This is a genomic window from Cupriavidus sp. 01L415 (assembly GCF_056400065.1).
Genome location: NZ_JBFTSP010000001.1, coordinates 902,423 through 1,129,232, shown reverse-complemented (window position 1 = coordinate 1,129,232; position 226,810 = coordinate 902,423). Strand labels below are relative to the sequence as shown.

The following is a 226,810-nucleotide window of genomic DNA, read 5'->3' as shown; positions in this document are numbered from 1 at the left end:
CTTCGCGCGCTTCGGCCACGCGCTGGGCTACGTGCCGGCGGTGACCGCGGTCTTCCTGTATTCGCTGCTGCCGATCATGCGCAACACCTACACGGCGCTGGCCAACGTCGATCCGGGCATCCAGGAGGCTGGGCGTGGCATCGGCATGACGACGTGGCAGCGCCTGCGCCTGGTGGACCTGCCGCTGGCGGTGCCGGTGATCCTAGGCGGCGTGCGCACGGCCGTGGTGATGAACATTGGTGTGGCCACCATTGCCGCCATCATCGGCGCCGGTGGCCTTGGGGTGCTGATCCTGCAGGCGATCAGCCAGAGCAACATGAGCAAGCTGGCCGTGGGCGCTGTCCTCGTCAGCCTGCTCGCCATCGTGGCGGACGCATGCCTGCAGGCCCTGCAGCGCGCGCTGACGCCGAAAGGAATCCGTCAACCATGATTGAACTCGACCAACTCACCAAGTCCTTCCATCAAAAGGACGGCACCGAAGTGCACGCCGTCGACGCCGTCTCCCTGACGGTCCCTCGTGGCGAGATCTGCGTCTTCCTGGGGCCGTCGGGCTGCGGCAAGACCACCACGCTCAAGATGATCAACCGGCTGATCGAGCCTACCTCCGGCACGGTGCGCATCGAGGGCGAGGACACGACCGGCATCGATGGCGTGACGTTGCGGCGCAAGATCGGCTACGTGATCCAGCAGATCGGCCTATTCCCGAACATGACGATCGAGGAAAACATCATGGTTGTGCCGCGGCTGCTGGGCTGGGACAAGCGCCGCTGCCGCGAGCGTGCGCGTGAACTGTTGGCGATGGTGCAGCTGGACCCCGGCAAGATGCTCGGGCGCTATCCGCGCGAGCTTTCCGGCGGGCAGCAGCAGCGGATCGGCGTGATCCGCGCGCTGGCGGCCGATGCTCCCGTGCTGCTGATGGACGAGCCATTCGGCGCCGTGGACCCGATCAACCGCGAGAGCATCCAGAACGAGTTCTTCCAGATGCAGCGCCAGCTTGGCAAGACCGTGATCATGGTGTCGCACGACATCGACGAAGCGATCAAGCTTGGTGACAAGGTGGCGGTGTTCCGTCGCGGCCAGCTGGTCCAGTTCGATCACCCGGACGCACTGCTGGCGCATCCCGCCGATGACTTCGTGCAGGCGTTCGTCGGTCACGACAACACGCTGAAGCGGCTGCTGCTGGTGCGCGCGGGCGATGCCGCCACGATGCCGCCGAGCTGCCGTCCGGAGATGCCGCTTGCGGGGGCCTTCGGCGTGATGGACGACGCCGACGTGCGTCATTTGCCCGTCATCGACAACGCGCAACGCGCGCTCGGCTATGTGACGCGCCGAGACGTCCGCAATGCGATGGCTGGCGGGGGCCAATGCGCGCAGGTGATGCGGCCGTTTGCCGCGACCGCGGCATTCGACGAACATCTGCGCATCGTGCTGTCGCGTATGTACCAGCACAACACGAGCTGGCTACCGGTGGTGGATGCCGATGGCGTGTATCTGGGCGAGGTGACGCAGGAGTCGATTGCGGACTATCTGAGCTCGGGCCGGTCGCGCGGCAATGCGCCGGTGATTCAGCCGCCGGTGCCGCTGAGCCCCGCGGTGGCTGCCACGGTTGGCACGACTGCGCCGGCATCGCTCAAGGCGGCCTGAACTGTCGCGATCTTGGCCATGACCGGGGAAAACAAAAACGGCCGCACGAAGCGGCCGTTTTTGCATGGCAATGACGTTCCGGGTCAGGCGTGGCCGAGTTCGCCATCCTTCAGGCGCCACAGTCCCAGCGGATTGCCGTCCTGCACCGCGGCCGGCAGCAGGTCGGCTGGCACGTTCTGGTAGCACACGGGGCGCAGGAAGCGATCCAGCGCGGTGGTGCCCACCGACGTGGTGCGCGTATCCGACGTGGCCGGGAACGGGCCGCCGTGGACCATCGCAAACGACACTTCCACGCCGGTCGGATAGCCGTTGAACAGCACACGGCCCACCTTGCGTTCCAGCAGCGGCAGCAGCCGGCCGGCCAGCRCATTGTCGCCCTTGTCGGCCTGAACCGTCGCCGTCAGCTGGCCCTCGAGGATACGCGTCACGGCGAGCAGGGCATCGGCGTCCTTGCAGGCCACCAGCACGGTGGACGGGCCGAAGACTTCCGCATGCATGCGATGGTCGGCGATAAAGCGGTCGGCCGAGGTTTCGAAGAACGCCGGGCGGGCCTGGTTGGGGCCGGTAGTGGCCAGCCCGCAGCCTGCGCGCGTCAGCCCTTCGACTTCCGAGAGTTGCGCCACGCCGCGTTCAAAGGCCTGGTGGATGCCCGGGGTCAGCATGGTGCCGGCCGGCTTGCCGGTCACCGCGGTCACGGCGGCGGCGCGGAAGGCGTCCAGCGCGGGGCCTTCGATGGCCAGCAGCAAACCGGGGTTGGTGCAGAACTGCCCCACGCCCATCACGAGCGAATCGACCAGGTCACGCGCGATGGCTTCGCCGCGCGCGGCCAGCGCCTCGGGCAGCAGGTAGACCGGGTTGATGCTGCTCATCTCCGCATACACGGGGATCGGCTGCGGACGGTTGTTGGCCACCTGCATCAGTGCCAGGCCGCCTACGCGCGATCCCGTGAAGCCCACGGCCTGAATGACCGGGTGCGCCACCAGCGCGGTGCCGATGGCGATGCCGGCGCCCATCAGCAGCGAGAACACGCCTTCCGGCAGACCATTGTCGGCCACGGCCTTCTGGATGACCCGGCCGACCAGTTCGGACGTGCCCGGATGTGCCGGGTGGGCCTTGGCCACCACGGGGCAGCCGGCAGCCAGTGCGGAGGCCGTATCGCCACCAGCCACGGAGAAGGCGAGGGGGAAGTTGCTGGCGCCGAACACGGCAACCGGGCCCACGGCAATGCGCTGCATGCGCAGGTCAGGGCGCGGCGGCGTGCGTTCGGGCAGGGCGCTGTCGAGCGTGGCGCCTTGCCAGCGGCCATCGCGCAGCACGCGGGCGAACAGGCGCAACTGGCCTGCCGTGCGGCCGCGCTCGCCTTGCAGGCGGGCGATCGGCAGGGCGGTTTCGGCGTGGGCGCGCTGGATCAGCTCGTCGCCGAGGGCTTCCAGGCCATCGGCGATCGACTCCAGGAAGCGGGCACGTTGCTCGGGGCTCGTGGCACGGTAGGTATCAAACGCAGCCTCGGCCAGCGCGCAGGCGCGATCCACGTCGGCGGCGTTGCCGCCATGGAATGTCGGGGCCAGCACTTCGCCCGTCGCCGGGTTGATGCCCTGGAAAGTGTCTTCAGTGCCGCGCACGGCGCTCGCGCCGATCAGCATCTCGCCGGTAAGAGTCATGATCTGTTTGTCCTGCGGGGGATGGGAGGAAGAAGAGGAAAGGGCCTGTGCCTACAGGATGACACGGGTAACGCAGCACAGGCTCTGGGAATCGTGCATGACAGCTTTGTCGTAAGACATCATATGACATAGAGCGCGAGGCTTCAACCGCGCCGCCCGTGAGGATATCTCCGGGCGGCGCACCGGCCTCAGGCCGGCGTTCCTGCCATCGCGGACGCCTTGCGCAGGCGCTCGCGGCTGTTGGTCAGGTGCATGCGCATGGCCGCCTTGGCAGCCTCTGGATCGCGGCGCTCGATCGCATCGTAGATGCTTTCGTGCTCGAAATTCACGCGTTCCAGATATTGCTCGCGTTCCGGCGTATTCACTTGCAGCCGGCTGCGCGGGATCACCATCGTGCCAAGGTGACCCATGATGTCGGTGAAATAGCGGTTGCCGGTCGCGCGGGCGATGGACAGGTGGAACTCGAAATCGGAGCCCACCGCGTCGTTGCCTTCCGCAGCGTTGCGCTTGAGCTCGTCCAGCGCGCGGCGCATGGCGCCGAGGTGGTCGTCGCTGCGGCGCGTGGCGGCCAGGCTGGCGGCCTCCGCCTCCAGGCTCACCCGGAATTCCAGCATCGCCAGCACGTCCATGGCCGTGACCATGGCGGAGGGATCGATGCGGAACGGCGAATGGGTGTCGAGGGGGCGATTCAGCACGAACGTGCCAATGCCATGGCGCGTTTCCACCAGGCCGCTGGCCTGCAGGCGCGACAGCGCCTCGCGCACGACCGTCCGGCTCACGCCCAGCGTGGCCATGATTTCGGATTCGGTGGGAAGTTTGTCGCCCGGCTTGAGCTGGCCCTGCTGAATGCTCTCGGTCAGATTGCCGACCACTTCTTCAGCAAGCGTGCGGCCGCGGCGGCGCAGGGGAGCGGGCGAAGTCATCGGAACGTTGGACATGGGGATGGGGGAAAACGATGGTCTTGACCGGGTCGAGATGCGCTCATTATACTGCGTCATAAGTCGTACGACGACAGATAACGCACAGGCGCTTGCCGACACAGCCACGTTGTGGCAGCGGAGCGTCAGGTGTCCGCCGTACTATCAGTCACAAAACGGGCTATAAGAACAACAGCGGGCGCATTTTCGCATGCGGAGAGCGCTATCCCGGCGACACTTTCACCAGGATTTCGGAGACGATCCACATGAATGCTACCCAGGCCAATTCTGCCGCGGGCATTGCCACGCCTGTTGTTACCGAGCTGACTGTCGTGCCCGTGGCGGGCCACGACAGCATGCTGATGAACCTGTCCGGTGCCCACGGCCCGTACTTCACCCGCAATATCGTCATTCTGCGCGACAGCGCCGGCAATACCGGCGTGGGAGAAGTGCCCGGTGGCGAAGGCATCCGCCAGACGCTGGACGACGCCCGCGCACTGGTGGTGGGTCAGCCCATCGGCCAGTACCAGGCCATCCTGAACAAGGTGCGTGCGACGTTCGCCAGCCGCGACGCCGGCGGCCGTGGCCTGCAGACCTTCGACCTGCGCATCACGATCCATGCCGTCACCGCGCTGGAGGCCGCGCTGCTCGACCTGCTCGGCAAGCACCTGCAGGTGCCCGTGGCCGCGCTGCTCGGCGAAGGCCAGCAACGCGATGCCGTGGAGATGCTGGGTTACCTGTTCTATATCGGCGACCGCCAGCGCACCACGCTGGACTATCGCACCGAACCCGGCGCGGACAACGAATGGTTTCGCCTGCGCAATGAAGTGGCGATGGACGCCAAAGGCGTGGTCCGCCTGGCCGAGGCCGCGTACGAACGCTATGGCTTCAACGACTTCAAGCTCAAGGGCGGCGTCCTGCGTGGCGACGAGGAAATGGAAGCGATCATCGCGCTGCACGAGCGCTTCCCGAAAGCGCGCGTGACCCTGGACCCGAACGGTGGCTGGCTGCTGGCCGACGCCATCCGCCTGTGCCGCGACAAGCACGGCATCCTCGCCTATGCGGAAGATCCGTGCGGCGCCGAAGACGGCTATTCGGGGCGCGAGATCATGGCCGAGTTCCGCACGGCCACCGGGCTGCCCACCGCCACCAACATGATCGCCACCGACTGGCGCCAGATGGGTCACGCGGTGCGCCTGCATTCGGTGGATATTCCGCTGGCGGATCCGCATTTCTGGACCATGCAGGGATCCGTGCGCGTAGCGCAGATGTGTGCCGAGTGGGGCCTGACGTGGGGCTCGCATTCGAACAACCACTTCGACATCTCGCTCGCGATGTTCACGCATGTGGCGGCTGCCGCGCCGGGGCGTGTCACCGCCATCGACACGCACTGGATCTGGCAGGACGGCGAACACCTGACGCGCGATCCGCTGAAGATCGAGGGCGGCCTGGTGCAGGTGCCAAAGGCCCCGGGGCTTGGCGTGGAGCTCGACATGGACGCACTGGCCCGCGCCAATGCGCTGTACCAGCAGAAGGGCCTCGGCGCGCGAGACGACGCCATCGCCATGCAGTTCCTGATTCCGAACTGGAAGTTCAACAACAAGGCGCCCTGCATGGTCAGGTAATGCCCCGGGTCGCCGGCAGGGCATCTGCGGCCCTGTCGGATGTGATTTCAAAAACAAGATTCACCAAGGCAGGAGACACGATGAACACCCAACCCACGCCGGCTTCGGCGCATGGGGTCGCGCCGCGCGCGTCCCGCATTTCCATCCTGCTGCGCCGCTGTGCCAGCGTGGCCATCGCCCTCGCGGCCGGCGCCGCAGTCAGCAGTGCCGCCATGGCGGCCAACGCGGCATGGCCGCAGAAGGCTGTTTCCGTCGTCGTGCCGTTCCCGGCGGGCGGCTCCACCGACACCATCGCGCGCATGCTGGCACCGCCCCTGAACGAGAAGCTGGGCCAGCCATTCGTCATCGACAACCGGCCGGGCGCCACGGGTGCGATCGGCGCCACCTACGTCAAGCGTGCGCCCGCCGATGGCTACACGATGATGGTGGCCTCGATCGGCGTCTACGCCGTCAATCCGTTCCTCCAGAAGAACCTGCCGTATGACCCGGCCAAGGACTTCGACCTGCTGACCGTGGCGGTTCGTGCGCCCAACGTGCTGGTGGCCAATCCGAACTTTCCGGCCAAGTCGCTACCCGAGCTCGTGGCTTACATGAAGAAGAATCCGGGCAAGGTCAGCTTTGCGACCTCGGGCGCCGGCTCATCGGACCATCTGACTGCCGCGCTGTACTGGCAGAAGAGCGCCACCGAAGGCTTGCACGTGCCCTACAAGGGCGGCGCGCCGGCGATCTCGGACCTGCTGGCAGGCCAGGTCGATGTCTCGTTCCAGAACGTGAATGCAGTGCTGCAGCACATCCGCACCGGCAAGCTCCGCGCGCTGGCGGTGACGTCCGACAAGCGCTCGGCCGTGTTGCCGGATGTGCCGACAATGGCCGAAGGCGGCGTGAAGGACGTGGAGGTGTACTCGTGGCAAGGCGTGGCCGCGCCCAAGGGGCTGCCGGCTGACGTGAAGGCGCGCCTGCATGGCGCACTGGTTGGCGCGCTCAAGGATCCGAAGATGCAACAGAAGCTGGCGGAGAGCGGCTTTGAAGTCGTGGCCAACACGCCGGAACAGTTTGTCCAGTTCGAGAACCAGGAGCTCAAGCGCTGGAAGACCGTGATCGAGCAGGGGAAGATCACCGCGGAATAACCGTCGGCCCAGATGGCCGGGACAGCGGCGCCTCAGAGCGCGCTGATCCGCGTGGGGTGCCCCTATGTGTTTCGTCAAGTACTAGGGGCCGGTTTTGGCTGATAGAAGGTGCCGTCGCGCAGCATGGCGAACAGCACATCACAGCGTCTTCTGGCAAGGGCGATGAGCGCCTGATTGTGGCGCTTTCCTTGCTGGACCTTGCGAGCGTAGTAGCCCCTCGAGACCGGATCTCGCAAGGCGGCAAAGGCTGAGAGGAACAGCGCTCTCTTGAGTACCTTGTTGCCCCGCCTGGACGGATGTTCGCCACGGATGGACGAGCCTGAGCGGCGGGTGACCGGCGCGAGACCTGCGTAGGCGGCAAGATGCGCGGCCGAAGCAAAGGCTTTGTGTGCCACCTCGGTAAGGAGTCTGGCGGCGGTCCTGACGCCGACTCCCGGCATGCTGGTCAGGACCGGCCAAAGAGGGTGCGCATGTACAAGGCGTTCGACTTCGCTGGCGACTTCGTCGCGCTGTTTGCGTAAGGCGGCGAGCTGCTGGGCCAGACGCGGCATGACGATGGTGGCTGCCTGCGTGCCGGGTACGACCACAGCCTGTTCACTGAGCGCCTGAACGATTTCGGCGGCTAGGCTTTTGCCCATCCGCGGGGCGAGCTTGGTCAGGCGGTTGGCGAGCGTCTTCTCGCTGGTCGCGGCTAGCTCAGAGGGCGACGGGTAGCGCTCGAGTAGATCGAGCACGGCCGGATGGTCCAGGCGAGGCCCCAGAACGCGTTCCAGTGCGGGATGGATCTGGGTGAGCAGGCCGCGAATGCGGTTACTGGTTTGGGTGATTTGAGCAGCCAGATCGTCGTCGAAGCCGCACACCATGGTGAGTTCGGCGAGTGGCTCGTCAGCGAGTCGAAGCGAGCGTAGCGTATGCGGCATCGATCGCGCAGCCTCGGCGATGATCGCGGCATCGCGGGCATCGGTCTTGGCCTCGCCCGCGTGCAGATCGGCGATGCGGCGCATGGCCAGGCCCGGCAGATAGGCAACCAGGACACCTTCGTCGCGGGCGACTGCGACCGGCAGCGCACCAATGGTGGCGGGTTGATCGACGACGAACAGCAGTTGGCCGTGTGACTTGAGCTCGGTGATGAGGGTGCGCAGTTTGGCCTCATCGTTGGGCAGCGCCTTGTTGTATAGGCGCTTCCCGGTCCGATCGAGTGCTACAGCGTGATGTTGGCCTTTGCCTACATCAACGCCGACGAAGACATCGACGGAGTCGTGTTGTTGGTTCTCTTGCATCGGAGTGTTTATGCAGATTGAGCTGGTTGGCCTGCATATCGGTGGCAAGTCTCGGCATCCACGTTACGGACGGCCTCAAGAACACCCTGGCCGAGCCCCTATTAGCGATCACCAGCCACCCACCAGGCCCGGTGACAACACCCCCCGGATCATGGACGACTGGGGGCAGGAATCATGCCGGGCCTGGCTGGCCAAAGCCCCAATTATCGGGGCATGAAGATAGTAACGGGGGCAAGATGCTCCACAGGAAGTAATTTGCCCCGCCGTGATGGCGGGGCTTTTTATTGCCGTCGCCCGGATGCGGAAGATCCAAAGCAAACGGCCCGTGCGAGCACATCGCACGGGCCGTTCTCATGTCTGGCGGAAGCGGTGAGATTCGAACTCACGGATGGGTCACCCCATCGGCAGTTTTCAAGACTGCTGCCTTAAACCACTCGGCCACGCTTCCAGGAACTTGCGGGCATTGTAGCGTGGAAGCCCACGCGCCCGGCCGCGCATTATACAAGCATGTGCGCCGCCGCAGTGTGATGCACGCGCCGAGTACAGCCGTTGCGCTGTCGGCGTTTGTCGGACACCGCGGAACCTATGGCCACAGCCAGCCTCATACTGGGGACGACGCGCGGCGCTGGCATGCCTCGCGTTCGCATTTCAAACAGGTGACAGAGGAGGATCTCCCATGCAGCATCAACGAAAATCATGGCTGGCGCTGGGTGCGATGGCAATCGTGGCAGGCCTTGCCGGTTGTGCGCAGCCAGGCTACAGCGGTTATGGCAACTACAACACCGCACCACCCCCGACCACCGGCTATCAGAATCCCAATACCTCGACCTATCAGGCGCCGACCGGTTCGGTATTCGTGGGCAGGGTGGAGTCGATCGAACCGGTCACGACGCAGCAGGGCAGCTCCGGCCTGCTTGGCACGGTGGTCGGTGGTGCGGCCGGCGGCTTGCTTGGCCACCAGATCGGCGGTGGCAGCGGTCAGACCGTGGCGACGATCGGTGGCGCGGTGGTGGGTGCCGTGGCAGGCAATCAGATCGAAAAGCGCGCGGGCTCCAGTTCGCAGACGGTGTATCGCGTGAACGTCCGGCTGGATGATGGCCGCGTGGCGACGGTGACCCAGAGCAATGTCGGTAACCTGCGTGTGGGCGACCGCGCACGCGTAGCCAATGACATGGCCACGCCGTACTGAGTGCTTGATTGAGTATTGAGTATTGCCTGGGGAGTCAGTGACCGGTCGTCGTCGACAGCAATGGAGAGAGAGCGACCGGGATCCACGGATGGCCATTGCAGCGCCCACTTCCCGTGCAGCAGCAAAAACGCCACGCGATCTGCGTGGCGTTTTCATTTGGGGAGGTGGCGAGCAGTCCTAATCCTTCAGGAACATCTCCTGCAGGTCGTTCAGGAAGCGTCGGCCCAGTTCGGTTGGACGGATCGTGGCGAGGTCGGCCTCGAGCAGCCCCTTTTTTTCCGCCGCCGCCAGTTGCTTGCTGATCGTATGCAAGGGCAGGCCGGTGTAGTCGTAGAAGCTTGACGCGGGCACGCCGTCGGTGAGTCGCAACGCATTGAGCATGAACTCGAACGGCAACTCGTCGGCGCTGACATCGCGCGCTTCCTGCACGGCGTTGCCCGCCATCGCGTGCTCCATGTATGTGGCCGGATGCTTGTGGCGCATCTGGCGCAGCACGCGATGCGGGAATGACAGCTTGCCGTGCGCACCGGCGCCAATACCGAGGTAGTCGCCAAATCGCCAGTAATTCAGGTTGTGGCGTGCCTCGCGATGAGGCTTGGCGTAGGCGGATGTTTCATAGTGCCGATAGCCTGCTTGTGCCGTGCGGGCCTCGACGGCATCCTGCATTTCGTAGGCGACGTCCTCGTCCGGCAGCGCGGGCGGGAACTTGGCGAACAGCGTGTTGGGCTCCAGTGTCAGGTGATAGAGCGACAGGTGCGTGGTGCCGTAGGACAGCGCGGCGTCCAGGTCGCGGACGCATTCGTCGACGGTCTGGCCCGGCAGCGCGTACATCAGGTCCAGGTTGACGTTGTCAAAGCTCGCCAGCGCGATGTCGATGGCCTTGCGTGCCTCGCGCTCGCCATGAATGCGGCCCAGTGCCTGCAGGTGCGTGTCGTTGAAGCTCTGGATACCGATCGACAGCCGGTTGATGCCGCTGGCACGATAGCTGGCAAAACGCTCCGCTTCGAACGTGCCCGGGTTCGCTTCCATGGTGATCTCGGCATCGGCATCGAGCGGCAGCAGCGCGCGGATGTCCGACAGCAGCCGGTCCATGCCGGCGGCGGACAGCAGGCTCGGCGTGCCACCGCCGATGAAGACGGTATGCACCGGGCGTCCCCAGGCCAGTGGCAGCGATTGCTCGAGGTCTGCCCGCAGTGCGTCGAGGTAGGCGTCCTCGGGGATGTCGTGGCTGTCGGTCTTGCCGGGCACCGCATGCGAGTTGAAATCGCAATACGGGCACTTGCGCACGCACCACGGAATATGAACGTAGAGCGACAGTGGCGGCGAGCCGGGCAGGGCAATCTTGCCGGGCTTGAGCCACAGCTGCTGGTTGTCCGCGGGGGAAACCTGTGGGGAGGCGGCCGGCTTGGATGGCGCGGAGCTGCCGGCGGGAACGATCGGGATCATGCGCCTGCCTTGAGGCTGGCGGCCTGCAGCCGCGCCACCAGTCCTTGCAATGCCAGCGCGCGATGGCTGACGGAATTTTTCTCTTCGGCGCTCAGCTCGGCGGCCGTCCTGCCAAGTTTGGGCAGCAGGAAGTGCGGGTCGTAGCCGAAACCACCGGCGCCGCGCGGGGCGTCGACGACCTCGCCCGCCCACGTGCCCTCGGCGATGATGGGGCGAGGATCCTCGGCATGGCGCACCAGCACCAGCACGCAGTAGTAGTGCGCATGCCGGTTCAGTTTGCCTGCCAGTTGCGAGATCAGATGCGCGTTGTTGGCGGCGTCGGACTTGGCCCTGCCCACGCGCTGTGCATAGCGGGCCGAGTGCACACCGGGCGCGCCGTCGAGCGCGTCGACGCAGATGCCAGAGTCGTCGGCAAGTGCCGGCATGCCGGCCAGCCGGCTCGCGTGGCGGGCCTTGGCAATGGCGTTCTCGACGAAGGTCGGAAACGGCTCCTCGGCCTCGGGAATGCCCAACTGGCTTTGCGGCACGACGTCGAAACCGAGCGGCGACAGCAGTGCGCCGAATTCGCGCAGCTTGCCGGGATTGTTGGAGGCCAGGACCAGGCGTTGCATCGTCTTCCCCTCGCGTCGGTTACAGCCCGAGCGCCTGCTTCTGATGGCGCACGAGCTCGTTGATGCCGGCTTCGGCCAGACGCGTCATGGCGTCCAGGTCGGAGCGGCTGAAGGGTGCGCCTTCCGCCGTGCCCTGGACTTCCACGAAGCCGCCGCTCCCGGTCATCACCACGTTCATGTCGGTGTCGCAACCGCTGTCCTCGGCATAGTCGAGGTCCAGCACGGCCACGCCGTCCACCATGCCAACAGACACGGCGGCGACGAAATCTCGGATCGGGCTGGCTGCGATCAGGCCGTCGCGCAGCATGGTGCTGACGGCATCGTGCGCGGCCACGAAGGCCCCGGTGATGGCGGCGGTGCGCGTGCCACCGTCGGCCTGCAGCACGTCGCAATCGAGATGGATCGTATATTCGCCCAGCGCGGCGAGGTCGAACACCGACCGCATGGCGCGGCCGATCAGGCGCTGGATTTCCTGCGTGCGGCCAGTCTGCTTGCCGCGTGCGGCCTCGCGGTCAGACCGCGTGTGCGTGGCGCGCGGCAGCATGCCGTATTCGGCCGTGACCCAGCCTTCACCGCTGCCTTTCTTGTGGGGCGGCACCTTGGCCAGCACGCTGGCGGTGCACAACACCTTGGTATCGCCAAAGGCACTCAGCACGGCACCTTCGGCGTGGCGGGTGTAGTGGCGGGTCAGGGTGATGGGTCGCAGTGCATCGGCTGCGCGTCCGCTAGGTCGCATGGGGATCTTTCGTTGGAATCGGGTGAGACCGCGATTCTAACGCCGGCGGGCCTTGCGTGCCCGCCGTGGCCCGGCACGCCTAGCGCATGAAGTTGCTGGTCTTGTCGATGGCCGCCCGGATTTCGGCGATCGAGCGCTCGATCTCTTCCTCGGACAGCAGGTCGCTTTCGTTGCCGGTGCGTTCCAGGATGGACGTCGTGAAGGCGTTCAGCGGCAGGGTGTCGGTCAGCACGGCCTCCTCGTTGGGCACGTTGGCGTCCGATTCCCACATCATGGCGATCGCGGTGGTGTTGTCGGCACCTTCGCCCGCATTCATGAGCGCCTGTTCGATCATGTCGGGAATGGCGTGCACAACCGACAGCTGCGTGACCTTGTCGACGATGACCTTCTCTTCCAGGCTGCCCCAGAGGCCGTCGGAGCACAGCATGGCCACGTCGCCCGGCTCCAGCCGCACCGGGCCGCCGATATCGATCAGCGGCAGGTTGGGCGAGCCCAGGCAGTTGTACAGCTTGTTGCGCTCGGGGTGATTGGCTACTTCGATCGCCGACACACGCTCCTGCTGGAGCAGGTTCTCGATCTTGGAGTGGTCGCGGGTACGGGTAAGCAGGGTGCCCTTGCGGATCAGGTACAGCCGGGAATCGCCCGCGTGGGCCCAGTGGATCTGGCCGTTCTGGATCAGGCAGCAGACCACGGTGGTGCGCGGGATATCGGCCAGGCGATTGGCCTCGGCGTAGCGATGGATCTCGCGATGGGCCAGCATGACCGTGTCCTGCAGGAAATCGGCCGGGTTGCGGATCGCCGGGCGGGCTTGGGACTGGAACTGGCGCGCCAGGGTCTGCAGGGCCTGTTGCGCCGCCACTTCGCCCAGGGCGTGTCCGCCAAGGCCATCGGCCAGCACCATCAACAGGGCGTCGCGCGTGAAGCAGTAGCCCATGCGGTCCTGGTTGATACGGCGGCCGCCCTTCCGGCTTTCCTGATAGACGGAGAATCGCATGTTGGCTTTACGGTAAGTCGTTTCCGGGACGCTTGCGGCCGGCAACGAGACTGGTGTTACGCATGTTGCGCATCAGTTCCGGGGCGGCGGGCATCGGGGCATCCATCTTGGTTTTGGGGTGGCGCCGGCCAGGTCGCTTTGGCGGGCCGGCGCATCGTGATTCAATCGCCGCTTGGGCCCGCCTCCGTGGCACGGATGGCGGCATCGTCGCGGCGGCGCAGCAAGGTCATGAAGCGGCTGGTGGCGTTCATACGCTCCGTCACCGGGCCGGCGGCCGCCGCGGCGGCGGCCGACTGCTCGCCCAGTGCATTGCTCTGATCGCGCAGTTCCTTCTGCAACCGGAACACGCTTTGCGGACGTTCGGAAGGCGTCAGCCGCAGGCACCATTCGACCAGATCGACCAGGCCGTTTGTGTACGTGGCGCGCAGGCGGGAGATGGACTCGCCCATGCGATCTTCCTTCTCGCGCTGGTTGGCCTCCTGCGGGGGCATGCCGGCCATGCAGGCGTAGAGCGTGGCGCCCAGGCTGTAGATGTCCGTCCACGGGCCCAGATCGGAGTGCTTGCCGTAGAGTTCGGGGGCTGCAAAGCCTGGCGTGTACATCGGCTGGAAGCGGGCGGCCTCCATCGTCAGGATCTGCCGCGCGGCACCGAAGTCCAGCAGGATCGGCGATTCGTCCTCGCGCAGGTAGATATTGCCGGGCTTGATGTCCAGGTGCAGCAGTTTGTGAATATGCACTTCGCGCAGGCCGCTCATCAGGTCGTGGAAGACCTTGCGGATAAAGCGTTCGCGCAATACCTTGGGCTTGCCCTGCTGCCGGGCCTGCAGAATATGCTCCTGCAACGTCTTGCCCAGCTCGTAGTTCATGACCATGTAGACCGTGGAATTCTCGCGGAAGAAATTCACCACGCGAACCACGCTCGGATGAGAAATACGCGCCAGCGAGCGGCCTTCCTCGAAGAAGTATTTGAGGCCCAGCCGGAACGACGCGGCATTTTCATCGGGGACGACCGGAATCAGCTCGCCGGGGTTGCGCCTGGCAAGCGACGACGGCAGGTATTCCTTGATGGCCACGGGGGCGCCGGTTTCATCGGTGGCGAGGTAAACGAAACTGAACCCCCCACTGGCCAACTTCTTTACAATACGGTAGTTGGCCAGCAGCGTGCCGATGGGCAGCGGCGCACTCTTGGTTTGGTTAGCGCCCTTGGACTCTGTCATAGGATTCGGGACCTCATTTGCTCCCGGATTCTCCCGGCTAATCGGTCACTTGTAAAGAAATCATTAGCGGGGACTGTTGCCAAATATCTGCGCTTTCCGACCGCTTATTTTCGATGATTTTTAAATAGCCGCCGGACGGTCGGCGGGCACGCCGGCCTGGCCCGTTTTCACCCCATTTTCAGACCTTTTCGCGAGAATACCGACAATGATCCACAGCATGACAGGCTATGGCCTGGCAACCCGCCAGGCGCCGCTGACCAACGCCCAGGGCGAGCCCAGCGGCCGCACCGCATCGGTTTCGGTGGAATTCCGGACTGTCAATTCGCGTTTTCTCGACCTGTTGTTCCGCGCCCCTGAGGAATGCCGCGCCTTTGAGCCGGCGCTGCGTGAAATGCTGATGGGGGAGTTGTCGCGAGGCAAGCTGGAATGCCGCATCAACTTGCAGCGTACGGACACTGGCGGCGCCACGCTGGCACTGAACCAGGGGCTGCTGGATCAGATCCGCGCGCTGGAATCGACCGTGGCCGCGACGTTCAGCGGCGCGGGGTCGCTGCGCATGGGCGAGATCCTGCGCTGGCCCGGCGTGCTGGTGGAACCTGAGTTGTCGCAGGAATCGCTGCGCGAGGCCGTGACCGGTGCGGCCCGCGAGGCGCTGACCCAACTGCTGGAAGCTCGCCGCCGCGAGGGCGAGGCGCTCAAGGCCACGCTGGTGGACCGCATCGAGGCCATGCTGGCGATCGTGGAGCGCCTGACGCCGACCATCCCGCAACTGATCGCCCATCATCAGGAAAAGCTGACCGAGCGTCTGCAGGAGGCGTTCAACCTGGCCGCGCCGACCGGCATGCCGTCGATGAGCCGCGACGAGATCGCCGAGCGCATCCGCCAGGAAGCCACGGTGTACGGCATCCGGATTGACATCGCCGAAGAGCTGTCGCGTCTGCAGGCCCACCTCAACGAAACGCGGCATATCCTGAAGAAGGGCGGCCAGGTCGGCAAGCGGCTGGACTTCATGATGCAGGAGCTCAATCGCGAGGCGAACACGCTGGGGTCCAAGGCTGCGGCCAAGGAACTGGCCGATGCGTCGATGGAGCTCAAGCTCCTGATCGAGCAGATGCGTGAACAGATTCAAAACCTCGAATAAGATCATGAGCGAAACGACACACACCGCCATCGATACCGCCTATCCCGGCAACCTGTTCATGGTGGTGGCACCGTCCGGGGCCGGCAAGTCCACGCTGGTGAACGCGCTGCTGGCGCAGGACCCGGCCATCCGCCTGTCGATCTCGCACACCACGCGCAAGCCGCGCCCGGGTGAGGAGAACGGCCGCGAGTACCATTTCACGTCGGTCGACGATTTCCGCACGGCGCGGGACCGCGGCGACTTCCTGGAATGGGCCGAGGTGCATGGCAACTACTACGCCACGTCGCGTGTCTGGATCGAGCAGCAGATGGCCCAGGGCAACGACGTGCTGCTGGAGATCGACTGGCAGGGCGCGCAGCAGGTGCACCAGCGCTTTTCCAATGCCGTGGAGATCTTCATCCTGCCGCCGTCGCTGACGGCGCTGGAAGAACGGCTGAAGAAACGTGGCCAGGACGAGCCGAACGTGATCGTGCGTCGCCTGCTGGCCGCGGGCAGCGAAATGTCGCATGCATCGGAGTCCGACTATGTGATCATCAACGAGGTGTTCGCGGACGCGCTGGAGCAATTGCAGAACGTCGTTCGTGCGACCCGTCTGCGCTTTTCGTCGCAGAAGGCCCGGCACACCGAGCTGTTTATCGAACTGGGAATTCACTGATCCCGGAGGGCGGCCGGAACGTTTCCGGCCGCGTGCTGTAAAATGACGGCCTGTCGAACAGGTTTCATCCCAAGGTGGATTTGATATGGCGCGTATTACCGTCGAAGATTGTCTGAAACACATCCCGAACCGCTTCGAGCTCGCGCTCGCGGCGACGTACCGCGCACGCCAGCTCGTGCAGGGCCATACGCCCAAGGTCGAAGCCAAGGACAAGCCCACCGTGGTGGCGCTGCGTGAAATCGCATCGGGCCAGGTTGGCATCGAGATGCTGAAGAAGGTACCGACCTGATTGCCAGGGCGGTCTGTGGTTCATCCTAGCTTCGCGTGCGCACGCATCCAGCCGGATTCCAGGGGCCGTCCCCATGTCTTCCTCGCCGCCCAATTCCGCGATCGTCCCGCCCGGTACCCCGGACGCACGGACGCAGCGCGGGCAGCCGGCGGCGAGCGAACAGCCGGTGCCAGTGCCGGGTACGCCTGGCGCAATCGCCACATCTGTGGCGCCTGGCGCACCGCTGCCCCTGTTGCCATCCGCAACCGCGGCCCTGCCGCCTGCGCCCTCCGGTTCACCCGGACGTCCGTCCGGACGTAAGCGCGGCACACCCGGCCAGCCCCCCATGACCGCCCGTACCGGCGCCCCCAATCTGCCCGATCCGCTCGGCGACAACGTCGTCGGAGAGCGCGCCGTCGTGCCGCCGATCCAGCAGGGCAAGGCACGCGCGGTCCTTGCCAATGAACTGGTGGCGGAACCCGTGGTGGGGACGGTGCCGGCGGCACCAGGCGGCGATCTGTTCATCGATGCCGTGCTGGCGCAGTCGTACCGGCACTTCTTTGGCCCGACGTCGCAGCCGGCCGTGCCGCCGCGACAGCAGGTCATCTCCATTTCGCGTCTGCTGGAGAAGCTGGCGTACCTGAAGCCTGCCGACCAGGCACTGGTACGCGAAGCCTTCCAGTTTTCCGACGAGGCCCACCTGGGCCAGTACCGCCAGAGCGGCGAGCCCTACATCACCCATCCGGTGGCAGTGGCGGAACTCTGCGCGGACTGGAAGCTGGACGTGCAATCCATCATGGCGGCGTTGCTGCACGACGTGATGGAAGACCAGGGCATCACCAAGAGCGAACTGGCCGAGAAGTTCGGTCCGAAGGTCGCCGAACTGGTGGATGGCCTGACAAAGCTGGACAAGCTCGAATTCCAGAGCCGCGAGCAGGCGCAGGCGGAGAGCTTCCGCAAGATGCTGCTGGCGATGGCGCGCGACGTGCGGGTGATCCTGGTCAAGCTGGCCGATCGCACGCACAACATGCGCACGCTCGATTTCGTGCCGCCCGAGAAGCGGCGCCGGATCGCGCTGGAAACCATGGAGATCTACGCGCCGATTGCGCATCGGCTGGGTCTCAACACGATTTATCGCGAGCTGCAGGAGCTGTCGTTCAAGGTCGGCTCGCCGTTCCGTTACGCCACGCTGGAAAAGGCCGTGAAGGCCGCGCGCGGCAACCGGCGCGAGGTGGTCAAGCGCATTCTGGAAGCTGCGCAGAAGGCATTGGCCGATGCCGGCATCGTGGCGGAACTGTCCGGCCGGGAGAAGACGCTGTACAGCATCTATCGAAAGATGCACGACAAACAGTTGTCGTTCTCGCAGGTGCTGGACGTCTACGGCTTCCGCGTGGTCGTGGAAACGCAGATGCACTGCTACATGGCGATGGGCGCGCTGCACGGCCTGTACAAGCCCATGCCGGGCAAGTTCAAGGACTACATCGCCATTCCGAAGATCAACGGCTACCAGTCGCTGCACACGACGCTGGTCGGGCCGTTCGGCACGCCGGTGGAGTTCCAGATCCGCACGCGCGGCATGCACCAGATCGCCGAAGCCGGCGTGGCGGCGCACTGGATGTACAAGCACCAGGCCGATCACGCCAACGATATCCAGCAGCAGGCGCACCAATGGCTGCAGTCCCTGCTCGATATCCAGAGCCAGACCGGTGATTCGCAGGAGTTCCTGGAGCACGTCAAGATCGACCTGTTCCCGGATGCGGTCTATGTGTTTACGCCAAAGGGCCACATTCGCGCGTTGCCACGTGGCGCCACGGCCCTGGACTTTGCCTACGCGGTGCACAGCGACCTGGGCAACCAGTGCGTGGCGGTCAAGATCAACAACGAACTCCTGCCGTTGCGCACGGAGCTCAAGAGCGGCGATATCGTCGAGGTCGTGACGGCGCCGTATTCCAAGCCGAACCCGGCGTGGCTGGCATTCGTGCGCACCGGCAAGGCGCGCGCGGCGATCCGCCACTACCTGAAGACGACCAAGCTCGACGAAGCGATCCAGCTCGGTGAGCGTCTGCTGGAACAGTCGGCCCGTCAGCTTGGCATCGAGCTCAAGGCAGTGCCGCAGGCGGTCTGGGATCGTATGATCCAGTGGACCGGCAACAAGCACAGGGAAGACATCTTCGCGGATCTGGCACTGGGTCGGCGCGTGCCCGCCGTAGTGGCGCGCCGTATGGAGATCCTGCTGCAGGAACTGTCCGGCGATGTCGACAGCGCTCTGCTGGCGGCGGTGCAGACGTTCGCGGGCGAGGAAGCCCCGGCGGTGGCGATCACCGGCGACGAAGGCATGTCGATGATCTTCTCGGCCTGCTGCAGGCCGATTCCCGGCGACTCGATCGTCGGCTACCTCGGCAAGGGCGAAGGGCTGCAGATCCACGTGCAGGACTGCAAGATTGCCAAGCGCCTCCACAGCAAGGATCCGGAGCACTGGATCGAGGTGATGTGGGCCAAGAAGACGGCGCACGCGTTCGATGTGTCGATCAAGGTGATGGTGCGCAATGTGAAGGGCATCGTGGCCCGCGTTGCGGCGGACCTTACCGCTGCCGATGCCAATGTGGCCCACGTGGCCATGGAGCAGCAGCAGGCTGGCCACCAGGAGGCCACCTACATGCAGTTCGTCATCCAGGTCCAGAGTCGCCTGCACCTGGCCAACGTGATGCGCGGACTGCGGCGCAACCCGGACGTGATCCGCATCTTCCGGGACCGCAACGACGGCTGAGCGCCGCCGGCCGCTTCAGTGCGTCGCCGCATCCTTTGGCGGATAGCGGACTTCCAGGATATCAATCTGTTCGACACCGGCTGGCGTGCGCAGCGCAACGGTGTCGCCCTCGCGCGCCTTGATCAGTGCCTTGGCGATCGGCGAGATCCAGCTGACGTGGTGATTGTCGAGGTCGACCTCATCCATGCCGACGATCGTGATCGTAGTCTCTTCACCGGCCTGGGTCGCATATGTGACGGTGGCGCCAAAGAAGATCTGATCGTTGTCGCCCTGCAAGGACGGATCGACGACTTCGGCTTTGTCGAGCCGGCGCGTGAGAAAACGGATGCGGCGATCAATTTCGCGCAGTCGCTTCTTGCCATAGAGGTAGTCGCCGTTCTCGGAGCGGTCGCCGTTGGATGCGGCCCAGGAGACGATCTGCACGACCTCGGGACGATCGACATCGATGAGGTGCATCAGTTCGTCGCGCAGCCGGTTGTAGCCGGTGGCGGTGATGTAGTTCTTCGTACCGGCCGGCAGCGGGGTGGCGCCATCGGGGAGATCGTCGTCGTCGTCGTTGGACGACTCTTTCACAAATGCCTTGTTCATGGTCCGGATCACTTCTTCGGGTTCTCATTATAGAAGTTGCGCCTGCCGGACGCGCCGCGCGAAAAAATGCGGCGTAGGGGGTTCACAAAACTGAAAACTTCTATATAATCTCATTTCTCGGTTGCGGCTGTAGCTCAGTTGGATAGAGTACTTGGCTACGAACCAAGGGGTCGTGGGTTCGAATCCTGCCAGCCGCGCCAACCTGTTTAGTAAGAAAGGGCTTCCGGAAACGGAAGCCCTTTTTTCATTCCCTTCATTCCCCCTCCGGTTTTTCAGTTCCCTTCGCTCCGGTGCTTCGCGCGCACCCGGAACGGTGCGGCGTTGTGCGGTTCAAACTATCATCGACCCATTTCCATCGTGGAGGTGCTCATGCATCAGGACGAGTGGCGGGTAGAAGGTTATCGCGGCATGGATGCATACGTGCTGGTGTCGTCGCATCGCGAATCCGTCGCCGGCAGTGTGCGTGACGAAGAGGTGTGGGGGTACGAAGTGCGCATTGCGCAGGAAGGTTCCGATACCGCGGACGCTGGCGAAACCGAAATCCTGTCGAGCGGCTCGCAAGTTTTCGCCACACGCCGTGCGGCGGAGGTGGCGGCGTTCAGTGCGGCGTATGCGGTGATCGACAAGTTGCTGGGGCCGGTAATCTGAGGCGTCGGCGCAGCTTTTTGCAGCCATTGCGATGCGCGCAATGGCCTATATCATGCCGTGATTTATCTCGATGATCGCCGATTGATGGAGATCATTTTTGTTTGGTGGGGCGACCTCTAGTCTGGTTGCGAAGCGCGCGGATTCTCGCGCGCCAGCAGCAGAGAAAGGAGTGCCGCCATGCCCGAGTACGAAGGATTCAAGATCGTCTATGAAGTCATTGCCTTGCCGAAAGGCAGGTGGGGCATCATGATCGAAATCGTCCGGCGGGAAAGCGGCGAGGTCTTGATCGCGCGGCATAATCCATTTCCGCAGCAGCCGTTCGATACCAAGCTGCAGGCACTGGATCAGGTGAATCGCTATATCGAAGAGACCCTCGAGGACCTGGATGGCCAGGTGAGGCTGCGTCGTATCGCATAGCGCCGACAAGGACGCGACTGACAGGTGCAATGTCGAGAAGCTACCAACAGCATTCAGCGACCTGCAGACATGCCTTGCCCCAAAAAGAAAACGCCCGCGAGGGCGTTTTCACTTTCCCGGTGCAAATAAAGGTTGCCTTATGGTGATGAATCCCCCATACTCCGTTTCCTTCAGACGCGGGGTGGAGCAGTTGGCAGCTCGTCGGGCTCATAACCCGAAGGTCGCAGGTTCAAGTCCTGCCCCCGCAACCAAACATCTTGTCCTGACCGTCCGGTCAAGGCGATTCCCAGTAGAACCAAAATTGCATCGCGTGGCGCTTCGCCCGCGATGTTTTTGCGTGCGCGACGTACGCACGATGATCTTGTCGTGCGGCCGCGCGCGCCTCGTCTTGAGTTGTTGCGTTACGCCTTCGCGAGCGATGCCGCCGCTGCCGCAAACGTATCGCGCACCTGGGGCTGACCTTCACGGTCAGCCGCTTCGGCGCGATCCTTGAGGCGTGTCGCCAGGACGGCGAGATTGCCACCGCCGCCACACTTCGTGGCCGCTTCGCGCATCAGTTGCGCAAGTTCCTGACTCACATCGGCGCCGTCGAACGCGCTGACCGACAAGGCCGAGATGCGTTCGAGGTAGTTGTTGATCAGCGCTTCATCATGTTGCGGTTCGGACATGGCAGCTCCTTGTCGAACGAGTGAGCGGACGATAGCGGCCGAATGGCAGGCGACAGCGGACCAATAGCGAACAAACGCGCGAACAAATGCGCTAACGCTTGAGGCCCGCGCCTTGCGCTAACGCCGCGGTGGCAGCGCGGGCGGCAGGGCGACGCGTCGTCGCGCGGGTTTGAGCACGCGGTTGGGCCACAGAACGTAATTCGTATGCGGGTCCATCGGCTTGCCGAAATAGGACACCCACACCTGTACACCTTGTTCGGTTTCGGACACGATCGCCGCCACGGCACGGGCAGCGACAGAAGGGGATTTGAGCAGGTCAGCCAGCGCTTCCACGCCCTGGACCACATGGTGCTTCACCCCTTTGAACCATACGTATTGACGCATGGCTGCAAGAAAACGCTTGGTCATGAACTCGACTCTTCCTGTTGGCGATGCGAAGTGAGACCACAGCTTACACGGATAGTTGTGACGCTTTTGTAGGGCAGCGTCTGATTTTCTCGCGCGGCTGCCGAGTCATGTGACGTATCCGCACATCACTCCGCTGCGGCCATGTGGTGCGCCAAATTGACAACCTGCAATCGTTGTCTTAGCGTGGTTGCAAATACTGCACAAATCAACATGTCCTTGGCCGATCGGCGTGGAGGCATCGTGGGAAACGTGGCAGAGCTGGAAACGCGTCGGGCGCGTGGCAAGGCATTGCGTCAGCAAGTGCCGCGTCGGGAACATGAGGCGATCGGAAAGATTCATCGCGACCCCATCAAGTTGCTGGAAGCCAACAGTCACGGCCGTGTCGGGCGGCTCATACCGCTGCGCTACGGGCGGATGATTGCCTCCCCGTTTGCGTTCTACCGTGGCAGCGCCATCATCCAGGCGCACGATCTGTCGGGCACGGTGAATTCCGGACTCACGATGCAGATCTGCGGCGACTGCCACCTCGCGAACTTCGGCGGCTTCGCCACGCCGGAACGCGCACTGCTATTCGACCTCAATGACTTCGACGAAACCAGCCCCGGCCCGTGGGAATGGGACCTGAAGCGGCTGGCGGCAAGCTTTGTCGTCGGGGCGCGCCACTTGCGCCATAGCGCGGCCACTGCCGACAATTTTGTGTACGAGCTGGTCAACAGCTACCGGGACCGCATGGCGGCTTATGCCGAGATGGGCATTCTGGAGACCTGGTACGACCGTATCACCTTTGACCGAATGCTGGCGGAGGCGACCAACCCTATCGCCCAGAAGCGCATCCGCCGCGCGATGGAGCAGGCCGCCACGCGTACCCATGAGTCCTTGTTGCCCAAGCTCACCGAACGCGAGGGCGACAAGTGGAGGATCCTCGATGCCCCGCCGTCTGTCTTCCATGTGCGCGGCAAGCAGACGCTGTTCGATGCCAGGGATGACTGGATGCGGACCAGCAAACCCGAAGAGATCGTCGCGAAATGCTTCAAGGAATACCTGTCGACACTCGCGCAGGATCGGCGTCTCCTCTTGTCTCACTTCAAGTCGCAGGACATCGCGTTCAAGGTGGTGGGTGTGGGCAGCGTCGGGACACGGTGTCTGATCCAGCTGCTGATCGACAGTCACGGCAAGCCGCTGTTCCTGCAAATCAAGGAGGCGACGAGGTCCGTCGTGGCACGATATTTCAAGACGCCGCCGGTGGCGCATGAAGGCCGTCGCGTGGTGGAAGGGCAGCGGCTGATGCAGGCGGCCAGTGACCTGTTCCTCGGCTGGACCAAGGGGCCGTTTGGCCGGCACTTCTACCTGCGGCAACTGCGGGACATGAAGTTTTCCGCCGACGTCGAACTGATGGACGCCGAGGTGCTGACGGGCTACGCCCGGCTGTGCGGACGCGTGCTGGCACGGGCCCATGCCAAGGGCAGTGGGCTGGCCGCCGAGGTCAGCGGCTACCTGGGGACCAGCGATCGCATGGCGGAGGCGCTGATTGCCTATTCCAATGCCTATGCCGACCAGGTGGAGCGCGACTATGAGATCTTCGTTGCCGCCTGCCGGTCGGGTCGGCTGGAGGCTCGCACCGATGCTGACCTGGCCGCCGATTTTCGCGTATAGCGTGCCTTGGCTGCATAGCGAGCGAGCTGCCGCGCGACCATCGCCAACCATCACGATTCGTATTTGACGGAACCACTACAGGAGCTTGCCGATGACCGAGGATATCCTGCTGCAACTGATGGTGGAGGTCGAGAAAGCCGACCCGATCGACTATGCCGATCTGCCGTTCGATGACGACGCGCTGCGGGCGCTGGCGTGCAAGCTGATTGCCGAACGCTCCACGGAACTGGAGAGCTCCGGCATGTCGCAGGATGCGCTGCTGGCCACGCTCTGGGCCTCCACGGCCAAGCTTGTGCTGGAGAACATCGTGCTCAATGCGCGCTTGCTGACCCTGCAAGGCCTGCCCGACGACGCCCGCGCACTGATCGACCGGATCGCGCGACAGTCACGCGGCGGTGCCTGAAACATCCCGGCGTACAAAAGCGCTTCACGCATCACACGGTGCGTGGACGTTCCTGTTTGGATAAAATACCGGCTTTCCGTCCTGGCTCGACCTGACGCCGCGTTAGCGCGAGCGCGGCGGCCGGCGGCGTCTGATTTGGAGGATTTCGGGTGATCAAGTGGATAATCGTCGCGGCCTATCTGGGTGCCATCCTGTATGTGCACTTCCGCGGCAAGGTACGTCTACCGTTCATGCGCCAGTTGCTGGATCACTCCGCGCTGGTCGCGCCGATCAACTGCTTCATGTACATGTTCTCGGGCGTGCCGCGCACCCCGTACATTCCGGTCGAGCGTTTTCCCGACCTCGAGAAGCTGCGTACCGCCTGGCCGCTGATCCGTGACGAAGGCATGGCCCTGATCGCGATGCGCAAGATCAAGGCCGCGGACAAGAACGACGACGCCGGCTTCAACTCCTTTTTCAAGTATGGCTGGAAGCGCTTCTACCTGAAGTGGTATGAAGCCCAGCATCCGTCGGCCGAAACGCTGTGCCCGAAGACCGTGGCGCTGCTGCGCGAGCTGCCGACGGTGAAGGCCGCGATGTTTGCCGAGCTGCCGCCGGGCGGCAAGCTGAATCCGCACCGTGATCCGTTTGCGGGTTCGCTGCGCTACCACCTGGGCCTGTCCACCCCGAACGACGACCGCTGCTTTATCGAGGTCGATGGCGAGCGCCATAGCTGGCGCGACGGGCAGGGTGTGGTGTTCGACGAGACCTATCTGCACTGGGCCGAGAACCGGAGCGAGTCGGATCGCCTGATCCTGTTCTGCGATATCGAGCGCCCGATGCGCTACCGCTGGGCTGCTGCGTTCAATCACTGGATGGGCCGCAAGGTGATGACGGCTGCTAGCTCGCCGAACGAGGAATCGGACCAGACCGGCGCGATCAACAAGCTGTTCCGCTTCGTGTGGCTGGGCGGCCAGTATCGTCGGCGTTTCAAGGCGTGGAACAAGAGCGTGTATTACGTGACCAAGTTTGGGCTGATCATCGGCGGCGTTGCGTTGATCGTGTTCCTCTGATCGACTCCTCACGACCCTGCGCGACCCTGCGCGGGTCCGCACAAAAAAAAATGCCGCCTCAATCACGAGGCGGCTTTTTCATTTGCGCCGCGCGATCGGCGCGGCACCCGGCACGACGCGACCGCGACCTAGCGCTCGAATCCCGCCTGCCGCCGCTCGTTGCCGATGGCTTCGTAGTGCGCGCGCTTGGCCTCGTACATGCGGCCGTCGGCAATCTTGACGGTGTCGGTCAGCCGATCGCCCTGCGTGCAGGTGGCGCTGCCGATCGAGAACGACAGCCGTGTGCCTGGATAGAACTGGTTGTTCAGCTCCACCACCTGCTCGATCTGCCCGACCACCGTGGCCGCCCCGCGTTCGTCGCTGCCCGGCAGCAGCACCATGAATTCGTCGCCGCCGATGCGGGCCACGCAGGCTTGCTCGCCCACGGCCTTTTTCAGGACCTCGCCCGTGCGGCGCAGCAGTGCGTCGCCATCGCCGTGACCGAACTGGTCGTTGACGATCTTCAGGCCGTTCAGGTCCACCGCGATCACGCTGACCGGCCACGGCCCCTTGCGGCCCAGGCGCGCGAGTTCGTCTTCGTAGTAGGCGCGGTTGTAGAGTTTGGTCAGCACGTCATGCTTGCCGAGGAACTCCACATACGCCTCGGCCTTCTTGCGCGCCGTGATGTCCGTCAGCGAAACCAGCACTTGGTCCCAGTCGGCCTCGCAGCCGGGAAAGACGGACCATTGCATGAACACGTCGACGGCCCGGCCATCCAGCGCGTAGTTGATGACCTCGCGTTGCTGCCAGAGCTTCTCGTGCCAGAGGTCGATCAGTTGCTCGGCAAAGTGGATGCGCATGTCGTCGCGGAACACGTCGCCCAGGCGTGACAGCAGGATCTCCTTGCTCGGCGCGCCGAACATGGACAGCGTCTGCTGATTGACGTCGAGCACACGGATCTCCTGCATGCAGCGCGAGACGAAATCCGGATGCACATTCAGGAATGTGCGGAAGTCGGTGATGCCGGCGGCGCGCACCTCGTCCAGCAGCATCTTGACCACGCTGAAATCCTCGACCCATAGCGACACCGGCGAATGCTCGAACAGCCCCTGGGCGTATTGCTGGCTGCGGCGCAGGTCGCGCTCGGTGCGCATGCGGGTGGTGATGTCCTCGATCGACAGCAGCACGCGCGACCAGTCGTCTTCATGGCCGGGCATCACGCTGGCTTCCAGGCGGATGTCGAGCCGTTCGCCGTCGAGCGTGTAGTTGACCGTCTGGCTGGAGAAATGCCTGCCGCCATCCCAGAGCTGGCCGAGCTCTTCCACGTGCTGATCGAACATGTCGTCGCGGAACACGGTGTCGAGGTTCGCCACCAGGTCAGCCAGGTCTGCGGCGCGGAACAGGTCCAGCGTGCGGCGGTTCACGTCGAGCACGCGGATCAGGGACGAGCAGCGCGCGACCTCGCCGGGGTTGTCGCGCAGGTAGCGGCGCAGGTCGGTGACACCGTCGGCGCGTAGTTGGTCGAAGGCTTGCCTGACCGCGCTGAAGTCCTCGAGCCAAAGCGACACGGGCGCGAGCTGAAACAGGGTCTGATAGTCGTCGTCAAGCCGCGACGCGGCGGGTGCACTGCCCAAGTCTGTTCTCCCTCTTGTTCTGTTGTTCCGTTGTGGCGTTCTGGCGGTCGGCGTCCGCGCATTAGGATAGGCGAGGCCGCCACAAATGGGGAGAAATCTTGGAGGAACGGTGCCGGGATTGGCGGGGGGTGTTGTCGTCGCTGACTTGTGGCGTCAGGCCATGGGACCAGGCCCGGCGGCAGAGTCAGGAGGCAGAGTCAGGAGGCAGAATCAGGGGGCAGAATCAGGGGGCAGAATCAGGGGGCCAGGCGCCCGATCACCGTGGCCAGTGTTTCGAGCGCCCGTTCGAGCGCTGGCGATCGCGGCGTTCCGCAATTGATGCGCAGGTAGTGGTCGAAGCGATTGGAGTTCGAGAACATCGCGCCCGGCATGACGCGGATGCCTTGCGTCAGCGCCTGTTCGAACACGATCTCCGACGAGATGCCTGCGGGCAGCTCCACCCACAGGTGCATCCCGCCGCGCGGCAGCGTCAGGCGCGTCCCGGTTGGAAACCGGCTCGCGACGACTTGCGCGACCCATTCGCGCTGCGCCCGTAGCTGGCCGCGCAGGCGCCGCAGGTGGCGTTCGAATGCGCCGGTCGCCATGAAATCGGCCACGGCGATCTGCGGCAGCATCTCGTTGGGGCGCGACAGGCCAAACTTGAGCATCTCCACACGGGCCTGCCACTTGCCGGCCGCGATCCAGCCAAGCCGCATGCCCGGTGCCAGTACCTTGTGAAGCGATGCGCAGTGAATCACGTTGCCTGTGGTGTCCCACGCCTTGGCAGCTGCCAGCGGCACGTCGTCATCGTGCGTCGCGGAAAAGCAATCGTCTTCGATGAGCGCGACGCGGCGGGCCTCGCACCAGGCCACCAGCCGTTGCTTGTGGGCATCCGGCATGACGCTGCCGAGCGGGTTCTGCAGGTTGGGCACCACCGCCACGGCCTTAATGTTGTCGTAGGTCCGGGCGGCCAGCTCCAGGGCTTCGAGCGAGATGCCGGTCTGCGGACTGCACGGGATCTCGAGCGCTCGCATGCCAAGGCTCTCCAGGATCTGCAGCAGCCCGTAGTAGGTAGGCGATTCCACTGCGATGACATCGCCGGGTCCGGCCACGGCGCGCAGGGCAAGGTTGAGCGCCTCCGTGCAACCGTGCGTGACCACGATCTCCTCCGGCGAGAGAGGAATGCGCGACCGCAGCGCGTGCCGGGCCAGCGCGGCGCGAAATCCGGGATCCCCGTCCGATTCCACGGCGCTGCCATAGAGATCCGGATGACGCCGCAGGGCGCGCGTCGCGGCGGTACGTAGTGCCGCGGTCGGGTAGAGCGAGGCTGCCGCGCAGGCGCCGCCGAGATTCACCTGCACGTCCTGATGCTGGCCGCGCGCCAGAATCGCCGAGATGCGCTGGTGGATGCCGACGTACTGGGCGGGATCCGGCAGGCCTGGCGCAGGCTCCTCGATCGGCGTGATCAACTGTCGTGACAGGCGTGATGGCGCGCGCACAAAATAACCGGAGCGAGGCCGCGCCTCGAGCACGCCGGCGGATTCCAGTTCGCGACACGCTTGCAGCGCCGTGGACAGGCTCACGCCGTGCAGCCCCATCAGCGCGCGCACCGACGGCATGCGGTCGCCGGGCGCGAGGGTCCCGGCCGCAATGGCTTGCCGGTAGTGGCCGGCGATTTGCTGGTAAAGCGGGGCGGAGGCGGTCATGACGGCATCATCGCGTACGCGCGGCGGACGCAACAGATACAGATAAGGGGTCCCTGTATCGTAACAGAGCAAATATTTCAGATCTGTTCTGGGGTCACCTGCCGGCCCTTGTGCCTACTGGGCTGGCGGGTCGGCCGATACGCTGAAGTCCTGATTTTGCGGACAACGGAGTACGACCATGACCCATCCTGAAGATGCGATTCCCGGCGCCATGCGGTTGGCGGCCGAGCAGTGCCTGAGCCTGCACTTGCGGGCCGGCGCCGTCATCCATGTGACCACCGGCAATGTGGAACTGGCCGGTGCGCCCGGCTGGCTGGCGGAACACGTCTACCGTCCCAATTGCCGACTGCGTGCCGGCGGCGTATTCGTCGCGGCCACGGATGGCTGGGTCACGCTGGCATCGGCGGGCACGTCCGCACTGCGCGTGACGCCGGCGGAGGCGCCCCCGGGCTGGTGGCGGCTGATAAAATCCCGCTTCGGCCGTTCTGGCCTCCTGCTGGGAAACGCCCGGCCACCAGACACCAAGGCCGCAGAAACACCAGTTCCCCATGCTACGTCTAAGTGAAGTCAAACTCCCGCTCGACCATGCCGAGAGCGACCTGGAGGCGGCCGTGCGCAGCCACCTCGCCCAGATTGGCGTCAAAGGCGACGGGCTTGTCGGTTTTACCGTCTTTCGCCGTGCCCATGACGCCCGCAAGCGCGACGATATCAAGCTGACCTACATCATCGATATCGACGTGAAAGACGAGGCCGCCGCGCTCAAGCGGATGGCCGGCAAGCCCCACTGGAGTGTGACGCCGGACATGGCGTATCGCTTCGTGGCGCAGGCGCCCGAGGGCGGCCCGAAGACGCGCCCGGTGGTGATCGGCCTGGGGCCCTGCGGCCTGCTGGCCGGGCTGCTGCTGGCGCAGATGGGCTTCCGGCCGATCATCCTGGAGCGCGGGAAGGAAGTCCGCGAACGCACCAAGGACACCTTCGGCCTGTGGCGCAAGAGCGTGCTGAATCCCGAATCGAACGTGCAGTTTGGCGAGGGCGGCGCCGGCACGTTCTCGGACGGCAAGCTCTACAGCCAGATCAAGGACCCGAAGCACTACGGCCGCAAGGTGCTGAACGAGTTCGTGCGCGCTGGCGCACCGGAGGACATCCTGTTCAAGGCGCGTCCCCATATCGGCACATTCCGTCTGGTCAGCATGGTGGAGAAAATGCGCGCTGAGATGCTGTCCCTGGGTGCCGAGATCCGCTTCGAAACGCGCGTCGACGATATCGACATCGACAACGGCCAGGTGCGCGGGCTGAAGCTGTCCACGGGGGACTACCTCCCGTGCGATCACGTCATTCTGGCCGTGGGCCACAGTGCGCGCGACACCTTCCACATGCTGCATGACCGCGGCGTGTTCATGGAGGCCAAGCCGTTCTCGCTGGGTTTCCGCATCGAGCATCCGCAGGGCCTGATCAACCGTAGCCGTTTTGGCAAGTTCGCCGGCAACAAGCTGCTGGGCGCGGCGGACTACAAGGTCGTGCATCACGCTAGCAATGGCCGTGCGGTCTACAGCTTCTGCATGTGCCCGGGTGGCACGGTGGTGGCCGCGGCGTCCGAGCCGGGCCGGCTGGTGACCAACGGCATGAGCCAGTACTACCGCGCCGAGCGCAACGCCAACGCGGGCATCGTGGTGGGTATCACGCCGGACGAAGATTTCCCGGGCGGTCCGCTGGCCGGCATCGCGTTCCAGCGCAAGTGGGAAGAGCGCGCATTCGAGCTGGGCGGCAGCGACTATCGCGCGCCGGGGCAACTAGTTGGCGATTTCATCGCGGGCCGGCCGTCCACGACGCTTGGTTCGGTGGAGCCGTCGTACAAGCCCGGCGTGACGCCGACCGACCTGAGCACGTCGTTGCCCGACTATGTGATTGCGGCAATTCGCGAGGCATTGCCGGAACTCGACAAGAAGATCGCCGGGTTTGCGATGCACGACGCGGTGCTGACCGGCGTGGAGACGCGTACGTCGTCCCCGCTGCGGATTCGCCGCAATAACGACGACTACCAGAGCATCAATGTGAAGGGCCTGTATCCGGCGGGCGAAGGTGCGGGCTATGCCGGCGGCATCTATTCGGCTGCGATCGACGGCATCGAAGTGGCCGAGGCTGTCGCACAGGACATCGCCAACGGCCAGTGACGCGGGCGGGCCTGCAGGCGGCTATGCCTTGCCGGCCCGCGCCCCGAGGTAATCCGCCGCCGCGATGCCTGCCGCACGTCCGCTGGCGAAACATGCCGTCAGCAGGTAGCCGCCGGTCGGCGCCTCCCAATCCAGCATTTCTCCCGCACAGAACACCCCCGGCAGCGCCGACAGCATCAGCCTGTCGTCCATCGCCTCGAAGGTCACGCCGCCGGCGGTGCTGATGACTTCGTCGATGGGCCGCGCGCGCACCAGGCGCAGCGGCAGCGACTTGATGCCGGCCGCCAGCGCCGCGTTGTCGTGCATCGCTTCCTTCGACAGCCCTTCACGCAGCAATCCTGCCTTGACGCCGGTGATGCCGAGCTTGCTCTGCAAGTGGCTCGATACCGAACGCGATCCGCGCGGCCGGCCAATCTCCTCGGCGACACGCGCGGCGGACAGCCCCGGTGCCAGGTCGAGCCGGATCTCCGCGACGCCATCGCGGTCGATCAGGTCGCGGATCGGTGCGGACAGCGCATAGACGAGACTCCCCTCGATTCCCGTCGCGCTGATCACGAACTCGCCTTGCCGATAGAGCGGCGTGCCGTCGGGCGCGGTCACGGCGATAGCCACCGACTTGACCGGATCGCCCGCATGGCGTGCGCCAAAGAGCGCGGACCAGTCCACGTCGAACCCGCAGTTGGTGGGTTTGAGCGGGGCGATGTCCACGCCGCGCGCAGCCAGCAGCGGTACCCATGCGGCATCCGAGCCGAGCCGGGCCCAGCTGCCGCCGCCGAGCGCGAGCACCACGGTGCGGGCCTCGACGCTTGCTTCGCCCTCTGGCGTGGAAAAATGCAGCGCGTGCGCACCGGATGCCGTTGCATCGCCCCAGCCAATCCAGCGATGCCGCGTGTGCACGCGCACGCCCGATTCGCGCAGGCGGTGGAGCCACGTGCGCAGCAGCGGCGCCGCTTTCATCTCCGTCGGGAACACGCGGCCCGAGCTGCCGACGAAGGTGTCGATGCCCAGCGCATGGACCCAGTTGCGCAGCGCCTGGGCATCGAATGCATCCAGCAGCGGCGCCACGCGGTCCGCGCGGCTACCGTAACGCGCGACAAACGCGGGGGAGGGTTCCGAGTGCGTGATGTTCATCCCGCCCTTGCCGGCCATCAGGAATTTGCGGCCGACGGACGGCATGGCATCGTAGACGTCCACCGGCACGCCACGGGCCGCAAGCATTTCGGCCGCCATCAGCCCGGCGGGGCCGCCGCCTACGACGACGGCGCCGATGGCAGGGTCCTGAGCGGGAGAGGGGGCGGGCGAAGCGGACATGGATGGCAGGTTGGGGCAGGTGGGTGGGGGGGGCGGCGCGTTCTCGCGCTCTCATCAGGCAGGCGGCGACAACGCGTGGCAATCCAGCCGCGAATTATAGGGGAGTGGCACGAGGCGGATCTGCCTCACGGGTGACGGAATCGCGCCCCTTGCGGGCAGTAGAATGATGCTTTGCCCGCCGTAGCCATCGCCATGCCCGCCTTTCCGACCACCGATCCCGTCGACCCAGTCGATCCAGTTGTCGACGCCGTCCGCCACTGGTTGTCGCGCGCCGTCATCGGCCTGAACCTGTGCCCGTTCGCCAAGAGCGTCTACGTGAAGGATCAGGTTCGATATGTGGTCAGCAAAGCCACCAGGGACGAGGACGTGCTCGATGATCTGGAGCACGAGTTGCGCCTGCTGGAGGAGGCCGATCCTGCCGTCATCGATACGACGTTGCTGATCGTGCCGCATGCGCTGCAGGATTTCATGGCTTACAACGACCTCCTGTATTTCGCGGATCGCCTGCTGCGCAGCCTGCGCCTGCAGGGAACGCTGCAGATCGCGAGCTTCCATCCGGACTACCAGTTCGAAGGCACCGGGCCGGACGACATCGAGAACTACACCAACCGCGCACCGTTTCCGATCCTGCACTTGCTGCGCGAAGACAGCATCGCGCGCGCTGCCGAGGCCTTTCCGGATGCAGCGGATATCTACGAGCGCAACCAGGCCAACATGCGGCGGCTGGGCCATGACGGCTGGCGCGAGTGGATGGCGGGGAAGTCGGACGACAAATCCTGAACGCCACCGGGGACGGCCGCGCCGGAAGGCGGAACATCCTTGCGGCGTGGTGTGATGGAGGGGGAGGTCGGGGCGCGGAAAGTCAGGGTGTCGTGAAGAATCGCTCCTGCATTTCTTCCAACCCCAGCGTTTCCAGTACGTTCTGCAGGCGCTCGGTGGGGCGGCGGCGCGGCAGGTCCTTGTACTGGGCGATGATCAGTTCGTTCTTCATCGAATGTTCCCAGCCCACCAGTTCGGTCACGCTGACCTGATAGCCGTGCGCCTCGAGTTGCAGGCAGCGCAGCACATTGGTCACCTGGCTGCCGAACTCGCGCGTGTGGAGCGGGTGGCGCCAGATCTCCGTCAGCGGGTTGCCCGCCAGCAGCTTGCCCTTGTTCCTGCGCAGCACGCTGGCCACCTCGGCCTGGCAGCACGGCACCAGCACGATGTGGCGCGCCTGCTTGGCCAGCGCAAAGCGGATGGCATCGTCGGTCGCCGTATTGCAGGCGTGCAGCGCAGTGACCACATCCACCGTTGCCGGCAGCGCCGCGGAGGTGATCGAGTCCGCCACGGACAGGTTCAGGAACGACATCCCTTCGAAACCCAGATGCTTCGCCAGCGTCGTCGAGCTGGTGACCAGTTCCTCGCGCGTCTCGATGCCGTAGATGTGCGAATCGTCCTTCAGGTCCTTGAAAAACAGGTCATAGAGGATAAAGCCCAGATATGACTTGCCCGCGCCATGATCCACCAGCGACAGGGTGCCCCGCGCATCTTTCACCTCGCGTAGCAGCGGCTCGATGAACTGGAACAGGTGGTAGACCTGCTTGAGCTTGCGGCGGCTGTCCTGGTTCATCTTGCCGTCGCGCGTCAGGATGTGGAGCGCCTTGAGCAGCTCGATGGACTGACCGGGACGGATTTCGTGCGTGTTGGACATGGGGGAGAAGCCTGCGGCGGGGAAAGCGAAGGCCGACAGTTTACCGAATTCCCGCGCGCCGTCCGTGCCGCGCTCGGTCAGTCAGAGTCGTCACATTTTCCGCAACCCTCCTTTTGTGGGCTCAAGTTCACCTCGTCCGCGCCGATGATGAAAGATCGAAGACAAGCAGAGTTGGCGGCAAAGTCGACGGGTTCTTGCGGAAGAGCCTCGGGCGCAGGCCCAGATCGACAGCCGGCACGTGCAGGAACAGAAGCGGGGACACATGACAGCCGACGCGGGATTACGCCTGGAGCTCAGCCAGCCGGGAGATCAGGTACGGGCGTGCTTTTCGCCGGAGACGGGGCGTCTGCCGCCGGACCGTGCCGCGCTTGAGGCGCGCCTGGAGGAGCACGGGTGGCGGGGGGCGCGGCTCGATCAGGCGGCCGTCATCGCCTTTCTCACCCAATGCCAGCTGACCGACCGGGATGTGGATGCCGTGATCGGCAGCATCCTGGACGGCGCTTTCGAGCTGGAAATCACCGCCGACAAGCTGTCGTTGCTGTTGACGCTGATGCCGCCGGAAGGCGGGCGGCCGATCGCGGTGGAAGATATCGCCGCCGCCGCCGCATCGATGAACGTCGTGGCGTTGCTCGACATGGCGGCCATCGGCGTGGCGCTGGAAGCGGGTAGCTGTGAAGGCCGCGAGATTGCGCGCGGCATGGCAGCCGTGCCGGGCGAAGCTGCGCGGTTCGACAGCCTGGTGCAGCCGCGCAAGCCCGTGCAGGTGGAGAACGAGGACGACCGCGTGGACCTGCGCGATCTCGGGAGCCTGCTGCTGGTCAATCCGGGTACTGCCCTCATGCGCCGCACGCCGGCAAAGCAGGGCAAGGACGGCATGGACGTGCTGGGCAAGGCGATTCCGGCGGAGGTGATGGTAGACACGCCGTATGCCGCCGACCTGACCGGGGTGGCCGTCGATCCCAACAACCCGAACCTGCTGCTGGCCGTGATCGCCGGATCGCCTCGCGTGATGCCCAATGGCGTGATCGTGAGCCCGGTGGTGGATGTGGAAGCCGTCGACCTCCATTCCGGCAACGTCAATTTCGACGGTTCGCTGCGGGTTTCCGGCGACATTCGCACCGGCATGACCGTGCGCGTGACCGGGGACGTGGTCGTCAGCGGCACCATCGAGGCGGCGCGCGTGGAAGCCGGTGGCGACGTCATCGTCAAGGGCGGCATCATCGGCAAGGCCGAGACCGCGCATGGTGGCGATCCCAATGACATCGCGAGCGTACGCACCAAGGGTGCCGTACACGCGCGCTACATCCAGAATGCCGTGGTGGAGGCGGCCACCGAGGTGATCGTCGAATCCGGCATCCGCCAGAGCGATGTCTCCGCCGGTGAGCGCGTGGTCGTCGGCACCCCCACGGGGCAGGGCAGCATCAGCGGGGGACGTACACGCGCGCTGCTGGCGGTCAATACGGCGATCCTGGGCGCGCCGGCCGGCAGTGCCACGACCGTGCAGGTCGGGCTGAATCCGTTTGCCGACGAGCAGAAGGCCGAGGTGGAGGGGCGTCGCCGCAAGGTGCTGGAGGAACAGGCCAAGCTGCAGCAGCTGGTGGCGTTCTTCGCCAAGAATCCCGAGCGTGCGGTGGGCGATATCCGCGAGAAGGCGCGCGCCACCATGTACAAGATCAACCGCGACCTGTTCGAGCTCGATGCCGAGATCGCCAGGCTGGCGGAGCAGATCAAGCCGTCCAACGAGGCCGTGATTGCCGTCAGCCGTCGCATCCACGGCGGCGTGACGCTTCAGGTGGGTCACAAGGTCCTGAAGGTCATGGAGGACAAGTCCGGCGGCCAGGTGCGCGTGGTGGAAGACCGGATCACGGTCACCTGAGTCCCGCTGAGTCCCGCATTTGGCGAGGCCATTGGGCGTGGCGGGGTGACACGAAATGTGACCCGCGCGATGGGCCGTGTGACACGTTACGTCATGCGTCGTGCCCCGGAACGAGTGATGGCTGGCGTCGCTCGCGTTTGAGAAGCGCCCGCCGACCACCCGCTTTTCCCGATGGCACAAGCCTCTGCTGGCGCCGACCTGGCGTTCGCCCCGTTTGAACGCGGTTGCAGGATTCGCCTGGCATGCAGTTTGCTGAATCCCCCGCCACAAACAACAAGAAAGGGGAGAAGACACCATGACTGCCATCGTGATTGAAGCCCAGCCGCTTGCCTGCCTCGGCATGCAGCGGATGCTGGCGCGCATGCCCGGCATCGGCGCCGTGCAGAGTATCGAGCCATCTGATATCCCGATGCTCGCCGCAACCCAGGACGACGTCCTGGTGGTCTTCGGGATGTCCGGGGACGCCGCCGACAACTGGTGCCTGCTGCGCCGCCTGCATCAGGCGCTCCCCAATGCGCGCATCCTGCTGCTGTCGGACGGCGTGTTGCCGCGTGTGCCGTCATCGCTCCAGCCATTCGGTGTGATGGAGCACCTGCCGAAGGCCGCGCCCATCGAAACCATGGAAGCTGTCATTTTCCACATGCTGGACGATGATCCTTCCGCCCATCTGGCGGTGTCTGGTTCGGATGTCAGGCAGCTCCCGCGTCACCAATAAGTGACTCCACTCAGGAGGCGAGCGCGCGGTGCGCGCAGGGGGGGGGCGTTTCAGCAAGACGAAGAAGGCAGGAAGGAGGAAGGCAGCCGCGGTTATCCCACTGTCACGGTTTTTTTGACCTAAGCTGGAACTGTGTCCTGGGGTGCCGCAGGATAGGCGAGGGAGCTAGTTCCGGGCAGCGAATGAAGACGCGGTCCAGCACACTGCGAAGGCGTTACGCGGAACCGGATCACGTGGCACTGGAATACTTGGGAGCCAACCTGTGAAAGCAGGTTGGCTTTTGTATTTCCGATGTGGCGCGGGCGAGATGCGAGTCGCCCAGGAAGGGGAAGTCACCGCAGGCGGAGCCCGGGTGACCGGGTGGCGATCGGCGATGTCAAAACGGAGCGCCAAAAGCGGCGCGCCAGAACGCTAAAACGCTAAAACCAAAACAAAAGGCCCAACTGGTTGGTTGGGCCTTTTGTCTGAAGCTTTGGTGCCGAAGAGAGGAATCGAACCCCCGACCTTCTCATTACGAATGAGCTGCTCTACCGACTGAGCTACTTCGGCATCACGGTTCGATCTGTGATTCTTGCGAATCAATCGAATCGGATAGAGCCCGCAATAATATCAGCGACTTTTCCTTTTGTGAAGTCCCTCGTGCAATTTTTCGTGGGAAAGTTGCTGAGGGAAGAGGGCGGAGAGGCGAATGGCGCTCTCCTGCATTCACGTCGATGGCGCGGCGTGTTGTCGCCTGGTTCACGCCTTCATGTGTGCCGTCGCCACGCCATCGCTTTCAGCATTCCTGGCGACGCATCAGAACTTGTGGCGCAGGCCCGCCATCACGCCCACGCGGCTGCCGTGACCGTAGAACGGCGTCTGGAACGTGGACTGCCCGCCCAGGGTGCGCCATGCGTCCGTCAGCGTCGTGTAGTCCGCTTCCAGATACACGTCCGTGCGCTTGCTGAACGCGTAGTCGAGCATCATCGAGCCAGTGAATCGGTTACCCGAATCATTGCCGTGCTTCAGGTGGTCGTAAGTGCCGAGCGCGATCAGCGACCAGGCACTGTTGAATGCGTACTTGCCACCCAGGTAGGCGGCCTGGTTCTTGTAGCCCGCGTTGTCGACGTTGCTGTTGGTGTAGCCCAGGTAGATGGTGGCGGGACCGGCGGTGTAGGTGCCGCCCAGGGTCCAGACCTTCTGATCGCTGACCGGTACGGTCACGCCGTAGTAGGTCGTCGTATCGCGAATGATCTGGTAGCCGCCAGCGACCATGAACGGGCCCGCCGCATAGGTCAGGCTGCCGCCGGTGGACGACGAATTCGAGAAGCTGCCCGCCACCTCGCCAAACGCATGCTGGGCTGCGATGGTCAGTCCGCCGAACCTGCCGGCGTACTTGATCATGTTGTCCTGGCGCACGCCGCCCGTGTAGTTGCCGCCCTGGAAGCCAACGATGGCCAGGTTGGCCAGCGCCATGGCGTCATAGCTGGCGATGACCTCGTGGATCACCGTGAACTGGCGACCGAGCGTGACGGTGCCGAATTCGCCCTGCAGGCCGACGTAGGCCTTGCGGCCAAACAGGCGGTTGCCTTGCAGGCTCTGGCCGGCGTCCGGCGAGAAGCCCGACTCGAGGACAAACAGTGCCTGGTACCCGCTCCCCAGGTCCTCCAGGCCGTACATGCCCCAGCGGCTACCCGTGAGCACGCCGTCGGTCATCTGCACCTTGCTGTTGCCGGCGGCGTTTTCGTTTGTGGTGTAGCGGATCGTGGTGTCGACAATGCCGTATAGCGTGACATTGGACTGGGCGTGCACCGGCGCGGAAGCGCAGATGGCGGCAAGGGATGCTGCGGTGACGAAGGGCGCTAGGGCTCGCTTCATGGTGAAAGTCTCCATCCTGGCTTGTTATGGCGTTGTTGTTGCGGAATGGCCGGTGCCTGCTTTCTTGTGGACTTCTGCGACGTCTTTGGCTCAGGTTGCTGCCTGCACCGGCGTGCGTGAAAGGCTCCAGGACTGGCAATCCCGGTGCCCGGGACATCGAATCACCGCGGTTGGGAAAGGCAACTTAAGTCATCTGATGTCTTATGACATCGTACCTTACAGAAAAATAACACCGCAAGACATAGGACGAGACATTGGCCGGCGCACAACAGTGCCCCATGGCATTTGCCGGCGGGGAATAACGGGATTTGCCGAGTCGCGTCGATGGGCGGCTATCGCCAGTGCGCGTTATCGAGGCCAGTGGTGATCGCCGTCACGGATGATGGAGATCTGCTCAATGTCCCATATTCCACGCGGATCTCCGGTTGACGGGGTGCATGTTGTGGCGTGCGGAGCCGGGCGCGAAGAATGGCGGAAATTGCCCGATTCGATGGATCCACCAAGACCGGTCTACATGTCTGCAACTTAAAACTTCTAGGGAATTCACTGAGGGGTGACTGCCTTGACCCACGATGGTCGCAGGATTAGATTCCAGTCACGTTGTATGACGACAGATCAATAACACCTTCCCAGTCATCCTGCGTGGCCCCAGTGGCTCACGCCCGCGCACCCGAAACTATGTCTCTCGCCTCCCAAGACCCGCTCGACGGCGTCACCACCCGTTGCCACCGCATCCTGATGACAGGCGCCGCGGGCAACCTGGGCAAAGTCCTGCGTGACCGCCTGAAGCGCTATGCCGATGTGGTGCGCGTCTCCGATATCGCCGACCTCGGCACGGCACGCGAGCAGGAAGAAGTGGTGGCTTGCGATCTGTCGGATCCCAGGGCCGTGCATGAACTGGTGTCCGGCGTGGACGCGATCGTCCACCTGGGCGGCGTGTCCGTGGAGCGGCCGTTCGAGGAAATCCTGCCGGCCAATATCCAGGGGACGTACAACCTTTATGAAGCGGCGCGCCGCCATGGCGTGCGCCGCATCGTGTTTGCCAGTTCCAACCACGTCATCGGCTACTACAAGCAAGGCGAGATGCTCGATGCCGATACGCCGCCGCGTCCCGACGGCTACTACGGGGTGAGCAAGGCCTTTGGCGAGCAGTTGGCCAGCTTCTACTTTGACCGCCATGGCATCGAAACCGTCGCGCTGCGCATCGGCTCGTCGTTCCCGGAGGCCAAGGATCGCCGCATGATGGTGACGTGGCTCGGCTATGACGATCTGGAGCAGCTGATCAAGCGTTCGATCTTCGTGCCCGACGTCGGCTTCACGATCGCCTACGGGGCATCGGCCAACCGCGACCGCTGGTGGGACAACAGCAAGGCCGCGCGCCTGGGCTTCCGGCCGGTGGAGTCCTCCGAGCAGTTCCGCGCCCGGGTGGAATCCGTGCCGCCGCTGCCGGCCGACGATCCGGCCGGCTGGTACCAGGGCGGGGCGTTCGTCAAGGCAGGCCCGTTCGGGGACTGAGCGCGATGGCCCAAGTCATCGAGCGGATCGGCGACATGCGCTGCGGCGTGGGCGAGAGCCCCGTCTGGCACGCCGCCGACGCCGCGCTCTACTGGACCGATATTCCCAACCGCACGCTGTGGCGCTTCGACCCGGCCACCGGGGCCACCGCCACATGGACGTTGTCCGAGATGGCGGGTTGCATCGCCATGACGGCCGATGGCGGCTGGCTGCTGGCCATGGAAACCGGCATCTTCCGGGCGGCGCGCCTGGTGCCGGGGCAGCCCGCGCCGGCGCTGGAGCGCGTGGCGACGGTTGCCCACGCACGCGCGGGCATGCGATTCAACGATGGCCGCTGCGATCGCCTGGGCCGCTTCTGGGCGGGCACGATGGTGATGGACATGTCGCTGGCCGCGACCGACGGCAAGCTGTATCGCTACGACGCCACGAGCGGCGCGCTCGATGTCATGTGCGAGACGCTGATCACTCCCAACGGGCTGGCCTTCAGCCCGGACGGCCGCACGATGTACCTGTCCGATTCGCACCCGACGCGGCAGGCGGTGTGGGCCTACGACTACGACACCGATAGCGGTACGCCGTCCAATGGTCGCCTGTTCATCGACATGACCGCGTATCCGGGCCGCCCGGACGGCGCCGCCGTGGATGCCGATGGCGGCTACTGGATCTGCGGCAACGACGCCGGCCAGGTGCATCGCTTCACGCCCGATGGCCGGCTGGACCGCAGCCTGTCCGTGCCGGCGGCCAAGCCCGCGATGTGTGCATTTGGCGGCAGCGGGCTCGACACGCTGTACGTGACCTCGATTCGCACCGATGACAGCGATTCGTTGTCCGGCGCGGTGTTTGCCTTGCAACCTGGTGTGCGCGGCCTGGCGGAGCCCGTGCTGCGCGGCTGATGTTTCCGGCGGACTCCCGAGCCAGGGGGTTCACCGTTTGTCTTTGATCGAAGAACTACAACTCACTGGAGGCAATTCATGGTTTCATCCCGCTTCTCGCGTGCCCGCCTGGGCACCCTCATGGCCGCACTTGCCACCGCCGTGGCGATGCCGGTCGGCGCGCACGCCGCGGAAATGCGTTCCGCCGATATTCACCCCGACGACTATCCGACCGTGCAGGCCGTGCGCCACATGGGCGAGCTGGTCAAGCAACGCTCCAACGGCCGCCTGTCGATCAAGGTGTTCGCGCAGGGCTCGCTGGGCAGCGAGAAGGATGCCATCGAGCAGACCAAGATCGGCGCGCTGTCGATGGTGCGCGTGAATTCCGCCGCCATGAACAACATCTGCGAGGCGACCATCGTCCCGACGATGCCGTTCCTGTTCCGCTCCACCGAACACATGCGCCACGTGCTCGATGGCCAGGTGGGCGAGGACATCCTGAAGTCGTGCGAGAAGAACGGCTTCATCGGCCTGGCCTGGTATGACAGCGGCTCGCGCTCGATGTACACCACCAAGCGCCCGATCCGCACGCTGGCCGATGCCAAGGGCATGAAGATTCGCGTGCAGCAGTCGGACCTCTGGGTGTCCCTGCTGGAAGCGATGCACGCCAATGCCACGCCGATGCCGTGGGGCGAGGTCTACACCGCGCTGAAAACCGGCCTGGTCGATGGCGCCGAGAACAACTGGCCCAGCTATGAAAGCTCGCGCCAGTTCGAGGTGGCCAAGTACTACTCCCTGACCGAGCATTCGATGGCGCCGGAAATGCTGCTGTTCTCCAAGGTCATGTGGGACCGCATGTCGAAGGAAGACCAGGCGCTGATCCGCCAGGCCGCCAAGGACTCCGTGCCGTACATGCGCACGCTGTGGGACGAGCGCGAGCAGAAGTCGCGCAAGATGGTGGAAGCCGCCGGCGTGCAGATCATCCAGGTCGACAAGTCGTCGTTCCAGACCGCGATGAAGCCCGTCTATGACCGCTTCATCACCAGCGCCCAGATGAAGGACCTGGTGCGTCGCACGCAAGAGACGAAGTAAGCGAAGCTGCGTCGCCAGGGCAGGGCGGCCACCGCGCCGTCCGCCCGCTTCGGTAGTTCGGCAATTCGGCAATTCGGCAATTCGCCTTGGGCCCGCCGGCCGCCAGGTCGCGCGCGGGCGGGCCAGACCCAGGACACGGAATCCCATCATGCTTTCGCCCTCTCCCACGCCGGCATCGCCCGCGGAAGGCACCCCTGGTGCCACCGCCGCCACCGGTCAGCCGGAGGCCCAGGCCCCCGGCATCCCCTCCGGCACCAGTCTCTACACCCGCTTCTGTGCCACGCTCGCCCGCATCTGCATGGGCCTCGGCGTCACCGGCCTCGTGCTGCTGGTCATTGCCGTGCTCACGCAGGTGTTTGGCCGCTACGTGCTGAACGACACGCCCACGTGGGCGGAAACCATCGCCATGCTGCTGGTGCTGTACGTGACGATGCTTGGCACCGCCGTGGGCGTGCGCGATGCCGGACACATCGGCCTGGAATCGCTGCTCGTGCTGCTGCCCGAGCGCATCCGCACGAAGATCGAACTGTTGATCCATGTGCTGGTCGGCACGTTCGGCGCGGTCATGGCCTACAACTGCGCGTTCCTGGCGATGTCCGTGGCGGACTACAAGCTGCCCACGCTCGGCATCTCCGAGGGCTGGCGCTACCTGCCGCCCGTCATCGCGGGCACGCTCATCGTGCTGTTTTCGATCGAACACATCATTGCAGTGCTGAAAGGCACGGAAGTGGAGCCGGCATGGCACTGATCATTCTTTCCATCAGCTTCTTCGGATTGCTGATTCTCGGCGTGCCGGTGGCGTTTTCCATCGGGCTGTCGGCGGTGGTCACGATCCTCTATGAAGGGTTGCCGCTGGCCGTGGTGTTCCAGCAGATGACGTCGGGCATGAACGCGTTTTCGTTCCTCGCCATTCCGTTCTTCATCTTCGCTGGCGAACTGATGCTCTATGGCGGCATCGCCGACCGCATCGTCAACTTCGCCAAGTCGATGGCCGGGCACGTGCGCGGTGGACTGGGTATGTCCAATGTGGTGGCTTGCACGCTGTTTGGCGGCGTGTCGGGGTCGCCGGTGGCGGACGTGTCGGCCATGGGCGCGGTGATGATCCCGATGATGAAGCGCGAGGGCTATCACGCCGACTACGCCGTCAACGTGACCACGCACGCGGCATTGGTGGGCGCGCTGATGCCGACCAGCCACAACATGATCATCTACACGCTGGCCGCCGGCGGCAAGGTCTCGATTGCCGCGCTGATCCTGGCCGGCGTGCTGCCCGCGCTGATCCTGACGATCTGCAACCTGGCCGCAGCCTACTTCGTGGCGCGCAGCCGCGGCTATCCTGCCGGCCAGTTTCCGGGCTGGGAGATCGTCGGCCATTCGCTGGCGGCGGCGCTGCCGGGCCTGTTCGTGGTGGTGCTGATTCTGGCGGGCATCCTGTCGGGGGTGTTCACGGCAACGGAATCGGCCGCGGTGGCGGTGCTCTACGCGCTGGCGCTGACGGTGCTCGTGTACCGGTCGCTGACGCGCGAACAGTTCGTCAAGGCCGCGGCCAAGGCGGTCAAGACGACCGGCGTGGTGCTGCTGCTGATCGGCATCTCGGGCACGTTCGGCTACCTGATCAGCCTGTACGGCGTGGCCGAGCTGACCGGACAGTTCCTCAGCTCGCTGTCGACCAGCCCGTGGATGATCTTCCTGATGGTGAACGTGATGCTGTTCGTCCTTGGCACCTTCCTGGACATGGCGGCCACGATCCTGATCTGCACGCCGATCTTCCTGCCGATCTGCCAGCACTACGGCATGGGGCCCGTGCAGTTCGGCATGCTGATGCTGATCAACTGCGCGTTGGGGCTGAACACGCCGCCGGTGGGCACCACACAGTTCGTGGGTTGCGCCATCGGCGGGGTGTCCGTCGGCCAGGTGATGAAGACGATCTGGCCGTTCTACGGCGCGCTGCTGGCGGCATTGCTGATGGTCACGTACGTGCCGGCGTTTTCGATGTGGTTGCCGGACCTGCTGCTCAAGTGAGGCAGACCACGGGCGGCGTGTGGCTGGAAGCGGGGCCGGTCCACACACTGCGCGCCGGGCCGCACACGCTTGCCGTCGCGCCCGCCGCTGGCGGGCGCATGGCGTCGCTGACCACATCGCGCGCGGACGGTGCCGTCATCGAATGGCTGGCGCCGATGCCCGCGCAAGCGCTGCGCGAGGGCTTCGATGCCCATGCATGGCCGAAGGCTGGCCTCTATCCGCTGCTGCCGTTCTCCAATCGCATCCGCAACGGCCGCTTCCGCTGGAACGGGCAGGACATCGTGCTGCCCGCGCATCCGGGGCAGGCGCATGCGATGCATGGGTTTGGCCACGTCAGGCCCTGGCAGGTCGTGCACGAAAACGTCGATGCCATCACGCTTGAACTGCGCCACGTGCCGGCGCCGGGCGACTGGCCCTGGCCAGTGTTTGCCCGGCAATCTATCGTGCTCTCCCCGGAAGGCCTCGTGGCGGAGCTTGTCGTGCGCAACGACGGCGACAGTGCGATGCCCGTTGGCGGCGGCTTCCATCCGTTCTTCGCGCGCGTGCCCGGCATGCGTGTCCAGTTCGATGCGGCGCACCTGTGGCCTGCGGACCATGGTGGCGTTGCCACCGGTCGCGCGGCCGTTGGCGACCGTGAACGCTTCCTGCGGGAGCGCAACTTGCCGGAAGCAGACTTCAGCATCTACTACAGCGGCTGGAAGCGGCAGGTCACGCTCAGGCGGCCCGATGGCGCCACGCTGCTGATGCGTGCGGGCGAAGGTTTGGACCACCTTGTCCTACATGCGCCGGCCGGTTGCGACTACGTCTGCCTGGAGCCCGTCTCGCACGTGGCGGATGCGGTCAACCTGGCCGCACGCGGCTGGGAAGGCGCGGGGCTGCGCGCGCTCGCAGCCGGGGAATCCGTGGTGTATCGCATGCTGTGGCGGATCGACCTGCCGGCCTGATGAAGGATCGACGTCGCAGAAACGGACGTCGGGCGATGCACGGCGCCCATGTGCATCACAAAAGAAAACAAGGCGCCGAGGCGCCCTGTCTTGCATGCACGATCCGCTCGCCGGCTTACGCCTTGGGCGCGGCTTCCTGGTGGTAGCGCGTCACGCGATCCACCTCGTTCTTCGACCCGAGGATCACCGACACACGCTGGTGCAGCTTGGTCGGTTGCACGTCCAGGATGCGCTCATGGCCGTTGGTGGCCGCGCCGCCTGCCTGTTCGATCAGGAATGCCATCGGGTTGGCTTCGTACATCAGGCGCAGCTTGCCCGGCTTTTCCGGCTCGCGCTTGTCCCACGGATACATGAAGACGCCGCCGCGCATGAGGATGCGATGCACGTCGGCAACCATCGACGCAATCCAGCGCATGTTGAAGTTCTTGCCGCGCGGGCCTTCCTCGCCGGCCAGGCATTCGTCGATGTACTGGCGCACGGGCGGGGCCCAGTGGCGCATGTTGGACATGTTGATCGCGAATTCCTTAGTGTCTTCCGGAATCTGTATGTCCGACTGCGTCAGCACGAAGCTGCCGGCCTCGCGGTCCAGCGTGAACATGTGCACGCCGTTGCCGACGGTCAGCACCAGCGTGGTCTGCGGGCCGTACACGGCATAGCCCGCCGCCACCTGATGCGTGCCCGGCTGCATGAAGTCATGCTCGGTCACGGTCTGGCCCGGCTTGGGCATGTGCAGCACCGAGAAGATCGTGCCGATCGACACGTTCACGTCGATGTTCGACGATCCGTCGAGCGGATCGAACAGCAGCAGGTATTCGCCCTTCGGGTAGCGGTTGGGAATCTCGTAGAACGAGTCCATTTCCTCCGAAGCCATGGCTGCCAGGTGGCCACCCCATTCGTTGGCGTCCAGCAGCACTTCATTGGCGATCACGTCCAGCTTCTGCTGGGTTTCGCCCTGGATGTTGCCGGTGCCGGCCGAGCCCAGCACGCCCGCGAGGGCGCCCTTGCTGACGGCGTTGGAAATGGCCTTGCAGGCGCGCGCAACCACCTCGATCAGCAGCCGGAGCTCTGGCTGGATCGTGTTGTGCTTGCGCTGCTCCTCGACCAGATAGCGAGTGAGGCTGATGCGTGTCATGGTGGGTTCTCCTTGGATGGCCGCAATTCTACATGTCCGCCGGGGCGGACATGGCACTTTCGCGGTCAGCCGGCCAGGGCCTTGCCGACGATTTCGCGCACGTCGCGCGACAGCGTGGACGCCGCCGCCACGCGCTCCAGCGCCGCACGCATACGGTCGCGCAGCGGCATCGCGTACTTCTGCCAGCGGTCCAGCACGCGCGCCAGGCGGGCCGCCACCTGCGGGTTGATCGCATCCAGCGCCAGCACCTGGTCCGCCCAGAATGCGTAGCCGGAGCCATCCTCGGCGTGGAACTGGGCCGGGTTGCCGGAGCAGAAGCTGAAGATCAGCGATCGCGCGCGGTTTGGATTGCGCAGGTTGAAGGCGGGATGCTCCATCAGCGCGCGCACGGTGTCGATGGTGCGCTTGCCGGCATGCGGGCCGACCTCGCCGCGCTGCATGCCTTGCAGCGAAAACCACTTGTCGATGACCAGCGCATCGCTTTCGAAGCGATGGTAGAAGTCCGCCAGCGCATGCTCGCGGCCCGGCGCGAAGCTGTTGACCAGCGCGGAGAGGGCGGCAAAGCGGTCGGTCATGTTGTCCGACTGCTGGTAGTGGCGGTCCGCCAGCGCCTGCATGTCGGCGTCGCCGCTGTCGGCCAGGTAGCCGAGCGCCAGGTTGCGCAAGGCGCGTCGTGCCATCGCATCGGCGTCGGGGCTGTAAGGGCCCGGCGTGGCGTTGGCCTCATAGGCGGCCAGCCATTCGCGCTTGAGCGCCCGGGCCAGGCCCTCGCGCATAAAGAGGCGGGCGCGGTGGATCGCGGCGGGGTCGGCCACGCCCATGCGCTCGGCCAGGTAGGCTTCCGCCGGCAACATCAGCGCCTGTTCGCGGAAGGCCGGACTCAGCGTGCCGTCGCCCAGCACCGTGCGGAACGCGGCCACCAGCCCCGCATCCAGCTTCAGTTCGCGGCCGGCCTGCACATCCGTTACCAGTTGCAGCAGGGCGCGCGTGGCCAGGCGCTGGCCGGCTTCCCAGCGGTTGAAAGCGTCGCTGTCGTGCGCCAGCAGGAAGGTCAACTGGGCGTCGGTGTAGTCGTAGTCGACGATCACCGGCGCGGAGAAGTCGCGCAGCAGCGAAGGCAGCGGCGACTCGGCGCCGCGGGGCAGGTTGACGAAACGGAAGGTCTGCTCGGCCTGCGTGAAGTCGAGCACGCGCGTCGTGGCGGTGCCGGCCGGTTCGCCGTCGATTTGCAACGGCAGGTCGTTGCCGTCCGCACCGATCAGGCCAACCGCGAACGGGATATGGAATGGCTGCTTTTCCGGCGCTCCGGCACGGGTTTCAATGCCGACCTTCGGGCAGCGCTGGGCGAGCGCCAGCGTGAGCGCGCCCGTGGCGCCATCCCATGCGGTCTTCACGGTCACCACGGGCGTGCCGGCCTGGCTGTACCAGAGGCCGAACTGCGCGAGGTCGCGGCCATTGGCGTCGGCCATCGCCGCCCGGAAGTCATCGCAGGTGACAGCGTGGCCATCGTGTCGCTGGAAGTACAGGTCCATGCCCTTGCGGAAGCCGTCGCGGCCCAGCAGGGTCTGGTACATGCGCACGACCTCGGCGCCTTTCTCGTACACGGTGACCGTGTAGAAGTTGTTGATTTCCTCATAGCTGTCAGGGCGCACCGGGTGGGCCATCGGGCCTGCGTCTTCCGGGAACTGCACCTGGCGCAGCACGCGCACGTCCTCGATGCGCTTGACGGCGCGGCCGGACTCAGAGCCCATCATGTCGGCCGAGAACTCCTGGTCGCGGAACACCGTCAGGCCTTCCTTGAGCGACAACTGGAACCAGTCGCGGCAGGTCACACGGTTGCCGGTCCAGTTGTGGAAATATTCGTGGCCCACCACGGACTCGATATTGGCGAAGTCCACGTCGGTCGCGGTCTGGGCGTTGGCCAGCACGTACTTCGTGTTGAAGATGTTCAGGCCCTTGTTCTCCATCGCGCCCATGTTGAAGTCGCTGACGGCGACGATCATGAAACGGTCCAGATCCAGCTCCAGGCCAAAGCGACGCTCATCCCAGCGGATGGAGTTGACCAGCGAGTCCATCGCGTGGCGGGTCTTCTCCAGGTCCTGCGGCTCCACCCAGACTTGCAGCAGCTTGTCCTTACCGGATGCCGACTGGATGCGTTCCTCGATACAGGCGAGCTTGCCGGCCACCAGCGCAAAGAGGTACGACGGCTTGCGGAACGGGTCCTCCCAGACGGCTTCGTGGCGGCCGTCCGGCAGTTCGCGCTCGGACAGCAGGTTGCCGTTGGAGAGCAGCACCGGGCTGGCCGCACGGTTGGCGCGCAGCGTGACGCGATAGGTCGCCATCACGTCGGGGCGATCCAGGAAGTACGTGATGCGGCGGAAGCCCTCGGCTTCGCATTGCGTGAAGAAGTTGCCATTGGAGACATAAAGCCCCGACAGCGTGGTGTTGGCGGCCGGGTTGCAGGCCGTGGCGATCTCGAGCGTGCCTTGGGCGGGCAGGCTCGGCAGTGTCAGGGTGCCGGCTTCCTGGCGGGCTTCCGCCAGCGGCTTGCCGTCCAGCTTCACGCCAACGAGTTCCAGCTCCTCGCCCGCCAGCACCAGCGGGGCATCGGCGGCGGCGTCTGGCGAGCGTCGGAATTGCAGCGTGCTGGTGACGACGGTGCGTTGCGGGTCCAGTTCAAGCACCAGGTCGACATGATCGATGGCGAACGCGGGCGGGGTATAGTCCTTGCGATAGACGGTAACGGGCGTATCGGTGCGCAGCATGGGGAATCCTGTCTTCGGAATGACCGGGGGCGAGGCGCCGCGCAATCACGGCGCCGAAGTCCTCATTGTAGCCAAGGGGGTTGTGGCTTGCGCCACGTCATTGGCGGCATGGGAATTTCGGGCGACCGTTCGTGTCTGAAGAAACGTCGTCCGAACGAACAATAAAGAGGTATCGCGATGTGGCAAGCCGTGTCAGCATGGGGTCGCAGGAGTGGACGCAGGGGGGAATTGTGGGTGCTGGTCGCGCTGGGGGCGCTATGGCTGTCCGGCTGCGCCAGCACGGTCACCACCGAGGTCACGGCGTTCCGGCAGGCCGGCTGGCAGAACGACGCACCACGCACGTACGCCTTCGAGCATACGCCGCAACAGGAGGCGCAGCTGGAGCGCCAGACCTACGAGCAATGGCTGGCGGATGCGATGGCCGGCGTGGGCTTCGAGCAGGCGCCGGCCCGGCAGGCGCGCTACCTGGTGTCGATGGAATACGATGCGGCGCCGGGCTTCGTCCGCGTGGCGGAGACCGTTTACCCCGATCCCTGGTATGGCCCGTGGGGTCCGTACTGGGGCCCGTATGGCGGCTACCGTCCCTATGGTCCGTGGGGCTGGGGCCCGGGCTACTGGCCACCGCAGACCGTGGTGCGCGACGTGCCGGTAACGTTCTCCAGCCTGCGTGTCTATTTCAAGGATGCGGCCAGCGGCAAGCGCGTCTACCAGCTGACCGCGCGTAACACCACCGAAGGCGGCAGCCTGCCATCCGTGATGCCGTACATGATCCGCAGTGCATTCACCGAATTTCCGACCGAAAGCGGACGGCCGCGCCGCGTGACGCTCGAGGTCGACAAGGACAAGACCAGGTAGCGCTGCCGTGCCGCGCGTTCACCTGTGAAACAGATCCACATTTCCTACCGCGCGGTAAAAGCAGTTTTGCCCCAAATACCGGGAAAATCATTAAAACAGGCGCTGCAAAGGACTGTCGCAAGGGGGCGGCTGGGCTAGAATGGCTGCTCGATTTTTCCGGCCCATGCCGCCGGAACCCGTCACGGTGCGCACGACGCGGACCGGGCGGACCCCGGCAGGGCCTCTTTCCGGACGATCAGCATGAGCAGCAAGACCGGCGGTGATGCACCGCAACATGTCCCCAACAGTCCCGAAGCGCAACTGCGTCTCGCTGCACTGGAATATCACCGCAGCCCGACCAAGGGCAAGATCCAGGTAACGGCCACCAAGGCGCTGTCCAACCAGCGCGACTTGTCGCTGGCCTATTCGCCGGGCGTGGCCTATGCCTGCGAGGAGATCGCGAAAGACCCCGCCATGGCCGCCGAGTACACCTCGCGCGCCAACCTCGTGGCCGTGGTCACCAACGGTACCGCGGTGCTGGGCCTGGGCGACATCGGCCCGCTGGCCGGCAAGCCGGTGATGGAAGGCAAGGGCTGCCTGTTCAAGAAGTTCGCCGGCATCGACGTGTTCGACATCGAACTCGATGCCCACGACCCGGACAAGATCGTGGAAATCGTCGCCGCGCTGGAACCCACGCTCGGCGGCGTGAACCTGGAAGACATCAAGGCGCCGGAATGCTTCTACATCGAGAAGAAGCTGCGCGAGCGCATGAACATCCCCGTCTTCCATGACGACCAGCACGGTACGGCCATCATCTCGGCCGCCGCATTGCTGAACGGCCTGAAGGTAGTGGGCAAGGAGATCGGCAAGGTCAAGCTGGCGGTTTCCGGCGCCGGCGCCGCGGCCATCGCCTGCCTGGACACCATGGTGAGCCTGGGCGTGAAGCGCGAGAACGTCTACGTGACCGACTCGAAGGGCGTGATCTACACCGGCCGCGATGCCAACATGGAGGCCAACAAGGCCCGCTACGCGCAGGACACCTCCGCACGCACGCTGGCCGACATCGTCAATGGTGCGGACGTCTTCCTGGGCTGCTCCACCGCGGGCGTGCTGACTGGCGACATGGTCAAGACGATGGCCGACAAGCCCATCATCCTGGCGCTGGCCAACCCGGAGCCGGAAATCCGTCCGGAAGTGGCCAAGGCCGCGCGCCCGGACTGCATCATCGCCACCGGCCGTTCGGATTACCCGAACCAGGTCAACAACGTGCTGTGCTTCCCGTACATCTTCCGCGGCGCGCTCGATTGCGGCGCGACCAAGATCACGGAAGAAATGAAGCTGGCATGCGTGAAGGCAATTGCAGAGCTGGCCGAGGCCGAACTCAATGACGCCGTGGCCGCCGCCTACGGTGGTCGCGAGCTGAAGTTCGGCCCGGACTACATCATCCCGACGCCGTTCGACCAGCGCCTGATCGAGAAGATCGCCCCGGCGGTAGCCAAGGCCGCGGAAGAGTCCGGCGTGGCAACGCGTCCGATCAAGGACCTGGAAGCCTATCGCCTGCAACTGACGCACTACGTGTATCACACCGGCCTAATCATGAAGCCGGTGTTCACCGCCGCCAAGGCCGCGCCGAAGCGCGTGGCCTACGCCGAGGGTGAGGAAGAGCGCGTGCTGCGCGCCGTGCAGGGCGTGGTGGATGAAGGCCTGGCCCGTCCGATCCTGATCGGCCGCCCGCACGTGATCCAGATGCGCATCGAGAAGGCTGGCCTGCGCCTGCGTCCTGGCGTGGACTTCGAGCTGATCAATCCGGAAGACGATCCGCGCTATCGCGCCTATCACGAGGAATACCACGCGCTGCGTGGCCGCGACGGCGTGACGCCGGACATGGCCAAGGTGGCCCTGCGCCGCTCGAACACGCTGATCGGCACGATGCTGATGCACATGGGCGATGCCGACGCGCTGCTGTGCGGCACCGTTGGCCGCTTCGAGGCCCACCTGGAGCACGTGCGCGACGTTATCGGCCTGGCGCCGGGCGCCAACGTGTTCGCGGCGATGAATGCGCTGATGCTCGAGAAGTACACGCTGTTCATCACCGACACCTTCGTGAACGATGACCCGACTGCCGAGGAACTGGCTGCGATCACGCAACTGGCTGCCGAGGAAATCGCGCGATTCGGCCTGCAGCCGTCCGTGGCGCTGATGTCGCACTCGATGTTCGGTTCATCGAACCGTCCCTCGGCGCGCAAGATGCGCGAGGCGGCCCAGATCCTGGCCAAGGTGGCGCCGCACCTGCAGGTGGAAGGCGAGATGCAAGGCGACGCCGCGCTGGTCGAGGACGTGCGCCGACACTTCCTGCCGGGCACCAAGCTGAATGGCAGCGCCAACCTGCTGGTGATGCCGACGCTGGACGCGGCCAATATCGCCTTCAACCTGCTCAAGATCACGGGCGGGCAAGGCGTGACCGTGGGCCCGATCCTGCTGGGCGCGGCCAAGCCGGTGCACATCCTGAACCCGCAGGCGACGACCCGCCGGATCGTCAACATGACGGCCGTTGCGGTGGCGGAGTGCGGCGCCATTCGCTGATCGGGCTGATCGTGCGATAGCGGCCAGTGCATACGGCGGCCGCCGTACAGCGCACGTGGTGCGCATGGCTGCGACGCAGCAAAAGCTGGTGAAGATGGAAAGCGCCCCGGAAGCTGGAAAGGCTTCCGGGGCGCTTTTTCTTTACTTCAGCCTGCGCGCAAAAACAAAAAGGGCCGAGGCCCGTACAGTACAAAACGGGTCTCAGCCCTCTACAGGCCAGCCGGCGAGCGGCGTGGTCTACCGGCTTTCAGGTCGGCTCATCGGAACCGGCCATGGCGTGTCGGTGCGCTGGCAGTGTCTGCCTGGATTGCCAGCGCGTCGGCGGGCACGTTGCCACTATTGCAGTACGTTGTACTGCTCCCGCATTACCACGATGATCGAACGTGCGGCGGCCATCTTATGCGTCAGGTCGTCGAAGGTATCCTGGCGAATGTCGACCTCAGCGCTCCAGTTGCAACCGGTGTGGTCCGGCCGATGCACGCGCATTGCATGCAACTCCACCTCGCCGCATTCCGGGTTGTTATCCAGGCACTGGCTCAGGATTGCCATCAATTCCGACCGGGTTTTCGCATAGCGCCGCATGAGTTACCTCGCTCGTTCCTGTCTCGTGATCCGGCACACAGTCCGGACAACCAATCTATGCAGCGAGCAGGGCGGTCGCCAATTGAATCCGCCTATGAAGCAGTGGTTTCCTATCTTGCCTCGAATGCGCCGAGTTGCGTTGCGGCGCAGCAAAAGCGCGCGCCCGCCGCGTCCGCGCGCATGAAAAAAGCCCGCCGGAGGCGGGCCTTGACTGAACAGACAGAAATCGCCAGATCAGAATTTGTGGCGGACACCCACGCCAAAGCTGTCGCCGTGCTCGATGCCGGTGATCTTGTCGTAGAAGTACGCCGCGTACAGGTCGGTGCGCTTGGACAGGTTGTAGTCGTAGGCCACCGCGAACGTATTGCGCTTGAAGCTCGCCACATCGTTCAGCGTCTTGTCATAGCTGTACGTGGCCAGCACGCTGCCCGCGCCTACCGGCACCGAAGCGCCGACCTGGCCGTTCATGTGCTTGATGTCGCCGTTGACGTTGGCGTTCACGTTGGTCTTGATGTACTGACCCTGCAGGAACACCTTGACGAGCTGGAAGTCGTACGACGCACCCGCCTGGACGGCGGTCTGCTTGTCGAAGCCGGTGATGAACGCGTTCGTCGAATTGGTCAGGTCGAACGGCGCGTTGTCGAACTTCACTTGCTGGAACGCCACGGTGGCCGCGAGGTTGCCAGCGAAGTAGGTCACGTTGCCGCCCCACTTGTTCTTGCTGTTGCTGCCAGCCTGTTCGCCGAAGCCGTAGATGAAGTTGGCGGTCAGGCCGCCGAACGTCGGCGTGGAGTACACCAGCGAGTTGTTCCAGCCGGAATCGCCGATGATGCCCGGGTCGTACACACGGCCGTTGCTGGCGGTGAAGTACGTGTGCCAGATCATCGGCGAGAACACGTACGAGTCGACCAGCGGGTTGAACAGGATCGTCGACACGAAGTACGGCGTGGTATTGCGGCCCAGCTTGATTGTGCCGGCGGTGTCGTTCTGCAGGCCGACGTACGCGTTACGGCTGAACATCGAGTCACCGTCGAAGCGGCCGCCGCGGCCCGTGTCGGTGCGGAAGAAGCCGTTGAGGTCGAAGATGGCCTTGGTGCCCGCGCCCAGGTCCTCGGTGCCCTTGATGCCCCAGTACGACGTCTGCATGCCGCCCGAGTTGGCCACCCAGGCACGATCATTCGAGCCGGGGTTCTTGATTCCACCGACGAACATATCGGCCTGGCCGTACAGCGTCACGCTGGACTGGGCCATTGCCGCGCCGGAAAAAAGGGTGGCCGCGATTGCCGCCAGCTTGAGCGCCGGCTTGTACTTGTGCTGCTGCTGCATGGTTTAGACCTCCGTGGTTGTAATGCTTGCTCAGAACGTTTCTTGTGTGCCGGAACCCTGATGGGCCTCTTCTCTGTCGTACCCTGGTACCGCTCGGAAGTCTGGCGGGGAGTGGGGACCGGCGATGCCGGGTACGTGATTGACAGCGTGTCGCACGCGTGGCGTCGTCGCTGAACGTTCCTGATTTCTCTCTCTTTTCTGGTGTGGCTTTTTTTCTCAGGCGGATACTAAGTCGTCCAGTCGGAACTGCGCAATGCGATGGATCTGATTGATGCAAGTTTGCAACTCGACCTCCGGGGCGTTATCGAGCCGCTTTGCAAAGGCGTCGATGATCCCGTGGCGGTCGTAGCCACGCACAGCCAGGATGAACGGGAAGCCAAACTTCTGGTTGTAGGCCGCGTTCAGGTCCTGCAGGCGTTTGAATTCCTCGGGCGTGCACTGGTCCAGGCCGGCCCCGGCCTGCTCTCGCGTGGACTCCGCGGTCAGCTCGCCGCGCACGGCGGCCTTGCCGGCCAGCTCCGGGTGGGCACGCACGAGCTTGAGCTGCGCGTCGCGCCCGGCGGTATCGACGGCGTCGCGCAGGGCCACCGCCAGCGCAGCGGCGTCGGCAAGCGGGCGCTGCTTCGCTGCTGCCTCGGCAAACCACGGGGAGTGTTCATAGATGCCACCGAGGATCTGGACAAATTCAGCCTCGGGCATCGCATTCAGTTGGGCGATGGTGTGGGTCTGGCTCATGCCTGGCTCCGGTAGGGGTGGGTATCGACCCAATGGCGCGCGATATCGACACGCCGGCAGATCCACACCTTGTCGTGGCCCTGCACATAGTCAAGGAAACGCTGCAGCGCACGGAAACGCCCGGGGCGGCCCAGCAGTCGGCAGTGCATGCCGATCGACAGCATCTTGGGACGATCGAGGCCTTGCGGGTCACCCTCTGCGTACAGCACGTCGAACGCGTCCTTCAGATACTGGAAGAACTGCTCGCCGGTGTTGAAACCTTGCGGCGTGGCAAAGCGCATGTCGTTGGAGTCCAGCGTGTACGGCACCACCAGGTGCGGCTTCTTTTCGCCACCGGTGACTTCCACCTCGGTCCAGAAGGGCAGGTCGTCGCCGTAGTAGTCGGCGTCATACAGCAGGCCGCCGTGTTCCACCACCAGGCGTCGCGTGTTGGGGCTGTCSCGGCCGGTGTACCAGCCGAGCGGCATCTCGCCGGTCAGGTCCTTGATGATCTGCATGCCGAGGCGCATGTGCTCGCGCTCGGTGGCTTCGTCCATGTCCTGGTAGTGGATCCAGCGGTAGCCGTGGCAGGCGATCTCGTGGCCGAGTTCGACGAAGGCGCGTGTCAGTTCGGGATGACGCTGCAGCGCCATCGACACGCCGAAGATCGTCAGCGGCAGCCCGCGTTGCTCGAACTCGCGCAGGATGCGCCAGACGCCTGCGCGCGACCCGTACTCGTAGATGCCCTCCATGCTCATGTGCCGCGCCGGGTAGGATGCGGCGCCGACGATCTCGGACAGGAATTGCTCGGAGCCGGCGTCGCCGTGCAGCACGTTGTTCTCGCCGCCCTCCTCGTAATTGAGCACGAACTGCAGCGCGATGCGCGCACCGCCCGGCCAGCGGGCGTGCGGCGGCTGCGCGCCGTAGCCGATGAGATCGCGTGGATAGTTATCGTGTTTCATTTCTTGATGTCTGCTTCAGGAGAAAACTTCTGCTCGCGTGAGCGGGGCGCTATTCACGTCTTTCATTGCCCCCGGCTGAAGCGCTTGTTGCTACGCAAAGCGCGTGCCAGAAGCTGCTCACGCGGGCCGGACGTCCGGTGGCGGTTGAGGCCAACTGTTGCCACCGAATTGTCGGTATCGATTGTCGAAATCAGATTGTCGGAATCACTCCGTGCCGTGGGAGTTGGCCGCGGCGTTGCGCATGGCTTCGTCGGCGGATTGCATGCCGTTGAAGAACAGGTTCAGCGCGACGGCGACGATGGTGCCCAGCACGATGCCGCTGTGCGTGAACGGGTCGGTCCACTTGGGCAGGTACTGGAACAGCGTGGGGGACAGCGTCGGGATCATGCCGAAGCCGATCGAGATCGCCACGATGAACAGGTTGTGCCGGTTGCGGTTGAAATCGCACGAGCCCAGGATGCGGATGCCGGTTGCCGCGACCATGCCGAACATCACGATGCCGGCGCCGCCGAGCACGAATTGCGGCACGGAGGCGACCACATGGGCCATCTTCGGGAACAGGCCGAACGCGATCAGGATCAGCCCGCCAGCTGCCGCCACATAGCGCGAGCGCACGCCCGTCACGGTGACGAGGCCCACGTTCTGCGAGAACGACGTGTACGGGAACGTGTTGAAGACGCCGCCAATCACGGTGCCGAGGCCGTCGGCGCGCAGGCCGGCGGTCAGGTCGCTGCGGCTCAGCTTGCGGCCGGTGATGTCGGACAGCGCCAGGAACATGCCGGTGGATTCCACCAGCGTGATCAGCATGACGATGCACATCGACAGGATGGCGGTGAGCTGGAACGTCGGCATGCCGAAGTGCAGCGGCGTGATGACAGCCACAAAGCTGGCTTCGTTCAGGCCCTCGAAAGAGACCTTGCCGAAGGCCATGGCGACGAAGGTGCCGATGACGATGCCGAGCAGCACGGCGCAGTTGGCCACCAGCCCGCGGCCGTACTTGCTCAGCAGCAGGATGACCAGCAGCACCAGGCCCGCGATGGCCAGGTTGCCGAGGTCGCCATAGGCGAGGTTGGGAACGTCCTTGACCACGCCGTCGATCACGGCGCGCGTGGTGGGCTGGCCACCGCCGGCCCAGTTGATGCCAACGCGCATCAGGGACACGCCGATCAGCGTGATCACGGTGCCGGTTACCACCGGCGGAAAGAGCCCGAGCATGCGCCCCATCATCGGCGCCACGACGATGCCGAATATCCCGGAGGCGATCACCGCGCCATAGATGCCCAGCAGGCCGACGTTGGGATCATTGCCGATGGCGATCATCGGTGCCACGGAGGCAAACGTGACGCCCATCATCACGGGCATGCGGATGCCGAACTTCCAGAAGCCGAACGCCTGGATCAGCGTGGCGAGGCCGGCGGCGAAGAGGTCGGCATTGATCAGGAACGCCAACTGGTCCTTGGGCAGCTTGAGCGCGCCGCCAACAATCAGCGGCACGGCAACGGTGCCTGCATACATCACCAGCACGTGCTGCAGGCCCAGCGCCAGCAATCGCCCGGAAGGCAGCCGCTCGTTGGTGAGGTCCGTGGGGACCGTGGTGCTTGCGGAATTCATGGGTTTGTCTCCTCTCCTTGGGTTTTGGATGGGAACGCTCGCCGGGAGTGACCGTGGCCTCTTGTCGGGGTCTCGCGCCGCGCCTCTTCAGGGCGTTGTCATTGGCGGGACGGGTGGGCCTGGCATCGGCAACAGGGGATGCTGTTGCCCGGCGGCGGGAACATCGTGCTAGGTGGAGCGACCCAGCACGCTGCGAAGATCGAAGTTGCCGGGCTCGTCCGGCTGCACGCGGTCCGCGCAGGCGCCAAGGTGGTGCGCCATGCGCGACTGGGCCAGGGCGGCATCGCCCTGTTCCAGGGCGTCGAGGATGTCGTCGTGTTCGTCGAACGAGCACGCGTTGTGGCCCGGGGCTTCCACGCTGGCAATCATCAGCGTGGTGCGCGAGACCAGCCGGCGCATCATCGTGACCAGCAGTCCGTTGCCCGAGAGCTCGGCCAGCGCGGTGTGGAATTCGGCCGACAGGCGGATCCAGCGGGGGCGCTCGTGTGTCAGGAAGGCCTGGCGCTCGGCATCCACCATCTTGCGCAGCGGGGCGATCACGGTGCGCACGTTGGGCAGGGACGCCAGTTTTTCCAGCACGGCACGCTCGAGCATCTGGCGCAACTCGAACATGTCATGGGCTTCGTCCGTGGACGGGCTGGCGATGAATGCGCCGCGGTTGGGCTCCAGGTCCACCAGCCCGTCCGCGGCCAGCCGGGACAGCACCTTGCGCACGGTATGGCGCGCGGTGGCATAGATCTCGCACAGCGAATGCTCGGTCAGCTTGGTGCGCGGCGGCAGCCGGTGCTCCATGATCGCGTCGTAGATCTCGTGGTACATGCGCTCCTCCACGGATCCCTTGCGGACCGGTTTGTTGTCGGAGGGGGTGAGTTGCGCTTCGGCCACGGCGGCAATGAGCTTGAGATTCTTGGACATCCTGGGCACTCGCAAAAGGAGTTGAGGCGATGGTCAGCGATCCTATCGAGTGGTCACTGGCCGAACATCACGGGTCTTGATACCGGTCATATGGCCTCGTGGATCTAAAAATTGTTGACAATTATTTGGATATGCAAGCACTATTGTCAACAAAACCGACTGCGGTTTTCGACAACTACGGGTAATCACCGAGTTGTCAACGGGATAGGGCAGGCGCATTGTCGCCACGCACCAATCCAGCGCCGGGATGCGTTAAAACACGTACCGAGCGGGCACCATTCCCACAAATGGTGCTAGTGAAGGCAGCGGCGCCCCTCACAACCCACACTCCAAAGGAAGAACAGGATGGGACGCTTGACCACTCACGTTCTCGACACGGCAACCGGCAAGCCCGGGCAAGCCATGTCGGTCATTCTCCATAAAATTGTCGACAATCGTCGCGAGACGCTGAAGCGGGTCGTGACCAACCACGATGGCCGTTGCGACCAGCCGCTGCTGGAAGGCGCGGACCTCGTGGCGGGCGTGTACGAACTCGAATTCGGAGCCGGCGACTATTTCCGTGCCCAGGGCGTCAAGTTGCCCGAACCGGCATTCCTCGACGTGGTGACGCTGCGCTTCGGCATTGCCGACACGGCCGCGCACTACCACGTGCCGCTGCTGGTGTCGCCGTGGTCGTACTCGACCTACCGCGGCAGCTGAAGACAGGCGGACGGGAATAGAGGAGACAAGTCATGGAAGGCTACATTCTCGACTGGGCCAATCTGCTGCTGCGCTGGGTGCACGTCATCACGGCCATCGCGTGGATCGGTTCCTCGTTCTATTTTGTCTGGCTGGATAACAGCCTGACGCGCCCGCAAGCGCCCGACCTGCAGGAAAAGGGTGTCGACGGCGAACTCTGGGCCGTGCACGGCGGCGGTTTCTACAACCCGCAGAAGTACCTGACCGCGCCCAAATCCCTGCCGGAGAATCTGCACTGGTTCTACTGGGAGTCATATTCCACGTGGATGACGGGCTTTGGCCTGCTGGTGGTGCTGTACCTGTTCAATGCCAGCACCTACCTGATCGACAAGAGCGTGTTCGACATGTCGCCTGGCGCGGCGGTCGGCTTTGCGATCTCGTACCTGATCATCGGCTGGGTGGTGTATGACGCGATCTGCCGCGTCTTCGGCAAGAGTGACCGCACGGTGGGGATCATGGTGGCGATCTACGTGGCGGTGGCTGCGTATCTGGCCTGCCATATCTTCTCGGGTCGCGCGGCGTTCCTGCTGACTGGCGCGATGATCGCGACGATCATGAGCGGCAACGTGCTGGTGTGGATCATCCCGGGCCAGCGCAAGGTGGTGGCGGCGCTGAAGGCTGGCCAGCCGGTGGACCCGATCCACGGCAAGCGCGGCAAGCAGCGCAGTGTGCACAACACGTATTTCACGCTGCCGGTGCTGTTCGCGATGCTGTCCAACCACTACAGCATGACGTACGCGCACAAGTACAACTGGGCGGTGCTGATCCTGATCATGCTGGCCGGCGTGCTGATTCGCCAGTTCTTCATCCTGAAGCACAAGGGCAAGATCAACGTCGCATGGCCGGCTGCCGGTGTCGCCCTGCTGGGTGTGGTGGCCGTGATGATCGCGCCGCAACCGCGTCAGCAGGTGGCCAGCAACAATGGCGGTGCCGACGCCGCCAATGCGGTGAGTTTCGTGAAGGTGCAGGAAATCATCAATACGCGTTGCGTGCAGTGTCACGCCGAGGCGCCGAAGATGATGCCAACCGCCGCCAAGGGCATCAAGCTGGACACGGTGGACGAAATCAAGGCGCATGCACAGCTGATCTACCAGCAGGCCGTGCAGCAGAAGGCGATGCCGCTGGGCAACGTCACGCAGATCACGGACGATGAGCGCGCGCTGCTGGGCCAGTGGTTCGAGGGCGGTGCCAAGACCGCTAACTGATTTGACCGGGCATCGGTGATCGACGGTCCGGCGGCTGTGCAGTCGGCAGTCAGCAGTACCGGACCGGCGAGGGTTTGAACGGGGCGAAAGCCCCGTTTTTTTATGGGCGCGTGGCGGCCGTATTCAGCCGCCGATATTGAAGAGCGCCAGCAGCCCCAGCACCAGGAAAATCGCCGCGGCAATCTTGTGCACGAGAGCGATCGGCATCTTGTTGGCAAAGCGATCGCCCAGCAACACGGCGGGCGCGTTGGCCAGCATCATGCCGAAGGTAGTGCCGGCTACCACGGCGATGACTTCGCCATGAAAGCGCGCGGCCAGTGCCACGGTGGCGATCTGCGTCTTGTCGCCCATTTCCGCGAAGAAGAAGGCCACGATCGTCGTGCCGAGGATGCCGATGGCGCCCTTGACCGGCTTGGCCTGCTCGGCTTCATCGAGCTTGTCGGGAATCAGCATCCAGCCGGCCATGGCGATAAAGCCCAGGCCAAGAATCCAGCGCAGCAGGTTGGCACCGAGCACTTGTGTGATCCAGCCGCCCAGGGCGCCGGCAAAGCCGTGATTAACCAGCGTGGCGATCAGGATGCCAAGGATGATGGGGATGGGTTTCCGATAGCGTGCGGCCAGGACGAGGGACAGCAATTGCGTCTTGTCGCCCATTTCGGCGAGCGCGACGATACCTGTGGAGACGAGGAAGGATTCCATTCTTATGGGATGTGAAACCGGGCCGCAATGCATCGCGAGATGCCAATGACGCACACCTTTCCCGGCCCGGCCAGAAAGGTGAGGTCATCGGTCTCGCCAGGCACTGGACACATGACAGGCCTTGCAGGCCGCCAGGGTCCGGAGCTACGTACGCCATAACCGTATCCGGTCAAGTCTGTTGACGTACGCCCCTGTCTCCCGGGTGCCGCATTGCGCGGCGCGGTGAGATCAGGGCGGCTACTCCCCAATGGAAGCTGCAATTGTAGCGATGGCGGTGGGCAAAGTCCACCGCCACGTGGCGCGCAAGGGAGGGCGGCTGTGTGACGTGTCAGGCCGGTACGGGAGAATTCTCGCTGGTCTGGCGACCGCGGAAATCGGTCCAGCACAGGGCCTTGAAGTCATAGAGCTTGCACCGGCGTGCGGTGTGGAAATACCAGCGCCACGAGAAGTTCTCGATGATGATGCGGCCGGGCAGCGCGTGTTCCAGCATCGCCTGGGCGCGCTTGAGACGGTAGAGCGGCACGCTCATGTCCACGTGATGCGCGGTGTGTTCCATGATGTGATGGAGCGCGGCGCCGATGCCGTAGCGGAAGCGCAGGTGAACCGTGGTGGACACGAACGGCTGTGCCTTGGCCCACATGGCCTTGGTGTCGTACCAGGCCACGCTGGTATGCGTGTGGTGGACGTACAGCACAAAGCCGACCGTCAGGTTCCAGATCAGGAACGGCAGCACGAAGCCGGTGCCGACCAGCAGCAGGACCGATTGCCCCGTCGCCACGGCAAGCCAGGCCAGCGCGCCGATCCACAGTACGCCGAAGGCCGCCACGAGCGTGCAGTCCCACAGAAAGATGGCGCGGCGAGTGGCCATCTGGCGCTTGCTCGGGAAGAACAGCTTGCACCACCAGATCTCGATCAGGTAGTAGAGACCCGCGCCCAATCCGTTGCGGTAGACGCGTTCCATCACACGACGCCAGCGCGGCAGCGCGCGGAATTCCTCCAGGGAGTAGGGCGCCCAGACGAAGTCGAAACCCTTGAGGTTGGTGTAGCCGTGGTGCACCACGTTGTGGCCGACTTCCCACAGGCTGTAAGGCGTCAGCGACGGCAGGAACGTCAGCCGTCCGAGCCACTTGTTCAGGCCGCGGCGGTCCGTCAGGCTCTGGTGACAGGCGTCGTGGCCGATGATGAACAGCCGTGCGATGACCAGCCCGGCCAGCACGCCAAGGCCAGTCTTGGCCCACCACTGCGGCACCAGCGCCACGCCTGCCAGGACGGCGGCGAAGAACGCGTAGTCGAGCGCGAACAGGAACAGCGCGCGCGGCGTGCTGCGCTGGCCGAGCGGAATCAGCCAGCTGCGGATGGTCTTGCGATTGGGAAAGGGTGCTTCGAACGCGATCGGTTCGGGCAGGGGGATGTCGGTGTCGCGATGCGGGGGCGTCGAGGTCCGGAGGTCCGGCGGCGTGGAAACCGCTTCGCCGGGCATGGCCGGTGAAAAATGGCTGGGTCGGGCAGTCATGAAAGCCTTCAGTGGTCTGTCGGCACGCGCCGGTATGGACGGGCGCGCGGGGCGAATGCGACAGACTAGAAGGGTTTGATGACGATTGTGTTGATTCGGGTCAAGGCGCGTTTTGAACGCTCCATATTATGGCGCGTAGCGCGCACTGACCGTCGCATGGGGCGCCCGCCCCCGCACACGATCAGACCGCCAGTTCCCGGGTGGCCTCGCCCATGATGTAGACGTTGTCGACCACGCGGTCATCGCCCAGCATCGCGAACGCGAACAACTGCTCCTCCAGCGTTTCCGAGCGGCTGCTGCGCCGCGCGATCAGTGGCGTGGCTTCCGGGTCCAGCACCACGAAATCCGCCTCGCAGCCCACGCTGAAGCTGCCGATGCGGTCCTGCCATCCCAGTGCCTCCGCGGCGGCGCGCGTGGCCAGGTAGAACATGCGCAGCGCGGTCAGGTGATAGCCGCCCATGCGCGCCACCTTGTGGGCCGCGTTCATCGTACGGAACATCGAAAACGACGTGCCGCCGCCGACGTCCGTCGCCAGCGTCACATTCAGGCGGTGCGCGTCCGACTGGTGGAAGTCATAGAAGCCGCTGCCCAGGAACAGGTTGGACGTGGGGCAGTGCGCCACGGCGGCGCCGCTATCCGACAGGCGGCGGCGGTCCTCCGGGTCCAGGTAGATTGCGTGGCCGTAGAAGGCACCTGGGCGCAGCAGGCTGTAGTGGTCGTAGACGTCCAGGTAGCTGCGCGCATCGGGGAACAGCTCGGCCACCCATTTCACTTCGTCGCGGTTTTCCGCCACGTGGGTCTGGATGAAGGCGTCCGGATGGGCCCTGGCCAATTCGCCGCAGGCGGCAAGCTGCGCTTCGGTCGACGTCGGCGCAAAGCGCGGCGTGATGGCATAGGCCAGCCGGTCCTTGTTGTGCCATCGGGAAATCAGGTCGGCGGAATCGCGCGCGCCGCTCTCGGCCGTGTCGCGCAGGAATTCCGGGCAGTTGCGGTCCATCATCACCTTGCCGGTAATCATGCGCAGGTTGCGCTCCTGGCTGGCGGCAAACAGCGCGTCGGCGGACGTGGCGTGCACCGTGCTCCAGACCATCGCCGTCGTGGTGCCGTTGCGTAGCAATTCGTCCGTGAAGAAGTCGGCCACGGCGCGCGCGTAGGCCGGCTCGCTGAAGCGGCGTTCCTCGGGGAAGGTGTAGGTGTCCAGCCAGTGCAGCAGGCCCGGCGACGGCGACGCGATGATATCCGTCTGCGGATAGTGGATGTGGGTGTCGATGAACCCCGGCACGACCAGCTTGCCGCGGTGGTCGACGACCTCCGCGCCGGCCGGGACGTCGCGGGCCAGGTCTTCATACAGGCCGACGGCGGCAATGCGACCGGCCGTCACGATCATCAGGCCGTCTTCCCAATACTCATAGGCATCCTCATGGAACTGCGGGTCACGCAGAAAGTGGAGGATGCGGCCGCGGATCGCGCGGGTGACGGCACCGTTGGTGCCTGGGGCAGGGGAAGTCGTCGTCATGGTCTTGTCTCGGGGCGGCCGGACCCCCCGCCCGGGGGCGGACGCAGGCGTCCGGCGTTCTTGGTATGCGCCCGGTCAGGTCGTGGGAGTCACGGGGGCCGTCGCGGGCGGGGACGTGGGCGTGGCCGACCAGAAGTGATCGACCTCCGCCAGGAACTCGGCCTTCTGCACGGGGGGCAGGAAGGCCGCTTCAAAACTGTTGCGCGCGAGCTTGTGGGCATCGGCCGCGTCCAGCGGCAGGGCGTCGAACGACGCCTCCCAGTTCGCGTTCATGTAGCCGCCGAAGTAGGCCGGATCGTCCGAATGCAGCGTGACGGCGACGCCGGCATCGAGCAGCCGCTTCATCGGGTGATCGCGCAGGTCGGGATGGACCATCAGCTTCTGGTTCGACAGCGGGCACACGGTCAGCGCGATCCGCTCGCGCGCCAGGCGCTGCACGAGTGCCTCGTCCTCGATGGCGCGCACGCCGTGGTCGATGCGTTCGACATGCAGGATGTCCAGTGCATCGGTCACGTATTGCGGCGGGCCTTCCTCGCCGGCATGGGCGACCAGGTGCAGGCCAAGTGCCTTCGCCTTCGCAAACACCCGGGCGAACTTCTCGGGCGGATGGCCGCGTTCGGACGAATCCAGGCCCACGCCGACGAAGCGGTCGCGATACGGCAGCGCGGCCTCCAGCGTGGCGAATGCGTCCTCTTCGGACAGGTGGCGCAGGAAGCAGAGGATGAGGCTGCTGGAAAAATCGTATTCCGTGCGCGCCTGCGCCAGGGCATCGGCAATGCCGTCGATCACGACGCCCATCGGCACGCCGCGCGCGGTATGGGTCTGCGGGTCGAAAAAGATCTCGGCATGGCGGACGTTGTCGTCGGCGGCGCGCTTGACGTAGTCCATCGTCATGTCGAAGAAATCTTCCTCGGTGAGCAGCACGCTGGCGCCCGCGTAGTAGATGTCCAGGAACGACTGCAGGTCGGTGAAGGCATAGGCGGCGCGCAGCGCCTCCACGCTCGGGTACGGCAGTTGGACGTTGTTGCGCTGAGCCAGCCTGAAGATGCGCTCGGGTTCGAGCGTGCCTTCGATATGCACGTGCAGTTCGGCCTTTGGGGTACGGCGGATCATGTCCGCGAGCGCGGCATCGATGGTCATGGGGCCTCTTGTGGTCTTGACGGCGGCCGAGTTGCGGTCACACCGGGTTACGGATGCATCGCCGTCGCCTGGCTCGCGGTCAGCGCGGCAAGGCGCTGGTCGCGGACCTGGAGCAGCTGGGCGACGATGGCTACCGCAATCATAGCCGGTGCCTTGTCCGTAATGCCGGAGACTCCCATGGGACATGTCATTTCCGGGAACCGCGCCGGGTCGATCCCGTGCTCGGCCATCCGGTGCTCGAACTTCGCGCGCTTGGTCTTGGATCCGATCAGCCCGAAGTAGGCGTAGTCCGTGCGGCGGAAGATCCGCTCGCACAGCGCCTGGTCCAGCGCATGGCTGTGCGTCATGACGATGAAGTACGCGCCGGCCGGGGCCTGGTCGACCACGGCTTCGGCGGTATCGGTCGCTTCGGCCTCCACGTTGTCGGGCAGGCCGGCCGGGAACAGCGTGTCCCGTTCGTCGACCCAGTGCACCCGGCAGGGCAGCGTGGCCAGCACCTTGACCAGCGCATGGCCGACGTGGCCCGCGCCGAACAACACCACGTGCATCTCGTCCGGCACGAGCGTATCGGTCCACGACCCATCGGCTTCGAGATCCACCGCAGGCAGCAGCGCGCGGCTCGGCGTCACCGTGATGGCGCCCGTGGTCCGCACGGTGCGTTCCAGCGACTTGCCGGCCGCGAAGGCCGCTTCCACCGCATCGAGCCACGCCAAGTCGTCCCGCCCAAGCACTTCGAACGCCAGCTGCACCACGCCGCCGCAGCACTGCCCCAGCGCGGGTCCGAGCGGAATCCGCTCGATGCGGCGCTGCGGGCGCGCTTCAGACAACATCGCGCGGGCGATATCCATGCCGCGCCATTCCAGATGGCCGCCGCCGATCGTGCCGACCAGATCGTCGGCCGTCACCAGCATGCGGATGCCGGCCTCGCGCGGGGCGGAGCCCTTGACGTCGACGATGGTGACCATCGCCACCGGCACGCCGGCGCGCACCAGGCGGGCGGCGTCGGCGAAATGGAATGGCTTGAGCGGAGCGTCCTGCATGATCGATACCTCAGACGGCAACTGCCGTCTCCTGCCTTGTTGCGATGCCGGCTTGCACGGCTTCCACGGCGTCCAGAATCGCCTCGCTGGTCGCCGGGGCGCGCAGCGGCGGGTTGATCCGATAGTCGCCCACGGCCGCGATGGCGTCGCGGATCGCGAAGAACACCGAGAACGGCAGCAGCAGGGGCGGCTCGCCCACGGCCTTGGAGCGATGGATGCTGTCCTCGACGTTGCGGTTCTGGAACAGCCGCACGTTGAACGCTTCCGGGCAGTCGTTGATCGTCGGAATCTTGTAGGTGGACGGCGCGTGCGTCATCAGCTTGCCGTTCTGGTTCCACCACAGTTCCTCGGTCGTCAGCCAGCCCATGCCCTGGATGAACGCGCCTTCCACCTGGCCGATGTCGATGGCGGGGTTCAGCGACTTGCCGGCGTCGTGCAAGGCATCGGCGCGCAGCAGCTTCCATTCGCCGGTCAGCGTGTCGACCAGTACCTCGGAGCACGCGGCGCCGTAGGCGAAGTAGTAGAACGGACGGCCATGCAGCTTGCTCTGGTCCCAGTGCAGCTTGGGCGTGGTGTAGAAGCCGTCGGACCAGAGCTGCACGCGGGCCACGTAGGCCTCGCGGGCCAGGTCGCCGAAGGACAGGCGGAGTTCGCCGGCCACGACGAGGTCGTCGCCAAAGCGCACGGTATCGGCATCGACGCCGGCCTTGCGCGCGGCGAAGGCAGCCAGGCGCTCGCGGATCTGGCGTGCGGCGTCCTGCGCGGCCTTGCCGTTCAGGTCCGCACCGGTCGAGGCGGCCGTGGCCGAGGTATTGGCCACCTTGCTCGTGTCCGTGGCCGTCACGCGCACCCGCTCCATGCGGATGCCAAGCTCGTGTGCCACGACCATCGCCACCTTGGTGTTCAGGCCCTGGCCCATTTCCGTGCCGCCGTGGTTCACCAGCACCGAACCGTCGTTGTAGACGTGAACCAGCGCGCCGGCCTGGTTGAAGTGGGCGACGTTGAACGAGATGCCGAACTTCACCGGGGTGATGGCGATGCCCTTCTTGAGCACCGGGCTGGTCGCGTTGAACGCGCGCGTGGCGGCGCGGCGGGCCTGGTATTCGCTGGAAGCCACGAGTTCGTCCATCAGCTCGTGGATGACGTTGTCTTCCACGGTCTGGCCGTACGGCGTGACGTTGCGCTCGCCCTTGCCATAGAAGTTGGCGCGGCGCACTTCGAGCGAGTCCTTGCCGACGTTGCGCGCGATGTTGTCGAGGATGTACTCGATCGCGAACGCGCCCTGCGGGCCGCCGAAGCCGCGGAAGGCGGTATTGCTCTGCGTGTTGGTCTTGCCGCAGTAGCCATCGATCTGCACGTTCGGCAGCCAGTAGGCGTTGTCGAAGTGGCAGATGGCACGGGTCATCACCGGGCCCGAGAGATCGGCCGAAAAGCCCGCGCGCGACACCATTTCCACCTGCACACCCTCGATGCGCCCGGCGTCGTCGTGACCGACTTCGAAGTCGAAAACGAAGTCGTGGCGCTTGCCGGTGATCATCATGTCGTCGTCGCGGTCCGGACGCATCTTGACCGGGCACAGCAGCTTCCATGCGGCCAGCGCGGCGCAGCAGGCAAACATTGCCGACTGCGATTCCTTGCCGCCGAAGCCGCCACCCATGCGACGGCATTCCACCAGCACCTGGTGCGCGTGCCAGCCCAGCATGTGGGCTACGGCGTGCTGCATTTCGGTCGGGTGCTGGGTGGAGCACCACACATGCATGCCGTCGTTTTCGCGCGGCGCGGCGTAGGCGATCTGGCCTTCGAGGTAGAACTGTTCCTGGCCGCCGAGGCGGATCTCGCCACCATCGCGGTGCACTGCGGCGTCGATGTGGCGGCGTGGCTCGCCGCGCTTCAGGTGCATCGGCGGCAGCACGTAGCTGCCCGCGGCATGCGCGGCCTCCGGCGACAGCACGGGCGGCAGGTCTTCATAGTCGATCTCGGCCAGACGGGCGGCGCGGCGCGCGGCATCGTGCGACGTCGCCACCACCACGAAGATCGGCTGGCCGATGAACTGGACCACATCCCTGGCGAGGATCGGGTCGTCGTGGATGATCGGGCCGCAATCGTTGACGCCCGGGATGTCGTCCACGGTCAGCACAGCCACCACGCCGGGCGCCGCGCGCACCTTGTCTAGCGACATCGACTTCAGGCGCGCATGAGCGCGGGCGCTCATGCCCAGCGCGGCGTGCAGCGTGCCGGCCAGTTCCGGGATGTCGTCGGTATAGGTGGCCGTGCCGGCCACGTGCAGGTGCGCCGACTCGTGCGGGCGGGAGATGCCGACTTGCGGCGACGATTCGGCCGCCACGCTGGCGTCGAGCAGGAAGGGTTCGGTTTGCTTGTTCATGCTGGCTCTCCTCAGGCGCTCACGGGTTCGCCGGCGCCGATGGCGCGGACGTTGACCTCGGCGGCGGACAGCGCGCCTTTGCGCGTTTCCAGCCAGAAGCGATAGAGCAGGTTGGCGGCCCCGCGCGCACGGTACGACGCGGTGGCGCGCATGTCGGACAGCGGGGTGTAGTCCTGGCCCAACACGGCCATGCCGGCACGGGCGGTGGCCTCGTTCCATGGCTGGCCGGTCAGCGCGGCTTCGGTCAGCGCGGCCCGCTTGGGGGTGGCCGCCATGCCACCGAAGGCGATGCGGGCGGACGTGACGAAACCGTTCTCGACCGTGATGCCAAACGCGGCGCACACGGCGGAGATGTCCTCGTCAAAACGCTTGGATAGCTTGTAGGTGCGGAAATGCTGCGGACCCTTGACCGGCACGCGCAGGCCGGCGACGAACTCGCCTTCGGTCATGGCCGTCTTCTGGTAGGCCAGGTACAGGTCTTCCAGCGGCATCGTGCGACGCACGTCGCCACGCTGCAGCACGACTTCGGTCCCCAGTGCGATGAGCGCGGGCATCGAGTCGCCGATCGGCGAGCCGTTGGCGATGTTGCCGCCCAGCGTGCCGGCATTGCGGATGGGCAGCGAAGCAAAGCGCTTCCACATTTCCTCCAGCTCGGGGTGCGCGACATTCAGGGCGGCGTAAGCGCGCTCCAGCGTCACGGCTGCGCCGATCTCGATGAAGCCGTCGCGCTCCGCGATGGTGTTCAGGTCTTCCACCTGGCCCACGTAGAGCAGGTTGCCCAGCTCGCGGAATTGCTTGGTGACCCACAGGCCCACGTCGGTGCTGCCGGCCAGGATGCGGATGTTCGGCTCGGCGGCCTTGATCGCGCCAAACTCGGCCGCGGTGCGCGGCGCGTAGAAGTGCTGGCCGCGCGCGTTGTAGTGGAAGGTCTCGCCGCGCTTCAGATTGCGCAGGGTGTCGGCGATCTGCTTCGGGTTCAGGCGGTCGGCCTGCGGCGCGGGCAGGGCCATCATGCGCTGGCCGGCGTCGACGATCGGACGGTAGCCGGTGCAGCGGCACAGGTTGCCGGTCAGCGCATCGCAGATTTCCTGCCGCGCGGGGGCCTCGCCACCAGGCGTGTGCTGCTGGTACAGCGCCCACAGCGACATCACGAAGCCGGGCGTGCAGAAGCCGCATTGGGAGCCGTGGCACTCGACCATCGCTTCCTGCACGGGATGCAGCGCGCCGTCTGCCTGGCGCAGGTCTTCTACCGTGACGAGGGCCTTGCCGTCGAGCGTGGGGAGGAACTGGATGCAGGCGTTGACGGCCTTGAATTCGACATCGCCGCTGTCCTGTAACTCGCCGATGACGACGGTGCAGGCGCCGCAGTCGCCTTCGGCGCAGCCTTCCTTGGTGCCGGTGCAGCGGACGTCCTCACGCAGGTACTGCAGCACGGTGCGGGTAACGGGGGCGTCGGATATTTCCTGGACCTGGCCGCGGTGGAAAAAGCGGATGGTTTGCGTCTCCATGGTCTTCTCTCTTTCGGGGATGGCGGAAACATAGCATCGGCCCGATTCATGCAATATTCGGCCCATGTGATATGCCCCATCAAGGCGCGCGCCTGTGACTGCCACCCCGCCGGGACGCCAGGCGGGGCGCGGTTTCCCGAGTTTGTCCGGGTCTTCCCGTACAGCGCCGGATTTGACCGCCCGAGGGATCCCTGACATACACTATGCGCCGTTCCCTTCCCCCACGCCAGCCACACCCGCCCTTGCGGCGGGACGGGCCCCTGCCATGCACGGACGCGACCATCTCGATACTTATTTGCTGCGGGTGCTCCACACCCTGCTCACCGAGCAGAGCGTGACCCGCACGGCTGTCCGGCTCGGCCAGTCGCAACCGGCCATCAGCAATACGCTGAAGCGGCTGCGCGACATCACCGGGGACGCCATTCTGGTGCGCGGCAAGAGCGGCATGGTGCCGACCGAACGCGGGCGCGAACTGCTGGCGCTGGCCGAACAGAGCCTGGCGGCGATGGACCGCATTGCCCGTCCGCCGCAGCAGTTCGATCCGGCCACCACCACGCGGACCTTCCACCTGGGCGCGCCGGATTACCTGGATGCGTTCTTCCTGCCGAATATCGTCGAGCGCGTGCGCCGGCTGGCGCCGGGCGCCAAGCTGTTTGTGCACCCGATGACGCAGGCCAGCGATTTCCTGGAAGCGCTGGAGCAGGGGCATCTCGATATCGTGGTGGGCAACTGGCTGTCGCCGCCGGAACACCTGCATATCTCGCCGCTGTTCGACGACGAAGTGGTCTGCATGCTCGGCGCGCAGCATCCGCTGGCGCGCCATGGGCTGACGCTGCGCCACTACCTGGAAATGCCACACCTGGCGCCCGCGCCGTATGCGTCGATGCAGCGCAGCATGATCGACCAGGCGCTGGCGGAGCAGGGCTACAAGCGCAACATCCAGGTCACGTTGCCATACTTCGGCCTGGTGCCGTACGTGCTGATGAAGACCGACATGGTATTTACGACGGGTCGCCAGTTTGCCGCGCACTATGCGCAGTACTTGCCGATCCGGATGGTGGCGTCGCCGGTGTCGTTCCCGCGCATGCGGTTCTACCAGCTGTGGCACGAACGCTGCCATGCAGCACCGGACGTGATGTGGATGCGGCGGATGATCGCCGAGGTGGCGGCCGATCTGCCGCAGCTGCCGCGGCTGGAAGCCGCGGCGGGGTAGGTTGGCTGCCGCTTACCTGGCGGCCTTGTAGTCGGGGAAGAACAGCTGTTCGCCATCGACCTTGTAGCTGGCGATGGCGTCCTGGCCTTCCTTCGAGGTCATCCATTCGACGAACTTCCTCGCATCCGCGTAGTTGGCGCCGGGGTGCTTCGCCGGATTGACGGCGATCACGCCATACGGATTGAACATCTGCGGATCGCCTTGCAGCAGGATCGCCAGGCCCGTCTTGGCGCGATACGCGCCATAGGTGGCCCGGTCCGACAGCGTGTAGCCGGGCATCTGCGCGGCCATCGTCAGGACCTCGCCCATTCCCAGCCCGGCGTTCACGTACCACGGCTGCCCCTTCGGCTCGATGCCGGCCTTCTTCCAGTAATCCTTCTCCATCACGTCCGTGCCGGAGTTGTCGCCGCGCGAGATGAACTTGCTGCCGCTGCCGGCCACCTTCCTGAAGCCGGCGATGACGTCCTTGCCGCCCTGGATGCCAGCCGGGTCGCTGGCAGGGCCTACCACGATGAAGTCGTTGTACATGACGTCGCGGCGGTTCACGCCGTAGCCGGCGGCGACGAACTCGTCTTCCATCTTGCGGGCATGCACCAGCAGCACGTCCACGTCGCCCATCTCGCCCATTTTCATGGCCTTGCCGGAGCCGACGGCGATCACCTTCACGTTGATGCCGGTTTTTTTCTCGAATCTGGGCAGCAGGTATTTCAGGAGCCCGGAATTCTCGGTGCTCGTGGTGGTGGCCATCTTGAGTTCGCCGGCGTATGCCGCTGGCAGCACAAGCAGCGCCATGGCGCTGGCGGCGCCGACCAGCGCACGAACCAGCCTGGAGGGTTGCGTAAGACGGACGTCTTGGCGGATGTCGGACATTGTTGTTCCTCTATTATGTTTTCGGAAACACAATTGCCACATCGACGATGCATCGTGGAGAATAGCTGCAGCGTCGTGGAAACCGGGGCATATGATTGTCATCGAGCCACAATCCTTCTGTAAATATGCAAGGCAATTCATATGACTTTTCGCTTTGACCTGTTCCCGGTCATTGCCGCCGATGACAATCCGCGCGCCAACGGCAAGGTGTTCCAGCTCCTGAAGGCGGTGCGCGAAACCGGGTCGCTGCATCGGGCGGCCCAGGAGATCGGGCTTTCGTATCGCCATGCATGGGGCGTGATGCGCACCTGGGAAGATATGCTCGGCCGCAGCATGCTCGACATGGAGCGCGGACGCGGTGCATCCCTGACGCGGTTTGGCGAACGGCTGCTGCGTGCCGAACTGCGCCTGCGCGAGACCATCGATCCCGCCGTGCAAAAAGCGATGGCGGATTTCCTGGTCGAACTCGACGACGCTGCCCAGCCGCAGACCGTCGTGCACTTTTCCGGCAGCCACGATCCGGCCGTCGAAACGCTGACCGCCGCCTTGAAAGGGGCGCCAACGCCGCTGCAGCTGGACGCGGTGTTCTGTGGCAGCGTGGAAGGCCTGATCTGCCTGCAGGAGCGTCAATCGGAGCTGGCGGGCTTCTATGTATCGCCGATCCAGGTGGCGGGGTCGGTGGCGCACGTGACCCTGCGCAAATGGCTGCGTCCGGCCACGGTGCGGCTGGTGCGGCTGGCGTGGCGGGAGCAGGGCCTGATCGTGGCGCCGGACATGGCGCGCGAGATCCACGACCTGCGGGACCTGGCCCGCACTGGCGCACGCTTCGTCAACCGCCAGCGCAGTTCCGGCACACGCATGCTGTTCGACCAGCTGCTGGCCACGCACGGCCTGTATCCGGACCAGATCACCGGCTACGAAGATCCTGAATTCAGCAACGAGAAAGTGGCGCAGGCCGTGCGTAGCGGGCGGGCGCAGGTTGGCTTCGGCCTGCGCATGAACGCCGAGGCGAACGGCCTGGCGTTCGTGCCGCTGACGCGCGAGGCGTACTACCTGGCGGTGCGCAAGAACGACCAGACCGCGCCGTGGATGTTGTTGCTGCTCGCGTTGCTGGCGGACCCCGCATTTGCGCAGCGCATCGAAGCGCTGCCTGGCTACACGGCCGCCGAACCGGCGGGCATCCTCACGCCGCAGCAGGCGTTGCCCTGGTTCGGCGCGGACGGCAAGGAAGGGGCCTGACGCGGGTCGGGGTTTGCTCGCAGGGTCGGCCCGCGAGGTTGGTCGACGGGGTTGGCCGGCGAGGTCAGCCTGCGAGGTCAGGCCGTATTACACTCCTCGACAAGCGGCGCCGCCGGTGCTGCCGGATGTCATCGCGAGGAGGCTCATGCTGGAAACCGCCGCGCTGGCCGCGGGCATGTCCTGGGCCAGCGGATTGCGTCTCTACCTGGCCGTGCTGGCCGCCGGGCTGCTGGCCCGCGTGGGCTGGCTCGCGTTGCCCCCCGGGCTCCAGGTGCTGGAGTCCTGGTGGGTCATCGGCGTGGCCGGGGTGCTGGCCGTTGCCGAATTCGTCGCCGACAAGGTGCCGGGCTTCGATACCGTTTGGGACGGCATCCAGACCTTCATCCGCATTCCTGCCGGCGCAATCCTGGCCGCCGCCGCATTCGGCCAGCTCGATCCGCAATGGATGGTGGCTGCCGGATTGATTGGCGGTACCCTGGCCGGCGCCGCGCACGCCACCAAGGCTGGCACGCGCGCGCTGATCAATGTCTCGCCGGAACCATTTTCGAACTGGGTGGCGTCGTTTACCGAGGATGTCACGGCCACCGGCGGATTGCTGCTGGCTTTCTTCCTGCCGGTTGTCTTCCTGATCCTGCTGGCCCTGTTCCTGATTGTGGCGGTGTGGCTGATTCCCAAGCTCTGGCGCGGTGTGCGGCGGCTCCACGCCAGCCTGCGCAGCGGCGCCGGCAGCCCGCCGCGCAGGCCATGAAATTTCCGCTATCCCCATACCGTCCACGCTGAACCGCCTACCCGAAGATCGCCTGATGCCGACTGAGTCCGCCGCCGCACCCATCGCCCCCGAGACCCGTTTTCCCGCCTGGCACCAGGCATTGCGCATGGCCCGGCGCGACTGGCTGGCCGGCGAGTTGACGTTGCTGCTGTTCGCGCTGGTGCTGGCCGTGGCGGCGCTGACGAGTGTGGGGTTTCTGGCCGATCGCATGCGGCTGGGGCTGGAGCGCGATGCGCGCCAGATGATCGCCGCCGACGTGCTGCTGATTTCCGACCAGCCGTTCGATGCTGCTTTCTCGGACCGCGCGAAGCAGGATGGCTTGCAGGTGGCGCAGACCGTCACGTTCCCGAGCATGGCGACGGCGCGCGTTGGCGGCAACGGCAACGGGCCGGCCGCGGGTGGGGCTACTGGCGGGGCCACAGGCGGAGGCGGCGAGGCGACAAGCCAGCTCGCTGCGCTCAAGGCGGTGACCGATGGCTACCCGCTGCGCGGCCGTCTCAAGGTGGCCACGGAGCCGGGCGGGGCCGAGCAATCCGCCGAGGAGATTCCCGCATCCGGCACGGTCTGGGTCGACGAGGCGTTGCTCGGCGCGCTGGGCGTTCGTGTGGGCGACGGCCTCCAGCTTGGCAGCAAGACCTTTCGTATCGACCGGATCATCACGCAGGAACTGGACCGTGGCGCGGGCTTCATGAACTTCGCACCGCGCGTGCTGCTGCCGCTGTCCGATCTGGAGGCCACCAAGCTGATCGGTTGGGGCAGCCGCGTGACCTACCGCCTGCTGGTGGCCGGGCCCGATGCGGCCGGCGATGCGTATCGCCAGTGGGCCACCGCGGAGATCGAGCGGCGCCACCTGCGCAACACGCGCGTGGAGTCGCTGGAATCGGGGCAGCCGCAAATGCGCGCCACGCTCGATCGCGCCGAACGCTTTCTGTCGCTGGTGGCGGTGCTGTCGTCGATGATCGCCGCCGTGGCCATCGCCATGTCCGCGCGGCGCTACATGCAGCGCCACACCGACGCGTGCGCGGTCTACAAGTGCCTGGGGCTGTCGCGCCAGCAAATTCTGGCGGCATTCGGCCTCGAATTCCTGCTGCTCGGCACCTGCGGGGCGATCGTCGGCGTGGCGCTGGGCTATCTGGCCCACTACGGTTTGCTGATGTCGCTTGGCGGCCTGCTGCGGGTCTCGTTGCCCCATCCTTCGGTGGTGCCGGCCCTGGTCGGCGTTGCGGCGGGGCTGGTGCTGCTGGTGGGTTTTGCATTGCCGCCGCTGCTGGCGCTGACGCGCGTGGCGCCGCTACGTGTGCTGCGGCGCGATATCGGCCTGCCTCCCGTTTCGGCTTGGGTGGCGTATGCGTTGGGGCTGGGCGCCTTTGTCGGCTTGCTGCTGGTGGCCGCGCGCGACCTGAAGCTCGGACTGACCACTGCCGGTGGGTTTGTCGGCGCGGGCATCGTCTTCGCGCTGCTGGCACTGGGCCTGTTGCTCGCGCTGTCACGCGGCATGCGTGGCCGGGCCCGCGGCAGCGTAGGCTGGCGCTTTGCGCTGGCCGTGCTGGAGCGCCGGCGCGGCGTGACGGTGTTGCAGACCGTGGCGCTGGCCGTGGGGCTGATGGCGCTGTTGCTGCTTGGCATGACGCGGAACGACCTGATCGATTCCTGGCGCAACGCCACCCCGGCCGACGCCCCCAATCGCTTCATCATCAACATCCAGCCTGACCAGCGAGACCCGCTGCGCGCGATGCTGGCGAAGAACGGCGTCAGAGACCTGCTATACCCGATGGTGCGCGGCCGTCTGACTCATATCGACGACCGGCCGATCCAGGCGAACACGTACCCAGACGGACGTGCGCGCAACCTGGTGGAGCGCGAGTTCAACCTGTCCTATACGGACACGCTGCCCGAGGGCAATCAGGTGATCGCCGGCCGCTGGTCGAGTGGATCAGGCGGCGCGTCGGTGGAGGAGGGTATCGCCAAGACGCTCCACATCAAGCTGGGCGATACGCTGCGTTTCGATGTCGCCGGCCAGACCGTGGAGGCGCCGGTGACGTCGCTGCGCAAGCTCGACTGGGGCTCAATGCGCGTCAACTTCTTCGTGATCCTGCCCACGGACAAGATGCAGGGGCTGCCCGAGACCTACATCACCGCGTTCCACTTGCCGCCGGCCAAGGCATCGCTGGGCAACCGGCTGACTGCCGCGTTCCCGAACATCACCGTCGTCAATACCGACCTGATCCTGCGACAGATCCAGGACATCCTCGACCAGGTGATCGCCGCGGTGGAGTTTCTGTTCGTCTTCACGCTGCTGGCCGGCGTGACGGTGCTGTATGCGGCACTGTCCGGTGCGCGCGACGAGCGCAAGCGCGACGCCGGGCTGCTCAAGGCGCTTGGGGCGTCCGCGGCGCTGGTGCGGCAGACACAGTACGCGGAATTTCTCGTGGTGGGCGGGCTGGCGGGGCTGCTGGCCAGCCTTGGCGCCATCGCGGTAGGGTGGGGGCTGTCGCAGTTCGTGTTCGATTTCCCGTATCGCTTCAACGGATGGATCGTACCGATCGGCGTGGTTTCTGGCATGCTGTGCGCTTTTGCCGGCGGCTGGCTGGGATTGCGCGAGGTGTTGCGCCAGCCGGCGCTGGCGACGCTGCGTGATGTCTGATCACCGCGCAGCCTGTTCGCATTCCTATTGCCAATGAGTACCGATTCCAACGACAAGCCCGACGCCCAGAGCGAGGGCAAGGAAGTGACTGCCTACGAACTGGTGGGCGGTGAAGCGCGTGTGCGCGAACTGGTCGACCGGTTTTATGACCTGATGGACCTGGAGACGCAGTTCGCGGGTCTGCGCGCGTTGCATCCGCCGTCGCTCGACGGGTCGCGCGACAAGCTGTTCTGGTTCCTGTGCGGCTGGCTGGGCGGCCCCAACCACTTTATCGACCGATTCGGCCACCCGCGCCTGCGCGCGCGCCATATGCCCTTCGAGATCGGCACCAGCGAGCGCGACCAGTGGATGCGCTGCATGGCGCTGGCGATGCAGGACGTCAATCTGCCGGAAGACCTGCAGTTGCGCCTGATGCAGGCGTTCTTCCAGACCGCGGACTGGATGCGCAATGTCCAGCGATAGCGCGGCGCCGGCGCCGGCCCAGGCCGCGCAGCTGCTGGACTTCTGGTTCGGCACGCCGGGCTCGGCGATCTGGAATGTGTCGCGACGCGAGTGGTTTGCCAAGGACGACGCCTTCGATGCGGCGATCTGCGACAAGTTCTTGCCACTGTGGCAGGCAGCCGATGACGGCGCCGCCGACGGCTGGTCGGCGACGCCCGAGGGCGCCTGCGCGCGCATCGTGCTGCTGGATCAGTTTCCGCGCAACATGTTCCGCGGCGATCCGCGCAGCTTCGCCACGGATGGCCGCGCGCTGGAACTGGCCCGTCGCGTGTTGCAGCTTGGGTGGGATCGGCAATTGCCCACGCCCTGGCATCGCATGTTCTGCTACCTGCCGTTCGAGCACGCGGAATCCATGGGCGCCCAGGATATTTCGGTACGCGAGTCGATCGCGCTGCGTGAAGACAGCGGAGGCACCGTGGATGCCGTGGAGTGGGCGGTGAAGCATCGCGAGATCATTGCCCGGTTCGGACGGTTCCCGCACCGCAACGCGGTGCTGGGCAGGACGAGTACCGCCGAGGAGCTGGCGTTCCTGAAGAAGCCGGGGTCATCGTTCTGAGCCGGCCGCCCCGGTCGCCCCCTGGCGTTGCCGCCGGTTTCATCTTCGAGCGCCCCTGCGGATGTCGCGGTGGCGCTCTCGTCGCATCGGCCGGGTCTTGCCGGGCCGATTGCTTATAATCCCAATCCTGCCGATTCAAAGTCTGTCCTGAGCCCATGGAAGCCAAACCGCAAGCTGCTCCGCGTCGAACCCGAGACCGCATCCTCGACGTCTCGCTGCGCCTGTTCAACGAGCTCGGCGAGCCCAACGTCACCACTACGACGATCGCGGAGGCCATGGAGATCAGCCCTGGCAATCTCTACTATCACTTCCGCAACAAGGACGACATCATCAACTCCATCTTCGTGCGCTTCGAGCAGGAGATGGAGCGCCGCCTGAAGATGCCGGAGGATCACAAGGCGACGCTGGGCGAAAGCTGGGGCTACCTGCAGTACATGTCCGAGTTCTTGTGGAACTACCGATTCCTGTACCGCGATATCAACGATCTGTTGGCCCGCAACCGCATGCTGGAGACCAACTTCAAGCGGATCGTGGAACAGAAGAAGCGGTTTGCGCTGGAAATCTGCCGCCAGTTCCAGGAGGACGGTGACATGGAGGCGACGCCCGAGCAGGTGGACGCCATCTGCACCAACATCGTGGTGATCGCCACCTACTGGCTGTCTTTCCAGTTCGTGCAGCACCCGCGCCAGTACAACGATCCCGAGCAGATTCGTGGCTATCTCCACGGGTCGAGTTATCACATCTTTTCGATCCTGGCGCCGTACCTGCGCGGCAAGGCGCGCGAGGCGTTTGACCAACTCGCGCGCGAGTACGCCGCCGCCAAGGCAGAGACGGACGCTGCAAAAGCCGAGAAGGACAAGAAGTGAAATCCGTTTGCGTGTATTGCGGGTCCAGCCCCGGTCATCGTCCCGAGTATGCGGACGCCGCCCGCGCGCTGGGCAAGGCCATGGCCGAGCAGGGCCTAGCGCTCGTCTATGGCGGCGGCAAGGTCGGCCTGATGGGCATCGTCGCGGATAGCGTGATGGCGCACGGTGGCGCGGCCATCGGCGTGATTCCCGATGCGCTGATGCAGAAGGAAGTGGGGCACCGCGGCCTGACCGAGCTGCATGTCGTGCGCAACATGCACGAGCGCAAGCAGATGATGGCCGATCGCGCAGATGCCTTTATCGCGATGCCGGGTGGCGTGGGCACGTTCGAGGAGTTGTTCGAAACCTTTACGTGGCTGCAGCTGGGCTACCACGACAAGCCTGTCGGCCTGCTCAACGTGGCAGGCTTCTACGACGGCATGCTCGGATTCCTGAACCATGCGGTGGGTGAAGGCTTCCTGAAGCAGGTGCATGCGGAGATGCTGCATGTCGCCGAGACACCGGCCGACCTGCTGGCCAGGCTTGCCGCCGCGCCGCGCGTTCACGTGGACAAGTGGCAGCAGGGGCGGAAGCAAACCTAGCGTCGTTCGTCAGCCCACCCAGGCCTCCACCCACCTCACCACATGCGGCCCGCCGATCGCGATCCACGTGCCCGCGCACAGGATCAGGGCCAGCATGACCGCCGCGCTGCCGAAGTCCTTCGCCCGCTTGGACAGGCTGTGACGTTCCAGCGATATGCGGTCAACCGCGGCTTCGACGCTCGAATTCAATAGCTCGACAATCAGCACCAGCAGCAACGTGCTGAGCAGCAGAATCCGTTCCACGACGCTCACTGGCAGGATGAACGCGCATGGCGTCAGGATGACCACCAGCGTCAGCTCCTGACGGAACGCACTCTCTTCCAGCACAGCGAACCGCAGGCCCGACAACGAGTTGATCGCTGCATGCCAGGCGCGTGTCAGGCCGCGGTTGCCTTTGTGGGGATTCTTTTCGACCGTGTATTCAATCTCCGGCTCGGCTGCCGCCCGCGTGGAGATCGGGTTGGACAGGTGCGGGTCGGACGGTAGCGTGGGGTGCGGTTTGGACATGATCGTGCGCGGCGGAGGACGCCGAATTGTCATGGGTGGTCGCCGATACCGGCAGCGGCCGCAGGTGTGCCAGGAACTGCTCGGATGCCGCGCGCCACGAAAATTTTTCGGCATGCGCGCGCGCGGTGGCGCGGTCGATGCGCAGCGCCTCCAGGCAGGCTTCCCGCAAGTCCTCGTGCATCACGCCGGCCGGGCTGTCACCCAATACGTCGATCGGGCCCGTCACGGGATAGGCCGCCACGGGCAGGCCGCTTGCCAGCGCTTCCAGCAATACCAGTCCGAAGGTATCGGTACGGCTAGGGAAGACGAAAACGTCAGCGGAAGCATACACCCTGGCGAGCTCGGGCTGCTTCAGGACACCCAGGTAGTTCGCCGATGGATAACGCGCCTTGAGGCTGGCCAGCGCGGGGCCGTCGCCGACCACCCACTTCGAGCCGGGCAGGTCCAGTTGCAGGAAGGCCTCGACATTCTTTTCAACGGCCACGCGGCCGACGTAGAGGAAGATCGGATGCGCGGTGTTCAGGACGTTCGCGCGCTGGGCGGTAAAGACGTCCAGATCCACCCCGCGCGTCCACAGCACGCCATGCGTGATGCCGTAGCGATGCAGATCGTCCAGCACCACCGGCGTGGGCGCCATGACGGCGCGCGCCGGGCCGTGGAACCAGCGCAGGAAACGATAGGTCCATGCCAGCGGAATGCCGAAGCGTGCCTGCACGTACTCCGGAAAGCGCGTGTGGTAAGCCGTGGTGAACGGCAGCGCATGACGTATTGCGTAGCGCCGCGCGGCGAGGCCGAGCGGGCCCTCGGTGGCGATGTGCAGCGCATCGGGGCGGAAGTCATCGATGCGACGGCGGACCTTGGCCGAAGGCAACAGCGACAGACGGATTTCGGGGTAGGTCGGGCACGGAATCGTGCTGAATTCCAGCGGTGTCAGCAGGTCGACCGTATGGCCCATGGCCTCCAGTTCGCGGCGGGTGGACTTGAGCGTGCGAACCACGCCATTGACTTGCGGTTCCCAGGCATCCGTGACAATCAGGACTCTCATCGAAACTCCTTGCGGCAGAGGCGCCGTGGCGGCTGCGCGGTGGCGAAATGGTGGCGGTGTTGGTGGTGATGGCGCATGCCGCCGGTGTCGGGCGGATGGCCGTGGCGAGTCATGCTGTTGTGCCGTGTCAGACGGCGAGCTCGGCGGTGCGGCGGCGACGCCGGCTGGTGGTGGCCGGTGGGTCGAGAAGTGTGGTCCAGTAGACGATCTTCAGCTCGCCTTCCATGGTTTCGACGAGCGCCGAAAGGCTTTCCACCCAGTCGCCGTCGTTGCAGTAGAGCTGGCCGTCGACCTCGCGGATTTCGGCCTTGTGGATATGACCGCAGACCACGCCGTCGCAGCCCCGGCGGCGCGCTTCTTCCACCATGGCGTGCTCGAAGGAATTGATGTAGCTCACCGCGTTCTTGACCTGATGCTTCAGGTATTGCGAGATCGACCAGTACTCGAAGCCGAGCTTCGTCCGGACGCGATTGAAGTGGCGGTTGATCGCCAGGATCATCGTGTAGAGCGAATCGCCCAGGTAGGCCAGCCATTTGGCGTGTTGCACGACGCCGTCGAACAGGTCACCGTGAACGACCCAGAGGCGCCGGCCGGTAGCGGTGACGTGGATGGCGTCCTCGCGCACGGTGATATCGCCGAATGCCATGCCGTCGAACTGGCGCGCCACTTCGTCGTGGTTGCCCGGCACGTAGATGACATCGGTGCCCTTGCGTGCCTTGCGCAGCAGCTTCTGCACCACGTCGTTGTGGCTCTGCGGCCAGTACCAGCCGCGGCGCAGCTGCCAGCCATCGATGATGTCGCCCACCAGGTAGAGGACGTCCGATTCGTTGTGCTTCAGGAAGTCCAGCAGGTAGGTGGCCTGGCAGCCCGGCGTGCCCAGGTGGATATCGGACAGCCAGATGGCGCGGTAGCGATGCGTGGGGGGCTCTGCGGAGGTGGCGGGACGGTTGCCGGATTCGGCATGGGCGCGGACGGGCGGGGCGGCGGGCGGTGACAGATCGGACGGCGGCGGCATGTACGCCGCGAGCACGGCGGACAGGGAGAGCGTCGTGTCAGGCTTGCCGCGCATTCGCTGCGCGACCCTCGACAGACGTCCGCGGGCAAATCGGATTGCTTGAACCATGGCGGCCCCGGTATCGGCGATGGCTGCATTGGGCCAGCGCGGCATGACGATACCGTGACGGAAACATGAATGTCATATGAAGCCCGCGCAATGTGGCGGGCACGTGCGGCGGGTGTCGGGGCGGTCAGTGCGTGGCGGTTGCGCGTGGGGGCGCCGTCGCATCGGCACTGAGCATGGCCAGCGCGTCGAGCGTCGCCGCTATCGCGCGCGGGTGCCGCAGCAATGAAACGTGGCCGATCCCGTCCAGCGCGAGGTGGCGCGCGCCGTCGAGCCACGACGTGCCAGGCGGGCCGGCAATCGAATCGTGCCAGCTGAAGATGGATACGATGCGTGCTCGCATGGCAGGCGATTCCGCCGCGGCAAGGGTGGCAAGCCACGGACTCGCCCAACGCATTTGCCGCGCATTGCGGCCGCTGCCGAAGCGCGCCAGTGCGCAGCCATGGTGCGGACTACCAAGCGTTACGATGCCGACGCACGGCAGTGCAGAGCGGGTGTCGGCGAGAGCGAGCACTTGCGCCGCGCGCGCGGCTAGTCCGCCCATGCTGTGGCAGAGCAGCAGCGGGGCGCGTCCGGTGCGCGATCGGATGTCGCGCATGTGCGCCAGCAGCGTGGGCGCATAGTCGTCGATATCGCCGAGCACGGGCTCCAGGTCGATCCCTTCGCAGCGATAGCCCGCCGCGGCGAGTGAGGGCGCCATATCGAGCCAGATCGCTTGGTTACAGCCGTAGCCGTGGACGAGCAGCACGGTTGGCGCATCACGCCCGGGGCCGCTGGCAGCGGGCGCCGCGAAGCGCAGCTGCGAGCGAAATGGCTGCAGCCAGTTGAACATGCGGAAGACGGATTGGCATTCCCCCAGGTAGCAGACCAGCGCGCTGGCCATGCCAAGCCGCTGGCGCCGGGGGGCGTCGGCCGGGAGAGGGGGAAGTTCGGCAGGCGCGATGCCCAGGCCACCCAGTGTGGCGCCAAAGGCGATGGCAACGCCGGCACCGAAGCCGATCAGTACCGCTAGCCCGCTGATGCCGACCGCCAATGGCCACGGCCAGCCGGCCCAGACAGCCAGCCCCGCCGCCAGCCCGCTGGCCGCCGTTGCCTGGATGGCTACGGCGGCGCGGCGCAGGGCGGCGGCCGTGAGGCTCATGACTTGGCGGGGCGCAGGTCGGTCAGACGGGTGCCGGCCAGGCGGTCATGCAGGAATTGCCGGCGCGGATCCAGCCACGCCAGCGAGATCCAGATCAGCAGGCCGGCAGCCAGTGCGCCGACGAACGGGCCCCGGGTCAGCCCCAACGCGTGGCCGACCACTGCCGCCGGCGGCAGCCACAGCCACGCCAGCACGAAACGCAGCGCGGCCCGCGGCCAGCGCGGGGGCGCGCCAGCGGCGGTCTCCAGCCGGATCCGCCAGGTCTGCATCGCCAGCGTCTGGCCGTTGCGTTGCCAGAACCACGTGAAATAGAAACCGAGCACGACGAACATCCACGCCTGGTCGACGTAGGGGCGATCAAGCCCATGCTGTTGCAGCAGCGGCCGGACGAGCACATAGACCGCGCTGGCGGCCATCAGCACGCCAAACAGCAGCACACCCTCGTACAGCATGCACGTCAGCCGGCGGCGCAGCGTGGGCGTGCGGATGGCGCGATCGGGCGAAGCGGGGGGAGAAGCGGCAGACGTGGCAGCAGGCATGGCGCGAGGCGATCGGTTCGTGGCAGGTGGCGGATGCGGAGTCAGGCGGCAGGGCGGCATGCTGACCCGAGGGTCAGCATGGCCCGGTGGCCGGTGCGTCGATCAGTGCAAGTCCAGGAAGCGGCAATTATGCCAAAACCTCCCTCGCTGGCCGCTTGGGGCCGACCCGGGCCGGCGGCGTGCCAATTTCGGGTGGGTTACCGGCTGACGACGCGACGGGCGAACTGGGGATGGCCTGGAGACGGCTCAGGGCCGTCCGCGCTTATTGGCGCGGCGCGTCCTGGGTGGTGATGTCCGTGGCGGCCTCCCCGGTGACCGGCGGCGCGAGCGTCGGTGCCGGCGCGGCCGATGTCGGCGCGGCCGATGTCGGCGCGCTCACGGCCGGGGCGGGTGCCGGGGCAGTGGGCGCGGACGCCGCAACGGCGGGTGTGCTGGCGACAGCCTGGGCCGGCGTGGCGGCCGGCATCGCATCCGGTGCGCTGGCGGGCTTCTTCTCGGGGCGGATCTGATGGCTGGTGTCGGCTGGCAGCCGCTTGCCGGACGGCAGCGCGCTGACGGCGCCCGGGCGGCGCGGCACCTTTTCTGCGGCAGCGAGCTTCTTCTTTTGCTCTTCCGGCAGTTGCTGGTAGCGATCCCATGCTTCCGCCTTCTTTTCCGCCGGCAGCGTGCGGGTGATCTGGTAGTTCTCGCGCGCCAGGCGTCGTTCCTGCGGGGTCATGCTGACCCACTCGGCCATGCGGGTTTGCAGGCGCGCCTGTTCCTCGGGCTTGAGTGTCGGGTAGCGGTCGGCGATGCGCTGCCACTTGCGCCGGTTCAGTTCGGGAATGGTGTCCCAGAGCGGCTGCAATGGCGCCAGCACACTCTGGTGCGCGGGCGACAGTTCGGTCCAGGTGGGATGGGCGTTGATGATGTGCGGTGCCGGCGCGGTCGCGCCCGGCCCCTGCGCCTGTGCGGCGGTGACGGCCACGCCAGCCATGGCGGCGGCCAGTAGCCCGGCCGCACATACGCCGGCTAGCCGGCGACGGAAGGCGTCGGAGCGGGAAGTAGCGCGAGCCATCCTATTGCCCGCGCTTCAGAAACACGTGGAAGCCCTGGTCGGCGTAGGCCGTAGGCGGCAGGTCGTCAAGCAGCATGGCGGCATCCACATCCGCCAGCTCCTCCACGCGCTTCTGCTGTTGCCAGTGATAGATGCCGATGAGGCCGACAACGAGCACCACCAGCGTCCAGACAAGCGCAAGCCGGCGCAGCCATGCCCCGGCTCGGTGCATGGGCGTGTCCTCGTCTTCCTCGAACACGGGACCATGCGCGCCGGGCAGTGCCAGTTGCGGCACGCGTACCGGAGCCTCGGCCTTTTTGGCGGCGAGCGCCATTCGCCGCGCGGCTGCCAGCCGTTCGGAAATGTCCGCCGGCAGGGCGTCCGCGGAGGCATCGAGTGCCGAGCGGATCTCGCAGGCGAAGCGGCGTTCCTGGATATCTCGTTCGTTTCTGCTCATAGTCGGACCCCCCGTGCGCGCAATGCTTGTGCCAGCGTATGCGTTGCACGGGAACAGTGCGTCTTGACGCTGCCTTCGGAGCAGCCCATGACAGCTGCGGTCTCGGCCACGTCCATATCCTCCCAGTAACGCATCAGAAAAGCTTCGCGTTGACGCGTGGGCAGACGCTGGATTTCCTGCTCGATAATCTGCATGACCTGTGCCCGTTCCACCTTGTCGGCACTGCTTTCCGCCGATTCCGTGCCGGCCTGGGCCTCCAGCGTGTCGAGCAGGTCATTATCGTCACCTTCGCGGTCGTCGCGGAGGTTGGAGAACAGTGTGACCCAGGTGTTCCGCACCTTCTGGCGCCGGAACCAGTCGTGGATGGTGTTCTGCAGGATGCGCTGGAACAGCGGCGGGAGTTCGGCGGCACTCTTGTCGCCGTATTTCTCCGCCAGCTTGATCATGGCGTCCTGCACGATGTCCAGCGCGGCTTCGTCGTCTCGCACGGCGAATACGGCCTGCTTGAAGGCTCGTCGCTCCACGCTGGCGAGAAAGTCGGAGAGTTCCTTGTCGGAGGCCATTCAGGCAAATACGGCGGGTGGGCGCGGAAACGGAGTGAAATGTGCCGCGTAAGACCTGCGGCAGTGGGGAAATGTCTGCGATGCTAGCAAAAAACCGCCGATTTGGGTCAATCCTGTATTGAAGTGCAGACATGAATTCGACTGCGGCGTGCGTCCGCGTCGGGGGTTCCGGTGCCGGATGCGCCGGGTCGGTGCGCGCCTCGCAAAAAGCGCGGAGGGACCGTAGACCGCGCTGGTGCATTGCAGTATCATCGACGGTTCACACGACATCAGTGGTTGTCTCATCAGACCGCTTATGAGGCGGTCTCCTCATGCAGACGCGCACCGCTTGAACCCGAGCCACAAGCCCGGCAGAGAGCATCCAAACAATTTTTTGCCGAAAATTGCAAAGGACTGAAATGAACATGCCCAGCGCGGAATTCTCCCACGCAGACAGCAATTCATCTGCCGCACCCGAAATGATCGGCGCGGAAATTCTCGTTCACGCACTCGCCGAAGAAGGCGTCGAATTCGTCTGGGGCTACCCCGGCGGCGCGGTGCTGTATATCTATGACGAGCTCCACAAGCAAAAGAAGTTCGAGCACATCCTGGTGCGCCACGAGCAGGCCGCGGTCCATGCCGCAGACGGCTATGCACGTGCGACCGGCAAGGTGGGCGTCGCCCTGGTGACTTCGGGTCCTGGCGTGACCAATGCCGTGACCGGTATCGCCACGGCCTACCTGGACTCGATCCCGATGGTGGTGATCACCGGCAACGTGCCGACCCACGCCATTGGCCAGGACGCCTTCCAGGAGTGCGATACGGTGGGTATCACCCGTCCGATCGTCAAGCACAACTTCCTCGTGAAGGACGTGCGCGACCTGGCGGCGACCATCAAAAAGGCCTTCTTCATTGCTGCCACCGGCCGTCCGGGCCCCGTGGTCGTGGACATTCCGAAGGACGTTTCCCGCAATTCCTGCAAGTACGAGTATCCGAAGTCGATCGACATGCGCTCGTACAACCCGGTGAACAAGGGACACTCGGGCCAGATCCGCAAGGCCGTGGCCCTGCTGCAGGGCGCGGAACGGCCATTCATCTACTCCGGCGGCGGCGTGGTGCTGGCCAATGCCAGCGACGAACTGCGTCAGCTGGCTGCGATCACGGGCCACCCGGTGACCAACACGCTGATGGGCCTGGGCGCGTTCCCGGGTACCAGCAAGCAGTTCGTCGGCATGCTCGGCATGCACGGCACGTATGAGGCCAACATGGCCATGCAGAACTGCGACGTGCTGATCGCCATCGGTGCGCGGTTTGACGACCGCGTCATCGGCAATCCGGCGCACTTCACTGCCCAGGCGCGCAAGATCATCCATATCGATATTGACCCGTCGTCGATCTCGAAGCGTGTAAAGGTGGACATTCCGATCGTCGGCAACGTCAAGGACGTGCTGCAGGAGCTGATCGCCCAGCTTCAGGCCAGCGACGTCAAGCCGAAGCGCGAGGCGCTGGCCAAGTGGTGGGACCAGATCGAGCAATGGCGTTCGGTGGATTGCCTGAAGTACGACCGCAGCTCCGAGATCATCAAACCGCAATACGTGGTGGAAAAGATCTGGGAACTGACCAAGGGCGACGCCTATATTTGCTCCGACGTCGGTCAGCACCAGATGTGGGCCGCGCAGTTCTACAAGTTCGACGAGCCGCGCCGCTGGATCAACTCCGGCGGCCTGGGCACGATGGGCGTGGGCCTGCCGTACGCAATGGGCATCAAGAAGGCATTCCCGGACAAGGAAGTCGTCACCATCACGGGTGAGGGCTCGATCCAGATGTGCATCCAGGAACTGTCGACCTGCCTGCAGTACGACACTCCGATCAAGATCTGCTCGCTGAACAACGGCTACCTGGGCATGGTGCGCCAGTGGCAGGAAATCGAGTACGACAACCGCTACTCGCATTCCTACATGACCGCGCTGCCTGACTTCGTCAAACTTGCCGAGGCCTTCGGGCACGTGGGCATGCGCGTGGAGAAGACCTCCGACGTGGAACCTGCGTTGCGTGAGGCTTTCCGACTCAAGGATCGTACTGTGTTCCTGGACTTCCAGACCGACCCCACCGAGAACGTGTGGCCGATGGTCCAGGCCGGCAAGGGGATCTCCGAAATGCTGCTCGGCGCGGAGGACCTGTAAATGCGACACATCATTTCGGTCCTGCTGGAAAACGAACCGGGCGCGCTGTCGCGCGTGGTGGGCCTTTTCTCGGCACGCGGATACAACATCGAGACGCTCACGGTGGCTCCCACCGAAGACGCGTCGCTGTCGCGGATGACCATCGTTACCACCGGTTCGGACGACGTGATCGAGCAGATCACCAAGCACCTGAACCGCCTGGTGGAGGTGGTCAAGGTGGTCGACCTGACCGAAGGTGCGCACATCGAGCGTGAGCTGATGCTCGTGAAGGTGCGCGCGGTTGGCAAGGAGCGCGAGGAAATGAAGCGCACCGCCGACATCTTCCGTGGCCGCATCATCGATGTGACCGAGAAGACGTACACCATCGAGCTGACCGGCAACGGTGGCAAGCTGGATGCGTTCCTTGATGCCATCGACCGCACCGCGATCCTGGAAACCGTCCGTACGGGCGGCTCCGGTATCGGCCGCGGCGAACGCATCCTGAAGGTCTGACCGGCGCCCCCGGCAGCACGGCCAAAAGCCGACCGCAGTATCCCCGGCGGCGCGACGCGAGAATCCGATACAACGCACCGCGCCACGCTGCCACCCCTTATACGCAGATTTAAGAAATTGAAGGAAATATCATGAAAGTGTTTTACGACAAGGACGCCGACCTCTCCCTCATCAAAGGCAAGAACGTCACCATCATCGGCTACGGCTCGCAAGGCCACGCTCACGCGCTGAACCTGAAGGATTCGGGTGTGAACGTGACGGTCGGTCTGCGTAAGAGCGGCGCGTCGTGGAACAAGGCCGTCAACGCCGGCCTGCAGGTGAAGGAAGTGGCCGAGGCCGTCAAGAACGCCGACGTGGTCATGATCCTGCTGCCGGACGAGCAGATCGCCGACGTGTACAAGAATGAAGTGCACGACAACATCAAGGAAGGCGCTGCCCTGGCCTTCGCCCACGGCTTCAACGTGCACTACGGCGCCGTGATTCCGCGCGCTGACCTGGACGTGATCATGATCGCCCCGAAGGCCCCGGGCCACACGGTGCGTTCGACGTACTCGCAAGGCGGCGGCGTGCCCCACCTGATCGCCGTGCACCAGAACAAGTCCGGCGCCGCCCGTGACATCGCCCTGTCGTACGCCACCGCCAACGGCGGCGGCCGCGCCGGCATCATCGAGACCAACTTCCGCGAAGAAACCGAAACCGACCTGTTCGGTGAACAGGCCGTGCTGTGCGGCGGCACCGTGGAACTGATCAAGGCTGGCTTCGAAACGCTGGTGGAAGCCGGCTACGCGCCGGAAATGGCGTACTTCGAGTGCCTGCACGAGCTGAAGCTGATCGTGGACCTGATCTACGAAGGCGGCATCGCCAACATGAACTACTCGATCTCGAACAACGCCGAATATGGCGAATACGTCACCGGCCCGCGCGTCGTGACCGAAGAGACCAAGAAGGCGATGAAGCAGTGCCTGACGGACATCCAGACCGGCGAGTACGCCAAGAGCTTCCTGCTGGAAAACAAGGCCGGCGCTCCGACCCTGATCTCGCGCCGTCGCCTGACCGCCGAGCACCAGATCGAAGAAGTGGGTACCAAGCTGCGCGCGATGATGCCGTGGATTGCGAAGAACAAGCTGGTCGACCAGTCGAAGAACTAAGCTGATTGCCAGCGGGCAGGGCGCCCGGCCTTTCGGGGCCGGATGCCTGCAGCCGTCCAGCATTTCGCCGGTCTCCTGTGTTGCAGGGGGCATTTTGGCGAAGGCTGGACGGCTTTTTGTTATCCTTGTCGGGCTTTTTCGGGCGCAGGCCCGAATCCTTCTTATTTCGCGGCGATACGATGAGAGCTGAGGGCGACGCGGCCACCCGCGGCGTCGGCTCGTCATGGCGTATTGTTATTACCTGAACCACATTCCAAGTCTTGCATGAACTATCCTCATCCGCTGATCGCCCGTGAAGGCTGGCCGTTCCTGGTCGGCGCATTTGTAATCTCGCTGCTGGTGCATGTCAGCGCGGGCTTCTGGTGGGCGCTGCCGCTGTGGATCATCACGATCTTCGTGCTCCAGTTCTTCCGTGACCCGCCCCGGCCGATTCCGTCCGCGCCCAACGCCGTGCTGGCGCCCGCCGACGGCCGGATCGTTGTGGTCGAGAAGACGCAGGACCCGCACGCCGGGCGCGAGGCGCTGAAGATCAGCGTGTTCATGAACGTGTTCAACGTGCATTCGAACCGCGCTTCGGTAGACGGCAAGGTGGAGAAGCTTGAATACTTCCCGGGCAAGTTCGTCAACGCCGACCTGGACAAGGCATCGCTCGAAAACGAACGCAATGCGGTGGTGATCCGCCGCGCCCAGGACGGACAGCTGGTGACGCTGGTGCAGGTGGCCGGTTTGGTGGCTCGCCGCATCCTGTGCTACACCAAGGTGGGTGACACGCTGTCGCGCGGCCAGCGCTACGGCTTCATCCGCTTCGGCTCGCGTGTGGACGTGTACCTGCCTGTGGACGCCCGCCCGCGCGTGACGATCGGCGAGAAGGTGTCGGCATCGTCGACCGTGCTCGCCGAACTTGACGTTCAATCGTAAGTCACCTGCGACAGGAGACTCTGGCATGGGTGCCTTCAATCGACGCAACAAGCGTGTCAGCAACGGCAACGTGACGCATCTGCGTCCGTTCCGCCACAACCAGTTGCGCAACGAGTCTGGCTTCGACGAAGCGGACGAGCACGACATCGAGTACGTGCGTCCGCGCCGGCGCGGGATCTACCTGCTGCCCAACGCGTTCACTACGGCAGCGCTCTTCGCCGGTTTCTTCGCGATCGTCCAGGCGATGAACATGCGCTTCGATGCCGCCGCCATCGCCATCTTCGCAGCGATGGTGCTCGACGGCATGGACGGTCGCGTGGCACGCATCACCAATACGCAAAGCGCATTTGGCGAACAATATGATTCGCTCTCGGACATGACCTCGTTCGGCGTGGCGCCCGCGCTGGTGATGTACGAATGGATCCTGCACGACCTGGGCAAGTGGGGCTGGATCGCCGCCTTTGTCTACTGCACCTGCGCCGCGCTGCGACTGGCGCGCTTCAACGCGAACATCGGCGTGGTGGACAAGCGCTTCTTCCAGGGGCTGCCGAGCCCGGCCGCGGCCGCGCTGGTGGCGGGTTTCGTCTGGCTGGCCATTGACAACAAGCTGCCGGTCAAGGAGTTGTGGATGCCGTGGGCCGCGTTTGCGATCACCTTGTATGCGGGGTTGTCGATGGTGTCCAATGCGCCGTTCTACAGCGGCAAGGCACTGGACGTCCGGTACCGCGTGCCGTTCGGCATGATGGTGCTGGTGCTGGTGCTGTTCGTGGTGGTTTCCACTGATCCGCCGGTTGCACTGTTTGGCCTGTTCGTCGCGTATGCCATCTCGGGCTACCTGCTGTGGGCCTGGCGTGCGCTGCACGGCGAGCCGGGCGGGGTGCGCAAGGCTCGCGCGAACGGGTCGGGCGCCGGCGGCAACGGCAACTGATCTTGCATGGCAGAAGGGCGCTCCGTGGCGCCCTTTGTTTTTTCTAGCAGTACGTTCCACTTACCGTCAGGAGGATGTCATGGGCATGTTCGACTTCATCAAGGAAGCGGGGGAAAAACTGTTCGGCAAGGGCGAGGCCAAGGCCGCGCAGGAGGCCGCTGCCGCCGACGCATCGGCCGAGAAGGTGGATGCCGCCAATCGCGCCGCGGGCGATGCGATCGAGGCCTACGTGAAGCAGATGGGTCTGGATGCCACTGGACTGATGGTTCAGGTGGATGGATCGCAAGGCAAGGTCACGGTCTTCGGCGTGGCACCGGACCAGGCGACGAAAGAAAAGATCATCCTCTGCTGTGGCAATGTCGAGGGCGTGGAAGCGGTCGAGGACAAGATGTCCGTCAACGTGGAATCGATCGAATCGCAATGGCACACCGTGGTGAAGGGCGACACACTTTGGGCGATTTCTCAGGCCGCCTATGGCAACGGCGCCGAGTACAACAAGATCTTCGAGGCGAACAAGCCGATGCTGACGCACCCGGACAAGATCTATCCGGGGCAGAAGCTGCGGATTCCGCCGAAGTAAGGTCGAGGCGAGGCATATAAGGCAACACAGGGGCTGGCAGCGCCGACGCGTGACTTGCCTGCGCCTGTGTTGCACGCACGCGCCAAACCGGATATAGTCGCCAACATGATTTCGCGCCAGTCCCTAATCGCCCGCACCACCCTAGGTGGCCTACTAGGCCATCAGGTCGGGACGCGCGTGCGCTGAGGACGATATCGCCTTAGCGCGGAATCAAGAGGAATTTTCCAACGCCCCGGCCTGCATCCATGCACGCCGGGGCGTTTTGCATTCGCCTCGCCGGAAGGTCCCCAGGATCAAACGGCAAGCCCCGGCGGCAGGACGGACGGGACAGCACTGCACATTACAAGGCACAGCCAGGAGCTCCACAAATGTCTGACAAACTCATCATTTTCGACACCACCTTGCGTGACGGCGAACAATCGCCCGGCGCGTCCATGACCCGCGAGGAAAAGATCCGCATCGCGCGCCAGCTGGAACGCCTGAAGGTCGATGTGATCGAGGCCGGCTTTGCCGCCAGCTCCAATGGCGATTTCGAGGCCATCCGCTCGATCGCCCAGGTGGTGAAGGACTCGACCATCTGCTCGCTCGCCCGCGCCAACGACAAGGACATCGCACGTGCCGCCGAGGCGCTCAAGCCGGCCAACTCGTTCCGTATCCACACGTTCATCGCCACATCGGCGCTGCACATGGAAAAGAAGCTGCGCATGACGCCGGACCAGGTGTACGAACAGGCCCGCCTGGCCGTGCGCTTTGCCCGCCAGTTCACGGATGACATCGAGTTCTCGCCGGAAGACGGCAGCCGCTCCGACATGGATTTCCTGTGCCGTGTGCTGGAAGGCGTGATCGCCGAGGGCGCCACCACGATCAACTTGCCGGATACGGTCGGCTATGCCGTGCCGGAAGGCTATGCCGATCTGATCCGCACGGTGCGCGAGCGCATTCCCAACTCGGACAAGGCCATCTGGTCCGTCCACTGCCATAACGATCTGGGCATGGCCGTGGCCAATTCGCTGGCCGCCGTGAAGCTGGGCGGCGCACGCCAGATCGAATGCACGATCAACGGTCTGGGTGAGCGCGCGGGCAACACCAGCCTGGAAGAAGTTGTGATGGCCGTGAAGACGCGCCGTGACTACTTCGACATGGATGTGGGCATCGACACGACACAGATCGTGCCGGCGTCGAAGCTGGTTTCGCAGATCACCGGTTTCGTTGTGCAGCCGAACAAGGCCGTGGTCGGCGCCAATGCGTTTGCCCATGCGTCCGGCATTCACCAGGATGGCGTGCTCAAGGCCCGCGATACCTACGAGATCATGCGCGCGGAGGACGTGGGCTGGTCGGCCAACAAGATCGTGCTGGGCAAGCTCTCGGGCCGCAACGCCTTCAAGCAGCGCCTGCAGGAGCTGGGGATCGAACTGGAGAGCGAGAGCGAAGTCAACGCCGCGTTCGGCCGCTTCAAGGAGCTGGCTGACCAGAAGGCCGAGATCTTCGATGAAGACATCATGGCCATCGTCTCCGATGAGGCACACGACGCCGCAAACGAGCACTACCGGTTCATCTCTTTGTCGCAGCACTCGGAAACCGGCGAGCGTCCGCATGCTCGCGTGGTGTTCAATGTCGATGGCCAGGAACTGACCGGCGAAGGCGAGGGCAATGGCCCGGTGGATGCCACGCTGCATGCCATCGAAGGCAAGGTCAGCAGCGGCGCCGAACTGGTGCTGTACTCGGTCAATGCGATCACCGCCGGTACGCAGGCGCAGGGCGAGGTGACGGTGCGTTTGTCGAAGGCAGGACGCATCGTGAACGGTGTGGGTACCGATCCGGATATCGTGGCCGCTTCGGCCAAGGCTTATCTAGCCGCACTGAACAAGCTGCACGACAAGGCCGTGCAAAAGATCAATCCGCAGATCTGATCCCTGATTTGCGCGATGCCGGCGGCGGGCTCACAAGGCCCGGCCGCCAGAAACCGCCCGCCAGCCGCGTATCCCGTGGCGGCGGGCGGAATGCATTTGAGGCGTGCCGTTAGCGCGGATCGGGGCGGTCGCGCAGTGGGTCGGGGGTGATCTGCGTCTGGCGCAACACGCCACCGTCGTCAAAGTAGAAGTTGAACATCGAGTACCACTGGTCCTCATGCAGGAAGCGGTAGGTCCAGACCTCGCGCCTCATCAACGGGTAGTACTGGTTAGGTTCGCGCGGCGCGCCAAAATGTTCGAGGACGTCCTTCTTCGTCCAGACGTTGACCTTGGCCTTGTAGAGCTCAAGCGTGGTCAACATCTGGCGGAAATTTGTCAGGTTGCCATTCCGGTCAAAGTCGGCCGCATAGGATTGCTCGCCCATCGGTTGCTTGGAGTAGAACCAGCGCGTGGTGCCGTCGTCGAGCCGGTAGGCATCGGTTGGCCTGCCGAATGTAGCTTCCACGGCGCTTTGCGGCTGGCCGACGAGCTTTAGGCCGGTATTGACCGGCGCCAGCGCGGTACATGCGGCGAGGGTAGCGATGGCCAGGCTGGCAGCCAGCCAGCGGCCGGCACGTGGCAGTAGGGATGTCATGACGATGTCTGATGGAGCGGTTTGGGTAGGAATAGCCGAAGTGTAGCGGCCAGCGCAGCGGGGTGTGAGTTGTGCGCAGCTTTCCGGGATTTCTTCCGATATCACCGCGCTAGCTGCGTTGATCTGCGGCTAACGGTGACAGCGTCGCATCGATTGCCGGCGCCAGTCCATCTGCCTTACCATCCACCCCTTCGCCGCAGGCAGTGGAATGGGAGGGATCGATGTCTGGATTTGGAAGGCGCGTGTTGCGCGCCGGGCTGACGGCATGGCTGGCTGCGGGCATGCTCGGCATGGCCGCCGTCGCCCAGGCACAGGGCCCTGCCGGTGCGCCGATCCGCCTGGGCATGATCGAGGGTCTGTCTGGCCCCTTTGCCAATGCGGGTGAGGCAGTGGTGCGCAACCTGCGCATCGCGATTGATCGCGTCAATGCGCGCGGCGGCGTGAAGACCGTCGATGGCCAGCGTCCGCTGGAACTGGTGACTTTCGACAGCAAGGGCAACGTCGACGAAAGTCTGATCCAGTTCCGCAGCCTGATCGACAAGCGTATTCCGTTTGTGCTGCAGGGCAACAGCTCCGCGGTGGCCGGTGCACTTGTGGCGGCCATCAACCGTAACAATGTGCGCCAGCCCGATGCGCGCGTACTGTTCCTGAATTACTCGGCCGTTGATCCGGCGCTGACCAACGAGAACTGCAGCTTCTGGCATTTCCGCTTCGATGCCAGCTCGGACATGCGCATGCAGGCCCTGACAGAGGCCATCCGAGCCGAGCATGGCGTGCGCAAGATCTACCTGATCGCCCAGGATTACAGCTTTGGCCATCAGGTATCGAAAACCGCGCGTGAAATGCTGGCTGCCAAGCGGCCGGATATCCAGATCGTGGGCGACGAGTTTCATCCAGTCGGCAAGATCAAGGATTTCGCGCCGTACATTGCCAAGATCAAGGCAAGCGGTGCCGATGCGGTAGTTACCGGCAACTGGGGCAATGACCTGACGCTGATGGTCAAGGCCGCGCGCGAAGGCGGGCTCAATGCGCGCTTCTATACGTTCTATGGCAATGGCCTGGGCGCGCCGGCAGCCATGGGCGATGCCGGCGTGGGCCGTGTGCTGGCCGTGGCCGAATGGCATCCGAATGTGGGAGGCGCTGCCTCGGATGCGTTCTACCAGTCGTTCCGTGCCCGGTACCCCGAGCCGCGGGATGACTACGTCCACCTGCGCATGCAGATGATGGTGGAGATGCTGGTGCGTGCGATCGAGCAGACCGGATCCACCGACGCCGTCAAGGTGGCGCAGGCGCTGGAGAACATGCGTTACACCAATGCCTTCCACGAGGCCACCGTGCGCGCGGAGGACCATCAGGTCCTGCAGCCGCTCTATGTGTCGGTGATGGCGAAGCAGGGCGGGGACGTCCGTTTCGACAACGAAGGCTCCGGCTACGGCTTCCGCACGGTCAGGAAACTCAAGGCCGCGCAGACCACGCTGCCCACTACGTGCCGGATGGAGCGCCCGCAGAGCTGATCCGGCGGAATTCCGTCCGCCGCGGCCGGGCAGGGTTCGCCGCGGGGGCGATTTCGGCTATAATGCGCGGCTGTCGTCCATGGACCACTCGGGCCAGGGCGGCGGATGCCTTATCCATACAGGCACGACGCAGGTGGCGCATCCCGTGCTGCAGCGTTCGCAAGTGAAAGGAAATCATCATGGCAGTTGCCGATATCAACAAGTCGGAAGTTATCAAGCAGTTCGCCCGCGGCACCAATGACACGGGTAGCCCCGAAGTCCAGGTCGCCCTGCTGACCACCCGCATCAACGAACTGACCCCGCACTTCAAGGCCAACATGAAGGATCACCACAGCCGCCGCGGTCTGCTGCGCATGGTGAGCCGTCGTCGTCGCCTGCTGGACTACCTCAAGGCCAGCGACGCTGACCGTTACCGCGCCCTGATCGAAAAGCTGGGCCTGCGCAAGTAAGGTCTGCGGATGGCAGCACGAATCCTGCACAAGCTGTTTCTGCGCGATTTCCCGTGAGGCCACGATGCCTGCGTCAGCATTGCTGAGGCAGGCATTTTGCTTTTCTGATCCGATGTTTCCCGCGCCGGATCATTGTTGATTGTGATGTTTGCTTCACTATGCTGTCCGGGCGACTCCGCCCTGACGCCCGTTGCGCCACGACGTGTAACGGAGTAATTTACCTCGCTCTTTATCGCTCTGTGACACCGGAGCCGGCCAAGGAACCGGGGTTTTGTGTCATTCCATCGCGTGCTGCATCGTTACTCTGACGGTGGCGCGATGGAATGGCATAGCACTTCCCTGAGACTGCGGACCGGGACAAATCCGGCAGTTCGCCTGCCGCTGCGAGCGCAGGCGTGGCAAGGCCGCATGTGTATGCGGCCTGCATGCATGAATCAAGGAACGCTCATGACCATGTTCAACAAGATCGTCAAGGAATTCCAATGGGGCCAGCACACGGTCCGCATGGAAACCGGCGAAGTCGCCCGCCAGGCGGGTGGTGCCGTGATCGTCGACGTGGAAGACACCGTGGTGCTGGCCACCGTGGTGGCCGCCAAGAACCCGAAGCCGGGCCAGGATTTCTTCCCGCTGACCGTCGACTACATCGAAAAAACCTACGCCGCCGGCAAGATCCCCGGTGGCTTCTTCAAGCGTGAAGGCCGTCCGTCGGAAAACGAGACGCTGACCTCGCGCCTGATCGACCGTCCGCTGCGTCCGCTCTTCCCGGAAGGCTTCTACAACGAAGTCCAGGTGGTGGTGCACGTGCTGTCGATCAATCCGGAAGTGCCGGCCGACATTCCCGCGCTGATCGGCGCGTCCGCCGCGCTGGCCGTGTCGGGTATCCCGTTCAGCGGCCCGGTGGGCGCTGCGCGAGTTGGCTACAAGGATGGTCAGTACCTGCTGAACCCGACCCGCTCGCAGATCGCCACCTCGGACCTGGACCTCGTGGTCGCCGGCACCGAGCGTGCCGTGCTGATGGTGGAATCGGAAGCCAACCAGCTGTCGGAAGACGTGATGCTGGGTGCTGTCGTCTACGGCCATGAGCAGATGCAGATCGCCATCAACGCGATCCACGACCTGGTGCGCGACGGCGGCAAGCCGGAGTGGGACTGGGCTCCGGCCGCCAAGAACGAATCGCTGATCGCCAAGGTCACCGAAGTTGCGCTGCCCCTGCTGCAGGAAGCCTATCAGCTGCGCCAGAAGTCGGCTCGCAGCCAGAAGTTGAAGGACGTGTCCGCCAACGTGATGGCTGCTTTGGCAGCGGCTGGTGTCGAAGCCGACAAGGTGGAAGTCGGCAACATCATGTTCGACCTGGAAGCGAAGATCGTGCGTGGCCAGGTCCTGGCCGGCGAGCCGCGTATCGACGGCCGCGACACGCGCACGGTGCGCCCGATCGAGATCCGTTCGTCGGTGCTGCCGCGCGCCCACGGCTCCGCGCTGTTCACGCGTGGTGAGACCCAGGCGCTGGTGGTGGCCACGCTCGGCACCAAGAGCGACGAGCAGATCATCGACGCACTGGCCGGCGAATACCGCGACCGCTTCATGCTTCACTACAACATGCCCCCGTTCGCGACCGGCGAAACGGGCCGCGTGGGCAGCCCGAAGCGTCGYGARATCGGYCACGGCCGTCTGGCCAAGCGCGCGCTGATCCCGGTGCTGCCGAAGGATGACGAGTTTGCGTACACGATCCGCCTGGTGTCGGAAATCACCGAATCGAACGGCTCGTCGTCGATGGCTTCCGTCTGCGGCGGCTGCCTGGCGCTGATGGACGCCGGCGTTCCGGTGAAGGCGCACGTGGCCGGCGTGGCCATGGGCCTGATCCTGGAAGGCAACAAGTTTGCCGTGCTGACCGACATCCTGGGTGACGAAGATCACCTGGGCGACATGGACTTCAAGGTGGCGGGTACCGACTCCGGTATCACCGCGCTGCAAATGGACATCAAGGTCCAGGGCATCACCAAGGAAATCATGCAGGTTGCGCTGGCGCAAGCCCGCGAAGGCCGTATCCACATCCTGGGCAAGATGCAGGAAGCGATGGGCCACGCGCGTACCGAACTGTCGGCACACGCACCGCGCATGATCACGATGAAGATTCATCCGGACAAGATTCGCGAAGTCATCGGCAAGGGCGGTTCGACCATCCAGGCGCTGACCAAGGAAACCGGCACGACCATCGACATCCAGGAAGACGGCACGATCACGATCGCGTCGACCTCCACGGATGGCATGGCCGAAGCCAAGCGCCGCATCGAGGGCATCACCGCGGAAGCCGAAGTGGGCAAGATCTACAACGGTACCGTGCTGAAGCTGCTGGACTTCGGCGCCATCGTGAACATCCTGCCGGGCAAGGATGGCCTGCTGCATATTTCCGAGATCGTCAATGAACGCGTCAAGGACATCAAGGACTGGCTGAAGGAAGGCCAGCACGTGCGCGTGAAGCTGATCCAGGCCGATGAGAAGGGTCGTCTGCGTCTGTCGCTGAAGGCAGCGTTGGCCGAAGAGGGTGGCAGCATCAGCCCGATCGTCCACGCCGACGCCCCGGCAGCCCCGGCGGCACCGACCTCGACGGATCAGCAATAAGCTGAACGTTGCACGCCGCGAGGCGTGCATCTGGTAGTACCGCAGTACGAAAAGCGGCTGGCGATGTCCAGCCGCTTTTTTGTTTACACTGCCGGACATTCCATCGCGTGCGGCGCGTGTCGCGCGCCGGGCAATGCACGACATTAATGAGGAGTCATCATGAAAGCCATCGAGATCCGCGAATACGGCGCGCCGGAAGTCCTGCAGGAAACGCAGCGCCCGGACCCCGAGGCGAAGGCGGGAGAGATCCTGATTCGCGTGGCGGCTGCCGGCGTGAATCGTCCTGATGTGTTCCAGCGCACCGGCAACTATCCCGTACCGCCGGGCGCGTCCGATCTGCCGGGTCTGGAAGTGGCTGGCGTGGTGGTCGGCGGTGACTTGTCGCATGCGGACAACCGTTTTGGCCTCAAGGTGGGCGACCGTGTCTGTGCGCTCGTGCAGGGCGGCGGCTACGCGGAACTGTGCACCGCGCCTGTGGCGCAGTGCCTGCCAGTGCCGGCCGGACTGACCGATATCGAGGCTGCGGCATTGCCTGAAACCTTCTTTACGGTGTGGAGCAATGTGTTCGACCGCGGCCAGCTCGGCAAGGGCCCTCGCGGCGCCGATGAGACGCTTCTGATCCAGGGTGGCTCGAGCGGCATCGGTACGACCGCGATCCAGATCGCCAAGGCGATGGGCTTCAAGGTCTTTGTGACCGCGGGCAGCGATGAAAAATGCAAGGCCTGCGAATCGCTCGGCGCCGATCGCGCCATCAACTACAAGACCCAGGAATTCGCGGCCGAGGTCAAGGCGCTGACCGAAGGGCGTGGCGTGGACGTGATCCTCGACATGGTGGCGGGTTCCTATTTGGCGCGTGAGCTGTCGTGCATTGCCGATGACGGCCGCATCGTCATCATCGCGTTGCTGGGTGGTGCCAAGGCGGAGATCCCGCTCGGTGACGTCCTGCGCCGTCGCATCACGATCACTGGCTCCACGCTGCGTCCCCGTCCGGCATCGTTCAAGGGTGCCATTGCGCAGGCGCTGTACCAGAACGTCTGGCCGCTGCTGGCCGCCGGCAAGATCAAGCCTGTGATTCATCAGGTGTTTCCGGCCGCTCAGGCTGCGGACGCTCATCGCCTGATGGAGTCGAGCGAGCATATCGGCAAGATCGTATTGACCTGGTAACCCGCAACAGGCGTGGCTGCGATCGCCGGCGGTTGCCGGTGGTTGCTGGCGGTCGTCGGGTGTGGGTGGTGGGCCACTGGCTGTATGCAAATGTCCGCCCGTTGTGGCGGACCCCCGGACCCCGCGCTACAATAGCGGGTTTGATCGAAAGGGGGCCCTTGTGAGACAAAAGCTGGTCATCGGCAACTGGAAGATGCACGGCAGCCTGGTCGCCAACGCGGCACTGCTGGAGGGTATCAAGGCGGTGCCGTCCCGCGCGAAGCTGGCGGTTTGTGTCCCATTCCCCTATCTTGCCCAGTGCCAGACGCTGTTGTCCGGTGCGCAAGTGGCCTGGGGTGCCCAGGATGTTTCGGCCGAGGCCCGTGGTGCCTTTACCGGCGAGGTGGCAGCATCGATGCTCGGCGAGTTCGGCTGCGCGTATGCGCTGGTCGGTCACTCGGAGCGCCGCACCTATCATGGCGAGTCGGATGCGACGGTTGCCGCCAAGGCGCTGCGCGCGCTCGAATTCGGTATTGTTCCGGTGGTCTGCGTCGGCGAGACGCTGGCCGAGCGCGAGGCGGGGCAGACCGAAGCGGTTGTGGGTCGTCAGTTGCAGGCTGTTCTGGACGCGTTGTCTATCGAACAGCTTGGTCAGATTGTTCTGGCCTATGAGCCTGTCTGGGCCATCGGTACCGGCAAGACCGCTACCAGTGCGCAGGCGCAAGCGGTGCACGCATTCCTGCGCGGTCAGGTGGCGGCAAAGGATGCCGGCGTGGCGCAGCGCATGGCCATCTTGTACGGTGGCAGCGTCAAGCCCGACAACGCCACGGAACTGTTTTCCATGTCCGATATCGACGGGGGCCTGATTGGAGGCGCTTCGTTGAAGGCGGATGATTTCCTCGCGATCGGCAACGCCTGAATGCCGGTTCCGATCGTCTGATCAGGCAAGTTCGAAACGAATTTAACCAAATGGCAATCTTCAAGACTTTGTTGGTAATCGTGCAGGTTCTGTCCGCACTCGGCGTGATCGGCCTTGTCCTGCTGCAGCATGGCAAGGGCGCCGATGTAGGCGCCGCGTTTGGCTCGGGCGCTTCCGGCAGCCTGTTCGGCGCATCCGGTTCGGCCAACTTTCTGTCGCGTACCACGGCTGTGCTGGCGTCGTTGTTCTTTGTCTGCACGCTCGGTCTGACGCTGCTGGGCAACTACAAGCCGAGCGCATCGCTGGGCGTGATGGGCGCCGCGCAACAGTCGGCTCCGGCACCGGCTCCGGCTGGTGCTTCCGCGCCTGCCGCGGCGGCCGCAGCTTCGGCTCCCGCTGCCCCTGCCGTTCCGAAATAATCCGCCTGCGATACCGCTGATTCCTGAGTTTATTTGCAGTTGTGCATTGAACAAATCCGGGATCATGGGTTAGAATGCAAGGCTTGAAACGATTCCCCAGCGACGGGGCCTGAACGAAGGACAGACTCCTTTGAGCAGGTCGCGGAAGGTGTAAAAACCTGGCGCAAGGCAATATTGTTTCTCCCCCAGCCGACGTGGTGAAATTGGTAGACACGCTATCTTGAGGGGGTAGTGGCGAAAGCTGTGCGAGTTCGAGTCTCGCCGTCGGCACCAAACAACTTGATCGGAGTCCGTTGTGGCACATGCCCCTGGCCAATGTTCCCGAACGCGACTCCGGCAGTCCGCAAGGCGGCGCCGTAGCTTCGACGGAATGGCGCTTGGGGTGGGCAACAGGACGCCGCTTCAGCTGGTGCTGTTGACAACATTCCAGATAAGGCTGGCCGTACCTTGACACTCGAAGCCTACTTCCCCGTCCTCATCTTTATCCTCTTTGGCATCGTGCTCGGTGTAGCGCTGATGTCCATTGGTCGGATACTCGGTCCCAACAATCCTGATACTGCGAAGCTGTCGCCCTACGAGTGCGGCTTCGAAGCGTTCGAGGACGCGCGCATGAAGTTCGACGTGCGCTATTACCTCATCGCCATCCTCTTTATCCTGTTCGATCTCGAAACTGCTTTCCTGTTTCCCTGGGGCGTTGCCCTCAAGGACATGGGATGGCCGGGATTCATCGCCATGGGCGTGTTTCTGCTGGAATTCATCGTGGGCTTCGTCTACATCTGGAAAAAGGGCGCGCTCGATTGGGAGTGATGTGAAATGGCAATCGAAGGCGTTCTCAACGAAGGCTTTGTCACGACTACCGCTGACAAGCTGATCAACTGGACCCGCACGGGCTCGCTCTGGCCAATGACGTTTGGCCTGGCCTGCTGTGCCGTGGAAATGATGCATGCTGGCGCCGCGCGCTACGACATGGACCGCTTCGGCGTGATTTTCCGCCCGTCGCCGCGTCAGTCGGACGTGATGATCGTGGCCGGCACGCTGTGCAACAAGATGGCGCCCGCGCTGCGCAAGGTCTACGACCAGATGGCCGAGCCGCGCTGGGTGATCTCGATGGGCTCGTGCGCCAATGGCGGCGGCTACTATCACTACTCGTACTCGGTGGTGCGCGGTTGCGACCGTATTGTGCCGGTCGACATCTATGTTCCGGGCTGCCCGCCGACGGCGGAAGCGCTGATCTACGGCGTGATCCAGCTCCAGAACAAGATCAAGCGTACCAACACCATCGCGCGCAAGGGCTGACATGGCGACCCTCGACACCCTCAAGGCCGCGCTCGAGAAGGTTCTCGGCAAGCGCGTGCAGAACCTGATCGAGGCCACCGGCGAACTGACATTGATCGTCAAGGCCGATGACTATCTCGAAACCGCCCGCCTGCTGCGCGACGATCCGTCGCTGCATTTCGAACAGCTGATCGACCTCTGCGGCGTGGACTATTCCGATTATGCGGAAGGTAGCTGGGACGGCCTGCGCTTCGCAGCGGTGTCGCACCTGCTGTCGCTGAAGCATAACTGGCGCCTGCGCGTACGTGTGTTCGCGCCGGATGACGATTTTCCGGTGCTGCCGTCCGTGATCGACGTCTGGAACGCGGTCAACTGGTTCGAGCGTGAAGCTTTCGATTTCTACGGCATCGTGTTCGAAGGGCACCCCGATCTTCGCCGCCTCCTGACCGACTACGGTTTCGTCGGCCATCCGTTCCGCAAGGACTTCCCGGTTTCCGGTTTCGTCGAGATGCGCTATGACCCGGAACAGAAGCGGGTCATCTACCAGCCGGTGACGATCGAGCCGCGCGAGATTACGCCCCGCGTAATTCGCGAGGATAACTACGGCGGCACGCAGCACTGAGATCGCGTCATGGCAGATATCAAGAACTACACCCTCAACTTCGGTCCCCAACACCCGGCAGCACACGGTGTGCTGCGCTTGGTGCTTGAGCTGGACGGCGAAGTCATTCAGCGCGCCGACCCGCATATCGGCCTGCTGCACCGCGCCACGGAAAAGCTGGCCGAGCAGAAGACCTGGATCCAGAACGTCCCCTACATGGACCGTCTCGACTATGTGTCGATGATGGTGAACGAGCACGCTTACGTGATGGCGATCGAGCGCCTGCTGGGCCTCGAGGTGCCGGTCCGCGCGCAGTACATCCGCGTGATGTTCGACGAAATCACCCGCCTGCTGAACCACCTGATGTGGATCGGCTCGCACGCGCTGGACGTGGGCGCGATGGCGGTGTTCCTCTATGCGTTCCGTGAACGCGAGGACATGTTCGACATGTACGAGGCGGTGTCCGGTGCGCGCATGCACGCGGCTTACTATCGTCCGGGCGGCGTGTACCGCGACCTGCCGGACACAATGCCGCAATACCGTGCGTCCAAGATCCACAACGAGCGTGCCATCAAGGTCATGAACGAAGCGCGTTCGGGCTCGCTGCTGGACTTCATCGAGGACTTCACGAACCGGTTCCCGACGTATGTCGATGAATATGAGACGCTGCTGACCGATAACCGTATCTGGAAGCAACGTCTGGTCGATATCGGCGTGGTCAGCCCGGAACGTGCGCTGCAGATGGGCTTTACCGGCCCAATGCTGCGCGGCTCGGGCATCGAATGGGATCTGCGCAAGAAGCAGCCGTACGAGGTCTACGACAAGCTCGACTTCGACATCCCCGTCGGTACGGCGGGCGACTGCTACTCGCGTTACCTGGTGCGCGTGGAAGAAATGCGCCAGTCGAACCGCATCATCAAGCAGTGCGTGGACTGGCTGCGTCGCAACCCGGGCCCCGTGATCACCGATAACCACAAGGTGGCGCCGCCGTCGCGGGTGGACATGAAGTCCAACATGGAAGAACTGATCCACCACTTCAAGCTGTTCACCGAAGGCATCCACGTGCCGGCCGGTGAGGCTTACGCGGCGGTGGAACACCCGAAGGGCGAGTTCGGCATCTATGCGATCTCCGATGGCGCGAACAAGCCGTACCGCCTGAAGATCCGTGCTCCGGGCTTCGTCCACCTGGCTGCGCTCGACGAAATGGCCAAGGGTCACATGATTGCGGACGCGGTCACGATCATTGGTACGCAGGACATCGTTTTCGGCGAGATCGACCGTTAAACCAGAGAGAGACACCAGGCCGTTGGATGGTGTCTCCTGATGGCCGTCGCCCGGACGACGATCCGGGCCTGTTCGGCCGGCCCCGCTGGTGACGGGGGCGGCAGGCGATGCCTGCGACGAACCGGCAAGGGTTGCTGTGCAACTTGCCGGCGGAACAAGGCAGCGACGGCTGCAAAACCAGCGGAGGTGCGCGCAAGGCGCGCGGCGTCCGCCGTATTACTGCAATGACCATGCTATCAGCAGAAGCTCTCAAGGAAATCGATCGCGCGATCGCGAAGTATCCGACCGACCAGAAACAGTCGGCCGTGATGGCGGCACTCGCCGTGGCACAGGGCGAGGTGGGTTGGGTTTCCCCCGAAGTCATGCAGTTCGTCGCCAGCTACCTGGAAATGCCGCCCGTGTGGGTGGAAGAGGTGGCCACGTTCTACAACATGTATGACACCAAGCCGGTGGGCAAGTACAAGCTCACCGTCTGTACCAACCTGCCGTGCGCGCTGTCCGGCGGCGAGCGGGCTGGCGAATACCTGAAACGCAAGCTCGGTATCGACTACAACGAAACCACCGCGGACGGTTGTTTCACCCTGAAAGAGGGCGAGTGCATGGGCGCATGCGGCGACGCACCGGTGATGATCGTCAACAACACCCGCATGTGCAGCTTCATGAGCGACGCCAAACTCGACGCCCTGGTCGACGAGCTCAAGGCCGAAGCCGCCGCCAAGGGGGACAAGTAACATGACCTCTCTGCACGACCGTCACATCAAGCCGCTGATCCTGGCTGGCCTGGACGGCAAGAACTGGCACCTGGAAGACTACGTCAAGCGCGGCGGCTACAAGCAGCTGCGCCGCATCCTGGCGGAGAAGATTCCGCCCGAGCAGGTGATCGCGGACGTCAAGGCGTCCGGTCTGCGCGGCCGCGGCGGCGCGGGTTTCCCGACCGGCCTGAAGTGGAGCTTCATGCCGCGTACGTTCCCGGGCCAGAAATACCTGGTCTGCAACACGGACGAAGGCGAGCCCGGCACATTCAAGGATCGCGACATCATCCGCTACAACCCGCATTCGCTGATCGAAGGCATGGCCATCGGTGCGTATGCGATGGGTATCACCGTGGGCTACAACTACATCCACGGCGAAATCTGGAACGAATACAAGATCTTCGAGGAAGCCCTCGAAGAAGCGCGCGCGGCCGGCTTCCTGGGTGACAACATCCTCGGTTCGGGCTTCAACTTCCAGCTGCACGCGCATCACGGCTACGGCGCCTATATTTGCGGCGAGGAAACCGCGCTGCTGGAATCGCTGGAAGGCAAGAAAGGCCAGCCGCGCTTCAAGCCGCCGTTCCCGGCCAGCTTCGGCCTGTACGGCAAGCCGACCACGATCAACAACACCGAGACGTTTGCCGCGGTGCCCTTCCTGCTGGAAGTGGGCCCGGACAACTATCTCAAGATGGGCAAGCCGAACAACGGTGGCACCAAGATCTTCTCGATCTCGGGCGACATCGAGCGTCCGGGCAATTACGAGATTCCGCTGGGCACGCCGTTCTCGACGCTGCTGGAACTGGCTGGCGGCATGCGCGGCGGCAAGCGTATCAAGGCCGTGATCCCGGGCGGTTCGTCCGCGCCGGTGGTGCCGGGCGACATGATGATGGCGTCCGACATGGACTACGACTCGATCGCCAAGGCCGGCTCGATGCTGGGCTCGGGTGCCGTGATCGTCATGGACGAGACGCGTTGCATGGTCCGCTCGCTGCTGCGCCTGTCGTATTTCTACTTTGAAGAATCGTGCGGCCAGTGCACGCCGTGCCGGGAAGGTACCGGCTGGCTCTATCGCATGGTCAATCGCATTGAACACGGAGAAGGCCGCCAGGAAGACCTGGACCTGCTCAATAACGTCGCGGAAAACATCATGGGTCGCACGATTTGCGCGCTCGGCGATGCCGCGGCGATGCCGGTACGCGGCATGCTCAAGCACTACTGGAAAGAGTTCGAGTATCACGTCGAACACAAGCAGTGCATGGTCCCGGCCCATTCCTGAAGCGTGGCAGAACATGGTTGAACTCGAGATCGACGGCAAGAAGGTAGAGGTTGCGGAAGGCAGCCTCGTGATGGAAGCCGCCCACAAGCTGGGCACCTACATCCCCCATTTCTGCTACCACCGCAAACTGTCCATCGCGGCGAACTGCCGCATGTGCCTGGTTGAAGTGGAAAAGGCGCCCAAGGCGCTCCCCGCCTGCGCCACCCCGGTGACGCCCGGCATGAAGGTCTTCACGAACTCCGAAAAAGCCGTCAAGGCCCAGAAGTCCGTGATGGAATTCCTGCTGATCAACCACCCGCTCGACTGCCCGATCTGCGATCAGGGCGGCGAATGCCAGTTGCAGGATCTGGCTGTGGGCTACGGTGCGTCGGAATCGCGCTACAAGGAAGAGAAGCGTGTGGTGTTCCACAAGAACGTGGGCCCGCTGATCTCCATGGAGGAGATGACCCGCTGCATCCACTGCACCCGCTGCGTACGTTTTGGCCAGGAAGTGGCCGGCGTGATGGAGCTGGGCATGCTGAACCGCGGCGAGCACTCGGAAATCACAACGTTCGTCGGCCAGACCGTGGATTCGGAACTGTCCGGCAACATGATCGACCTGTGCCCGGTCGGTGCGCTGACCAGCAAGCCGTTCCGCTACTCGGCCCGTACGTGGGAGCTGGCCCGCCGCAAGTCGGTGTCGCCGCACGATGGCCTTGGCGCAAACCTGGTGGTCCAGACCAAGAACCAGCGCGTGATGCGCGTGGTGCCGCTGGAAAACGAGGACGTCAACGAGTGCTGGCTGTCGGACAAGGACCGCTTCGCCTATGAAGGCCTGAACAGCCCGGACCGCCTGACGCGTCCGCTGCTGAAGCAGGGTGGCGAATGGATGGAATCTGACTGGCAGACCGCGCTGGAATATGTGGCCAACGGCTTGGCCAGCATCAAGCGTGATCATGGCGCCGACCAGATCGCCGCGCTGGCCAGCCCGCACAGCACGCTGGAAGAGCTGTATCTGCTGGGCAAGCTGGTGCGTGGCATCGGCAGCGACAATATCGACTTCCGCCTGCGCCAGACCGATTTCTCGGCAGCCCTGAAGGGCGCGCCGTGGCTGGGCATGCCGGTGGCTGATGTCACCACGCTGCAACGCGTGCTGGTGATCGGCTCCTCGCTGCGCAAGGATCATCCGCTGCTGGCCTCGCGTCTGCGCCAGGCTGGCAAGAAGGGCGCCCGTGTGGCCGTCCTGGGCACAGGTGGTGAAGATCTGCTGATGCCGCTGGCCGCACGCATCGACGTGGCCCCGTCCGGCTGGACTGCCGCGCTGGCCGGTGTGGCCCGCGCCGTGGCCACCGCCAAGGGCGTGGCCGCTCCTGCCGGTACCGATGGCGTCGACGGTGGCAACGCCGCGAAGGTAGTTGCCGATGCGCTGCTGTCGGGCGAGCGCCGCGCGGTGTTCCTCGGCAACGAGGCTGTGCGTCACCCGCAGTTCTCCGCGCTGCATGCGCTGGCTCAGTGGATCGCCACGGAAACGGGTGCCACGCTGGGCTTCCTGACCGAAGCGGCCAATACCGTGGGCGGCTACATCGCCGGTGCGCTGCCGCAGAATGGCGGCGCCAATGCGCAAGCCATGCTGGATGCGCCGCGTCGCGCCTACATCGTGCTGAATGCCGAGCCCGAGTTCGACACCGCCGACGCCCGCAAGGCGCTGGCCGCGCTGAACCAGGCAGGTACCGTGGTCGTGCTGTCGCCGTTCCGCTCGGAAGCGGCCATGCAGTACGCCGACGTGATCCTGCCGGTGACGCCATTCACGGAAACCGCCGGCACCTTCGTCAACGCCGAAGGCAAGCCGCAAAGCTTCAACGGCGTGGTCCGTGCGCTGGGCGAATCGCGTCCGGCCTGGAAGGTGCTGCGCGTGCTGGGCAACCTGCTGGACGTGCCGGGCTTCGACTTCGACACGGCCGAAGCCGTTCGCGACGAGGTACTGGCCAAGCCGCTGGCCGCGCAACTGAACAACGCCACCGATGCCCCGATCCGCGTGACGGCTGCCGTCGCCAACGGTATCGAACGCATCGCCGACGTGCCGATCTACCATGCCGACCCGATCGTACGCCGCGCAGATTCGCTGCAGTTGACCGCCGCCGCGCGCCGCGCGCTGCAAGTCTCGCTGTCTTCGGACCTGTTCGGCAAGCTGGGCGTGCAAGCGGGCGACCCGGTGCGCGTGACGCAAGGCGAGGGTAGCGTAGTGCTGCCGGCTGCCCTGGAGGCGACGCTGCCGGCCAACACCGTGCGCGTGCCGGCCGCGACCGTCGCGGCCGCCAGCCTGGGCGCGCTGTTCGGCAACGTTACCGTTGAGAAAGCCATCGAACTGCCGGGTGGCAATACCGCTGCGGCAACGTCGGCGGCCACCGCATAAGAAGAGCGAGAAAGCAACATGATCGACTGGATTACCTCGCAAGGACAGGCCATCTTCGGCGGCGTATGGACGCCGCTGTGGATTCTCATCCGCGCCGTGGTCATTGTGGTGCCGCTGCTGCTGTGCGTGGCCTACCTGATTCTGTGGGAGCGCAAGCTGATTGGCTGGATGCACGTCCGTATCGGCCCGAATCGCGTCGGCCCGCTGGGGCTGCTGCAGCCGATTGCCGACGTGCTGAAGCTGCTGCTCAAGGAAGTCATGATGCCGACGCAGGTCAGCCGGGGCATGTACCTGGTGGCCCCGCTGATGGTGCTGATGCCCGCCGTGGCGATCTGGGCGGTGATTCCGTTCCAGGCCGAAGTGGTGATGGCCGACGTGAACGCCGGTCTGCTGTATGTGATGGCGATCAGCTCCGTGGGCGTCTACGGCGTGATCCTGGCCGGCTGGGCCTCGAACTCCAAGTACGCTTTCATCGGCGCCATGCGCGCTGCGGCACAGATGGTGTCGTATGAAATCGCCATGGGCTTCGCGCTGGTGACCGTGCTGATGGTGGCGGGCAGTCTGAACCTGTCGGCGATCGTGAACGGCCAGAACACTGGCTACTTCGCCAACATGGGCATCAACTTCCTGTCGTGGAACTGGCTGCCGCTGCTGCCGATGTTCGGCGTGTACTTCATCTCCGGCGTGGCCGAAACCAACCGTCACCCGTTTGACGTGGTGGAAGGCGAATCGGAAATCGTGGCCGGTCACATGATCGAGTACTCGGGCATGGGCTTCGCGCTGTTCTTCCTGGCCGAATACATCAACATGATCGTCATCTCCACGATGACCGCGCTGATGTTCCTGGGTGGATGGGCGCCGCCGTTCTCGAGCGCGCTGACCAACGCGATTCCGGGCTTCTTCTGGTTGCTGATCAAGGTTTTCCTGCTGTTGTCGGTATTCATCTGGATCCGCGCATCGTTCCCGCGCTATCGCTATGACCAGATCATGCGTCTGGGCTGGAAGATTTTCATTCCGCTGACCGTGGGCTGGCTGATCATTGTGGCGATCTGGATCAAGTCGCCGTGGAACATCTGGCACTGAAAGGCCAGGCGACGGTGCGCCACTGCAGTGGCAGGGCGCACCGCGCGGAAATATTTAGGAAGCAATCGTCATGCTGACCGCCATCAAGGACTTCTTCAACAGCCTGCTCCTGAAGGAACTCTTCAAGGGCATGGCGCTGACCGGCCGCTATCTCTTCGCGCGCAAGATCACCGTCCAGTTCCCGGAAGAGAAGACGCCGATGTCACCGCGTTTCCGCGGCCTGCACGCACTGCGTCGCTACCCAAATGGGGAAGAGCGTTGCATCGCATGCAAGCTGTGTGAAGCGGTGTGCCCGGCGCTGGCCATCACGATCGAATCGGACGCGCGCAATGACGGCACCCGCCGCACCACGCGCTACGACATCGACCTGACCAAGTGCATTTTCTGCGGCTTCTGCGAAGAGGCTTGCCCGGTCGACGCCATCGTCGAGACGCACATTCTCGAGTACCACGGCGAGAAGCGCGGCGACCTGTACTTCACCAAGGACATGCTGCTGGCCGTAGGCGACCGCTATGAGCCGCAGATCGCCGCGGCCAAGGCTGCGGACGCCAAGTACCGCTAAGCAGGGCGGGTGTCGGGCCAGATGCCCGTCGCCCAAGTGAATTTGAATCGGCCCCGAACAAGGGCCAACAGAAGGATGCCGCAGCAGAAGCGGGCCACCCAGGCGGGTGACCCGTGGCGCGCGGCACCAAAGAGGATCCGATAGGGACCATGGAACTCACGACCGCCATCTTCTATGCCTTTGCGTTGGTGCTGGTGCTCTCCGCACTGAAAGTCATCACGGCAAAGAACCCGGTGCATTCCGCACTGTTCCTCGTCCTGGCGTTCTTCACCGCCGCGGCCATCTGGATGATCCTGAAGGCGGAGTTCCTCGCCATCCTGCTCGTGCTGGTCTACGTCGGCGCCGTGATGGTGCTGTTCCTGTTCGTGGTGATGATGATCGATATCGACATCGAGCACCTGCGACGCGACTTCTGGACCTACGTGCCGCTGGCCTCGGTGGTCGGCGCGCTGATCATCGCGGAAATGGCGATCGTGCTGGTGCGCAATTTCATCGGCACCACGGCAGCCGCGCTGCCCGCCGGCGCACAGGACCCGAACTATTCGAACACCGGTGCGCTAGGCAAGGTGATCTATTCGGACTACATCTACGCGTTCGAAGTGGCCGGCATCATCCTGCTGGTGGCGATCATCGCCGCCGTGGCACTGACCCTGCGCCGCCGCAAGGATGTCAAGGCACAGGACGTGTCGCGCCAGCTCCGCACCCGCCGCGATGATCGCGTGCGTATCGTGAGCATGCCGGCCGAAGGCCGGGCAGAAGCGGATGCCACGGCAGCCGCCAATAAGATCTAAGCCCGGAGAATAACGCTGTGCTCTCTCTCGCCCACTTCCTCGTGCTCGGTGCGATCCTGTTCGCGATCAGCATCGTCGGCATTTTCCTGAACCGCAAGAACGTGATCGTGCTGCTGATGGCGCTCGAACTGATGCTGCTTGCGGTGAATATCAACTTCGTGGCCTTCTCGCACTACATGGGCGATCTGGCCGGACAGGTTTTCGTTTTCTTCATCCTCACGGTGGCCGCCGCCGAATCGGCAATCGGTCTGGCAATCCTGGTCGTGCTGTTCCGTAACCTGGACACGATCAATGTGGACGACATGGATACCCTCAAGGGCTGATCCATGACCGACTACGCAAAGACCCAAGACCGTACCCCGATCGCACACCAATAAGCGTCCTATGGCAACCACGCTCAACCCCAACCTGCTGCTGGCGATTTCGCTGGCGCCGCTCGCCGGCGCCGCGATAGCCGGTCTGTTCGGTACCAAGTTCTTCGGCTCGTTTTCCTCGGAGTCGCGCGGCGGCCGGATCGTGGCCCACTCGGCGACGATCCTTGGTGTCGCCATCTCCTTCGTGTTGTCGCTGCTGGTGCTGCGCGACGTGATGGATGGCGCCAGCTACAACGGCACCGTCTATGAATGGATGGCGATCGGCAGCCTGAAGATGGAAGTCGGCTTCCTGGTCGATTCCCTCACCGCGATGATGATGGTGGTCGTGACCTTCGTCTCGCTGATGGTGCACATCTACACCGTCGGCTACATGCAAGGTGATCACGGCTACAACCGTTTCTTCGCCTACATCTCGCTTTTCACCTTCTCGATGCTGATGCTGGTGATGAGCAACAACTTCCTGCAGCTGTTCTTCGGCTGGGAAGCGGTGGGCCTGGTGTCGTACCTGCTGATCGGCTTCTGGTACACCCGCCCGACGGCGATCTTCGCCAACCTGAAGGCATTCCTGGTCAACCGCGTGGGTGACTTCGGCTTCATCCTCGGTATCGGCCTGCTGCTGGCCTACAGCGGCAGCATGAACTACACGGACGTGTTTGCCGCCCGCGAGAACCTGGCGACGGTCGTGTTCCCGGGCACGGACTGGATGATGCTGACGGTCGCGTGCATCTGCCTGTTCATCGGCGCGATGGGCAAGTCGGCGCAATTCCCGCTGCACGTGTGGCTGCCTGACTCGATGGAAGGCCCGACCCCGATTTCCGCGCTGATCCACGCGGCCACGATGGTGACCGCCGGCATCTTCATGGTGGCACGCATGTCGCCGCTGTTCGAACTGTCGGATACCGCGCTGTCCTTTGTGCTGGTGATCGGTGCCATCACGGCCCTGTTCATGGGCTTCCTGGGCATCATCCAGAACGATATCAAGCGCGTGGTGGCGTACTCGACGCTGTCGCAGCTGGGCTACATGACGGTGGCACTGGGCGCGTCGGCCTACTCGGTGGCCGTGTTCCACCTGATGACGCACGCGTTCTTCAAGGCGCTGCTGTTCCTCGGCGCCGGCTCGGTGATCATTGGCATGCACCACGATCAGGATATCCGCAACATGGGTGGCCTGCGCAAGTACATGCCGATCACCTGGATCACGTCGCTGGTTGGCTCGCTGGCCCTGATCGGCACGCCGTTCTTCGCGGGTTTCTACTCCAAGGACTCGATCATCGAGGCCGTGGCCGAATCCCACATCGCCGGTTCGGGCTTCGCCTACTTCGCGGTGCTGGCCGGTGTGTTCGTGACCGCGTTCTACTCGTTCCGCATGTACTTCCTGGTGTTCCATGGTGAAGAGCGCTTCGGCAAGCCGCACCTTCACCACGATCACCACGAGGAAGAAGAGGAATCGCACGGTGACGACCATCACCACGGCCTGGCCCCGGGCGAAAAGCCGCATGAGTCGCCTTGGGTGGTGACCCTGCCGCTGGTGCTGCTGGCCATCCCGTCGGTGATCATCGGCGCCATCACCATCGAGCCGATGCTGTTCGGCGACTTCTTCAAGCATGGCGTGGCGTTCAAGGACGTGATCTTCGTTGGCGAAAACCACCACGCGATGGAAGAGCTGAAGGAAGCCTTCCACGGCTGGGTGCCGATGGCGCTCCACTCGCTGACGACCCCCGTGTTGTGGCTGGCCATCGCCGGCGTGGTGCTGTCCTGGTTCTTCTACATGAAGCGCCCGGATATCCCCGAAGCCATCAAGCAACGTTTCTCGGGCCTGTACAAGCTGCTGGACAACAAGTACTACATGGACGCCATCAACCAGGTCGTATTCGCCCGCGGTGCGCGTCTGCTGGGTACCGGCCTGTGGAAGGGCGGCGACCAGGGCCTGATCGACGGCGTGTTCGTCAACGGTTCGGCCCGTGTGGTGGCATCGTTTGCCGCCGCCAGCCGCTACCTGCAGTCTGGCTATATCTACCATTACGCTTTCGCGATGATTATCGGCATGCTGGTGCTCCTGACGCTGACGGTCACTGGCGTGATAGGCACCAAGTGATAGGCACCAAGTAAGGAAAACATAGAAATGGTTCTGTCTTTCGCAATCTGGCTGCCAATCGCCTTCGGTCTGCTGATCCTCGCGTCCGGATCGGACCGTAGCAAGAGCTACGTCCGCTGGATGGCGCTGTTCGGCGCGCTGGCCAGCTTCATCGTCACGCTGCCGCTGGTCGTCCACTTCGACACGGCCACCGCGGCCATGCAGTTCGTCGAGCAATTCGACTGGATCGAGCGCTTCAAGATTCAGTACCACCTGGGTGTCGACGGCATCTCGATGTGGTTCGTGGTGCTGACCGCGTTCATCAACGTGATCGTCGTCATCTCTGCCTGGGAAGTGATCACCGATCGCGTGGCCGAATACATGGCCTCGTTCATGATGCTGTCCGGCCTGATGATCGGCGTGTTCTGCGCGCTGGACGGCCTGCTGTTCTATGTGTTCTTCGAGGCCACGCTGATCCCGATGTACATCATCATCGGTGTCTGGGGCGGTCCGAACCGCGTGTACGCGGCGTTCAAGTTCTTCCTCTACACGCTGCTGGGCTCGCTGCTGACCCTGGTCGCGCTGCTGTATCTGTACAGCAAGACCGGCACGTTTGAAATTCTCGGCTGGCACCAGGCCAAGCTGTCGATGCAAGAGCAGGTCGCGCTGTTCGTGGCGTTCTTTATGGCGTTCGCGGTGAAGGTGCCGATGTGGCCGGTGCATACCTGGCTGCCGGACGCCCACGTGGAAGCGCCGACCGGCGGTTCCGTGGTACTGGCGGCGATTATGCTGAAGTTGGGTGCCTACGGGTTCCTGCGGTTCTCGCTGCCGATCGCGCCGGACGCCAGCCACACGCTGGCCCCGTTCATCATCACGATCTCGCTGATCGCCGTGATTTACATCGGCCTCGTGGCGCTGGTCCAGGCTGACATGAAGAAGCTGGTGGCGTATTCGTCGATCGCCCACATGGGTTTCGTGACGCTGGGCTTCTTCATCTTCAACGACATCGGCGTGGAAGGCGGCATCATCCAGATGATCTCGCACGGTTTCGTGTCGGGCGCCATGTTCTTGTGCATCGGCGTGCTGTATGACCGCGTGCACTCGCGCCAGATCGCCGATTACGGCGGTGTGGTGAACACGATGCCGAAGTTCGCGGCGCTGTCGGTATTCTTCGCGATGGCCAACTGCGGCCTGCCGGCCACCTCGGGCTTCGTGGGCGAGTTCATGGTCATCCTGGGCGCCGTGAAGTACAACTTCTGGATCGGCCTGCTGGCCGCCACGGCCCTGATCTTCGGCGCGGCGTACTCGCTGTGGATGGTCAAGCGCGTGATCTTCGGCGATGTCGTGCACCAGCACGTGCGCGAACTGCTGGACCTGAACAAGCGCGAGTTCTTCATGCTGGGTCTGCTGGCCATCATGACGCTTTACATGGGCCTGTACCCGAAGCCCTTTACCGACGTGATGCACGCATCGGTGGTGAACCTGCTGTCCCACGTGGCACAGTCCAAGCTGTAACCGGGGGAGAGAAATCAACATGCAACCGTCAACTAGCCTGGCCCCCGTGGCGCCAATCATTTTCCTGGCGATCGCCATTGCGGCGATCAACTGGATCGACCTTGCCCGCGGCAAGAGCCGCCAGAGCCTGGCGTATCCGCTGTCGCTGCTGACCACCCTGATCCTGACCGTGTGGTTTGGCATGAACGCCGCCAGCGGCGAGACGCACTACGCGTTCGCCAACCTGGTGGTGATCGATCCGATGGCCAACGTGCTGTCCGCGTTCTGCGCCGCCGGCATGTTCCTGACGCTGATCTATACGCGCAGCTACCTGGCCGAGCGCGACATGTTCGCCGGCGAGTTCTACATGCTCGCGCTGTTCACGCTGGGCGGCCAGGTCGTGATGATCACCGGCAACAACTTCCTGACCCTGTACCTCGGCCTGGAACTGTTGTCGCTGTCGTCGTACGCACTGGTGGCCTTGCGCCGCGAATCGCGCGTGACGTCGGAATCGGCCATGAAGTACTTCGTGCTGGGTGCGCTGGCGTCGGGCTTCCTGCTCTACGGCGTGTCGATGATGTACGGCGCCACCGGTTCGCTGAACCTGGGCGAGGTGTTCCGCGTGGTCGAGTCCGGCCGTGTCAACACCACGATGCTGGCATTCGGTGTGGTCTTCATCGTTGCCGGCCTGTCCTTCAAGATCGGTGCCGCGCCGTTCCACATGTGGATCCCGGACATCTACCAGGGTTCGCCGACCGCCGTGACGCTGCTGATTGCCGGTGGCCCGAAGGTCGCTGCGTTTGCGATGATCGTGCGCGTGCTGGTGGAAGGCCTGCTGCCGCTGGCCAGTGACTGGCAGATGATGCTGGTGGTGTTGTCGGTGGCTTCGCTGGTGATCGGTAACCTGACCGCCATCGCGCAGACCAACCTGAAGCGGATGCTGGCGTACTCGACCATCTCGCACATGGGCTTCATCCTGCTGGGCATGCTGTCCGGCGTGGTGGCCAACAAGGCTGATGGCGCGGCCGATGCGTACAGTGCGTCGATGTTCTATTCGGTGACGTACCTGCTGACCACGCTCGGCACCTTCGGCCTGATCCTGATCCGCACCCGCAAGGGCTTCGAAGCCGAAACGCTGGACGATCTGAAGGGCATGTCGCGCCGTCATCCGTGGTTTGCGCTGCTGATGCTGGTGATGATGTTCTCGATGGCCGGCATTCCGCCGACCGTGGGCTTCTACGCCAAGCTGGCCGTGCTGGAGGCGGTGGTGAAGACCGGCATGAGCTGGCTGGCCATCGTGGCGGTGATGTTCTCGCTGATCGGCGCGTTCTACTACCTGCGCGTCGTCAAGCTGATGTACTTTGACGCACCGGTTGGCGAAGAGCCGCTGGAAGCGTCGACGGGCCTACGCTCGGTGTTGAGCCTGAACGGCCTGGCCGTCATCCTGCTGGGTATCTTCCCGGCTGCGCTGATGAACCTGTGCTACCAGGCGATCCGCGCGACGCTGGCATCCTGATCGCACAAGGCAAGCAATCATGAGTTCCTCGGCGGGCGGCTGGTTTGTCATCTTTCTGGCACTGGTTTGTGCCAACCTGCCGTTCGTCAACCAGCGCCTGTTTGCGGCGGTGGGCCTCAAGTGGGCTCGCAAGCCGCTCTGGCTGCGCGTGGTGGAACTGATCGTGTGGTACGTGGTGGCCGGCCTTGCCGGCTTCGCGGTGGAGGCCAGCCTCGGCAACAGCTTCCCGCAAGGCTGGCAGTTCTACGCCATCACGGCCTGCATGATGCTGGTGTTCGCCTTCCCCGGCTTCACCTGGCAATACCTGGTCAAACACCGCACGGCCTGACGGCTAGCCTGCGCCCGGGCCCGTGCAATACCCCCGGAGCGTTCATGACGGACAAGACCCACGCCGCGTCGGCCACCCAACCGGCCGCATCCGGATCGGATGATCACCTCAGGGAGACCTGCGTGGCGTCCGCCACCATCCACCGCGGCAAATTCCTCACCCTGAAGCAAGACATCGTGCGCCTGCCGGATGGCAAGCAGACCAGCCGCGAGTACGTGCTGCATCCGGGCGCGGTCATGATGATCCCGCTGTTCGACGATGGCACGGTGTTGATGGAGCGCCAGTTCCGTTATCCGGTGGGCGAGGTCATGCTTGAATTTCCGGCCGGCAAGCTGGATCCGGAAGAGGGCGCCCAGCGCTGCGGCGAGCGCGAACTACTCGAGGAAACCGGATACACCGCCCGCCGCTGGGACTACCTGGCACGGATTCACCCAGTCATTTCCTATTCCACCGAATTTATCGACCTGTTCCTGGCGCGTGACCTGACGGCCGGCGAGTCGAAGCTCGATGACGGCGAGTTTCTGGAGACGTTCATTGCCCCGGTGGGGCAGGTGATCGACTGGGTGCGCCAGGGCCGGATCAGCGACGTCAAGACGATCATCGGCGCGTTCTGGCTGGAGAAGGTGGTGTCGGGCGCCTGGCAACCAGGCGAGCTGGCCGAGCCGCCGTTCCCGGTCAGCCGGAACGGCGGCTGACTTTCTGCTTTGCTGCTAAGCTTGCGACGGCCATCCGCCACGGGGTTTTCCCTCGATTTGCGACGGGTGGCGGGGTGGCGCCGCAGGATTGTGTTTTGAACGCATCCTGCGGGGCGGAACGGTCACAGAAATAAATTAGCACGACCGTTCACAAAATTTCGATTCACGGCTAATATTGCCCGACGGGCTGGAAAGATCATGAAGGTGCTCGACCTGCGCTGTGCGCAAGACCATCGTTTCGAGGGCTGGTTTGCCTCGGAGGAAGATGCGCAGTCGCAGATGTCGCGCAACCTTGTCCAATGCCCGGTCTGTGGCGACCATGACGTCAGCCGCCTGCCCAGCGCGCCGCGCCTGAACCTGTCAGGCGCCAGCGCAAAGCCGGCGCCAACGCAAGCCGCGCAAGCCATGCAGGGCAACGCCGAGGTGCAGCAAGCCATGCAGGCGCTGCAGGCGCGCTACCTGAAGGCTGTCAGGCAGGTCATGGCGCAGACCGAGGACGTGGGCGACCGCTTTGCCGAGGAGGCGCGGCGCATTCACTACGAAGAGGCTCCGGAACGCGGCATCCGCGGTTCGGCCTCGGCGGAGGACGTGCAGGCGCTGGCCGAGGAGGGCATCGAGACCTTTCCGCTCATCGTGCCGGACGCACTGAAGCAGACGGCCCACTGAACAAGCATCCTGTGCCCGGGTTTTCCTTGCGCAGCGATGCGCAGGAAAAACAACTCGCCGGTCCTCGCGCCGGCACCACTGGAGACGGGCATGGATCTCAACTATTCGGCGTCCGACAACGCCTTCCGACAGGAAGTGCGTAGCTGGCTGGAAGCCAACCTGCCGGCGGCAATCCGCGAAAAGGTACTCAACCACCGCCGCCCCAACCGCGATGACCTCGTGACCTGGCACAAGCTCCTGGCCGGCAAGGGCTGGTCGGCTCCGCACTGGCCGGTCGAGTTCGGCGGCACGGGCTGGAACGCCACGCAACGCCATATCTGGGACGAGGAAAATGCCCGCGTCGGCGCGCCCGGCGTGCTGCCGTTCGGCGTGGCAATGGTGGCGCCGGTGATCATGAAGTACGGCAACGCCGAGCAGAAGTCCTACTACCTGCCGCGTATCCTCGATTGCACCGACTGGTGGTGCCAGGGCTATTCCGAGCCGGGCTCCGGCTCCGACCTGGCCTCGCTGAAGACGCGCGCCGAGCTGACCTCGGACGGCAAGCACTACATCGTCAATGGCCAGAAGACCTGGACCACGCTCGGCCAGCACGCAGACATGATCTTCTGCCTGGTCCGCACCGATCCGGAAGCCAAGAAGCAGGAAGGCATCTCGTTCCTGCTGATCGACATGAAGACGCCGGGCATCACCGTGCGTCCGATCATCATGCTCGACGAAGAACACGAAGTGAACGAGGTCTTCTTCGACAACGTGAAGGTGCCGGTGGAAAACCGCGTCGGCGAGGAGAACCGCGGCTGGACGTACGCCAAGTACCTGCTGGGCCATGAGCGTACCGGCATCGCCCGCGTGGGCAATTCCAAGCGCGAACTGGGCTTCCTGAAGCGCGTGGCGCGCCAGCAGGAGAAGAACGGCAAGCCGCTGCTGGAAGATCCGGTGTTCGGCGCCAAGGTGGCCGCGCTCGAAATCGAGTTGATGGCGTTGGAGCTTACCGTGCTGCGCGTGGTGTCGAGCGAAGCCGCCGGCAAGGGCCCCGGCCCCGAGGCATCGATGCTCAAGATCAAGGGCACCGAGATCCAGCAGATGCTGACCGAACTGATGGTGGAGGCCGTGGGCCCGTACGCGCAGCCGTTCGATCCGGCCTACCTCGAGTGCGAACACGAGCACGCCGTGACCGGCTTCGACGCCGCCGCACCGCTGGCCGCGTACTACTTCAACTATCGCAAGACCTCCATCTACGGCGGGTCCAACGAAATTCAGAAGAACATCATCAGCCAGATGATTCTGGGGCTGTGAGGAGACACGCAACATGAACTTCAATCTCAGCGACGAACAGAAGCAACTGGCCGACGCCGTCCGCCGCTTCATCGACAAGAGCTACGACTTCGAGTCCCGCAAGAAGAACGTCAAGGCCGAAGGCGGCTACGGCGCCGCCGCGTGGGGGGCACTGGTCGAACTCGGCCTGACCGCGCTGCCGGTCCCGGAAGCGCAGGGCGGTTTCTCGGGCACGGCCATCGACATGATGGTGGTGCAGCAGGAACTGGGCCGCGGCCTGGTCGTGGAGCCGTACTTCGCTACCGTCGTGGCCGCGCACGCGCTGAAGCTGGTCGGTGGCCAGGACGCGTTGCTGGAGCAGGTAGCCGGCGGTGAAGTGAAGCTGGCCACGGCGTTCAACGAGCCGCAGGCACGCTATGAACTGAACAACGTGCGCGTGACCGCCAAGGGTGGCAAGCTCAATGGCCGCAAGGTCGTCGTCATCCACGGCGCGCAGGCCGACAAGCTCGTCGTGTCGGCGCGCACCAGCGGCGCCGAATCCGACAAGAATGGCATCTCGCTGTACCTGGTCGATACCAAGGGTGCCGGCGTGACGGTGAAGGACTACCGCACGATCGACAACCTGCGCGCCGCGGACGTGTCCTTCCAGGATGCGCCGGCCACGCTGCTCGGCATGGAAGGCAAGGGTTGGGACGTGCTGGAAGCCACGGCTGACTACGCCGCGGTACTGCTGTGCGCGGAAGCCGTTGGCGTGATCGACACGCTGAACGCCGCCACGCTGGAGTATGCGAAGACCCGCCAGCAGTTCGGCGTGCCCATCGCGCGCTTCCAGGCGTTGCAGCACCGCATGGTGGAGATGTTTATCCACGCCGAGCAGTCGCGCTCGATCACGCTGCTGGCCGCCGCCAAGTTCGAGGAATCGACCCCGGAGGAGCGCCGCCGCTACGTGTCCGCCGCCAAGGCGCGCGTGGGCCAGGCGGCCCGCGCGGTGGGCCAGGAAGCGGTGCAGATCCACGGCGGCATGGGCGTGACCGACGAACTGCCGGCCGCGCATATGTTCAAGCGGCTCACGCTGATCAACACGACGTTTGGCGACGTGGACCACCATCTGGGCCGTTTCGCCAGCCAGCCGGGCTTCCAGGAAGCCGCCTGAGCGATATGCAGGACTGAAACCGCGCCGTCATTCGAGGCGCGGTTTTTTGTTTTTTGGGCCACGGACATTCACGGAGCGATCATGTCCAAAATGTATTTCGAGGATTACGTCGTCGGCGGCGAGCATCCGCTCGGCAGCTATAACGTCACCGAGGAAGAAATCGTCAGCTTCGCAAGCCAGTACGACCCCCAGCCGTTCCACATCGACAAGGAAGCGGCCAGCAAGAGCATCTATGGCGGGCTGATCTCCAGCGGCTGGATGACTTGCGCCATCATGATGAAGCTGCTGGTGAAGTCGATGGGCGACCGGTCGAGCAGCATGGGATCGCCGGGCGTGGACGAGATCCGCTGGATCAAGCCGGTCTATGCCGGCGACACGCTGACCGCGGTGCTGAAGATCCTGGAGACGCGTCCGTCGACCTCCAAGCCGGATCGCGGCGTGGTGATGACGCAATGGCAGGCCACCAACCAGCGCGGCGAACTGGTCTGCACGGTCAAGGGCATGGGCATGTACGCCCGCCGTCCCGCCTGAGCGTCGCCGCCTGAGCCTTGCGGCGGGTGATTGGCGGCAATTCCCTGCGGCAGTTCTTTTGCGACAATCCTTTGCAGCCATCGGACATCCAACCAGAAAAACGAGGAGACAACATGCGCACCATCGCATCGCTGGAAGAGCTGGAAAGCCTCCAGGGACAGGAAGTGGCAGTCAGCGACTGGGTCGAGATCACGCAGCAGCAGGTCAACCTGTTTGCCGAGGCCACCGGCGACCACCAGTGGATCCATGTGGACGTGGAGCGCGCCAGGCGGGAGTCGCCGTTCGGCGCCCCGGTGGCACACGGTTTCCTGACGCTGTCGCTGCTGCCGCAGTTCATGCAGAACGCCATTCATATGGAAGGCGTGAAGATGGGTGTCAACTACGGCCTGAACCGCGTCCGCTTCACCTCGCCGGTGCCGGTGGGCAGCCGCCTGCGTGCCCGCGTCAAGCTGCTCAAGGTCGAGCGGCTGGAGCCGCTGCCGAATGCGCCGACGCTGGTCGGTGCGCAGTCGACCTGGGAAGTCACGGTCGAGCGAGAGGGCAGTGACCGGCCGGTCTGCGTGGCGGAATCGATCAGCCGACGCTACTCCTGATCGCCTGCGCGATCGGAAAAATCCAAGGGCCGCGAGAACGCGGCCCTTATATTTTGTCCACTCATTTCGATAGAAGGCGGTCTCATCACGACGTGACTGTTTCCTGCGTGCGACACTCAGTTACATTGTCCGGTTTTCAGAACAGTGTTTCCGTTGTGTCTGGGTTTACCCCTAATGTTGCGTTGCGGTACAGTCGCGCCCACGATGTTTGAAGTCATGCGATATCTGCTCAAAGACCGTTTTCGCTGCGCTGGCGAGAGGGTTGGAACAGGTGGATATGGCAAGGGCATCGTGACACAACGCTTTCCCGGTGGCTGCTCCGAACCGGGATCGTTCGCAGTTCAGGCAGTCGGTTACCTCAGCGCACGCACCGCCCCCTACGGCGCCCGCGCACGCAGTCGTCAGTTGCTGTCCAGCCGCGTTCATGGCGTTGCCCGGCCGCATGGTCCGCAGGCGCTTGCATCGCCCCTCCGCAACGCCAGCTTTGGACACGTCCTCCGGTTTTTCCCAGCCCAGCCAGCCTATTGCCTTGTGCAGCAGGCGGTGAAGCCGCGCCTGTGTTCCGGGTGCGGCCCAACCAGACCGTCGTGACATGAAAAAACCCATAATGCCGCGCTGGACGCGGTTCCTGCCTTGCCTTGGCTTGCTGTTGCTGGCCGGCTGTAACCTGACCGTGATGGACCCGAAGGGTCAGATCGGCGTCGACATCAAGGGCATCATTCTGATTGCCACCTGGTTGATGCTGCTGGTCGTCGTCCCCGTGATCGTCCTGACGCTGGTGTTTGCGTGGAAGTATCGCGCCAGCAATACATCCGCCGCCTACGACCCGGACTGGTCGCACTCCACCAAGRTSGAAGTCGTGGTCTGGATGATCCCCTGCCTGATCATCATTGCACTGGGCATCATCACCTGGAAGTCCTCGCACGACCTGGACCCCTACAAGCCGCTGGAATCCAACGTCAAGCCGATCACCGTGGAAGCGGTGGCGATGAACTGGAAATGGCTGTTCATCTATCCGGAACTGAAGATCGCGACGGTCAACCAGCTCGCGCTGCCGGTGAACACGCCGGTGAACTTCAAGATCACCTCGGATTCGATCATGAATTCGTTCTTCATCCCGCAACTGGGCAGCCAGGTTTACGCCATGGCCGGGATGGAGACCAAGCTGCACCTCATCGCCAACGAAGCCGGCACGTATGACGGCATGTCCGCCAACTACAGTGGCGGCGGCTTCTCGGGCATGAAGTTCAAGGCGATGGCCATGTCGAACTTCGATTTCGACGCCTGGGTTGCCAAGGTGCGCGCCTCCGAACGCCAGCTCGCTGCCGCGGACTACAAGGTCCTGGCCAAGCCGAGCGAAGCGGAGCCGGTGACCTTCTTCGGCAAGGTCGAAGACGGCCTGTACACCGGCATCCTGCATCAGTACATGGGCCACGACGGCCGTGCACTCGCCCGCGAAGGTTTTGATGGCGGCCCGATCTGCACGTCGCGTAACACGCTCGGCGACGAGCGTGTCTCCATGGCCACGCCGGCCAAGCCGGCGCTGGGCGCGCAATCCTAGGAGCAATGATGTTTGGCAAATTGAGTTTGTCGGCGATTCCGTTTCATGAGCCGATCATCATGATCACACTGAGCTGCGTGGCCCTTGGCGGGCTGGCGCTGTTCGCTGCGATCACGTATTTCAAGAAGTGGAACTACCTGTGGAGCGAGTGGATTACGTCCGTCGACCACAAGAAGATCGGCGTGATGTATTCGCTGGTCGCCCTGATCATGCTGCTGCGCGGCTTTGCCGACGCCATCATGATGCGCACGCAGCTGGCTGTGGCCACCAATGGCAGCACCGGCTTCCTGCCGCCCGAGCACTATGACCAGGTGTTCACGGCCCACGGCGTGATCATGATCTTCTTCGTGGCCATGCCGCTGATGACGGGCCTGATGAACCTCGTGGTGCCGCTGCAGATCGGCGCGCGCGACGTGGCCTTCCCGTTCCTGAACACGCTGAGCTTCTGGCTGTTCGTGGCTGGCGCCCTGCTGGTCAACGTCTCGCTCGGCGTCGGCGAATTCGCCCGCACCGGCTGGCTGGCCTACCCGCCGCTGTCCGGCCTGGACTTCAGCCCGGGCGTAGGGGTGGACTACTACCTCTGGTCCTTGCAGATTTCAGGGTTGGGCACGCTGCTGACCGGCGTGAACTTCCTGGTGACCATCCTGCGTATGCGCGCCCCGGGCATGACCCTGATGCGCATGCCGGTGTTCACCTGGACCGTGCTGTGCACCAACGTGCTGATCGTGGCCGCCTTCCCGGTGCTGACCGTGTCGCTGGCGCTGCTGGGCCTGGACCGCTACCTCGACATGCACTTCTTCACGAACGATGGCGGCGGTAACGCCATGATGTACGTGAACCTGATCTGGATCTGGGGCCACCCCGAGGTGTACATCCTGATCCTGCCGGCGTTCGGTATCTTCTCGGAGATCATCGCCACGTTCTCGGGCAAGAAGCTGTTCGGCTACAAGTCGATGGTGTACGCGACCTCCGCCATCATGGTGCTGTCGTTCCTCGTGTGGCTGCACCACTTCTTCACGATGGGCTCCGGCGCCAACGTGAACGCGTTCTTCGGCATCACGACCATGATCATCTCCATCCCGACCGGGGTGAAGATCTTCAACTGGCTGTTCACCATGTACCGCGGCCGCGTGCAATTCACGTCGCCGGTGCTGTGGACGCTGGGCTTCATGATCACCTTCGTGATCGGCGGCATGACCGGCGTGCTGATGGCCGTGCCGGCTGCCGACTTCGTGCTGCACAACAGCCTGTTCCTGATCGCCCACTTCCACAACGTGATCATCGGTGGCGTGCTGTTCGGCTACCTGGCTGGCGTGACCTACTGGTGGCCAAAGGCGTTTGGCTTCAAGCTGGACGAGCGTCTGGGCAAGTGCGCCTTCTGGTGCTGGCTGGTTGGTTTCTACTTCGCGTTCATGCCGCTGTACGTGCTGGGCCTGATGGGCATGACCCGTCGCCTGAACCACACGGACAACCCGGCCTGGACCCCGTTCCTGCACCTCGCCGTGGTCGGTGTCGTGTTCATCGCCATGGGCATCGTGTTCCAGGTGCTGCAGATCGTCGTGTCGATCCGCAACCGCGAGAAGCTGGCCGACGTGACCGGCGACCCGTGGGGTGGCCGCACGCTGGAATGGGCCACGTCTTCGCCGCCCGCGTTCTACAACTTCGCGCACACCCCGGTGGTGCGTGACCTGGACGCGTTTGCCGACATGAAGGCCCGTGGCGAGAAGGTCCGCACGGATGGCTTCGAGCAGATCCACATGCCGAAGAACACCGCAGCCGGCTTCTACATTGGCGCCTTCAGCCTGGTGCTCGGCTTTGCCCTGGTCTGGCACATCTGGTGGCTTGCCGCCGTGGGCCTGGTTGGCATGGTGGTGTCGTTCATCTTCCGCGCCAACGACGACCATATCGACTACTACGTGCCGGCCGCCCAGGTCGAGCAGATCGAAACGCGCCAACTGCAGCGCATTGCTTCGCAGGCCTGATGACCATGTCGACTGAAGTCCTTGATCGTTTTGGGGCGCAAGCCCCCGCGCACGCGCACTCGCATGACGAGGCGCACGACCACGCGCATCACGACACCAGCGAGAACACCATTTTTGGTTTCTGGCTGTACCTGATGAGCGACTGCATCTTGTTCGCGTGCCTGTTCGCCGCCTACGCCGTCCTGCGCGGCGAAGTGGCGGGCGGCCCGTCGGGCAAGGAGCTGTTCGAGCTCAACTACGTGCTGGTCGAGACGTTCATCCTGCTGTTCTCGTCCATCACGTACGGTTTCGCGATGATCTCGCTGCAGAACCGGCAGAAGGGTCGCGTGCTGTTCTGGCTCGCCGTGACGTTCCTGCTGGGCGCCGCGTTCATGGGGATGGAACTGAACGAGTTCGCCCACCTGATCCACGAAGGCGCCGGCCCGAGCCGCAGCGCGTTCCTGTCGTCGTTCTTCACGCTGGTGGGCACTCACGGCCTGCACGTGGCGAGCGGCATGGTGTGGATGCTGGTCCTGATGTGGCAGCTGAACAAGAAGGGCATGACCCCGGTCATGGTCAAGCGCCTGAACTGCCTCAGCCTGTTCTGGCACTTCCTGGACGTGGTCTGGATCGGCGTGTTCACTGTGGTCTACCTGATGGGGGCAATGTAAATGGCACAGCAACACGCAACGGCCGCTCACGGCGAGTCGCACGGCCACAGCAGCGTCAAGTCCTATGTGATCGGCTTCATCCTGGCCGTGATCCTGACCGTGATCCCGTTCAAGATCGTGATGGACGGCACCATGGACCGCGGCACGATGCTCTGGATCATCCTCGGCATGGCCGTGGTGCAGATCGTCGTGCATCTGAAGTACTTCCTGCATATGGATGGATCGAAGGGGCAGCGCTCGAACGTCATGGCGTTCCTGTTCACCCTGCTGATCCTGTTCATCGTGCTGGCCGGTTCGCTCTGGATCATGCACAACATGAACGCCAACATGATGCCGGTGATGACGAAGTAAGCGTCTCCTGACATCGGAAGAACGGGACCCTCGGGTCCCGTTTTTTATTGCCCGCGGTGCGTGATGCACTGCGGCGCGGCACCGGGCGCCGGCCTGGCGCCCTCCGGACGGCCGTCCCGGCGCGCCGCCTCCGCCGGCCTGCACTCATTTGCGCCGATGCACGATGCCGGTGCGTGGCCGCCCGGCAAGTGCCGGCACCACCATGGTGCGCGCGCGTCCCTCCCATTCCCGTTTGTCACTTGCCAGCCGCCCTGCGCCTTGCGCGCGAGTGCCGGCAGCCAATGCATGCCCATGGCACGCTAGTTGCAGAAGCATCACCCGGGGTGCGTAGTCCCTAATCACACACGACAAACTGGGAGCTGCAATGAAACGACGTGACATGCTGAAGCTGTCGGCGGTAGCCGCCGCGGCGATGATCGGTACCAGCCCGCTGGCGATGGCGCAGTCCAAGGAACCGATCAAGATCGGCATCCTGCATTCGCTGTCCGGCACGATGGCCATCTCTGAGACCTCGCTCAAGGACGTGGCGCTGATGACGATCGACGAAATCAACAAGAGCGGTGGCGTCCTGGGCCGCAAGCTCGTGCCCGTCGTCGTGGACCCCGCTTCCAACTGGCCGCTGTTCGCCGAGAAGGCCCGCCAGCTGGTCACGCAGGACAAGGTGGCCGTCACGTTCGGTTGCTGGACGTCCGTGTCGCGCAAGTCGGTGCTGCCGGTCTACGAGGAACTGAACTCGCTGCTGTTCTACCCGGTGCAGTATGAAGGCGAGGAAATGTCCAAGAACGTCTTCTACACCGGTGCGGCGCCGAACCAGCAGGCCATCCCGGCCGTGGAATACCTGATGAGCAAGGAAGGCGGCGGCGCCAAGCGCTTCTACCTCCTGGGCACGGACTACGTCTATCCGCGTACCACCAACAAGATCCTGCGCGCGTTCCTGAAGAGCAAGGGCGTGGCCGACAAGGACATCGAAGAGGTCTACACCCCGTTTGGCCACAGCGACTACCAGACCATCGTCGCGAACATCAAGAAGTTCTCGCAGGGTGGCAAGACGGCCGTGATCTCGACGATCAACGGCGACTCCAACGTGCCGTTCTACAAGGAACTGGGCAACGCCGGCCTGAAGGCCAAGGACGTGCCGGTGGTGGCGTTCTCCGTGGGTGAGGAAGAACTGCGCGGCATCGACACCAAGCCGCTGGTGGGCCACCTGGCCGCCTGGAACTACTTCATGTCGGTGAAGAGCCCGGAAAACGACGCGTTCAAGAAGCAATGGGCGGCATGGGTCAAGGCCAACAACCTGCCCGGCGGCGACAAGCGCGTGACCAACGATCCGATGGAAGCCACCTACGTCGGCATCCACATGTGGGCGCAAGCCGTGAAGAAGGCCGGCACGACGGATACCGACAAGGTTCGCGCCGCGATGTACGGCCAGACCTTCAAGTCGCCGGACGGCTTCACCCTGACGATGGGCGAGAACCATCACCTCTACAAGCCGGTGATGATCGGCGAAGTGAAGGCTGACGGCCAGTTCTCGGTGGTGTGGAAGACGCCGAAGCCCGTGCGTGCCCAGCCGTGGAGCCCGTTCATCGCGGGCAACGAGGGCAAGCCTGACAAGGTGATGTAAGACGGCGCGCCCACTGGGCGCCGGGGGCTGGCAAAGCCGGCCCTTGCTTCATTCACCGGCCTCTCTCCCGCGTGCGGGGGAGGGGCGCGGACGATCGGCAGCCAACTTGCCGAAGCCAACAAGACGCGACCCATCGCGCCATCGACTCCTGCCAGCCCTATGTACCGATCCTTACCCTTGTCCGCCGTGCCATGGCTGCGTGTCATGCTGGCCGCATTGCTGCTGGCCGCCGCGCCGCTGTGGGCCGCCACGTCGCTCACGCAGGCCGATCTCAAGCCATTGGCGGAAGACGATTTCGACGCCAAGACCGCCGCGCTGACCGCGCTCACCCAGGCGCCCGCCGAGCAATCCGGCCCGATCCTGAAGGCGCTGCAGGACGACGCGCTGCAATACGCGCCGTCCGTGGGCATGGTGCGCCAGGAAGGCGACAAGACCGTCGACGCGATCACTGGCAAGCCCGTGACCGTCAAGGCGGACGAGCTCGAGCCGCTGACCCTGAACAACAGCCTGCGGGCCATCGTCGACAGCGCCGCGAGCAGCCTGCAGCTGCAATCGCCGGACATCGCCGTGCGTACCCAGGCCATCGGCACGCTGTTCGAGCAACCCGAAAATGCCTCGCGCGATGCCGTGGAAGCCGCGCGCAAGGCGGAGGCCGACGCCGGCCTGCGCGCGCGGCTCGACGTGATCTGGGCCAACACTGTGCTGGCGCAGGGCACCGAGGCCACGCACGACGCGCGGCTCGAAGCCATCCACATCCTCGGCCACGACAGCAATCCGCAGAGCCGCCAGAAGCTGATGCCGCTGCTGGAGCGCGATGAAGCGGGCAAGTTCCGGGAGTCCGATGCCGACGTCCGCGCCGCCGCACAGCAAGCCATTGACGCGATGCGGGGCGACCAGCGCCGCGCCGAGCTGCTGGGCAACCTGTTCGCCGGGCTGAGCCTGGGCAGCGTGCTGCTGCTGGCCGCACTGGGTCTGGCCATCACCTATGGCCTGATCGGCGTCATCAACATGGCGCACGGCGAATTCCTGATGATCGGCGCCTATGCCACGTATGTGGTGCAGACGCTGTTCCGCGCCTACGCGCCCAACGCATTCGACTGGTACCTGCTGGCCGCGCTGCCGGCCTCGTTCCTGGCGGCCGGTATCGTCGGCTTCGCGCTGGAACGCATCGTCCTGCGGCACCTGTATGGGCGTCCGCTGGAAACGCTGCTGGCGACATTCGGTATCAGCCTGCTGCTGATGCAGGCGGTGCGCACGATCTTCGGCGCGCAGAATGTCGAAGTGGCCAATCCGGCGTGGATGAGCGGCGGCGTGGCGGCGATGGCCGGGCTGGTGATCCCGTACAACCGCATTGTCATCATCCTGTTCGCGCTGGCCGTGGTGGCCGTGGCGTGGGCCGTGCTCAACCGCACGCGCCTGGGCCTGTTCGTGCGCGCCACCACGCAGAACCGCACCATGGCGGCCTGCGTGGGCGTGCGCACGTGGAAGGTGGACAGCTACGCCTTCGCGTTCGGCGCGGGCATTGCGGGGCTGGGCGGCTGCGCACTGTCGCAGATCGGCAATGTGGGCCCGGACCTCGGCCAGGCGTACATCATCGACTCGTTCATGGTGGTGGTGCTGGGCGGCGTGGGCCAGCTGGCGGGCACCATCGTCGGCGCGTTCGGCCTCGGCATCATCAACAAGTTCATCGAGCCGTTCTACGGCGCGGTGCTCGCCAAAATCTTTGTGCTGGTGCTGATCGTGCTCTTCATCCAGAAGCGCCCGCAGGGACTTTTCGCGCTCAAAGGGCGCAGCGCGGAGGCATGAGATGAGCAGTTTTCAATCGAAATCGGCCAAGGGTGCGCCGTTCAGGCTGTCGGTGCCGGAGCGGCAGCCGCTGTTCTCGCGCCGCACATGGCTGGCGCTGGTGGTGCTGACGGTGGTCATCGCCATCGGCGTGCCGGTCTGCGCGCTGTGGATTCCCGAAGGCCATCCGCTGCATTTGTCGGCGTACGTGCTGACGCTGGTCGGCAAGATCATGTGCTTTGCGCTGGCGGCCATCGCGCTGGACCTGGTCTGGGGCTATTGCGGCATCCTGAGCCTCGGTCACGGCCTGTTCTTCGCGCTGGGCGGCTATGCGATGGGCATGTACCTGATGCGGTCGATCGGCCGCGAGGGCGTGTACAAGAGCGATCTGCCCGACTTCATGGTGTTCCTCGACTGGAAGGAATTGCCGTGGTTCTGGCACGGCACCGAGCACTTGCCGTACGCGATGTTGCTGATCGTGCTGGTGCCGGGCGTGCTGGCGTGGCTGTTCGGTTTCTTTGCGTTTCGCTCGCGCATCAAGGGCGTGTACCTGTCGATCATCACGCAGGCCATGACCTACGCGGCGATGCTGCTGTTCTTCCGCAATGAAACGGGCTTCGGCGGCAACAATGGCTTCACGGACTTCAAGCGCATCGCCGGCTTTGCGATTGCCGCGCCGCAGACGCGCGCGGCGCTGTTCGTGCTGACGTTCATCGCGCTGCTGGCCGGCTTCATTGCCTGCCGGTATATCGTCACGTCCAAGCTCGGCCGCGTGGTGACCGCCGTGCGCGACGCGGAGATGCGCGTGATGTTCTCCGGATACAACCCGCTTGGCTACAAGCTGTTCGTGTGGACGTTCTCGGCTGTGCTGTGCGGCATTGCCGGCGCGCTCTATGTGCCGCAGGTCGGCATCATCAACCCGGGCGAGATGTCGCCGGCCAACTCGATCGAAATGGCGGTGTGGGTGGCCGTGGGTGGCCGCGGCACGCTGATCGGACCGATCGTCGGGGCTTTCCTGGTCAACGGCGCCAAGACGATGTTCACCGCGTACTTTGCGGAATACTGGCTGTTCCTGCTGGGCGCGATGTTCGTGCTGGTGACGCTGTACCTGCCCGATGGCGTGGTGGGCCTGTGGCGCCGCCTGCGCGGCAACCGCACGGCGGCAGAGAAGATCCAGGCGGCCTCGGCCGAGCCAGTGGCGCCGCCCGCCGTGGCGCCGCATCAAGGGAGCGAAGCATGAACGCCGCACTGGGTGCACAACAGGCCGAAAGCGGCAATGCCACGGGCCTGGGCCGATTCGTCGAGCCCGGCGTGATCGACGTCTCGCACGGGCCGATCCTCTACCTGGAAGACCTGACCGTGCAGTTCGACGGCTTTCGCGCGCTGAACAAGCTGACACTGTCGATCGATCATGGCGAGTTGCGCTGCGTGATCGGTCCCAACGGTGCCGGCAAGACCACGATGATGGACGTCATCACGGGCAAGACCGGGCCGCGCAATGCCAACGTCAGCGGGCGCGTGTTCCTGGGACAGACCATCGACCTGATGCGCATGACGGAACCCCGTATCGCGCAGACCGGCATCGGCCGCAAGTTCCAGAAGCCCACTGTCTTTGAACAACATGCGGTCTGGGAAAACCTGGAACTGGCGATGAAGACCGACAAGCGCTGGTGGTCGTCGCTACGTGCGCGGCTGACGGGCGAGGGCCATCGCCGCATCGAGGAAACGCTGGCGCTGACGGGGCTCGAGGACGAGGCCTATCGCCCGGCGGGGCTGTTGTCGCACGGCCAGAAGCAACGACTCGAGATCGGCATGCTGCTGATGCAGCAGCCGCAGCTGTTGCTGCTGGATGAGCCGGTGGCGGGGATGACCGACGAAGAGACAATGCAGCTGGCCGGCCTGCTGAACAGCCTGCGCGGCAGTTGCTCGATGATGGTGGTGGAGCACGACATGGAATTCGTCGCGGCCCTGGCTGGCGATGCAGGCAAGGTGACGGTGCTGGCCGAAGGCAGCCTGCTGGCCGAGGGCACGCTCGACGCCGTCAAGCGCGATGAGCGCGTGATCGAATCCTATCTGGGAAGATAACGATGCTGCAGGTCAAAGCACTGAACCAGTTCTACGGCGGCAGCCACATCCTGCGCGACGTCTCCTTCGAGGTGCCGCACGGCAAGCTGACCACGCTGCTGGGGCGCAATGGCGTGGGCAAGAGCACGTTGCTCAAATGCCTGATGGGCGTGGTGCCCACGCGTAGCGGCAGCGTCAGCTGGGACGGCCGCGCGCTGGAGAAGAAGGCGCCCTACGAGCGCGTATCGGCGGGCCTCGCCTACGTGCCGCAGGGGCGCGAGATCTTCCCGCGCCTGACCGTCGAGGAGAACCTGCTGATTGGCGCCGCCAGCCGCGCGCGGCCCAACGGCGTGCCGGACCGGATCTACCAGCTGTTTCCCGTATTGCGCACGATGCGCCAGCGCCGTGGCGGCGATTTGTCGGGTGGCCAGCAGCAACAGTTGGCCATCGGCCGCGCGCTGATGAGCGAGCCACAACTGCTGATCCTGGACGAGCCGACGGAAGGCATCCAGCCGTCGATCATCCAGGACATCGGCCGCGCGCTGCGCCTGCTGGTCGACGAATTCGGCATGACGGTGCTGCTGGTGGAGCAGTACTACGAATTCGCGCGACATCTGGCCGATCACTACGTCGTCATGAGCCGTGGCGAGGTGGTGGCCCGGGGCGAGGGCGCGAGCATGGAGCAGGACGGCGTGCGGGACCTGATCGCGGTCTGACGGCGCCTTGCGCCCGCCAAATCACCTTTCGGTGCCGGCGGCCGCGCGCTATGATGGCTGCATCGATTGCCGACATCGGGCGTGCCGCGGCGCGCCCGCTCTTACCGGCATTTGCCCGCTTTTGCCCCACTCGCCCCCGCGGCCTGCCACCACCCATGCGTCATCCGGATTTCCCATCATCGCTCGCCATGCCCGCCGCATGGCACGCCAGTCTGCGCCTGCGCTTTGCCGCGCGTGCCGGGCGCACCGCCATGGTGGAGCGCCGGCATCAGGGCCCGCTGCTGGTGCAGAAGCCGCTGTACCCGGAAGGCGATATCTGCCACGTCGTGGTGCTGCATCCACCTGCCGGCGTGGCGGGCGGGGACGTGCTCGATATCGACATCGCGGTGGCATCGGGCGCGCATGCGGTACTGGCCACGCCGGGGGCCACCAAGTGGTACAAGTCGCTGGGCCGCGAAGCCGCGCAGCATGTGCGGATCGATGTGGCCGAGGGCGCGAAGCTGGACTGGCTGCCGCAGGAAAACATTGTGTTCGACGATGCACGCGCGCGTATCACCACGGATGTGGCGGTGGCGCCGGGTGGCAGTGCGATTGGCTGGGATGCCGTCGTGCTGGGCCGGCAGGCATCGGGCGAGCGATGGGCCAGCGGCGCGCTGCAGCTCGATACGCGCATCGCCGATGGGGATCGCGCATTGTGGATCGAGCAATCGCATCTCGATGCCGCCTCGCCGCTGCGTACCGCGGTGTCCGGCATGGACGGGCTGCATATCCTCGGCACGCTCTGGGCCGTGGGGCAGGGCGCCACGCCGGCGCTGGCCGAATCGCTCGCCGAACGCCTGCCCTACGCAGCCGACCTGCGCGCCGGCGTGACCTGTCTGGCTGCGCGTGGCACTTCGCATGGTCAACCGCCGGGCCAGTCGATGCTGCTGCTGCGCGTGCTGGGCCGCCAGATGGAAGCGGTGCGGCAAGTGATGGTCGATAGCTGGACCGCCCTGCGCGAGCCAATCCACGGCGTGCCGGCGCGGCCGCTGCGACTGTGGTCGACCTGACAACGATACGAAAGACAACAAGGAAGCCAACGATGGAACTGACGCCGCGCGAGAAAGACAAGCTGCTGATCTTCACCGCCGCACTACTGGCCGAACGCCGCCGCGCGCGCGGGCTCAAGCTCAACTATCCGGAAGCCGTCGCGCTGATAACCGCCGCCATCATGGAAGGCGCGCGCGATGGCCGCACCGTGGCCGAACTGATGCACGAGGGCACCACGGTGCTGACGCGCGAGGACGTCATGGAGGGCGTGGCCGAGCTGATCCCCGAGATCCAGGTGGAAGCCACCTTCCCGGACGGCACCAAGCTCGTCACCGTCCATCATCCGATCGTCTGATATCTCAACCGCCAACAACACAAAGAGGGCCCCAATGTCCCGAGCCAACCGAGCCAACCGAGCCAACCGAGCCAACCGAGCCAGCCGCTTCCTCCGATCCTGCCGCGCGCGCCTGGCCGCGGGCGCCGCCCTGTCGCTGGCCGCCGCTTCGGCCTTTGCTCACCCCGGTCACGATGCCGCGACCGTCGGTGCCAGCCTGTGGGCCGGCCTGCTGCATCCGTTCACCGGCACCGACCACCTGCTGGCGATGGCTGCGGTGGGCGTGTGGAGCGCGATGGCCACGTCGTCGCGCGATACGTTCGGGCACGGAGCGCCGTCGAAGGCCGATCTGCTGCGCCTGCCGCTGGCCTTCGTGGCGATGATGCTCGTTGGTGCCGCGCTCGGCCTTGCCGGGGTCGCGCTGCCGGCCGTGGAGCCGATGATCGCCGTGTCGCTGCTGGTGATCGGCCTGCTGGTGGCGGCCCGTGCGCGCCTGTCGGCCGTGGCCGGCATGGCCATCGTCGGCGGCTTTGCGCTGTTCCACGGCTATGCGCACGGCGCCGAGTTGCCGGCAACGGCTGCCGCCATGCCGGCGGTGCTGGCCTATGTGGGCGGATTTGCCGTGGCGACGATGACGCTGCATGGGCTGGGCATCGGCGCGGGCATGTTCCTGCGTCGCCATGCCGGTTGGGTGGCCCGCGTGGCCGGAGCGGGCGTGGCGCTGTATGGCGCGGGCCTGATGGTCGCCTGATCGCAAGGAGGATGGTGATGATTCCCGGTGAACTGATGCCGCTGGACGGCGAAATCGAACTGAACGCGGGCCGTCCCACGGTCAGCGTGACGGTGGCCAACACGGGCGACCGTCCGGTGCAGGTGGGTTCGCATTTCCACTTCTACGAGACCAACGCGGCGCTCGACTTCGATCGTGAGGCGGCGCGCGGCTTCCGGCTCGACATCGCCGCCGGCACCGCCGTGCGATTCGAGCCAGGCCAGTCGCGCACGGTGCAACTGGTGGCGCTGGATGGCGACCGCATCGTCTACGGCTTCAACGGCAAGATCATGGGAGCGCTGTGATGAGCGTGAAAATCTCCAGGCAGGCCTATGCCGAGATGTTCGGCCCGACCACGGGCGACCGCGTGCGGCTGGCCGACACGGGCCTCGTGATCGAAGTCGAGCGGGACTTCACGATCTATGGCGAGGAGGTCAAGTTCGGCGGCGGCAAGGTGATCCGCGACGGCATGGGCCAGAGCCAGCGCATGGCGAAGGACTGCGTCGACACGGTCATCACCAACGCGCTGATCGTCGACCACTGGGGCATCGTCAAGGCCGACATCGGGCTCAAGGCGGGGCGCATCGCGTCGATCGGCAAGGCCGGCAATCCGGACATCCAGCCTGGCGTGACGATCGTCGTGGGGCCGGGCACCGAGGTGATCGCCGGCGAAGGCATGATCGTCACGGCGGGCGGCATCGACAGCCACATCCACTTCATCTGCCCGCAGCAGATCGAAGAGGCGCTGATGAGCGGCGTGACCACGATGATCGGCGGCGGCACGGGCCCGGCCACCGGCACCTTCGCCACGACCGTGACGCCGGGGCCGTGGTACATGGAGCGCATGCTGCAGGCGGCCGACGCCTATCCGATGAATATCGGCTTCCTAGGCAAGGGCAACGCCAGCCAGGCCGGCCCGCTGACGGAGCAGGTGGAGGCCGGTGCGATCGGGCTGAAGCTGCACGAGGACTGGGGCACGACGCCGCAGGCCATCGATACCTGCCTCTCCGTGGCCGATGCCACCGATACGCAGGTGGCGATCCACACCGACACACTCAACGAGGGCGGCTTCGTCGAAGCGACGATTGCCGCGTTCAAGGGCCGCACGATCCATACCTATCACACGGAAGGGGCGGGCGGCGGCCACGCGCCGGACATCATCAAGGTTTGCGGCGAGGCCAACGTGCTGCCATCGTCGACCAATCCCACACGCCCGTACACGGTGAACACGCTGGACGAGCACCTGGACATGCTGATGGTCTGCCATCACCTTGACCCGGCGATCGCGGAAGACATCGCGTTTGCGGAATCGCGCATTCGTCGCGAGACCATCGCCGCCGAGGACATCCTGCATGACCTAGGCGCGTTCTCGATGATCTCGAGCGATTCGCAGGCCATGGGCCGCGTGGGCGAGGTCATCATCCGCACGTGGCAGACGGCGCATAAGATGGCGGCGCAACGCGGCAAGCTGCCCGGCGATCCGCACGATGCGCGCGGCGGGCACGACAACTTCCGCGTGAAGCGCTATATCGCCAAGTACACGATCAATCCGGCGCTGACGCATGGCATCGCGCACGAGGTGGGATCGATCGAAGTGGGCAAGTGGGCGGACCTGGTGCTGTGGAAGCCGGCCTTCTTCGGCGTGAAGCCCAGCCTGATCCTGAAGGGGGGCATGATCGCGGCGGCGGCAATGGGTGATCCGAACGCATCGATCCCGACACCGCAACCGGTGCACTATCGCCCGATGTTCGCGTCGGCCGGCGGCGCGCTGCCGCGGTCGTCGCTGACGTTTGTCTCGCAGGCAGCACTGGCGGCGGGCGTGGGCGACCGGTATGGGCTGGCCAAGACGCTCTCGGCGGTGCGCGGCACGCGGACCGTCAGCAAGCGGGACATGGTGCACAATGACTGGCAACCGCACGTCACGGTGGATCCGGAGACCTACCAGGTGGTGGCCGACGGCCAGCTGCTGATGTGCGAACCGGCCACCGTGCTGCCGATGGCGCAGCGTTACTTCCTGTTCTGACCCGTGATCAAGATCGACAAACACCTCCCCGCGCCGCACGGCATTGCACCGGTCCTGGTGCGCCGCGCGCCCAAGCTCGTCCTGCCATTTGGCGACCGCAGCAAGAGCCGCCTGCGTGCGGTACTGGACAACGGCACCGAGGCGGCGCTGTTCCTGCCGCGCGGCACCGTGCTGCGCGGCGGCGATCTGCTGGTGGCGGAAGACGGCACCTTCGTCGAGGTCCAGGCGGCCGCGGAATCGGTGTTGCAGGTGACGGCGACGGATGGACTGGCGCTGATGCGCGCCGCCTATCATCTGGGCAATCGGCATACCCCCGTGGAAGTGGGGCGCGACTACCTGCGGCTGGAGTACGACGCGGTGCTGGCGGACATGCTGGCCCGGCTGGGCGTGAATGCCGAGCGCGCCGAGCTGCCCTTCGAGCCGGAGGCGGGGGCCTATGGTGGCGGTCACAAGCATGGCCACGATGCGACGTTCGCCGAGGACTACGCGGCCGCGCAGGCGGTGTTTCACGAACATCACGGCGACTCGCATGCGCACGCGCACGGGCATTCCCATACGCACGGCCACTCGCATTCCCATGCTCACGGTCATGACCACGATCACGAGCATGACCATGGCCACGATCACGTGCATGACGAGCACTGTGGTCACAAGCACTGATGGCGTGATCGCATGACCGGGTTGCCCCAACTCATCTCGCTGCTGCACCTTGCCTCGCCGGCATTGCCGATTGGCGGGTTCAGCTATTCGCAGGGGCTGGAAGCGGCAATCGACTGCGGGCTGGTCAGCGATGCCACCAGCGCCGAGCGCTGGATCCGCGATAACCTGATCCACGTGCAGTCCCAATGCGAAGCGCCGGTCTGGCTGCTGCTCCATCGCGCGTGGAAATCGAACGACCTGACGAGCGTGGGCCAATGGAATGACTGGTTCCACGCCACGCGCGAGACGGCCGAGATGCGGCTGGAGACCGAGCAGATGGGCTGGTCGCTCGCAAAGCTGGTGGGCCAGATGGCGTGGGGCGATGACGCGCAACGCGCCGCGCTGGCGAGCTTGTCGCCTGTCTGCCTGCCGACGGCGTTTGCCGCCGCGTGCGTCGCGCTGGACATCGACGCGCGCGACGGCCTGGCGGCCTATGCCTTCAACTGGGCGGAGAACCAGGTCGCGGCGGCCATCAAGGCCGTGCCGCTCGGCCAGGTGGCCGGCCAGCATATCCTGCGCGGGCTGCATCGGGCCGTGCTCGATGCCGTCGACGAAGCCGCGCGCCGCGCCGACGCGCAGCCGCCGCAGATTTCCACGTTTTCCCCGATGCTGGGGCTGCTGTCCGCGCGGCACGAGACGCAGTACTCCAGGCTGTTCCGATCCTGAATCCGAATCCGATCATGACCCAGGCCCGTACCAAGAAGAATCCTCCGCTGCGCGTTGGCGTGGGTGGCCCCGTAGGCTCCGGCAAGACCACGCTGCTGGAGATGCTGTGCAAGGCGATGCGCGACCGCTATGACCTCGTCGCCATCACCAACGACATCTACACCAAGGAAGACCAGCGGCTGCTGACGATCTCGGGCGCGCTGCCCGCGGAGCGCATCATGGGCGTGGAAACCGGCGGCTGCCCGCACACGGCGATCCGCGAGGATGCATCGATCAACCTCGAAGCCGTGGATCGCATGCTGGCGAAGTTTCCGGATGCCGACGTGGTGTTCATCGAGTCGGGCGGCGACAATCTCGCCGCCACGTTCAGCCCGGAATTGTCCGACCTGACCATCTACGTGATCGATGTCGCGGGCGGGGAGAAGATTCCGCGCAAGGGCGGCCCGGGCATCACCAAGTCCGACCTGCTGGTCATCAACAAGACGGACTTGGCGCCTTACGTGGGCGCATCGCTGGAAATCATGGAGAGCGACGCCCGCAAGATGCGTGGCGAGCGGCCGTTCGTGATGGGTAGCGTGAAATCGGGGCAGGGCCTGGAACAGGTGATCGCCTTCATCGAGCGCCAGGGGATGCTCAACGTCTGAGCCGGATTGAGTTGTCTGAGTCGGTCCGGGTTGCTCTGGCCGATCGGCTTTGGCGGATATTTGGCGGATCGGCTGACGCTTCAGGCGAGTCAGAAGCATCCGTACGCGAAAAAAGACGACACGCAAAAGACAAAGGCGCCGCAAGGGCGCCTCAAACAAAAAACCCGCGGGATCAACGCGGGTTTTTCTTTGCCAGTGCGCGGGCGACGCCCGCCACCACATCCTGTTCGAAATCGCTCAGCTCCGCCATGTAGCGCATGGTTGCCTGCACGGCGGGCGATGATTCGGAATGAAACGGCGAACGCGGCGCCTCGACGGTCGTGGCGGATTCGTGCTGCGAGAAGTTCAGCATCTCCGGCGGAGCAACGCCGAGCGTGTCAGCGAGCGTACAAATGTTATAAAGCGCAACATTTCGCGTGCCGCGTTCGATGCCGCTGAGGTACGATCTCGCCAGACCGCTTTCCAGCGACAGCGCTTCCTGCGACCAGCCGCGCTGCTTGCGCAACCAGGTCAGATGTCGCCCGAACAGCTTGAGTGGGTCGCCTGTCATATGCTGCTGAGTGGATTTTAAGTCGCTCGAGCCTAAGGGTTTGACCTGAGCGTCACGACAACTTATAGTTCGTCGTTCTATCGGTGCCAGATCCACATCTTAAGGGATGCACCCGCGCAAGGGTGCGGCACGATGGCATGTACCGGGCGGCGAATAGCCGTACCGAAACGGGGCTAGCGCGCAATACGTGGTCGGGCGGAAAACCGCACCGGGCCGCCAATGCGCATTCCGGGACCATTCGCGTCCCCTGCTCTGTTTTGGGGGAATGCCATGCAGATTTTCTCGTTTTCCGATGCCCAGATGCGCGGTGCAATGCCGCCACACCCGTCCACACCGGACCTGCGCGTCGGCTTCCAGCTTTGTGTCATTCCGGCAACGGCCGGCCTGGGTCATACCTGCGACTACGTTTTCCTGCGCGCCGGCGACATGCAGCCGACGTTCGTTACCGGCCGCCCGGAATGGTGGGCCTGCCTGCGCGGCGGCGTGCGCATCCTGGCGGGCGACCGCGAACTGGCGCTACTCGGCGGCGGCGATGTTCACACCCCGGCGCCGGCGCATCCTGTCGAGATGCAGGCGGTGCTGGACAGCGTCCTGGTGCGCGCCGTGCCCCGGCCCGACGGGGCGGCCGGCGTGGTCGACTTTGTCGAGATCGCGCCGGGCGAGCCGGACTGGGCGCAGCAACTGCAGGCGCGCGGGCTGATGTGGGCGGTCTGCCATCGTGGCGCGCTGTGCCTGCAGTCGCGCCCATCACGCCAGAGCGCCGAAGTTCATACCGCTTACCTGCAACCCGGTACGGCCTTCGCACCGGACTCCCACGACGACTTTTGCATCGATGCCCTGATGCCCGGCGCGGGACTGCCCTGCTGCACGCGCATGGCCGTGGCGCAAGCGGAAACGCCGACACGGTTTTATGTGCCTGGCGGCGAGCCGCCGATGGCGCTGGTATCCGATGCGTCCGTCGCGGCCATCGCGTCCGTCGTCGGCGCCGATGTCAGCGCGCCCCTGATGCTGACGGAAGCCGCAGCCTGAGCCGTGCATGGCGTGGCGCACTGAATCGCGCACTGCGCCACGCACCGGCTCGCGCCCGGCGCCAGTTCAGCGGCGCTGGTACTGCGTGGCGCCGAACAGGATCTCGCGTTCCTTGTCGGACTGCAGCGGCTTGCGTTCCTTGGCCAGTACTTCGACGCCCCGCTTTACCGCGGGGCGCTCGGCGATTTCGTTGAACCAGCGCTTGAGGTGCGGGTAGTCGTCCAGTTCCACGCCCTGGTTCTGCCAGCTGCGCAGCCACGGGAACGTGGCGATATCGGCCACGCTGTAGCTGTCACCCGCCAGCCATGCATGCTTCGACAACTGCTTGTCGATCACGCCGTACAGGCGCTTCGCCTCGTTGGTGTAGCGGTTGACGGCGTACTCGATCTTTTCCGGCGCGTAGATGCGGAAGTGGTGGGCCTGACCGAGCATCGGGCCCACGCCGCCCATCTGGAACATCAGCCATTGCAGGGCATCGTACTTGCCGCGCACATCGTCGGGCAGGAACTTGCCGGTCTTGCCGGCCAGGTACAGCAGGATCGCGCCGGATTCGAACAGCGAGATCGGCTGGCCGTCCGGGCCGTCGCTGTCGACGATCGCCGGAATCTTGTTGTTGGGGCTGATCTTGAGGAAGTCCTCGCCGAACTGGTCGCCGGCGCCGATGTTGATCGGATGGACCTTGTACTCGAGGCCGCACTCCTCGAGCATGATGTGAACCTTGTGGCCGTTGGGGGTGGCCCAGGTATAGACGTCGATCATGAGAGAGCGCTCTCCTGGCTGCAATCAAACGGTGGAATAAGTGACATCGTGGCCGTGGCGATATATCGATGCATCGGAAGACGATGCGCGACACGGCGGACCGAGCGATTAGAGCACAGAAGAAAGAAGCCTGCAGAAGCGAAGAACGCGCAGGCTGGCTGCGCGTTCCTTGCTTGTTTCCCCGTCGTTTTTTCCGTCGTTTCCCTTGTTGGCAGCAGGGATAAAAGCCCCTGTCGCCGGGCGGGTCAGATGGGGTCAGACCCAGGTGGCGGGCCCGGTAGTCAGGCCCACATTCGAACGGGATCGGACGGGCTGACCAAGACCATTACGAGCCGCGCGTCACCGGCATTTCGATGCTTTCCGGGTTCAGGCTCATGTGCTTGGCCAGTTCCAGCTTGGCGACGGCATTGCGGTGCACCTCGTCCGGACCATCGGCCAGGCGCAGCGTACGCTGGTGCGCCCACCAGTTGGCCAGCGGGAAGTCGCCGGAAACGCCAGCGGCGCCGTGTACCTGGATGGCCCAGTCGATCACGCGCAGCGCCACATTCGGTGCCACCACCTTGATCATCGCGATCTCGGCCTTGGCCACCTTGTTGCCCACGGTATCCATCATGTAGGCCGCCTTCAGCGTCAGCAGGCGGGCCATCTCGATATCGCAACGGGCTTCCGCGATGCGTTCCTGCGTCACACCCTGGCGGGCGATCTGCTTGCCGAACGCCACACGTTCCAGGCTGCGCTTGCACATCAGTTCCAGCGCCCGCTCGGCCACGCCGATGCTGCGCATGCAGTGGTGGATGCGGCCCGGCCCCAGGCGGCCTTGCGCGATCTCGAAGCCGCGGCCTTCGCCCAGCAGCAGGTTGCTGGCCGGTACGCGCACGTTCTTGAGTTCGATTTCCATGTGGCCGTGCGGCGCATCGTCGTAGCCGAACACGGGCAGGAAGCGCTTGATGGTGATGCCCGGCGTGTCGGCCGGCACCACGATCATCGATTGCTGTTCATGGCGGCCCGCGTCCGGATTGGTCTTGCCCATCACGATGTAGACCTTGCAGCGCGGATCGCCCGCGCCCGACGACCACCACTTGGTGCCGTTGATCACGTAATGATCGCCATCGCGCTCGATGCGGCAGCGGATGTTGGTGGCGTCCGACGAGGCCACGTCCGGCTCGGTCATCAGGAAGGCGGAGCGGATCTCGCCGCGCAGCAGCGGCTCCAGCCATTGGTCCTTCAGTGCCTCGGACGCATAGCGCTCCAGCGTTTCCATGTTGCCGGTATCCGGCGCGGCGCAGTTGAATACTTCGGCCGACCAGGGCACCCGGCCCATGATCTCGCACATCGGCGCGTACTCGAGGTTCGACAAGCCTTCGGGGGCACGCTTCGAACGCGGCAGGAACAGGTTCCACAGGCCGGCTTCGCGCGCCAGCGGCTTCAGTTCCTCGATGACCTTGGTCGGGATCCACGGGTTGCCAGCCTCGCGATTGGCCTGGATTTCCGCGTAGAAGCGCTTCTCGTTCGGATAGATGTGCTGGTCGAAGAACGCCAGCAGCCTGGCCTGCATTTCCTTGACCTTGGGCGTGTATTCGAAGTGCATGGAGTCTCCTCGGTTCCCTCTTGGGTGACGCCGGCATCGCGTGGATCCGGCGGAAAAGGCGGGGCACGGTGTGCCGACTGGTGGCTACTCTAGCGGAAGCCAGGTAATAAGAAAAATGAATTTTCTGGATTTGCCAGTATCAATGTCCTGCATTCCGTGCCAGAATGCCCGGCATGCAGCTATCCCGGATCGACCTCAACCTCTTCGTGGTGTTTGACGCCATCTACAGCGAGGGCAGCATCACCGCCGCGGCACGTCAGCTCAACCTGACGCAGCCCGCCGTCAGCCATGCGCTCGGACGGTTGCGCACGCTGTTCGACGATCCGCTGTTCGAACGGCGCGGCCAGGGCATGGCGCCCACGCCGCTGGCTCGATCGCTGGCGAGCGAGGTTCGCGGCGCGCTGCAATCGTTCGCGCGCACGCTGCAGGATACGCCGCACTTCGACCCCACCGCCACCACGCGACGTTTCACCATCGGCATGCGCGATGCGCTCGAATCCACGCTGCTGCCGCCGCTGATGGCGCGTGTGACGGCCATGGCGCCGCATGTGGAAATCGCCGCGATCCGCTTTGACCGGCGGGAGATGGAGTCGGAGTTGCTGGCCGGCACGCTCGATGCCGCCATCGACATCCTGCTGCCGGTTTCTCCGGCCATCCACCATGCAGCGTTCATGTCCGACCCGATGGTGGTGCTGGCGCGGCGCGATCATCCGCTCGTCAAGAAGGAACTCACGCTCGAACGCTACCTGGCGGCCGAGCACCTGCATGTGTCCTCGCGCCGCCGCGGGGCGGGGCTGGAGGACCAGGCGCTGCATCGCATGGGTCTGACGCGCCGCGTGCGGCTGCGCTGCCAGCACTACGCCGCGGCCTGTCGCGTGGTGAGCTGCACGGACCTGCTGGCCACGCTGCCGCTACGCTACGCGCGCATCGCCAACGAGCCCTACGCCAATCGCCTGCTGTCGTTGCCATTCAAGGTGCCGTCGCTGGAGCTGCACCTGTATTGGCACGCGGGCGGCGAGAACGATGGCGCCAACCGCTGGCTGCGCGAGCAGCTGATGGCCGTGATGACGTCCCTCGGCAACGGCATGACGGATGTGACGGCGGACACGGCCTGACGCCGTTTGCCGGCGGCCCGTGCAGCGCGCGCGGGTCACACGTAAGCCATTGTTAGCGGGCTGGACGATGGGTGGCGGGCTCCCTAACATCGTCCCGTTCCATCTGCTCCCGACGCTTCACACAAACGCGCAGCAGCGCGTGCGTCGCCCCTGGCCAATGCGCCGGTGGGGTCTACGGGTGCATCCCCTCCATCCACGACAACAGAGCCGCATTCCGATGCCAGGGAAATACTCGCGTACTGACGCCCCGATCTCCACGATCCCCACGAATTCCACGATTTCAGCTTCGAAGAGCACGAGCGACCTGTTCCGGCCGATCGCACTGGCCGCGATGACCTGCACCGCGCTGGCGCTGGCCGCCTGTGGTGGCGGTGGCGATTCTGGCGGCGGTGCATCCACCGCCGCCAGTGCATCGGCGCAGGCCGCGAGCCCCACGAGCCCCAGCAGCTCGGCCACCGCACCGATCCCCGCCGGTGCCGAGCGCGCCTGCTACACCGTGTCCGGCAGTGCGCCGGCACCGGTCACGGGCGCCGTCAGCCTGCTGCCCGCGCGTGCCGCGGGCGTCACCGGCTATCGCGTGCTGGACGACGCGCGCAGCGCCGGCCTCTGCTACGCCAACTTCCGCCGTGAGCAGGTGGGCCTGCCGCCGCTGACCGCGCGCGATGCGCTCGGCACGGTTGCGCAGAGCCACACCGCCTATATGTTGGCCAACCAGTTGCTGACGCACGATGAGCAATCGGGCAAGCCTGGCTACACGGGCGCTACGCCCAATGACCGCATCCAGGCCGCGTATCCGACCAATGCCACGGCCGAGGTCGTCGCGGGTGCCAACAAGTGGACCACGGTCGCGGGCGCCAATCTGTCGATGTCGCCGAAGGATGCGCTGGTGGTGGATCTCGTGAATGCGCCGTTCCACCGTGCCGCGCTGCTGGGCAGCTACGGCTCGGCGGGCAGCGGGTTTGCCGAGAGCGTGGGCCCGGGCAGCAGCGGCGGCACCACGGCCAGCTACTACCAGACCATCGATCTCGCGGACGCCAGCAAGGGCGGAGCAGACAACCAGATGGTGGCGTACCCGTACAGCGGCCAGCCGGACGTACCGACGAGCTGGGTCAACAACGAAAGCCCGAATCCGGCACCGGCCTATGCCGGCAAGACGATGGGCTACCCGGTGACCGTGCAGGCCATCAACACGTCGCTGGCCTTCAATGCGGACACGTTCACGATTACCGATGCGCAAGGCAACAACATCGCCTGCGAGAAGGTGGATGCGCGTACGTCGGGCATGTCCAGCGCCGCACGCGGCCTGGCGATCTGCACGCCGACGGCGCCGCTGGCCAGCAAGATGCGCTACAGCGTGACCGTGAGCGGCACGCTGAACGGTCAAGGCGTGAACCTGAACTGGTCGTTCACCACGTTGTAAAGGCCCTCGGCGCTGCAATCGCGCTATCGCTTCAATCGCTTCAATTGCTGCAACGCTGCAGCAGACCACGACAAACGGCGCGCCTGGACGCGCCGTTTGTCATTCTTCCCGCTCGATCCGCAATTGCCCCCGCGCCAGCGCGCTGTCGCGCTGCACGGTGTAGGGCGCCGCCGGCCGCGACTCGGCGGGCATGGCCGCCCACAGGCGCGCCACCCAATCCCGTACCGCGTCGTTTTCCGGCTCGGCGCTCCAGATGCGCAGCGTCTTGCCCGGCCGCCATTGCACCGCCACGGCAGCCGGATCTTCCTCGATCGACACCGTCGATGCCGCCTGCTTCGGACGTGCAGCGCCCTGCAATGTGCTGCGCGACACGGCCTCCGCACCGCCTGCCGTGGCGTCGGCCTGCGCGTGCATCGAGGCCTTCGGTGCGGGCGCCACTGCTGGCGCAGGAATTCCTGAATACGCTGGTGCTGGTGCTGGTGCTGGTGCTGGTGCTGGTGCTGGTGCTGGTGCTGGTGCGGCGAATGCCACCGGTGGCGGGGCGGGGCGGGCCGCTTGTTCCACCAGCATCGCAGGGGTGGATTCGCGCGGCGGAGCGAGGTCGGCGGCTGGTGCCGATTCCAATGTCCGCGCACGCGCATCGGGCGTGGCGTCCTTGCGCGCGAGCGGTGCGGGCGAGGCGGGCCGTCGCGCCGCTTCGCGCGAAGGAGCCAGTGCCCCGTCCGGCTGCGCGTCGGGTGTCGCCGATTGCGGTGCGGGTGCGCGTGCGGCGGTGACGGCGATGCCGGCCTGATCGGGCGAGGGTGTCGGGGATGGCGGGGAAGCCGTGGAAGTCGCGGAAGTCGGGGAAGTCGGGGAAGCCCCGGAAGCCCCGGGAGCTGGGACCGCCGTGAAGGAAGGTGTGGCGGATGGCACAGGGGGCGTCGCGGACGATGCCGCAGGAGAGGGGGCGGCGGGAACAGGTGCCTCAGAGAGTGCCACCGTTGACGATAACGACGCCGTCGTCGGCGTCCCGTCATTCAACTGCATCAACACGATCTGTGTCGCCAGTCCGGCTACGGCCAATGCGCTGCCCGCGACAGCAAACGCTTGCCACCACCGTCCGGCGTTGGTGGCTCGATGTGTCGATGCCCGGGTTTCCCTGGTCGCCCTGGCTGCGTTGCCAGTCGATGCCTGCGCCGTGGCGGCCTCTGATTGCAACCATGCCTGCGTGGCCTCGTTCACCGGTGCGCCCAGCACCTCAGCCACGGTCATCCCCTGGTTGACCTGATCGAGTACTGTATCGCGTCGCGTGGCTTGTGCCGCCTGAAGTCGCGCGGCCTCTTGCAGCACGCTGGCGGCAAGCGTCGGCGAGGGCGTGAAGGTTATCGTCGACAGGTCCGAGGCATCGGCAGGTTGTGTCGATGGCGCCTGCTCGGCCTCTGCCGCCATGCGCGCCTGGACCGCACGCGCCGCGGTGGCGACGGCCACGGCGAGCGTCCCGGGCGCTTCGAATGGCGGCACGTCGCGTAGCAGCGCGGACAACCTGTCCTCGCCCGCGATAAAGCGGTCCGACGCATTGTGCATATCGGACGTCGTCATAGCCGCGACTCCTGCGCCGGTCCGCCCCTGACGCTGGTCCCGTCAGCCAGCTCGCTACGTAATCGCGCAAACGCATACCGCAGGCGGCTCTTCACGGTCTCGAATTTCTCGCCGAGCATCTGGCCGATGTCTTCCACGCTCATCTCGCTGAAGAAGCGCAGCACCACCACCTCGCGTTGCGCCACGGGCAAGCGCAGCAGCGCCTGGCGGACACTCGCCATGTGCTCCCGCAACTGCGCCTCGGCCTCCGGGGTCAGGTCATCGGCGGGGATGGCCAACTCGCTGTCCTCCAGCGATTCCTGCAGGCGCGCATGCGCGCCGCGTACCAGGTCGAGCCACGCATTGCGCGCAATCTGGAACAGGAAGGTGCGGAATGTCGCGCTGGGCGTGTAGTCGCCGCAGCGCGTCATCAGCTGGATCCAGGTCTTCTGGGCGATATCCTCCGCCTCGGCGGCATCGCCACGACACAGCCACGCGATGTAGTTGTAGAGCCCGGCATTGTGGCGGCGGAACAGTTCGGCGATGGGCGCCTCGATAATCCCGCGCGCGACCAGCAGCATCAGATCGGCGTCGGGCATCGCCGTCATGTCGGGGGCGGGGCGGGAGGCGAGGGGAGTAGGGTGCGCCATGCGGACGAGTATAGAGCGATCGCGTCAGCGTGCGGCGCGCGGCGGCGCTTCTTTGCTGCCGGTGGCGCCAGTGGTGGCCGCCGAGGTGGACAGCGACTGCGCCAGCGCCACGAGCTTGAGGAATTCGCCGCGATAGCCGAAGCGGTCTGCGCCGCGTGCCGCCTGCGCCAGCGTGTGCACATCGTCGTAACGCCACTGGCCGGTGAACTTGCCACCACGCAGCACCTGGCCGAAGCCGCTCACGGCGGCCGCGAAGCGGAAATCCGCATCGCCCTGCGCCAGTGGACGGATGGCCTGCGCGTTGACGACGACGTCCATCAACTGGCTTGCGCTGGCCGTCGGCTGCTTGTAGCGCAGCTTGATGTGGGCGAGTTCACCGGCCCGGTCCTGCGCAGCTTTCGCCGAAGCGGCCGGCTGGTATCGCAGATCGTCGATCAGGCCCGGCCGATTCGTCAGCGTCAGCTCATACAGCGCAGTCACCGTATGCCCCGCGCCGATGTCGCCCGCATCGACCTTGTCATTGTTGAAATCCTCGCGCGCCAGCAGGCGGTTCTCATAGCCGATCAGCCGGTACTCGCGCACCGTGGCGGGGTTGAATTCCACCTGGATCTTCACGTCGCGCGCAATGGTCGCGAGCGCGGCGCTCATCTCGCTGACCAGCACCTTGTTGCCTTCCATCAGGTTATCGATGTACGAATAAGCGCCATCGCCGGCGTCGGCCAGTTGTTCCATCAGCTGGTCGTTGTAGTTGCCGGTGCCAAAGCCCAGTGTGGACAGCGACACGCCCGACTTGCGCTTTTCCTCGACCAGGCTCTTGAGCTGGCGAAAGTCGGTGATGCCCACGTTGAAATCGCCGTCCGTGGCCAGCAGCACCCGGTTGATGCCGCCGGGGATATAGCTCTGCTGCGCGGCCTGATAGGCCAGCGCGATGCCGCTGGCGCCTGCGGTGCTGCCACCGGCCATCAACTGGTCGATCGCCGCGGAAATCGCAGTTTTCTCGCTGCCCGGCGTGGGCGGCAGCGCCACACGCGTGGTGCCCGCGTAGGTCACCAGCGTGATGCGGTCCTGCGGGCGCAGTGCGCCGACCAGCAGCTTGAGCGACGACTTCAGCAGCGGCAGCTTGTCCGGCGAATGCATCGATCCCGAGACGTCCACGAGGAACACCAGGTTGGCTCGCGGCAGGCTGGCGCGCGCCACGTCCTCACCCTTGATGCCGATGCGCAGCAGCACGTTGTCCGGCTGCCACGGTGCCGGCGCCAGCGCGGCGTGGACGGCGAACGGACGCCCGTCGGTGGGCGGCGCGTAGTCGTAGGGGAAGTAGTTGACCAATTCCTCCACGCGTACGGCGTCGGCCGGGGGCAGGCGGCCGGCGTTGAGCATGCGGCGGACGTTGCTGTAGCTGCCGGTATCCACGTCGATGCTGAACGTGGAGACCGGCGCCTGTGCCACCTGTCGCACGCCGTTTCCTCGATGGCGCCGTAGCGTTCGCGATCCTGCAGGGCCGGGGCGGGCAGATAGGACGGTGCCGGCATGACCCGCATGGCGGATGGCGCCATGGCGCGAGAATCGGCCATCGGCGCCCGGGCGGGCTCGCGGGTACGCGTCGCGGCGTCCTTCCGTGCCTGGGCCGCCAGTGGACCCGAAGGCGGTGCTCCGGGGGAGGTCTGGCCGGAGGCATCCGCCGGCGGATGCAGCATATATGGTGGCGTGGGCCTGGGCACCGGCAGCAGCGGCGCGCTGCCCGGCGTGTTGTTGGGCCTGATGTCGGGCCTGGTGTTGGGCCCGGTGTCCGTCGCGCTGTCCGGCCTTTGGTCTGGCGGGGTGGCTGGCGGGGTGACTGGCACACCGCCGCCGCATGCGGCCAGGGTGAGTGCAATCGTGGCGGCGAGCGCCGGCAAGGCGAACTTCGGATGCATTGTTTTTTCTCCTCGATGGCAGCGCTGCGACTGTCCCGCAGGTGGGTCAGGAGATAAAACGAGGCACGATCCGCAGAGGGGTTAAAGACGGGTAGATATTTTTGTGTGGTGCCGCGTATGTGCCGTTTTCACAATGTTCGTGGTCCCGTGGGAATCGATCGCCGCTACAATCGCCCGAAGCTTTCCCCCCAGGAGAAATGGCATGGCTGACGCAGTGGCAGTGACCCAGGCAGGAACCCCCCCCAATCCGCTCCTCGATTCGTTACACGATCCACGCGGGAATCCCCTCCGGACGGCAACGTCGACGCTGCTATGGCGAGGCACTCTGGCGGTCGCCCTGGCCGCGCTGCTGGCGGCCTGTGGCACCACCGACAAGGGTGCGGGCGCGCCGGCTGCTGCTGCCCCCGCTGCCGCTCCTGCGGCGCTGCCTGCCGCGCCGGAGGTTTCCTCGGGCTATCGCCCGGGCATGACCACCACGTTCGCGCAGAAGCACATGGCCGCGGCGGCGAATCCGCTGGCCACGGAGGCCGGGCGCGAGATCCTGCGCGCGGGCGGTTCGGCCATCGATGCCGCCGTGGCCATGCAGGCCGTGCTGACGCTCGTGGAGCCCCAGGCCACGGGCATTGGCGGCGGCGCGTTCATCATGTACTGGGACGGCAAGCGCGTGCAGGCCTTTGATGGCCGCGAAACGGCACCCGCCGGCGCCACCGAGAACCTGTTCATGCGTCCCGACGGCAAGCCGATGGAGTTTTCCGAGGGCCAGATTGGTGGCCGCTCGGTGGGCGTGCCTGGTGTGCTGCGCGCGCTGGAGATGGCACACCGCCAGCACGGCCGCCTGCCCTGGGCGCGGCTGTTCCAGCGAGCCATCACGCTGGCCGAGAACGGCTTCCCGATGTCCCAGCGGCTCTACACGCAGGTGGCGGCCGACAAGTTCATGGGTGGGTCGCCGGAAATGTCCGCCTACTTCCTGGATGCGGAGGGCAAGGCCAAGCCGGTCGGCACGATGATCAAGAACCCGCAGCTTGCGCAAACGCTGCGCGACATCGCGAAGCAGGGCCCAAATGCGTTGTATAGCGGCCCGATCGCCCGGGAAATCGTGGCCAAGGTGAACAGTCATCCCAATCCGGGCAGTCTTTCCACGGCGGACCTGACCGGTTACAAGGCCAGGGAGCGTGTGCCGGTCTGCACGGACTACAAGAGTTGGAAGGTGTGCGGCATGCCGCCGCCGTCCTCGGGCGGCATCGCCATCGCCCAGATACTGGGCGCGCTGGAAGCGCTGGAGAAGCGTGATCCGCGTTACGCGCTGGCCAGCCTGAAGCCGCGCGCCGTGAACACGCCGGCCGGCATGGAGGCCGACCCGCTTGCGGTGCATGCTATCGCCGAGGCGGACCGCCTGGCGTATGCGGACCGGGGCCTGTATGTGGCCGATCCGGATTTCGTGCCCGTGGACGTTGCCGCGATGGTCAACCGCGACTACCTGACGGAGCGCGCCGGCCTGATCGGCGACAAGAGCATGGGCAAGGCGCAGCCGGGCACGCCGCCGGGCATGAAGGTGGCGTTTGCGCCGGACCGCTCGCCGCCGCGTATTTCCACGTCGCAGATCGTCGCGGTGGACGATCGCGGCGGGGCGCTGTCGATGACGACGACGATCGAGTCGTATTTCGGCTCGCACATCATGGTCCGGGGCTTCATGCTCAATAACGAGCTCACCGATTTCTCGTTCACCCCGTCCGAGAACGGCAAGCCGGTGGCCAACCGTGTGCAGGCCGGCAAGCGGCCGCGTTCGACGATGGCGCCGACGCTGGTGTTCGACCGCCAGAGCGGCAAGCTGGTGGCGGCGCTGGGATCGCCGGGCGGCTCGCAGATCATCGAGTATGTGTCCAAGACACTCGTGGGCTTGCTGGACTGGGACATGGACGTGCAGCAAGCCGTGGGCATGGCCAACTTTGGCAGCCGCAATGGTCCGACGGAGCTGGAGAAGGGGCTCGTGACGCCGCAACTGGCGGAAGCGCTGCGTCAGCGTGGCCATCAGGTTGCCGAGATCGAAATGACCAGCGGCACGCAGGCCATCATGCGCAAGACGGGACCTAGCGGGCGTCCTGTCTGGGCTGGCGGTGCCGATCCGCGTCGCGAAGGCGTGGCGCTGGGCGAGTAAGCGCACGGCAAGGCGAAGCTTCAAAAGGCAAAAAAACGGGCGCGAATTTCGCGCCCGTTTCAGTACTGCCTGTTGTTGTCGGCCTGGAGCCGCCAACAACGTCCCTGTGGCCTGCTCTTTGAAACGTTCTCTTATGCGTCCAGCTTGACCCCGGACGTTTTCACTACCTGGGCCCAGCGCTTTTCTTCGGTGCTGAACCACTTGTTGGTTTCGGATGGCGACATCGTCACCACCTCGGCGCCCTGGCCGGCGAGTTGCGCGCGGATCTCGGGCGTGCGGATGATGCGCACCAGTTCGGCGTTGATGCGCTGGACCAGCGCGTCGGGCATGCCCGAGGGGGCCATCACGCCTTGCCACGTGCCCGATTCGAAATTCGGCACGCCGCTTTCGGCGATGGTCGGCGTCTGGCTGACCAGCGCCATGCGCGAGCGCTTGGACACGGCCAGCAGCTTGAGCTTGCCCGACTGCACTTGCGGCAGGGTGGCGAGCATGCCGTTCATCAACACTTGCGCGGTGCCGCCGACGGTATCGGCAATCGCCTGCGCGCCGCCCTTGTAGGGCACGTATTGCCAAGCCGCCTGGGTGGCCTGCTGCACTGCCACGCCGGCCAGATGCGGTGCGCTGCCGATGGCCGTCACGGCAAAGTTCAGCGTCTGCTTGTGCGACAACGCGACCAGTTCCTTGAGGTTGTTGGCCGGCACCGAGGGATGCACGACCAGCAGGTGCGGCGAGTAAGCCAGCATCGCCACACCCTTGAGATCCTTGTCCGGGCTGAACGTCAGTTTGGTGTAGACCGAAGGGCTGATGGCCAGCGCGCCCACATCGCAAAGCAGCAGCGTGTGGTTGTCGACGCCGGCCTGCGCCACCATGGCCGCGCCGATATTGCCATTGGCGCCCGGACGGTTATCTACCACGATGGACTGGCCCAGCGCCTCGCCGAGCGGCTTGCTGATCAGGCGGGCGATGATGTCCGAGGAGCCGCCGGCAGGGTAGGGCACCACCAGGCGGATCGGGCGGGTCGGCCATTTCTCGTTGGCCCAGGCCGAAGTCGGCGCGAGGATGCCAGAGGTGCCGAGGGTGCCCAGGGCGGCGAGGCCCGATGCCTGGCCGAGGAATTGGCGGCGTGTGGTCATGCTGTGTCTCCAGTAATGCTTATCATCAGTCGTCGTACAACGTGGCGTGAGTGTAGTACCGTTTTGGCCTGCGGTCCATCGGGTATATACGGAGAAACTACGGAGAAACGGCGCGGAAATGTCGAGACAAAGCCACCGTCCGGCCAACGGATTGGTACGCACAAATCGTCTCGGTTGTCTGATGACATGGGGCAAACGCCACATGAAAACGCCGCCCGGCCGGAGAAGGCGGGGCGGCGTGGGTGGGGCAACCGGGTTGGACGACCCGGGGCGACCCGGCGATCAAGGTGACAGGGGGCGACGCGCCCCGGGCTGTGGAACCGCCGTGGCCTCAGGCGCCCGACTTCTGTGCGTAGGTCCAACCCATCTCGGCCATCGGACGGGCGCGCTTGCCGGCATCCAGTGCCTGCGCCGATGATGCGGTGCCATCGACAACCCGCTTCATGATGCCCTGCAGGATGCCGGCAATGCGGAACATGCTGAAGGCCAGGTAGAAGTTCCAGTCGCCCGTGATCGGGCGGCCCGTGCGCTGCTCGTACATGCGGCGGTAGGCGGCCTCGTCGGGAATGCCCAGCGCCTTGTGGTCCAGTCCGGCGATGCCGCGGAACTGGCCCGGCTGGATATGCCAGCTCATGCAGTGATAGCCGAAATCCGCCATCGGATGGCCCAGCGTGGACAGTTCCCAGTCCAGCACGGCCAGAACCCTGGGTTCCGTGGGGTGGAACATCAGATTATCGAGCCGGTAGTCGCCGTGGACGATGCAGGTGCGCTCCTCGGACTCCTGCGGAATATGCTCGGGCAGCCAGGCCATCAGCTGGTCCATCGCGGGGATCGATTCGGTTTCGGACAGCTTGTATTGCTTGCTCCAGCGCTCGATCTGGCGCTGGAAGTAGTTGCCGGGCTTGCCATAGTCGGCCAGCCCGATGGCCTTGTAGTCGACGCTGTGCAGCGCGGCGATGACGCGGTTCATCTCGTCATAGATCGCACTGCGCTCGCTCGGAGTCATGTCCGGCAGCGACTGGTCCCACAGGACGCGGCCGCTGACGAACTCCATGATGTAGAAGGCGCGGCCGATCACCGATTCGTCCTCGCACAGCGCATACATCCGTGCCACGGGCACATCGGTATTGGCCAGGGCGGCCATCACGCGGTACTCGCGCTCGATGGCATGCGCGGACGGCAGCAACTTCGCCTTCGGCCCCGGCTTGGCGCGCATCACGTAGGTCTGGCCCGTCGTGATCAGCTTGAACGTGGGGTTGGACTGGCCGCCCTTGAACTGTTCGATGGTCAGCGGGCCGGCAAAGCCCTTCACGTGCTGGCGCATCCAGGCCTCCAGCGCGCCCAGGTCGAAGCGCTGCTGGTCGGCCACGGGGCGGGTGCCTTCAAAGTGCGAAACGTTGGTGCTCATGCTGTCTCCGAATGTCTATCCGATTTATCTTTTTATGAGGGGCGGCGGGGGCCGTTCAGCGATACCTTCAGCGATAGTTCGGCTTGCGCTTCTCCAGGAACGCGCCGATGCCTTCGCCGGCGTCCTTGTGGTGCAGCGCGGACACAAAGCTGTCGCGTTCGGCGGCCAGGTGCCCGGTCAGCGTGGCGCTGCCCGCATGGTTGATCAGCGCCTTGATGCCGCGGAGCGCATTGGGCGATTCCCTGGAGAGGTTCTCGGCAATGCGCAGCGCTTCGGTCAGCGCCTGGCCCGGCGGCACCACGCGGTTGACGATGCCGAAATGCGCGAGCCGCGCCGGGTCCACCGGCTTGCCTTCCATCATCATCTCGCTGGCCAACTGACGCGGCAGCATGCGCGCCAGCTCATAGGAGCCGCCACCGTCAGGCGTCAGGCCCACCTTGACGTAGGCCATGACGAACTTCGCATCGCTGGCCGCGACCACGAAGTCGCACGCCAGCACCAGCGAAAAGCCGGCGCCCGCGGCGGGCCCTTCCACGGCGGCGATGATCGGCTTGGGAAACGCGTGCAGCGTCTCGATCCATTGATTGAGCGTTTCGATGCTTTCCGCCTGCACCGAAGGCGGCTGCGAGCGATTGCCGAGCAGCCGGTTGAGGTTGCCGCCGGCACAGAACACGCCATCGGCGCCGGTCAGCACCACCGCGCGGATCGCGTCGTCGCGCGCGGCAACTTCCAAGGCCTCCTGCGATGCGGCATAGATGTCCGGATGCAGCGCGTTGCGCGCCTCGGGGTTGGAGATGGTCAGGACGAGCGTCGCGTCGACGCGTTCGGAAAGCAACTGGGCAGTCATGGCAGCCTCTTGATGTGCGGCGGGGCGAGATGAAGGCGCCCCGTGTCTCATTGGGGTGCAAAAAAAGGCGCCCCGTGTCTCTTCGGGGCGCCCGCATTCAGGCTTCTTCGGTCAGCAGCGACAGCCCCAGGCTGGCACGGCGCCACAGCCACGGGCTCGGGCGGTAGCGCATGTCGCCGGTCAGGCGGTCGAGGTTGGTCAGCACTTGGAGAATCAAATCCGGGCCGATCGCATCGCCCAGCGCCAGCGGGCCCTTGGGATAGCCCAGGCCCAGGTTCACGGCGAGGTCGATGTCGGTCGGCGTGGCAATGCGTTGCTGGGCGATATCGCTGGCGATGTTGACGATGCAGCAGACGATGCGCTGCGCGACAAAGCCGGCGGAATCGCGAATCACGGTCACGGGCACGCCATCGCTGGCGAACAGGCCGTGTGCGGCATCGCGCGTGGCGGCGCTGGTGGCCGGCGTGGTCATCAGCGTGCGGCGCTTGGTGGCTTCAAACGGCAGCAGCGTGTCGATGGCGATCACGCGGCGCGCGTCGAGGCCTTCCTGCAACGCGGTCGTGGTGGCATCGAGTCCCAGCGGGGTGACCACGATCAGCGCCTCGGTTGACGGCGCGTTGCCGGCCTCGGGCGTGATGCCCAGCGCGGTCAACAGCTTCACGGTCATCGCATGGCCGCGTTCATTGGCGCGGCTCACCCAGACGCTGGCCGGGCGCGCATCGGGCACCGGCTTGGCCGCCGGCACCTGCTTCTGGCCGTCCGGGTAGGCATAGAAGCCCGCACCGGTCTTGCGGCCGAGCAGCCCGCCGACGTAGCGCGTGGCGGTGATCGGCGACGGGCGGTAGCGCGCTTCCTGGTAGAACTGGTTGTAGATCGATTCCATCACCGGGTGCGACACGTCCAGCCCGGTCAGGTCCATCAGCTCGAACGGCCCCATGCGGAAGCCGGCCTGCTCGCGCATGATGTTGTCGATATCGACGAATTCGGCCACGCCTTCCTGCGCAATCTTCAGGCCTTCGATATTCATGCCGCGGCCGGCATGGTTGACGATGAAGCCCGGCATGTCCTTGCAGCGCACCGGCGTGTGGCCCATGCGGCGCGAGAGCTCCACCAGCGCGTCGCCCACGGCCGGATCGCCGGACAGGCCGTCGATCACTTCCACGACCTTCATCAGCGGCACCGGGTTGAAGAAGTGATAGCCGACCACGCGGCCGGGCTTCTTCGCGCCGACGGCAATGGCCGTGATTGACAGTGACGAGGTGTTCGACGCGATGATCGCGTCTTCACGCAGGATGGCTTCCAGTTTGGCGACGAGGTCGCGCTTGACCTCGAGCTTTTCCACGATGGCTTCCAGCACCATGTCGCAGCCGGCCAGGTCTTCCAGCGCGTTGCTCGGCTTGACGCGGGCCAGTGCGGCTTCGCTGTCGGCGGCGCTGATCTTGCCCTTGTCGGCCAGCTTCGCAAAGGTATCCTGCAGATACTGGCGGGCGGCAGCGACGGCCTGGGGATTGGTGTCGAACAGGTTGACGGTCAGGCCGGCCTGTGCGGCGATTTGGGCGATGCCGCGGCCCATGGCGCCCGTGCCGACGATGCCGAGCGTGTGGATAGTGGAATTGCTCATCGTTCGTCCAAAAGAGTTGTGGTTAAATTAGCACGATCGTACGTTTATTGCACCCTCCGCGACAGACTCCGCGCGCACGCTGCGTGCGCTGATCGGCCAGGGGAGGCGTGGCGGGGCGCCCCCAAGTCCACACCGGACGATCCATTTCAATAACGGAGAGAGACGACATGCTGAAGCTATGCGGTTTTGCCGCCAGCAACTACTACAACAAGGTCAAGCTGGCGCTGCTGGAAAAGAACCTGCCATTCGAGGAAGTGCTGGCCTGGATCGGCGAGACGGACCTGGAGGCGTCGCCGCTTGGCAAGGTGCCCTACATCATCACCGATTCCGGCCCCCTGTGCGAATCGGAGACCATCGCGGAATACATCGAGGCCACCTACATTCAGGCGCCGCTGCTGCCCAAGGATCCCCTCCAGGCCGGCAAGGTGCGCGAACTCGTCACGTTCATGGAGCTTTACCTGGAACTGACCGCACGCGAGTTGTACCCGGAAGCGTTCTTTGGCGGCACCGTCAGCGACAAGGTCAAGGAGCGCCAGCGTCGCCTGCTGGACAAGTACATTCCGGCCTTTGCGAAGCTGGCGAAGTTCTCGCCCTACGTGGCCGGCGACACCTTCACGCTGGCCGACTGCGCGGCGATCTGCCACCTGCCGCTGATCTCGTCGTGCACGAAGATCATCTACGGCGAGGACCTGCTGGCCCACCTGCCGGTGAAGGCCTACCTCAAGGCCATGTCGGAGCGCCCCACCGTGCAGAAGATCAATGCCGACCGGAAGGCCAGCACCGAGCTGATGCTGAGCCGAAGCCGCTGAGCCGGGATCGCCTGGCCGAAGCCACCGCGCACCAACGTGGTTATGCCATAGGAAAAAGCCCCGTAGGGTTGTGCCTGCGGGGCTTTTTCTATCGGGTGGAATTGGACGAATCGGACGCCCTGGCAGATGGTCGGCCCGCCTGCTGGCCGGTTCGCCAGATGCGCGGGCGGAAAGGCGGGCCTTCGGGTTGCCGCCTCCCGGCCAGCCGTTACAGCTTTGCCAGGCGCTCCAGCGCCAGCGCGAGCGTTTCTTCCTTCTTGGCGAAGCAGAAGCGCACGACGCCTGATTCGCGCGGCTGCGAGTAGAACGCCGAGACGGGGATCGCCGCCACGCCAATCTCGCGCGTGAGCCACATCGAGAAGTCCGCCTCGCTCATATCGGAAATGCCCGAGTAGTCGACGCACTGGAAGTACGTGCCGTCCGATGGCAACAGCTTGAAGCGCGTGGAAGCCAGTCCGGCGCGGAAGAAGTCCCGCTTGGCCTGGTAGAACGCCGCCAGGTCCAGGTAAGGCGCGGGGTCGGCCATATAGTCGGCGAGGCCGTACTGCACCGGGGTGTTCACCGTGAACACGTTGAACTGGTGCACCTTGCGGAATTCGTTCGACAGCGCGGCCGGCGCTGCCACGTAGCCCACTTTCCAGCCGGTCACGTGGTAGGTCTTGCCGACGCTCGACACCACGAAGCTGCGGCGCGCCAGTTCCGGATGGCGCGAGACCGAGGCATGCGGCTGGCCGTCATAGACCATGTGCTCGTAGACCTCGTCGGACAGCAGCAGGATGTCCGTGCCAGCCAGCAGGTCGGCCAGCTGGTCCATATCCTCCGCGCGCCAGATCGTGCCGGTGGGGTTGTGGGGGGTGTTGATGAGGATCATCCGCGTACGCGGCGTGATCGCGGCGGCCAGCTTGTCGAACGGGATGCGGAACAGCGGCGCTTCCAGCGTCACCGGCACCGCCTTGCCGCCAGCCAGCTCGATCGAGGGCAGGTAGCTGTCGTAGCAGGGTTCCAGCACGATGACCTCGTCGCCCGGATGCACGGTGGCCAGGATCGATGTCAGGATGCCCTGCGTGGCGCCCGCGGTGACCGTGATCTCGGTGTTCCAGTCATACGTGTGGCCGTACAGCGTGGCGATCTTGCCGGCGATGGCCTGGCGCAGCTTCGGCACGCCGGCCATCGGCGGATACTGGTTGTGGCCGGCGCGCATGGCATCCGTCACGGCATCGACGATGCGGGCGTCGCAGTCGAAATCCGGGAAGCCCTGGCCCAGGTTGACGGCGTTCTTTTCGGCGGCCAGCGCCGACATCACGGTGAAGATCGTGGTGCCGACCTGCGGCAGGCGCGACAGCGGCGGGGTCAGCGGGGCGAGCGAGGATTCTGCGGACATGGCGATACGGGATAGGGACAAGGGCAGGCGGGGCACGGCGGCCGTCGGCAATTGGCGACGACGGCGGCCGTGCGACATTCTAGCGGGGATCGGCCCCGGTGGCCGGTGGCGCACCCAGCGCGGCCAGCCAGGCGCCGAAGGCCCGCGGCGGCAGGATCTCCACGCCACTCATGCGGCGCAGGCGGCTCCTGAGCTTGAGCACCGCCTTGTCCTTGGACACCAGCAGGGCCGCGCGGGAGAAATGGGCGAGTTCGATGAACTTCTGGTCGTCCGTGTCGCGGCACTTCGGCAAGCGCACGGCATCCGCGTCGGCCTGCTGCGGGGCGGCCTCCAGCGTGGTGAAGCCGTCGACTTCCGCCAGCGCGGCGCCGATATCGACGTCAAAGCGGGCAAACTGCGGGTACGCCAGCACGCGGCGCAATTCCTCGCGGCAGTCGGCGCGGATCACCGGGGCAATGGCGCCGGTGGCCAGCGCGGTCCGGATCGRCTCCACGTGCGGATCCCGGAACACCAGCAGGTCGACCCAGATATTGGAATCGAGGACGACGCGGGGCGCGGGCGCCGGAGCGCGGGAAGTGGCGGGCAGGGCGCCGGCGGTGGGGTGGTTGGGCATTCGCTACAATCGGGTCTTTGTTTCTGCCCCCGATTTTGCCATGCTCCTTGTTCTGTCTCCCGCCAAGTCCCTGGACTACGAGACACCGCCGCGCATCAAGACCCATACGATGCCGCGTTTCATCGACCGCTCCACGACGCTGATCGAGCGCCTGCGCCGCCTGGCGCCGCAGGACGTGGGCGCCCTGATGGATATCTCCGACAAGCTGGCCGTGCTCAACGTGACCCGTTATGCGGAGTGGTCGCCCGAGTTCACGGCGCAGAACAGCAAGCAGGCCGTGCTCGCGTTCAACGGCGACGTCTATGACGGACTGGACGCGAAGTCGCTGTCCACCGACGACCTCGCCTTTGCCCAGAAGCACATCCGCATCCTGTCCGGCCTGTATGGCGTACTGCGGCCGATGGACTGGATGCAGCCGTATCGCCTGGAAATGGGCACGCGGCTGGATACCGCCGCCGGCCGTGACCTGTATGCGTTCTGGGGCGATGACGTCACGCAGCTCATCAACCATGACATGGCGGACCTCAAGCACGAGGGGGCGCCCACGCTGGTGAACCTGGCGTCCGAGGAATACTTCAAGGTGGTGCGGCCCAAGGTGCTGAACGCGCGCGTGATCACGCCCGTGTTCGAGGACTGGAAGGGCGGGCGCTACAAGATCATTTCGTTCCATGCCAAGCGGGCACGCGGCACGATGGCGCGCTATGCCGTGACCCATCGCGTGACCGAGGCCAGCGGACTCAAGCGCTTTGCCGAAGACGGCTACGCGTTCGACAAGGCGGCGTCGGACGACACCCGCTGGGTATTCCGTCGGCGCCTGGAAGACTGAGCCACCGAGACAAGAACCGAGACATTTCCCATGACCTCAGCCCTGCATATTTCCACGCTGTTCGATTCGGGCGCGATCGAAGTCGAATCGCTCGATCGCGCCGACGATATCCGTCTGCGCATCCGGGCCGATTCTCACGCCGACTTCCGCCAATGGTTTCACTTCCGCCTGCAGGGCGCGGCGGGGCAGGCATGCCGGCTGCAATTCCTGAACGCCGGTGAGTGCACGTACCCGGACGGCTGGCGTGACTATCGTGCGGTGGTGTCGTACGACCGCGCCCACTGGTTCCGAGTGCCGACGCGCTTTGACGGCGCGACGATGACCGTCGAATTCACGCCCGAGCACGACAGCGTGTGGCTGGCCTACTTCGAACCGTATCCGGACGAGCGTCATCTGTCGCTGCTGGCGACGTGCCAGCGGTCGCCGCTGGCGAAGCTGTCGCACCTTGGCAGCACCGTCGATGGCCGCGACCTGACGTGTGTGACACTCGGCCAGCCGGGGCCGGGCAAGAAGACCATCTGGATGATTGCGCGCCAGCACCCTGGCGAAAGCATGGCCGAATGGTTCTGCGAAGGCGTGCTGCAGCGCCTGACCGGCACCGGCATGTGGGCGGGCGACGCGGTCGCGCGCAAGCTGCTGGATCGCGCGGTGTTCCATATCGTGCCAAACATGAACCCGGACGGCAGCGCGCGCGGCAACCTGCGCACGAATGCGGCGGGCGCCAACCTGAACCGCGAATGGATGCAGCCAAGCCTGGAGACGAGCCCCGAGGTCTGGCATGTGCGCCGCGCGATCGAGGCCACCGGTGTGGATCTGTTCTTCGATATCCACGGCGACGAAGGGCTGCCCTACAACTTCGTGGCTGGCAGCGAGATGCTGCCCGGCTTCACCGAGGTGCAGCGCGCGCAGCAATCACGCTTCATCGATGCCTTCAAGCGTGCCACGCCGGATTTCCAGGATGTGCACGGCTACGCAGCCAGCAAGTACAACGCCGACGCGCTCAAGCTGGCCTCGAAGTACATCGGCCATACCTTTGGCTGCCTGGCGCTGACGCTGGAGATGCCGTTCAAGGACAACGCCGACCTGCCAGATCCGGCGGTTGGCTGGAACGGTGCCAGAAGCGCGTTGCTGGGCACGGCGATGCTGCAGGCGGTGCTGGAGTATCTGGGCTGACCGCCTGCCTGCGGTTTTGGTATCGATGACTGGCGGCAGTGGTTTGCCGCCGGGTCTTCTTATTGCTTCTTCTTCGATTTGGATGAGGAGGACGAGGAAGAGGACGTGCTCTTCGCGGACGACGTCGATTTGGACGACGTTGACTTGGCGCTGCTCTTGCCCTTGCTCTTTCCCTTGCCCTTGGCGCTGCTGCTGTGCGAGGGCGTCGGCGTGGCCACGGCTGGCGCGGCGGCGGCTTCGCTGATCGTGTCGCCGTTGCTGTCGAGCAGTTCGTACGCGAGCATCATGCTGTCGTCATAGCCGCAACGGACCTTGACCGGTTGCCACTGGGCTTCGCCACGGCGCTTGTGGGCCGTCGCCGAGAACGTGACGACCGACGTGACCGGCACCGCCTGCTTGCCGGCCGAGAAGCGGCCATTCCACGGTTCGACGGTGGCCTGCTCGCTGGAGAGCGCGCCGGTGGGGATCTTCAGGGCGTCATACGATGCCGAGCGCGGCACCACCCAGCTGGCATGCGCGGCGCAGTCCGCCACGTTCGACGATGCATTCTCCGACTTCATCAATTGCTCGCGCATCTGAGTGCGATACTCCGCCAGGCTCACGCGACCCTTGTCGGGCAGGGTGACCGTCTTGGTGGGCGCTGTGCTGGAAACGATGGGTGCTGGTTTGGCGCCCGGCCCGGAGGCCTGGCCGGCGCGTCCATTGGACGGCGTGGCGCTGGCGGCAGCGGTGCCGCCAGTCGTGGTGGCGGCGGCCTCATCGGTCGGCGCGGTGGCGCAACCGGCGAGGGCGATCGCGCCTGCCACTGCAGCAGTCAGCATCCGCAGCTGGCTGCCAAACAGTTCGGAAATTCGTCGGATCACGGGATCGTCTTTGCTTGTTGAAGCAAGGAGGGTTGGCGAAGGATTGCCATGATAGAGGAAAGCCCCCGGAGCAAGTTCCTAAATGTTGTTACCCTTCGTTCTAATTGCTTACAACCGACGCGATCGTGCCGCGTTCTCACGCGCTCCAATATCAGAAAAGCCGGCGGCCGCGCAACTGCGGCGAACCCCGAGCCAATGATGGCGATGAATGGCGATGGCACTGTGGCCATGCCTCGCGGTCATTCAGGGAGATCACGCACGGAAAGTGTCCCCCGGCACGGTGGACGTCCGGGGCAGGGCGCCATTGCGGCGCCCGTCTTGCATCGGCTTATGCCGTGCGCGTGAAGCGCAGCAGCTCGTCCATCAGCGCGTTGAGGTCGCGCTTGAGCTTGTCGAATCCGGCGCTGTGGGTCAGGCCCACTTCGTCCATATACAGCTTGCGGTTGACTTCGAGTTGCAGACTGTGACGGTTGGCCTGCGGCTGGCCCACCACGCGCACGATCTCCACGCCCTTGTACGGGTGGTTGCGCCAGACGTCGTAGCCCATCTCCTTCAGCACGCCTTCCACGCGGTCCGTGAACCGGGTGTCGCAGGTGCTGCCGTCGCGGTCACCCACGACGAAGTCCGGATGCTGCAGGCCGGGATGCTCGGTGGCGTACTGCGCCGCCTGGCTCGGCATCGAGTGGCAGTTGATGTGCCACACCTTGCCGTGCCGCGCGATGGCCTGGTCCGCCAGCCGTTGCAACTGGGCGTAGTAGGGCACGTAGTAGCGGTCGATGCGGGCCTGCAGTTCGGCCACGGCGAGCTTGCGGTCGTAGATGGGCTCGCCGGTATCCAGCACGCGCCAGACCAGCCCCTTGCCGAGCCGCGTCTTCGAGGTTTCCTGTTTGGCGCCGGGCCACGGCGCGTCCAGCAGAACCTCGTCGATTTCTTCCAGGCCGCGGTTGGCATCCAGGTAGCTGCGCGGAAAACCGGCGCACAGCAGGGGGATGCCGCGCGAGGGCGCGTCAGCGTACAACTCGTCGACGAAAGTGTCTTCCGCCTGGCGCAGCAGCGGCAGGGGCAGGTTGCCGGCGAAGCGGAAGTCCGCCGGATACGTGGTGCAGCTATGGGGGGAATCGAGAAAGAGCGGGCCGCTCTCGCCTTCCGGCATGTGCAGGAAGTACGGGCTTTCCGCGGTCTTTCGGTCTGCTTCGGTCATGCTCTGTTGCCGGTTGTTAATCCAGGGAGATCTTGGCGGCCGCGGCCACGCGCTTGTTCTTGGCCACTTCGCTGCTGATCTGCTGGGCAAAGTGGGCCGGCGTGTCGCCCACCGGGGTGGCGCCGAGCTTTTCCAGCTTGGCCTTGACTTCGGGCAGGGCCAGCACCTTGATGGCGGCCGCGTTCAGCCTGGCCTGGATGTCGGCGGGCAGCTTGGCCGGGCCGATCAGGCCAAACCAGGCGGCGTCGTTGACCTCGGGCAGGCCCAGTTCGGCAAACGTCGGCACGTTCGGCAGGGCCGCGACGCGCTTGGGCGATGCCACGGCCAGTGCGCGCAGCTTGCCGCCATCGATGAACGGCAGCGACGAGGGCAGGTTGTCGAACAGCACCTGCACCTGGCCGGCCAGCGCATCGTTCAGCGCCGGGCCCACGCCCTTGTACGGCACGTGCAGCAGTTCGGTGTGGCTGCTCATCTTGAACAGCTCGCCCATCATGTGGGACACGCTGCCATTGCCGGCCGAGCCGTAGGCCAGCTTGTTCGGCTCCGACTTGGCCAGCGCGATGAACGACTTCATGTCGGTGGCCTTCACGCCCGGGTGGATGCTCATCACGTTGGGCACCGAGGCCAGGTTCGTGATCGTCGTGAAATCCTTGGTCGCGTCGTATTGCAGGCGCGGATACACGGCCGGGTTGATGCCGTGCGTGGAAGCGGTGGCGATGCCCAGCGTGTAGCCGTCCGGCGCGGCCTTGGCCAGGAAGCCGGTGCCGATGCTGCCGCCGGCGCCGCCGCGGTTATCCACCACCACGGCCTGGCCCAGTTGCTGGCCGAGCTTGTCGGCGACGATGCGCGCCACGATGTCGGTCGTGCCGCCGGCCGGGAACGGCACGACGAGCGTGATCGGCTTGGTCGGGTAGGTGCCCTGGGCAAAGGCGGGCAGGGTCAGGCCGGTGGCCACGATCGCGGTGGCGGCAGCAAGAACGTGAAGCAGGGGACGGCGTTGCATCGGGGGGAGTTCCGGTAGGAGATAAGGGGACGATTCGGAATAAAGCGGTTTTTCCGATTCTGCGCGCCCGTGCAAGATGCTTGCAAACGAAATAAAATCCCTAGGTCATTCCAATTGGTATTGAAGTGCGAGGTGAATCATGCGGCGCTTATGTCCGTCGATGACGGAACTGCAGGCATTCGAGGCTGCTGCGCGGCACAACAGCTTTACGGTGGCCGCGCGGGAACTCCATGTGACGCAGGGAGCGGTCAGCAAGCAGGTGCGTAGCCTGGAGGCATTCCTGGGGGTGGAGTTGTTCGAGCGGGTTCGCCAGCGGCTGATGCTGACCGACGCGGGCGAGCGCTACCTGGAGCGTATTCGGCCGAGCCTGAACGAGATCGAGGCCGCCAGCGTGGAACTGATCGCCCGGCAGGGGCGCGGCGGCATCCTCCATATCGCGAGCATGCCGACGCTGGGCGCCAAATGGCTGATTCCGCGGCTGCCACAGTTCTTCGCGAAACATCCGGAGGTCACGCTGGAATTCGTGCCGCACGCACAAGGCTACGATTTTTCCCAGCCCGATCTCGACGCGGCGATCCGCTTCGGCGACGGGGTCTGGCCGGGCAGCCTGGCCGACTACATGACCGGCCGCGAGGTCCTGCCGGTCTGCCGGCCGGGCCTGCTGGCCCATGAGCCCGACGGCGTGGCCAGGTCCCCGGCGGCCTTGTTGCGCTATCCATTGCTCCACCACACCACGGTGCCGGAAGCGTGGCCGGACTGGTTGTCCGAGCTGGGCGTCTCCACGCGCAAGACATGGAGCGGCGCGCGCTTCGACCAGTTCTCATTGCTGACGCAGGCGGCGGTCTCCGGGCTGGGCATCGCGCTGATCCCGCGTTGCCTGATCGAGGAAGAACTCGCCACCGGCGCGCTGGTGGTGGCACATCCGGCGCGGGTGCTGGCCCGCAAGGGTTACTACCTGTGCTATCCGGAGCAGAAGGCCCACCTGCCGGCGTTGCAGACTTTCCGGGAATGGGTGATGGCGGGCGTGGACGTCGTGGTGTGAGACGGCAACCAGCCGCTGGCAGGGTAGCGGGGCTCCATGGCTCCCTCCGGGCTTCCTGGCCTGTGGAGCAAGAAAAGTTCGTCGCCGATCCGCAGAAGAACCGGGGCCGCCCGTCGACCCCGACTCGGTCATCCGCACACTATCCGTGACCTATCGATGAATCAGTCGGTGCGGATTCAAGTGTCTATAGTTAGCTTGAAGCGTTGCTGCCGCGTTGCGGAGCGGGTGCGCCCGTCCGTAACGCCGGCTGTGTTTCGCGCCTGCCTGCAGGTGTTCTGGGCGCGCAGACCATCCATTCGGGACATCGCATCGAATTGCTGCGTTGCATCCTGAATTCCGCGATCGAGGCTGATCGAGATTGATTTCTTGGGCCGACGACGCAGGCCGAAGACGCTCCACGCTTAGTAGACGCTAGCCACCTTGGAGGCTCGTGTGATCCCTCGTCCATTCGAATATCACGCTCCGCGCACCCTGTCGGAGGCCATCGCGCTGCTCAACGCGCACGGCGATACCGCCAAGCTGCTCGCCGGCGGCCACAGCCTGCTACCGATGATGAAGCTGCGCTTTGCCGAGCCCGGCCATCTGATCGACCTCGGCAAGCTCCCGGACCTGCAGGGCATCCGCGAAGTCGGCAACGAAATCGGCATCGGTGCGATGACGACCGAGAACGCGCTGATCTGGTCTGAATTGCTGCAGTCGCGCTGCCCGTTGATCGTTGAAGGCGCTCGCCAGATTTCCGATCCGCAGGTGCGCTATCGCGGCACGCTGGGCGGCGACATCGCGCATGGCGATCCGGGCAACGATCACCCCGCGTTGATGATCGCCCTGGATGCGTCCTTCGTGCTGCTGAGCGAGCAGGGCGAGCGCGTGGTGCCGGCCGACGGCTTCTTCCTGGGCACCTACATGACGCAGCTCGAACCGGGCGAGATCCTGACCGAGATTCGCATTCCGATGCCGCCGTCCGGCACCGGCTATTGCTACGCGAAACTGAAGCGCAAGACCGGTGACTTCGCGACGGCTGCGGCGGCGGTGACGCTGCGCAGAGCGGGCGATACCGTCGACGACGTCCGCATTGCGCTGACGAACGTGGCGCCGACCGCCATCCGCGCCACCGACGCCGAACAGGCGCTTCGCGGCAAGCCCTTCGACGAGTCGGTCGTCGCCGAGGCGGCGCGTCTTGCGATGGCCGTGTGCGATCCGGTCGAGGATCTGCGCGGCGATGTCGAGTACAGGACGGCGATGGCGGGCGAAATGGTGCGGCGGGCGCTGACCGTTGCGTATTCGCGGGCAACCGCCTGAAAGCGGAATCCGGGAGAACGAGGCATGAGCCAGAAAATCATGGTGTCGTTCAAGCTGAACGGCAAGGAAACGGATGTGGTGGTCGAATCGCGCGAACTGCTGATTCATACGCTGCGCGAGAAATGCCTGCACACCGGGCCGCATATCGGCTGCGAGACCTCGCATTGCGGCGCGTGCACGGTCGACTTCGACGGCATGTCGGTGAAGTCCTGCACGATGCTCACGGTCCAGGCCGAAGGCGCGGAGGTGCTCACCGTCGAGGGCCTCGCGGGCCTTGGTGGAGGCGGCGATCTGCACGCGCTGCAGGAGGCCTTCATGCAGGAGCACGGTCTGCAGTGCGGCTTCTGCACGCCCGGCATGCTGATGCGTGCCTATCGCCTGCTGCAGGAAAATCCCGACCCGAGTGAAGAGGAGATCCGCTACTGGATGGCGGGCAACCTGTGCCGCTGCACGGGATATCAGAACATCGTGAAGGCGGTGCAGTACGCGGCGCGCAAGCTGCGTGGCGAAGCCGTTGAAACCTCGCATCCGCTGATGGCGGATACGCACTGACGCGGGGAGAACCGTCATGGAAAAGGATGACGCCAGCCTCGATCGCCTCGCCGCGCTGGAAGGCATGGGTTGCGCACGCAAGCGCCGCGAGGATCCGCGTTTTATCCAGGGAAAAGGCACCTATATCGACGACATCAAGATGCCGGGCATGCTGTTCGGCGTGATGGTGCGCAGCCCGTACGCGCATGCGCGCGTGAAGGCAATCGATAAGTCCCGCGCGCTGGCGCACCCGGGCGTGCACGCGGTGCTGACGGCAGACGATCTCAAGCCGCTCAAGCTGCACTGGATGCCGACGCTCGCTGGCGACGTGCAGGCCGTGCTGGCCGATGAAAAGGTCTGCTTCCAGAATCAGGAGGTCGCGTTCGTGGTGGCCGACGACCGCTACGTGGCCGCGGATGCCGCGGAACTCGTGGAAGTCGAGTATGAGGAATTGCCGGTGGTGGTCGACGCGCTTGCGGCACTGGCGCCCGACGCTCCCGTGATCCGCGAGGACATTCGCGACAAGCAGACGGGCGCGCATGGTGCGCGCCATCACCCGAACCACATCTTTACGTGGAACGTGGGCGACAAGGACAAGACCGATCGCGTGTTCGATAGCGCGGACGTCACCGTGGCGCAGCACATGTGGTATCCGCGTGTGCATCCGTGCCCGCTGGAAACGTGCGGCTGCGTGGCGTCGTTCGACAAGGTGCGCGGCGATCTGACGGTCTACCTCACGTCCCAGGCGCCGCATGTCGTGCGGACGGTCGTCGGCCTGCTGTCGGCGATCCCCGAATCGAAAATCCGCGTGGTGTCTCCCGACATTGGCGGTGGCTTCGGCAACAAGGTTGGCGTCTATCCGGGCTACGTGACGGCGATCGTCGCGTCGATCGTGCTGGGGCGGCCCGTCAAGTGGATCGAGTCGCGCACGGAAAACCTGAGCAGCACGGCGTTCGCTCGCGACTATCACATGACGGGTGAACTGGCGGCGGACCGCGACGGCCGCATCAAGGCGCTGCGCGTCCACGTCACGGCGGATCACGGCGCGTTCGATGCGTGCGCCGACCCGACCAAATGGCCTGCCGGCATGTTCCACGTCTGCACGGGCTCGTATGCGATACCGAACGCGTTCGTATCGGTCGACGGCGTCTACACGAACAAGTTTCCCGGCGGCGTCGCCTACCGTTGTTCGTTCAGGGTGACGGAGGCGGTCTACCTGATCGAGCGGATGGTCGACGTGCTGGCGCAGAAGCTTGGCATCGACAAGGCGGAAATCCGTCTGCGTAATTTCATCCGGAAGGAGCAGTTTCCCTATTCGACGCCGCTCGGGCTCGAATACGATTCGGGCGACTACGAGCCGGCGCTCAGGAAAGTCCTCGCTGCGGTCGACTATCCCGCGCTGCGCGCCGAACAGGCCAGGCGTCGCGCCGATCCGGACGCCGAGTGGCTGATGGGCGTCGGGGTGGTGAACTTCACCGAGGTCGTCGGCGCGGGGCCTTCGAAGGCGTGCGACATCCTCGGCGTCGGCATGTTCGATTCGTGTGAAATACGCGTGCATCCGGACGGCTCGGCCATCGCGCGCATGGGCACGAAGTCACAGGGTCAGGCGCACGAGACCACGTATGCGCAGATCATCGCCTCCGAAGCGGGCATTCCGGCGTCGGTGATTACGGTCGAGGAAGGCGATACGTCCACGGCGCCATACGGACTGGGCACCTATGGCTCGCGGTCCACGCCGGTGGCGGGCGCCGCGATTGCCCGCGCATCGCGCAAGATCCGCGAGAAGGCCCGGCAGATCGCCGCGCATCTGCTGGAAGCGAGCCCGAACGATGTCGAGTTCGATCTCGACCGGTTCGTGCTCAAGGGCTCGCCCGAGCAGTTCAAGACGGTCAAGGAGGTGGCCTGGGCTGCGTACAACAACGTCCCGGAAGGCATGGAGATGGGGCTGGAAGCCGTCGACTACTACGATCCGCCCAATTTCACGTTCCCATTCGGCGCCTACGTTTGCGTGCTCGACGTGAACCGCTACACCGGCGAGACGCAGGTGCGCCGCTTCTACGCGCTGGACGACTGCGGTACGCGGATCAATCCGATGATCATCGAAGGCCAGATTCACGGCGGCCTGACGGAAGGATTCGCGGTCGCGATGGGGCAGCAGATGCCCTATGACGAAGCCGGGAATCTGCTGGGTGCCACGCTGCTCGACTATTTCCTGCCGACCGCGGTCGAAACGCCGCACTGGGAGACCGATTTCACCGTGACACCGTCGCCGCATCACCCGATCGGCGCAAAGGGCGTGGCCGAATCGCCGCACGTCGGATCGATTCCGTGCTTCACCGCCGCGATGGTGGATGCGTTTGCCCATCTGGGCGTCACTCACATGGATATGCCGCACAGCGCGTATCGCGTGTGGCAGCAATGCCGCGCGCTTGGGCTGGCGCGGCAGTAACGGCGGCGCGCGTCGAACGGCGCAAGCGCGCGCCGGGAAGGCTGCGAACGCAGGGGTGGTTCGATGCGAATCGTGCTCGAGAAGGTATTTCCGGTGCCGGCGACGGCGGATCAGGCGTGGCAGCTGATGCAGGACATCGAGGCCGTGGCGGGCTGCATGCCGGGCGCGAAGATCGTCGAACGCGTCGACGACCGGCATTACAAGGGGACGATCACGGTGCGGCTCGGCCCGGCCACGATGTCGTTCAAGGGCGATATCGAGGTGCTGGATCTCGACAGCGCGGCGCGAAGCCTGCATCTGAGCGGCAAGGGCGCCGACACGACGGGCACCTCGGCGGCGTCGATGGATCTGGTCGCCTCCGTGCGGCCGGCTGGCGACGCGTGCGAGCTGACCGGCCGCAGCGAAGTGACGATGAGCGGCAAGGCGGCCGCGCTGGGCGGGCGCCTGATGGGACCGGTGACGGACCAGATGCTGAAGCAGTTCGTCGCCAATTACACGGCACGTCTGCAGAGCGAGCCCGTGCCGCAGACAGCGGAGCCAGCCGTCGATGCAACAGGGCCGGCTTCTGTCGAGCCGCCGGCGGAGGCGCCCCGTCCCGAGCTGGACGGCCTGGCGTTGGCGTGGGCCGTGCTGCGTGACTGGCTGCGCGGGCTCTTTTCCCGCAAGGCGACCTGAGAGGGCGCAGCCATGGCAACCGACCGCATGCACGAGGTCGTCAGCCTCCAGGCGCAGTTGGCGCGCCACGGCTTTATCGCCGAGCGCAGCTTCGCTGCCACGTTGCTGCTGACGATGGAAATGCGCAGGCCGCTGTTGCTCGAAGGCGAGGCTGGCGTCGGCAAGACCGAGGTCGCCAAGGCGCTGGCGAGGCTGCTGGATACGCGGCTGATCCGGCTGCAATGCTACGAAGGCCTCGACGCGCACGCGGCGCTCTACGACTGGAATTACCAGCACCAGCTGCTCGCGATCAAGTTGCTGGAGAACGATGAGCGTTCGGTTACCGACAAGGAGCAGGACATCTTCTCCGAGCGCTATCTGCTCAAGCGGCCGCTGCTCGAAGCGATCACGACGACGCCGGCGCCCGTTCTCCTGATCGACGAAATTGACCGGACCGACGAAGCGTTCGAGGCGTACCTGCTGGAACTGTTGTCCGATTTCCAGATGTCGATTCCGGAGCTGGGCGTGATCCGGGCGACCGAGCGGCCCTTCGTGATCCTGACGTCGAATGGCACGCGCGAGATCTCCGACGCGCTGCGCCGCCGATGCCTGTATCAGTACGTCGACTACCCGGGTTTCGAGAAGGAGCTGTTGATCGTGCGCGCGCAGGTGCCCGCGGTGCCGGAAAAGTTGGCGCGGCAGATCGTCGAGTTCGTCCAGTCGGTCAGGCAGATGGATTTGCAGAAGAAGCCCGGGCTTGCCGAAGCCCTCGACTGGGTGGCCGCGTTGCTGCGCCTGGGCGTGACCGCGATCGACGAGGGTGCCGTCGAGCAGATCATGGATTCGCTCGCCGCCCTTGTGAAGACGCGCGAGGACCAGGCCGGGCTGACGCGCCCGGTCGTCGAAAAACTGGTGGCCGCATGTTGACCGGAATCGATTGCGCCGGGCGTCGGGCGCCGCCGTCGAGCCTCGAAGAGGCGCTGGTCGCCCGCTATGCCGGGTTTGCGGGATGGCTGCGCGCGAACGATTTTCGCGTGACGAGCAGCGATGTGGCGGCCTCGCTGGAGGTCGCGCAGCGGGTGGGGCAACTGGACCGGCAGCTGTTGCGCTGGAGCCTGCGCGCGGTGTTGTGTTCGCGCGCGGAAGAGTGGCGGCGCTTCGACGACCTGTTCGACGCCTGGTTTCTGGCGCCGAATCGCCGCAAGCTGGTTGAGGTGCGTGCCGGCGGCGCGGGCCGCATCGAACGCGATCGTGCCGCCGGCCAGCGTGACGCCAGCGCCGGCACGCCGCTCGCACTAGCCGGGCGCGAGGTCGATCCTGCCGGCACCCATGGCGCTGCGGCCGAGCAGGGCGCCTCCCTTGAGGCATCGCTGGAGCACGCGGATTTCCGGCATCTGAACCAGCCCGACGAACTGTTTGCGATCGACACCGCGATCCGCCGCTTCGCGCAGCGCCTGCGCGGTATCCAGGTGCGCCGCGAGCGGCGCGCGAGCACCGGGTGTGTGATCGACATGGCATCGACGATCCGCCACAGCGTCTCGCGCGGCGGCTTGCCGCTCGACCTTCTGTGGCGACGCAAGCGCCGGCTGCGTCCGCGCATCGTCCTGCTGCTGGACGTCAGTCGCTCGATGAGCCTCTACAGCTTCTTCTATTTGCGGCTGGCGCGTGTGTTGAGCAGCCGGGTGTCTGACGTGCACGCGTTCATCTTCCATACGCACCTCGTGGGTGTCGGGCAGGCATTGCGCGACCCGGACCCGTGGCGCTCGCAGGAGCGGTTGCAATTGCTGTCGGCGGGCTGGGCGGGCGGCACACGCATCGGCGACAGTCTCGGCGAATTCAACCAGCGTCACGCGGCGAAGCTGCTGCACGCGCGCACGGCAGTCATCGTCGTCAGCGACGGCTACGACGCGGGTGAACCCGAGTGCTTGCAACAGGCGCTTGCGGCGATCCGGCGCCGCTGCCGATGTCTGGTCTGGCTCAACCCGCTGGCAAGCCGTGCTGGTTTCACGCCGTCGAGCATCGGCATGCAGGCGGCGATGCCGTATGTCGATCTGCTGGCGGGGGCGCGCGATCTGGCGAGCCTCGAGCGGATCTTTCCCCAAGTGTTGTCCGTCCTGCAATGAACACCGATAGCCCCGATTCCCTTCTGCAACGCGAGCAACGGCTGATCGAACAGGCGCAGCCGTTCGCCGTGGTCACCGTGATTCGCGCGGCGCCGCCCACGTCCGCCTGGGTCGGCGCGCAGGCGCTAGTCGAGCCCGACGGGACGCTGCACGGCTGGATTGGCGGCGGTTGCTCGCGCGCCATCGTCATCGAGGCTGCGCTGCAGGCGATCCGCTCCGGGCAGCCCAAGCGCGTGCGTATCAGCAATGAGCCCGTGGCGCCGGATGCGGATGTCGAAGCCCACACGATGCCGTGTGCAAGCAATGGGGCGCTGGAGCTCTTCATTCAGCCGTCGCTGCCCGCGCCCGTGGTGCTGGTGCTGGGCGCGACGCCCACTGCGCTCGAAGCCTGCGTGCTGGCGAAGTGGGTGGGATTCCGCGTGTGCGCCGCTGCTGGCGCGACCGCGCCGTTTGCTTCGCTCGGGCTGCAGCGGGTGATTCAGGGCTTCGACGTCGATGCGTTCAACCTCGCTGGTCCGCAACTGATTCTCGTAGTGACCCAGGGCGAGAGCGACGAAGAAGCGCTGGAAGCCGCATTGCGCAGCGAGGCTGCGGCCGTATTGCTGGTCGCGAGCGAGCGCAAGGCGGACAGATTGCGCGATGCGATGCGTTTGCGCGGCATTGCAGCGCAGCGGCTCGCGGCGCTGCACGCGCCCGCCGGCCCACCAATCCACGCGCACAAGCCGCAGGAGATTGCGCTGGGTGCGGTGGCGGGGCTGGTTGCATTGCGCCACGAACTGGAGCAGTCGGTGGCCGATGCCGGCGTGCCGCCTCTCGCCGGCAGCGAGGCCGTGCCGGCGTTGGCGCCCTGCGAATCGATGGCATCGGTCGAAGCGCCGGGCGCCCGCTATGTGAATCCGGTGTGCGGCATGGCGATCGACATCGCCGCGGCGAAGCACGTGCTCAACTATGGCGGACAGCGCTTCTATTTCTGCTGTGACAGCTGCAAGATCGAGTTCGAGCGCGATCCGGGCAAATACCTGGCGATCGCACAGGGAGCGACGCACGGGGAGAAGACGTAAATGCATGACACTGGGAATGCGCTTGGGCCTCGTCCGAGTCTGACATTCTCGGCGGTGGTGCTGGCCGCTGGTCTTTCATCGCGGATGCAGGGCCAGCACAAGCTGCTGCTGCCGATCGACGGGCAGCCGGCGGTCAGGCGTACTGTCAGTGCCATCGTGCAGGCGGAGCCGGAGGAGATCGTGGTGGTGACCGGCTACAGGGGGCGCGCCGTCATGGAGGCTCTCGACGGCTTGCCGGTCACGTTCCGGAGCAATCCGCGCCATGAGGAAGGGCAGGCGACGTCGGTGGCAGCCGGGGTGGCTGCGTTACGCGCGCCGTGCAGTGTGGTGATGGTGTGTCTCGCGGACCAGGTGTTGCTCGATGCGGCGGACTACCGCGAACTGGTCGCCGCTTTCGCCGCGATGCCGTACGGCTCGATCCTGGTGCCGGTATTCGACGGGCAGCGCGGCAATCCGGTGGTTTTCCGTGCGAGCCATGCGCCGGAGGTCATCGGCGGCCGCGTGAACCCGGGCTGCCGCAAGCTGATCGCCGAGCATCCCGAAGACGTGTTTGTTCACCAGGCCGCGCACGATCGCTTTACGATCGATATGGATACGCCCGAGGATTACGCGCGCATTCTCGCCCGGCTGGGCGCAGCCCCGGTCTCCGGGCGCGTCTTACTTTGACAGGACCTTCATCGCCTGTTCCAGGCCCGCGAGGGTAACCGGGTACATCCGGTTCTTCATGATCTGGTTGATCACCGTGATCGACTGCCGGTACTGCCACAGGCCTTCCGGCTCCGGGTTGAGCCAGACGAAGCGCGGGAACTGCTCGATCATGCGGTTCAGCCAGACCGCGCCGGCTTCCGGGTTGTTGTATTCGACCGATCCGCCCGGCTGCAGGATTTCATACGGGCTCATCGTCGCGTCGCCGACGAAGATCACCTTGTAGTCCGGCGTGTACTTGTGCATCAGGTCCCACGTGGCGATCTTCTCCGCGTGGCGGCGGCGGTTGTTCTTCCACACGTAGTCGTACAGGCAGTTGTGGAAGTAGTAGTACTCGAGGTGCTTGAACTCGGTCTTGGTGGCGGAGAACAGCTCCTCCACACGCTTGATGTGGTCGTCCATCGATCCGCCCACATCCATCAGCATCAGCACCTTGACCTTGTTGTGCCGCTCCGGTCGCAGCTTGATGTCGAGCATGCCCGCGTTGGCCGCGGTGGAATGGATCGTATCGTCCAGGTCCAGTTCGGTGTCCGCGCCTTCACGCGCGAAGCGGCGCAGCCGGCGCAGCGCCACCTTGATGTTGCGCGTGCCCAGTTCGACCTGGTCGTCGTAGTCCTTGTAGGCGCGGGCCTCCCACACCTTGATGGCGGTGCGGTTGCCCTTGGAGGGGCCGCCGATGCGGATGCCCTCGGGGTTGTAGCCACCGTGGCCAAACGGCGACGTGCCGCCCGTGCCGATCCACTTGTTGCCGCCCTCGTGCTTTTCTTTCTGCTCTTCCAGCAATTGCTTCAGGCGCTCCATGAGCTTGTCCAGCCCGCCCATGGCCTCGATCTTGGCTTTTTCCTCGGCGGACAGCTCGCGCTCCAGCGTCTTTTGCAGCCATTCCAGCGGGATGTCGCTCTTCCAGTCGATCAGGCTTTCCACGCCCTTGAAGTAGGCGGCGAAGGTCTGGTCGAACTTGTCGAAGTGCTTCTCGTCCTTGACGAGCGTCATGCGTGACAAGTAGTAGAACTCGTCGATGGATGGCCTGATGACCTGTGCGCGCAGCGCTTCCAGCATCGTCAGGTATTCCTTGACGGAGACGGGCAGCTTGGCGTGGCGCAGCGAGAAGAAGAAATCGATCAGCATGGGAGGTCCCCTCGGAATCGTTGGGGCAGGATCAGCGCGGACGATCGAGCTGGAATTGCAGATGCGCGCGCACGGTCGGCCATTCGCTGGCGATGATGGAAAACACCACCGTGTCGCGGAACGACCCGTCCGGCATGCGCTGATGGTTGCGCAGCACGCCATCCTGCTTGGCGCCCAGGCGCGCAATGGCCGCGCGGCTCTGGTGGTTCATCCAGTGCGTGCGGAATTCCACGGCGATGCAGTCGAGCGTCTCGAACGCGTGGCGCAGCAGCATCAGCTTGCATTCGGTGTTGAGCCCCGAGCGCTGCACGCTGCGTGCGTACCACGTCGAGCCGATTTCCACGCGGCGATTGGCGCCGTCGATGTTCATGTACGTGGTCATGCCGGCCAGCCGGCCGTCGGCGTCACGCACGGCGAAGGGCTGCATCGAGTCCTTTGCCTGCAGGTCAAGGCGACGCGCGATCTCGGCTTCCATGCGGTCGGGCGACGGCACGCTGGTGTACCAGAGCGTGTGGAGGTCGCCGTCGGCGGCGGCGTCGCGCAGACCGGCGGCATGATCGTGCGACAGCGGCTCCAGTGTGGCGAAGCGGCCGGCGAGCGTGACGGGCTTGACGAAGTTGGGCATGGCGTGGCGCGTACGGACGGCGTGTGGCTCAGCGGTTGGCGCGGTTCATGAACACCAGGCGCTCGAACAGGTGCACGTCCTGCTCGTTCTTCAGCAGCGCGCCGTGCAGCGGCGGAATGGCGGCCTTGCGGTCCGGGCTGCGCAGTGTTTCCGCGGGAATGTCCTCGGCCATCAGCAGCTTGAGCCAGTCGATCAGCTCCGACGTGCTCGGCTTCTTCTTCAGGCCCGGCAGGTTGCGCATCTCATAGAACGCGTCCAGCGCGGCGGCGACGAGTTCGCGCTTGATGCCGGGATAGTGGACGTCGACGATCTGCTGCATGGTGTCGGCGTCGGGGAACTTGATGTAGTGAAAGAAGCAGCGGCGCAAGAAGGCATCCGGCAGTTCCTTCTCGTTGTTCGACGTGATGATCACCAGCGGACGGTGCTTCGCCTTGATCAGTTCGCGCGTCTCGTAGACGTAGAACTCCATCCGGTCCAGTTCGCGCAGCAGGTCGTTCGGGAATTCGATGTCGGCCTTGTCGATCTCGTCGATCAGCAGTACCACGGGCTCGTCAGCCTCGAAAGCCTGCCAGAGCACGCCCTTGACGATGTAGTTGCGAATGTCGTGGACCTTGTCGTCGCCGAGCTGGGAGTCGCGCAGGCGCGACACCGCGTCGTATTCGTACAGGCCCTGCTGGGCCTTGGTGGTCGACTTGATGTGCCATTGCAACAACGGCATGCCCAGCGCGGCGGCCACTTCCTCGGCCAGCATGGTCTTGCCGGTGCCGGGTTCGCCCTTGATCAGCAGCGGGCGCTGCAGCGTGCGGGCGGCATTGACGGCCAGCTTGAGATCGTCGGTGGCAACATACTGGGCGCTGCCCTCGAATTTGGCCTGCTGGGACGGATTGGCGTTGGCGGTGGTGGACATGAGGCAACCTGAGATGGCGATGTCGGCCGGCCTGCGGCCGCGCGGCCGGACTGGCTGGAGACGTGGCCGAATACCGGATCGGATACCGGATCGAAAAGGGGTCGGAAACGGGGTCGGAATGGGCCAGTATAAGAGGACTTTGCGGTTCGCGTTCACCCGGGGACACCCGGGGGCCGCTGTCTGGACTGCCGCGTGCCGGCTGCGGTACAATGCGCCGGTTTGACGCGCCCCCCAAGTCAAGTTCCCCACATGCCCGGCCGTCCGCCAGTTGTCATGGCAGATCCACCCGGGAGGCGGCGATCGCGCGAGATGGTTGCAGAATGGTGTTTGAGCACCCGCGGCACATCAATGACGCCCGGTTGCGCCTTGTCTGACCGGCTTCGCCTCGGCAGATTCCCGGCGAAGCCCGGGACCCGCCGCGGCGTCCGCGATTTCAGTTCAATCCCCGTTCCCAAGACCGTCTCCGGCCAACAGGGCAGGTCACGCACGGTTTAACACTTCCCAATCAGCTACGACAATGAAAAAGCTCCTCACGATGGTGGTGTTGGGCGCGGCCGCAACGGCAGCGCAGGCCCAGGACGCAAAGGGCAACGTGGATACCGCCAGGGACAAGGTTGCAATGTGCATCGGCTGCCACGGCATTCCCGGCTACCGTGCATCATTCCCGGAGACATACGAAGTTCCCATGCTCGGCGGCCAGAGCGCCAAGTACATCGAAAACGCGCTCAAGGGCTATCAGAAGGGCGATCGCAAGCATCCGACGATGCGCGGGATCGCCGCCAGCCTGTCCGACAAGGACATCGCCGACGTGGCTGCGTACTACTCGCAGCAGAAGCCCGACTCCAAGAACAATTCGCTGAAGTAAGAGACGCAGACCATGAAGACGCTGAAGACGCTTTCGTTCGCGGTGGGTGCACTCGTACTGGGTGCCGCCGCCATGCCCGCCTCGGCCGCGGATATCGCCGCCGGCAAGGCGCTGGTGGAAAAGGGTGCCTGCGTGGCATGCCACGGCGCGGGCCTGAACGCCCCGATCACGCCAGACTATCCCAAGCTGGCTGGCCAGCATGCCGACTATCTCTACCATGCGCTGGTGTCGTACCAGGTCAGCGGCAATCCGCTGGTGGGGCGCACCAATGCGATCATGGCCGGCCAGGTGAACAGCAACCCGGCCGTGACCGACAAGAACGGCAAGCCGCGCCCGTTCACTCGCAAGGAACTCCAGGACATCGCCGCCTACATCGAGTCCCTGCCGGGTGATCTGGTACTGAAGAAGTAAGCCCCTGGCAAGACCCCGGCAAGCCGCGCCCGCCGGGTCTGCAAGGCAAAAAAGCCGCTCCTCACGGGAGCGGCTTTTTTTGTGCCCTGGCGCGGCGGCCGGCTCAGTTGCCGCTGCCCGAGACCAGGCGGCGCTGTTTGACGGCGTTGGCCAGCGTCTCCAGCACGGTGATCGAATCATCCCAGCCGATGCAGGCATCGGTCACGGACTGGCCGTAGGTCAGGTTCTCGACCGGTGTGCCTTGCACGTGGTCCTGGCGGCCGCCCACCAGGTGCGATTCCACCATCACGCCAACGATGCGCTGGTCGCCGCCGGCGATCTGCGTGCCGATGTCCGCGCAAACCGGGATCTGGTTCTCATGCTTCTTGCTGCTGTTGGCATGCGAGGCATCGATCATCAGGCGCGCGGCGAGGCCGGCCTTGGAGATCGCGTCGCAGGCTTCCTGCACGCTCGCGGCGTCGTAGTTCGGCGCCTTGCCGCCGCGCAGGATGATGTGGCAGTCCTCGTTGCCGGAGGTCGACACGATGGCCGAGTGGCCGCCCTTGGTCACCGACAGGAAATGGTGCGGCTGCGACGCGGCCTTGATGGCGTCCACGGCGATCTTGACGTTGCCGTCGGTGCCATTCTTGAAGCCGACCGGGCAGGACAGTCCCGAGGCCAGCTCGCGGTGCACCTGCGACTCCGTGGTACGTGCCCCGATGGCGCCCCAGCTGACGAGGTCGGCAATATATTGCGGGCTGATCATGTCGAGGTATTCGGTGCCGGTCGGCACGCCCATCTCGCTGATATTCAGCAGCAGCTCGCGCGCAGTGCGCAGGCCATCGTTGATCTTGAAGCTGCCGTCCATGTGGGGATCGTTGATCAGCCCCTTCCAGCCAACGGTGGTGCGGGGCTTCTCGAAATAGACCCGCATCACGACTTCCAGCTCGCCGGCGAAGCGGTCGCGCTGGACCTTGAGCAGCTTGGCGTATTCCAGCGCCGCGCGGGTGTCGTGGATCGAACAGGGTCCGATGATGACGATCAGGCGGTCATCCATGCCATGCAGGATGCGGTGCATGGCCTGGCGGGCGCCGTAGATCACATCGGACGCGGCCTCCGAGCAGGCGAACTCGCGGATCAGGTGCGCCGGCGGCAGCAGTTCCTTGAGTTCGCGAATACGCAGGTCGTCGGTGTTCTTCAGCATGATGGCTCCGGGTCTTGTGAGGTCGTTGATCTGGTTGAGTGTTGCGACGCGGCCGAGGCGGAATGAAAAAAAAGCCGCCAGGTTCGCTGGCGGCTTTTTTTGAATTTCGGGCTGCTTACAGCTGTCCCTCTCCATCCGCCAGCGGTGTGAGATCGCTAAAAAAGTAAAAATAAAACTTGGCGGTCATGGCGGTAATCGAGTCGGCTGGTTCAGCTTTCGGGGTCAGCTTGTGTCGGATTTTCGGCAATGCGTTGAATTTATGCTGCGGCGCGCGATGAAAACGCATTTTATTGCGTCAGGCATTTTATTGCGCCGACGTAGCCGAAACCACGGGGTGCAATCGCCGCATGCACGACAACGAAGCATCTTTATATCGCTTTTCAAGATCCGTGGCAAGCGGCAAGCGCAACAGATTTAGTTAATCGCCGTGCGTGGACGCCACCTATATTGGATTTGCAGGGCGACCCGGCGGGCTAAGCCGGGCGTCGTGGCCAGTGTTGCGGTGGGGAGCGATCATGCCAGTCGATGAAGCCAAGCTGAATGCGTTCATGGAGAAGTTCGTCCATGACATTGGCGCCGTGATGCACGCGGCGACCGTGGTGCTGGGCGACGAACTTGGCCTCTACAAGGCGCTGGCGGAAAAGCCGATGACGGCGCAGATGCTGGCCGAGAAGACCCGCACCGATCCGCGCTACCTGCGCGAATGGCTGTCGGCCCAGGCCGCCAGCGGCTATGTGGAGTACGACCCGGCGGACGACAAGTTCTCGCTCTCCGAGGAACAGGCCTTTGCGCTGGCGCAGGAGGGGAGCCCGGCATTCATCCCGGGGGCGTTCCAGATCGCGGTGGCGCAGTTCCGCGCGATTCCCAAGGTGACCGATATCTTCCGCAACGGCCGCGGGCTGGCATGGCACGAGCATGATCCCTCGCTGTTCCACGGCACCGAGCGGTTCTTCCGGCCCGGCTACGCGGCCCACCTGGTCAACGACTGGATTCCCGCGCTGGATGGCATGGAGGCCCGACTGAAGGCCGGTGCCACCGTGGCCGACGTGGGATGCGGGCACGGCGCGTCCACCATCATCATGGCGCAGGCGTATCCGGCGTCGGTATTCCAGGGTTTCGACTATCACGAGCCCTCGATCCGCTATGCGCGGGAGGCGGCGCGACGGGCGGGAGTGGGTGGCCGTGTGAGCTTCGAGGTGGCGTCGGCCAAGGATTTTCCGGGGCACGACTACGACCTCGTGGCCGTGTTCGATTGCCTGCATGACATGGGCGACCCCGTGGGCGCGGCGCGGCATGTTCGCGAGTCCGTGAAGCCCGACGGATGCTGGATGATCGTGGAGCCGTTTGCGAACGACCGGCTGCAGGACAACCTCAATCCTGTGGGACGCGTGTTCTATTCGGCCTCGACGTTTATCTGCACGCCCGGATCAAGGTCGCAGGATGGCGCGATGTGCCTGGGCGCGCAGGCCGGCGAAGCGCGCATGCGAGGCGTGACGGAGCAGGGCGGATTCACCCGCTTCCGCCGGGCGGCGCAGACGCCGTTCAACCTCGTCTACGAGGTGCGCCCGTAGCGGGTGCGGCAACCGCGAAGCCGGAGAAACGTGGAAACAGAGAAACAGAGAAGCACCGCGAGCCCCGATCGAACATAAAAAAACACCCCAAAAGTTGGTGTCCAACTTCTTGGGGTCAGTTCACGGTGGCGGCGTTTTCGCGCCGAGGTTCGCTCGGCGCTCTGGCGGCTCAGCCAGTTCAGGCGGTGCCGCCCACGGTCATGTTCTCGATCCGCAGGGTCGGCTGGCCCACGCCCACCGGCACGCTCTGGCCTTCCTTGCCGCAGACGCCCACGCCGGAATCCAGGCGCATGTCGTTGCCGATCATCGTCACGTCCTTCAGCGATTCCGGGCCGTTGCCGACCAGCGTCGCGCCCTTGACCGGGTACGTGATCTTGCCGTCTTCGATCATGTAGGCCTCACTGGCCGAAAACACGAACTTGCCGTTGGTGATATCGACCTGGCCGCCGCCGAAGTTCACGGCGTACAGGCCCCGTTTTACGCTGGAGATGATTTCCCCGGGGTCGCGGTCGCCATTGAGCATGTAGGTATTGGTCATGCGCGGCATCGGCAGCGCGGCGTAGCTTTCGCGGCGCGCATTGCCGGTCACGGGCATCTTCATCAGGCGAGCATTGAGCGTGTCCTGGATGTAGCCGCGCAGGATGCCATCCTCGATCAGCGTCGTGCACTGCGTCGGATTGCCTTCGTCGTCGAGGTTCAGCGACCCGCGGCGATTGGCCAGCGTGCCGTCGTCGACCACGGTCACGCCCTTGGCGGCCACGCGTTCGCCCATGCGGCCCGCAAATGCCGACGATCCCTTGCGATTGAAGTCGCCTTCCAGGCCATGGCCGACCGCCTCGTGCAGCAGCACGCCGGGCCAGCCCGGGCCGAGCACCACGGTCATCGCGCCAGCCGGGGCAGGGCGGGCTTCCAGGTTGACCAGCGCCGACGACACGGCCTCGTCCACATACTTGCGCAGCAGGTCGTCGGTGAAGTAGCCATAGGCGTAGCGGCCGCCGCCGCCCGAGGAACCGATCTCGCGCCGGCCGTTCTGCTCGGCGATGACCGTGACGGACACACGTACCAGCGGGCGCACGTCGGCGGCGATCACGCCGTCGCTGCGCGCCACCAGCACCACGTCGTATTCACCGGCCAGGCCGGCCATCACCTGCACCACGCGCGGGTCCTTGGCGCGGGCCATTTTCTCGATGCGCTCCAGCAGCGCCACCTTCTCCGTCGCGCCCATCGAATCGAGCGGGTCGTTGGGCGTGTACAGGTTGCGGCCCGTCTGCGACGACAACGCGCTGGCCACCTTGATGCGGCCGTTGCCGCTCTTGCCGATCGTGCGCGTGGCCGCGGCTGCCTGGGAAAGCGCCGGCAGGCTGATGTCGTCCGAATAGGCAAAGGCCGTCTTGTCGCCGGACACGGCGCGGACACCCACGCCCTGGTCGATGCTGAAGCTGCCCGACTTGACGATGCCTTCCTCCAGGCTCCACGCCTCGTTACGCGTGTACTGGAAATACAGATCGGCGTAGTCGACCTTGTGCGTGAAGATATCGGCCAGCACGCGCTGGAGCTTGGCCTCGTCTAGGCCGTACGGCGCCAGCAGCAGTTGCTGCGCGGTGGCCAGGTTGCGGATTCCGAGATCGCCGGCGTTCATGGTTGTCCTTTTCTAGTTGCTTCTGAACTTCTGATAATCCTACAGCACGCGATGGCGCAATGCCGGCAGGTTCTGGCGGACTTCCGCCAGTCGTGCCGGATCGATGACACCGGCGACGACACCTTCGCCTTCCGGCAGCACACCCAGCACTTCGCCCCACGGATCGACCAGCATCGAGTGGCCCCAGGTGCGGCGGCCGTTTTCGTGCTTTCCACCCTGTGCGGCGGCCAGCACATAGCACTGGTTCTCGATCGCGCGGGCGCGCAGCAGGATTTCCCAGTGCGCGTGCCCCGTGGTGTAGGTGAAGGCGGCGGGCATCAGAATCAAGCTGGCGCCGTCGCCGGCACCCAGCCCGCGATACAGCTCGGGAAAGCGCAGGTCGTAGCAGACCGACATCGCCACGCGGCCGCACGGCGCGTCAAAGGCCACCGGCTGCGTGCCGGCGAGGATCGTGCGGGATTCGTCGTAGCTTTCGGTGCCCTTGGTAAAGCCGAACAGGTGGATCTTGTCGTAGCGGGCCACACGTTCGCCGCGCGGATCGAAGGCGAGCGATGTGTTGTAGACGCGCCCGTCGTCCTCGCACCACATCGGCAGCGTGCCGCCGATCAGCCAGATGCGGTGGCGACGCGCGGCATCGGCCAGGAAGCGTTGCACCGGGCCATCGCCGTCGCGTTCGCGAATCGCCACCTTGTCGGTCTCGTGGCGACCCATCATGCCGAAGTACTCGGGCAGCAACACCAGCTCCGCGCCATCCCGCGCGGCCTCGGCGATGAGGGCGTCGGCACGCGCCAGGTTGGCATCGAGCGATGTGCCCGTCACGGTCTGGACGGCGGCGACGCGGAATGGGGCAAGTGCGGGTGTCGGAGCGGGTGTCGTCATCGGGGGCTTCCTTGCTTCCTACTCATCGGGGCGCCCGGGGCATCACCGGGGATACATGCCCGAACGGTCCTGGATCGGCGGCTGTCGGGGCTTATTCTCCTCCACTTTGGTGATCTTGGGATCGGCCCACGACCCCGTCACGAAGTAGTGCTGCGTGAACACCTTGGAGAATTCGTCCGCAAACAGCAGTTGCGCGGCCAGCGTGCCGATGCCCAGCACCGGATTGATGAACGCGGCCGCGACGGAAGTGGTGGTGGCGTTGATGCGGGGGACCACGGAAACCTCGAGGTCCTGCGTTTCGCGCAACAGGTTGGCCGAACCCGTCATCGTGGCCACCATCTGGTTGCTCTTGAGCCGCAACTCCTCGATCTTGCCCACGCCGTTTTCGATCGTGCCGCTGCCGGTGAGGTCGTCGAAGACCGTGCCGCGTCCGGCCAGGCTGCGGAAGTCCAGCGTGGCAAAGCGCAACAGGCTCTGCAGGCTCAGCACGCCCAGCAGCCGCGCGGCGCCCGGGTCCACGTTCAGGATCTGGCCGTTCTCGAGCTTCAGCGACAGGCGGCCCGACAGGGTGGGGTAGTCGATCGACAGCGGCGACCCGCGCCAGGCCACGCGGCCTTCCAGCGATCCCTTGCCGTCGCGCAGCGTGTGCGGCAGGCCCATGCGTTCCAGCACGTCGCCCGCGTCACGAATATCGAGCTTGAAATTGAGCAGCGTACGGCGGCCGGCCGTCGGGGATGCATTGCCGTCCGTCGCCGCCGCCTCGCGCAGCCGGCGCGGCAGGCGCCAGCTGCCATTGCCGGTCAGCGTGGCGCCCGGTTGTTCGATCGTCAGGTTGTCCAGCGTCCACACCGGCTGATTGTCGATGTGGCTGGTATGCGCCTTGACCTCGAGCTTGCCAAAGTCGTGGCCGCGCAGCACGAACTTGTCGACGACCAGGTCCAGGGCGGGCAACTCCTCGATGCCGCGCGTCATCGCGTCCGAGTCGTGCTTGTTGTCGCCGCTGTCCGTGGTCTCCGGGATATCCAGGCGCGACAGGCGCACCGCGAGCGATCCGGACGGCGTGCTGGCGTCGCGACGCCATTGGGCCGTGCCGGCGACCTGGCGCGATGTCATCTGCAGGTTCCAGCCCGCGCTTTCCCGGCTGGCATCCAGCGAGACATCGTTCAGGTTGCGGCCGAACGCGTCGAGCGTGTTGGCGCGCACCGTCACGCGTTCCGGCAGGAACGGCGAGGACCGGTTCACGCCGCCGGGGTTGTCGCGGCCCGGTCCGGCGGGCGCGTCAGTCGCGTCGATCGCGTCGAACACATTGCGCCACGCATCCACGTCCAGACGATCCGCGGTCAGCGCGGCGACGACCCCGCTCGACGGCTGAGGCGCGGGCTGCGCCAGGCCAATCCCGCCGGAGACGACATCGATGGCATCGCCTGTGCGGCGCAGCAGGTAGCGTGCATTGAGCGCGTTGCCCAGATGCACCGTCATCTCATCCGCGCCCGCGCGCCCCGGCACGGCCGACGGATGCAGGTCGAAGCGCAACGCCATGTCCTGGCCGGCGGTCTTGGCCAGCGGCGCCGGCAGGCTCAGGGCCATGCCGTTGAGATCGGAGGCCACCTGGACTTGCAGTTGCTTCTCGCGGATGCCGACGACGACGTTGTAGCGCGTGGCGCCTTCCATACGGGGGCCAAGCCCGGCCATGGGCGACCCGGCCAGCGCCTCGCGCAAGCCCGCGGCGGTGGCCGATCCGCCCACTGTCACACGCGTCGTGCCGTCTGGCTGCGTGCCGCCGGCGATCTGCGCATCGCCGCCCAGCAAGCGGCCGTGTACGTTGTCGAGGCGGAAGCCGTGCTCGTCGAAAGCCACCACGCCGCTGGCGCCGAACAGCGTGGGCAGTTGCGGGAACAGCGTCACGTCATTGCCGGGGAAGCGGAACTGGCCATCCACCTTGGTGCCGGCCGCGTGGCTGAGCGGCAGGTCCAGCTTGAGCTTCAGGTCGCCGTTGCCCGGTGCGCGGGCGTTCTCGGTCACGTTGCCGCTCCAGCCCTTGACCGGACTGTTGGCGATGAAGCGCAGGAAGCTCTGCACCGGGCCATTGGCGGTGCCGTCGATCAGCAGGTGGCCGTGGTCGCTCAGGTCGGCGATGCGGCCGCTGACGTCCTGCAGCGTGACGCCGTGGATGCCCCGCACGCTGGCACGCCTGGCCAGGAAGGACATGCCGCCGCGCTCGAACAGCAACTGGCCGGTGATGTCGGTGAAGTCGGGCCACGCGGTGTCGCCGTTCCCATTTCCGTTGCCATTGCCGTTGCCGCCGCGGCTGTTCGGGCCCGCTTCCTGGGGCGCGACCTGGAAGGCGACATTCTGGACCGGCACCTCCACGCGGAAATCGCCGGCCTTCTCAAATGGAGCGTGGAACGGAAAGTGTTCGAGGTCGCCCTTGAGCAGGAACTTGACGTCGGTGGCTTCGCCGCTGACCAGCGCGCCGCCCAGGTAATGGCGCGTGCTGGGCAGCGTCAGGGGCAGATAGCGAGGCACGCGGTTGGCCTGCGCGCGAGACAGTTCGCCCGACAGGTCGGCAATGCCGCCGTGGCCGTCGCCACCCGCGCGCCAGTTGCCGCGCACCGTGCCGGCGGTGTCGGCATTGGCAAAGCGCACGCCCTCGGTGCGGACTACGAGCTTGCTGTCCTCATGCGCCCAGCGCACTTCGCCGCGCAATTCGTCAAACGGGATACGCGGTTCCTCGAACACGCCCGGGAAAATCAGCGCCGCGCCGGCGCTGTCCACGCGCACCGTGCCTTGCCGGTCGTCGAAATTGAAAGTCCCGGAGAGGCGCGCAAAGCCCGGCGTGCCGGTACGCGGGTGACCATCCGGGCTCACCGCCGGGTCTGCCGGCTGGCCGTTGACGGAGACACTGCGCAGCGTGCCCTGGGCCGAGTAGTGTGGCGTGCCGGGGCCGCGCGTGAGCAGGCCGGCGCGGTCGCGCGACCATGTCACGTCGAGGTTGTCGATGTGGCCGGCCGGCTGGAGCGCGCGCAACTGGCGCAGCACGGCCATGTCCAGTGGCATCGACGCCGCCAGCGCCCGCACGGTATTGAGGTCGAAGGTGGGCGCCCGCAGCGCGAACTTCCGCAACACGCCCTGGTTGTCGCGCGTCCAGTCGAGGGTGACCTTGCGCATGCCCTCGCGCCACGACGAATCGGTGGTCGACGGCGGGCCCGTGACGGGCTCGGCCTGCCAGAGCAGCGTATCGATCGTCAGCTGGTTGTTGCCGGCGCGATCCGCCTTGTGCAGCAGGAACGCCTGCGCGTTGGCCAGCTTGAGCGGCTCCGGCGCGTCGGCCAGCTGCAGGTCCACGCCCGTGGCGCGCAGTCGCATCTGGCTGCGTACCACGTTGCCGCCGCGGAAGTCGATAGAGCCGTCCGTGCTGAAGGTGCCGCTGGCCACGTTCTCGAAGATGGCCAGGTAGCGCTGGACCACCGGCAGCTGGACCTGGCCAAGATTCCAGCTGGCCTGGCCGGTCCAGTGCCGCCAGTTGCCGGCGGCGTGCAGGTAGTCGTGCCGGAGGCTCGACTGGAAGACCAGCGGCTGCGGCGCCAGGGACGCGCTGCGGGCTTCCAGCCGCACCGTATGCTGGGATCCGTAGCGCTCCGTGGTGAAGTGGATGTCCGCCACGTCGAGTTGCGGCAGGCGGGCGCGCTCATCCAGCCAGCGCAGGTTGCCGCTGACCAGGTCGATGCGGCCCTGGGCCAGCATCCAGTCCAGGAAGGGGTCGTTATCCGTGGCGGACGCGCGTGCGTTCACCGGCACGCCAGCCACCAGCAGCCGGCCCTCCGGCGTGCGGCGGATCAGCACGTCGGTGCGCGCGGCCGTCAGGCTGGCGAACTGCAGCGTCAGCGCCGGCACGGACTGCCAGGACAGCGTGCCGTCCAGCGTGCCGGCCGACAGCAGCACGCGGTGCTGCGCGTCGACGGCGCGCACGTCGCGGGCGCGGAACGCGGGATGCCAGCCTTCCCAATATGTATCGAGCTGGCCGATGGTCAGTTGTGCCGAAAGCGCCGCCGAGCCCTGTTTCTCCAGCCATTGCCGCGCGGTATGCGCCTGCGGCCACAGCACGAAGCGGATCAGCAGCACCGCAATGACGGCCAGCGCCGCCAGCGCGATCGCCAGGCGCGCCAGAGTGCGTGCGAGCCGGGGCCAGACCGGATGGCCGGCCACGGCACGCAGGGCCCGCCAGCCGCCCGCCGCGAATCCACGCGCGAACGCCGCCGCACGCCGGCCAAAACGGGGGCGTGCGGGGACTGAAGTCTGGGGAGTGGTGGTGACCGCGACGGGACCCTCGCCGCCCGCGTGCGGGGACGCGGAACCATCGGCGGGGGCGGTTGGGCGGCTGGACATGCGCAGATTATCCGACAATACTAGCCGCTCTCCAAAGTGGTGCGCACACGCCTCTCCGCGGTGTCTCCACGGCGCCTGCCCGCATTGCTAAAGTAACTGGAATGACTGTCCCTGATCCGACGAGTTCCGCCCCGGGCAACGCCCCGGCGCATTCCCAACCGGTCCTCCGTCTGGATGGCGCGGGCACCACACCGGACCATTCGCCGCCGGGCGCCGCCAGCCCGATCGGCAACATGGCCGAAGGGGCCTTTGCGACGATGACGGCGCAAGGACTGGCCCCCGCCGATTGCGAGGGCCACGTATTGTACTCGGCGGCGTACTCCCATTACGCACGACGTACGCTGGCCGCGCGTGCGGAGCTGGCGGGGGTGGTGGCGCAGGCCGCCGCCGCGCCGCTTACGCGCGCCTGGATGGAGGCGCGGCTGCGTGCGCTTCATGTGCCTTCGTCCGACGCGGAGTCCGCCGTGGCCCAGGCGCTGCGGCGGCTGCGGGCCGAGGTGATGTGCGTGGTGATCGAGCGCGACCTGCGCGGCCTGGCCCCGCTGGCCGAGATCACCGGCGCCATGACCGACCTGGCCGAGCTGGCCATCCAGTACGGCCTGCGCACGCTGGGCGACGACCTAGCCACGACCTATGGACGGCCCACGGGCGACCAGAGCGGCGAGGTGCAGGAGCTCGTGGTGGTCGGCATGGGCAAGCTCGGCGGACGCGAGCTCAATGTCTCGTCGGATATCGACCTGATTTTCCTGTACGACGAGGATGGCGAGACCCAGGGCGGGTCGCGCAGCCTGTCCAATCACGAATACTTCATCCGACTCGGCCGTCGGCTGATCACGCTGCTGTCCGAGGTGACCGCCGACGGCTACGTCTTCCGCGTGGACATGCGCCTGCGGCCCAATGGCGATGCCGGCCCGCTGGTCTGCAGCTTCGGCATGCTCGAGGAATACCTGGTCGTGCAGGGGCGCGAGTGGGAACGCTACGCGTGGATCAAGGGCCGCGTGGTCTCGGCGCAGGACACGCCGCATGCCGCGCGCACGGTCGGCCTGCTGTCGCGCCTGACCATGCCGTTCGTGTTCCGCCGCTACCTGGACTACGGCGTGATCGCCGCCATCCGCTCGCTGCATGCGCAAATCCGCGCGGAGGCCGCCAAACGCAGCGGCGGACTGGCCGGCCATGGCGTCAACCAGCGCTCGTTCAACATCAAGCTCGGCCGTGGCGGCATCCGCGAGATCGAGTTCATGGCGCAGGTGTTCCAGCTCATTCGCGGCGGCCAGGACGCGGCGTTGCGCGTGCGGCCCACGCTGGAAGTGCTTGCTGTGGCCGTCGAGCACAACCTACTGCCGGCGGGGCAGGCCGAGCAACTGGCTGATGCCTATCGTTTCCTGCGCCAGCTGGAGCATCGGCTGCAATATCGCGACGATGCCCAGACGCATCACCTGCCGACCTCGGACGACGAACGGCTGGCCGTCGCGCAGATGATGGGCTGCGCGGACTGGCCCGCGCTGGTCGCGCAAATGAGCGCGTTGATGGACCCTGTGGCCCAGCAGTTCGAGGCGACGTTTTCCGATCCCTTCGCCGATCCCGATGTACCCCAGTGCGAAGCCCTGTGGCCGGCGCTCGTGCGCGAGGAGCAGGACGCCCGCGCCACGCAGGACGGGCCGGACGAAACCGACCCCGAGTCCTCGCCGTGCCAGCGGCTGCAGGCGGTGGGGTTTGGCGACTGCACCGGGCTCTATGACCGGCTCCGCGCCATCGCGACTTCGGTGCGCTATCGCGCGTTGTCCGAGACCAGCCGCTCGCGCTTCGACCAGCTGGTCAACCGCGCGCTGGACCTGGCGTCCAAACAGGACGATGCGGACAGCACTATCGCGCGCTTCTTGGATTTTCTCGATGCCATCAGCCGGCGCGCTTCGTATCTGTCGCTGCTGTCCGAATACCCGCAGGCGATGGACCGCGTGGCGCAGACGCTGCACGCCTCGCGCTGGGCGGCCGCCTACCTGACGCGCCACCCGCAGCTGCTGGACGAACTGCTCGACAGCGACGCCCTGGCGGGGGCGCCCGACTGGCCGGCGTTCCGTGCGCGGCTGGCGGAGCGGCTGCAGGCGTCGGACGGACAGGTCGAGACACAGATGGACATCCTGCGCCGCGAGCACCATGCCGAAACCTTCCGCGTGCTGCTGCAGGACCTGCAAGGGCTGCTGACGGTGGAGCAGGTGGCGGACCGGCTGTCCGACCTTGCCGACGCCATGCTGGAAGTCACGCTGCAGGCGGTATGGCGGCAGCTGGCCACGCGCCACACCGAGACGCCGCGCTTCGCGATCATTGCCTACGGCCGGCTGGGCGGCAAGGAGCTGGGCTACGCGTCGGACCTCGACATCATCTTCCTGTACGACGACGACCATGAGCGCGCGCCAGACGTCTACGCCGCGTACGCGCGGCGCCTGATCACCTGGCTCACGAGCCATACGGCTGCCGGCACGCTGTTCGACGTCGACATGCGCCTGCGGCCCAACGGCGCGGCGGGGCTCCTCGTGACCAGCTTCGACGCGTTCCGCCGCTATCAGCTGCGCGAGGGCGACAACACCGCGTGGGTATGGGAACACCAGGCGCTCACGCGCGCGCGCTTCTGTGCTGGCGACCGCGAGATCGGCGCAAGCTTCGAGGCGCTGCGTGAAGAGATCCTGCGCCAACCGCGCGATGCGGCCGCGCTGCGCGACGAGATCGTGCAGATGCGCGGCAAGGTGGCCGAGGGACATCCCAACCCTACGGACCTCTTCGACCTCAAGCACGATCGTGGCGGCATGGTCGACATCGAGTTCACGATGCAGTACCTCGTGCTGCTGCATAGCGGCGCGCATCCGTCGCTGACGCGTAACGCGGGCAATATTGCGTTGCTGCGGATGGCCGGCGACTTGGGGCTGATCGACGCGGGGCTGGCGGTGGCGGTCGGCGATGCGTACCGCCTGTTCCGCGCGCTCCAGCACAAGCTGCGTCTGGACGGGCAGGCCCATGCGCGCGTGGCGCCGGCCACCGTCGCCGCGCAGACGGCGCAGGTGCTGACGCTCTGGCGCGCGGTGTTCGGTGAAGCCTGAGGGGCCGGAGCCGGTCGCCAGCATGGCCGCGATCGCCCTGATCACCGGTCCCGGCTGGCCGGCCATGCTCGCGACCGTGGCTGGCGTGGCCATCGTCGCGGCCTTGTTCACATTCGTGCCGTGGCTGCATGCGCACGGCCTCTATCTGCGTGAGGCGGTCTATGTGGATCACCAGTGGTGGCGCGTCGTCACGGCGATGTGGGTCCACCTCGACTGGCGCCACTGGCTGGCCGACGTCGCCGCTGCCGCGGGGCTCCTGCTGCTGGCGGGCCGCGCCACGCGCGTGCGCGAAATGCTGGCCGTGCTGCTGGTCAGCGGGCTCGCCGTGCAGATAGCGCTGCTGCGCATTCCATCGATCGGCTGGTACGGCGGGCTGTCCGGCGCGCTGCACGGGCTGGCGCTGTGGGCGGGGCTGCGGCTGCTGCAGGCGCCGGGATGGTCGCGCGGGATCGGCGTGGTGATGTGTCTCGTCGTGCTGGGGAAAATCTGGATCGAGCAGTCGTGGCTGGCGGCGGTGGTCTTCGATCCGTCGTGGGGCTTTGGCGTGGTCCGCGCCGCGCACGCCGCCGGCGCGGTCGCCGGGCTGGCGTGCTGGGTCTTGCAGGAGTGGTGGGGGACGCGGCGTGGCGCCGCGTCGGACCAGGACGGTGTCTAGCGACTGATGCGCCGGCGGGTGGCAAAGCCCGCGATGCCAATCCACAGCAGCAGGGCGCCGCTCCACAGCGTGAAGGCGCCTCCACCGCCGCCTCCACCTCCGGTATCGGCCGGCGGCTGCGTGGTTGCCGCCGGGTTGGCCGCCGCGGTCAGCGCACCGTCTGCATCCAGCAGTCCCGCTCCGCATTTGCCGGCATTGGCACTGGCCGTGCAAAAGGTCCCGGCCGGATGGGGGCGCGCCGAATTCTTCAGGCCGGTCATGACCTGCGCAGGCGTCAGCGACGCGTTCACCGCAAACATCATCGCCACCACGCCGGACACCATCGGCGCCGCAAAGCTCGTGCCTTGCGAGAACGTGATCGTAAAGCCGTTGGCGGTTGTCTGGCCGCTGTCCGACAGCGTGCGGATAAAGGACTGGCCACCTGGGGTCGTGCAGGTAGCGACGCCGTTGATGATGGCGACCCTCGAATTGCCGCAGCCGCCCCCCGGCGCGCTGATCGTGACCTGGGATCCAATATTGGCGAAGCTGGCGTTCTCGCCATCGTTGGCGTGTGCGGTGACGGCAATGACGCCGCTGCAATCCGCCGGCGCGGCTACCGGACCGGCGTTATTGCCCGTGGCGGCCACCACCACGACGCCGACCGCGGCCAGGTCGTTGACCACCTGCTGCTCAATGCTCGAGCACGTGCCGCCGCCCAGGCTGATGTTGACCACGCGCGCCGGAGTGGGGTTGGCGGGCACGCCCGGCACCGCCAGTCCGCCGGCCCAGCGCATGCCGTCGACCGTATCGGACAGCAGCGCGCCGCAACGGCCGGATACGCGCACGGGCTGGATGCGCGCGCTCCAGTCCACGCCGGCGATGCCGGTGGCGTTGTTGGTGGTCGCGCCCAGCACGCTGGCCACGCGCGTACCGTGCCATGTGCTGTTGGCTGCGCCGCTGCCATCGGGGCAGGTCGATCCGGCCGCCACGAAGTCGCCCGGATCGATGGGATCGCCATCGCGGCCGTCGCCGTCGTTGGAGACGCTGGTGGTATTGATGAAGTCGTAGCCCGGTACCAGTCGGGCCACCAGGTCGGGGTGGGGCAGGTAGCCCGTATCCACGACGGCGATGACCACCCCGCTGCTGCCATGCGAGCGATCCCAGGCACGCGGCAGGTTGGCGCCGCCCACCACCTGCGAGGGCGGCCCCATATAGGTCTGGTTGGCGGCGAATTCCGGATCGTTCGGGATGGTGTCATGCAGGCGCAGCCAGCGGTCCGGCACGGCATCGGCGATGCGCGGGTCCTGGCGCAGGCGCGCGGCCACCGCTTCCGGGTTGTCGCCCCTGGTATCCGTCACGCTCATCAGCTGCAGGGTGGCGGCCATCGGACGCCTGACGCTCAGCGCCAGTCCAGTGTTGGCCTGCACGTTGCGCATGCGGGTGTTGTCGACGGTCTGGCTGCCGTCGCGCCAGCGGACGATGTAGTTGCCCGTGTAGACCGGCGCGTTGCGCGCGGTGGTGTCGGCATGGGCGGGGAGCGGTGCGGCAAGCCCCGTGGCCAGGGCAAGCCACGCGGCCGGCACGGCGTGGGACGCACGGAGAAGGGCTTTCAGTGCTGCATGCGGCATCGAGACCTCCTTTGGGGAGCGGATTGTGCGGATGCGACCTGCCACCGAGGGCTCACGTGCAGCGATCCGACATCGCCAGGCGGGCCCTTCTCGTTCTACATGCTCGCCGGTCCCTGCCTGCGTCCCGACGCGCGACCGGCGGCGCGCGTGAGACGTGTTCCTGCGATCAGCTTTGCGGCATGTCCCGGCTGGGCGGCATGCCGTGATGCGGCTTCAGGGTCCGGTCCGGCGTGGCGGACTCCACGCGCGGTGCGGCGCGCAGCGTCTCCACGGCCTGGTTCAGCGTGACGTCCGCCGATGCGGTAATCGCGGTGACCAGCCAGACGCCGCCGGACATCGGCCGCTTGACCACGTAGCGCACCGGACCCTCGATGCCGGCCAGCAGCTTGCCGGCGTCTTCCGACACGTTGACGTCCGGCGGCGTGAACTTGACCAGGATGTCGCCGATGGCGCGGTCATTGGTGATGCTGCCGCGCGGCGGTGCGAACGACTTGGATTCCGAGGCGCAGCCGGATATGGCAGTCAGCGCGGTAAGCGCCAGCGCGATGGCGAGCGCGGTGCGCGGGCCGCGCGGGGCGCGGCGGTGGGACGACGGCAGCTGGCCAGTGGTCATGGGTGTGAAGCTCCTGAATTCTATGCGTTCTGTGCGAGGAGGCGGGCGGCGTGCCGCGTCAGCTCGCGGCGCGGCGCGGACGGCGGTTGCCGCCTTCGCGGGCGCTGTTGGCCGCGGCGGCGCGGGCACCCTGCGCCAGCATCTCTTCGGCGTGTTGCATGGTTGTGGCGGTCACCGTGGCGCCACCGAGCATGCGCGCGGTTTCCGTGACGCGGCCCTCGGCATCGAGTGCACGGATGCGCGAGCGCGTGACCGGGCCCTTGCCGTGGGCCGAGCCCTTGGTCGCGTCCACGGTCTCCTTGCTGACCAGCAGGTGGCTGCCGGCCTGGGCGGCCACCTGCGGCAGATGCGTGACGCAGAGAACCTGGCGTGCGCGGCCCAGTTCCTGCAGGCGCCGGCCGACGACTTCGGCCACCGCGCCGCCAATGCCGGTATCGACCTCGTCGAAGATCAGCGTGGGCGTGGGCGCGGCTTCACTGGTGATCACGGAGATGGCCAGGCTGATCCGTGCCAGTTCGCCACCGGATGCCACCTTGGCCAGCGGGCGCGGGCTGACGCCGGCGTGACCGGCCACGAGGAATTCCACCTGCTCCAGGCCGTGGCTCTGGCCATCCTCCAGCGCGTTGAGCGCGACGGCGAACAGGCCGCCTGCCATCGACAGGCCCTGCATCGCTTCGGTGACGGCGGCCGACAATGCCTCGGCGGCGGCCTTGCGCGCGCCGGACAAATGCTTGGCCAGGGTCAGGTACGCGGCGCGGGCGGCGGCTTCGCGCGCCAGCACCTTGTTGATGTCCTGCGCGGCCTGCAGGTCGTCCAACTGCTGGCGGCGCGCCAGCAGTTCGTCGGGCAACTGCTCGGGCGGCAGGCGAAATTTGCGCGCGGCGGTGTGCAGCGCCTGCATGCGGGCTTCCACCGTCTGCAACCGTTCGGGGTCGAGCTCCAGACGGTCGACGTAACGGTTCAGCGAATGCGCGGCTTCTTCCGCCTGGACCAGCGCTGGTTCCAGCGCGGCCAGCACGTCGCGCAGGGCGGGGTCCACGTCGGCCAGCGACTGCAGTCGGTGCACCACGCCATTGAGCACGGAGATCACGGCACCGTCGGCTTCGGACAGCGCGTCGAGCGCCGCGCGGCTGCCATCGATCAGGCCTGCCGCATGCGACAGGCGGTTGTATTCGGACTGAGTCTCTTCCCACTCGCCCGGTTGCGGCGCCAGCTTGTCGAGTTCGCCGACCTGCCATTCCAGGCGCTCGCGTTCCAGTTGCATTTCCCGCGACTGGTGTTCGACGGCCTCGCGCTGGCGCACGCAGGCACGCCAAGCACGCCAGGCCTCGGCCACGGCGTCGGCCTGCTCGGTCAGGCCCGCGTGGGCATCCAGCAGATGGCGCTGGGCATCGGGGCGCAGCAGCAGCTGGTGGGCGTGCTGACCGTGGATGTCGACCAGCTGGTCGCCGACTTCGCGCAGTTGCGCCAGGGTGGCCGCGGCGCCGTTGATGAAGGCCTTGCTGCGGCCGCTGGCATCCACGGTCCGGCGCAGCAGCACGGTACCGTCGTCCCCCGCGAGTTCGCGTTCGGCCAGCCAGTCATCGAGCGCCGCGTGCGTGGAGAACGTGGCGCCGATGCTCGCGCGCGACGCGCCCTCGCGGACCACGCCCGCATCGGCACGCTCGCCCAGCACCAGCGCCAGCGCATCGATCAGGATGGACTTGCCGGCGCCGGTTTCGCCGGTGAAGACGGTAAAGCCGGAGGAGAAGTCAAGGTCGAGCGTGTCGACAATGACGAAATCGCGGATGGACAGGCTGCGCAGCATCGTGGGCGATAGGAGGGCGGGGGCGGCTCAGAGCCGGTTGTCTTCGGTGGGATACTCGTGCCAGTGCAGCTTCTTGCGCAGTGTGGCGTAGTAGTTGTAGCCCACGGGATGCAGCAGGTTGACGGTCTTGTCGGAACGGCGCACGACAATGCGGTCGCCCGGCAGCAGCGACGTCAGGGATTGCATGTCGAAGTTGACGCTTGCGTCGCGGGCGGTGGCCACCTGGATCGTGACCTCGGCATCGAGCGGCAGCACGATCGGCCGGTTGGACAGCGCGTGCGCGGCGATCGGCACCAGCACCAGGCCGGAGAGCGTGGGATGCAGGATCGGGCCGCCCGCGGCCAGCGCATAGGCGGTGGAGCCGGTGGGCGTGGACACGATCAGGCCGTCCGAACGCTGGTTGTACATGAAAAAGCCGTCCACGGAGACGGCCAGTTCGACCATGCCGGAGATACCCGAGCGATTGACCACCACATCGTTGAGGGCCAGCGCGGAGAAGATCACGCCATCGTCGCGTATCACGCGCGATTCCAGCAGCGTGCGGGTCTCGGCCTCATAGCGGCCGGCCAGCATCTCGGGCAGGGCAGTGGCCACGTCCTCCAGCGGGATGTCGGTCATGAAGCCCAGTCGGCCATGGTTGACACCGATCAGCGGCACGTCATGCCCGGCCAGCTGACGGGCGAGCCCGAGCAGCGTGCCGTCGCCGCCGAGCACCACGGCCACGTCGGCCTCGCGCCCGATTTCCTCGGCAGTCAGCACGGGGTAGCCGGTCAGGCCCGTGGCCATCGCGGTTTCGCGCTCGAACACCACATCCTGGCCGTTGCGGGAAATGCAGGCCGCCAGTTTCTCGAGAGGACCCTCGATGCCGGCGGTCGAATACCTGCCCACCAGGGCAACGGTCTTGAACGGGGCGCGCGGGGCGCCGGTCTTTGGGGGGGCAGACATGCCGGGATTAGACCATACCGGTGTGACCGTTGTCAGTAGCCGGCCCGCCGCGGCTGCAAAGGTGTTCACGAGCGAGCATGTCATGCCGCCCGAACCGGGTAAACTTGATTAAAATCGGGACATCATGGACGAACGTTCGAAAACGCTTCTCAAGACCCTGATCGAGCGATACATCGCCGAAGGCCAGCCCGTGGGCTCGCGGACCCTTTCCAAGTATTCGGGTCTGGATCTCTCGCCGGCGACCATCCGCAATGTGATGTCCGACCTCGAGGAAATGGGTTTCATCGCCAGCCCGCATACGTCGGCCGGACGCATCCCCACGCCGCGCGGCTACCGTCTGTTCGTGGATACGATGCTGACGGCGCAACCGCTGGAGCGCGCGCCCGAGCTGGCGGCCGAGCTGGCCGAACTGACGGGCCAGATCCAGGGTCAGCTGGGCGGGCAGCAGCTCGGCCACCAGCGGATGATCACCGCCGCCGCCCATACGCTGTCCCACCTGTCGCACTTTGCCGGCGTGGTGATGACTCCGCGACGCACGCAGTCGTTCCGGCAGGTGGAATTCATGCGGCTGTCGGACAGGCGCATCCTGCTGATTATCGTCAGCCCGGAAGGCGATGTGCAGAACCGCATCATCCAGACCGAATTGCCCTACACGCCGGCCCAGCTGATTGAGGCCGCCAATTTCTTCAATTCCCACTACGCCGGCATGAGTTTCGATGCCGTGCGCTCCCACCTGCGGGTGGAACTGCAAGACCTGCGGCGCGACATGTCGACGCTGATGCAGGCGGCAGTGGATGCGGGCAGCAGCGCCATGGCCGAGGAAGAGGACCAGGTGTTCATCTCCGGCGAGCGCAAGCTGCTGGAAGTGGAGGACCTGTCGTCGAGCATGGACAAGCTGCGCCGGCTCTTCGATGTCTTCGAGCACAAGACCAATCTGTTGCAGTTGCTGGATGTGTCCAGCCACGCGCAAGGGGTGCAGATCTTCATCGGCGGGGAAAGCCAGCTCGTGCCGCTGGAAGACATGGCTGTCATCACAGCGCCGTATGGCGTGGATGGCCAGATCGTCGGCACGCTTGGCGTGATCGGCCCGACCCGCATGGCGTACGAGCGCGTCATCCCTATCGTCGACATCACGGCGCGACTGCTGTCCAGCGCGCTCAGCCAGAACTAGTGGCGCGCGGCGCGTGTCTCCTGTTCATCCCCGATGCGTGATGCATGGCGGGGTCGACCTTGCTTCCCCGAAGCGCTCCCGGCAGTCTCAACGGAAAACCCATGACGTTTTCGCCTGAACCGGCCTACCAGCACGGCCAGCCGCCGCGCACCGCGATCCTGCTGATCAATCTGGGCACGCCTGACGCCCCCACGCCCAAGGCGGTGGGGCGCTATCTGAAAGCCTTCCTGTCCGACCCCCGTGTGGTGGAGATTCCGCGCCTGCTCTGGCTGCCGATCCTGCACGGACTGATCCTGCCATTCCGGTCGCGCGCGTCGGCATTGAAATACGAGTCGATCTGGTTACGCGAGGCACACATGACGGGCTCGCCCCTGCTGGTTTATACGGAGCGCCAGGCCCATGCGCTCCAGCAACTGATGCATCAGCTGGGGCACGATGTGACGGTGGCCTGCGCCATGCGCTATGGCAATCCGTCGATTGCGTCGGTCATGGAGGCGCTGCGTCGCCAGGGCACCGAGCAGATCCTGCTGTTGCCGCTGTATCCGCAGTTTTCCGGCACCACTACGGCCACGGCCTTCGACGAGGTTTTTCGCGTGCTGGCCGAATGGCGCAACCAGCCGGAAATGCGGCTGATTAAGCATTTTCATGACCATCCGGCCTACATCGGCGCGCTCCACCAGCAGGTGGGGGCATACTGGGCCCAGCACGGGATGCCCGATTTCGCCAGGGGCGACAAACTGATCCTGTCTTTCCACGGCCTGCCGCGCCGCCTGCTGGATCTGGGCGATCCCTACCATTGCGAGTGCCTGAAAACCGGGCGGTTGCTGGGCGATGCGCTGGGACTGCAGCCGGGGCAATATCAGGTGACCTTTCAGTCGCGTTTCGGCAAGGCCGAATGGCTCCAGCCCTACACCGCGCCTACGCTGGTGGAGCTCGGCAAAGTCGGCACCCAGCGCGTGGACGTGTTCTGCCCGGGCTTCCCGGCGGACTGCATCGAAACGCTCGAAGAGATCGCCATGGAAGGTCAGTCGGAATTCCGGGTGGCTGGCGGCAAGGATTTCCATTTCATTCCTTGCCTGAATGATTCCGAGGTCTGGATCGCGGGGTTGGCGCAGATGGCGCTGCAGCATTTGCAAGGCTGGTCGCTCGGCGCGCCACATCCGCACGAGCTGGAGGCGCGGCGCACGCGGGCACAGACCCGAGGGGCGGCGGCTTGAAAGCCGGGTAGCACCGGGATGAAAACCGGATCGAGGACCGGGTTGAGGACAAGATGATGCAAGTGGATTTCGAACCCGACGCGCGGCTGCGTATCGACAAGTGGCTGTGGTGCGCGCGGTTTTTCAAGACACGATCGCTGGCGGCAGAGGCGGTGGAGCGCGGCCGGGTCGAGGTGAACGGCCAGCCCTGCAAGAATTCACGTGAGGTCAAGCCGGGCGATACGGTCGTGCTGGAGGCGCACCAGCAACGCTGGGAGGTGGTGGTCAAGGGCATCAGCGCGTCGCGCGGGTCGGCGCCCATCGCCCAGACGCTCTATGCCGAAACCGAAGAGAGCCAGGCGCGGCGAAGCACGGACGCCGAGCGGCGTCGCTACCAGACCGAGCCGACGGCGCAGTTGCAAGGCCGGCCAACCAAGCGCGACCGGCGCAGGATCGACGGTTTCAGGAGCTGAGCGGGGGGGGGCGATGACGGAATTGCGGAGAAAAACAGGACTCGCCGGGGCGGGGGCGCCTCGGCGGGGCGGGATCAGAGGACGTGATGATTCAGAGCGGAATCAGCGAACGTAATGGACGAGGTAGTGCTTGAATACGGCCTTGCCGCTGCCATACTCGGTTTCGCGCGGGGTGAACGCGCCGGACAGGCAGATGAATACCGTCATCACCGATAGCGCGGCGACCAGGCAGAGCGTCACGACAGGAAGCTTGTGCATGGCGAACCTTCCAAAAGATGCACCAAATTGATCCACCTTTGTGCTCCCGTTATTTTTGACATTTTTCTCTCATGAATCTTAGTGTTTGCGTTGCAGCAAAGCAATCACCACTCGATTTCATCAATCGAGGCTTTGTAACGGCGTATTTCGGCGTCTCTGAACCTTCACACTTGAAAAACGGGTAGCCGACACCAAGTCCGGCTAGACTTGCCGGTTTGGCATCCGAGCCACCCGACGGCCTGCGTCAGACGGGCCGAGTTTTAGTATTTGATACGGATTGATACGGATCGACATGGAAGAACAGAATCAGACGCCATCCTCCAACGCGCCGCAGGCGGCCGACGACGTGACCCGCGCCCAGGTGCAGGGTGTGGAAGCTGCCAGCGGGGACGATGTGGCCCGCCTGACGCAGCAGGTGGCAGACCTGGAAGCCAAGGCCAAGGAGCATTACGAATTGTTCCTGCGCGCCACGGCAGAGGGCGAGAACATCCGCCGCCGTTCGGCGGAAGAGGTGTCCAAGGCCCACAAGTTCGCGATCGAGAACTTTGCCGACAACCTGGTGCCGGTGATGGACAGCCTGCAGGCTGCGCTGGCCGACAACACCGGGGACCTCGTCAAGTTGCGCGAAGGTGTGGAGCTGACCGCCCGCCAGCTGGCTGCTGCCTTCGAGCGCGGCAAGATCGTCGAAGTGAACCCGGTGGGCGAGAAATTTGACCCGCACCGCCATCAGGCAATCTCGATGGTGCCGTCGGAGCAGGAACCCAACACGGTGGTCAATGTGCTGCAACGCGGCTACATGATCGCGGATCGCGTGCTGCGGCCGGCACTGGTGACGGTCTCGGCGCCGCGCTGAGATCCCGCCGGGCCCCGGTGCCCGACAAGCGGCCATGCCAGACGCCCGGTGCTTCCCTCGCACCGGGCGTTTTTGTTTGTTTCTGGAGCAATTTGCCATGTCCGACGACAACCATGCCGAGCGATCTGACGGCCATGCGGCGGCCCCTCACCTCGACCACCGGGCATTCGACGCCTTCGACATGACGGAGGTCGATGGCGGAACCATCGACGCCGCCATCGCCACAGCCGGTGACGATCTGGTCTGTGTGTTTTTCTGGGGCGTGGACTGCTTCAATTGTGAGATGGCCAAGAAGGCGATGCTCGCCAATCCGGAGCCGATCCGCGCGCTGAACCTGCGGTGGTTGCACGCCAATGTCTACGCGCATCCCGAACTGGGTCGTCGTTTCGGCCTCCACGGGATTCCCGTATTCATGTTCTTCCACCGGGGCAAGAAGCTGGGCCGTGCCACSGGCTGGCACGGCCACGGCCAGTTTGCCGCGGCGGTAGGCAATGCGCGGCTCAAGGCGGGTGGCAAGCCGCTCGCCGGCTAGGGCTCGACGACCGGTCGGTCCGATCGTTGATATGACGCGTTGATGGCGACGCGTTGACGACGAGGCCCGCGCCTGACGCGGGCGTCGCAGCATGGCCTCAGCGCGACAGCGCGTAGCCAAGCCGGAACTGCCATGGCGTCTTCTGGTTGTAGTCGAGCAGGCTCTCGCCATACCCATAGAAATAGCCGGCCATCAGGTAGCCCGCCGTGCCCGGCAGCAATCGCGCGAGCGGGTAGGTTACCTGGGCGTCGATGCTGCCGTAGCCCTTGCGGGTCCCCTTGCGCAGCGTGGCGGAGAACTCCCACGAATCCGGCCGGCCATAGGCCAGGTTCAGGTCCATGTAGCCGCGATAGTGGGGGATGTCCTCGTTATCGTCCTTGCCCACATAGGCGTAGAGCTTGGGCGCGACGCGCCAGTGCCAGTCGGTCTGGTCGCCAAAGTACATCGTGGGCTTGATGAACAGCGTGTTGATGCTGCGTGACTCGGCACCGTCGCGGCCGTTCGATTCGTGCTCGAAGCCGGTGGCCAGCGACAGCCGGCTGATCACGCTGTTTTTCACGCCCGTGTCGGACAGGTAGTAATAGAGGCTGGGCCGGTAGTTGGTGTCGCGGAAGGGCCGCGATTCGTCGTGCAGGTCCCACAGCGAGAACTGTGTGTAGGCGAAGTAGAGGTTGTCGAGCAGGCTTTTCGACGACGGATTCTCGCCTTCGAAGATCCGGTATTTGAAGCTGATCTGGAACTTGGCGTTGGCGCCATCGTGCGCGCCGAACATGATGTACATCGGCTCGTTGAACGACAGGCGCTGGGCGTCCCGGAGATCCGCTGGCGCGGGGCCGGTGGTGGGGCCGTTGGCTGCGGAGACGACTGGCGTTATGGGCACCGGCGTGCCGGCCTCCGAGGTCGGCGTGCCCTGGGCCGTGGCCGTGTCTGTCTGTTCGATGGTTGCCGGCGCCCTTGCTGTAGCCACACCCGTAGCCGGTGCCTCGGTTTTCGGCGTCGGGGTACGGTTCAGGGTGACGAGCACCGGCGCGGCATCGATTCCGGCGACGTCGAGCCGCACCTGGCCGCGCATGTCCGCTGGCCATTCGGCGGTGTAGGCAATGGTGCGATTTTCGCCCTGGCGCAGCTTTAGGATGGCCGGCCCGCCGCCTTCTCGCTTCATCGTGATGCGTACCGGCGCGCCGAGGTCGGCCGAGGCGGTGACCTGCAGCGTATCCGGCACCGCATAGCGGCGTGTGTCGCGGTCGGCACTGACCAGCAATGTTAGCGTGAGCGGCCGGGTGCCGTCGATGACGCGGGGTGGTTGCAGGAGGGAGACCGCGGCGTGTGCCGGGATCGGGCAAATCAGTGCAAGCAGGAGGGTAGCCGCGCTGCCGAAGCGGGCGCGGCGTGGCACGGAGCTGGACATGGGCATTGCACGCCACGCCGGCTCGAATGCCGGTGACGGGAGCGTGACAAAGTTCGGGATGTCCGGAAGCCTATCACGTGGCCTCAACGCGGCTTGTGACGAAATGTTCTCTGCGCCAGCCCCGCGCACCGGATCACGTGTACGGCAGGATCAGCGGGCGGCGCGGCGCTGGATGCTATCGACGTAGGCCTGACCGTCGGGCGGCATGCCGGTGCGTTGTGCGTTCCACAGCATTTCGCCCAGGCATTCCATGATCTGGTGCTGGGCTTCGTGCGGGGAGTCGAGCCGACGCGACAGCGCCTCGTAGGCCGTGCGAATGCCCGGTGGCTGGTCGATCGATACCTGTTCGGAGATCGACAAATGCATCGCCAGGTGCAGGAACGGATTGGTCTGGCCGCCTTCGGGGGTGTAGTCGCGGGTGAGCGCAGCGTCGGTATCGGTCAGCAGGGACTGGTACTCGGGATGCTGGTCGATCCAGTCGACGGCGATGACTTCTAGCGGGGTCAGGATGCTGCCCGCGACGCGCTTCTGCCAGGCTTCGCAGAAGAATCGGCGGACTTCTTCTCGTGAGGGATTAAACATGATGGCCGATATTGTAGACGAGGCCCTGCATGGCTGCCGGCCGCTGCCCGCGCACCATTAGAATGCAGGGTTCGCCTATATCCCAACCATTCATGTCTGCTACCGCCTCCGGTACCCTTGGCCACGCTCGCGGCACGCTTGCCGGTGTGCTGCTGATCGCGGCCTCCGCCAGCGCCTTTGGGGCCATGGCCATCTTCGCGCGCTATGCCTTTGCCTCCGGTGCCGACGTCTACGGCCTGCTGGCCGTGCGCTTCACGCTGGCCGCCGTCGCCATGGCGGTGGTCATGCGCGCGCGGGGCATCCGACTGCCACATTGGCGGCGCGTGCTGGCGCTGGCGGCGATGGGCGGCATCGGCTATGTCAGCCAGTCTTACTGCTTTTTCACCGCGCTGAACTATGCCCAGGCCAGCCTGGTGGCGTTGCTGCTGTATCTGTATCCGCTGTTCGTGACGATCCTGGCGGCGGTCTTTCTTAAGGAGAGGCTGACGACGCCAGCCGTGATCGCCCTGGTGTTGTGCTCGGTCGGGGCGGGGCTGACCGTCGGCGGCGGACAAGGCAGTCCGCTGGGCATCGCGCTCGGTGTGGCTGCGGCGGTGATCTACTCGATCTATATCGTGGTGGGTGCGCGCGTGACGGCCGGGGTCAATGCGATCGCCACCACCACGGTCATCTGCACCGCGGCGGCGCTGGTCTACCTCACACTCGGCATCTTGCGGTCGGCGGCCGGCACCCCGCCGCAGTTTCCGTCCGATGCGGGTGGCTGGCTGGCGATGCTGGCCATCGCGCTGCTTTCCACGGTGTTGGCGATCCTGACGTTCTTTGCCGGACTGCAGCGGCTGGGGGCTGCCAAGGCGTCAATGCTGTCGACGCTGGAGCCCGTGGTCACCGTGGTGCTCGCGGCCGTGTTGCTTGGCGAGCACATCAGCGCTGCGCAGGCGGTCGGCGGCGGCCTCATTCTTGCCGGTGTGCTCTGGCTGACACGGCGCGCCAGCGGCACGCCGCCGGCCGCCGCATCGGGCAAACAGCAGGCAGGCTAGAAGTCGTTCAAATCCATAGGAGGCTGGCGAAGGAGGCCGACGAACGGAATTGAACAATTCCGTCAAACGGGCTGTTCGGCCGTTCGCGCATGCTTCGGTACAATCGCGCTTTCTTTCATCCTAAAACCCCGGAAAGCGCGCAATGAAATCCGTCGATCAGGCAGTCCTTGCACAATTGTTCACCGAAGCCCGCACCCACAACGTGTGGCAAGACAAGCACGTGGACGACGCGCTGTTGCAGCAGATCTATGCCGCGATGAAGTTCGGCCCGACCGCGGCCAACAGCTCGCCGGCCCGTATCGTGTTCGTGAAGTCGGCGGCCGAAAAGGCACGCCTGGTGGATTGCGTGGCTCCCGGCAACGTGGACAAGGCTCGCTCGGCACCCGTGACCGCGATCATCGCCTTCGACAACAATTTCCACGACCAGCTGCCGAAGCTGTTCCCGCACGCCGACGCCCGTTCGTGGTACGCCGGCAACGACCAGAAGATAGCTCGCGATGCGCTGGTGAACAGCTCGCTGCAAGGCGGCTACTTCATCCTGGCCGCACGCGCGCTGGGTCTGGACTGCGGTCCGATGGGTGGCTTTGATGCCGCCAAGGTCAACGCCGCGTTCTTCCCGGACGGCAAGTGGTCGGTCAACTTCCTGGTGAACCTTGGTTATGGCGTGGCCGAGCAACTGCACCCGCGCAACCCGCGCCTGTCGTTCGACGAAGCCTGCCGCATCGTCTGAGTCGATAGCCGGTTGTAATCGTTGGCTGCAGTACCCAGCTTTAATACCCGGCTGAAATAGCCGGAAGGCGCTGTCAGGCGGCGACCCATGCGGGTCGCCGCTTTTGCTTTGTACGGGTGCTTTGTGCGGCTGCCTGCTACTTCGGCGCCGGTGTTTTTTCCTTGAACTCGCAGAGCGGTTCGATGGCGCAGTGCCAGCATTCGGGCTTGCGCGCCTTGCACACATAGCGGCCGTGCAGGATCAGCCAGTGGTGCGCGTCGTGCAGGAACTCCTTCGGCACCACTTTCAGCAGCTTCTGTTCGACGATGTCGACATTCTTGCCCGGGGCGATCCCGGTGCGGTTGGATACGCGGAAGATATGGGTGTCGACGGCAATCGTCGGCTGGCCGAACGCCGTGTTCAGCACCACATTGGCGGTCTTTCGCCCGACACCCGGCAGGGCTTCCAGCGCTTCCCGATCGGCAGGAACCTTGCCGCCATGCCGCTCGACCAGGATCCGGCAGGTCTCGATGACATGCTTCGCCTTGGTCTTGTACAGGCCGATGGTCTTGATGTAGTCGATCAGCCCGGCTTCGCCGAGCGCCAGCATCTGCTGAGGAGAATGCGCGACGGGAAAGAGCCGTCGCGTGGCTTTGTTGACGCCGACGTCCGTGGCCTGCGCGGACAGCAGCACCGCGATCAGCAGCTCGAATGGCGAGCTGTATTCCAGTTCCGTGGTCGGGGCCGGGTTGACCTCACGCAGGGTCTCGAAAATCGCGCGGCACTTGGCGGTATTCATGAGTGCGAGTTGTTCTTGTCGCTGCCGTTGTTGTTGTCGCCGGTGCTACTGCCCCCAGCGTTGGAGTCGGGCGCCGGCGTGAGGCCGGCCCTGGCGCGGCGCGCTTCGGCGGCATCGATCTGCGCCTGCACGGCTGGCGACACGTTTTCCGTGTTGCGCGGTGTCGCGGCGGCCTGTTTCTGGCGCGCACGTTCGATGGCAGCCTGGATGATGGCCTTCTTGCGTGCCTGGGCGGCTTGCTCGGCATCTGTCACCACGGACTCGGCCTGCAGCGCTTCCAGCTTGGCGGCGGCCTTGGCGGCCAGGCGTGCTTCGTTTTCCTCGCGCTCGCGGACCAGTCGCGCACGGCGTGCCATGTAGCGGTCGTGCGCGGCATCGGCCTGCGCCTGCGACCACGCGGCCCAGCCGGTCATTTCGCCCGTGACGGGAATCATGGCGATGCAGTCCACGGGGCAAGGTGCCACGCAAAGGTCGCAGCCGGTGCACCAGTCCGGCAGCACCGTGTGCATTTGCTTGGGCGCCCCGACGATGGCATCGACGGGGCAGGCCTGGATGCAGAGTGTGCAGCCGATACACAGCGATTCGTCGATGCGGGCCACCGCGCGCGGTTGTTCCACGCCACGGTCGGGGTCCAGCGGCAGCGGATCGGCGGCCAGTATGGCGGACAGCCGGACGATGCCCTCGGCCCCGCCGGGCGGGCAGCGATTGCTTGCAGCCTCGCCGCGCGCCATGGCTTCGGCATACGGGCGGCAGCCATCGAACCCGCATTTGGTGCATTGGGTTTGCGGCAACAGGGCTTCAAGGCGGTCCGCCAGTGTGGCGGCTGAGGGGGTGATGGTCACGACAGCGAAGGACAAATCCGGGGGCGGCTGGAATCTCGACCGTCTCTGGCGGACGGTGCGGCAAGGATTATCCCCGATTTCAAGAAAGGGCAGAAACGGCGATCATGCGCGCGTCGCCCGAGTGGGCGACAAGCCAATGCCTTGTGCCATAATCCGCGCAATCGACAGACCGGGACTTCATGTCAAACGAGCCAAGAACCAAGCGGGATCCCGAAGGCACGCGCCGGCGTATCCTTGCCGCCGCCACCGAAGAATTTGCCAAGGGCGGACTGGCCGGCGCGCGCGTCGACCAGATCGCTCGCCGGGCCGAGACCAACGAGCGCATGCTGTATTACTACTACGGCAGCAAGGAAGGCCTCTTCCTGGCCGTGCTGGAGAAGCAGTACGCCGAGTTTCGCATGGACGAAGAGCGGCTCCATATCACCGATGAAGACCCGGTTGCGGCAGTGCGCACGCTGGCCCGCTTTGTCTGGGACTGGTACTACCAGCATCCCGAGTTCATCCGGCTGGTCAACAGCGAGAACCTGCACGAGGCGCGGCACCTGAAGAAGTCCGCGCAACTGCATCAACTGATCAACCCCGTGGTCAATGTGCTGGCGGACATCATCCGTCGCGGCCAGCAGCAGGGCGTGTTCCGCGATAACGTGGACGTGCCGCAGTTCTACCTGACCATCTCGGCGCTGGGCTACTACGTACTGTCCAATCGCTACACGATCAGCGCCGTGATCGGGCGCGACGTGGCGTCCGAAGACGAGCACGCGCGCTTTGCGGAGCTGCACACGGATATGCTGTTGTCCTACCTCGCGAAGCGCTGATTCCGCTTCACACGGTCTGGAAACAAGAACGCCCGCGAGGTTATCACGGGCGTTCTTGTTTTTACTTTTAGCCGGTGCGGCGGGCGCCGTGTGCCGGTTAGCGGTACTTGCGGATGAAGTCGCGTAGCTCCGGGTAGATATTCTCCCGCCAGCGGCGGCCCGAGAAGATCCCGTAGTGGCCGCACTTTGGCGCGGTCACGTGCTGCTTGTGGGCCTTGGGAATGCCGGAGCAGAGTTCGTGTGCGGCGGCGGTCTGGCCCGCACCTGAAATATCATCGAGCTCGCCCTCGACCGTCATCAGCGCGGTGCCCTTGATGTCCTGCGGACGCACCGGCGCACCATCGATTTCCCACGTGCCATTGGCCAGGCGGAATTCCTGGAAGACCTCGCGGATCGTGTCGAGGTAATACTCGGCGGCCATGTCCAGCACCGCGTTGTACTCGTCGTAGAAGCGCACGTGCGCCTCGGCATCGTCCGCATCGCCTTCGATCAGGTTCAGGTAGTAGTCGTAGTGCGACGACAGGTGGCGGTCCGGGTTCATCGCCACGAAGCCCGCGTGCTGGAGGAAACCCGGGTACACGCGACGACCGTGGCCGGGATAGTTCGCCGGCACCGTGTAGATGACGTTGTTCTCGAACCACTCGTAGGATTTGTTCGTCGCCAGGGAGTTGACGGCGGTCGGGCTCTTGCGAGCGTCGATCGGGCCGCCCATCATCGTCATGGTGCGCGGCGTCTTCTCACCGGCCGAGGCCATCAGCGAGATCGCGGCCAGCACCGGCACGGTCGGCTGGCACACCGAAACCACATGCAGGTTTTCCGCGCCGATATGGCGGATGAATTCCTGGATGTAATAGATGTAGTCGGACAAACGGAACGCGCCGGCGTCGGCGGGGACCATGCGGGCGTCGACCCAGTCCGTTACATAGACCTTGTGGTCCTGAAGCAGGGTGCGCACGGTGTCGCGCAGCAGCGTGGCGTGGTGGCCGGACAACGGCGCGCAGACCAGCACGACGGGCTCGTCCTTGAGCAGCTTGATCGTTTCCGGATCGTCCGCGTAGCGCTTGAAGCGCACCAGCTTGCAGAACGGCTTTTCGAAAACGGTTTGCTCGACGATCGGGATGTCCCGGCCGTTGGAGCGCACGGATTTGATATCGAAGGCCGGTTTTTCGTATTCCTTGCCAAGCCGGTAGAGCAGTTCGTAGCCGGCGGCCAGTCTTGGCGCGCCAGGTACAAGCGACAGGGGGCTGAGGGGGTTGGTAAATGTCTTGGCGGTCGCCTGAGCCCACGCGGTCAGCGGGTTCAGCATCGAGCGCTGGAATTCATGCAGTTGGTAAAGCATGCCGGTTACCTGTCTTGCCTTTCTTGTTGGGCGATGTTCTCGCCGCAACAATTATGCCCGCAATCGAACGATCGTGCTTTGCAGCATACGCGTCCACGTTACCCCCGTAAGCCAGAAGGACAATAGGACAATGGCCTGAATTCAGAGTGACAACGCACTAAAGAAATGAAAAAGGCGACCGGAGTGGCCTCTCGGTCGCCTGGCGCGGCAGTTTATGTTGCTTTTTGGTGCAGCCGCCGCTCAGGGAGGCCGCATCGGATTGCCTTAGTAGACAGCAGCGATCGCGTTGACGACGGCGTCGATGTTGCGGCTGTTCAACGCTGCCACGCAGATGCGTCCCGTGCCCACGGCGTAGATGCCGTGTTCGTTGCGCAGGCGATCAACCTGAGCCGACGACAGGCCCGAGTACGAGAACATGCCGCGCTGGGCCTTCACGAACGAGAAGTCGCCCGGCACGCCCTTGGCGGCCAGCTTGTCCACCAGCGCGTTGCGCATGAGCTTGATGCGGTCGCGCATCTCGCCCAGTTCCTGCTCCCACATGGCGCGCAGTTCAGGGCTGTTCAGCACCGTGGCGACCACCGTGCCGCCGTGCGTCGGCGGGTTGGAGTAGTTGGTGCGGATCACGCGCTTGATCTGCGACATCACGCGCTGGGCTTCGTCCTTGCTGGTCGTCACGATCGACAGGGCGCCCACGCGCTCGCCGTACAGCGAGAAGCTCTTCGAGAACGAGCTCGACACGAAGAAGGGCAGGCCGGAATCGGCGAAAAGGCGCACGGCGGCGCCGTCCGGGTCGATGCCGTCGGCAAAGCCCTGGTAGGCCATATCCAGGAACGGGATCAGGTTGCGTTCCTTCACCAGTTCGACCACTTGTTTCCACTGGGCGTCGGACAGGTCCACGCCGGTGGGGTTGTGGCAGCAGGCGTGCAGCACAACAATCGTGTTGGCCGGGTAGGACTTCAGCGATTCCACCATGCCGGCGAAGTTCAGGCCGTGGCTGGGGGCATCGTAGTAGGCGTAGTTCACCACCGGGAAGCCGGCGGATTCGAACAGCGCGCGGTGGTTTTCCCAGCTCGGGTCGCTGATGGCGACCTTGGAGTCCGGGTACAGGCGCTTCAGGAAGTCGGCGCCGATCTTCAGCGCGCCGGTGCCGCCGAGTGCCTGGGCGGTCACAACGCGGCCTTCGGAGATCAGGGCCGATTCCTTGCCGAACAGCAGGGTCTGCACGGCCTGGTCGTAGGCGGCGATCCCTTCGATAGGCAGGTAGCCGCGCGGGGTGGCGGTGGTCAGGCGGGCTTTTTCAGCTTCCTGCACGGCGCGCAGCAGGGGAATTTTCCCTTCGTCGGTGAAGTACACGCCAACGCCCAGGTTCACTTTAGTGGCGCGGGTATCGGCATTGAACGCTTCATTCAGGCCCAGGATCGGGTCGCGCGGGGCCATCTCGACGGCAGAAAACAAACTCATTTGGGATCTCGTGGTCAGCTGTGTAACAAAACGGAGGGCGTAGAATGCTTCGGACTGCGCTGTGGCTGCGACGGAACACTTCGACGGGCTCCTGACACCCCTGACAAAAACTCTACTGACAGAACCTGACAGCAGCTTCAGGCACACTGGGCTTGAACCGATCCGCGCAACCCCAAGATTCTAGCGTAATCCGCCAGTTTTCCTCAGGTTTTTCCCTACGTTTATGACGAATCTCGCCGAAGTCGCCCCGCCCCTGGACGAAGACAAATTCGTCAGTTTTCCGGGGTCGCCGTTCCAGCTCTACCAGCCGTACCCGCCCGCCGGCGACCAGCCCCAGGCGATCCGCCAGCTGGTGGAGGGCGTGGAGGACGGCCTGTCGTTCCAGACGCTGCTGGGCGTGACCGGATCGGGCAAGACCTTCACGATGGCCAACGTGATCGCCCGGATGGGGCGTCCGGCCATCGTGTTCGCGCCAAACAAGACGCTGGCGGCGCAGCTGTATTCGGAATTCCGCGAATTCTTTCCGCGTAACGCGGTGGAGTACTTCGTCAGCTACTACGACTACTACCAGCCTGAGGCCTACGTCCCGCAGCGCGACCTGTTCATCGAAAAGGACTCGTCGATCAACGAGCATATCGAGCAGATGCGGCTGTCGGCCACCAAGAGCCTGCTGGAGCGACGCGACACGATTATCGTGGCGACGGTGTCCGCGATCTACGGTATCGGCAACCCGAGCGAATACCATCAGATGATTCTGACGCTGCGCACGGGCGACAAGATCAGCCAGCGCGACGTCATTGCGCGCCTGATTGCGATGCAGTACACGCGCAACGAGACAGACTTCCAGCGCGGGACATTCCGTGTACGCGGCGATACGCTCGACATCTTCCCCGCCGAGCATGCCGAGATGGCGGTGCGCGTGGAGCTGTTCGATGACGAAGTGGATTCGCTGCAGTTCTTCGATCCGCTGACGGGCCGCGTGCGGCAAAAGATCCCGCGTTTCACGGTCTATCCGTCGAGCCACTACGTCACGCCGCGTGAGACCGTGTTACGGGCCATCGAGACCATCAAGGTCGAACTGCGTGAGCGGCTGGACTTCTTCTACAAGGAAAACCGGCTGGTGGAGGCGCAGCGGCTGGAGCAGCGCTCGCGCTTCGACCTGGAAATGCTCGCCGAGCTGGGATTCTGCAAGGGCATCGAGAATTATTCGCGGCACCTGTCCGGCGCGCAGCCGGGGGAGCCGCCGCCGACGCTGGTCGACTACCTGCCGCCGGATGCCTTGATGTTCCTGGACGAATCCCATGTGCTGATCGGCCAGCTCAACGGCATGTACAACGGTGACCGCGCGCGCAAGACCACGCTGGTGGAGTATGGATTCCGCCTGCCGTCCGCACTGGACAACCGGCCGCTGAAGTTCGACGAGTTCGAGCGCAAGATGCGCCAGGTGATGTTCGTATCCGCCACGCCGGCGCAGTTCGAGCAGGCACACGCGGGGCAGGTGGTGGAGCAGGTGGTGCGGCCGACCGGGCTGGTCGATCCCGTGATCCACGTGCGGCCGGCAACGACGCAGGTCGATGACCTGTTATCGGAGATTCATGTACGCGTGACGGCGAACGAGCGCGTACTGGTGACCACGCTGACCAAGCGCATGGCCGAGCAACTGACTGAGTTTCTGTCCGAGAACGGCGTCAAGGTTCGCTACCTGCACTCCGACATCGACACCGTGGAGCGCGTGGAGATCATCCGAGACCTGCGCCTGGGCACCTTCGACGTGCTGGTGGGCATCAACCTGCTGCGCGAGGGCCTGGATATTCCGGAGGTGTCGCTGGTCGCGATTCTCGATGCGGACAAGGAAGGCTTCCTGCGCGCCGAGCGTTCGCTGATCCAGACCATTGGCCGCGCGGCCCGCAATGTCAATGGCACCGCCATCCTCTATGGGGACCGGATAACGGATTCGATGAAGAAGGCCATTGACGAGACCGAGCGCCGGCGCGTCAAGCAGGTGGCGTTTAACGAGGCCAACGGGATCACCCCGCGTGGTGTCGTCAAGCGGATCAAGGACATCATCGATGGCGTCTACGACCCGAACGAAGTTAAGGCCGAGTTGACCGCCGCCGCCGAGCGTGCGAAGTACGAGGATATGAGCGAAAAGCAGGTCGCCAAGGAAATCAAGCGACTGGAAAAGCAGATGCTGGACCACGCCCGGAACCTCGAGTTCGAGAAGGCCGCGCAGGTTCGCGACCAGTTGGCCAAGCTGCGCGCGCAAGTCTTCGGGGCTGCTGCGGACGGCGATCACCTGTTGCCGCCGTCGAACTGAAGCGCAGCGCGCGCCACGGCGTGCCCGCGATAGTCCTATAGTGTAGGGCGGAGATGCCGGTTCACGAACGAGGAGCGCGCCATGGTGACACAGTTCGAATATGGTGGTTATGCGGTGGTGGCTCGCGCGATTCCACATGCCGGCGGCGGGTTTGCCGGTGTCGTGACGATTGCCGATGCGTTCGGAGAGCCAGGCGGACCCACATTTGAAACGGAGACTGGCGCGGCACCTACCCCAGAGGCGGCACTCGCCCTGGCGGAAGCCGCAGCCATGCGGAGCATCGATGCCGGTGAGGTGAACTGATCCCGGGCCAAGGGACGGAACAAGGCGCCGCCGGCATGACAGGAGATAGTCATGGCCTATAGCAGTGAGTGGAAGAAGAGGGTTTTCGAAACGCACGAGGTCCAGGTGCTGGTGAAACCCCGGTCGCCCATCGAATGGGAGTACACGGTGCGTGTGTGCCGGCCTGGCACGAATATCCGCGCATACGGGACGCTGGTCGAAACATCCCCGCCCACCGATCACTTCAAGACGCCGGAAGATGCCGAAGCGGCGGGATTTGCCCGAGGCAAGGTGCTGGCCGCGCAGTTGCTATAGCCGGCGGCGGGCGGAAGCCTTCCGCGCGGGGTCGCTGGGCGAGACCGGCGACAGCAGGCGGATATCGGCAACGGTAGAATCCTGCCGATGAAGAAATTTGCCATCCTGATGTGCTGCATGGGCAATATCTGCCGTTCCCCGACGGCGGAGGGCGTGCTGCGCGCCAAACTTTCTGCCGCGGGCCTGTCCGATCGAGTCGAGCTCGATTCGGCCGGCACCCATGACTATCATCTGGGCCGCGCGCCCGATGCCCGCACGCAGCGCCATGCGCTGCGTCGGGGCTATGACCTGTCGGCGCTGCGCGCGCGTCTGGTTGACCGGGCGGATTTCGATCGCTTCGATCTCGTCCTGGCAATGGATCATGCCAATCTCGCGTCGCTGCGGTCGCTCCGCCCTGAGATCGGCGACGATAAATTGCGGCTGCTGATGAGCTTTGCGACGCAGCATGGGGCGGAGGAAGTCCCGGATCCCTACTACGGGGAGGGCGATGGCTTCGAGCGTGTGCTGGACTATGTCGAAGACGCCTGTGACGGCGTCATCGCCATGCTGAGCCAGCGGCTCCGCTGATGCGTGCCAGCATGACGCTCACGTGTGCGCGCGGTTCGCTCCCTGTCGTTGCGGGGCAGCCCTCTCGCAAAGAGTCTTGCAAGGCACTTGTTGCGAGCGAGTCGGCTTAAGAGATTTACGATGCGATGCAGCAGGGGTACTTGACTGAATTAGTCGGGAAAATTTATACTTGAGTCAAACGATCAAGTATTCCCGACGATCAAGTAGTCCACTTCCCCGAGCATCATGAGACTGACCACCAAAGGCCGTTTTGCGGTAACCGCCATGATCGACTTGGCCATGCGCCAGGATCAGGGGCCCGTCACGCTCGCTGGCATCAGCCAGCGCCAGAAAATCTCCCTGTCCTATCTGGAGCAGCTGTTTGGCAAGCTGCGCCGGCACGAGATCGTGGAAAGCGTACGCGGGCCGGGCGGTGGCTACAGCCTCGCGCGCAAGGCCGAGGACGTCACGGTGGCGGATATCATCATCGCCGTGGACGAACCCCTGGACGCCACGCAGTGCGGAGGGAAGGGCAATTGTAACGGAGATGATGGTTCCGGCCGCTGCATGACCCACGAACTGTGGGCCACGTTGAACCAGAAAATGGTCGAGTACCTGGACTCCGTCTCTCTCAAGAATCTGGTAGACCAGCAGCGCGCCCGACAACCCGCCGTACTCCACGACATGCGCGATGACGCCGCGCAGCAACCCGTGGCCGTCCCCCGCGGCAAGTCTGACAAGCAGGAAAAACCGGCGCGCCCCCGCGTGGTGAATTCGGTTTTCAGCCTGGCGCAGTCCTGAGCAGGATTGCGGCGGCTGGTTTAAACTATCGGTAGGCAACAAGCGATTAGCGGTCCCTATAAGGCAGTCATAACGATGAGCACCCCACATTTCCCCATCTACATGGATTACTCGGCCACCACGCCGGTGGACCCGCGCGTGGCGGACAAGATGATTCCGTACCTGCGCGAGCAGTTCGGCAATCCCGCATCGCGTAGCCACGCGTACGGCTGGGACGCCGAGCGCGCGGTGGAAGAAGCGCGCGAGCAGGTGGCCGCACTGGTGGGCGCCGATCCGCGCGAAATCGTGTGGACGTCGGGCGCCACCGAGTCGGACAACCTGGCCATCAAGGGGGCCGCCAATTTCTATTCGGGCAAGGGCAAGCACATCATCACGGTGAAGACCGAGCACAAGGCTGTGCTGGACACCACCCGTGAGCTGGAACGCCAGGGCTTCGAAGTGACCTACCTCGATGTCAAGGACGATGGTCTCATCGACATGGACGTGTTCAAGCAGGCGATCCGCCCGGACACGATTCTGGTTTCGGTGATGCTGGTCAACAACGAGATCGGCGTGATCCAGGACGTCGAGCAGATCGGCGAGATCTGCCGCGCCAAGGGCATCATCTTTCACTGTGATGCCGCCCAGGCGACCGGCAAGGTGGCCATCGACCTGAATACGCTGAAGTGCGACCTGATGTCGTTCTCGGCTCACAAGACTTACGGCCCGAAGGGCATCGGCGCCCTGTACGTGCGACGCAAGCCGCGCGTACGTCTGGAAGCGCAGATGCACGGTGGCGGCCACGAGCGTGGCATGCGCTCGGGCACGCTGGCCCCGCACCAGATCGTCGGCATGGGCGAAGCATTCCGCCTGGCCCGCGAGGAAATGGCGACGGAAAACGAACGTATCCGCATGCTGCGCGACCGTCTGTGGCGCGGCCTGTCGGGCATGGAAGAGGTTTACCTGAACGGTTCGCTGGAGCATCGCGTGCCGCACAACCTCAACGTCAGCTTCAACTATGTGGAAGGCGAGTCCCTGATCATGGCGATCAAGGAAGTGGCCGTGTCGTCGGGTTCGGCCTGCACGTCGGCGTCGCTGGAGCCGTCGTACGTGTTGCGCGCCCTGGGCCGCAACGACGAACTGGCGCACAGCTCCATTCGCTTCACCGTCGGTCGCTTCACTACCGAGCAAGAGATCGACTTCACCGCGGAACTGCTGAAGAGCAAGATCAGCAAGTTGCGCGACCTGTCGCCGCTGTGGGAGATGTTCAAGGACGGCGTCGACCTGAATTCGATCCAGTGGGCCGCGCACTGAGCGCCACCCGGAATTCCGAACAAGAACAACCCCATCAAAAGATTCGACAGAGGTAGCCAAAATGTCTTACAGCAACAAGGTTCTCGACCACTATGAAAATCCGCGCAACGTCGGTTCGTTCGACAAGAACGACGACGCGGTGGGTACCGGCATGGTCGGCGCCCCGGCCTGCGGCGACGTGATGAAGCTGCAGATCAAGGTGAACGAGGCTGGCGTGATCGAAGACGCGAAGTTCAAGACCTATGGCTGCGGCTCGGCCATCGCGTCGTCGTCGCTGGTGACGGAGTGGGTCAAGGGCAAGACCGTGGATCAGGCGCTGGAGATCAAGAACACCCAGATCGCCGAGGAACTGGCGCTGCCGCCGGTAAAGATCCACTGCTCGATCCTGGCCGAGGACGCCATCAAGGCGGCCGTCGAGGATTACAAGAAGAAGCACACCGGCGCCGAACAGCAGGCCGCCTGATTCGCTTCTTTTGTTGATGTGGCCGCGCGTGGCGACGAATGCGATGCGCGGTGTTCGACAGCAAGGCAACGATGATCACAATGACCGAAAAGGCGGCGAAGCACGTCGCCCGCTACCTGGAACGTCGCGGCAAGGGCGTAGGCCTGCGCCTGGGCGTGAAGACGACCGGCTGCTCTGGCCTGGCCTACAAGCTGGAGTACGTCGACGAACTCCTGCCTGAAGACGAGGTGTTCGAGACGCACGGCATCAAGGTGATCGTGGATCCCAAGAGCCTGCCGTACATCGACGGTACCGAACTCGATTTCGCGCGCGAAGGGTTGAACGAAGGTTTCCGTTTCAACAACCCCAACGTCAAGGACGAGTGCGGCTGCGGCGAGTCGTTCCGGGTCTGATCACCATGCCCACGCGGAGGATCCGATGGAGCACAGTATCGTCGGATTTCACCGCGACGAATTTGGCGACTGGGTGGCCGAGCTCGAATGCGGGCACGGCCAGCACGTGCGCCACGATCCGCCCTGGCAGTCTCGTCCGTGGACGGTAACGGCCGAGGGAAGGGCATCGCGGCTTGGCTATCGGGTGAAATGCCTCAAGTGCGTGAGGCAGGAGCCGCCGGCCGAATGGGCGCGACGCGATGCCTGAGCAGCGCGGAAGCAGGACGACAAGGGGCGGCATGGCCGCTCCTTTTTGTTGGGGAAGCATTTGAAAGACGATTTTTTCTCGCTGTTCGGTCTGCCTGTCCGCTATGAGGTGGACGAGGCTGCGCTGGACACCGCCTATCGCACCGTCCAGTCGCAGGCCCATCCGGACCGCTTTGCCAACGCCGGCGATGCCGAGCGGCGCGTCGCCATGCAATGGGCCGCGCATGCCAATGAAGCCTACCGGACGCTGCGCCAGCCACTCAAGCGCGCCATCTACCTGCTCTCGCTGCGCGGGGTCGACATCCAGGCCGAAAGCAATACGGCGATGGCACCGGCATTCCTGATGCAGCAGATGGAATGGCGCGAGGCGCTGCAGGAGGCCGTGGAGGACCGTGCGGCGGATCGGCTGGATGGCCTGCTGCGCGACCTTCGCCTGGAAAAACGTGAGCGCCACGCGGCGCTCGGGGCGCTGCTGGATGCGGGGGACGATGCCGCCGCCAGCGCCGCGGCGCGACAACTGATGTTTATCGAGAAGATCGAACACGACGCCAGCGAGGCTATCGACCGGATCGAAGGCTAGGGTATCCCGACGCATTGGTGGGGGACGTGCCACAATGGCGCCCCTGCTGGTCCGGTACGGGACTTGGGTGGCTTGAATACCACCGAGGGCCACCGAATACCGCCAATGCGAAGCCACGGCGCGCCCCACAAGAACACGCGAAGAATCATCATGGCACTGCTCCAGATTTCCGAACCCGGCATGTCGCCGGCGCCGCACCAGCGTCGCCTGGCAGTCGGTATCGACCTTGGCACCACCAACTCCCTGGTGGCAGCCGTCCGCAACAGTATTCCGGAAGTCCTGGCGGACGAACGCGGTCGTTCGCTGCTGCCGTCCGTGGTCCGCTATCTGCCGGACCGCACCGTCCATATCGGCTACAAGGCCCAGGACGAATCGGTGCGCGACCCCAAGAACACGGTTGTCTCCGTCAAGCGCTTCATGGGTCGCGGGCTGCGCGATGTGGCGAACATCGAGCACAGTCCGTACGACTTCGTCGATGCGCCGGGCATGGTGCAGATCAAGACCGCTGCCGGGATCAAGAGCCCGGTGGAGGTGTCGGCCGAGATTCTTGCCACGCTGCGCCAGCGTGCCGAGGACTCGCTGGGTGATGACCTCGTGGGCGCCGTGATTACGGTGCCTGCCTATTTCGATGACGCGCAGCGTCAGGCGACCAAGGACGCGGCCCAGTTGGCCGGCCTGGACGTGCTGCGTCTGCTGAACGAGCCCACTGCGGCGGCCATTGCCTACGGCCTGGACAATGCCGCCGAAGGCATCTACGCGGTCTACGATCTGGGCGGCGGCACCTTCGATATTTCGGTGCTCCGGCTGACCAAGGGCGTATTCGAGGTGATGTCGACGGGTGGCGATTCCGCGCTCGGCGGCGACGACTTTGACCAGCGCCTGCTGTGCTGGATCGTCGAGCAGGCCGGCCTGCAGCCGCTTTCCGCCGAGGACTCCCGCTTGCTGATGATCCGCGCCCGCGCGGCCAAGGAAGCGCTGTCCGAAAGCGACAGCACGGTGATCGACGCCGTGCTGGCCAGTGGCGAGATCGTGCACCTGCCGCTACCGGCGACCATCTTCAATGAGATTACGTCACACCTGGTGCAGAAGACGCTGGCGCCGGTGCGCAAGGCGCTGCGCGATGCAGGCATCGGCCCCGACGACGTCAAGGGTGTGGTGCTGGTGGGCGGGGCTACCCGCATGCCGTCGATTCGCAAGGCCGTGGGCGAATTCTTCGGTCAGTCCCCGCTGACCAACCTCGATCCGGACAAGGTGGTGGCGCTGGGTGCTGCCATGCAGGCCAATTTGCTGGCCGGCAATCATGCTCCGGGCGAAGACTGGCTGCTGCTGGACGTCATCCCGCTGTCGTTGGGCGTGGAAACGATGGGTGGCCTGGTCGAGAAGATCATCCCGCGCAACAGCACGATTCCCGTTGCCCGCGCGCAGGAATTCACGACGTTCAAGGATGGCCAGACCGCCATGGTGATCCACGTGTTGCAGGGCGAGCGCGAACTGGCGAGCGATTGCCGCTCGCTGGCCCGCTTTGAACTACGCGGCATTCCGCCGATGGTGGCCGGTGCGGCGCGCATCCGCGTGACCTATCAGGTGGATGCCGACGGCCTGCTGTCCGTGTCCGCGCGCGAGACGCAATCGGGTGTGGAAGCTTCCGTGTCGGTCAAGCCGTCCTATGGGCTGGCCGATGACGACATCGCGCGCATGCTGCAGGAGAGCTTCCGCGAAGCCGAGCATGATATGAAGAGCCGCGCGCTGGCCGAGGAGCGCGTCGAGGCGGACCGACTGGTCGAAGCCACCACGCGTGCGCTGGAGGTCGACGGCGACCTGCTGTCGGCCGACGAGCGTGCCTCTGTGGAGGTGCTGATGGCCAGCGTCCGCCAGATCACGAAGGGCGAGGACCACCAGGCCATCAAGGCCGCCGTGGAACAGCTTTCGCGTGGTACCGATGATTTTGCCGCTCGCCGCATGGACCGCTCGATCAAGAGCGCGCTGGCCGGCCGCAAGGTGCAGGAGCTCGGCTGATCCCCGCGCCGCACCCTAACGACTGATATTCAGGAAAGACATGCCACAGATCATCGTATTGCCTCACGTCGAATTGTGTCCCGAAGGGGCCGTGTTCGAAGCCGGGAAGGGCACCAGCGTCTGCGATGCGCTGCTCGCCAACGGCATCGGGATCGAGCACGCGTGCGAAAAATCGTGCGCCTGCACGACCTGCCACGTGATCGTGCGCGAGGGTTTCAACTCGCTGGAAGACGCCGAGGAAAAGGAAGAGGACCTGCTCGACAAGGCCTGGGGCCTCGAGCCGAACTCGCGCCTGTCCTGCCAGGCGCTCGTGTCCGACGAAGACCTGACCGTCGAGATTCCGAAATACACGATCAATCACGCCAAGGAAGGCCACTGAGCCGGGCACTTTCCCTCGGAGCTACCCCATGAAATGGACTGATACCTACGACATTGCCGCGGCGCTGTACGACAAGTACCCCGACGTGGACCCGGTGACGGTACGCTTTACTCAGCTGCGCCAATGGGTGCTGGAGCTCGACGACTTCAGCGATATGCCGGAGCGGTCGGGCGAGAAGATTCTGGAGGCCATCCAGGCCGCATGGATCGAGGAAGCGCAGTAAGTATCGCGACAAGCGCGGATTGACGAAGCGCATCGAAAAAAAGGGGGGGGCGGCTCATCGCCGCGCCCCTTTTTTTCGTGGCCGTCGCTCAGAAGCGATACCCGAGGCCGGCCAGGATCAAGTCGGTATCGCGGTCATAGCCCGTGACCGTGCGATTCCACGACAGCCGCGTCAGCCAGTGCTCGCCCAGCCGGTAGCTGGCCGACATGGTCATCAGGCCGGACCAGCGCGATGGGGCGCTGCCCTGGCTCCGTGCATTCTCGGTCAGGTCGATCGCGTAATACGGTCCAACGCCCAGGCCCAGGGTCAGCTTGTCGTGAAAGAACGCGCGCTCGAGCCACGCCTGCGCGGCCACGCCGTTGCGGCGCAGCACGCTGCTTTCGCCCTCATTGATGTAGCTGATCGTGCCGGACACATACCGCCAGAGGCCGCGCCGGTATTCGACCGCCTTGGCCACTGACGTTTCCGAGTCAAAGGTGTTCACGATGGTCTGCCCCAGGAACATCGTCAGCTCGTTCTGCGTCACGTCGTCGGTGCGGCCGGGTGGCGGCACCAAGGGGCCGCCACGGTCGCCGCGGTCGAGCTGATAGCCCACGCCGAGCAGGAACGTATTGGTCTTGATGCTCGAAGGCGTCTGCGCCCTGTTGAACCGGGCCTGGAGCATCCACGGGCCGCCGTCGAGGTACCACGTGGCAGCCAGGCTGGCCAGCACCCCCCAGCCGTGCTGATTGTCGGAGGAGCCGCTCGCATCGCGATCGGTGGTGTCGAAGTAGCGATACGGACCTGCGCCAACGGCCAGCGTCAGCTTGCGATCGAAGGCGAGGTAGCGCCACCACAGCTGGGCGCTGTGGCCGTCACGATGATGATTGGTGACGTGGCCCTCGTTGAGGTAGGTGAACGTCGCGTACCAGTGCTCGCTCAAGTTGTGCTGATAGGCAAAGGCGTAGCCGTAGCTCATCTCGCCTGCCGAGTGGGTGGACTGCACCCCCCCGAGCAGCAGCAACTCCTGCCCGCAGGCCATGGGTGATACCAGTGCCAGCCACAATCCGCCAGCCAGTACCAGCCCCCGCGCGGCAAGGCGTTGCCTGCTGTGGCTGGATTCGGCGGGCGCGCGAGGCATCATGAGCCGAGATGGGGGTAGTCAGGGTGACGGTTGACCTGGTCATCATAGCAACAAAGGGCCGGCACCAGGCCGACCCTTTCGTGCGAAAACTCACGGTGATGCCACACCGGCTAGCCTGTCACCAGGACCCCCTTCTCCATATGCACGCGCTGGCCCACCTCGACCCCCGGCGGGTTCTGGTAAGTGAACGTCCGGCGGCTGCCGTCATCCATCTGCACGCTCACGCGATATTGCTTGTCCTTGTTCACGCGTTTCTCGACATAGTTGCCGGCGAAGCCGCCCGCGGCGGCACCGGCGACGGTGCCGAGAATTCTGCCGTTGCCGTGGCCGATCTGATTGCCGAGCAGACCGCCAACCACCGCACCGCCCACTGCGCCAACGCCGCTGGTGGGTTTCTCCGACTCGATGGTCGTCACATTGGTGACCCGGCCGGCGGTGTGGCTTGGCTTGGAGGCCGGCGTCGGGCGCTGCTCGGGCTGTGCCTGCTGCGCAGGGGGTTGCGGCGCAGCGTTCTGAGCGCTCTGAGCGTTCTGCGCCAATTGGGCCTGCTGCATGTCGTAGGCCGGCGGACGCGTGGTCGATCCCGGTGGCAGTGCCTCGTTCACCTGATTCGCCTGATTCGGCTGGTTTGCCGGGGATGACGTGGATGACCCGGATGACGTGAGGGGCTGCGGGGCCTGCGCAGCGTAGGGTGCCGGGTCATAGGCCGGTCCTTGATTCGCCTTGCCGAGGGGCAGCACGCCGGTCACGGCGGCTACCGCGGTCAGGCTGGCGATCACCACCGCCACGGCGGCCGCGCCGACCAGCGGATGCAGGCGCCGCTGCGGCGGCAGCGAGGGGGTCGGAACGGATTCCTTCGAAGCAGACGATACGGTCGCCGGGCTTTGCATTTGTTGTTCTCCTGTCGACCGGCCAAGCCGGTCCATGCACTCAAGTTTGGCTGAAGCGGGGCACGATTACCGTTTGATTTTGTAAGCATCTGTAGCGCTAAAAACTTAGGTAAATCATGGGGTTGCAACGATATCGGTGGCCGTCCTACAGGCCCCGCTGTAACAAACCGGCATGCCATGTGCAGTCGCCTCCTGTCGCGGCGGAAAGCAAAAAGCCCCGCCGGAGGGGCGGGGCTTTCGTCATCTCACTCTGCTTTCTGCCGATTGGCAGTCCGGATCAGTCTTCCCGGCGCAGGTGCGGGAACAGGATGACGTCGCGGATGTTGGGGCTGTCCGTCAGCAGCATGACCAGACGGTCGATGCCGATGCCGCAGCCACCCGTCGGGGGCATGCCGTACTCGAGCGCGCGGATGTAGTCGGCGTCGAAGTACATCGCTTCCTCGTCGCCCGCATCCTTCTGCTCGACCTGCTTGCGGAAGCGGTCGGCCTGATCCTCGGCATCGTTGAGCTCCGAGAAGCCATTGGCAATCTCCCGGCCCGCGATGAACAGCTCGAAGCGTTCCGTGATGCCCGGCACCGTGTCCGATGCACGCGCCAACGGCGACACCTCGACCGGGTAGTCGACGATGAACGTCGGTTCCCAGAGTTGGGCTTCGGCCGTTTCCTCGAACAGCACCAGTTGCAGCGTGCCCAGGCCAGCGTTCAGGAACTGCGGCGCGCCGGTGTTCACGCCGAACTTCTTCAGTTCGGTGCGCAGGAAGTCGGCATCGGCCAGTTGCGCGTCGGTGTACTGCGGCGCGAACTTCTGGATGGCCTGGCAGATGGTCAGGCGATGGAACGGCTTGGCCAGATCCAGCTCGCGACCCTGGTAGGTCACGGTGGCGCTGCCCCGCGCGTCGATCGCGGCCTGGCGGATCAGGTTCTCGGTGAAGTCCATCAGCCAGCGGTAGTCCGTGTAGGCCGCGTAGAACTCCATCATCGTGAACTCGGGGTTGTGGCGCGGGCTCACCCCTTCGTTACGGAAGTTGCGGTTGATCTCGAACACGCGCTCGAAGCCACCGACGACCAGGCGCTTGAGGTAGAGCTCCGGTGCGATACGCAGGAACATCTGCATGTCCAGCGCATTGTGGTGCGTGATGAACGGCTTGGCCGCGGCGCCACCGGGAATCGGGTGCAGCATCGGCGTTTCCACTTCCATGAAGCCGGCGTCGGCCATATGGCGACGCAGCGACGAGATGGCGTTGGTGCGGGCACGGAACGTGGCGCGCGTCTCGGGCGAGACGATCAGGTCCACATAGCGCTGGCGATATTTGGTTTCCTGGTCGGCCAGGCCATGGAACTTGTCCGGCAGCGGGCGCAGGGATTTCGACAGCAGGCGCAGCTCACGCACCTGCACGGACAACTCGCCCTTGTTGGTGCGGAACAGTTCGCCGCGTGCGCTGACGATGTCGCCCAGGTCCCAGTGCTTGAACGCGGCGTAGACGTCTTCGCCCACCTTGTCGCGCGTGACGTAGAACTGGATCTGGCCGCTGCCGTCCTGCACGGTGGCAAAGCTGGCCTTGCCCATCACGCGCTTGAGCATCATGCGGCCGGCGATGGCCACTTCCACCGGATTGGCTTCCAGCGTGGCCTGGTCGGTCTCGCCATACTGCGCGTGCAGCGCGGCGGCCTGGTGCGTCGGGCGGAAATCGTTGGGGAAGGCCACGCCTTGCTGGCGCAGGGCCTGCAGTTTCTCGCGCCGCTCAGCGATGATCTTGTTCTCGTCTACGGCAGGCGTGTCGGCGGCTGGGGCGCGGGTCGGTTCGGTCATGATGGTTCGGTCGGGCGCGGGCCAGGCCCGCGCGGGTTCGGTTCAGTAATTGCGGATGTCGTCGAGCTCGGTCTTGCCGAAGTCCGGACGTGCCAGGTAGGCGACAATGCGTTGCGCGGTCTCTTCCGGCGACGCCAGCTGCGCGTTGGCCTTCAGGTCGCGGAAGCGCTGCACTTGGGCGAAGTCCGCGCCGCGGATGGTTTCCTGCATGCCGGTATCCACCACGCCCGGGGCCAGGGCCACCGCGCGCACCGTGCGCGGCTCGGGGATGCTGGCGTACTCGGCGTTGACGGCGCGCATGAACATGTCCAGGCCGGCCTTGCCGGTGCAGTAGGCGCTCCAGCCCTGCACCGGGTTGCGCGCGGCACCGGAAGAGATGCCGAGCACCTTGCGCGGGCAGTCGAAGCGTGCGGTGTGTTCGATGAACGCGCCGGTCATCGTCATCGGCGTGGCCAGGTTGGTCAGCAGGTGTGGGACCAGCGTGGTCTCGTGCAGTTCGGTGATCGGGCCAATCGGCTCCACCACGCCGGCATTCAGGATCAGCGTCACGCTGGCCGGGGCGTCATCCACGGCGTCCAGCACGCTGCCCAGCCAGCCAGCCGCGGCGCCCGGTTGCGACAGGTCCTGCAGGTGCCAGGCCACCGGAACGCCGCTGGCCGTGGCCTCGGTTTCCAGCTCGGGGCTGCGGCTGCGCGCCACGCAGATGACGCGGTTGCCCGGCTTCAGCAGCGCGCGCGTCAGTGCGGCGCCCAGGCCGCGCGAGGCGCCGGTGACGATGTAGAGATGGATTCCTGCGCTCATGGTGCCCCGGAATGTCGTTGTGGTTGGCGGCGTGCCGCTTCGGTTGTGGGAACTCGAAAACGCCTCCCGCACGGGCGGGAGGCGTCGCTGGCCTACAGGCCCTGTTTCAGGCTGGCCTCGATGAACGGGTCGAGGTCACCGTCCAGCACCTTCTGCGTGTTGGACATTTCCACGTTGGTACGCAGGTCCTTGATCCGGCTCTGGTCCAGCACATACGAGCGGATCTGGTGGCCCCAGCCCACGTCGGTCTTGCCGGCTTCCAGCTTGTCGGCCTCGGCCTGGCGCTTGCGCATTTCATGCTCGTACAGGCGCGACTTCAGCATCGACATGGCCTCGGCACGGTTGCGGTGCTGCGAACGGTCGTTCTGGCACTGCACGACGATGCCGGTGGGGATGTGCGTGATCCGGACGGCGGAGTCGGTCTTGTTGATGTGCTGACCACCGGCGCCGGAGGCGCGGTAGGTATCCACGCGCAGGTCGGCCGGGTTGACTTCCACCTCGAACGAATCGTCGACTTCCGGGTACACGAACACCGACGAGAACGACGTATGGCGGCCGCCCGACGAATCGAACGGCGACTTGCGCACCAGCCGGTGCACGCCGGTTTCCGTACGCAGGTAGCCGAACGCGTACTCGCCTTCGATCTTGATCGTGGCGCTCTTGATGCCCGCCACGTCGCCTTCGGATTCTTCCAGCACCTCGGCCTTGAAGCCCTTGCGCTCGCAGTACTTCAGGTACTGGCGCAGCAGCATCGACGCCCAGTCGCACGCTTCCGTGCCGCCGGCGCCAGCCTGGATGTCGATGAACGCGTTGGCCTGGTCCATCTCGCCCGAGAACATGCGGCGGAATTCCATGTCCGCCACGATGGCCTCGAAGCCCTTGACGTCGGCCTCGATGGCTTCGAGCGTATCGTCGTCACCTTCCTCGCGCGCGAGCTCGAACAGCTCGTCCGCGCCGGAAAGGTCGTCCGTCAGTTTGCCGAGGACCTGTACCACGGCCTCGAGCGCTTTCTTTTCCTTGCCAAGATCCTGGGCCCGCTTGGGGTTGTTCCAGACATCCGGGTCTTCCAGTAGCCCGTTGACTTCGTCCAGGCGTCCTACTTTGACATCGTAGTCAAAGATACCCCCGTAGATCTTCCGTCCGGGAACGGAGATCGGAGATGGCACCGGAGATGGCGTTAAGGCGTTCTGCTTCCATGATGTTCCTGCGCTTCAAAACCTTGAATTATAGCGGATCGGCGCCGCAGATCCGGGCTGGATTTGCCCGCGCGCGACGTCGGCGGCGCGAACGGTTCGCGCAGCGAACGGTCTACAACGGGGTCGGTGCGCCACATCGGCGAGAATACGGGCTACAACAAGGAGTCACCTCGAACGCATGACTGCAACGAACCATGACATCGTGGCGGCGCGACGCCGCATACTGGGCCGGCTGGCCGGGGCGTCAATGGCTGCCGCCCTGACCGCCGTGCTGGCGGCCTGCGGCACCACCTCCGGCGAATCCGCCCCCGACGGCTTCTACCGGGTGGAGCGGGGCGACACGCTGTACTCGATCGCCCGCCGCAACAAGCGATCGGTGGCCGAGCTCTCGCGCTGGAACGATCTGCCGAGCACCAGCCAGATCGAAGTCGGGCAACTGATCCGTGTCCGGCCGCCAGCCGGCGCGGGGGGATCGTCCGCGGCCGCCAGGGCCGACAATGCCGACAAGGCGCCCAGGGCGGCACAAGCCGATGCCACGCCGTCGAAGCCGCCTGCCAGCGCCATCAAGCTGCAATGGCCGGCCGATGGCCGCGTCACCGGACGTTTCTCGCTGCCTTCGGAAAAGGGGCTACGGATCGAGGTCCCGGCCAACGGCACGGTCCGTGCCGCCGCCGCCGGCTGGGCGATCCACGTCGGCACGCTGCGCGGCTACGGGATGCTGGTGATCCTCAAGCACAGCGACGACTGGTTGACAGTCTACGGCAACCTAGACAAGCCGCTGGTGAAGGAGGGCGCCCGGGTATCGATGGGGCAGGAGATTGGCAGCATGGCCTCGGCCGCCGAACTGCACTTCGAGGTGCGCGGCAACGGCAAGCCGGTGAATCCGGCCGACTACCTGCCGTCGCGCGGCTGAGCCGGCGCACAGCCGGAGGTTGCCGGAACCTGCCGGCCATCTCCGGTGATTCCCGGCGATGGCGCCATCGCCCTATCGCGCCATGACGCTATTGCGCGTGTTCGATCACCAGCTGGACGCGCGTGACGCCGTTGAACGTGTTGTTGTCCAGCCGATAGGCCACTGTCGCGCTGGCGCCATCCAGCGCATCGGCGTGGTTGAACCAGATCGCGTCAAA

210 protein-coding genes, 5 tRNA genes, 2 pseudogenes and 1 riboswitch (2 of these 218 cut by a window edge) are annotated in these 226,810 nt (G+C 65.1%); of the genes and pseudogenes, 134 read left to right on the top strand and 83 right to left on the bottom strand.

All coding sequences use genetic code 11. The features are described from left to right. Positions 1-430 carry the 3' portion of an ABC transporter permease gene (locus AC1DOX_RS05235; RefSeq protein ID WP_441615607.1) on the top strand. 224 nt of this gene lie to the left of the window's left edge, so 430 of the gene's 654 nt are visible here — the last part of the coding sequence; its start codon lies beyond the left edge, outside the window; it ends in the stop codon at positions 428-430. Then, positions 427-1,644, top strand: a complete 1,218-nt coding sequence (locus tag AC1DOX_RS05230) for an osmoprotectant ABC transporter ATP-binding protein OsmV (protein WP_441615605.1) — start codon at positions 427-429, stop codon at positions 1,642-1,644. Before AC1DOX_RS05235 ends, AC1DOX_RS05230 begins: the two co-directional genes overlap by 4 nt. 83 nt (positions 1,645-1,727) lie before the next feature. On the opposite strand, the gene AC1DOX_RS05225 is transcribed toward AC1DOX_RS05230, so the two are convergent. Together AC1DOX_RS05225 and AC1DOX_RS05220 are read right to left on the bottom strand one after the other, a co-directional pair. Next, positions 1,728-3,305: an aldehyde dehydrogenase (NADP(+)) gene (locus tag AC1DOX_RS05225; protein ID WP_477113991.1), complete on the bottom strand. Its 1,578-nt coding sequence runs from the start codon at positions 3,303-3,305 to the stop codon at positions 1,728-1,730. A gap of 188 nt (positions 3,306-3,493) precedes the next feature. After that, positions 3,494-4,243, bottom strand: coding sequence for a FadR/GntR family transcriptional regulator (locus tag AC1DOX_RS05220; protein ID WP_092138986.1), 750 nt, complete (start codon positions 4,241-4,243; stop codon positions 3,494-3,496). Between the two features lie 245 nt (positions 4,244-4,488). Here AC1DOX_RS05220 and gudD point away from each other — a divergent pair, with 245 nt between their 5' ends. Both gudD and AC1DOX_RS05210 read left to right on the top strand, forming a co-directional pair. Continuing rightward, positions 4,489-5,847, top strand: a complete 1,359-nt coding sequence (gudD, locus tag AC1DOX_RS05215) for a glucarate dehydratase (protein WP_092138984.1) — start codon at positions 4,489-4,491, stop codon at positions 5,845-5,847. Between the two features lie 80 nt (positions 5,848-5,927). After that, positions 5,928-6,974 carry a Bug family tripartite tricarboxylate transporter substrate binding protein gene (locus tag AC1DOX_RS05210; RefSeq protein ID WP_441615600.1) on the top strand — a complete coding sequence of 349 codons (1,047 nt, stop codon included), beginning with the start codon at positions 5,928-5,930 and terminating at the stop codon, positions 6,972-6,974. Positions 6,975-7,048: 74 nt separating this feature from the next. Here AC1DOX_RS05210 and AC1DOX_RS05205 read toward each other — a convergent pair. Further along, positions 7,049-8,312 (bottom strand): annotated as a pseudogene (locus AC1DOX_RS05205) (IS110 family RNA-guided transposase). A 300-nt stretch (positions 8,313-8,612) separates the two neighbouring features. After that, positions 8,613-8,702: transfer RNA gene (locus tag AC1DOX_RS05200), tRNA-Ser, on the bottom strand. 228 nt (positions 8,703-8,930) lie between these two features. On the opposite strand from AC1DOX_RS05200, the gene AC1DOX_RS05195 reads away from it, so the two are divergent. Continuing rightward, positions 8,931-9,443 (top strand): outer membrane lipoprotein, encoded by a 513-nt coding sequence (locus tag AC1DOX_RS05195; protein ID WP_441615578.1) that lies wholly within the window; start codon positions 8,931-8,933, stop codon positions 9,441-9,443. Between the two features lie 177 nt (positions 9,444-9,620). Here AC1DOX_RS05195 and hemW read toward each other — a convergent pair whose 3' ends face one another. The 5 genes from hemW to AC1DOX_RS05170 form a co-directional block, all read right to left on the bottom strand. Further along, a complete protein-coding gene (hemW, locus tag AC1DOX_RS05190; RefSeq protein ID WP_441615576.1) occupies positions 9,621-10,889 on the bottom strand; it encodes a radical SAM family heme chaperone HemW in 1,269 nt (422 codons plus the stop codon). Next, the gene (rdgB, locus tag AC1DOX_RS05185) at positions 10,886-11,500 is read right to left on the bottom strand and encodes an RdgB/HAM1 family non-canonical purine NTP pyrophosphatase (protein WP_441615574.1); all 615 of its coding nucleotides are present in this window, start codon (positions 11,498-11,500) and stop codon (positions 10,886-10,888) included. The genes hemW and rdgB overlap by 4 nt, the downstream gene beginning before the upstream one ends. 19 nt (positions 11,501-11,519) lie before the next feature. Then, positions 11,520-12,236, bottom strand: coding sequence for a ribonuclease PH (rph, locus tag AC1DOX_RS05180; protein ID WP_441615572.1), 717 nt, complete (start codon positions 12,234-12,236; stop codon positions 11,520-11,522). Positions 12,237-12,315: 79 nt separating this feature from the next. Further along, complete coding sequence (locus AC1DOX_RS05175) at positions 12,316-13,230, bottom strand: PP2C family protein-serine/threonine phosphatase (protein ID WP_092138973.1); 915 nt, start codon at positions 13,228-13,230, stop codon at positions 12,316-12,318. Between the two features lie 161 nt (positions 13,231-13,391). Further along, positions 13,392-14,447 (bottom strand): serine/threonine protein kinase, encoded by a 1,056-nt coding sequence (locus AC1DOX_RS05170; RefSeq protein WP_092138971.1) that lies wholly within the window; start codon positions 14,445-14,447, stop codon positions 13,392-13,394. A 205-nt stretch (positions 14,448-14,652) separates the two neighbouring features. Between AC1DOX_RS05170 and AC1DOX_RS05165 the strand changes: the two genes are divergently transcribed. The 4 genes from AC1DOX_RS05165 (at position 14,653) to AC1DOX_RS05150 (ending at position 19,278) form a co-directional block, all read left to right on the top strand. Next, positions 14,653-15,588 (top strand): YicC/YloC family endoribonuclease, encoded by a 936-nt coding sequence (locus tag AC1DOX_RS05165; protein ID WP_092138969.1) that lies wholly within the window; start codon positions 14,653-14,655, stop codon positions 15,586-15,588. 4 nt (positions 15,589-15,592) lie between these two features. Then, the gene (gene gmk / locus AC1DOX_RS05160) at positions 15,593-16,243 is read left to right on the top strand and encodes a guanylate kinase (RefSeq protein ID WP_441615569.1); all 651 of its coding nucleotides are present in this window, start codon (positions 15,593-15,595) and stop codon (positions 16,241-16,243) included. A gap of 85 nt (positions 16,244-16,328) precedes the next feature. After that, the gene (rpoZ, locus tag AC1DOX_RS05155; RefSeq protein WP_006578656.1) at positions 16,329-16,532 is read left to right on the top strand and encodes a DNA-directed RNA polymerase subunit omega; all 204 of its coding nucleotides are present in this window, start codon (positions 16,329-16,331) and stop codon (positions 16,530-16,532) included. Positions 16,533-16,857: 325 nt separating this feature from the next. Next, positions 16,858-19,278, top strand: a complete 2,421-nt coding sequence (locus AC1DOX_RS05150; RefSeq protein ID WP_441615567.1) for a RelA/SpoT family protein — start codon at positions 16,858-16,860, stop codon at positions 19,276-19,278. A 15-nt stretch (positions 19,279-19,293) separates the two neighbouring features. On the opposite strand, the gene greB is transcribed toward AC1DOX_RS05150, so the two are convergent. Then, entirely contained in the window at positions 19,294-19,866 is a 573-nt protein-coding gene (gene greB / locus AC1DOX_RS05145; RefSeq protein ID WP_441615565.1) for a transcription elongation factor GreB, read from the bottom strand. Positions 19,867-19,989: 123 nt separating this feature from the next. Here greB and AC1DOX_RS05140 point away from each other — a divergent pair. From AC1DOX_RS05140 to AC1DOX_RS05125, 4 genes are all read left to right on the top strand, one after another. Beyond that, positions 19,990-20,066 (top strand) — tRNA-Arg (locus AC1DOX_RS05140). 169 nt (positions 20,067-20,235) lie between these two features. Further along, the gene (locus AC1DOX_RS05135; protein WP_441615563.1) at positions 20,236-20,514 is read left to right on the top strand and encodes a hypothetical protein; all 279 of its coding nucleotides are present in this window, start codon (positions 20,236-20,238) and stop codon (positions 20,512-20,514) included. Between the two features lie 177 nt (positions 20,515-20,691). Next, a complete protein-coding gene (locus AC1DOX_RS05130; RefSeq protein WP_441615561.1) occupies positions 20,692-20,931 on the top strand; it encodes a hypothetical protein in 240 nt (79 codons plus the stop codon). 175 nt (positions 20,932-21,106) lie between these two features. Beyond that, positions 21,107-21,182: transfer RNA gene (locus AC1DOX_RS05125), tRNA-Met, on the top strand. A gap of 150 nt (positions 21,183-21,332) precedes the next feature. Here AC1DOX_RS05125 and AC1DOX_RS05120 read toward each other — a convergent pair. Then, positions 21,333-21,599, bottom strand: a complete 267-nt coding sequence (locus AC1DOX_RS05120) for a hypothetical protein (protein ID WP_092138957.1) — start codon at positions 21,597-21,599, stop codon at positions 21,333-21,335. A gap of 117 nt (positions 21,600-21,716) precedes the next feature. Then, positions 21,717-22,007, bottom strand: a complete 291-nt coding sequence (locus tag AC1DOX_RS05115; RefSeq protein WP_092138955.1) for a hypothetical protein — start codon at positions 22,005-22,007, stop codon at positions 21,717-21,719. Between the two features lie 210 nt (positions 22,008-22,217). Between AC1DOX_RS05115 and AC1DOX_RS05110 the strand changes: the two genes are divergently transcribed. The 3 genes from AC1DOX_RS05110 (at position 22,218) to lpxO (ending at position 25,115) form a co-directional block, all read left to right on the top strand. Further along, positions 22,218-23,660: a DUF2252 domain-containing protein gene (locus AC1DOX_RS05110; protein ID WP_477112315.1), complete on the top strand. Its 1,443-nt coding sequence runs from the start codon at positions 22,218-22,220 to the stop codon at positions 23,658-23,660. A 91-nt stretch (positions 23,661-23,751) separates the two neighbouring features. After that, positions 23,752-24,063 carry a hypothetical protein gene (locus tag AC1DOX_RS05105; RefSeq protein WP_441615556.1) on the top strand — a complete coding sequence of 104 codons (312 nt, stop codon included), beginning with the start codon at positions 23,752-23,754 and terminating at the stop codon, positions 24,061-24,063. A 149-nt stretch (positions 24,064-24,212) separates the two neighbouring features. Next, positions 24,213-25,115, top strand: coding sequence for a lipid A hydroxylase LpxO (lpxO, locus tag AC1DOX_RS05100; protein WP_092138950.1), 903 nt, complete (start codon positions 24,213-24,215; stop codon positions 25,113-25,115). Positions 25,116-25,243: 128 nt separating this feature from the next. On the opposite strand, the gene AC1DOX_RS05095 is transcribed toward lpxO, so the two are convergent. Both AC1DOX_RS05095 and AC1DOX_RS05090 read right to left on the bottom strand, forming a co-directional pair. After that, positions 25,244-26,728, bottom strand: a complete 1,485-nt coding sequence (locus tag AC1DOX_RS05095; protein ID WP_441615554.1) for a sensor domain-containing diguanylate cyclase — start codon at positions 26,726-26,728, stop codon at positions 25,244-25,246. A 236-nt stretch (positions 26,729-26,964) separates the two neighbouring features. Next, on the bottom strand, positions 26,965-28,413 hold the full coding sequence (locus AC1DOX_RS05090) for an aminotransferase-like domain-containing protein (protein ID WP_441615552.1): 1,449 nt from the start codon (positions 28,411-28,413) through the stop codon (positions 26,965-26,967). Positions 28,414-28,591: 178 nt separating this feature from the next. On the opposite strand from AC1DOX_RS05090, the gene AC1DOX_RS05085 reads away from it, so the two are divergent. Continuing rightward, positions 28,592-28,978 (top strand): hypothetical protein, encoded by a 387-nt coding sequence (locus AC1DOX_RS05085; RefSeq protein WP_441615550.1) that lies wholly within the window; start codon positions 28,592-28,594, stop codon positions 28,976-28,978. After that, positions 28,962-30,584: an NAD(P)/FAD-dependent oxidoreductase gene (locus AC1DOX_RS05080; protein WP_441615548.1), complete on the top strand. Its 1,623-nt coding sequence runs from the start codon at positions 28,962-28,964 to the stop codon at positions 30,582-30,584. The genes AC1DOX_RS05085 and AC1DOX_RS05080 overlap by 17 nt, the downstream gene beginning before the upstream one ends. A gap of 21 nt (positions 30,585-30,605) precedes the next feature. On the opposite strand, the gene AC1DOX_RS05075 is transcribed toward AC1DOX_RS05080, so the two are convergent. Then, on the bottom strand, positions 30,606-31,895 hold the full coding sequence (locus AC1DOX_RS05075; RefSeq protein ID WP_441615546.1) for a TIGR03862 family flavoprotein: 1,290 nt from the start codon (positions 31,893-31,895) through the stop codon (positions 30,606-30,608). Between the two features lie 192 nt (positions 31,896-32,087). On the opposite strand from AC1DOX_RS05075, the gene AC1DOX_RS05070 reads away from it, so the two are divergent. Further along, a complete protein-coding gene (locus AC1DOX_RS05070) occupies positions 32,088-32,675 on the top strand; it encodes a DUF1415 domain-containing protein (RefSeq protein WP_441615544.1) in 588 nt (195 codons plus the stop codon). 82 nt (positions 32,676-32,757) lie between these two features. Here the strand turns inward: AC1DOX_RS05070 and AC1DOX_RS05065 are convergent, their stop codons facing one another. After that, a complete protein-coding gene (locus AC1DOX_RS05065) occupies positions 32,758-33,588 on the bottom strand; it encodes a class I SAM-dependent methyltransferase (RefSeq protein WP_441615542.1) in 831 nt (276 codons plus the stop codon). Between the two features lie 262 nt (positions 33,589-33,850). Here AC1DOX_RS05065 and AC1DOX_RS05060 point away from each other — a divergent pair, with 262 nt between their 5' ends. Together AC1DOX_RS05060 and AC1DOX_RS05055 are read left to right on the top strand one after the other, a co-directional pair. Beyond that, positions 33,851-35,464, top strand: a complete 1,614-nt coding sequence (locus AC1DOX_RS05060; protein ID WP_441615540.1) for a DUF342 domain-containing protein — start codon at positions 33,851-33,853, stop codon at positions 35,462-35,464. Positions 35,465-35,759: 295 nt separating this feature from the next. Next, complete coding sequence (locus AC1DOX_RS05055; protein WP_441615538.1) at positions 35,760-36,179, top strand: DNA-binding response regulator; 420 nt, start codon at positions 35,760-35,762, stop codon at positions 36,177-36,179. 473 nt (positions 36,180-36,652) lie between these two features. On the opposite strand, the gene AC1DOX_RS05050 is transcribed toward AC1DOX_RS05055, so the two are convergent. Together AC1DOX_RS05050 and AC1DOX_RS05045 are read right to left on the bottom strand one after the other, a co-directional pair. Beyond that, positions 36,653-36,728 (bottom strand) — tRNA-Thr (locus AC1DOX_RS05050). Positions 36,729-36,974: 246 nt separating this feature from the next. Next, a complete protein-coding gene (locus tag AC1DOX_RS05045) occupies positions 36,975-38,036 on the bottom strand; it encodes a porin (protein WP_441615536.1) in 1,062 nt (353 codons plus the stop codon). Positions 38,037-38,714: 678 nt separating this feature from the next. On the opposite strand from AC1DOX_RS05045, the gene AC1DOX_RS05040 reads away from it, so the two are divergent. The 6 genes from AC1DOX_RS05040 (at position 38,715) to AC1DOX_RS05015 (ending at position 44,481) form a co-directional block, all read left to right on the top strand. Further along, a complete protein-coding gene (locus AC1DOX_RS05040) occupies positions 38,715-39,551 on the top strand; it encodes an NAD-dependent epimerase/dehydratase family protein (RefSeq protein ID WP_441615534.1) in 837 nt (278 codons plus the stop codon). A 5-nt stretch (positions 39,552-39,556) separates the two neighbouring features. Beyond that, the gene (locus tag AC1DOX_RS05035) at positions 39,557-40,444 is read left to right on the top strand and encodes an SMP-30/gluconolactonase/LRE family protein (protein WP_441615532.1); all 888 of its coding nucleotides are present in this window, start codon (positions 39,557-39,559) and stop codon (positions 40,442-40,444) included. A gap of 78 nt (positions 40,445-40,522) precedes the next feature. Then, positions 40,523-41,515, top strand: coding sequence for a TRAP transporter substrate-binding protein (locus tag AC1DOX_RS05030; RefSeq protein WP_441615530.1), 993 nt, complete (start codon positions 40,523-40,525; stop codon positions 41,513-41,515). A 298-nt stretch (positions 41,516-41,813) separates the two neighbouring features. Further along, on the top strand, positions 41,814-42,263 hold the full coding sequence (locus AC1DOX_RS05025) for a TRAP transporter small permease (RefSeq protein WP_092139173.1): 450 nt from the start codon (positions 41,814-41,816) through the stop codon (positions 42,261-42,263). Then, a complete protein-coding gene (locus AC1DOX_RS05020; RefSeq protein WP_441615528.1) occupies positions 42,254-43,537 on the top strand; it encodes a TRAP transporter large permease in 1,284 nt (427 codons plus the stop codon). The genes AC1DOX_RS05025 and AC1DOX_RS05020 overlap by 10 nt, the downstream gene beginning before the upstream one ends. Continuing rightward, positions 43,534-44,481 carry an aldose 1-epimerase gene (locus AC1DOX_RS05015; protein WP_441615526.1) on the top strand — a complete coding sequence of 316 codons (948 nt, stop codon included), beginning with the start codon at positions 43,534-43,536 and terminating at the stop codon, positions 44,479-44,481. The genes AC1DOX_RS05020 and AC1DOX_RS05015 overlap by 4 nt, the downstream gene beginning before the upstream one ends. A 115-nt stretch (positions 44,482-44,596) precedes the next feature. Here AC1DOX_RS05015 and AC1DOX_RS05010 read toward each other — a convergent pair whose 3' ends face one another. Together AC1DOX_RS05010 and pepN are read right to left on the bottom strand one after the other, a co-directional pair. Next, positions 44,597-45,613, bottom strand: a complete 1,017-nt coding sequence (locus AC1DOX_RS05010) for a class 1 fructose-bisphosphatase (RefSeq protein WP_441615524.1) — start codon at positions 45,611-45,613, stop codon at positions 44,597-44,599. A gap of 65 nt (positions 45,614-45,678) precedes the next feature. Next, positions 45,679-48,378: an aminopeptidase N gene (gene pepN / locus AC1DOX_RS05005; protein WP_441615522.1), complete on the bottom strand. Its 2,700-nt coding sequence runs from the start codon at positions 48,376-48,378 to the stop codon at positions 45,679-45,681. A gap of 177 nt (positions 48,379-48,555) precedes the next feature. Between pepN and AC1DOX_RS05000 the strand changes: the two genes are divergently transcribed. Beyond that, positions 48,556-49,233, top strand: coding sequence for a DUF4136 domain-containing protein (locus AC1DOX_RS05000; RefSeq protein ID WP_441615520.1), 678 nt, complete (start codon positions 48,556-48,558; stop codon positions 49,231-49,233). Positions 49,234-49,473: 240 nt separating this feature from the next. Then, entirely contained in the window at positions 49,474-51,795 is a 2,322-nt protein-coding gene (locus AC1DOX_RS04995; protein ID WP_441615518.1) for an NADP-dependent malic enzyme, read from the top strand. A gap of 336 nt (positions 51,796-52,131) precedes the next feature. Here AC1DOX_RS04995 and AC1DOX_RS04990 read toward each other — a convergent pair whose 3' ends face one another. The 6 genes from AC1DOX_RS04990 to AC1DOX_RS04965 form a co-directional block, all read right to left on the bottom strand. Then, positions 52,132-52,377, bottom strand: a complete 246-nt coding sequence (locus tag AC1DOX_RS04990; RefSeq protein WP_092138917.1) for a hypothetical protein — start codon at positions 52,375-52,377, stop codon at positions 52,132-52,134. A gap of 234 nt (positions 52,378-52,611) precedes the next feature. Continuing rightward, a complete protein-coding gene (locus AC1DOX_RS04985; protein WP_441615516.1) occupies positions 52,612-53,703 on the bottom strand; it encodes a porin in 1,092 nt (363 codons plus the stop codon). Between the two features lie 216 nt (positions 53,704-53,919). After that, entirely contained in the window at positions 53,920-54,438 is a 519-nt protein-coding gene (gene uraD, locus AC1DOX_RS04980) for a 2-oxo-4-hydroxy-4-carboxy-5-ureidoimidazoline decarboxylase (protein ID WP_441615514.1), read from the bottom strand. Then, positions 54,435-55,379, bottom strand: a complete 945-nt coding sequence (gene puuE / locus AC1DOX_RS04975; protein ID WP_441615512.1) for an allantoinase PuuE — start codon at positions 55,377-55,379, stop codon at positions 54,435-54,437. The genes uraD and puuE overlap by 4 nt, the downstream gene beginning before the upstream one ends. A 204-nt stretch (positions 55,380-55,583) precedes the next feature. Then, a complete protein-coding gene (locus AC1DOX_RS04970) occupies positions 55,584-56,990 on the bottom strand; it encodes a nucleobase:cation symporter-2 family protein (protein WP_092138910.1) in 1,407 nt (468 codons plus the stop codon). A gap of 168 nt (positions 56,991-57,158) precedes the next feature. Beyond that, the gene (locus tag AC1DOX_RS04965) at positions 57,159-57,905 is read right to left on the bottom strand and encodes a GntR family transcriptional regulator (RefSeq protein WP_441615509.1); all 747 of its coding nucleotides are present in this window, start codon (positions 57,903-57,905) and stop codon (positions 57,159-57,161) included. A 345-nt stretch (positions 57,906-58,250) separates the two neighbouring features. On the opposite strand from AC1DOX_RS04965, the gene uraH reads away from it, so the two are divergent. Together uraH and AC1DOX_RS04955 are read left to right on the top strand one after the other, a co-directional pair. Next, entirely contained in the window at positions 58,251-58,604 is a 354-nt protein-coding gene (gene uraH, locus AC1DOX_RS04960; protein WP_092138906.1) for a hydroxyisourate hydrolase, read from the top strand. A 32-nt stretch (positions 58,605-58,636) separates the two neighbouring features. After that, entirely contained in the window at positions 58,637-59,848 is a 1,212-nt protein-coding gene (locus AC1DOX_RS04955) for a urate hydroxylase PuuD (protein ID WP_441615507.1), read from the top strand. A gap of 123 nt (positions 59,849-59,971) precedes the next feature. Here the strand turns inward: AC1DOX_RS04955 and AC1DOX_RS04950 are convergent, their stop codons facing one another. From AC1DOX_RS04950 to xdhA, 7 genes are all read right to left on the bottom strand, one after another. Continuing rightward, complete coding sequence (locus tag AC1DOX_RS04950) at positions 59,972-60,547, bottom strand: TMEM165/GDT1 family protein (RefSeq protein ID WP_092138902.1); 576 nt, start codon at positions 60,545-60,547, stop codon at positions 59,972-59,974. Positions 60,548-60,610: 63 nt separating this feature from the next. Then, positions 60,611-60,805: riboswitch (yybP-ykoY riboswitch) on the bottom strand. Between the two features lie 70 nt (positions 60,806-60,875). Beyond that, on the bottom strand, positions 60,876-62,060 hold the full coding sequence (locus tag AC1DOX_RS04945; RefSeq protein ID WP_441615505.1) for a fatty acid desaturase: 1,185 nt from the start codon (positions 62,058-62,060) through the stop codon (positions 60,876-60,878). Between the two features lie 181 nt (positions 62,061-62,241). Continuing rightward, positions 62,242-63,576: a guanine deaminase gene (gene guaD, locus AC1DOX_RS04940; RefSeq protein WP_441615503.1), complete on the bottom strand. Its 1,335-nt coding sequence runs from the start codon at positions 63,574-63,576 to the stop codon at positions 62,242-62,244. A 75-nt stretch (positions 63,577-63,651) separates the two neighbouring features. Continuing rightward, the gene (locus AC1DOX_RS04935; protein WP_441615501.1) at positions 63,652-64,716 is read right to left on the bottom strand and encodes an adenosine deaminase; all 1,065 of its coding nucleotides are present in this window, start codon (positions 64,714-64,716) and stop codon (positions 63,652-63,654) included. A gap of 47 nt (positions 64,717-64,763) precedes the next feature. Then, complete coding sequence (gene xdhC, locus AC1DOX_RS04930) at positions 64,764-65,756, bottom strand: xanthine dehydrogenase accessory protein XdhC (protein ID WP_441615656.1); 993 nt, start codon at positions 65,754-65,756, stop codon at positions 64,764-64,766. 10 nt (positions 65,757-65,766) lie between these two features. After that, on the bottom strand, positions 65,767-68,139 hold the full coding sequence (gene xdhB / locus AC1DOX_RS04925) for a xanthine dehydrogenase molybdopterin binding subunit (RefSeq protein ID WP_441615499.1): 2,373 nt from the start codon (positions 68,137-68,139) through the stop codon (positions 65,767-65,769). 11 nt (positions 68,140-68,150) lie between these two features. After that, positions 68,151-69,647, bottom strand: a complete 1,497-nt coding sequence (xdhA, locus tag AC1DOX_RS04920) for a xanthine dehydrogenase small subunit (protein WP_441615497.1) — start codon at positions 69,645-69,647, stop codon at positions 68,151-68,153. Positions 69,648-69,912: 265 nt separating this feature from the next. Between xdhA and AC1DOX_RS04915 the strand changes: the two genes are divergently transcribed. Continuing rightward, positions 69,913-70,860: a LysR substrate-binding domain-containing protein gene (locus AC1DOX_RS04915; RefSeq protein ID WP_092138891.1), complete on the top strand. Its 948-nt coding sequence runs from the start codon at positions 69,913-69,915 to the stop codon at positions 70,858-70,860. Positions 70,861-70,872: 12 nt separating this feature from the next. On the opposite strand, the gene AC1DOX_RS04910 is transcribed toward AC1DOX_RS04915, so the two are convergent. Then, on the bottom strand, positions 70,873-71,652 hold the full coding sequence (locus AC1DOX_RS04910; protein WP_441615654.1) for an ABC transporter substrate-binding protein: 780 nt from the start codon (positions 71,650-71,652) through the stop codon (positions 70,873-70,875). 219 nt (positions 71,653-71,871) lie between these two features. Between AC1DOX_RS04910 and AC1DOX_RS04905 the strand changes: the two genes are divergently transcribed. The 7 genes from AC1DOX_RS04905 to AC1DOX_RS04875 all read left to right on the top strand — a co-directional run bounded on the left by AC1DOX_RS04905 (position 71,872) and on the right by AC1DOX_RS04875 (position 78,886). Continuing rightward, a complete protein-coding gene (locus AC1DOX_RS04905) occupies positions 71,872-72,969 on the top strand; it encodes a substrate-binding domain-containing protein (protein WP_441615495.1) in 1,098 nt (365 codons plus the stop codon). Between the two features lie 145 nt (positions 72,970-73,114). Continuing rightward, positions 73,115-73,717: a DUF4126 domain-containing protein gene (locus tag AC1DOX_RS04900; RefSeq protein WP_441615493.1), complete on the top strand. Its 603-nt coding sequence runs from the start codon at positions 73,115-73,117 to the stop codon at positions 73,715-73,717. Positions 73,718-73,772: 55 nt separating this feature from the next. Beyond that, on the top strand, positions 73,773-76,382 hold the full coding sequence (locus AC1DOX_RS04895; RefSeq protein ID WP_441615491.1) for an ABC transporter permease: 2,610 nt from the start codon (positions 73,773-73,775) through the stop codon (positions 76,380-76,382). Between the two features lie 33 nt (positions 76,383-76,415). Continuing rightward, a complete protein-coding gene (locus AC1DOX_RS04890) occupies positions 76,416-76,844 on the top strand; it encodes a group II truncated hemoglobin (protein WP_092138883.1) in 429 nt (142 codons plus the stop codon). Next, on the top strand, positions 76,831-77,439 hold the full coding sequence (locus AC1DOX_RS04885) for a DUF924 family protein (RefSeq protein ID WP_441615488.1): 609 nt from the start codon (positions 76,831-76,833) through the stop codon (positions 77,437-77,439). Before AC1DOX_RS04890 ends, AC1DOX_RS04885 begins: the two co-directional genes overlap by 14 nt. Before the next feature lie 155 nt (positions 77,440-77,594). Then, positions 77,595-78,305 (top strand): TetR/AcrR family transcriptional regulator, encoded by a 711-nt coding sequence (locus tag AC1DOX_RS04880; RefSeq protein WP_441615486.1) that lies wholly within the window; start codon positions 77,595-77,597, stop codon positions 78,303-78,305. Next, positions 78,302-78,886: an LOG family protein gene (locus AC1DOX_RS04875; RefSeq protein ID WP_441615484.1), complete on the top strand. Its 585-nt coding sequence runs from the start codon at positions 78,302-78,304 to the stop codon at positions 78,884-78,886. Before AC1DOX_RS04880 ends, AC1DOX_RS04875 begins: the two co-directional genes overlap by 4 nt. Before the next feature lie 9 nt (positions 78,887-78,895). Here AC1DOX_RS04875 and AC1DOX_RS04870 read toward each other — a convergent pair whose 3' ends face one another. The 8 genes from AC1DOX_RS04870 to AC1DOX_RS04835 form a co-directional block, all read right to left on the bottom strand. Next, entirely contained in the window at positions 78,896-79,393 is a 498-nt protein-coding gene (locus AC1DOX_RS04870; RefSeq protein ID WP_441615482.1) for a diacylglycerol kinase, read from the bottom strand. Further along, on the bottom strand, positions 79,308-80,438 hold the full coding sequence (locus AC1DOX_RS04865; RefSeq protein WP_441615480.1) for a glycosyltransferase family 4 protein: 1,131 nt from the start codon (positions 80,436-80,438) through the stop codon (positions 79,308-79,310). Before AC1DOX_RS04865 ends, AC1DOX_RS04870 begins: the two co-directional genes overlap by 86 nt. A 127-nt stretch (positions 80,439-80,565) precedes the next feature. After that, a complete protein-coding gene (locus AC1DOX_RS04860; RefSeq protein ID WP_441615478.1) occupies positions 80,566-81,507 on the bottom strand; it encodes a UDP-2,3-diacylglucosamine diphosphatase in 942 nt (313 codons plus the stop codon). Positions 81,508-81,685: 178 nt separating this feature from the next. Beyond that, entirely contained in the window at positions 81,686-82,699 is a 1,014-nt protein-coding gene (locus tag AC1DOX_RS04855; RefSeq protein ID WP_441615476.1) for an esterase/lipase family protein, read from the bottom strand. Further along, positions 82,696-83,238, bottom strand: a complete 543-nt coding sequence (locus tag AC1DOX_RS04850; protein WP_441615474.1) for an RDD family protein — start codon at positions 83,236-83,238, stop codon at positions 82,696-82,698. The genes AC1DOX_RS04855 and AC1DOX_RS04850 overlap by 4 nt, the downstream gene beginning before the upstream one ends. A 262-nt stretch (positions 83,239-83,500) precedes the next feature. Next, positions 83,501-84,295 (bottom strand): DUF3106 domain-containing protein, encoded by a 795-nt coding sequence (locus AC1DOX_RS04845; protein WP_441615472.1) that lies wholly within the window; start codon positions 84,293-84,295, stop codon positions 83,501-83,503. A 1-nt stretch (position 84,296) separates the two neighbouring features. Next, positions 84,297-84,731, bottom strand: coding sequence for a DUF3619 family protein (locus AC1DOX_RS04840; protein ID WP_441615470.1), 435 nt, complete (start codon positions 84,729-84,731; stop codon positions 84,297-84,299). Further along, a complete protein-coding gene (locus tag AC1DOX_RS04835; protein ID WP_092138864.1) occupies positions 84,728-85,294 on the bottom strand; it encodes an RNA polymerase sigma factor in 567 nt (188 codons plus the stop codon). Before AC1DOX_RS04835 ends, AC1DOX_RS04840 begins: the two co-directional genes overlap by 4 nt. Before the next feature lie 398 nt (positions 85,295-85,692). Here AC1DOX_RS04835 and AC1DOX_RS04830 point away from each other — a divergent pair, with 398 nt between their 5' ends. The 7 genes from AC1DOX_RS04830 (at position 85,693) to AC1DOX_RS04800 (ending at position 93,432) form a co-directional block, all read left to right on the top strand. Beyond that, positions 85,693-87,456 carry an acetolactate synthase 3 catalytic subunit gene (locus AC1DOX_RS04830; protein WP_092138862.1) on the top strand — a complete coding sequence of 588 codons (1,764 nt, stop codon included), beginning with the start codon at positions 85,693-85,695 and terminating at the stop codon, positions 87,454-87,456. Then, entirely contained in the window at positions 87,457-87,948 is a 492-nt protein-coding gene (gene ilvN, locus AC1DOX_RS04825; RefSeq protein WP_008643328.1) for an acetolactate synthase small subunit, read from the top strand. 131 nt (positions 87,949-88,079) lie between these two features. Further along, positions 88,080-89,096, top strand: a complete 1,017-nt coding sequence (gene ilvC / locus AC1DOX_RS04820; RefSeq protein ID WP_092138860.1) for a ketol-acid reductoisomerase — start codon at positions 88,080-88,082, stop codon at positions 89,094-89,096. A gap of 264 nt (positions 89,097-89,360) precedes the next feature. Then, positions 89,361-90,014: a phosphatidylserine decarboxylase gene (locus tag AC1DOX_RS04815; protein ID WP_441615467.1), complete on the top strand. Its 654-nt coding sequence runs from the start codon at positions 89,361-89,363 to the stop codon at positions 90,012-90,014. 25 nt (positions 90,015-90,039) lie between these two features. After that, complete coding sequence (gene pssA, locus AC1DOX_RS04810) at positions 90,040-90,942, top strand: CDP-diacylglycerol--serine O-phosphatidyltransferase (protein WP_441615465.1); 903 nt, start codon at positions 90,040-90,042, stop codon at positions 90,940-90,942. Positions 90,943-91,021: 79 nt separating this feature from the next. Next, entirely contained in the window at positions 91,022-91,522 is a 501-nt protein-coding gene (gene lysM, locus AC1DOX_RS04805) for a peptidoglycan-binding protein LysM (protein ID WP_441615463.1), read from the top strand. Positions 91,523-91,890: 368 nt separating this feature from the next. Continuing rightward, positions 91,891-93,432, top strand: coding sequence for a 2-isopropylmalate synthase (locus AC1DOX_RS04800; protein WP_092138852.1), 1,542 nt, complete (start codon positions 91,891-91,893; stop codon positions 93,430-93,432). Positions 93,433-93,541: 109 nt separating this feature from the next. Here the strand turns inward: AC1DOX_RS04800 and AC1DOX_RS04795 are convergent, their stop codons facing one another. Beyond that, on the bottom strand, positions 93,542-94,066 hold the full coding sequence (locus AC1DOX_RS04795) for a hypothetical protein (RefSeq protein ID WP_441615461.1): 525 nt from the start codon (positions 94,064-94,066) through the stop codon (positions 93,542-93,544). A gap of 281 nt (positions 94,067-94,347) precedes the next feature. Between AC1DOX_RS04795 and AC1DOX_RS04790 the strand changes: the two genes are divergently transcribed. The 45 genes from AC1DOX_RS04790 (at position 94,348) to ureG (ending at position 138,735) form a co-directional block, all read left to right on the top strand. Further along, positions 94,348-95,580, top strand: a complete 1,233-nt coding sequence (locus AC1DOX_RS04790; RefSeq protein WP_441615652.1) for a branched-chain amino acid ABC transporter substrate-binding protein — start codon at positions 94,348-94,350, stop codon at positions 95,578-95,580. 179 nt (positions 95,581-95,759) lie between these two features. Further along, positions 95,760-96,029 carry a 30S ribosomal protein S15 gene (gene rpsO, locus AC1DOX_RS04785; RefSeq protein ID WP_092138848.1) on the top strand — a complete coding sequence of 90 codons (270 nt, stop codon included), beginning with the start codon at positions 95,760-95,762 and terminating at the stop codon, positions 96,027-96,029. Between the two features lie 447 nt (positions 96,030-96,476). Beyond that, positions 96,477-98,648: a polyribonucleotide nucleotidyltransferase gene (gene pnp, locus AC1DOX_RS04780; RefSeq protein WP_092138846.1), complete on the top strand. Its 2,172-nt coding sequence runs from the start codon at positions 96,477-96,479 to the stop codon at positions 98,646-98,648. A gap of 159 nt (positions 98,649-98,807) precedes the next feature. Beyond that, positions 98,808-99,812, top strand: a complete 1,005-nt coding sequence (locus tag AC1DOX_RS04775; RefSeq protein WP_441615458.1) for an NAD(P)H-quinone oxidoreductase — start codon at positions 98,808-98,810, stop codon at positions 99,810-99,812. A 160-nt stretch (positions 99,813-99,972) separates the two neighbouring features. Next, positions 99,973-100,710: a triose-phosphate isomerase gene (gene tpiA / locus AC1DOX_RS04770; RefSeq protein ID WP_441615456.1), complete on the top strand. Its 738-nt coding sequence runs from the start codon at positions 99,973-99,975 to the stop codon at positions 100,708-100,710. A 50-nt stretch (positions 100,711-100,760) separates the two neighbouring features. Beyond that, on the top strand, positions 100,761-101,129 hold the full coding sequence (secG, locus tag AC1DOX_RS04765; RefSeq protein ID WP_092138839.1) for a preprotein translocase subunit SecG: 369 nt from the start codon (positions 100,761-100,763) through the stop codon (positions 101,127-101,129). 188 nt (positions 101,130-101,317) lie between these two features. Next, positions 101,318-101,402 (top strand) — tRNA-Leu (locus AC1DOX_RS04760). A 174-nt stretch (positions 101,403-101,576) separates the two neighbouring features. Further along, entirely contained in the window at positions 101,577-101,936 is a 360-nt protein-coding gene (locus tag AC1DOX_RS04755; RefSeq protein WP_092138837.1) for an NADH-quinone oxidoreductase subunit A, read from the top strand. Positions 101,937-101,942: 6 nt separating this feature from the next. Continuing rightward, positions 101,943-102,425 (top strand): NuoB/complex I 20 kDa subunit family protein, encoded by a 483-nt coding sequence (locus AC1DOX_RS04750; RefSeq protein WP_008643342.1) that lies wholly within the window; start codon positions 101,943-101,945, stop codon positions 102,423-102,425. A gap of 1 nt (position 102,426) precedes the next feature. Further along, on the top strand, positions 102,427-103,026 hold the full coding sequence (locus AC1DOX_RS04745; RefSeq protein WP_092138835.1) for an NADH-quinone oxidoreductase subunit C: 600 nt from the start codon (positions 102,427-102,429) through the stop codon (positions 103,024-103,026). Between the two features lie 9 nt (positions 103,027-103,035). Then, positions 103,036-104,289: an NADH-quinone oxidoreductase subunit D gene (locus AC1DOX_RS04740; RefSeq protein WP_441615453.1), complete on the top strand. Its 1,254-nt coding sequence runs from the start codon at positions 103,036-103,038 to the stop codon at positions 104,287-104,289. 230 nt (positions 104,290-104,519) lie between these two features. Further along, on the top strand, positions 104,520-105,020 hold the full coding sequence (gene nuoE, locus AC1DOX_RS04735; RefSeq protein WP_092139162.1) for an NADH-quinone oxidoreductase subunit NuoE: 501 nt from the start codon (positions 104,520-104,522) through the stop codon (positions 105,018-105,020). 1 nt (position 105,021) lies between these two features. Continuing rightward, entirely contained in the window at positions 105,022-106,317 is a 1,296-nt protein-coding gene (nuoF, locus tag AC1DOX_RS04730) for an NADH-quinone oxidoreductase subunit NuoF (RefSeq protein WP_441615451.1), read from the top strand. Positions 106,318-106,330: 13 nt separating this feature from the next. Next, a complete protein-coding gene (nuoG, locus tag AC1DOX_RS04725; protein ID WP_441615449.1) occupies positions 106,331-108,709 on the top strand; it encodes an NADH-quinone oxidoreductase subunit NuoG in 2,379 nt (792 codons plus the stop codon). An 18-nt stretch (positions 108,710-108,727) separates the two neighbouring features. Beyond that, positions 108,728-109,792 (top strand): NADH-quinone oxidoreductase subunit NuoH, encoded by a 1,065-nt coding sequence (nuoH, locus tag AC1DOX_RS04720; RefSeq protein ID WP_441615447.1) that lies wholly within the window; start codon positions 108,728-108,730, stop codon positions 109,790-109,792. 73 nt (positions 109,793-109,865) lie between these two features. Continuing rightward, positions 109,866-110,354 carry an NADH-quinone oxidoreductase subunit NuoI gene (gene nuoI / locus AC1DOX_RS04715; RefSeq protein WP_441615650.1) on the top strand — a complete coding sequence of 163 codons (489 nt, stop codon included), beginning with the start codon at positions 109,866-109,868 and terminating at the stop codon, positions 110,352-110,354. Positions 110,355-110,503: 149 nt separating this feature from the next. Next, complete coding sequence (locus AC1DOX_RS04710; RefSeq protein ID WP_441615445.1) at positions 110,504-111,145, top strand: NADH-quinone oxidoreductase subunit J; 642 nt, start codon at positions 110,504-110,506, stop codon at positions 111,143-111,145. A 17-nt stretch (positions 111,146-111,162) separates the two neighbouring features. Further along, positions 111,163-111,468, top strand: a complete 306-nt coding sequence (gene nuoK / locus AC1DOX_RS04705) for an NADH-quinone oxidoreductase subunit NuoK (protein WP_092138821.1) — start codon at positions 111,163-111,165, stop codon at positions 111,466-111,468. Between the two features lie 61 nt (positions 111,469-111,529). Next, positions 111,530-113,614 carry an NADH-quinone oxidoreductase subunit L gene (gene nuoL, locus AC1DOX_RS04700; RefSeq protein ID WP_441615443.1) on the top strand — a complete coding sequence of 695 codons (2,085 nt, stop codon included), beginning with the start codon at positions 111,530-111,532 and terminating at the stop codon, positions 113,612-113,614. 27 nt (positions 113,615-113,641) lie between these two features. After that, positions 113,642-115,108, top strand: a complete 1,467-nt coding sequence (locus AC1DOX_RS04695; RefSeq protein WP_441615441.1) for an NADH-quinone oxidoreductase subunit M — start codon at positions 113,642-113,644, stop codon at positions 115,106-115,108. Positions 115,109-115,127: 19 nt separating this feature from the next. Continuing rightward, a complete protein-coding gene (gene nuoN / locus AC1DOX_RS04690; RefSeq protein WP_441615439.1) occupies positions 115,128-116,603 on the top strand; it encodes an NADH-quinone oxidoreductase subunit NuoN in 1,476 nt (491 codons plus the stop codon). Positions 116,604-116,622: 19 nt separating this feature from the next. Continuing rightward, complete coding sequence (locus AC1DOX_RS04685) at positions 116,623-116,931, top strand: DUF2818 family protein (RefSeq protein ID WP_477101305.1); 309 nt, start codon at positions 116,623-116,625, stop codon at positions 116,929-116,931. A 44-nt stretch (positions 116,932-116,975) separates the two neighbouring features. After that, on the top strand, positions 116,976-117,626 hold the full coding sequence (locus AC1DOX_RS04680; protein ID WP_441615435.1) for an NUDIX domain-containing protein: 651 nt from the start codon (positions 116,976-116,978) through the stop codon (positions 117,624-117,626). Positions 117,627-117,824: 198 nt separating this feature from the next. Beyond that, a complete protein-coding gene (locus tag AC1DOX_RS04675; RefSeq protein WP_441615433.1) occupies positions 117,825-118,292 on the top strand; it encodes a DUF1178 family protein in 468 nt (155 codons plus the stop codon). 90 nt (positions 118,293-118,382) lie between these two features. Further along, positions 118,383-119,585, top strand: coding sequence for an acyl-CoA dehydrogenase family protein (locus tag AC1DOX_RS04670; protein WP_441615431.1), 1,203 nt, complete (start codon positions 118,383-118,385; stop codon positions 119,583-119,585). A 13-nt stretch (positions 119,586-119,598) separates the two neighbouring features. Next, on the top strand, positions 119,599-120,717 hold the full coding sequence (locus tag AC1DOX_RS04665) for an acyl-CoA dehydrogenase family protein (protein WP_441615429.1): 1,119 nt from the start codon (positions 119,599-119,601) through the stop codon (positions 120,715-120,717). An 81-nt stretch (positions 120,718-120,798) separates the two neighbouring features. Next, on the top strand, positions 120,799-121,248 hold the full coding sequence (locus AC1DOX_RS04660) for a MaoC family dehydratase (protein ID WP_441615427.1): 450 nt from the start codon (positions 120,799-120,801) through the stop codon (positions 121,246-121,248). 113 nt (positions 121,249-121,361) lie between these two features. Next, complete coding sequence (locus AC1DOX_RS04655; protein ID WP_092138801.1) at positions 121,362-121,841, top strand: MaoC family dehydratase; 480 nt, start codon at positions 121,362-121,364, stop codon at positions 121,839-121,841. 592 nt (positions 121,842-122,433) lie between these two features. Beyond that, positions 122,434-123,402 (top strand): ubiquinol oxidase subunit II, encoded by a 969-nt coding sequence (gene cyoA, locus AC1DOX_RS04650; RefSeq protein ID WP_477113990.1) that lies wholly within the window; start codon positions 122,434-122,436, stop codon positions 123,400-123,402. An 8-nt stretch (positions 123,403-123,410) separates the two neighbouring features. Beyond that, the gene (gene cyoB / locus AC1DOX_RS04645) at positions 123,411-125,384 is read left to right on the top strand and encodes a cytochrome o ubiquinol oxidase subunit I (RefSeq protein ID WP_092138797.1); all 1,974 of its coding nucleotides are present in this window, start codon (positions 123,411-123,413) and stop codon (positions 125,382-125,384) included. Positions 125,385-125,389: 5 nt separating this feature from the next. Then, a complete protein-coding gene (gene cyoC / locus AC1DOX_RS04640; RefSeq protein WP_441615648.1) occupies positions 125,390-126,034 on the top strand; it encodes a cytochrome o ubiquinol oxidase subunit III in 645 nt (214 codons plus the stop codon). Then, a complete protein-coding gene (gene cyoD, locus AC1DOX_RS04635; RefSeq protein ID WP_092138795.1) occupies positions 126,035-126,385 on the top strand; it encodes a cytochrome o ubiquinol oxidase subunit IV in 351 nt (116 codons plus the stop codon). 364 nt (positions 126,386-126,749) lie between these two features. Then, a complete protein-coding gene (urtA, locus tag AC1DOX_RS04630; RefSeq protein WP_092138793.1) occupies positions 126,750-128,006 on the top strand; it encodes an urea ABC transporter substrate-binding protein in 1,257 nt (418 codons plus the stop codon). 159 nt (positions 128,007-128,165) lie between these two features. Then, positions 128,166-129,812, top strand: coding sequence for an urea ABC transporter permease subunit UrtB (gene urtB, locus AC1DOX_RS04625; RefSeq protein ID WP_441615423.1), 1,647 nt, complete (start codon positions 128,166-128,168; stop codon positions 129,810-129,812). A gap of 1 nt (position 129,813) precedes the next feature. Next, positions 129,814-131,031, top strand: a complete 1,218-nt coding sequence (urtC, locus tag AC1DOX_RS04620; RefSeq protein ID WP_441615421.1) for an urea ABC transporter permease subunit UrtC — start codon at positions 129,814-129,816, stop codon at positions 131,029-131,031. Further along, complete coding sequence (gene urtD, locus AC1DOX_RS04615; RefSeq protein ID WP_441615419.1) at positions 131,028-131,876, top strand: urea ABC transporter ATP-binding protein UrtD; 849 nt, start codon at positions 131,028-131,030, stop codon at positions 131,874-131,876. The genes urtC and urtD overlap by 4 nt, the downstream gene beginning before the upstream one ends. A 2-nt stretch (positions 131,877-131,878) precedes the next feature. After that, complete coding sequence (gene urtE / locus AC1DOX_RS04610; RefSeq protein ID WP_441615417.1) at positions 131,879-132,571, top strand: urea ABC transporter ATP-binding subunit UrtE; 693 nt, start codon at positions 131,879-131,881, stop codon at positions 132,569-132,571. Between the two features lie 155 nt (positions 132,572-132,726). After that, a complete protein-coding gene (locus AC1DOX_RS04605) occupies positions 132,727-133,620 on the top strand; it encodes an urease accessory protein UreD (protein ID WP_477112304.1) in 894 nt (297 codons plus the stop codon). Between the two features lie 32 nt (positions 133,621-133,652). Beyond that, positions 133,653-133,955, top strand: coding sequence for an urease subunit gamma (locus tag AC1DOX_RS04600; RefSeq protein ID WP_035868631.1), 303 nt, complete (start codon positions 133,653-133,655; stop codon positions 133,953-133,955). 34 nt (positions 133,956-133,989) lie between these two features. After that, entirely contained in the window at positions 133,990-134,685 is a 696-nt protein-coding gene (locus tag AC1DOX_RS04595) for a HupE/UreJ family protein (protein WP_441615413.1), read from the top strand. 17 nt (positions 134,686-134,702) lie between these two features. Next, complete coding sequence (locus tag AC1DOX_RS04590; protein WP_092138780.1) at positions 134,703-135,008, top strand: urease subunit beta; 306 nt, start codon at positions 134,703-134,705, stop codon at positions 135,006-135,008. Beyond that, entirely contained in the window at positions 135,008-136,726 is a 1,719-nt protein-coding gene (gene ureC / locus AC1DOX_RS04585; RefSeq protein ID WP_092138778.1) for an urease subunit alpha, read from the top strand. Before AC1DOX_RS04590 ends, ureC begins: the two co-directional genes overlap by 1 nt. A gap of 3 nt (positions 136,727-136,729) precedes the next feature. Beyond that, on the top strand, positions 136,730-137,386 hold the full coding sequence (gene ureE, locus AC1DOX_RS04580) for an urease accessory protein UreE (protein WP_441615410.1): 657 nt from the start codon (positions 136,730-136,732) through the stop codon (positions 137,384-137,386). Positions 137,387-137,398: 12 nt separating this feature from the next. Further along, complete coding sequence (locus AC1DOX_RS04575) at positions 137,399-138,091, top strand: urease accessory protein UreF (RefSeq protein ID WP_441615408.1); 693 nt, start codon at positions 137,399-137,401, stop codon at positions 138,089-138,091. A gap of 14 nt (positions 138,092-138,105) precedes the next feature. After that, positions 138,106-138,735, top strand: a complete 630-nt coding sequence (gene ureG / locus AC1DOX_RS04570) for an urease accessory protein UreG (protein ID WP_092138773.1) — start codon at positions 138,106-138,108, stop codon at positions 138,733-138,735. A gap of 172 nt (positions 138,736-138,907) precedes the next feature. On the opposite strand, the gene AC1DOX_RS04565 is transcribed toward ureG, so the two are convergent. Then, entirely contained in the window at positions 138,908-139,285 is a 378-nt protein-coding gene (locus AC1DOX_RS04565) for a helix-turn-helix domain-containing protein (protein WP_092138771.1), read from the bottom strand. A gap of 270 nt (positions 139,286-139,555) precedes the next feature. Between AC1DOX_RS04565 and AC1DOX_RS04560 the strand changes: the two genes are divergently transcribed. After that, the gene (locus AC1DOX_RS04560; RefSeq protein ID WP_441615405.1) at positions 139,556-140,314 is read left to right on the top strand and encodes a hypothetical protein; all 759 of its coding nucleotides are present in this window, start codon (positions 139,556-139,558) and stop codon (positions 140,312-140,314) included. Between the two features lie 66 nt (positions 140,315-140,380). Here the strand turns inward: AC1DOX_RS04560 and AC1DOX_RS04555 are convergent, their stop codons facing one another. Both AC1DOX_RS04555 and AC1DOX_RS04550 read right to left on the bottom strand, forming a co-directional pair. Then, entirely contained in the window at positions 140,381-141,073 is a 693-nt protein-coding gene (locus AC1DOX_RS04555; RefSeq protein ID WP_092138770.1) for a glutathione binding-like protein, read from the bottom strand. A gap of 325 nt (positions 141,074-141,398) precedes the next feature. After that, positions 141,399-142,661, bottom strand: a complete 1,263-nt coding sequence (locus AC1DOX_RS04550) for an acyl-CoA dehydrogenase family protein (RefSeq protein WP_092138769.1) — start codon at positions 142,659-142,661, stop codon at positions 141,399-141,401. Positions 142,662-142,834: 173 nt separating this feature from the next. Here AC1DOX_RS04550 and AC1DOX_RS04545 point away from each other — a divergent pair, with 173 nt between their 5' ends. After that, positions 142,835-143,776 carry a LysR family transcriptional regulator gene (locus AC1DOX_RS04545; RefSeq protein ID WP_092139158.1) on the top strand — a complete coding sequence of 314 codons (942 nt, stop codon included), beginning with the start codon at positions 142,835-142,837 and terminating at the stop codon, positions 143,774-143,776. 331 nt (positions 143,777-144,107) lie between these two features. Next, positions 144,108-145,196 carry a CAP domain-containing protein gene (locus AC1DOX_RS04540; protein WP_441615646.1) on the top strand — a complete coding sequence of 363 codons (1,089 nt, stop codon included), beginning with the start codon at positions 144,108-144,110 and terminating at the stop codon, positions 145,194-145,196. 99 nt (positions 145,197-145,295) lie between these two features. Here AC1DOX_RS04540 and AC1DOX_RS04535 read toward each other — a convergent pair whose 3' ends face one another. The 3 genes and pseudogenes from AC1DOX_RS04535 to AC1DOX_RS04525 all read right to left on the bottom strand — a co-directional run bounded on the left by AC1DOX_RS04535 (position 145,296) and on the right by AC1DOX_RS04525 (position 149,322). Continuing rightward, the gene (locus tag AC1DOX_RS04535) at positions 145,296-146,777 is read right to left on the bottom strand and encodes a hypothetical protein (protein ID WP_477113989.1); all 1,482 of its coding nucleotides are present in this window, start codon (positions 146,775-146,777) and stop codon (positions 145,296-145,298) included. Then, complete coding sequence (locus AC1DOX_RS04530) at positions 146,774-147,355, bottom strand: sigma-70 family RNA polymerase sigma factor (protein WP_441615400.1); 582 nt, start codon at positions 147,353-147,355, stop codon at positions 146,774-146,776. The genes AC1DOX_RS04535 and AC1DOX_RS04530 overlap by 4 nt, the downstream gene beginning before the upstream one ends. 75 nt (positions 147,356-147,430) lie before the next feature. Then, positions 147,431-149,322: pseudogene (locus AC1DOX_RS04525) on the bottom strand (vWA domain-containing protein). 202 nt (positions 149,323-149,524) lie between these two features. On the opposite strand from AC1DOX_RS04525, the gene AC1DOX_RS04520 reads away from it, so the two are divergent. After that, complete coding sequence (locus tag AC1DOX_RS04520) at positions 149,525-151,477, top strand: gamma-glutamyltransferase family protein (RefSeq protein ID WP_441615398.1); 1,953 nt, start codon at positions 149,525-149,527, stop codon at positions 151,475-151,477. Positions 151,478-151,608: 131 nt separating this feature from the next. On the opposite strand, the gene AC1DOX_RS04515 is transcribed toward AC1DOX_RS04520, so the two are convergent. From AC1DOX_RS04515 to AC1DOX_RS04500, 4 genes are all read right to left on the bottom strand, one after another. Beyond that, positions 151,609-152,610: a Bug family tripartite tricarboxylate transporter substrate binding protein gene (locus tag AC1DOX_RS04515; RefSeq protein ID WP_092138763.1), complete on the bottom strand. Its 1,002-nt coding sequence runs from the start codon at positions 152,608-152,610 to the stop codon at positions 151,609-151,611. 331 nt (positions 152,611-152,941) lie between these two features. After that, positions 152,942-154,018 (bottom strand): phosphotransferase, encoded by a 1,077-nt coding sequence (locus AC1DOX_RS04510; RefSeq protein WP_441615396.1) that lies wholly within the window; start codon positions 154,016-154,018, stop codon positions 152,942-152,944. A gap of 67 nt (positions 154,019-154,085) precedes the next feature. Continuing rightward, a complete protein-coding gene (locus AC1DOX_RS04505) occupies positions 154,086-154,865 on the bottom strand; it encodes an oxepin-CoA hydrolase, alternative type (protein WP_092138761.1) in 780 nt (259 codons plus the stop codon). Between the two features lie 97 nt (positions 154,866-154,962). Then, positions 154,963-156,486 carry a 3-hydroxyacyl-CoA dehydrogenase gene (locus AC1DOX_RS04500; protein ID WP_441615394.1) on the bottom strand — a complete coding sequence of 508 codons (1,524 nt, stop codon included), beginning with the start codon at positions 156,484-156,486 and terminating at the stop codon, positions 154,963-154,965. A gap of 167 nt (positions 156,487-156,653) precedes the next feature. Between AC1DOX_RS04500 and AC1DOX_RS04495 the strand changes: the two genes are divergently transcribed. Continuing rightward, entirely contained in the window at positions 156,654-157,295 is a 642-nt protein-coding gene (locus AC1DOX_RS04495) for a glutathione S-transferase (protein WP_441615392.1), read from the top strand. A gap of 208 nt (positions 157,296-157,503) precedes the next feature. On the opposite strand, the gene AC1DOX_RS04490 is transcribed toward AC1DOX_RS04495, so the two are convergent. Further along, a complete protein-coding gene (locus AC1DOX_RS04490; RefSeq protein ID WP_441615390.1) occupies positions 157,504-158,676 on the bottom strand; it encodes a pyridoxal phosphate-dependent aminotransferase in 1,173 nt (390 codons plus the stop codon). Between the two features lie 79 nt (positions 158,677-158,755). Continuing rightward, the gene (locus tag AC1DOX_RS04485) at positions 158,756-159,289 is read right to left on the bottom strand and encodes a putative toxin-antitoxin system toxin component, PIN family (RefSeq protein WP_477113988.1); all 534 of its coding nucleotides are present in this window, start codon (positions 159,287-159,289) and stop codon (positions 158,756-158,758) included. A 40-nt stretch (positions 159,290-159,329) separates the two neighbouring features. Between AC1DOX_RS04485 and yaaA the strand changes: the two genes are divergently transcribed. Both yaaA and AC1DOX_RS04475 read left to right on the top strand, forming a co-directional pair. After that, a complete protein-coding gene (yaaA, locus tag AC1DOX_RS04480; RefSeq protein ID WP_441615388.1) occupies positions 159,330-160,115 on the top strand; it encodes a peroxide stress protein YaaA in 786 nt (261 codons plus the stop codon). A gap of 30 nt (positions 160,116-160,145) precedes the next feature. Beyond that, entirely contained in the window at positions 160,146-161,288 is a 1,143-nt protein-coding gene (locus tag AC1DOX_RS04475; protein ID WP_441615386.1) for a M14 family metallopeptidase, read from the top strand. A gap of 59 nt (positions 161,289-161,347) precedes the next feature. Here the strand turns inward: AC1DOX_RS04475 and AC1DOX_RS04470 are convergent, their stop codons facing one another. The 3 genes from AC1DOX_RS04470 to AC1DOX_RS04460 all read right to left on the bottom strand — a co-directional run bounded on the left by AC1DOX_RS04470 (position 161,348) and on the right by AC1DOX_RS04460 (position 164,355). Beyond that, positions 161,348-162,151, bottom strand: a complete 804-nt coding sequence (locus tag AC1DOX_RS04470; RefSeq protein WP_441615384.1) for a BspC domain-containing protein — start codon at positions 162,149-162,151, stop codon at positions 161,348-161,350. A 328-nt stretch (positions 162,152-162,479) separates the two neighbouring features. Next, positions 162,480-163,352: an N-formylglutamate amidohydrolase gene (locus AC1DOX_RS04465; protein WP_441615382.1), complete on the bottom strand. Its 873-nt coding sequence runs from the start codon at positions 163,350-163,352 to the stop codon at positions 162,480-162,482. Positions 163,353-163,368: 16 nt separating this feature from the next. Then, positions 163,369-164,355 (bottom strand): Bug family tripartite tricarboxylate transporter substrate binding protein, encoded by a 987-nt coding sequence (locus AC1DOX_RS04460; RefSeq protein ID WP_441615380.1) that lies wholly within the window; start codon positions 164,353-164,355, stop codon positions 163,369-163,371. A gap of 139 nt (positions 164,356-164,494) precedes the next feature. Here AC1DOX_RS04460 and AC1DOX_RS04455 point away from each other — a divergent pair, with 139 nt between their 5' ends. From AC1DOX_RS04455 to AC1DOX_RS04415, 9 genes are all read left to right on the top strand, one after another. Next, entirely contained in the window at positions 164,495-165,397 is a 903-nt protein-coding gene (locus AC1DOX_RS04455) for a LysR family transcriptional regulator (RefSeq protein WP_092138753.1), read from the top strand. Positions 165,398-165,829: 432 nt separating this feature from the next. Further along, positions 165,830-166,696 carry an FAD binding domain-containing protein gene (locus AC1DOX_RS04450; RefSeq protein ID WP_441615377.1) on the top strand — a complete coding sequence of 289 codons (867 nt, stop codon included), beginning with the start codon at positions 165,830-165,832 and terminating at the stop codon, positions 166,694-166,696. Between the two features lie 24 nt (positions 166,697-166,720). Then, positions 166,721-167,248, top strand: coding sequence for a (2Fe-2S)-binding protein (locus tag AC1DOX_RS04445; protein ID WP_092138751.1), 528 nt, complete (start codon positions 166,721-166,723; stop codon positions 167,246-167,248). Positions 167,249-167,264: 16 nt separating this feature from the next. After that, positions 167,265-169,676, top strand: a complete 2,412-nt coding sequence (locus AC1DOX_RS04440; protein WP_477101309.1) for an aerobic carbon-monoxide dehydrogenase large subunit — start codon at positions 167,265-167,267, stop codon at positions 169,674-169,676. A 63-nt stretch (positions 169,677-169,739) separates the two neighbouring features. Beyond that, complete coding sequence (locus AC1DOX_RS04435) at positions 169,740-170,351, top strand: SRPBCC family protein (protein WP_441615373.1); 612 nt, start codon at positions 169,740-169,742, stop codon at positions 170,349-170,351. 12 nt (positions 170,352-170,363) lie between these two features. After that, complete coding sequence (locus AC1DOX_RS04430; protein ID WP_477112302.1) at positions 170,364-171,257, top strand: AAA family ATPase; 894 nt, start codon at positions 170,364-170,366, stop codon at positions 171,255-171,257. Next, positions 171,251-172,453: a vWA domain-containing protein gene (locus tag AC1DOX_RS04425; protein WP_441615369.1), complete on the top strand. Its 1,203-nt coding sequence runs from the start codon at positions 171,251-171,253 to the stop codon at positions 172,451-172,453. The genes AC1DOX_RS04430 and AC1DOX_RS04425 overlap by 7 nt, the downstream gene beginning before the upstream one ends. Beyond that, positions 172,450-173,514: an XdhC family protein gene (locus AC1DOX_RS04420; RefSeq protein WP_441615367.1), complete on the top strand. Its 1,065-nt coding sequence runs from the start codon at positions 172,450-172,452 to the stop codon at positions 173,512-173,514. Before AC1DOX_RS04425 ends, AC1DOX_RS04420 begins: the two co-directional genes overlap by 4 nt. After that, on the top strand, positions 173,515-174,180 hold the full coding sequence (locus AC1DOX_RS04415) for a nucleotidyltransferase family protein (RefSeq protein WP_441615365.1): 666 nt from the start codon (positions 173,515-173,517) through the stop codon (positions 174,178-174,180). Here the strand turns inward: AC1DOX_RS04415 and AC1DOX_RS04410 are convergent. From AC1DOX_RS04410 to AC1DOX_RS04400, 3 genes are read right to left on the bottom strand one after another with little or no spacing between them, the layout of a single operon-like run. Continuing rightward, on the bottom strand, positions 174,172-175,347 hold the full coding sequence (locus tag AC1DOX_RS04410; RefSeq protein ID WP_441615363.1) for a vWA domain-containing protein: 1,176 nt from the start codon (positions 175,345-175,347) through the stop codon (positions 174,172-174,174). The genes AC1DOX_RS04415 and AC1DOX_RS04410 overlap by 9 nt on opposite strands. Positions 175,348-175,378: 31 nt before the next feature. Then, positions 175,379-175,972 (bottom strand): GNAT family N-acetyltransferase, encoded by a 594-nt coding sequence (locus tag AC1DOX_RS04405; RefSeq protein WP_441615361.1) that lies wholly within the window; start codon positions 175,970-175,972, stop codon positions 175,379-175,381. Between the two features lie 28 nt (positions 175,973-176,000). Beyond that, the gene (locus AC1DOX_RS04400; protein WP_441615359.1) at positions 176,001-176,879 is read right to left on the bottom strand and encodes an AAA family ATPase; all 879 of its coding nucleotides are present in this window, start codon (positions 176,877-176,879) and stop codon (positions 176,001-176,003) included. A 517-nt stretch (positions 176,880-177,396) separates the two neighbouring features. On the opposite strand from AC1DOX_RS04400, the gene AC1DOX_RS04395 reads away from it, so the two are divergent. Together AC1DOX_RS04395 and AC1DOX_RS04390 are read left to right on the top strand one after the other, a co-directional pair. Next, positions 177,397-177,744: a c-type cytochrome gene (locus AC1DOX_RS04395; RefSeq protein ID WP_092138741.1), complete on the top strand. Its 348-nt coding sequence runs from the start codon at positions 177,397-177,399 to the stop codon at positions 177,742-177,744. Between the two features lie 12 nt (positions 177,745-177,756). Then, a complete protein-coding gene (locus tag AC1DOX_RS04390; protein WP_092138740.1) occupies positions 177,757-178,155 on the top strand; it encodes a c-type cytochrome in 399 nt (132 codons plus the stop codon). Positions 178,156-178,258: 103 nt separating this feature from the next. Here AC1DOX_RS04390 and aroG read toward each other — a convergent pair whose 3' ends face one another. After that, positions 178,259-179,338 (bottom strand): 3-deoxy-7-phosphoheptulonate synthase AroG, encoded by a 1,080-nt coding sequence (gene aroG, locus AC1DOX_RS04385; RefSeq protein WP_092138739.1) that lies wholly within the window; start codon positions 179,336-179,338, stop codon positions 178,259-178,261. A 115-nt stretch (positions 179,339-179,453) separates the two neighbouring features. Then, positions 179,454-179,624 (bottom strand): hypothetical protein, encoded by a 171-nt coding sequence (locus tag AC1DOX_RS04380; protein WP_176861001.1) that lies wholly within the window; start codon positions 179,622-179,624, stop codon positions 179,454-179,456. A 229-nt stretch (positions 179,625-179,853) separates the two neighbouring features. Between AC1DOX_RS04380 and AC1DOX_RS04375 the strand changes: the two genes are divergently transcribed. Next, entirely contained in the window at positions 179,854-180,909 is a 1,056-nt protein-coding gene (locus tag AC1DOX_RS04375; RefSeq protein WP_092138738.1) for a class I SAM-dependent methyltransferase, read from the top strand. Positions 180,910-181,087: 178 nt separating this feature from the next. Here the strand turns inward: AC1DOX_RS04375 and tldD are convergent, their stop codons facing one another. The 3 genes from tldD to AC1DOX_RS04360 are packed head-to-tail and all read right to left on the bottom strand — an operon-like array spanning position 181,088 to position 187,813. Further along, positions 181,088-182,548, bottom strand: a complete 1,461-nt coding sequence (tldD, locus tag AC1DOX_RS04370) for a metalloprotease TldD (RefSeq protein ID WP_441615355.1) — start codon at positions 182,546-182,548, stop codon at positions 181,088-181,090. 39 nt (positions 182,549-182,587) lie between these two features. Continuing rightward, complete coding sequence (locus AC1DOX_RS04365; RefSeq protein ID WP_441615353.1) at positions 182,588-183,427, bottom strand: carbon-nitrogen hydrolase family protein; 840 nt, start codon at positions 183,425-183,427, stop codon at positions 182,588-182,590. A 42-nt stretch (positions 183,428-183,469) separates the two neighbouring features. Further along, positions 183,470-187,813 carry a YhdP family protein gene (locus AC1DOX_RS04360; RefSeq protein ID WP_477101310.1) on the bottom strand — a complete coding sequence of 1,448 codons (4,344 nt, stop codon included), beginning with the start codon at positions 187,811-187,813 and terminating at the stop codon, positions 183,470-183,472. 233 nt (positions 187,814-188,046) lie between these two features. Between AC1DOX_RS04360 and glnE the strand changes: the two genes are divergently transcribed. Both glnE and rrtA read left to right on the top strand, forming a co-directional pair. Next, complete coding sequence (gene glnE / locus AC1DOX_RS04355; protein WP_441615644.1) at positions 188,047-190,905, top strand: bifunctional [glutamate--ammonia ligase]-adenylyl-L-tyrosine phosphorylase/[glutamate--ammonia-ligase] adenylyltransferase; 2,859 nt, start codon at positions 188,047-188,049, stop codon at positions 190,903-190,905. A 22-nt stretch (positions 190,906-190,927) separates the two neighbouring features. Beyond that, positions 190,928-191,560, top strand: a complete 633-nt coding sequence (rrtA, locus tag AC1DOX_RS04350) for a rhombosortase (RefSeq protein ID WP_441615642.1) — start codon at positions 190,928-190,930, stop codon at positions 191,558-191,560. Here the strand turns inward: rrtA and mprA are convergent. From mprA to AC1DOX_RS04330, 4 genes are all read right to left on the bottom strand, one after another. Next, positions 191,557-193,167: an MprA protease, GlyGly-CTERM protein-sorting domain-containing form gene (gene mprA, locus AC1DOX_RS04345; protein WP_441615349.1), complete on the bottom strand. Its 1,611-nt coding sequence runs from the start codon at positions 193,165-193,167 to the stop codon at positions 191,557-191,559. The two genes, rrtA and mprA, sit on opposite strands and share 4 nt — an antisense overlap. A 166-nt stretch (positions 193,168-193,333) precedes the next feature. Further along, on the bottom strand, positions 193,334-193,780 hold the full coding sequence (locus tag AC1DOX_RS04340) for a hypothetical protein (RefSeq protein WP_441615347.1): 447 nt from the start codon (positions 193,778-193,780) through the stop codon (positions 193,334-193,336). 58 nt (positions 193,781-193,838) lie between these two features. Then, positions 193,839-195,587: a DNA repair protein RecN gene (gene recN / locus AC1DOX_RS04335; RefSeq protein ID WP_441615345.1), complete on the bottom strand. Its 1,749-nt coding sequence runs from the start codon at positions 195,585-195,587 to the stop codon at positions 193,839-193,841. A gap of 27 nt (positions 195,588-195,614) precedes the next feature. Further along, positions 195,615-196,532, bottom strand: a complete 918-nt coding sequence (locus AC1DOX_RS04330) for an NAD kinase (RefSeq protein ID WP_092138730.1) — start codon at positions 196,530-196,532, stop codon at positions 195,615-195,617. A gap of 124 nt (positions 196,533-196,656) precedes the next feature. Here AC1DOX_RS04330 and hrcA point away from each other — a divergent pair, with 124 nt between their 5' ends. The 3 genes from hrcA (at position 196,657) to AC1DOX_RS04315 (ending at position 199,372) form a co-directional block, all read left to right on the top strand. After that, positions 196,657-197,703 (top strand): heat-inducible transcriptional repressor HrcA, encoded by a 1,047-nt coding sequence (gene hrcA / locus AC1DOX_RS04325; protein WP_092138729.1) that lies wholly within the window; start codon positions 196,657-196,659, stop codon positions 197,701-197,703. 101 nt (positions 197,704-197,804) lie between these two features. Further along, complete coding sequence (gene hemH / locus AC1DOX_RS04320; protein ID WP_441615342.1) at positions 197,805-198,920, top strand: ferrochelatase; 1,116 nt, start codon at positions 197,805-197,807, stop codon at positions 198,918-198,920. A 56-nt stretch (positions 198,921-198,976) separates the two neighbouring features. After that, a complete protein-coding gene (locus tag AC1DOX_RS04315; RefSeq protein WP_441615640.1) occupies positions 198,977-199,372 on the top strand; it encodes an RNA-binding S4 domain-containing protein in 396 nt (131 codons plus the stop codon). 102 nt (positions 199,373-199,474) lie between these two features. Here the strand turns inward: AC1DOX_RS04315 and AC1DOX_RS04310 are convergent, their stop codons facing one another. Then, a complete protein-coding gene (locus AC1DOX_RS04310) occupies positions 199,475-199,630 on the bottom strand; it encodes a hypothetical protein (protein WP_176861000.1) in 156 nt (51 codons plus the stop codon). A 292-nt stretch (positions 199,631-199,922) separates the two neighbouring features. Between AC1DOX_RS04310 and grpE the strand changes: the two genes are divergently transcribed. Then, positions 199,923-200,483: a nucleotide exchange factor GrpE gene (gene grpE / locus AC1DOX_RS04305; protein WP_092138727.1), complete on the top strand. Its 561-nt coding sequence runs from the start codon at positions 199,923-199,925 to the stop codon at positions 200,481-200,483. 97 nt (positions 200,484-200,580) lie between these two features. Further along, positions 200,581-201,015: a thioredoxin family protein gene (locus AC1DOX_RS04300; protein ID WP_441615339.1), complete on the top strand. Its 435-nt coding sequence runs from the start codon at positions 200,581-200,583 to the stop codon at positions 201,013-201,015. Positions 201,016-201,112: 97 nt separating this feature from the next. On the opposite strand, the gene AC1DOX_RS04295 is transcribed toward AC1DOX_RS04300, so the two are convergent. Both AC1DOX_RS04295 and AC1DOX_RS04290 read right to left on the bottom strand, forming a co-directional pair. Beyond that, on the bottom strand, positions 201,113-202,423 hold the full coding sequence (locus AC1DOX_RS04295) for a phospholipase A (protein WP_441615337.1): 1,311 nt from the start codon (positions 202,421-202,423) through the stop codon (positions 201,113-201,115). Between the two features lie 150 nt (positions 202,424-202,573). Beyond that, positions 202,574-203,005, bottom strand: coding sequence for a DUF1841 family protein (locus tag AC1DOX_RS04290; RefSeq protein WP_441615335.1), 432 nt, complete (start codon positions 203,003-203,005; stop codon positions 202,574-202,576). Between the two features lie 92 nt (positions 203,006-203,097). On the opposite strand from AC1DOX_RS04290, the gene AC1DOX_RS04285 reads away from it, so the two are divergent. Continuing rightward, entirely contained in the window at positions 203,098-204,042 is a 945-nt protein-coding gene (locus AC1DOX_RS04285) for a DMT family transporter (protein ID WP_441615333.1), read from the top strand. Between the two features lie 142 nt (positions 204,043-204,184). Next, on the top strand, positions 204,185-204,772 hold the full coding sequence (locus tag AC1DOX_RS04280; RefSeq protein ID WP_441615331.1) for a malonic semialdehyde reductase: 588 nt from the start codon (positions 204,185-204,187) through the stop codon (positions 204,770-204,772). A 136-nt stretch (positions 204,773-204,908) separates the two neighbouring features. Here the strand turns inward: AC1DOX_RS04280 and nth are convergent, their stop codons facing one another. Continuing rightward, positions 204,909-205,550 (bottom strand): endonuclease III, encoded by a 642-nt coding sequence (gene nth / locus AC1DOX_RS04275; protein ID WP_092138722.1) that lies wholly within the window; start codon positions 205,548-205,550, stop codon positions 204,909-204,911. Continuing rightward, positions 205,547-206,407 (bottom strand): electron transport complex subunit RsxB, encoded by an 861-nt coding sequence (rsxB, locus tag AC1DOX_RS04270; protein WP_441615328.1) that lies wholly within the window; start codon positions 206,405-206,407, stop codon positions 205,547-205,549. Before rsxB ends, nth begins: the two co-directional genes overlap by 4 nt. Before the next feature lie 164 nt (positions 206,408-206,571). Between rsxB and AC1DOX_RS04265 the strand changes: the two genes are divergently transcribed. Next, positions 206,572-207,207, top strand: a complete 636-nt coding sequence (locus AC1DOX_RS04265; protein WP_092138721.1) for a TetR/AcrR family transcriptional regulator — start codon at positions 206,572-206,574, stop codon at positions 207,205-207,207. Positions 207,208-207,304: 97 nt separating this feature from the next. Here AC1DOX_RS04265 and AC1DOX_RS04260 read toward each other — a convergent pair whose 3' ends face one another. Both AC1DOX_RS04260 and AC1DOX_RS04255 read right to left on the bottom strand, forming a co-directional pair. Then, positions 207,305-208,546 carry a polyhydroxyalkanoate depolymerase gene (locus tag AC1DOX_RS04260; RefSeq protein WP_092138720.1) on the bottom strand — a complete coding sequence of 414 codons (1,242 nt, stop codon included), beginning with the start codon at positions 208,544-208,546 and terminating at the stop codon, positions 207,305-207,307. A 264-nt stretch (positions 208,547-208,810) separates the two neighbouring features. After that, positions 208,811-210,007 (bottom strand): amino acid aminotransferase, encoded by a 1,197-nt coding sequence (locus AC1DOX_RS04255; RefSeq protein WP_441615326.1) that lies wholly within the window; start codon positions 210,005-210,007, stop codon positions 208,811-208,813. A gap of 223 nt (positions 210,008-210,230) precedes the next feature. Between AC1DOX_RS04255 and uvrB the strand changes: the two genes are divergently transcribed. The 13 genes from uvrB to iscX all read left to right on the top strand — a co-directional run bounded on the left by uvrB (position 210,231) and on the right by iscX (position 219,860). Beyond that, the gene (gene uvrB, locus AC1DOX_RS04250; RefSeq protein ID WP_441615324.1) at positions 210,231-212,324 is read left to right on the top strand and encodes an excinuclease ABC subunit UvrB; all 2,094 of its coding nucleotides are present in this window, start codon (positions 210,231-210,233) and stop codon (positions 212,322-212,324) included. A gap of 81 nt (positions 212,325-212,405) precedes the next feature. After that, entirely contained in the window at positions 212,406-212,627 is a 222-nt protein-coding gene (locus tag AC1DOX_RS04245; RefSeq protein WP_092138717.1) for a hypothetical protein, read from the top strand. Positions 212,628-212,678: 51 nt separating this feature from the next. After that, entirely contained in the window at positions 212,679-212,921 is a 243-nt protein-coding gene (locus AC1DOX_RS04240; protein WP_092138716.1) for a hypothetical protein, read from the top strand. 87 nt (positions 212,922-213,008) lie between these two features. Further along, a complete protein-coding gene (locus tag AC1DOX_RS04235) occupies positions 213,009-213,488 on the top strand; it encodes a low molecular weight protein-tyrosine-phosphatase (RefSeq protein WP_441615321.1) in 480 nt (159 codons plus the stop codon). Between the two features lie 225 nt (positions 213,489-213,713). Then, on the top strand, positions 213,714-214,268 hold the full coding sequence (gene iscR, locus AC1DOX_RS04230) for a Fe-S cluster assembly transcriptional regulator IscR (RefSeq protein ID WP_092138714.1): 555 nt from the start codon (positions 213,714-213,716) through the stop codon (positions 214,266-214,268). 69 nt (positions 214,269-214,337) lie between these two features. After that, a complete protein-coding gene (locus tag AC1DOX_RS04225; protein WP_304441192.1) occupies positions 214,338-215,561 on the top strand; it encodes an IscS subfamily cysteine desulfurase in 1,224 nt (407 codons plus the stop codon). A gap of 61 nt (positions 215,562-215,622) precedes the next feature. Further along, positions 215,623-216,024, top strand: coding sequence for a Fe-S cluster assembly scaffold IscU (iscU, locus tag AC1DOX_RS04220; protein ID WP_092138712.1), 402 nt, complete (start codon positions 215,623-215,625; stop codon positions 216,022-216,024). Positions 216,025-216,095: 71 nt separating this feature from the next. Beyond that, the gene (gene iscA, locus AC1DOX_RS04215; RefSeq protein WP_092139140.1) at positions 216,096-216,416 is read left to right on the top strand and encodes an iron-sulfur cluster assembly protein IscA; all 321 of its coding nucleotides are present in this window, start codon (positions 216,096-216,098) and stop codon (positions 216,414-216,416) included. Positions 216,417-216,441: 25 nt separating this feature from the next. Further along, positions 216,442-216,663 (top strand): DUF3565 domain-containing protein, encoded by a 222-nt coding sequence (locus tag AC1DOX_RS04210; RefSeq protein ID WP_441615318.1) that lies wholly within the window; start codon positions 216,442-216,444, stop codon positions 216,661-216,663. A 60-nt stretch (positions 216,664-216,723) separates the two neighbouring features. Continuing rightward, on the top strand, positions 216,724-217,242 hold the full coding sequence (gene hscB, locus AC1DOX_RS04205; protein ID WP_441615316.1) for a Fe-S protein assembly co-chaperone HscB: 519 nt from the start codon (positions 216,724-216,726) through the stop codon (positions 217,240-217,242). A 150-nt stretch (positions 217,243-217,392) separates the two neighbouring features. Beyond that, positions 217,393-219,258 carry a Fe-S protein assembly chaperone HscA gene (gene hscA, locus AC1DOX_RS04200; RefSeq protein ID WP_441615314.1) on the top strand — a complete coding sequence of 622 codons (1,866 nt, stop codon included), beginning with the start codon at positions 217,393-217,395 and terminating at the stop codon, positions 219,256-219,258. A 40-nt stretch (positions 219,259-219,298) separates the two neighbouring features. Beyond that, positions 219,299-219,637 (top strand): ISC system 2Fe-2S type ferredoxin, encoded by a 339-nt coding sequence (fdx, locus tag AC1DOX_RS04195; protein WP_441615312.1) that lies wholly within the window; start codon positions 219,299-219,301, stop codon positions 219,635-219,637. A gap of 28 nt (positions 219,638-219,665) precedes the next feature. Beyond that, positions 219,666-219,860, top strand: a complete 195-nt coding sequence (gene iscX / locus AC1DOX_RS04190; protein ID WP_092138707.1) for a Fe-S cluster assembly protein IscX — start codon at positions 219,666-219,668, stop codon at positions 219,858-219,860. 88 nt (positions 219,861-219,948) lie between these two features. Here iscX and AC1DOX_RS04185 read toward each other — a convergent pair whose 3' ends face one another. The 5 genes from AC1DOX_RS04185 to prfB form a co-directional block, all read right to left on the bottom strand. Continuing rightward, a complete protein-coding gene (locus tag AC1DOX_RS04185) occupies positions 219,949-220,983 on the bottom strand; it encodes a hypothetical protein (RefSeq protein ID WP_441615309.1) in 1,035 nt (344 codons plus the stop codon). Between the two features lie 110 nt (positions 220,984-221,093). Beyond that, positions 221,094-221,873, bottom strand: a complete 780-nt coding sequence (locus AC1DOX_RS04180) for a glycine zipper 2TM domain-containing protein (RefSeq protein ID WP_441615307.1) — start codon at positions 221,871-221,873, stop codon at positions 221,094-221,096. A gap of 277 nt (positions 221,874-222,150) precedes the next feature. After that, the gene (gene lysS, locus AC1DOX_RS04175) at positions 222,151-223,683 is read right to left on the bottom strand and encodes a lysine--tRNA ligase (protein ID WP_441615305.1); all 1,533 of its coding nucleotides are present in this window, start codon (positions 223,681-223,683) and stop codon (positions 222,151-222,153) included. A 42-nt stretch (positions 223,684-223,725) separates the two neighbouring features. Next, positions 223,726-224,484, bottom strand: coding sequence for an SDR family oxidoreductase (locus AC1DOX_RS04170; RefSeq protein WP_441615303.1), 759 nt, complete (start codon positions 224,482-224,484; stop codon positions 223,726-223,728). 92 nt (positions 224,485-224,576) lie between these two features. Further along, positions 224,577-225,681, bottom strand: a protein-coding gene (prfB, locus tag AC1DOX_RS04165; RefSeq protein WP_143018483.1) for a peptide chain release factor 2 whose coding sequence is annotated in 2 segments (ribosomal slippage) — positions 224,577-225,599 and positions 225,601-225,681 — 1,104 coding nt in all. Because the reading frame shifts where the segments join, the coding sequence is not laid out codon by codon here. A 177-nt stretch (positions 225,682-225,858) separates the two neighbouring features. Between prfB and AC1DOX_RS04160 the strand changes: the two genes are divergently transcribed. Beyond that, entirely contained in the window at positions 225,859-226,593 is a 735-nt protein-coding gene (locus AC1DOX_RS04160; protein WP_441615301.1) for a peptidoglycan DD-metalloendopeptidase family protein, read from the top strand. Positions 226,594-226,681: 88 nt separating this feature from the next. Here AC1DOX_RS04160 and recJ read toward each other — a convergent pair whose 3' ends face one another. Further along, positions 226,682-226,810: the 3' end of a single-stranded-DNA-specific exonuclease RecJ gene (recJ, locus tag AC1DOX_RS04155; protein ID WP_441615299.1), read on the bottom strand. It continues 1,572 nt past the right edge of the window; only the last 129 of its 1,701 coding nucleotides appear in the window; the start codon falls outside the window, past its right edge; it ends in the stop codon at positions 226,682-226,684.

Coding starts and splice junctions, on each gene's coding strand:
- AC1DOX_RS05230 (WP_441615605.1), top strand. CDS start 427: ATGATTGAACTCGACCAACTCACCAAGTCCTTCCATCAAAAGGACGGC.
- AC1DOX_RS05220 (WP_092138986.1), bottom strand. CDS start 4,243: ATGTCCAACGTTCCGATGACTTCGCCCGCTCCCCTGCGCCGCCGCGGC.
- gudD (WP_092138984.1), top strand. CDS start 4,489: ATGAATGCTACCCAGGCCAATTCTGCCGCGGGCATTGCCACGCCTGTT.
- AC1DOX_RS05210 (WP_441615600.1), top strand. CDS start 5,928: ATGAACACCCAACCCACGCCGGCTTCGGCGCATGGGGTCGCGCCGCGC.
- AC1DOX_RS05195 (WP_441615578.1), top strand. CDS start 8,931: ATGCAGCATCAACGAAAATCATGGCTGGCGCTGGGTGCGATGGCAATC.
- hemW (WP_441615576.1), bottom strand. CDS start 10,889: ATGATCCCGATCGTTCCCGCCGGCAGCTCCGCGCCATCCAAGCCGGCC.
- rdgB (WP_441615574.1), bottom strand. CDS start 11,500: ATGCAACGCCTGGTCCTGGCCTCCAACAATCCCGGCAAGCTGCGCGAA.
- rph (WP_441615572.1), bottom strand. CDS start 12,236: ATGCGACCTAGCGGACGCGCAGCCGATGCACTGCGACCCATCACCCTG.
- AC1DOX_RS05175 (WP_092138973.1), bottom strand. CDS start 13,230: ATGCGATTCTCCGTCTATCAGGAAAGCCGGAAGGGCGGCCGCCGTATC.
- AC1DOX_RS05170 (WP_092138971.1), bottom strand. CDS start 14,447: ATGACAGAGTCCAAGGGCGCTAACCAAACCAAGAGTGCGCCGCTGCCC.
- AC1DOX_RS05165 (WP_092138969.1), top strand. CDS start 14,653: ATGATCCACAGCATGACAGGCTATGGCCTGGCAACCCGCCAGGCGCCG.
- gmk (WP_441615569.1), top strand. CDS start 15,593: ATGAGCGAAACGACACACACCGCCATCGATACCGCCTATCCCGGCAAC.
- rpoZ (WP_006578656.1), top strand. CDS start 16,329: ATGGCGCGTATTACCGTCGAAGATTGTCTGAAACACATCCCGAACCGC.
- AC1DOX_RS05150 (WP_441615567.1), top strand. CDS start 16,858: ATGACCGCCCGTACCGGCGCCCCCAATCTGCCCGATCCGCTCGGCGAC.
- greB (WP_441615565.1), bottom strand. CDS start 19,866: ATGAACAAGGCATTTGTGAAAGAGTCGTCCAACGACGACGACGACGAT.
- AC1DOX_RS05135 (WP_441615563.1), top strand. CDS start 20,236: ATGCATCAGGACGAGTGGCGGGTAGAAGGTTATCGCGGCATGGATGCA.
- AC1DOX_RS05130 (WP_441615561.1), top strand. CDS start 20,692: ATGCCCGAGTACGAAGGATTCAAGATCGTCTATGAAGTCATTGCCTTG.
- AC1DOX_RS05120 (WP_092138957.1), bottom strand. CDS start 21,599: ATGTCCGAACCGCAACATGATGAAGCGCTGATCAACAACTACCTCGAA.
- AC1DOX_RS05115 (WP_092138955.1), bottom strand. CDS start 22,007: ATGACCAAGCGTTTTCTTGCAGCCATGCGTCAATACGTATGGTTCAAA.
- AC1DOX_RS05110 (WP_477112315.1), top strand. CDS start 22,218: ATGTCCTTGGCCGATCGGCGTGGAGGCATCGTGGGAAACGTGGCAGAG.
- AC1DOX_RS05105 (WP_441615556.1), top strand. CDS start 23,752: ATGACCGAGGATATCCTGCTGCAACTGATGGTGGAGGTCGAGAAAGCC.
- AC1DOX_RS05090 (WP_441615552.1), bottom strand. CDS start 28,413: ATGACCGCCTCCGCCCCGCTTTACCAGCAAATCGCCGGCCACTACCGG.
- AC1DOX_RS05085 (WP_441615550.1), top strand. CDS start 28,592: ATGACCCATCCTGAAGATGCGATTCCCGGCGCCATGCGGTTGGCGGCC.
- AC1DOX_RS05080 (WP_441615548.1), top strand. CDS start 28,962: ATGCTACGTCTAAGTGAAGTCAAACTCCCGCTCGACCATGCCGAGAGC.
- AC1DOX_RS05075 (WP_441615546.1), bottom strand. CDS start 31,895: ATGTCCGCTTCGCCCGCCCCCTCTCCCGCTCAGGACCCTGCCATCGGC.
- AC1DOX_RS05070 (WP_441615544.1), top strand. CDS start 32,088: ATGCCCGCCTTTCCGACCACCGATCCCGTCGACCCAGTCGATCCAGTT.
- AC1DOX_RS05065 (WP_441615542.1), bottom strand. CDS start 33,588: ATGTCCAACACGCACGAAATCCGTCCCGGTCAGTCCATCGAGCTGCTC.
- AC1DOX_RS05060 (WP_441615540.1), top strand. CDS start 33,851: ATGACAGCCGACGCGGGATTACGCCTGGAGCTCAGCCAGCCGGGAGAT.
- AC1DOX_RS05055 (WP_441615538.1), top strand. CDS start 35,760: ATGACTGCCATCGTGATTGAAGCCCAGCCGCTTGCCTGCCTCGGCATG.
- AC1DOX_RS05045 (WP_441615536.1), bottom strand. CDS start 38,036: ATGAAGCGAGCCCTAGCGCCCTTCGTCACCGCAGCATCCCTTGCCGCC.
- AC1DOX_RS05040 (WP_441615534.1), top strand. CDS start 38,715: ATGTCTCTCGCCTCCCAAGACCCGCTCGACGGCGTCACCACCCGTTGC.
- AC1DOX_RS05035 (WP_441615532.1), top strand. CDS start 39,557: ATGGCCCAAGTCATCGAGCGGATCGGCGACATGCGCTGCGGCGTGGGC.
- AC1DOX_RS05030 (WP_441615530.1), top strand. CDS start 40,523: ATGGTTTCATCCCGCTTCTCGCGTGCCCGCCTGGGCACCCTCATGGCC.
- AC1DOX_RS05025 (WP_092139173.1), top strand. CDS start 41,814: ATGGGCCTCGGCGTCACCGGCCTCGTGCTGCTGGTCATTGCCGTGCTC.
- AC1DOX_RS05020 (WP_441615528.1), top strand. CDS start 42,254: ATGGCACTGATCATTCTTTCCATCAGCTTCTTCGGATTGCTGATTCTC.
- AC1DOX_RS05010 (WP_441615524.1), bottom strand. CDS start 45,613: ATGACACGCATCAGCCTCACTCGCTATCTGGTCGAGGAGCAGCGCAAG.
- pepN (WP_441615522.1), bottom strand. CDS start 48,378: ATGCTGCGCACCGATACGCCCGTTACCGTCTATCGCAAGGACTATACC.
- AC1DOX_RS05000 (WP_441615520.1), top strand. CDS start 48,556: ATGTGGCAAGCCGTGTCAGCATGGGGTCGCAGGAGTGGACGCAGGGGG.
- AC1DOX_RS04995 (WP_441615518.1), top strand. CDS start 49,474: ATGAGCAGCAAGACCGGCGGTGATGCACCGCAACATGTCCCCAACAGT.
- AC1DOX_RS04990 (WP_092138917.1), bottom strand. CDS start 52,377: ATGCGGCGCTATGCGAAAACCCGGTCGGAATTGATGGCAATCCTGAGC.
- AC1DOX_RS04985 (WP_441615516.1), bottom strand. CDS start 53,703: ATGCAGCAGCAGCACAAGTACAAGCCGGCGCTCAAGCTGGCGGCAATC.
- uraD (WP_441615514.1), bottom strand. CDS start 54,438: ATGAGCCAGACCCACACCATCGCCCAACTGAATGCGATGCCCGAGGCT.
- AC1DOX_RS04970 (WP_092138910.1), bottom strand. CDS start 56,990: ATGAATTCCGCAAGCACCACGGTCCCCACGGACCTCACCAACGAGCGG.
- AC1DOX_RS04965 (WP_441615509.1), bottom strand. CDS start 57,905: ATGTCCAAGAATCTCAAGCTCATTGCCGCCGTGGCCGAAGCGCAACTC.
- uraH (WP_092138906.1), top strand. CDS start 58,251: ATGGGACGCTTGACCACTCACGTTCTCGACACGGCAACCGGCAAGCCC.
- AC1DOX_RS04955 (WP_441615507.1), top strand. CDS start 58,637: ATGGAAGGCTACATTCTCGACTGGGCCAATCTGCTGCTGCGCTGGGTG.
- AC1DOX_RS04950 (WP_092138902.1), bottom strand. CDS start 60,547: ATGGAATCCTTCCTCGTCTCCACAGGTATCGTCGCGCTCGCCGAAATG.
- AC1DOX_RS04945 (WP_441615505.1), bottom strand. CDS start 62,060: ATGACTGCCCGACCCAGCCATTTTTCACCGGCCATGCCCGGCGAAGCG.
- guaD (WP_441615503.1), bottom strand. CDS start 63,576: ATGACGACGACTTCCCCTGCCCCAGGCACCAACGGTGCCGTCACCCGC.
- AC1DOX_RS04935 (WP_441615501.1), bottom strand. CDS start 64,716: ATGACCATCGATGCCGCGCTCGCGGACATGATCCGCCGTACCCCAAAG.
- xdhC (WP_441615656.1), bottom strand. CDS start 65,756: ATGCAGGACGCTCCGCTCAAGCCATTCCATTTCGCCGACGCCGCCCGC.
- xdhB (WP_441615499.1), bottom strand. CDS start 68,139: ATGAACAAGCAAACCGAACCCTTCCTGCTCGACGCCAGCGTGGCGGCC.
- xdhA (WP_441615497.1), bottom strand. CDS start 69,647: ATGGAGACGCAAACCATCCGCTTTTTCCACCGCGGCCAGGTCCAGGAA.
- AC1DOX_RS04915 (WP_092138891.1), top strand. CDS start 69,913: ATGCACGGACGCGACCATCTCGATACTTATTTGCTGCGGGTGCTCCAC.
- AC1DOX_RS04910 (WP_441615654.1), bottom strand. CDS start 71,652: ATGGCGCTGCTTGTGCTGCCAGCGGCATACGCCGGCGAACTCAAGATG.
- AC1DOX_RS04905 (WP_441615495.1), top strand. CDS start 71,872: ATGACTTTTCGCTTTGACCTGTTCCCGGTCATTGCCGCCGATGACAAT.
- AC1DOX_RS04900 (WP_441615493.1), top strand. CDS start 73,115: ATGCTGGAAACCGCCGCGCTGGCCGCGGGCATGTCCTGGGCCAGCGGA.
- AC1DOX_RS04895 (WP_441615491.1), top strand. CDS start 73,773: ATGCCGACTGAGTCCGCCGCCGCACCCATCGCCCCCGAGACCCGTTTT.
- AC1DOX_RS04890 (WP_092138883.1), top strand. CDS start 76,416: ATGAGTACCGATTCCAACGACAAGCCCGACGCCCAGAGCGAGGGCAAG.
- AC1DOX_RS04885 (WP_441615488.1), top strand. CDS start 76,831: ATGTCCAGCGATAGCGCGGCGCCGGCGCCGGCCCAGGCCGCGCAGCTG.
- AC1DOX_RS04880 (WP_441615486.1), top strand. CDS start 77,595: ATGGAAGCCAAACCGCAAGCTGCTCCGCGTCGAACCCGAGACCGCATC.
- AC1DOX_RS04870 (WP_441615482.1), bottom strand. CDS start 79,393: ATGTCCAAACCGCACCCCACGCTACCGTCCGACCCGCACCTGTCCAAC.
- AC1DOX_RS04865 (WP_441615480.1), bottom strand. CDS start 80,438: ATGAGAGTCCTGATTGTCACGGATGCCTGGGAACCGCAAGTCAATGGC.
- AC1DOX_RS04860 (WP_441615478.1), bottom strand. CDS start 81,507: ATGCGCGGCAAGCCTGACACGACGCTCTCCCTGTCCGCCGTGCTCGCG.
- AC1DOX_RS04855 (WP_441615476.1), bottom strand. CDS start 82,699: ATGAGCCTCACGGCCGCCGCCCTGCGCCGCGCCGCCGTAGCCATCCAG.
- AC1DOX_RS04850 (WP_441615474.1), bottom strand. CDS start 83,238: ATGCCTGCTGCCACGTCTGCCGCTTCTCCCCCCGCTTCGCCCGATCGC.
- AC1DOX_RS04845 (WP_441615472.1), bottom strand. CDS start 84,295: ATGGCTCGCGCTACTTCCCGCTCCGACGCCTTCCGTCGCCGGCTAGCC.
- AC1DOX_RS04840 (WP_441615470.1), bottom strand. CDS start 84,731: ATGAGCAGAAACGAACGAGATATCCAGGAACGCCGCTTCGCCTGCGAG.
- AC1DOX_RS04835 (WP_092138864.1), bottom strand. CDS start 85,294: ATGGCCTCCGACAAGGAACTCTCCGACTTTCTCGCCAGCGTGGAGCGA.
- AC1DOX_RS04830 (WP_092138862.1), top strand. CDS start 85,693: ATGAACATGCCCAGCGCGGAATTCTCCCACGCAGACAGCAATTCATCT.
- ilvN (WP_008643328.1), top strand. CDS start 87,457: ATGCGACACATCATTTCGGTCCTGCTGGAAAACGAACCGGGCGCGCTG.
- ilvC (WP_092138860.1), top strand. CDS start 88,080: ATGAAAGTGTTTTACGACAAGGACGCCGACCTCTCCCTCATCAAAGGC.
- AC1DOX_RS04815 (WP_441615467.1), top strand. CDS start 89,361: ATGAACTATCCTCATCCGCTGATCGCCCGTGAAGGCTGGCCGTTCCTG.
- pssA (WP_441615465.1), top strand. CDS start 90,040: ATGGGTGCCTTCAATCGACGCAACAAGCGTGTCAGCAACGGCAACGTG.
- lysM (WP_441615463.1), top strand. CDS start 91,022: ATGGGCATGTTCGACTTCATCAAGGAAGCGGGGGAAAAACTGTTCGGC.
- AC1DOX_RS04800 (WP_092138852.1), top strand. CDS start 91,891: ATGTCTGACAAACTCATCATTTTCGACACCACCTTGCGTGACGGCGAA.
- AC1DOX_RS04795 (WP_441615461.1), bottom strand. CDS start 94,066: ATGACATCCCTACTGCCACGTGCCGGCCGCTGGCTGGCTGCCAGCCTG.
- AC1DOX_RS04790 (WP_441615652.1), top strand. CDS start 94,348: ATGCTCGGCATGGCCGCCGTCGCCCAGGCACAGGGCCCTGCCGGTGCG.
- rpsO (WP_092138848.1), top strand. CDS start 95,760: ATGGCAGTTGCCGATATCAACAAGTCGGAAGTTATCAAGCAGTTCGCC.
- AC1DOX_RS04775 (WP_441615458.1), top strand. CDS start 98,808: ATGAAAGCCATCGAGATCCGCGAATACGGCGCGCCGGAAGTCCTGCAG.
- secG (WP_092138839.1), top strand. CDS start 100,761: ATGGCAATCTTCAAGACTTTGTTGGTAATCGTGCAGGTTCTGTCCGCA.
- AC1DOX_RS04750 (WP_008643342.1), top strand. CDS start 101,943: ATGGCAATCGAAGGCGTTCTCAACGAAGGCTTTGTCACGACTACCGCT.
- AC1DOX_RS04745 (WP_092138835.1), top strand. CDS start 102,427: ATGGCGACCCTCGACACCCTCAAGGCCGCGCTCGAGAAGGTTCTCGGC.
- AC1DOX_RS04740 (WP_441615453.1), top strand. CDS start 103,036: ATGGCAGATATCAAGAACTACACCCTCAACTTCGGTCCCCAACACCCG.
- nuoE (WP_092139162.1), top strand. CDS start 104,520: ATGCTATCAGCAGAAGCTCTCAAGGAAATCGATCGCGCGATCGCGAAG.
- nuoF (WP_441615451.1), top strand. CDS start 105,022: ATGACCTCTCTGCACGACCGTCACATCAAGCCGCTGATCCTGGCTGGC.
- nuoG (WP_441615449.1), top strand. CDS start 106,331: ATGGTTGAACTCGAGATCGACGGCAAGAAGGTAGAGGTTGCGGAAGGC.
- nuoH (WP_441615447.1), top strand. CDS start 108,728: ATGATCGACTGGATTACCTCGCAAGGACAGGCCATCTTCGGCGGCGTA.
- AC1DOX_RS04710 (WP_441615445.1), top strand. CDS start 110,504: ATGGAACTCACGACCGCCATCTTCTATGCCTTTGCGTTGGTGCTGGTG.
- nuoL (WP_441615443.1), top strand. CDS start 111,530: ATGGCAACCACGCTCAACCCCAACCTGCTGCTGGCGATTTCGCTGGCG.
- AC1DOX_RS04695 (WP_441615441.1), top strand. CDS start 113,642: ATGGTTCTGTCTTTCGCAATCTGGCTGCCAATCGCCTTCGGTCTGCTG.
- nuoN (WP_441615439.1), top strand. CDS start 115,128: ATGCAACCGTCAACTAGCCTGGCCCCCGTGGCGCCAATCATTTTCCTG.
- AC1DOX_RS04685 (WP_477101305.1), top strand. CDS start 116,623: ATGAGTTCCTCGGCGGGCGGCTGGTTTGTCATCTTTCTGGCACTGGTT.
- AC1DOX_RS04680 (WP_441615435.1), top strand. CDS start 116,976: ATGACGGACAAGACCCACGCCGCGTCGGCCACCCAACCGGCCGCATCC.
- AC1DOX_RS04675 (WP_441615433.1), top strand. CDS start 117,825: ATGAAGGTGCTCGACCTGCGCTGTGCGCAAGACCATCGTTTCGAGGGC.
- AC1DOX_RS04670 (WP_441615431.1), top strand. CDS start 118,383: ATGGATCTCAACTATTCGGCGTCCGACAACGCCTTCCGACAGGAAGTG.
- AC1DOX_RS04665 (WP_441615429.1), top strand. CDS start 119,599: ATGAACTTCAATCTCAGCGACGAACAGAAGCAACTGGCCGACGCCGTC.
- AC1DOX_RS04660 (WP_441615427.1), top strand. CDS start 120,799: ATGTCCAAAATGTATTTCGAGGATTACGTCGTCGGCGGCGAGCATCCG.
- AC1DOX_RS04655 (WP_092138801.1), top strand. CDS start 121,362: ATGCGCACCATCGCATCGCTGGAAGAGCTGGAAAGCCTCCAGGGACAG.
- cyoB (WP_092138797.1), top strand. CDS start 123,411: ATGTTTGGCAAATTGAGTTTGTCGGCGATTCCGTTTCATGAGCCGATC.
- cyoC (WP_441615648.1), top strand. CDS start 125,390: ATGTCGACTGAAGTCCTTGATCGTTTTGGGGCGCAAGCCCCCGCGCAC.
- cyoD (WP_092138795.1), top strand. CDS start 126,035: ATGGCACAGCAACACGCAACGGCCGCTCACGGCGAGTCGCACGGCCAC.
- urtA (WP_092138793.1), top strand. CDS start 126,750: ATGAAACGACGTGACATGCTGAAGCTGTCGGCGGTAGCCGCCGCGGCG.
- urtB (WP_441615423.1), top strand. CDS start 128,166: ATGTACCGATCCTTACCCTTGTCCGCCGTGCCATGGCTGCGTGTCATG.
- urtC (WP_441615421.1), top strand. CDS start 129,814: ATGAGCAGTTTTCAATCGAAATCGGCCAAGGGTGCGCCGTTCAGGCTG.
- urtD (WP_441615419.1), top strand. CDS start 131,028: ATGAACGCCGCACTGGGTGCACAACAGGCCGAAAGCGGCAATGCCACG.
- urtE (WP_441615417.1), top strand. CDS start 131,879: ATGCTGCAGGTCAAAGCACTGAACCAGTTCTACGGCGGCAGCCACATC.
- AC1DOX_RS04605 (WP_477112304.1), top strand. CDS start 132,727: ATGCGTCATCCGGATTTCCCATCATCGCTCGCCATGCCCGCCGCATGG.
- AC1DOX_RS04600 (WP_035868631.1), top strand. CDS start 133,653: ATGGAACTGACGCCGCGCGAGAAAGACAAGCTGCTGATCTTCACCGCC.
- AC1DOX_RS04595 (WP_441615413.1), top strand. CDS start 133,990: ATGTCCCGAGCCAACCGAGCCAACCGAGCCAACCGAGCCAACCGAGCC.
- AC1DOX_RS04590 (WP_092138780.1), top strand. CDS start 134,703: ATGATTCCCGGTGAACTGATGCCGCTGGACGGCGAAATCGAACTGAAC.
- ureC (WP_092138778.1), top strand. CDS start 135,008: ATGAGCGTGAAAATCTCCAGGCAGGCCTATGCCGAGATGTTCGGCCCG.
- AC1DOX_RS04575 (WP_441615408.1), top strand. CDS start 137,399: ATGACCGGGTTGCCCCAACTCATCTCGCTGCTGCACCTTGCCTCGCCG.
- ureG (WP_092138773.1), top strand. CDS start 138,106: ATGACCCAGGCCCGTACCAAGAAGAATCCTCCGCTGCGCGTTGGCGTG.
- AC1DOX_RS04565 (WP_092138771.1), bottom strand. CDS start 139,285: ATGACAGGCGACCCACTCAAGCTGTTCGGGCGACATCTGACCTGGTTG.
- AC1DOX_RS04560 (WP_441615405.1), top strand. CDS start 139,556: ATGCAGATTTTCTCGTTTTCCGATGCCCAGATGCGCGGTGCAATGCCG.
- AC1DOX_RS04555 (WP_092138770.1), bottom strand. CDS start 141,073: ATGATCGACGTCTATACCTGGGCCACCCCCAACGGCCACAAGGTTCAC.
- AC1DOX_RS04550 (WP_092138769.1), bottom strand. CDS start 142,661: ATGCACTTCGAATACACGCCCAAGGTCAAGGAAATGCAGGCCAGGCTG.
- AC1DOX_RS04545 (WP_092139158.1), top strand. CDS start 142,835: ATGCAGCTATCCCGGATCGACCTCAACCTCTTCGTGGTGTTTGACGCC.
- AC1DOX_RS04540 (WP_441615646.1), top strand. CDS start 144,108: ATGACCTGCACCGCGCTGGCGCTGGCCGCCTGTGGTGGCGGTGGCGAT.
- AC1DOX_RS04535 (WP_477113989.1), bottom strand. CDS start 146,777: ATGACGACGTCCGATATGCACAATGCGTCGGACCGCTTTATCGCGGGC.
- AC1DOX_RS04530 (WP_441615400.1), bottom strand. CDS start 147,355: ATGCCCGACGCCGATCTGATGCTGCTGGTCGCGCGCGGGATTATCGAG.
- AC1DOX_RS04520 (WP_441615398.1), top strand. CDS start 149,525: ATGGCTGACGCAGTGGCAGTGACCCAGGCAGGAACCCCCCCCAATCCG.
- AC1DOX_RS04515 (WP_092138763.1), bottom strand. CDS start 152,610: ATGACCACACGCCGCCAATTCCTCGGCCAGGCATCGGGCCTCGCCGCC.
- AC1DOX_RS04510 (WP_441615396.1), bottom strand. CDS start 154,018: ATGAGCACCAACGTTTCGCACTTTGAAGGCACCCGCCCCGTGGCCGAC.
- AC1DOX_RS04505 (WP_092138761.1), bottom strand. CDS start 154,865: ATGACTGCCCAGTTGCTTTCCGAACGCGTCGACGCGACGCTCGTCCTG.
- AC1DOX_RS04500 (WP_441615394.1), bottom strand. CDS start 156,486: ATGAGCAATTCCACTATCCACACGCTCGGCATCGTCGGCACGGGCGCC.
- AC1DOX_RS04495 (WP_441615392.1), top strand. CDS start 156,654: ATGCTGAAGCTATGCGGTTTTGCCGCCAGCAACTACTACAACAAGGTC.
- AC1DOX_RS04490 (WP_441615390.1), bottom strand. CDS start 158,676: ATGTCCGCAGAATCCTCGCTCGCCCCGCTGACCCCGCCGCTGTCGCGC.
- yaaA (WP_441615388.1), top strand. CDS start 159,330: ATGCTCCTTGTTCTGTCTCCCGCCAAGTCCCTGGACTACGAGACACCG.
- AC1DOX_RS04475 (WP_441615386.1), top strand. CDS start 160,146: ATGACCTCAGCCCTGCATATTTCCACGCTGTTCGATTCGGGCGCGATC.
- AC1DOX_RS04465 (WP_441615382.1), bottom strand. CDS start 163,352: ATGACCGAAGCAGACCGAAAGACCGCGGAAAGCCCGTACTTCCTGCAC.
- AC1DOX_RS04460 (WP_441615380.1), bottom strand. CDS start 164,355: ATGCAACGCCGTCCCCTGCTTCACGTTCTTGCTGCCGCCACCGCGATC.
- AC1DOX_RS04455 (WP_092138753.1), top strand. CDS start 164,495: ATGCGGCGCTTATGTCCGTCGATGACGGAACTGCAGGCATTCGAGGCT.
- AC1DOX_RS04445 (WP_092138751.1), top strand. CDS start 166,721: ATGAGCCAGAAAATCATGGTGTCGTTCAAGCTGAACGGCAAGGAAACG.
- AC1DOX_RS04440 (WP_477101309.1), top strand. CDS start 167,265: ATGGAAAAGGATGACGCCAGCCTCGATCGCCTCGCCGCGCTGGAAGGC.
- AC1DOX_RS04435 (WP_441615373.1), top strand. CDS start 169,740: ATGCGAATCGTGCTCGAGAAGGTATTTCCGGTGCCGGCGACGGCGGAT.
- AC1DOX_RS04430 (WP_477112302.1), top strand. CDS start 170,364: ATGGCAACCGACCGCATGCACGAGGTCGTCAGCCTCCAGGCGCAGTTG.
- AC1DOX_RS04425 (WP_441615369.1), top strand. CDS start 171,251: ATGTTGACCGGAATCGATTGCGCCGGGCGTCGGGCGCCGCCGTCGAGC.
- AC1DOX_RS04420 (WP_441615367.1), top strand. CDS start 172,450: ATGAACACCGATAGCCCCGATTCCCTTCTGCAACGCGAGCAACGGCTG.
- AC1DOX_RS04415 (WP_441615365.1), top strand. CDS start 173,515: ATGCATGACACTGGGAATGCGCTTGGGCCTCGTCCGAGTCTGACATTC.
- AC1DOX_RS04410 (WP_441615363.1), bottom strand. CDS start 175,347: ATGCTGATCGATTTCTTCTTCTCGCTGCGCCACGCCAAGCTGCCCGTC.
- AC1DOX_RS04405 (WP_441615361.1), bottom strand. CDS start 175,972: ATGCCCAACTTCGTCAAGCCCGTCACGCTCGCCGGCCGCTTCGCCACA.
- AC1DOX_RS04400 (WP_441615359.1), bottom strand. CDS start 176,879: ATGTCCACCACCGCCAACGCCAATCCGTCCCAGCAGGCCAAATTCGAG.
- AC1DOX_RS04395 (WP_092138741.1), top strand. CDS start 177,397: ATGAAAAAGCTCCTCACGATGGTGGTGTTGGGCGCGGCCGCAACGGCA.
- AC1DOX_RS04390 (WP_092138740.1), top strand. CDS start 177,757: ATGAAGACGCTGAAGACGCTTTCGTTCGCGGTGGGTGCACTCGTACTG.
- aroG (WP_092138739.1), bottom strand. CDS start 179,338: ATGCTGAAGAACACCGACGACCTGCGTATTCGCGAACTCAAGGAACTG.
- AC1DOX_RS04380 (WP_176861001.1), bottom strand. CDS start 179,624: ATGCGTTTTCATCGCGCGCCGCAGCATAAATTCAACGCATTGCCGAAA.
- AC1DOX_RS04375 (WP_092138738.1), top strand. CDS start 179,854: ATGCCAGTCGATGAAGCCAAGCTGAATGCGTTCATGGAGAAGTTCGTC.
- tldD (WP_441615355.1), bottom strand. CDS start 182,548: ATGAACGCCGGCGATCTCGGAATCCGCAACCTGGCCACCGCGCAGCAA.
- AC1DOX_RS04365 (WP_441615353.1), bottom strand. CDS start 183,427: ATGACGACACCCGCTCCGACACCCGCACTTGCCCCATTCCGCGTCGCC.
- AC1DOX_RS04360 (WP_477101310.1), bottom strand. CDS start 187,813: ATGTCCAGCCGCCCAACCGCCCCCGCCGATGGTTCCGCGTCCCCGCAC.
- glnE (WP_441615644.1), top strand. CDS start 188,047: ATGGCCGAAGGGGCCTTTGCGACGATGACGGCGCAAGGACTGGCCCCC.
- rrtA (WP_441615642.1), top strand. CDS start 190,928: ATGGCCGCGATCGCCCTGATCACCGGTCCCGGCTGGCCGGCCATGCTC.
- mprA (WP_441615349.1), bottom strand. CDS start 193,167: ATGCCGCATGCAGCACTGAAAGCCCTTCTCCGTGCGTCCCACGCCGTG.
- AC1DOX_RS04340 (WP_441615347.1), bottom strand. CDS start 193,780: ATGACCACTGGCCAGCTGCCGTCGTCCCACCGCCGCGCCCCGCGCGGC.
- recN (WP_441615345.1), bottom strand. CDS start 195,587: ATGCTGCGCAGCCTGTCCATCCGCGATTTCGTCATTGTCGACACGCTC.
- AC1DOX_RS04330 (WP_092138730.1), bottom strand. CDS start 196,532: ATGTCTGCCCCCCCAAAGACCGGCGCCCCGCGCGCCCCGTTCAAGACC.
- hrcA (WP_092138729.1), top strand. CDS start 196,657: ATGGACGAACGTTCGAAAACGCTTCTCAAGACCCTGATCGAGCGATAC.
- hemH (WP_441615342.1), top strand. CDS start 197,805: ATGACGTTTTCGCCTGAACCGGCCTACCAGCACGGCCAGCCGCCGCGC.
- AC1DOX_RS04315 (WP_441615640.1), top strand. CDS start 198,977: ATGCAAGTGGATTTCGAACCCGACGCGCGGCTGCGTATCGACAAGTGG.
- AC1DOX_RS04310 (WP_176861000.1), bottom strand. CDS start 199,630: ATGCACAAGCTTCCTGTCGTGACGCTCTGCCTGGTCGCCGCGCTATCG.
- grpE (WP_092138727.1), top strand. CDS start 199,923: ATGGAAGAACAGAATCAGACGCCATCCTCCAACGCGCCGCAGGCGGCC.
- AC1DOX_RS04295 (WP_441615337.1), bottom strand. CDS start 202,423: ATGTCCAGCTCCGTGCCACGCCGCGCCCGCTTCGGCAGCGCGGCTACC.
- AC1DOX_RS04290 (WP_441615335.1), bottom strand. CDS start 203,005: ATGTTTAATCCCTCACGAGAAGAAGTCCGCCGATTCTTCTGCGAAGCC.
- AC1DOX_RS04285 (WP_441615333.1), top strand. CDS start 203,098: ATGTCTGCTACCGCCTCCGGTACCCTTGGCCACGCTCGCGGCACGCTT.
- AC1DOX_RS04280 (WP_441615331.1), top strand. CDS start 204,185: ATGAAATCCGTCGATCAGGCAGTCCTTGCACAATTGTTCACCGAAGCC.
- nth (WP_092138722.1), bottom strand. CDS start 205,550: ATGAATACCGCCAAGTGCCGCGCGATTTTCGAGACCCTGCGTGAGGTC.
- AC1DOX_RS04265 (WP_092138721.1), top strand. CDS start 206,572: ATGTCAAACGAGCCAAGAACCAAGCGGGATCCCGAAGGCACGCGCCGG.
- AC1DOX_RS04260 (WP_092138720.1), bottom strand. CDS start 208,546: ATGCTTTACCAACTGCATGAATTCCAGCGCTCGATGCTGAACCCGCTG.
- AC1DOX_RS04255 (WP_441615326.1), bottom strand. CDS start 210,007: ATGAGTTTGTTTTCTGCCGTCGAGATGGCCCCGCGCGACCCGATCCTG.
- uvrB (WP_441615324.1), top strand. CDS start 210,231: ATGACGAATCTCGCCGAAGTCGCCCCGCCCCTGGACGAAGACAAATTC.
- AC1DOX_RS04245 (WP_092138717.1), top strand. CDS start 212,406: ATGGTGACACAGTTCGAATATGGTGGTTATGCGGTGGTGGCTCGCGCG.
- AC1DOX_RS04240 (WP_092138716.1), top strand. CDS start 212,679: ATGGCCTATAGCAGTGAGTGGAAGAAGAGGGTTTTCGAAACGCACGAG.
- AC1DOX_RS04235 (WP_441615321.1), top strand. CDS start 213,009: ATGAAGAAATTTGCCATCCTGATGTGCTGCATGGGCAATATCTGCCGT.
- iscR (WP_092138714.1), top strand. CDS start 213,714: ATGAGACTGACCACCAAAGGCCGTTTTGCGGTAACCGCCATGATCGAC.
- iscU (WP_092138712.1), top strand. CDS start 215,623: ATGTCTTACAGCAACAAGGTTCTCGACCACTATGAAAATCCGCGCAAC.
- iscA (WP_092139140.1), top strand. CDS start 216,096: ATGATCACAATGACCGAAAAGGCGGCGAAGCACGTCGCCCGCTACCTG.
- AC1DOX_RS04210 (WP_441615318.1), top strand. CDS start 216,442: ATGGAGCACAGTATCGTCGGATTTCACCGCGACGAATTTGGCGACTGG.
- hscA (WP_441615314.1), top strand. CDS start 217,393: ATGGCACTGCTCCAGATTTCCGAACCCGGCATGTCGCCGGCGCCGCAC.
- fdx (WP_441615312.1), top strand. CDS start 219,299: ATGCCACAGATCATCGTATTGCCTCACGTCGAATTGTGTCCCGAAGGG.
- iscX (WP_092138707.1), top strand. CDS start 219,666: ATGAAATGGACTGATACCTACGACATTGCCGCGGCGCTGTACGACAAG.
- AC1DOX_RS04185 (WP_441615309.1), bottom strand. CDS start 220,983: ATGATGCCTCGCGCGCCCGCCGAATCCAGCCACAGCAGGCAACGCCTT.
- AC1DOX_RS04180 (WP_441615307.1), bottom strand. CDS start 221,873: ATGCAAAGCCCGGCGACCGTATCGTCTGCTTCGAAGGAATCCGTTCCG.
- lysS (WP_441615305.1), bottom strand. CDS start 223,683: ATGACCGAACCGACCCGCGCCCCAGCCGCCGACACGCCTGCCGTAGAC.
- AC1DOX_RS04170 (WP_441615303.1), bottom strand. CDS start 224,484: ATGAGCGCAGGAATCCATCTCTACATCGTCACCGGCGCCTCGCGCGGC.
- AC1DOX_RS04160 (WP_441615301.1), top strand. CDS start 225,859: ATGACTGCAACGAACCATGACATCGTGGCGGCGCGACGCCGCATACTG.